This window comes from Arthrobacter sp. P1_B9, from assembly GCF_056406495.1.
Map to the genome: position 1 here is coordinate 344,470 of NZ_JBFUAA010000001.1, position 230,686 is coordinate 575,155.

At 65.7% G+C, this 230,686-nt stretch carries 191 protein-coding genes, 7 tRNA genes, 1 other RNA gene, 1 pseudogene and 2 riboswitches (1 of these 202 cut by a window edge); of the genes and pseudogenes, 130 read left to right on the top strand and 70 right to left on the bottom strand.

What is annotated here, in order from left to right:
* Positions 1-3,564: the 3' portion of a CDP-glycerol glycerophosphotransferase family protein gene (locus AC1D1A_RS01480; RefSeq protein ID WP_476946972.1), read on the top strand. The gene continues 297 nt to the left of window position 1, outside the view; only the last 3,564 of its 3,861 coding nucleotides appear in the window; its start codon lies off the left edge, out of view; it ends in the stop codon at positions 3,562-3,564.
* A 116-nt stretch (positions 3,565-3,680) separates the two neighbouring features.
* Here the strand turns inward: AC1D1A_RS01480 and AC1D1A_RS01485 are convergent, their stop codons facing one another.
* The 9 genes from AC1D1A_RS01485 to AC1D1A_RS01525 all read right to left on the bottom strand — a co-directional run bounded on the left by AC1D1A_RS01485 (position 3,681) and on the right by AC1D1A_RS01525 (position 19,021).
* On the bottom strand, positions 3,681-6,056 hold the full coding sequence (locus AC1D1A_RS01485) for a CDP-glycerol glycerophosphotransferase family protein (protein ID WP_476946973.1): 2,376 nt from the start codon (positions 6,054-6,056) through the stop codon (positions 3,681-3,683).
* Positions 6,057-6,651: 595 nt separating this feature from the next.
* On the bottom strand, positions 6,652-8,649 hold the full coding sequence (locus tag AC1D1A_RS01490) for a fibronectin type III domain-containing protein (protein ID WP_476946974.1): 1,998 nt from the start codon (positions 8,647-8,649) through the stop codon (positions 6,652-6,654).
* A 304-nt stretch (positions 8,650-8,953) separates the two neighbouring features.
* On the bottom strand, positions 8,954-10,003 hold the full coding sequence (locus AC1D1A_RS01495) for an XcbB/CpsF family capsular polysaccharide biosynthesis protein (protein ID WP_476946975.1): 1,050 nt from the start codon (positions 10,001-10,003) through the stop codon (positions 8,954-8,956).
* A gap of 30 nt (positions 10,004-10,033) precedes the next feature.
* Positions 10,034-13,873 carry a CDP-glycerol glycerophosphotransferase family protein gene (locus tag AC1D1A_RS01500; protein ID WP_476946976.1) on the bottom strand — a complete coding sequence of 1,280 codons (3,840 nt, stop codon included), beginning with the start codon at positions 13,871-13,873 and terminating at the stop codon, positions 10,034-10,036.
* 146 nt (positions 13,874-14,019) lie between these two features.
* Positions 14,020-14,718: a phosphocholine cytidylyltransferase family protein gene (locus tag AC1D1A_RS01505; protein WP_223916453.1), complete on the bottom strand. Its 699-nt coding sequence runs from the start codon at positions 14,716-14,718 to the stop codon at positions 14,020-14,022.
* A 259-nt stretch (positions 14,719-14,977) separates the two neighbouring features.
* Positions 14,978-16,762 carry a TIGR03767 family metallophosphoesterase gene (locus AC1D1A_RS01510; RefSeq protein WP_476946977.1) on the bottom strand — a complete coding sequence of 595 codons (1,785 nt, stop codon included), beginning with the start codon at positions 16,760-16,762 and terminating at the stop codon, positions 14,978-14,980.
* A 91-nt stretch (positions 16,763-16,853) separates the two neighbouring features.
* Positions 16,854-17,999: a non-hydrolyzing UDP-N-acetylglucosamine 2-epimerase gene (gene wecB, locus AC1D1A_RS01515; protein ID WP_476946978.1), complete on the bottom strand. Its 1,146-nt coding sequence runs from the start codon at positions 17,997-17,999 to the stop codon at positions 16,854-16,856.
* Between the two features lie 50 nt (positions 18,000-18,049).
* Positions 18,050-18,376, bottom strand: coding sequence for a hypothetical protein (locus AC1D1A_RS01520; RefSeq protein WP_476946979.1), 327 nt, complete (start codon positions 18,374-18,376; stop codon positions 18,050-18,052).
* Between the two features lie 69 nt (positions 18,377-18,445).
* Complete coding sequence (locus AC1D1A_RS01525) at positions 18,446-19,021, bottom strand: YdcF family protein (protein WP_476946980.1); 576 nt, start codon at positions 19,019-19,021, stop codon at positions 18,446-18,448.
* Positions 19,022-19,231: 210 nt separating this feature from the next.
* Between AC1D1A_RS01525 and AC1D1A_RS01530 the strand changes: the two genes are divergently transcribed.
* The 9 genes from AC1D1A_RS01530 to rsmD all read left to right on the top strand — a co-directional run bounded on the left by AC1D1A_RS01530 (position 19,232) and on the right by rsmD (position 33,530).
* Entirely contained in the window at positions 19,232-21,877 is a 2,646-nt protein-coding gene (locus tag AC1D1A_RS01530) for a hypothetical protein (RefSeq protein ID WP_476946981.1), read from the top strand.
* 481 nt (positions 21,878-22,358) lie between these two features.
* A complete protein-coding gene (locus tag AC1D1A_RS01535) occupies positions 22,359-24,041 on the top strand; it encodes a glycosyltransferase family protein (RefSeq protein ID WP_476946982.1) in 1,683 nt (560 codons plus the stop codon).
* 14 nt (positions 24,042-24,055) lie between these two features.
* Positions 24,056-25,309: a UDP-N-acetyl-D-mannosamine dehydrogenase gene (gene wecC / locus AC1D1A_RS01540; RefSeq protein WP_476946983.1), complete on the top strand. Its 1,254-nt coding sequence runs from the start codon at positions 24,056-24,058 to the stop codon at positions 25,307-25,309.
* On the top strand, positions 25,306-26,205 hold the full coding sequence (locus AC1D1A_RS01545; RefSeq protein ID WP_476946984.1) for a hypothetical protein: 900 nt from the start codon (positions 25,306-25,308) through the stop codon (positions 26,203-26,205). The genes wecC and AC1D1A_RS01545 overlap by 4 nt, the downstream gene beginning before the upstream one ends.
* Positions 26,192-28,366, top strand: a complete 2,175-nt coding sequence (locus AC1D1A_RS01550; RefSeq protein WP_476946985.1) for a glycosyltransferase family protein — start codon at positions 26,192-26,194, stop codon at positions 28,364-28,366. The genes AC1D1A_RS01545 and AC1D1A_RS01550 overlap by 14 nt, the downstream gene beginning before the upstream one ends.
* A gap of 143 nt (positions 28,367-28,509) precedes the next feature.
* On the top strand, positions 28,510-29,535 hold the full coding sequence (gene thiL / locus AC1D1A_RS01555; protein WP_476947066.1) for a thiamine-phosphate kinase: 1,026 nt from the start codon (positions 28,510-28,512) through the stop codon (positions 29,533-29,535).
* 22 nt (positions 29,536-29,557) lie between these two features.
* Positions 29,558-30,634 carry a DAK2 domain-containing protein gene (locus AC1D1A_RS01560; RefSeq protein ID WP_476947067.1) on the top strand — a complete coding sequence of 359 codons (1,077 nt, stop codon included), beginning with the start codon at positions 29,558-29,560 and terminating at the stop codon, positions 30,632-30,634.
* Positions 30,624-32,876 carry an ATP-dependent DNA helicase RecG gene (locus AC1D1A_RS01565; RefSeq protein ID WP_476946986.1) on the top strand — a complete coding sequence of 751 codons (2,253 nt, stop codon included), beginning with the start codon at positions 30,624-30,626 and terminating at the stop codon, positions 32,874-32,876. Before AC1D1A_RS01560 ends, AC1D1A_RS01565 begins: the two co-directional genes overlap by 11 nt.
* Positions 32,877-32,915: 39 nt before the next feature.
* A complete protein-coding gene (rsmD, locus tag AC1D1A_RS01570; protein ID WP_476857249.1) occupies positions 32,916-33,530 on the top strand; it encodes a 16S rRNA (guanine(966)-N(2))-methyltransferase RsmD in 615 nt (204 codons plus the stop codon).
* Here the strand turns inward: rsmD and AC1D1A_RS01575 are convergent.
* The 3 genes from AC1D1A_RS01575 to AC1D1A_RS01585 are packed head-to-tail and all read right to left on the bottom strand — an operon-like array spanning position 33,527 to position 36,380.
* Entirely contained in the window at positions 33,527-34,312 is a 786-nt protein-coding gene (locus AC1D1A_RS01575) for a spermidine synthase (protein WP_476946987.1), read from the bottom strand. The two genes, rsmD and AC1D1A_RS01575, sit on opposite strands and share 4 nt — an antisense overlap.
* 2 nt (positions 34,313-34,314) lie before the next feature.
* On the bottom strand, positions 34,315-35,523 hold the full coding sequence (locus tag AC1D1A_RS01580; RefSeq protein ID WP_476857250.1) for an aminotransferase class I/II-fold pyridoxal phosphate-dependent enzyme: 1,209 nt from the start codon (positions 35,521-35,523) through the stop codon (positions 34,315-34,317).
* Positions 35,520-36,380, bottom strand: a complete 861-nt coding sequence (locus AC1D1A_RS01585) for an SDR family NAD(P)-dependent oxidoreductase (RefSeq protein ID WP_476946988.1) — start codon at positions 36,378-36,380, stop codon at positions 35,520-35,522. Before AC1D1A_RS01585 ends, AC1D1A_RS01580 begins: the two co-directional genes overlap by 4 nt.
* Positions 36,381-36,482: 102 nt before the next feature.
* Between AC1D1A_RS01585 and coaD the strand changes: the two genes are divergently transcribed.
* The 5 genes from coaD (at position 36,483) to mutM (ending at position 39,647) form a co-directional block, all read left to right on the top strand.
* Complete coding sequence (coaD, locus tag AC1D1A_RS01590; RefSeq protein ID WP_223916485.1) at positions 36,483-36,983, top strand: pantetheine-phosphate adenylyltransferase; 501 nt, start codon at positions 36,483-36,485, stop codon at positions 36,981-36,983.
* A 174-nt stretch (positions 36,984-37,157) separates the two neighbouring features.
* Positions 37,158-37,682 carry a YceD family protein gene (locus AC1D1A_RS01595; RefSeq protein ID WP_079553424.1) on the top strand — a complete coding sequence of 175 codons (525 nt, stop codon included), beginning with the start codon at positions 37,158-37,160 and terminating at the stop codon, positions 37,680-37,682.
* Positions 37,683-37,718: 36 nt separating this feature from the next.
* On the top strand, positions 37,719-37,922 hold the full coding sequence (gene rpmF, locus AC1D1A_RS01600; RefSeq protein WP_009356569.1) for a 50S ribosomal protein L32: 204 nt from the start codon (positions 37,719-37,721) through the stop codon (positions 37,920-37,922).
* 21 nt (positions 37,923-37,943) lie between these two features.
* Positions 37,944-38,666 carry a ribonuclease III gene (gene rnc / locus AC1D1A_RS01605; RefSeq protein WP_079553422.1) on the top strand — a complete coding sequence of 241 codons (723 nt, stop codon included), beginning with the start codon at positions 37,944-37,946 and terminating at the stop codon, positions 38,664-38,666.
* Positions 38,667-38,675: 9 nt separating this feature from the next.
* A complete protein-coding gene (gene mutM / locus AC1D1A_RS01610) occupies positions 38,676-39,647 on the top strand; it encodes a bifunctional DNA-formamidopyrimidine glycosylase/DNA-(apurinic or apyrimidinic site) lyase (protein ID WP_476946989.1) in 972 nt (323 codons plus the stop codon).
* Here the strand turns inward: mutM and AC1D1A_RS01615 are convergent.
* From AC1D1A_RS01615 to AC1D1A_RS01625, 3 genes are read right to left on the bottom strand one after another with little or no spacing between them, the layout of a single operon-like run.
* A complete protein-coding gene (locus AC1D1A_RS01615) occupies positions 39,583-40,620 on the bottom strand; it encodes an NAD-dependent epimerase/dehydratase family protein (protein ID WP_476946990.1) in 1,038 nt (345 codons plus the stop codon). The two genes, mutM and AC1D1A_RS01615, sit on opposite strands and share 65 nt — an antisense overlap.
* Positions 40,617-43,316 (bottom strand): alpha/beta fold hydrolase, encoded by a 2,700-nt coding sequence (locus AC1D1A_RS01620; RefSeq protein ID WP_476946991.1) that lies wholly within the window; start codon positions 43,314-43,316, stop codon positions 40,617-40,619. The genes AC1D1A_RS01615 and AC1D1A_RS01620 overlap by 4 nt, the downstream gene beginning before the upstream one ends.
* Positions 43,310-44,332 (bottom strand): 3-oxoacyl-ACP synthase III, encoded by a 1,023-nt coding sequence (locus tag AC1D1A_RS01625; RefSeq protein WP_476848951.1) that lies wholly within the window; start codon positions 44,330-44,332, stop codon positions 43,310-43,312. The genes AC1D1A_RS01620 and AC1D1A_RS01625 overlap by 7 nt, the downstream gene beginning before the upstream one ends.
* A gap of 262 nt (positions 44,333-44,594) precedes the next feature.
* On the opposite strand from AC1D1A_RS01625, the gene smc reads away from it, so the two are divergent.
* Together smc and ftsY are read left to right on the top strand one after the other, a co-directional pair.
* A complete protein-coding gene (smc, locus tag AC1D1A_RS01630; RefSeq protein WP_476946992.1) occupies positions 44,595-48,239 on the top strand; it encodes a chromosome segregation protein SMC in 3,645 nt (1,214 codons plus the stop codon).
* An 88-nt stretch (positions 48,240-48,327) separates the two neighbouring features.
* Positions 48,328-49,539, top strand: coding sequence for a signal recognition particle-docking protein FtsY (gene ftsY / locus AC1D1A_RS01635; protein ID WP_028276845.1), 1,212 nt, complete (start codon positions 48,328-48,330; stop codon positions 49,537-49,539).
* Between the two features lie 78 nt (positions 49,540-49,617).
* Here the strand turns inward: ftsY and AC1D1A_RS01640 are convergent, their stop codons facing one another.
* Both AC1D1A_RS01640 and AC1D1A_RS01645 read right to left on the bottom strand, forming a co-directional pair.
* On the bottom strand, positions 49,618-51,324 hold the full coding sequence (locus AC1D1A_RS01640; RefSeq protein WP_476946993.1) for a hypothetical protein: 1,707 nt from the start codon (positions 51,322-51,324) through the stop codon (positions 49,618-49,620).
* 161 nt (positions 51,325-51,485) lie between these two features.
* On the bottom strand, positions 51,486-52,736 hold the full coding sequence (locus AC1D1A_RS01645) for an MFS transporter (RefSeq protein ID WP_476848955.1): 1,251 nt from the start codon (positions 52,734-52,736) through the stop codon (positions 51,486-51,488).
* A 251-nt stretch (positions 52,737-52,987) separates the two neighbouring features.
* On the opposite strand from AC1D1A_RS01645, the gene AC1D1A_RS01650 reads away from it, so the two are divergent.
* Positions 52,988-54,370 carry an ammonium transporter gene (locus AC1D1A_RS01650; RefSeq protein WP_476946994.1) on the top strand — a complete coding sequence of 461 codons (1,383 nt, stop codon included), beginning with the start codon at positions 52,988-52,990 and terminating at the stop codon, positions 54,368-54,370.
* Positions 54,367-54,705, top strand: coding sequence for a P-II family nitrogen regulator (locus AC1D1A_RS01655; RefSeq protein WP_028276847.1), 339 nt, complete (start codon positions 54,367-54,369; stop codon positions 54,703-54,705). The genes AC1D1A_RS01650 and AC1D1A_RS01655 overlap by 4 nt, the downstream gene beginning before the upstream one ends.
* A 175-nt stretch (positions 54,706-54,880) precedes the next feature.
* Here the strand turns inward: AC1D1A_RS01655 and AC1D1A_RS01660 are convergent, their stop codons facing one another.
* On the bottom strand, positions 54,881-56,269 hold the full coding sequence (locus AC1D1A_RS01660; RefSeq protein ID WP_476946995.1) for a glucose-6-phosphate dehydrogenase: 1,389 nt from the start codon (positions 56,267-56,269) through the stop codon (positions 54,881-54,883).
* Positions 56,270-56,421: 152 nt separating this feature from the next.
* Between AC1D1A_RS01660 and ffh the strand changes: the two genes are divergently transcribed.
* Both ffh and AC1D1A_RS01670 read left to right on the top strand, forming a co-directional pair.
* Positions 56,422-58,011, top strand: coding sequence for a signal recognition particle protein (ffh, locus tag AC1D1A_RS01665; protein WP_223916506.1), 1,590 nt, complete (start codon positions 56,422-56,424; stop codon positions 58,009-58,011).
* 71 nt (positions 58,012-58,082) lie between these two features.
* A complete protein-coding gene (locus AC1D1A_RS01670) occupies positions 58,083-58,817 on the top strand; it encodes an alpha/beta fold hydrolase (protein WP_230011099.1) in 735 nt (244 codons plus the stop codon).
* On the opposite strand, the gene thiC is transcribed toward AC1D1A_RS01670, so the two are convergent.
* Positions 58,814-60,619 (bottom strand): phosphomethylpyrimidine synthase ThiC, encoded by a 1,806-nt coding sequence (gene thiC / locus AC1D1A_RS01675; RefSeq protein ID WP_476946996.1) that lies wholly within the window; start codon positions 60,617-60,619, stop codon positions 58,814-58,816. The genes AC1D1A_RS01670 and thiC overlap by 4 nt on opposite strands.
* Positions 60,615-60,722, bottom strand: a riboswitch (TPP riboswitch). Its footprint overlaps the gene before it by 5 nt.
* Before the next feature lie 74 nt (positions 60,723-60,796).
* Here thiC and AC1D1A_RS01680 point away from each other — a divergent pair.
* The 13 genes from AC1D1A_RS01680 to AC1D1A_RS01740 all read left to right on the top strand — a co-directional run bounded on the left by AC1D1A_RS01680 (position 60,797) and on the right by AC1D1A_RS01740 (position 70,479).
* Positions 60,797-61,297 carry a GNAT family N-acetyltransferase gene (locus AC1D1A_RS01680; RefSeq protein ID WP_476946997.1) on the top strand — a complete coding sequence of 167 codons (501 nt, stop codon included), beginning with the start codon at positions 60,797-60,799 and terminating at the stop codon, positions 61,295-61,297.
* Between the two features lie 3 nt (positions 61,298-61,300).
* Positions 61,301-62,407, top strand: coding sequence for an amidohydrolase family protein (locus AC1D1A_RS01685; RefSeq protein ID WP_476946998.1), 1,107 nt, complete (start codon positions 61,301-61,303; stop codon positions 62,405-62,407).
* Between the two features lie 75 nt (positions 62,408-62,482).
* On the top strand, positions 62,483-63,358 hold the full coding sequence (locus AC1D1A_RS01690) for a VOC family protein (protein ID WP_476946999.1): 876 nt from the start codon (positions 62,483-62,485) through the stop codon (positions 63,356-63,358).
* Positions 63,359-64,038: 680 nt separating this feature from the next.
* Positions 64,039-64,476 carry a hypothetical protein gene (locus AC1D1A_RS01695; protein WP_476848964.1) on the top strand — a complete coding sequence of 146 codons (438 nt, stop codon included), beginning with the start codon at positions 64,039-64,041 and terminating at the stop codon, positions 64,474-64,476.
* A gap of 218 nt (positions 64,477-64,694) precedes the next feature.
* Positions 64,695-65,120, top strand: coding sequence for a 30S ribosomal protein S16 (gene rpsP, locus AC1D1A_RS01700; protein WP_026266438.1), 426 nt, complete (start codon positions 64,695-64,697; stop codon positions 65,118-65,120).
* 1 nt (position 65,121) lies between these two features.
* A complete protein-coding gene (locus AC1D1A_RS01705) occupies positions 65,122-65,364 on the top strand; it encodes an RNA-binding protein (protein ID WP_018773450.1) in 243 nt (80 codons plus the stop codon).
* Positions 65,365-65,487: 123 nt separating this feature from the next.
* Positions 65,488-66,120 (top strand): ribosome maturation factor RimM, encoded by a 633-nt coding sequence (gene rimM / locus AC1D1A_RS01710; RefSeq protein ID WP_476947000.1) that lies wholly within the window; start codon positions 65,488-65,490, stop codon positions 66,118-66,120.
* Positions 66,121-66,984 (top strand): tRNA (guanosine(37)-N1)-methyltransferase TrmD, encoded by an 864-nt coding sequence (gene trmD, locus AC1D1A_RS01715; protein ID WP_476857267.1) that lies wholly within the window; start codon positions 66,121-66,123, stop codon positions 66,982-66,984.
* A gap of 235 nt (positions 66,985-67,219) precedes the next feature.
* Positions 67,220-67,579: a 50S ribosomal protein L19 gene (rplS, locus tag AC1D1A_RS01720; RefSeq protein ID WP_018773447.1), complete on the top strand. Its 360-nt coding sequence runs from the start codon at positions 67,220-67,222 to the stop codon at positions 67,577-67,579.
* 131 nt (positions 67,580-67,710) lie between these two features.
* Positions 67,711-68,391 carry a signal peptidase I gene (gene lepB, locus AC1D1A_RS01725; RefSeq protein WP_028276855.1) on the top strand — a complete coding sequence of 227 codons (681 nt, stop codon included), beginning with the start codon at positions 67,711-67,713 and terminating at the stop codon, positions 68,389-68,391.
* On the top strand, positions 68,392-69,408 hold the full coding sequence (gene lepB, locus AC1D1A_RS01730; RefSeq protein ID WP_476947001.1) for a signal peptidase I: 1,017 nt from the start codon (positions 68,392-68,394) through the stop codon (positions 69,406-69,408).
* 10 nt (positions 69,409-69,418) lie between these two features.
* Positions 69,419-70,084 carry a ribonuclease HII gene (locus AC1D1A_RS01735; protein ID WP_476947002.1) on the top strand — a complete coding sequence of 222 codons (666 nt, stop codon included), beginning with the start codon at positions 69,419-69,421 and terminating at the stop codon, positions 70,082-70,084.
* 68 nt (positions 70,085-70,152) lie between these two features.
* A complete protein-coding gene (locus AC1D1A_RS01740; RefSeq protein WP_018773443.1) occupies positions 70,153-70,479 on the top strand; it encodes a DUF2469 domain-containing protein in 327 nt (108 codons plus the stop codon).
* A 10-nt stretch (positions 70,480-70,489) separates the two neighbouring features.
* Here the strand turns inward: AC1D1A_RS01740 and AC1D1A_RS01745 are convergent, their stop codons facing one another.
* Together AC1D1A_RS01745 and AC1D1A_RS01750 are read right to left on the bottom strand one after the other, a co-directional pair.
* The gene (locus AC1D1A_RS01745; RefSeq protein WP_476947003.1) at positions 70,490-71,419 is read right to left on the bottom strand and encodes a transglycosylase domain-containing protein; all 930 of its coding nucleotides are present in this window, start codon (positions 71,417-71,419) and stop codon (positions 70,490-70,492) included.
* A 428-nt stretch (positions 71,420-71,847) separates the two neighbouring features.
* Complete coding sequence (locus tag AC1D1A_RS01750) at positions 71,848-72,270, bottom strand: HAD domain-containing protein (RefSeq protein ID WP_476857271.1); 423 nt, start codon at positions 72,268-72,270, stop codon at positions 71,848-71,850.
* A gap of 211 nt (positions 72,271-72,481) precedes the next feature.
* Here AC1D1A_RS01750 and AC1D1A_RS01755 point away from each other — a divergent pair, with 211 nt between their 5' ends.
* The 8 genes from AC1D1A_RS01755 (at position 72,482) to AC1D1A_RS01790 (ending at position 80,927) form a co-directional block, all read left to right on the top strand.
* A complete protein-coding gene (locus tag AC1D1A_RS01755; RefSeq protein WP_476947004.1) occupies positions 72,482-72,607 on the top strand; it encodes a hypothetical protein in 126 nt (41 codons plus the stop codon).
* A 761-nt stretch (positions 72,608-73,368) separates the two neighbouring features.
* The gene (locus AC1D1A_RS01760) at positions 73,369-74,733 is read left to right on the top strand and encodes a hypothetical protein (RefSeq protein ID WP_476947005.1); all 1,365 of its coding nucleotides are present in this window, start codon (positions 73,369-73,371) and stop codon (positions 74,731-74,733) included.
* A gap of 396 nt (positions 74,734-75,129) precedes the next feature.
* Positions 75,130-75,486: a YraN family protein gene (locus AC1D1A_RS01765; RefSeq protein WP_476947006.1), complete on the top strand. Its 357-nt coding sequence runs from the start codon at positions 75,130-75,132 to the stop codon at positions 75,484-75,486.
* Positions 75,487-77,034 (top strand): YifB family Mg chelatase-like AAA ATPase, encoded by a 1,548-nt coding sequence (locus AC1D1A_RS01770; RefSeq protein WP_476947007.1) that lies wholly within the window; start codon positions 75,487-75,489, stop codon positions 77,032-77,034. It begins immediately after the preceding gene.
* A 57-nt stretch (positions 77,035-77,091) separates the two neighbouring features.
* Entirely contained in the window at positions 77,092-78,279 is a 1,188-nt protein-coding gene (gene dprA / locus AC1D1A_RS01775) for a DNA-processing protein DprA (RefSeq protein WP_476947008.1), read from the top strand.
* Positions 78,280-78,327: 48 nt separating this feature from the next.
* On the top strand, positions 78,328-79,308 hold the full coding sequence (locus tag AC1D1A_RS01780; protein WP_476947009.1) for a tyrosine recombinase XerC: 981 nt from the start codon (positions 78,328-78,330) through the stop codon (positions 79,306-79,308).
* Between the two features lie 381 nt (positions 79,309-79,689).
* Complete coding sequence (locus tag AC1D1A_RS01785) at positions 79,690-80,193, top strand: DUF3145 domain-containing protein (RefSeq protein WP_026266435.1); 504 nt, start codon at positions 79,690-79,692, stop codon at positions 80,191-80,193.
* A gap of 146 nt (positions 80,194-80,339) precedes the next feature.
* The gene (locus AC1D1A_RS01790; RefSeq protein WP_476947010.1) at positions 80,340-80,927 is read left to right on the top strand and encodes a dihydrofolate reductase family protein; all 588 of its coding nucleotides are present in this window, start codon (positions 80,340-80,342) and stop codon (positions 80,925-80,927) included.
* Between the two features lie 91 nt (positions 80,928-81,018).
* Here AC1D1A_RS01790 and fabF read toward each other — a convergent pair whose 3' ends face one another.
* The 6 genes from fabF to aceE form a co-directional block, all read right to left on the bottom strand.
* Positions 81,019-82,254 carry a beta-ketoacyl-ACP synthase II gene (gene fabF, locus AC1D1A_RS01795; protein WP_028275211.1) on the bottom strand — a complete coding sequence of 412 codons (1,236 nt, stop codon included), beginning with the start codon at positions 82,252-82,254 and terminating at the stop codon, positions 81,019-81,021.
* A gap of 177 nt (positions 82,255-82,431) precedes the next feature.
* Positions 82,432-82,677: an acyl carrier protein gene (locus AC1D1A_RS01800; RefSeq protein ID WP_018773434.1), complete on the bottom strand. Its 246-nt coding sequence runs from the start codon at positions 82,675-82,677 to the stop codon at positions 82,432-82,434.
* A gap of 202 nt (positions 82,678-82,879) precedes the next feature.
* Entirely contained in the window at positions 82,880-83,941 is a 1,062-nt protein-coding gene (locus tag AC1D1A_RS01805; RefSeq protein WP_026537071.1) for a beta-ketoacyl-ACP synthase III, read from the bottom strand.
* Positions 83,938-84,867, bottom strand: a complete 930-nt coding sequence (locus AC1D1A_RS01810) for an ACP S-malonyltransferase (protein ID WP_476947011.1) — start codon at positions 84,865-84,867, stop codon at positions 83,938-83,940. The genes AC1D1A_RS01805 and AC1D1A_RS01810 overlap by 4 nt, the downstream gene beginning before the upstream one ends.
* An 87-nt stretch (positions 84,868-84,954) precedes the next feature.
* Complete coding sequence (locus tag AC1D1A_RS01815; RefSeq protein ID WP_018773431.1) at positions 84,955-86,199, bottom strand: PucR family transcriptional regulator; 1,245 nt, start codon at positions 86,197-86,199, stop codon at positions 84,955-84,957.
* Between the two features lie 204 nt (positions 86,200-86,403).
* Positions 86,404-89,172 carry a pyruvate dehydrogenase (acetyl-transferring), homodimeric type gene (gene aceE, locus AC1D1A_RS01820; protein ID WP_476947012.1) on the bottom strand — a complete coding sequence of 923 codons (2,769 nt, stop codon included), beginning with the start codon at positions 89,170-89,172 and terminating at the stop codon, positions 86,404-86,406.
* A 436-nt stretch (positions 89,173-89,608) separates the two neighbouring features.
* Here aceE and AC1D1A_RS01825 point away from each other — a divergent pair, with 436 nt between their 5' ends.
* From AC1D1A_RS01825 to AC1D1A_RS01860, 8 genes are all read left to right on the top strand, one after another.
* Positions 89,609-90,028, top strand: a complete 420-nt coding sequence (locus AC1D1A_RS01825; protein WP_018773429.1) for a DUF3052 domain-containing protein — start codon at positions 89,609-89,611, stop codon at positions 90,026-90,028.
* The gene (locus AC1D1A_RS01830) at positions 90,025-90,540 is read left to right on the top strand and encodes a peroxiredoxin (RefSeq protein WP_476947013.1); all 516 of its coding nucleotides are present in this window, start codon (positions 90,025-90,027) and stop codon (positions 90,538-90,540) included. The genes AC1D1A_RS01825 and AC1D1A_RS01830 overlap by 4 nt, the downstream gene beginning before the upstream one ends.
* 4 nt (positions 90,541-90,544) lie before the next feature.
* Positions 90,545-91,477 (top strand): NAD-dependent protein deacetylase, encoded by a 933-nt coding sequence (locus AC1D1A_RS01835; protein WP_476947014.1) that lies wholly within the window; start codon positions 90,545-90,547, stop codon positions 91,475-91,477.
* A gap of 90 nt (positions 91,478-91,567) precedes the next feature.
* Positions 91,568-91,643: transfer RNA gene (locus AC1D1A_RS01840), tRNA-Val, on the top strand.
* A 126-nt stretch (positions 91,644-91,769) separates the two neighbouring features.
* A complete protein-coding gene (locus AC1D1A_RS01845; RefSeq protein WP_018773424.1) occupies positions 91,770-92,048 on the top strand; it encodes a hypothetical protein in 279 nt (92 codons plus the stop codon).
* Positions 92,049-92,295: 247 nt separating this feature from the next.
* Positions 92,296-93,126 (top strand): fumarylacetoacetate hydrolase family protein, encoded by an 831-nt coding sequence (locus tag AC1D1A_RS01850; protein ID WP_476947015.1) that lies wholly within the window; start codon positions 92,296-92,298, stop codon positions 93,124-93,126.
* Positions 93,127-93,292: 166 nt separating this feature from the next.
* Entirely contained in the window at positions 93,293-94,090 is a 798-nt protein-coding gene (locus AC1D1A_RS01855; protein ID WP_476856943.1) for an IclR family transcriptional regulator, read from the top strand.
* 164 nt (positions 94,091-94,254) lie between these two features.
* The gene (locus AC1D1A_RS01860) at positions 94,255-95,604 is read left to right on the top strand and encodes an MFS transporter (protein WP_476848979.1); all 1,350 of its coding nucleotides are present in this window, start codon (positions 94,255-94,257) and stop codon (positions 95,602-95,604) included.
* A 262-nt stretch (positions 95,605-95,866) separates the two neighbouring features.
* On the opposite strand, the gene AC1D1A_RS01865 is transcribed toward AC1D1A_RS01860, so the two are convergent.
* On the bottom strand, positions 95,867-96,931 hold the full coding sequence (locus tag AC1D1A_RS01865; RefSeq protein ID WP_476930778.1) for a D-2-hydroxyacid dehydrogenase: 1,065 nt from the start codon (positions 96,929-96,931) through the stop codon (positions 95,867-95,869).
* Between the two features lie 72 nt (positions 96,932-97,003).
* Here AC1D1A_RS01865 and AC1D1A_RS01870 point away from each other — a divergent pair, with 72 nt between their 5' ends.
* The 3 genes from AC1D1A_RS01870 to AC1D1A_RS01880 are packed head-to-tail and all read left to right on the top strand — an operon-like array spanning position 97,004 to position 99,799.
* Complete coding sequence (locus AC1D1A_RS01870) at positions 97,004-97,951, top strand: NAD(P)-dependent oxidoreductase (protein WP_476930779.1); 948 nt, start codon at positions 97,004-97,006, stop codon at positions 97,949-97,951.
* 13 nt (positions 97,952-97,964) lie between these two features.
* Positions 97,965-98,735 carry an SDR family oxidoreductase gene (locus tag AC1D1A_RS01875; RefSeq protein WP_079554757.1) on the top strand — a complete coding sequence of 257 codons (771 nt, stop codon included), beginning with the start codon at positions 97,965-97,967 and terminating at the stop codon, positions 98,733-98,735.
* Positions 98,735-99,799, top strand: a complete 1,065-nt coding sequence (locus AC1D1A_RS01880) for an L-idonate 5-dehydrogenase (RefSeq protein WP_476856939.1) — start codon at positions 98,735-98,737, stop codon at positions 99,797-99,799. The genes AC1D1A_RS01875 and AC1D1A_RS01880 overlap by 1 nt, the downstream gene beginning before the upstream one ends.
* 38 nt (positions 99,800-99,837) lie before the next feature.
* Here the strand turns inward: AC1D1A_RS01880 and AC1D1A_RS01885 are convergent, their stop codons facing one another.
* Positions 99,838-100,566: a FadR/GntR family transcriptional regulator gene (locus tag AC1D1A_RS01885; protein WP_028277812.1), complete on the bottom strand. Its 729-nt coding sequence runs from the start codon at positions 100,564-100,566 to the stop codon at positions 99,838-99,840.
* Positions 100,567-100,842: 276 nt separating this feature from the next.
* Between AC1D1A_RS01885 and gndA the strand changes: the two genes are divergently transcribed.
* Together gndA and AC1D1A_RS01895 are read left to right on the top strand one after the other, a co-directional pair.
* Positions 100,843-102,279, top strand: coding sequence for an NADP-dependent phosphogluconate dehydrogenase (gene gndA, locus AC1D1A_RS01890; protein ID WP_018773415.1), 1,437 nt, complete (start codon positions 100,843-100,845; stop codon positions 102,277-102,279).
* 115 nt (positions 102,280-102,394) lie between these two features.
* Positions 102,395-103,237: an oxidoreductase gene (locus AC1D1A_RS01895; protein WP_476947016.1), complete on the top strand. Its 843-nt coding sequence runs from the start codon at positions 102,395-102,397 to the stop codon at positions 103,235-103,237.
* Between the two features lie 47 nt (positions 103,238-103,284).
* Here the strand turns inward: AC1D1A_RS01895 and epsC are convergent, their stop codons facing one another.
* From epsC to msrA, 3 genes are all read right to left on the bottom strand, one after another.
* Positions 103,285-103,869, bottom strand: coding sequence for a serine O-acetyltransferase EpsC (gene epsC, locus AC1D1A_RS01900; protein ID WP_018773413.1), 585 nt, complete (start codon positions 103,867-103,869; stop codon positions 103,285-103,287).
* Between the two features lie 34 nt (positions 103,870-103,903).
* Positions 103,904-104,839, bottom strand: a complete 936-nt coding sequence (gene cysK / locus AC1D1A_RS01905; RefSeq protein WP_459385078.1) for a cysteine synthase A — start codon at positions 104,837-104,839, stop codon at positions 103,904-103,906.
* Positions 104,840-104,904: 65 nt separating this feature from the next.
* Positions 104,905-105,429, bottom strand: a complete 525-nt coding sequence (gene msrA, locus AC1D1A_RS01910) for a peptide-methionine (S)-S-oxide reductase MsrA (protein WP_476848984.1) — start codon at positions 105,427-105,429, stop codon at positions 104,905-104,907.
* Positions 105,430-105,528: 99 nt separating this feature from the next.
* Here msrA and AC1D1A_RS01915 point away from each other — a divergent pair, with 99 nt between their 5' ends.
* Positions 105,529-106,452 (top strand): Nif3-like dinuclear metal center hexameric protein, encoded by a 924-nt coding sequence (locus AC1D1A_RS01915; protein WP_476858298.1) that lies wholly within the window; start codon positions 105,529-105,531, stop codon positions 106,450-106,452.
* 123 nt (positions 106,453-106,575) lie between these two features.
* Entirely contained in the window at positions 106,576-107,313 is a 738-nt protein-coding gene (locus AC1D1A_RS01920) for a zinc ribbon domain-containing protein (protein ID WP_243177190.1), read from the top strand.
* A gap of 15 nt (positions 107,314-107,328) precedes the next feature.
* Here the strand turns inward: AC1D1A_RS01920 and AC1D1A_RS01925 are convergent, their stop codons facing one another.
* Together AC1D1A_RS01925 and AC1D1A_RS01930 are read right to left on the bottom strand one after the other, a co-directional pair.
* Positions 107,329-108,093, bottom strand: coding sequence for a YaaA family protein (locus AC1D1A_RS01925; protein WP_230008953.1), 765 nt, complete (start codon positions 108,091-108,093; stop codon positions 107,329-107,331).
* A gap of 61 nt (positions 108,094-108,154) precedes the next feature.
* A complete protein-coding gene (locus tag AC1D1A_RS01930; RefSeq protein ID WP_476947017.1) occupies positions 108,155-109,006 on the bottom strand; it encodes a slipin family protein in 852 nt (283 codons plus the stop codon).
* Between the two features lie 112 nt (positions 109,007-109,118).
* On the opposite strand from AC1D1A_RS01930, the gene rnpB reads away from it, so the two are divergent.
* The 4 genes from rnpB to AC1D1A_RS01950 all read left to right on the top strand — a co-directional run bounded on the left by rnpB (position 109,119) and on the right by AC1D1A_RS01950 (position 113,298).
* Positions 109,119-109,512: RNase P RNA component class A (gene rnpB, locus AC1D1A_RS01935), an RNA gene on the top strand.
* A gap of 877 nt (positions 109,513-110,389) precedes the next feature.
* Complete coding sequence (locus tag AC1D1A_RS01940; RefSeq protein ID WP_476947018.1) at positions 110,390-111,352, top strand: glycosyltransferase; 963 nt, start codon at positions 110,390-110,392, stop codon at positions 111,350-111,352.
* 532 nt (positions 111,353-111,884) lie between these two features.
* Entirely contained in the window at positions 111,885-112,028 is a 144-nt protein-coding gene (locus AC1D1A_RS01945) for a hypothetical protein (RefSeq protein ID WP_476947019.1), read from the top strand.
* 268 nt (positions 112,029-112,296) lie between these two features.
* Positions 112,297-113,298 (top strand): capsular polysaccharide synthesis protein, encoded by a 1,002-nt coding sequence (locus AC1D1A_RS01950; protein WP_476947020.1) that lies wholly within the window; start codon positions 112,297-112,299, stop codon positions 113,296-113,298.
* Between the two features lie 168 nt (positions 113,299-113,466).
* Here AC1D1A_RS01950 and AC1D1A_RS01955 read toward each other — a convergent pair whose 3' ends face one another.
* Positions 113,467-113,637 (bottom strand): hypothetical protein, encoded by a 171-nt coding sequence (locus tag AC1D1A_RS01955; protein WP_476947072.1) that lies wholly within the window; start codon positions 113,635-113,637, stop codon positions 113,467-113,469.
* Here AC1D1A_RS01955 and AC1D1A_RS01960 point away from each other — a divergent pair.
* From AC1D1A_RS01960 to AC1D1A_RS01990, 7 genes are all read left to right on the top strand, one after another.
* Positions 113,566-115,173, top strand: coding sequence for a GMC family oxidoreductase (locus tag AC1D1A_RS01960; RefSeq protein ID WP_476947068.1), 1,608 nt, complete (start codon positions 113,566-113,568; stop codon positions 115,171-115,173). The two genes, AC1D1A_RS01955 and AC1D1A_RS01960, sit on opposite strands and share 72 nt — an antisense overlap.
* Positions 115,174-115,402: 229 nt before the next feature.
* Entirely contained in the window at positions 115,403-116,893 is a 1,491-nt protein-coding gene (locus tag AC1D1A_RS01965; protein WP_476858301.1) for a glyceraldehyde-3-phosphate dehydrogenase, read from the top strand.
* 88 nt (positions 116,894-116,981) lie between these two features.
* Positions 116,982-117,191: a hypothetical protein gene (locus AC1D1A_RS01970; protein ID WP_018773403.1), complete on the top strand. Its 210-nt coding sequence runs from the start codon at positions 116,982-116,984 to the stop codon at positions 117,189-117,191.
* Between the two features lie 109 nt (positions 117,192-117,300).
* The gene (locus tag AC1D1A_RS01975; RefSeq protein ID WP_476947021.1) at positions 117,301-118,098 is read left to right on the top strand and encodes an HNH endonuclease family protein; all 798 of its coding nucleotides are present in this window, start codon (positions 117,301-117,303) and stop codon (positions 118,096-118,098) included.
* A 109-nt stretch (positions 118,099-118,207) separates the two neighbouring features.
* Entirely contained in the window at positions 118,208-119,080 is an 873-nt protein-coding gene (ppk2, locus tag AC1D1A_RS01980; protein ID WP_476947022.1) for a polyphosphate kinase 2, read from the top strand.
* Between the two features lie 30 nt (positions 119,081-119,110).
* Positions 119,111-119,569, top strand: a complete 459-nt coding sequence (locus AC1D1A_RS01985; protein WP_476947023.1) for a DUF1579 family protein — start codon at positions 119,111-119,113, stop codon at positions 119,567-119,569.
* Positions 119,570-119,578: 9 nt separating this feature from the next.
* Complete coding sequence (locus AC1D1A_RS01990) at positions 119,579-120,280, top strand: alpha/beta fold hydrolase (protein WP_476848994.1); 702 nt, start codon at positions 119,579-119,581, stop codon at positions 120,278-120,280.
* Positions 120,281-120,442: 162 nt separating this feature from the next.
* Here AC1D1A_RS01990 and def read toward each other — a convergent pair whose 3' ends face one another.
* From def to orn, 4 genes are all read right to left on the bottom strand, one after another.
* A complete protein-coding gene (gene def, locus AC1D1A_RS01995; RefSeq protein WP_476848995.1) occupies positions 120,443-121,015 on the bottom strand; it encodes a peptide deformylase in 573 nt (190 codons plus the stop codon).
* Between the two features lie 40 nt (positions 121,016-121,055).
* Positions 121,056-122,210, bottom strand: a complete 1,155-nt coding sequence (locus AC1D1A_RS02000) for an acyl-CoA dehydrogenase family protein (RefSeq protein ID WP_476848996.1) — start codon at positions 122,208-122,210, stop codon at positions 121,056-121,058.
* A gap of 93 nt (positions 122,211-122,303) precedes the next feature.
* Positions 122,304-122,376 (bottom strand) — tRNA-His (locus AC1D1A_RS02005).
* A gap of 201 nt (positions 122,377-122,577) precedes the next feature.
* Positions 122,578-123,210 (bottom strand): oligoribonuclease, encoded by a 633-nt coding sequence (gene orn / locus AC1D1A_RS02010; RefSeq protein ID WP_476947024.1) that lies wholly within the window; start codon positions 123,208-123,210, stop codon positions 122,578-122,580.
* A 168-nt stretch (positions 123,211-123,378) separates the two neighbouring features.
* Here orn and mptB point away from each other — a divergent pair, with 168 nt between their 5' ends.
* Complete coding sequence (mptB, locus tag AC1D1A_RS02015) at positions 123,379-125,004, top strand: polyprenol phosphomannose-dependent alpha 1,6 mannosyltransferase MptB (protein ID WP_476848998.1); 1,626 nt, start codon at positions 123,379-123,381, stop codon at positions 125,002-125,004.
* 12 nt (positions 125,005-125,016) lie between these two features.
* On the opposite strand, the pseudogene AC1D1A_RS02020 reads toward mptB, so the two are convergent.
* Positions 125,017-125,699: pseudogene (locus tag AC1D1A_RS02020) on the bottom strand (DNA alkylation repair protein).
* A 78-nt stretch (positions 125,700-125,777) separates the two neighbouring features.
* Between AC1D1A_RS02020 and map the strand changes: the two are divergent.
* Positions 125,778-126,545: a type I methionyl aminopeptidase gene (gene map, locus AC1D1A_RS02025; protein WP_476856927.1), complete on the top strand. Its 768-nt coding sequence runs from the start codon at positions 125,778-125,780 to the stop codon at positions 126,543-126,545.
* Here map and AC1D1A_RS02030 read toward each other — a convergent pair.
* Together AC1D1A_RS02030 and AC1D1A_RS02035 are read right to left on the bottom strand one after the other, a co-directional pair.
* Positions 126,508-126,792 (bottom strand): hypothetical protein, encoded by a 285-nt coding sequence (locus tag AC1D1A_RS02030; RefSeq protein WP_476947025.1) that lies wholly within the window; start codon positions 126,790-126,792, stop codon positions 126,508-126,510. The genes map and AC1D1A_RS02030 overlap by 38 nt on opposite strands.
* A gap of 426 nt (positions 126,793-127,218) precedes the next feature.
* Complete coding sequence (locus AC1D1A_RS02035; RefSeq protein WP_476849002.1) at positions 127,219-127,728, bottom strand: LapA family protein; 510 nt, start codon at positions 127,726-127,728, stop codon at positions 127,219-127,221.
* Positions 127,729-128,045: 317 nt separating this feature from the next.
* Between AC1D1A_RS02035 and AC1D1A_RS02040 the strand changes: the two genes are divergently transcribed.
* The gene (locus tag AC1D1A_RS02040; protein ID WP_079554707.1) at positions 128,046-129,062 is read left to right on the top strand and encodes a magnesium and cobalt transport protein CorA; all 1,017 of its coding nucleotides are present in this window, start codon (positions 128,046-128,048) and stop codon (positions 129,060-129,062) included.
* 76 nt (positions 129,063-129,138) lie between these two features.
* Here AC1D1A_RS02040 and AC1D1A_RS02045 read toward each other — a convergent pair.
* Positions 129,139-129,211: transfer RNA gene (locus AC1D1A_RS02045), tRNA-Arg, on the bottom strand.
* Between the two features lie 245 nt (positions 129,212-129,456).
* On the opposite strand from AC1D1A_RS02045, the gene AC1D1A_RS02050 reads away from it, so the two are divergent.
* The 3 genes from AC1D1A_RS02050 (at position 129,457) to ettA (ending at position 132,466) form a co-directional block, all read left to right on the top strand.
* A complete protein-coding gene (locus AC1D1A_RS02050) occupies positions 129,457-130,029 on the top strand; it encodes a single-stranded DNA-binding protein (protein ID WP_476947026.1) in 573 nt (190 codons plus the stop codon).
* An 89-nt stretch (positions 130,030-130,118) separates the two neighbouring features.
* A complete protein-coding gene (locus AC1D1A_RS02055; RefSeq protein WP_476947027.1) occupies positions 130,119-130,700 on the top strand; it encodes a DUF6993 domain-containing protein in 582 nt (193 codons plus the stop codon).
* Positions 130,701-130,783: 83 nt separating this feature from the next.
* Positions 130,784-132,466: an energy-dependent translational throttle protein EttA gene (gene ettA / locus AC1D1A_RS02060; RefSeq protein WP_026266424.1), complete on the top strand. Its 1,683-nt coding sequence runs from the start codon at positions 130,784-130,786 to the stop codon at positions 132,464-132,466.
* Between the two features lie 174 nt (positions 132,467-132,640).
* On the opposite strand, the gene AC1D1A_RS02065 is transcribed toward ettA, so the two are convergent.
* Positions 132,641-133,603, bottom strand: coding sequence for an acyl-CoA thioesterase (locus tag AC1D1A_RS02065; RefSeq protein WP_476850152.1), 963 nt, complete (start codon positions 133,601-133,603; stop codon positions 132,641-132,643).
* A gap of 62 nt (positions 133,604-133,665) precedes the next feature.
* Here AC1D1A_RS02065 and AC1D1A_RS02070 point away from each other — a divergent pair, with 62 nt between their 5' ends.
* Entirely contained in the window at positions 133,666-134,325 is a 660-nt protein-coding gene (locus AC1D1A_RS02070; protein WP_476856923.1) for a DUF8185 domain-containing protein, read from the top strand.
* A 22-nt stretch (positions 134,326-134,347) separates the two neighbouring features.
* Here the strand turns inward: AC1D1A_RS02070 and AC1D1A_RS02075 are convergent, their stop codons facing one another.
* Both AC1D1A_RS02075 and AC1D1A_RS02080 read right to left on the bottom strand, forming a co-directional pair.
* Entirely contained in the window at positions 134,348-134,806 is a 459-nt protein-coding gene (locus tag AC1D1A_RS02075; RefSeq protein ID WP_476873720.1) for a globin, read from the bottom strand.
* Positions 134,807-134,810: 4 nt separating this feature from the next.
* Complete coding sequence (locus tag AC1D1A_RS02080) at positions 134,811-135,470, bottom strand: mechanosensitive ion channel family protein (RefSeq protein ID WP_028277840.1); 660 nt, start codon at positions 135,468-135,470, stop codon at positions 134,811-134,813.
* Between the two features lie 137 nt (positions 135,471-135,607).
* On the opposite strand from AC1D1A_RS02080, the gene AC1D1A_RS02085 reads away from it, so the two are divergent.
* Entirely contained in the window at positions 135,608-136,633 is a 1,026-nt protein-coding gene (locus tag AC1D1A_RS02085) for an NAD-dependent epimerase/dehydratase family protein (RefSeq protein ID WP_476947028.1), read from the top strand.
* A 7-nt stretch (positions 136,634-136,640) separates the two neighbouring features.
* Here AC1D1A_RS02085 and AC1D1A_RS02090 read toward each other — a convergent pair whose 3' ends face one another.
* The gene (locus AC1D1A_RS02090; RefSeq protein WP_476947029.1) at positions 136,641-137,126 is read right to left on the bottom strand and encodes an OsmC family protein; all 486 of its coding nucleotides are present in this window, start codon (positions 137,124-137,126) and stop codon (positions 136,641-136,643) included.
* An 87-nt stretch (positions 137,127-137,213) separates the two neighbouring features.
* Positions 137,214-139,769 carry an aminopeptidase N gene (pepN, locus tag AC1D1A_RS02095; protein ID WP_476947069.1) on the bottom strand — a complete coding sequence of 852 codons (2,556 nt, stop codon included), beginning with the start codon at positions 139,767-139,769 and terminating at the stop codon, positions 137,214-137,216.
* A gap of 379 nt (positions 139,770-140,148) precedes the next feature.
* On the opposite strand from pepN, the gene AC1D1A_RS02100 reads away from it, so the two are divergent.
* The 3 genes from AC1D1A_RS02100 (at position 140,149) to AC1D1A_RS02110 (ending at position 142,774) form a co-directional block, all read left to right on the top strand.
* Complete coding sequence (locus tag AC1D1A_RS02100; RefSeq protein WP_230009138.1) at positions 140,149-141,150, top strand: hypothetical protein; 1,002 nt, start codon at positions 140,149-140,151, stop codon at positions 141,148-141,150.
* Positions 141,151-141,365: 215 nt separating this feature from the next.
* Positions 141,366-141,857: a ribose-5-phosphate isomerase gene (locus AC1D1A_RS02105; protein ID WP_290370304.1), complete on the top strand. Its 492-nt coding sequence runs from the start codon at positions 141,366-141,368 to the stop codon at positions 141,855-141,857.
* On the top strand, positions 141,857-142,774 hold the full coding sequence (locus AC1D1A_RS02110; RefSeq protein ID WP_476947030.1) for an Fpg/Nei family DNA glycosylase: 918 nt from the start codon (positions 141,857-141,859) through the stop codon (positions 142,772-142,774). The genes AC1D1A_RS02105 and AC1D1A_RS02110 overlap by 1 nt, the downstream gene beginning before the upstream one ends.
* Positions 142,775-142,896: 122 nt before the next feature.
* Here AC1D1A_RS02110 and AC1D1A_RS02115 read toward each other — a convergent pair.
* Positions 142,897-142,967 (bottom strand) — tRNA-Gly (locus AC1D1A_RS02115).
* Between the two features lie 132 nt (positions 142,968-143,099).
* On the opposite strand from AC1D1A_RS02115, the gene AC1D1A_RS02120 reads away from it, so the two are divergent.
* The 6 genes from AC1D1A_RS02120 to AC1D1A_RS02145 all read left to right on the top strand — a co-directional run bounded on the left by AC1D1A_RS02120 (position 143,100) and on the right by AC1D1A_RS02145 (position 148,416).
* A tRNA-Pro gene (locus AC1D1A_RS02120) sits at positions 143,100-143,174 on the top strand.
* A gap of 68 nt (positions 143,175-143,242) precedes the next feature.
* Positions 143,243-144,637: a trigger factor gene (gene tig, locus AC1D1A_RS02125; RefSeq protein ID WP_476850146.1), complete on the top strand. Its 1,395-nt coding sequence runs from the start codon at positions 143,243-143,245 to the stop codon at positions 144,635-144,637.
* A gap of 308 nt (positions 144,638-144,945) precedes the next feature.
* Positions 144,946-145,584: an ATP-dependent Clp protease proteolytic subunit gene (locus tag AC1D1A_RS02130; RefSeq protein WP_028277848.1), complete on the top strand. Its 639-nt coding sequence runs from the start codon at positions 144,946-144,948 to the stop codon at positions 145,582-145,584.
* A gap of 38 nt (positions 145,585-145,622) precedes the next feature.
* Positions 145,623-146,282, top strand: coding sequence for an ATP-dependent Clp protease proteolytic subunit (locus AC1D1A_RS02135; protein ID WP_026266422.1), 660 nt, complete (start codon positions 145,623-145,625; stop codon positions 146,280-146,282).
* Positions 146,283-146,413: 131 nt separating this feature from the next.
* The gene (clpX, locus tag AC1D1A_RS02140; RefSeq protein WP_476856918.1) at positions 146,414-147,697 is read left to right on the top strand and encodes an ATP-dependent Clp protease ATP-binding subunit ClpX; all 1,284 of its coding nucleotides are present in this window, start codon (positions 146,414-146,416) and stop codon (positions 147,695-147,697) included.
* 113 nt (positions 147,698-147,810) lie between these two features.
* Complete coding sequence (locus AC1D1A_RS02145) at positions 147,811-148,416, top strand: mycothiol-dependent nitroreductase Rv2466c family protein (protein ID WP_459386006.1); 606 nt, start codon at positions 147,811-147,813, stop codon at positions 148,414-148,416.
* A 541-nt stretch (positions 148,417-148,957) separates the two neighbouring features.
* Here AC1D1A_RS02145 and AC1D1A_RS02150 read toward each other — a convergent pair.
* Both AC1D1A_RS02150 and AC1D1A_RS02155 read right to left on the bottom strand, forming a co-directional pair.
* Positions 148,958-149,104 carry a hypothetical protein gene (locus AC1D1A_RS02150; protein ID WP_155855732.1) on the bottom strand — a complete coding sequence of 49 codons (147 nt, stop codon included), beginning with the start codon at positions 149,102-149,104 and terminating at the stop codon, positions 148,958-148,960.
* Position 149,105: 1 nt separating this feature from the next.
* Positions 149,106-149,579 carry a DUF6325 family protein gene (locus AC1D1A_RS02155; protein ID WP_243177222.1) on the bottom strand — a complete coding sequence of 158 codons (474 nt, stop codon included), beginning with the start codon at positions 149,577-149,579 and terminating at the stop codon, positions 149,106-149,108.
* A 285-nt stretch (positions 149,580-149,864) separates the two neighbouring features.
* Here AC1D1A_RS02155 and AC1D1A_RS02160 point away from each other — a divergent pair, with 285 nt between their 5' ends.
* Positions 149,865-150,158, top strand: coding sequence for a putative quinol monooxygenase (locus AC1D1A_RS02160; protein ID WP_290370347.1), 294 nt, complete (start codon positions 149,865-149,867; stop codon positions 150,156-150,158).
* Between the two features lie 90 nt (positions 150,159-150,248).
* On the opposite strand, the gene valS is transcribed toward AC1D1A_RS02160, so the two are convergent.
* Complete coding sequence (gene valS, locus AC1D1A_RS02165) at positions 150,249-152,867, bottom strand: valine--tRNA ligase (protein WP_476947031.1); 2,619 nt, start codon at positions 152,865-152,867, stop codon at positions 150,249-150,251.
* 106 nt (positions 152,868-152,973) lie between these two features.
* On the opposite strand from valS, the gene AC1D1A_RS02170 reads away from it, so the two are divergent.
* The 3 genes from AC1D1A_RS02170 (at position 152,974) to AC1D1A_RS02180 (ending at position 155,449) form a co-directional block, all read left to right on the top strand.
* Positions 152,974-153,363, top strand: a complete 390-nt coding sequence (locus AC1D1A_RS02170; RefSeq protein WP_476856916.1) for a DUF488 domain-containing protein — start codon at positions 152,974-152,976, stop codon at positions 153,361-153,363.
* Between the two features lie 27 nt (positions 153,364-153,390).
* A complete protein-coding gene (locus tag AC1D1A_RS02175) occupies positions 153,391-154,182 on the top strand; it encodes an SDR family oxidoreductase (RefSeq protein ID WP_223917446.1) in 792 nt (263 codons plus the stop codon).
* 172 nt (positions 154,183-154,354) lie between these two features.
* Positions 154,355-155,449 (top strand): glycerophosphodiester phosphodiesterase, encoded by a 1,095-nt coding sequence (locus AC1D1A_RS02180; RefSeq protein WP_476856915.1) that lies wholly within the window; start codon positions 154,355-154,357, stop codon positions 155,447-155,449.
* Here AC1D1A_RS02180 and AC1D1A_RS02185 read toward each other — a convergent pair.
* Positions 155,446-156,507, bottom strand: a complete 1,062-nt coding sequence (locus AC1D1A_RS02185; RefSeq protein ID WP_476858317.1) for an endonuclease/exonuclease/phosphatase family protein — start codon at positions 156,505-156,507, stop codon at positions 155,446-155,448. The genes AC1D1A_RS02180 and AC1D1A_RS02185 overlap by 4 nt on opposite strands.
* Before the next feature lie 444 nt (positions 156,508-156,951).
* On the opposite strand from AC1D1A_RS02185, the gene ileS reads away from it, so the two are divergent.
* The 4 genes from ileS (at position 156,952) to ndk (ending at position 162,622) form a co-directional block, all read left to right on the top strand.
* Positions 156,952-160,314 carry an isoleucine--tRNA ligase gene (ileS, locus tag AC1D1A_RS02190; protein ID WP_476856913.1) on the top strand — a complete coding sequence of 1,121 codons (3,363 nt, stop codon included), beginning with the start codon at positions 156,952-156,954 and terminating at the stop codon, positions 160,312-160,314.
* 3 nt (positions 160,315-160,317) lie between these two features.
* Positions 160,318-161,676: a bifunctional folylpolyglutamate synthase/dihydrofolate synthase gene (locus tag AC1D1A_RS02195; protein ID WP_476858318.1), complete on the top strand. Its 1,359-nt coding sequence runs from the start codon at positions 160,318-160,320 to the stop codon at positions 161,674-161,676.
* A gap of 3 nt (positions 161,677-161,679) precedes the next feature.
* Positions 161,680-162,135: a DUF4233 domain-containing protein gene (locus tag AC1D1A_RS02200; protein WP_476856911.1), complete on the top strand. Its 456-nt coding sequence runs from the start codon at positions 161,680-161,682 to the stop codon at positions 162,133-162,135.
* Between the two features lie 73 nt (positions 162,136-162,208).
* Positions 162,209-162,622: a nucleoside-diphosphate kinase gene (ndk, locus tag AC1D1A_RS02205; protein ID WP_018773361.1), complete on the top strand. Its 414-nt coding sequence runs from the start codon at positions 162,209-162,211 to the stop codon at positions 162,620-162,622.
* 142 nt (positions 162,623-162,764) lie between these two features.
* Here the strand turns inward: ndk and AC1D1A_RS02210 are convergent, their stop codons facing one another.
* From AC1D1A_RS02210 to AC1D1A_RS02225, 4 genes are all read right to left on the bottom strand, one after another.
* On the bottom strand, positions 162,765-163,385 hold the full coding sequence (locus AC1D1A_RS02210) for a hypothetical protein (RefSeq protein WP_476947032.1): 621 nt from the start codon (positions 163,383-163,385) through the stop codon (positions 162,765-162,767).
* A gap of 41 nt (positions 163,386-163,426) precedes the next feature.
* Positions 163,427-164,149 carry a dienelactone hydrolase family protein gene (locus AC1D1A_RS02215; protein WP_476947033.1) on the bottom strand — a complete coding sequence of 241 codons (723 nt, stop codon included), beginning with the start codon at positions 164,147-164,149 and terminating at the stop codon, positions 163,427-163,429.
* Positions 164,150-164,213: 64 nt separating this feature from the next.
* Complete coding sequence (locus AC1D1A_RS02220; protein WP_476856908.1) at positions 164,214-164,759, bottom strand: flavodoxin domain-containing protein; 546 nt, start codon at positions 164,757-164,759, stop codon at positions 164,214-164,216.
* A 165-nt stretch (positions 164,760-164,924) separates the two neighbouring features.
* A complete protein-coding gene (locus AC1D1A_RS02225) occupies positions 164,925-165,596 on the bottom strand; it encodes a vitamin K epoxide reductase family protein (RefSeq protein ID WP_476858321.1) in 672 nt (223 codons plus the stop codon).
* A gap of 481 nt (positions 165,597-166,077) precedes the next feature.
* Between AC1D1A_RS02225 and AC1D1A_RS02230 the strand changes: the two genes are divergently transcribed.
* The 20 genes from AC1D1A_RS02230 to AC1D1A_RS02325 all read left to right on the top strand — a co-directional run bounded on the left by AC1D1A_RS02230 (position 166,078) and on the right by AC1D1A_RS02325 (position 186,576).
* Positions 166,078-169,365, top strand: coding sequence for an Rne/Rng family ribonuclease (locus AC1D1A_RS02230; protein ID WP_476947034.1), 3,288 nt, complete (start codon positions 166,078-166,080; stop codon positions 169,363-169,365).
* A gap of 148 nt (positions 169,366-169,513) precedes the next feature.
* Positions 169,514-169,611: riboswitch (TPP riboswitch) on the top strand.
* 69 nt (positions 169,612-169,680) lie between these two features.
* A complete protein-coding gene (locus tag AC1D1A_RS02235; protein ID WP_476947070.1) occupies positions 169,681-171,228 on the top strand; it encodes a bifunctional hydroxymethylpyrimidine kinase/phosphomethylpyrimidine kinase in 1,548 nt (515 codons plus the stop codon).
* A 402-nt stretch (positions 171,229-171,630) separates the two neighbouring features.
* Positions 171,631-171,939, top strand: coding sequence for a 50S ribosomal protein L21 (gene rplU, locus AC1D1A_RS02240; RefSeq protein WP_018773353.1), 309 nt, complete (start codon positions 171,631-171,633; stop codon positions 171,937-171,939).
* A 61-nt stretch (positions 171,940-172,000) separates the two neighbouring features.
* Positions 172,001-172,264: a 50S ribosomal protein L27 gene (gene rpmA / locus AC1D1A_RS02245; protein ID WP_009372867.1), complete on the top strand. Its 264-nt coding sequence runs from the start codon at positions 172,001-172,003 to the stop codon at positions 172,262-172,264.
* Between the two features lie 117 nt (positions 172,265-172,381).
* A complete protein-coding gene (gene obgE / locus AC1D1A_RS02250; protein WP_079555434.1) occupies positions 172,382-173,971 on the top strand; it encodes a GTPase ObgE in 1,590 nt (529 codons plus the stop codon).
* Entirely contained in the window at positions 173,961-175,148 is a 1,188-nt protein-coding gene (proB, locus tag AC1D1A_RS02255; protein ID WP_476947035.1) for a glutamate 5-kinase, read from the top strand. The genes obgE and proB overlap by 11 nt, the downstream gene beginning before the upstream one ends.
* Positions 175,149-175,174: 26 nt before the next feature.
* Complete coding sequence (locus tag AC1D1A_RS02260; RefSeq protein ID WP_476947036.1) at positions 175,175-176,560, top strand: glutamate-5-semialdehyde dehydrogenase; 1,386 nt, start codon at positions 175,175-175,177, stop codon at positions 176,558-176,560.
* Between the two features lie 80 nt (positions 176,561-176,640).
* Positions 176,641-176,880 carry a hypothetical protein gene (locus AC1D1A_RS02265; protein ID WP_230011093.1) on the top strand — a complete coding sequence of 80 codons (240 nt, stop codon included), beginning with the start codon at positions 176,641-176,643 and terminating at the stop codon, positions 176,878-176,880.
* A 55-nt stretch (positions 176,881-176,935) separates the two neighbouring features.
* The gene (nadD, locus tag AC1D1A_RS02270) at positions 176,936-177,619 is read left to right on the top strand and encodes a nicotinate-nucleotide adenylyltransferase (RefSeq protein WP_476850133.1); all 684 of its coding nucleotides are present in this window, start codon (positions 176,936-176,938) and stop codon (positions 177,617-177,619) included.
* 7 nt (positions 177,620-177,626) lie between these two features.
* Complete coding sequence (locus tag AC1D1A_RS02275; RefSeq protein WP_476947037.1) at positions 177,627-178,886, top strand: hypothetical protein; 1,260 nt, start codon at positions 177,627-177,629, stop codon at positions 178,884-178,886.
* A 64-nt stretch (positions 178,887-178,950) separates the two neighbouring features.
* Positions 178,951-179,352: a ribosome silencing factor gene (rsfS, locus tag AC1D1A_RS02280; RefSeq protein ID WP_018773346.1), complete on the top strand. Its 402-nt coding sequence runs from the start codon at positions 178,951-178,953 to the stop codon at positions 179,350-179,352.
* Between the two features lie 162 nt (positions 179,353-179,514).
* Positions 179,515-179,587 (top strand) — tRNA-Ala (locus tag AC1D1A_RS02285).
* Positions 179,588-179,768: 181 nt separating this feature from the next.
* Positions 179,769-179,844, top strand: a tRNA-Ala gene (locus tag AC1D1A_RS02290).
* A gap of 219 nt (positions 179,845-180,063) precedes the next feature.
* The gene (locus tag AC1D1A_RS02295) at positions 180,064-180,885 is read left to right on the top strand and encodes an amino acid ABC transporter substrate-binding protein (protein ID WP_230008769.1); all 822 of its coding nucleotides are present in this window, start codon (positions 180,064-180,066) and stop codon (positions 180,883-180,885) included.
* Positions 180,886-180,921: 36 nt separating this feature from the next.
* Positions 180,922-181,587 (top strand): amino acid ABC transporter permease, encoded by a 666-nt coding sequence (locus AC1D1A_RS02300; RefSeq protein WP_476856903.1) that lies wholly within the window; start codon positions 180,922-180,924, stop codon positions 181,585-181,587.
* The gene (locus AC1D1A_RS02305; RefSeq protein WP_476947038.1) at positions 181,574-182,371 is read left to right on the top strand and encodes an amino acid ABC transporter ATP-binding protein; all 798 of its coding nucleotides are present in this window, start codon (positions 181,574-181,576) and stop codon (positions 182,369-182,371) included. The genes AC1D1A_RS02300 and AC1D1A_RS02305 overlap by 14 nt, the downstream gene beginning before the upstream one ends.
* Positions 182,372-182,467: 96 nt before the next feature.
* Entirely contained in the window at positions 182,468-182,827 is a 360-nt protein-coding gene (locus tag AC1D1A_RS02310) for a zinc ribbon domain-containing protein YjdM (protein ID WP_476947039.1), read from the top strand.
* 14 nt (positions 182,828-182,841) lie between these two features.
* Positions 182,842-183,972, top strand: a complete 1,131-nt coding sequence (locus AC1D1A_RS02315) for an NAD(P)-binding domain-containing protein (RefSeq protein ID WP_476947040.1) — start codon at positions 182,842-182,844, stop codon at positions 183,970-183,972.
* Between the two features lie 100 nt (positions 183,973-184,072).
* A complete protein-coding gene (locus AC1D1A_RS02320) occupies positions 184,073-185,218 on the top strand; it encodes a class I SAM-dependent methyltransferase (protein WP_476947041.1) in 1,146 nt (381 codons plus the stop codon).
* A 155-nt stretch (positions 185,219-185,373) separates the two neighbouring features.
* The gene (locus AC1D1A_RS02325) at positions 185,374-186,576 is read left to right on the top strand and encodes an ROK family transcriptional regulator (protein ID WP_476886356.1); all 1,203 of its coding nucleotides are present in this window, start codon (positions 185,374-185,376) and stop codon (positions 186,574-186,576) included.
* 18 nt (positions 186,577-186,594) lie between these two features.
* On the opposite strand, the gene AC1D1A_RS02330 is transcribed toward AC1D1A_RS02325, so the two are convergent.
* Positions 186,595-186,792, bottom strand: coding sequence for a hypothetical protein (locus tag AC1D1A_RS02330; protein WP_018773338.1), 198 nt, complete (start codon positions 186,790-186,792; stop codon positions 186,595-186,597).
* A gap of 430 nt (positions 186,793-187,222) precedes the next feature.
* On the opposite strand from AC1D1A_RS02330, the gene AC1D1A_RS02335 reads away from it, so the two are divergent.
* Together AC1D1A_RS02335 and metE are read left to right on the top strand one after the other, a co-directional pair.
* Positions 187,223-188,212, top strand: coding sequence for a methylenetetrahydrofolate reductase (locus AC1D1A_RS02335; RefSeq protein WP_476947042.1), 990 nt, complete (start codon positions 187,223-187,225; stop codon positions 188,210-188,212).
* 58 nt (positions 188,213-188,270) lie between these two features.
* Entirely contained in the window at positions 188,271-190,613 is a 2,343-nt protein-coding gene (gene metE / locus AC1D1A_RS02340) for a 5-methyltetrahydropteroyltriglutamate--homocysteine S-methyltransferase (protein ID WP_476947043.1), read from the top strand.
* Between the two features lie 193 nt (positions 190,614-190,806).
* On the opposite strand, the gene AC1D1A_RS02345 is transcribed toward metE, so the two are convergent.
* Positions 190,807-191,313, bottom strand: coding sequence for a DUF2004 domain-containing protein (locus AC1D1A_RS02345; RefSeq protein WP_026537142.1), 507 nt, complete (start codon positions 191,311-191,313; stop codon positions 190,807-190,809).
* Positions 191,314-191,423: 110 nt separating this feature from the next.
* Between AC1D1A_RS02345 and AC1D1A_RS02350 the strand changes: the two genes are divergently transcribed.
* On the top strand, positions 191,424-192,821 hold the full coding sequence (locus tag AC1D1A_RS02350) for an aldehyde dehydrogenase family protein (RefSeq protein ID WP_476947044.1): 1,398 nt from the start codon (positions 191,424-191,426) through the stop codon (positions 192,819-192,821).
* Between the two features lie 113 nt (positions 192,822-192,934).
* On the opposite strand, the gene AC1D1A_RS02355 is transcribed toward AC1D1A_RS02350, so the two are convergent.
* Positions 192,935-193,855, bottom strand: coding sequence for a LysR family transcriptional regulator (locus tag AC1D1A_RS02355; RefSeq protein WP_476856895.1), 921 nt, complete (start codon positions 193,853-193,855; stop codon positions 192,935-192,937).
* Between the two features lie 317 nt (positions 193,856-194,172).
* Here AC1D1A_RS02355 and AC1D1A_RS02360 point away from each other — a divergent pair, with 317 nt between their 5' ends.
* The 7 genes from AC1D1A_RS02360 (at position 194,173) to nrdF (ending at position 202,292) form a co-directional block, all read left to right on the top strand.
* On the top strand, positions 194,173-195,600 hold the full coding sequence (locus tag AC1D1A_RS02360; RefSeq protein ID WP_476947045.1) for an NAD(P)/FAD-dependent oxidoreductase: 1,428 nt from the start codon (positions 194,173-194,175) through the stop codon (positions 195,598-195,600).
* Positions 195,597-196,358, top strand: coding sequence for a DUF1365 domain-containing protein (locus AC1D1A_RS02365; protein WP_476856893.1), 762 nt, complete (start codon positions 195,597-195,599; stop codon positions 196,356-196,358). The genes AC1D1A_RS02360 and AC1D1A_RS02365 overlap by 4 nt, the downstream gene beginning before the upstream one ends.
* Positions 196,355-197,812: a class I SAM-dependent methyltransferase gene (locus AC1D1A_RS02370; protein ID WP_476947046.1), complete on the top strand. Its 1,458-nt coding sequence runs from the start codon at positions 196,355-196,357 to the stop codon at positions 197,810-197,812. Before AC1D1A_RS02365 ends, AC1D1A_RS02370 begins: the two co-directional genes overlap by 4 nt.
* 408 nt (positions 197,813-198,220) lie before the next feature.
* Positions 198,221-198,466 carry a glutaredoxin-like protein NrdH gene (gene nrdH, locus AC1D1A_RS02375; RefSeq protein ID WP_018773329.1) on the top strand — a complete coding sequence of 82 codons (246 nt, stop codon included), beginning with the start codon at positions 198,221-198,223 and terminating at the stop codon, positions 198,464-198,466.
* A gap of 167 nt (positions 198,467-198,633) precedes the next feature.
* A complete protein-coding gene (gene nrdI, locus AC1D1A_RS02380; RefSeq protein ID WP_223916943.1) occupies positions 198,634-199,038 on the top strand; it encodes a class Ib ribonucleoside-diphosphate reductase assembly flavoprotein NrdI in 405 nt (134 codons plus the stop codon).
* 68 nt (positions 199,039-199,106) lie between these two features.
* Positions 199,107-201,227 carry a class 1b ribonucleoside-diphosphate reductase subunit alpha gene (gene nrdE / locus AC1D1A_RS02385; protein WP_476947071.1) on the top strand — a complete coding sequence of 707 codons (2,121 nt, stop codon included), beginning with the start codon at positions 199,107-199,109 and terminating at the stop codon, positions 201,225-201,227.
* 90 nt (positions 201,228-201,317) lie between these two features.
* Positions 201,318-202,292, top strand: coding sequence for a class 1b ribonucleoside-diphosphate reductase subunit beta (gene nrdF, locus AC1D1A_RS02390; protein ID WP_223916933.1), 975 nt, complete (start codon positions 201,318-201,320; stop codon positions 202,290-202,292).
* Positions 202,293-203,147: 855 nt separating this feature from the next.
* On the opposite strand, the gene AC1D1A_RS02395 is transcribed toward nrdF, so the two are convergent.
* Positions 203,148-203,303 carry a hypothetical protein gene (locus tag AC1D1A_RS02395; RefSeq protein ID WP_476947047.1) on the bottom strand — a complete coding sequence of 52 codons (156 nt, stop codon included), beginning with the start codon at positions 203,301-203,303 and terminating at the stop codon, positions 203,148-203,150.
* A gap of 769 nt (positions 203,304-204,072) precedes the next feature.
* Between AC1D1A_RS02395 and AC1D1A_RS02400 the strand changes: the two genes are divergently transcribed.
* Positions 204,073-204,672 (top strand): HNH endonuclease, encoded by a 600-nt coding sequence (locus AC1D1A_RS02400; RefSeq protein ID WP_476947048.1) that lies wholly within the window; start codon positions 204,073-204,075, stop codon positions 204,670-204,672.
* Between the two features lie 153 nt (positions 204,673-204,825).
* Here AC1D1A_RS02400 and AC1D1A_RS02405 read toward each other — a convergent pair whose 3' ends face one another.
* Together AC1D1A_RS02405 and AC1D1A_RS02410 are read right to left on the bottom strand one after the other, a co-directional pair.
* Positions 204,826-206,079: an AAA family ATPase gene (locus AC1D1A_RS02405; RefSeq protein ID WP_476947049.1), complete on the bottom strand. Its 1,254-nt coding sequence runs from the start codon at positions 206,077-206,079 to the stop codon at positions 204,826-204,828.
* A gap of 698 nt (positions 206,080-206,777) precedes the next feature.
* The gene (locus AC1D1A_RS02410; RefSeq protein WP_476947050.1) at positions 206,778-207,536 is read right to left on the bottom strand and encodes a hypothetical protein; all 759 of its coding nucleotides are present in this window, start codon (positions 207,534-207,536) and stop codon (positions 206,778-206,780) included.
* A 951-nt stretch (positions 207,537-208,487) separates the two neighbouring features.
* Here AC1D1A_RS02410 and AC1D1A_RS02415 point away from each other — a divergent pair.
* From AC1D1A_RS02415 to AC1D1A_RS02425, 3 genes are all read left to right on the top strand, one after another.
* Entirely contained in the window at positions 208,488-212,690 is a 4,203-nt protein-coding gene (locus AC1D1A_RS02415; RefSeq protein ID WP_476947051.1) for an NACHT domain-containing protein, read from the top strand.
* A gap of 141 nt (positions 212,691-212,831) precedes the next feature.
* Complete coding sequence (locus AC1D1A_RS02420; RefSeq protein WP_476947052.1) at positions 212,832-213,566, top strand: hypothetical protein; 735 nt, start codon at positions 212,832-212,834, stop codon at positions 213,564-213,566.
* Between the two features lie 445 nt (positions 213,567-214,011).
* Positions 214,012-217,173 carry a hypothetical protein gene (locus AC1D1A_RS02425; RefSeq protein ID WP_476947053.1) on the top strand — a complete coding sequence of 1,054 codons (3,162 nt, stop codon included), beginning with the start codon at positions 214,012-214,014 and terminating at the stop codon, positions 217,171-217,173.
* 1,017 nt (positions 217,174-218,190) lie between these two features.
* Here the strand turns inward: AC1D1A_RS02425 and AC1D1A_RS02430 are convergent.
* From AC1D1A_RS02430 to AC1D1A_RS02440, 3 genes are all read right to left on the bottom strand, one after another.
* A complete protein-coding gene (locus AC1D1A_RS02430; RefSeq protein ID WP_476871711.1) occupies positions 218,191-219,402 on the bottom strand; it encodes a serine hydrolase domain-containing protein in 1,212 nt (403 codons plus the stop codon).
* 686 nt (positions 219,403-220,088) lie between these two features.
* Positions 220,089-220,862: a DUF6994 family protein gene (locus AC1D1A_RS02435; RefSeq protein ID WP_476947054.1), complete on the bottom strand. Its 774-nt coding sequence runs from the start codon at positions 220,860-220,862 to the stop codon at positions 220,089-220,091.
* Positions 220,863-221,374: 512 nt separating this feature from the next.
* Entirely contained in the window at positions 221,375-221,545 is a 171-nt protein-coding gene (locus AC1D1A_RS02440; protein ID WP_476947055.1) for a hypothetical protein, read from the bottom strand.
* 1,602 nt (positions 221,546-223,147) lie between these two features.
* Here AC1D1A_RS02440 and AC1D1A_RS02445 point away from each other — a divergent pair.
* Positions 223,148-223,573 (top strand): acyl-CoA thioesterase, encoded by a 426-nt coding sequence (locus tag AC1D1A_RS02445; protein ID WP_476858336.1) that lies wholly within the window; start codon positions 223,148-223,150, stop codon positions 223,571-223,573.
* Positions 223,574-224,126: 553 nt separating this feature from the next.
* Here the strand turns inward: AC1D1A_RS02445 and AC1D1A_RS02450 are convergent.
* Both AC1D1A_RS02450 and AC1D1A_RS02455 read right to left on the bottom strand, forming a co-directional pair.
* Entirely contained in the window at positions 224,127-224,762 is a 636-nt protein-coding gene (locus AC1D1A_RS02450) for a hypothetical protein (RefSeq protein ID WP_476930817.1), read from the bottom strand.
* Positions 224,763-225,004: 242 nt separating this feature from the next.
* Positions 225,005-227,413, bottom strand: a complete 2,409-nt coding sequence (locus tag AC1D1A_RS02455; protein WP_476947056.1) for an alpha/beta fold hydrolase — start codon at positions 227,411-227,413, stop codon at positions 225,005-225,007.
* Positions 227,414-227,482: 69 nt separating this feature from the next.
* On the opposite strand from AC1D1A_RS02455, the gene AC1D1A_RS02460 reads away from it, so the two are divergent.
* The gene (locus AC1D1A_RS02460) at positions 227,483-228,115 is read left to right on the top strand and encodes a TetR/AcrR family transcriptional regulator (RefSeq protein WP_476850100.1); all 633 of its coding nucleotides are present in this window, start codon (positions 227,483-227,485) and stop codon (positions 228,113-228,115) included.
* A 26-nt stretch (positions 228,116-228,141) separates the two neighbouring features.
* Positions 228,142-229,002, top strand: coding sequence for a 3-hydroxyacyl-CoA dehydrogenase (locus tag AC1D1A_RS02465; RefSeq protein WP_476947057.1), 861 nt, complete (start codon positions 228,142-228,144; stop codon positions 229,000-229,002).
* An 86-nt stretch (positions 229,003-229,088) separates the two neighbouring features.
* Here the strand turns inward: AC1D1A_RS02465 and AC1D1A_RS02470 are convergent, their stop codons facing one another.
* Together AC1D1A_RS02470 and AC1D1A_RS02475 are read right to left on the bottom strand one after the other, a co-directional pair.
* Complete coding sequence (locus tag AC1D1A_RS02470) at positions 229,089-229,895, bottom strand: SDR family oxidoreductase (RefSeq protein WP_476947058.1); 807 nt, start codon at positions 229,893-229,895, stop codon at positions 229,089-229,091.
* A gap of 246 nt (positions 229,896-230,141) precedes the next feature.
* Entirely contained in the window at positions 230,142-230,522 is a 381-nt protein-coding gene (locus tag AC1D1A_RS02475) for a nuclear transport factor 2 family protein (RefSeq protein ID WP_476858343.1), read from the bottom strand.
* Positions 230,523-230,686: the final 164 nt, after the last annotated feature.

The following is a 230,686-nucleotide window of genomic DNA, read 5'->3' on the forward strand; positions in this document are numbered from 1 at the left end:
ACAGATTTGGACCCCGAGCGAGCCGAATGGTTTTACCGGAAAGCCCAGTGCGAACAGTCCCTTGGCGAAAAGCTAGCGGCGCAGGCGTCGTTGCGCTCAGCTATTCATCTCGACCCGCGGAACGCCAAGTTCCATAAGGCGCTGGGAAAGCAACTGGGCGAGGGCGCTGCGCGGTGGCAGGAGATCGAAGCGCTTGAGGACGGACTGTCGCTCCACAATCAAGACGCGGATTGGCTGATCAAGCTAGCGCAGGCGTACTTCGAAATGGAACGCTTCCCAGAGGCCGCGAAACTCTATGAGCGCGCACTCGTACTACGACCGGATGATGCAGGGTTGCTGTTCGCTGCCGGCCGCGCTCACGCTGGCAAGGGCGATCATGGCGCTGCCCAACGATGGTTCGCCCGCGCAGTCGACGCTGACAGTGAGTTGGACGCAACCCGACTTGGACACGGCGTCTTCTTCGAGGCCCTGCAGGACTGGAACAGTGCGGCCAGCGCGTATCTGGACCAGCTCGAGCACCGACCCTTGGATTCTAAGCTGCATTACCGCCATGGATTTTCTAGCGACAGGGGCTACAGATGGGCCGACGCGGCCTCGTCGTATCAGGCAGCAGTCGCGCTGAAGCCGGATGAAGCGTATTGGCACTACCGGCTTGGCTTTGTGCAGGAGCGGTCGCATAACCTGCAGGAGGCCGCGGATTCGTATGAAGCAGCCATACGAGTAAGTGAAAACAAAAAGCCCTATTGGCTATTCCGGAGGGCTTATGTTCTCCACGAATTGGGTCTTTTTGAGGAAGCGATTGATTCGTATATTGCCGCTGCAAACCTGACGCCGCTGGATCAAATATTCGGTGATTCGGTCGAGTCGAATACCATAGCCGTGAGGGACAGGCTTCTGGGTCTCGTTAGGCAGCTTGCGAGTTCAATAAAGAGCATGCTCGACGCACAATCCTTTTTTGACGTCGGCATGGATGCCGAAAAACTGGGGGACTGGCAGGGTGCAGCAGAGCTTTATCACCAGGCTGTGCTTCGTAGCAATGATCACCGACCTGCTTGGTACAACCGACTTGGCCATGCGCTCGCGAAATCCGGTCAGGCCGAGAAAGCCTGCGACGCCTTCCGGGCGAGTCGGATATTCGCGCGACCGTATGGAGTGAGTGAACGAGGATACTCGAAGAACCCTGGCACAAAAACCGTTATTGAATACATTGAATATTACGAGACGCTGCCGATAGCCAACAAGACGGTTCTCTATGAGAGCAACCTGGGCGGTTCCATCGATTGCAACCCCTTGTCCATTTTTGAAAAGATCGTCGATGATCCGAAGTATTCGGAATACACGCACATCTGGACCGTTGCTGACGGAGGCGTCTCCTTGCCCGGCAGCCTCCTGGGACGCGCAAACGTTCTCATCGTGGTCAAACAATCCGATTTGTATCTGCGCTACCTGGCGACAGCCGAGTACCTCATCAACAATTCGACTTTCCCGTCGTACTTCATCCGAAGAGACGGCCAGTCATATTTGAACACCTGGCACGGCACGCCCTTGAAGAAGATGGGAACGGACGTGGAAGGGGCTGCCCTGGAGCACGCCAACGTTACCCGCAACTTGCTGCAGGCTACACACCTGCTCAGTTCGAACGATCACACGACAGATGTTCTCACACGGGCCTTTGGCGTAGATCAACTTTTCACCGGACGCATTGGGCTTACGGGCTACCCTCGTATCGACAAAACGGTAAATTCTTCAGCCGCGAGCCGTGACGCCGTCCTGAGCCTGCTGGGGCTGGATCCCGAGGATCACAAGCCTGTCGTGCTGTATGCACCCACGTGGCGAGGCAGCATGAACGCCAAGGTCCTCGACGCGGAGGCCATGGCCCGCGACATTGGAGCCCTCGCGTCGGCTTCCGACTTCCACCTTGTGGTGCGTGCCCACCACTACACCGAAGAGCTCCTGGTCAACGGAGAACAGTCAATCACCGTCGTCCCCCGGACGCTCACCACCAACGACCTGCTGTCCGTTGTCGACGTCCTCATCACGGACTACTCGAGCGTTGTCGTCGACTACATGGCTACCGGGAGACCGATCGTTTTCTACGTCCCGGACCTTGACGAGTACGCTCTGGAACGGGGGCTGTACTTCGACATGAACAGCCTCCCCGGTCCTGTTTGCCGAAACGTTGACGAGGCACTCGCCGGCATTCGAATCGGACTCGCGGCGGATCACGTACACCCAACGTATGCGGCAAACCAGAAACGGTTCACGCCGGTCGAGCACGGAAACGCTGCAGCGAGAGCGGTCGCCTTCTTCTTCGAGGGTGATTCCAGCCTCGAGGTATCGCTTCCGAAAAAGGAAAACTCGCTGCTGTTCAGGCACGGCATGAATCCCAATGGCATGACAGCCTCTCTGCTCAACTTGCTTCAGGCGCTGGACTCGGAACGCCACGCCATGACGCTGTTGATCGATGCGGCCAGCGTTTCAAATGATTCCCAACGGCTGGCCGCTTTCAAGTCTCTTCCAGAAAGCGTTCGAACTGTTGGACGGGTGGGCCGTCAAAGCGCCTCTGTTGAGGAACGATGGATAATTTCAACATTCAATAGATCGAATGCTTTTTCAGCGGATGAGAAGAAGAGAATATACTTCAATGCCTACCGCCGGGAATTCCGTCGACTGTTTGGCAACTCTGCTTTCGACGCTCTCGTGGAATTTGACGGTTACTCGCCGTTTATGGCATCGATACTGCTCGGTGGCCGCGACGGCGTGAACAAGAGTGAGATTTTCCTGCACAACGATATGCTGGCCGAGTCGAGCTCCAAGTACCCGTACTTGCGCGAAATGTTTGCCCTTTATCCGGAGTTTGATGGAGTGGTTTCCGTCTCGAAAGCTCTCAGCAAAGTCAACTCGGCAAAGTTGTCAGACACCTTCGGCATCCCGAGCGAAAAGTTTGGCTATACGCCCAATGTCGTGCTCCCTGAGCAAATCGTTGCGCGCGCCTCGGAGCCAGTTGACGCCACGTTGGCCAAGTGGATGTCCGGGCCGGGCAAGGTCTTCACGATGAGTGCCCGCCTCTCGCCGGAAAAGGACCACGCAAAACTACTGCGGGCGTTCAAGCAGATAGTTGACGAAGCCCCGGATACGCGACTGGTGCTGATCGGTGACGGGGTGCTGGCAGGAGACCTCCGGAGACTGTCCAGCGAGCTCCGCCTGGATGGGTGCGTCCTATTTGCAGGAATGCAGGACAACCCATTCGCGATCTTGCGCATGAGCGACTGTTTTATCCTCTCGTCCAACCATGAGGGCCAGCCAATGGTCCTGCTGGAAGCGATGGTTCTTGGCATGTCGATAATTGCGACCGACATAGACGGTTCCCGAGGTGTTCTCGCTGGTCCGGACGGCGAGCACGGGCTTCTCGTGCCGAACTCGGTGGACGGGCTTGTCAGCGGCATGCGCGCGTACCTGGCGGGGAATGTTCATCCGGCACAGTTCGACGCCGAGCAGTACGTCGCCGGGGCCTTAGCCAAGTTTGAAAGCATAGTTGGCGCTGATGTTGCGCTGACCAGATGACCCACTGACACGAAAGCGGCTAACGGAGGTTCTCTATCCGTTAGCCGCTTTCATTTGGTCACGTTCCGCCGGCGGCAGTCCAAGATCGTCAGGACCCCGCCGAGTGGGCAGCTGCCCTAGTCTTGCCGGGAGTTCTCCTTGCCGAGTTCGAGAATGCGGGAAACGACCATCTCGGACGACCGTGGGTTGTCCCACGGGTTGAACTCTTTGGTCCAGTCGGCATAAGCGCTATCGTGCTTCTGCCTGCTTTCCGGCAGTTCGCGGAGGGCATCAATAACCTCCTGCCGGGAATGGCACAGGGGACCTGGGGCCTTGTCTGCCAAATTGAAATATACTCCCCGGCCGGATCCCGTGTAGTCATCCCAGTCGGGAACGAAGAAGATCACTGGTTTTCGAGTCACGCTGAAGTCGAACATAATGGACGAATAATCAGTCACCAGCACGTCGGCGGCGGCCATAAGGTCCGTGGGATCGTTGAATGTAGTGACGTCAATGACTCCCGCGGCCCGCACATTCTCGCCACGTCGAAGGCTGACGGAGTGCCCGCGAACGAGGACAGTGAAGTTCGGCCCAAGCGTACTGGCCATGGCGCCGGCATCTAAGAGATCAGATGATCCCGCATTGCCTTCCCTCCATGTTGGCGCGTAAAGGATGACTGTATTGTCGTCTGGAATGTTCAGAGAGTTGCGAACATCCTTCCTGAGAATCTCACTGTCGAACAACGCGTCGTTGCGCGGATACCCGGACTCCATGATCTCCCCACGATAGGCGTATGCCTGTCGGAAGACCGCCGTGCTGTGTCGGTTCTGTGAAAGCAAAAGGCTCCATTGGTTCGCGTCCTTCTCCAGTTTCGCCACCCGACTTGCTTTTTCCTTCGACCCGGGGCGGTCCAACCCCAGAAGCTTCAGCGGAGTTCCGTGCCACGTCTGGACCAAGACTTGTTCCTTGTGCAGCTGAAACCGATCTGGCGCCCAGCAGTTGGTGACCACGTACTTGGAATCGGCCAAGACCCGCCACCACTGCGTGCTGTTACGGATCACGCGTATGGCCCCATCCGGCACTGAGACCGACAGGTCCGCGACGCCCACGTACAGTTTTGCATCGGGAAAGCGCCGTCTTACCTCTTTATAGAGGGCCAGGGGACTGTCTGAAAAGTTCTTACCGAACCAACTTTCAAAGTAGAAATCATCTTTCTGTATTTGCCTTCTGTTGCGGCTCGCGGTGCTGAGTTTGCGCTGATTAAATTCACCCAATTCATTTGCACCGAGTGGGGCAGCTACATTGACGTAAATTTCGTTTGCGGGCGAGCGCTCCAGCCGCACATTGACCTGGTCAGACGAATGTCTCCTGTACAGCCCCGCGATAAGGGGCCGGGTCGGGCGCAGATATTCGTGTGACCCGTCAGCGAACTCAACAGTCGCACGGTAGCCGCCTGATGGAACGGACAGCGGCCCGCTTTCTGAGGTCAGAACGAGCGGAACGGAAAAGACAAAGCGGCCCGCATTATTGGTAATAAGACTCGCCTCAACGCGGCTGCGTGGGCCCTCGAGAGAAAGAGCCAATGGTTTGGAAGTCACATCCGCATATGAACCCGAGATAACAATGTGCGGGGTGGGTCGCGGGTAAAAGTCGACAGTATCTGCTTCAATATGCTGTCGCACGCGATCCAAGCGTACGACACCGCTCGGACCGGCTGTCAGAATTACTCCAGCTGCAAGTTCAGTGACGGTCGCAGGCATCGTGGACCAATGGAGAAGCCGACGTTCTCCAGCCTCGCCCTGGAGATAGAAACGCCACGGCTCCTGTTTTTCTCCCGCATACTCCGGCAGGTCTGCTAAATCGAAGGCGACTTCAACCCAACTGCCCTCACGATTGAACGTTGAAGCCGGGACTTCGCGGTCCGCATCGTCCTTCAAGACCGCCAGCGTGGGGATGAAGGAGCCATTTGTCTTTACCCAGAAGCTAAGCTCACTTCCGACAAACGATTGTGCGTGTGCCACTGCGATGCGCTCGGCAACCTTGAATTGCAAGCCTTGGGCGCTCCACGAAGGCACGACGTGTATGCCGTTCGGAAACCCCGACGCATCGAGGGCGCCGGCGGACCCCCAACGGTATCTATTTGTCAATTTTGATTCGTATGAGTGCTGACCGTCAGAAATGGACAGATGAACCGTCAGTATTTTGCCCTGTGCGGTTGCGGCTGCCAGATGGCTATCAAAGTCAAAGACCACTTCCAGTGCGCTCTTGGAAACGTCAACTGAGGTATTGGCGCTTCCTTCGTTGGCGGCGGGGTCCTCACAGGGGCGAACCAGTGCATGGGTGCGATTCCCCTGTTCGTCCTGTAGCCAGACCTCCACCTTCGCCGGCGGCGATTTCGAGATTTGGGGGAGCAGATATGCCCAGAGTTTTATGGTGTAAGTCCGGGCGCCCGTCCAGGTGGCCGCGCGAAGCTCGGCCCTCGCGGGAAGAGCCGGTGTTTCTTCCTTATTCATCGTGAGAAATTCGCCTTTGGTAGGTTCATCGGTCGTCGGTCTAGATTCTATCGCGGATCGACCTTTTGCCTTGGTGGCTAGAGGCCACACAAGCGTGCCTGGCCACTACGGGTCGGCTGCTCCCCGCTCTGTCCACACAAGTCTGGGAGCCTTGGGACAGCCCGATGGGATGAGCACACCGTCAGCCCGGGTGGCGACAGCACGGAGGCGCGAGCACGGACGTTCATGGAATGGCTTTGTGACGGACCACCGAGGCCGTTCTGGCCGACGCGAGAAAAATAGTCCCGCGTTCCAATCTGCCAGACAGGTTCGGGTTCCAAGTACATCCGACGGTTCTTCCCCACGCGGGCGTTCTTCGGCTTGGTCTGCAGAACGGCCGACGGGGGTGGCTGGGAATATTCAAGGGCTGTAGTGGGATGATTCGCCACCGGGTTCTGGTTGGACTTGTAGCCTGACTGCTTTCGCGAAGGTGCTCCAGGAAGTACCCAGCCGCACCTCCATAGACTTCGTCGATTTCCTACAGAAACGCTCGGCCGGGATTTCTCCCAGCCGAGCGCCTGCACGAGCTACCCCATTTGACTTCAGCCGCCGAAGGCTAGGGCAGGCCGACCGTAGCAAACTGCATATTGTGGTCCGACGGAATCGTCCCGACATAGCTTCCGAGAGCGTCGATTTTGGCGACGTTCTCGTAGAGCGAGACTCTCATCTTCGATGTGAAAATGTAGTCAATGTATGCCCCACTGGTTCCGGGATCACCTTGGCGGACGACTCGCTCAAAGCCGTTCCAGCTGTTGACTCGTCGGTTCACCACCTTTTCAGCAGTGGCCGCACCACTCGGATACCAGCTCTTGTAAGTATTGCCTAGGGGATCCACGAGCCCCCGGCTTGTAATCACGTCGTAGGGGCCGTTGGAGGGCTCATTCCACTTGTTGGAATTCATATCGCTAACAAGGACGACCGGGAGAGCGCTTGTGTTCTTGCTCTTGATTGTGTCCATGACAGTTTGTGCCTGCAGCTTGCGGAGGTCGTTGGACGCGGCGTCCTTGCCGACCTCTAGGTGAGCATCCGCAAAAAACACATGCTTGCCAGTCGAGAGTTGCACTGCTTCGGCCCATGCAACGAAACGCGGGATGTCTGACGCTGCAGTCGCCGGAAGTTCCTTCGAACCGGACCTGATCAATTTAACAGTGTTGCCGTTGTAAAAGATCTTCGTCCCTGCCGAGGCGCCTTTATCGGCGTAAACACAGTTCGTGGGAAGCCTTGAGTCGACACAGTTGTTTCGGTCCGAATCGGAGAGCTTATACACACCGCCCGCTGCGTTCAGCCGGTCCCTAAGGTCTTCAAACTGTGTGTAGCCTCCCGGCCGATTGTCCATCCAAGTCTGAGAGGCCTCCTGAACGCCGATGATGTCCGGCATCTTGGAAATGATGGTCTGAACCACCGCGCCTCGACGGTTGGTCCACGGCGTTTCCTCGGGCATTCCATCGTTGCAGGTGAAGCAGTGCACGTTGAAGGACGCCACTGAGAGTGGTTTGGCAATTGCCGGCAACACGACAACGGCCGCGGTGGTTGCCTTCACAACGGCGGAGTAGGACGTGATACCGGTGCCGGTTGCCGAAATCACGCGGACCTGCGCATAGTAGGCCGTCGCCGGGGACAATCCCCGCATTTCGCCAGCCGCACTGGTAGAGGTCAGGTAGGACGCCGAAGTCATGTCAGCTTTGCTGCTCAGCGCGAGCCGATATTGCGGGGCGTTGGGAACCGCGCCCCAGGTGAAAGTCAACGTTGTAGTGCTTTGGGCTGTGGACTTCAGACCTGCCGGGGGAGCCGGAGGGGCAGCCAGTGTTCTCGCTATTACAGCGGAGGAATAGGCGGTGAGATCCCCGCCGGCCGAGTTCAAGGCTTTGACCTTGACGTAGTAGGCGGTTGACGGCGTCAATCCCCCGTACCCACCGGTCGTGCCGGAGGCGATGTTGCGGTAGAAAGGCGTACTCATGTCTGATTTCGTGGAGTACATGAGTCGATAGCCGACCGCTCCTGACACGGGGTTCCAAGCCATGGTCAGGTAGTTGGAAGTTTGCGATGTGGCCCTCAGTCCGGTGGGAGGAGCGGGCTGGGCAGGCAAGGTTTTGGCCACAACAGCAGCGGAGTAAGCGGTGAGGTCCGCACCCGTTGAGCTTAAGGCTTTGACCTTAACGTAGTAGGTGGTTGCCGGGGTCAATCCTCCGTAGCCGCCGGTCGTGCCGGAAGCGATGTTGCGGTAGAAAGGCGTACTCATGTCGGACTTATTTGAATACATAAGCCGGTACCCGACCGCTCCGGTAACTGGGCTCCAGGACATGCTCAGGTAAGTGGACGTGGTCAGGGACGTGGACTTCAGCCCCGTGGGAGGTGCCGTCGCGGCGACAGCCCCCTGCGTCCCTACACCCAAAATAAGCACTAATGTCATGAGGATAGCGGCCGCACCCGATCTCGGGCGCCGTCCTGTTCGCAAACGCTTCAACATCTCAAACCCTTCCGTTGTGCCTATTTGGAGTGCAAGACTTCTGCCGCCGTCGAATGCCGTGGTGTGGGCCATCGCGGACCTCACCATCTATAAGGAATCGAGGCAACGCTTACACAGGGTACTTTCGGCAGGATTCGAAGTTTCGTTAGTAACCGAGGCTGGAAAGACGGCTTGCGCCGCAAACCTGGCGGCTGGCCTGTTCCGACGATGACTTTGCCGCATACGGTGGTCAGCGGAGTGACGGAGCCGGCGCGCCGTAGTCGAGCAGCTTCAAGATGCTGGTGGCAGCGCAAGGCGATACCAGTTCCGCACCAGGTCGAATGGGTGTCGCCAGAGTGGTCCGAGAGGCGAGCCCGAGCGGGCGGCATGAATTACATTTGAATTAGTGTTGTTAGTCGATCTGGTTCATCCCTGATCGGATCGGGATTCCGTACAAGTGCATATTCATAAGCGTCGTAGCTGTGTTTACAGTCCGCGGCCCAACATCAGGATGATCTTTGATTTCAGGGTTTCGGGAATTGAAAAATGAAATATGGTCGAGGAGTGGACGCACCAGAATATCCGATATGTATACGAACTGCGGTGAGAAGTCTGAACATATAACAGACCAGCGACTGTAGGTGCCCGAAACTCTGGCGCCACCATCGACTACGGTATTGATCAGTTCTCGGAAAACACTTTGCTTTGAAGCAGGAAAAATGCCACCGGTTGTGAAATGCGAATCGCGGTGTTGCTCTTCGTAGTAAGCGTCGGACACGATCGGATCGACTGCAACGCAACGGTATCCGCCTTTGAGGGCGTGATAAAGGGCGCCGGTTCCGCCCTTGGATACGCCGTACAGAACGACTGAATCGTGGCCTATTTTGTGCTGATTGACCACGGAGGTCAAGAGTCGTTGGATTGCCGAAACATTGTCCCGCAGATATGACGTGTTCAAGTAAAAAGCGCCCGCAACCCCGCCGAGGTCTGCGATTCGAAGCACTGCGGTGTCGCTCGGCAGGTACTTCTGGACAGTCGGAAAATTCTGCATGAAGTGACGCATGAGACTGGTTGTATACATGTTCGAATGAATGGACGAAAAGACAACAAACAGGCGCTTTGGCGCTAGGCCGGAAGCGGGCGGTGTGTACGAGTAGACGACACCGTCCTCAGTGATGCTGTATTCGCCGTCCTTCACTTTTAGCCATAGGCCCGGCACGCGGTCATACCTTACGAGACGAGTGGCATTGTCCTTCGTGACGTACGAATGAAAACCATGTTTCGTAAGGCCCACCAGGGTGGACTTTGCCTCCGGGATCTTCCTCGCCAGACGGATGAGGTTCATGTCCTCTGGATGACCCTCCGCCAGCGCCACGTGGACAAACTTCGTATTATCGCCGATCTCGCGGGCGGTGGCTTCCCACGGGTTGTCGTAGGAAATTTTGATGACGGCGTCACTCATGATGCTTCCAGTCTGCTCGGTGTACCACCGTCACGCGGTAGTTGTCAGGGCCAGAGGAACGATAGCAGACGCGGATACGTCCAGGTCGTTTTCGCTGGGCAGTGCGGATGCCATGAACTGGGCGTGTGCCTCCTGCTGATACTTCGAAATATCAAAGACTCGTTGGGGGACGCCGCCGTCCGTGTACGTGGTCAGTCCCTTAGTCAAACCTTCCACCGAATTTTCGACTAGGAGGCCGTAACCGTCCTGAAGAACGTACTTTGCGCCGATGATGTCTGTAGAGATGATGGGCTTCTTCAGCGTCAAGGCTTCCAGGAGCACCATGGGCTGTCCCTCGTGGTTGGAGGACAGCACGAAGCAATCGGCACGCGCGAGAGCCGGGAAGGGATTGCTTCGTAGACCGGCGAGGAAGACGCTGTCTCTCATGTCGAGGTCCGCTATGAGTCGTTCGAGCGTTGGCCGGAGTGGTCCGTCCCCTAGAATCACCAGGCGACTGGTCGGGCTTACGTTATGGAACTGGTGGAAGGCGCGGATCAGCTTTTCATGATCCTTTTCCGGGGACATTCTGCCCATGGTAATAAAGGTTTCGAAGTGCGGGGAAAACCAGGCTAGAAGGTCTTCGTCTAAGTCTCCATCGGCTAATTCGAGTGTTTTCGACGGATTTATTTGGTTTACTGCATGCACGAACTTGTGGTCTTCTAGAGATAAAAGAGATCCGAGATGATCGCGGTTTTCCTCGCTGATAACTTCGGAAACTGAAGTGAGAGCATCATATGAAGGGTATATGCGGAAGATGGCTTCAAGGTGCGGAAATCTACCCAACCATTCACTACGCATATCGTTGTGCAAGAAAGCTACTCGACGAGAAGGTTCCGGAGCGGCCGCCATGACTGCAGTCCAGAATGTTGAATAGCCCTCAAATTCTATTACCGAGGTGAATTTATGGGATCCAAAGATCCTGGTAAATTCCCGTTCAAATGCTCGCCGATAAATTTTCATCTGCTCATCATTTGTAAAAATCCGGTGCTTGTTGAGGCGGTCGACGACCCATTTCTCCTCTGGCGTGAAGAGTTGCCGGCCGACCCTGCCGATGACGCGCACATTTGCGGGGATCTCCTCGAACTTCTCCACTCTTTCCGGATGGGCAGCGGTGTCGTCTGCTGGGACAACGACTGTGACGTCGTATTCGTCGGTGTCGATGTGGCTTAGTAGGTTTAGCAACGACGAGGTTATTCCGTTCGGAATGAAGCTGTGGTGGAACAGGATGGATTTCTTGGCCTGCGTCTGTCGTATCAGCTGATGCGAATCATCACCGAAGAAGAAGAAATCTACGGCTCGTTCGGACGCCCGGCCGTCTTCGCGCGGACAGTAGTTCTCGAGTAGATCGGAATGCGCACCCTCTCGTACGCCATTCGATATTTGCTGGGAGACAGTCTCAATAAGCTCGTCTATGTTGTTGGCGGTCGGGAGACCCAGCGTGCTGGGATCTATGTACAGACCGCGTTCCGTCTTGTACTCATCGAGGTCGTAGGTGTACATGGTTACGGGTTTGCCCGTAGGAAGGAAGTCAAAGACAATGCTTGAGTAATCAGTGATGAGGACGTCGACGACTGCCAGGAGTTCGTTAGTCTCGATAGAATCCGGCGCGATCGTTACGCTCAGATTTGCTCCGGACAGAAGCTCCTGCGTTCTGTGATGGGCGCGGAAGATTACGTTGCAGTCCAAGGCTGCAAGCTTTGACAGATCGGATGTGAGCCGCTCCAAATCGAAATGCGTACTGTCCAATCCCCCCCGCCAGGTGGGGGCGTACAGAACCACCGGTCGCCGATCTGCTGCACGGATTCCAAGCGTCTGCTTCAAATTGATGCGCGTTGCCTCCGATGCGTTGAGGGTTCTGTCGACCCGCGGGTAGCCGGTAACCGCAACGCTCCCGGACATCATGGTGTCCACATCGTAGCGACGCGTCAAGACGTCGGCCGTGAACTGATTTCCAGCCAGAATGTGAGTTGCGTGCAGGAAGTTCCTCGCCACGTTCTTGTGTTCAAGGAATCCTGTCCCGATGTCCTTGCCGAGGGTCTTTAGAGGCGTGCCGTGCCACGTGTTCAGATATTGCTGGCCGGGACGAGCTACAAAAAATGCGGGGAAGGTGACGTTGTTAATGAGATATTTTGCGGTCGCAAGGTGCCGTCTGTAGCCTGCACTGTTACGTCTGATGATTGCGACGTTGCGGTGTTTCCTGATGGCGTCCGGTACATGAGTTTTGTCATTGGCAACCCACACGTGGAGATAGCCATCAAATTCCGCACGTCGGGAAAGCTCCTCGAAAATCGCCAACGGATTGCAACTGACGGAATCCCCGTGGAAGCTTTCGTAGAGAATGACGTTTTCCCTAAGCGGCACACTTTCCCGCCATGAGGTGTAGTACATGACGTCTCGGAGCCCTCTATCTTTCCGGTACGCCGTCGTGTCGACCCCGTGGGCATCGTCGAATACTCTAGTCATGCGAAAACTTGCTGCCGCTGCCTTGAAGTCTTTGGCAAGTGTCAGAGCATAACCAAGCTTGTAGTACCAGTCCGCAAGCACTTCATTGCTGCGATCGATGGCTGCTTGGTATGCGGTTGCGGCTTGTCGGTGCAGGCCCAGGGACGCAGCTTTCTCTGCCACGCTGAAGCTGATCTGAGGAGATGGATTGCAAAGAGCCAGCGCTAGGGCCTCGGCGATGTACCTTTGCGCGTAACCTGAAGGTTTAGTTTCAGCAGTGCCGCGGGAGCCGGCGTCGATTAATTCAGGCTTTGCTTTTAGGTGGGCTTGGCAGGCCTCCTCATAGCGTTCCAGGCGCTCAAGCACGAATCCGAGACGGTAAGACCAATATGGTGAAGGTGCCGGGCCGGCGGTCAGGCCATATGCATATGCTTCGGCAGCTTTTGCCCACTGCCCCAAACGCTCATAAACGAAGCCGCGTCGATAGTGCCACGAGGTCTCAGTGATGTCCAGAGCCGTTGCCTGGCGGTACATCTCTGCCGAGGCTTCCCAGTCATAGCATTTTTCGAGCGCCAGCGCTGCACGATACGAAAGCGCCGCGTTCCGTGGCTGTCGGGCAAATTCTCGAGTGTACGCACCGGCCGCCCCCGCCCAGTCTCCACGCTGTTGGTAGAAGACTCCAACTCCGAAAGCGGCAGCACCGAGTTTCTTGTCGAGTGTGACAGACTTGGCGAAAAGCGCCTCCGCCGCCTCCAAATCGCCTATTCGCGACCTGCAGTAGCCCTCCCTGAAATGCACATCGGCGCTGCGAGGATCGAGACGGTTGGCTTCGCCATATGCTTCAGCGGCTTGCTCAAAACGGTTCATGGCCTGGCACGCCTCGCCAAGTCTAATTTGCCACAAGGCACTTCCACCATGGAGTTTGAGACCCGCTTCAAGCGCTTGGATTTCTTGCCAGCGCTGGCCGGAGCGTCTGTGTTCGTCTGCGAGAGCTGAGTGATCAACAGGAGCACAGTTAGATTCGGAGGCGGCAGGGTTGCCTGTCACTGCGTCGGCTCGCCCGCGTTGTACGGGTTCGGGCGCTGCTGTACTCGAATCTGCAGTTGGCTTCGCTGCGGCGGCAGTGAAGCCTGGTGCGCTACGCAGAAGCGCAAGTCGTTCCCGCCAGCGTTTGTTGTCCGGCTCCATGGCGAGGGCCTCTTCGAGAAGCGTTTCGGCCTCCTGCATCGCGCCGAGCTGAAGCATGGCTAGTCCGTAGTGGAAGACGACGGCACTGTCTCCGCCACACCCGTTGTGATAGAGATCTCGGTATCCTTCGAGGGCGGCCGGCCAATCTCCGGCTCTCTCAAAATGGCGCGCGGCAGCGAACGCGGCTTCCCAGGTACTCATTGAATCTCCGTAGCGGTTTCCAGCACTGACAGTCGGCTGTGTGGTTTCGGTCGTAATTAACCCACCGCGTGGCTGGAGAAACCAGCCACGCGGTTCGGATCAGTTTCGCGGCACCGTTGACGCGCAGGATAGTTGGGTTATCTGTCTCAGAGGCTGGCGTTGGCGCGGACCAGGTCGTCCGGGAAATCGACCTCCACGGCGTAGAACTCGCTGATGTCCACAGGGGTCCACTTGACGTCGTCCTGCTTGATGGTAAGTTCGATGGCTCCCTCGAAGTAATCCTGATCGTCGACTTCAATCAGTCGCTTGAGGAACTTCTTCTTATCCTTGGAGCTAACGTAGTTGATGCCGACAGCCTCGCCTTGGGCGACATCTGCCGGCACCCTCTTGGAGAGTTCGAGGATCTTGCCATCTGAGTCGGTGGTGTACTTCACTTCCTCGTCGGAAACCGAGGAGACATCAACTGTGATGAAAGATTCATCGCGCTTGATGTACGGGTCCAACATTTCCAGAATGTCCGGGTCGAATACGACGTCGCCGTTCATCCAGAGCACGCCGCCCTTGGCGGAGTTGCGGATCGCCTTCAAGAGGCTCTTCGAGGTATTGGTCTGGTCAAAGTTTTCGTTGTACACAAACGACGCATTGGGAACGTGCTCGAGGATCATCTCAAGCTTGAAGCCCACAGCCACGGTGAGTCGCAGCCTCTTGCCGAATTTATTCTGCAAGTTCTGGACCTGCTGGTGCATGATGGTCCGGCCATCACTGAGCTCGGTCATTGGCTTCGGATGAGGGCGCGCCAGCCGTGTTCCCATTCCGGCGGCAAGAATTACGGCCTGGACTTTCATATGTTTATTCCTCTTCTACGAGCGATCCTGGTGGCGGGAGCGGCGAGCCATTGCATCGCTAGAGTTCGCCCCAGGACCGTAAGGACGGGCCAGAGGGCGCTTCCCCCGCGTCCAAGCATAAGGGTTCAGCCACGGGACGCCCAATGATGCTGGTTACCGCACGTTAAGCGTGTGTTAACTCTCCCGTGGTGCCTCCGCCCGCCGGCTCTGTAACCCGGGTTTGCGGGCCCGGGCCGGGTCGGCCGACGGGGCAGGGGCGTTAGAAGGGTTTTCGCACTATCAAATCGACGTTCTGGTCGATGTCGCGTCCCAGCATTCTCTCCCGGTCAAGGCCGGGCCGATTGCCCGAAAGCTCGAGGCTCAGTGCCGCCAGGGACGGTGCAGACTGGGGTCCTTCATGGATGACGCTTTCCGGGGATGAATGATCCACCAAGGTGGCCGCAATAGAGAGAGTCCCGTCGCCGTTGTCCAGGAGTTCAATAATTCTTGACTGTTGTGGATAGTCAATGAGGGACGCCGTCGTGATTTCCCAAAATCCGCCGGTTTCGTATTTCGCCTTGTGAGGGGTGACCCTGTGCCTGTGTATGTGGCCGTTCATCCACGCGACCACATTGGGAAAACGGGAAATGAGCTCCAAGACAGCGGGCCGGTTCAACGGCTGTGGTCCGCTGGCGGACGAGGGCTCATCCTTCTCAAAGGAGGACAGCGGATGGTGGCTGAACAACATGACAAGACGATCTTTGGCATCCGACTTGGTGAGCTTGCCCTTTGCGCTGTAGTAGCTCTGGGATACGCGCCGAAGTTGGTCTTCCAGCCACTCCGCCTGGCTGGCGTCCAGCGCCGCTTTTATGGTCCCGTCTGGACTGGCGGTGTTTAGCATAATGCCCATGACATCTGGTGAAATGTCGAAGGTGTAGTACGGGGCGATGCTGGATCTGCCGCCGAGGTCGGACCATGAATGGGACTGGGCTGCATTCGCCGGTAAAGCATTGACAAATTCAGCCTTGCTGAACGGGCGGCGGAGCGTGGACGAGCGCACCGGGCGGGACGGCATCGACTCGATGAGAGACCTGCGTTCGCTGCCACTGGCACCGTCGACAATATTCCAAAATTCCGAGGTGTCCATGCCATGGGGCAGCCTGATCGGAAGACGGTTGCCGACTCTGAGAGCGTCGACGAATTCGTTCTTCGGCGAAACGAACGATCGTCCGGATTCATCGTGATTGCCGAAGCCGATATACCAGGGGAAGTTCGCCCCTTCCGCTGCTATCGGCTCGACTGCGGCCGCTAGGAGTCCGGGAACCGTGGGGTAGCCATGAAGCGTTTTCCAGTCGTCTGGGGGTAACAACGACGTTTCGGGTTCGGGATGCCAGATGCTCTTGGACAGATCGAGAGGGGCCGGTCCGTCATCCTGAACACCCTGGTAACCGCCACCCGGGTGAGAGGTCACCCGACGGCCTTCGAATACACCGATTGCTGCCGACAGTTCACTGACGGCATAAGCGTTCGTGAGGTCCCCCGTGGTCACGAGACAGTCCAAAGACCGTTTACAAATGGGGCCTCGCCGGACGGCGTTAAGTTTCCGAATTGTGGCGTCTAACACGTGGACGGTGAAAAGGTCTTGTGGTCGAAACCGCGTTGAGCTGGGAAATTCATCCGAGAAGTCGTAGTACTGCCAAAGAAACGTCAGCCGACCCGGGTTGGCTGCATCGAGCACATGCGTGTCGGTCAAGTGGCCGAAAGTGGCCAGCGCTGTGCGGTGGGTTTCCAGGGTGCTTTTCCGGGTCGACAATTCTTCCCGTAATACTGTCTGAGCGGCCGGCCCCCATGAGAGTCGGCGGTACGGCAGATTCTGCACACGCAGAGGCCCGAAAGTGACTGTGGCGTCCAAAGTTGTTAGCGGTACGGCAAGGTCCAGCTTCGCGGGAAGTGTCCCTGGCGCCTCCGGTGGCAACACGCCTGTCGACTCGGACAGTGCCAGAACGGTGGTCCCGATGGCGGCAGTGGCCGCCCAGCGAATTGCGTCACGTCGTGATGGTTGCATCCTGCCCCGCTATTGCACTTGTCAATATAGCCTTTACTCGCCCGAAGGCACACGTTGGACCGGACCAGTTCGTCCGGCAATACGGCACCGCCTAGGCGCCGTCGAATTCGCCAATCCGGGACCCCACGCCCACCAGTTCTTCGATGGCTGCGACGGTGCGCGCGGCGGCGTTGCCGTCCCCATACGGGTTCACGGCGTTGGCCATCGCGGCGAAGTGCCCCTGATCGTGGATCAGCCGGGACACTTCGGAAACTATCCGTTCCTCGTCGGTGCCGATCAGCAGCACCGTCCCCGCATCCACGGCCTCGGGCCGCTCGGTGTTTTCCCGCATCACCAGGACCGGTTTGCCCAGGCTTGGGGCTTCTTCCTGGACGCCGCCCGAATCCGTCAACACAACGTGGGCAACGGACAGCAGGCGGGTGAACTCGCCGTAGGCCAGCGGTTCGGTGACGAGCACGTTGGGTTTGCCGTCCAGCGCGGGCAGCACCGCCTCGCGCACCACCGGGTTCTTGTGCGCGGGAAGGACAATCGTCAGTTCCGGCTCGGCATCGGCGATCCGGGCCAGCGCGCGTCCCATATTGCGCATGGCATCGCCCTGGTTTTCGCGGCGGTGGGTGGTCACCAGCAGGATTCGGCGGCCGCTGGTGGCCAGCTCTTCCAGCCTGGGGTCCGTGAAGGGGAGTTGCTTGTCCACCGTGGCCAGAAGGGCATCAATCACCGTGTTGCCGGTCACGACGATGTCTTCCGGGCTGACGCCTTCCCGCAACAGGTTTTCCCTGCTGGTGGAGGTGGGGGCCAGATGCAGGCGGGCGATCTGGCTGGTGATCTTGCGGTTGGCTTCTTCGGGAAACGGCGAGAGCAGGTCTCCGCTGCGCAGCCCGGCTTCGACGTGCACCACGGGGATGCCGTGGTAGAAGGCCGCGATGGCGGCGGCCGTGGACGTGGTGGTATCGCCCTGGACCACGACGGCGTCCGGCCTCGACCCGGCAAAGAGTGTCTCCAGGCCGTCGATGGTGCGCGTCATGATGGCGGACAAGGTCTGGCCCTGCCGCAGGATATTGAGGTCGTGGTCCGGGACGATGCCGAACAGTTCGTTGACCTGGTCCAGCATCTCGCGGTGCTGGCCGGTGACCGTCACGATGCAGTCGAAGTGCGCGGACTCCTGCAGGGCGCTGACGATCGGGGCCATCTTGATGGCTTCCGGCCTGGTTCCAAAGATCGGCATGATGCTGTGCATGGACTATCCCCCAAAAGGTTGGTTGTGGTGTAACGGCTGGCCGGGCGGGTTCAGCCCAGCAGCAACAAGGCGATCACGAGGGCCGGGACGCTGACCACCACGACCAGAACGGCAATCAGTGCCGTAAGGCGCTTGCGGCGGTAGGCCATTTCTTCGTCGGTGGGGTCCAGTTCGGCGGCCCGCTTGGCCGAGGCTGGACGATCCCGGGGCGATGCTTCTTCGGCCGCCCGTTCACGCGCTGCGCGGCCTGCGGACAGCGGAAGCGGCTCGGCGTCCGGGACCAGGAGTGTATCTGGAATGTCCTCGTGCAGGCGGCGCCGGCGCAAGTGCCGCGGTGCTGCGGTCAGTGGGGGAGCGCCGTCGGCAGGGTTCTCCAACGTATCGTCCTCCTCAGTTCAATGAATCGTCCGGCTTCGACCTGACGGCTTCAATTCTTACATTTTCGCTCACTGATTGGCGCATTCCGGCCGCAAGGAAGCGTCGATCAGTCCTCCGGTTTCGATCACAAACCGCCGCAGCCATTGGGTCAAATCCAGGTCCGGATGTGAGGCAATCATCTGTACGTCCGCCGTCGTGCACTGGCCAATCAGGCGCCCCGCGCGGGTGAGGTGATAACTGGACGTCACTACGGTGACGGACTTCCAGCCGTTGGCCTTGACCAGGCCGGAGATTGCCAGTGCTTCGCCGCGGGTGTCCAGGTCCGGGGGGCGGAAGCAGATGACGGCCGCGTTGGGGAAGGCGGCCGAATTGCACGCCTCATCCGCCGCCCGGTTGCCGAACGTGTCCGTGTGCGAGATCACGAGGACCGGAACGTGGAAATCGGCCTGGAACTGGCGCGCCACCGGCAGGCGTTCGGACGCCGCGCCGCCCAGCATGATGACGGCGTCCGTCCGGTGCACGCTGAGCGGGTCCACGTTGACGAACAGTTGGAGGGCGATGATCAGCCACAGCAGGAGACCTCCGACGGCGACGGCGAGCACCCTGCGGGTGGCGGTATTCACCGCGGCAACGGAAGGAAGCACGGCTAAGAGTTTGGCACGCGGTATTCAGGTGGCGAAATGGTGCGCCGGTACTGCGCCAAAACTTGCACAAAAGAATGCGTGATGCAGTTGTGATTTTGGAGATCAAAGTTACTGGGGTGACAGATGTGGATTGCCGTTTATGCTGTAGGCAACTTACGTCGCTCCCACCAACAGGTCTCCACCTGCGGTCTCACCCCTAAGCGAGCAATCTTGCGAAAACTAAACATAACGGCAACCGTGATTGCCGCCGTGATGCTGGCAGCAACCTTGCCGCAGGCCGCCGTGGCCGCTGTCGAGGTGCCGGCCGCCGGACAGGTGTCCGCCGGAGCGCTGGCGCCGTCGGCTGTCATGCAGACTGGTGCCGTGCCGGCGGTGTCGGATCCAAGCCCGCAGGGGCAGGTGGATGACTTTGTGCGCCCGGAACCTCCCGCAGGCAGGGCAAAGTCCGAGTACACCTACGTCAGCGCGCCGCTGGCCGGCACGTTGAAAACCACATTGGTGACGGTGCAGCTGGCCGACAAGACTGCAGCCGAAACGGACGCGGCCGTCCCCATGGCCGCGGCGAAGGCCTCGCTCAGCGCCGCTAACCGCTACTGGGCCTACGCCACCGCGGGCCGGGTGGACATTGCGCTGGCCTCGTCGCGCCAGCTGCACAAGTCCGCCGCGACCTCCAAGCAGTCGCCGGCGCAGATTGTGGACATCGTCTCCCAGGAGCTGGGCTGGACGCAGAGTTCTTACACGGCACTGGTCATGTTCATCCCCGGCGCATACCTCACCAACGGCGCCGCGGGCATGACCTACAGCAACGGCAACATTGGCGGCCGCATCCTGATGCCGCAGAACAGCCGGCTCTCCACGCCGGTCCTGGCACATGAATTCGGGCACGCCCTCGGCATGGACCATGCCAACAGCCTGCTGTGCGGCAGCGGCGCCATGGACGTGGCCTCCGGGTCGTTCGCCGGGTTTGCGGATGCCACCTGCAGCATCAAGACCTACGGCGACAACCTGGACCTCATGGGTATCTCGCACTTCGACCTCATGCCGGAAATCAGCGCCAGCTTCTGGGAAATGGGCCGGTTCGGCAACGGTAACGAGATCGCCAACCTGGGCACGGTATCCGCCCCCCGTACGGTGAACCTCAAGCCTTGGGCCGGAGCAGGCGCCAGCCGCGCAGCGAAGTTCACGGACCCGAAATCCGGCGAGGTGTACTTCCTGGAACTCCGCACCCCGGTCGGTTACGACTCAGTCATTGCTCAAAACGGAAACCGCGGCGTGAAGATCACCCAGCAGGGCGGAGGCAACTCCTCGATCCTGCTTCCTCCCAATACCCGGGCAACCGCCTTCAACGGCTACTACAGCAACACCCAGGCCTGGCAGGCCGGCCAGACCTTCACAACGCACGCCGGCACCAAGGTCTCTATTGACGCTGTCAGCAACACCGCGGCCACCGTGACGATCCGTCCGCCGGGTGCGCCCGCGAAGGGCTACGTCGAGTCCATGGGCATCACCAGCTCCGGCACCACAGCCCGCCTGAACGTCGCCGGCTGGGCGTACGACTCGGCCAAGTCCTCCGAATCGTCCACGGTCCACATCTATGTGACGCCGCCCGGCGGTACTGCCACGGGCTACGCCGTGGCGGCCAATCAGGCCCGCCCGGATGTAAACAAAATCATGCAGGTGACCGGCAACCACGGGTTCACCCGCTCGTTCAACCTGACCGCCGCCGGGGTATACAAAGTCTGCGTGTACGCCCTGGGCAGTGTCGAAACCGTGGATCTGGGCTGCCGGTCCCTGAGCCTGGCCGGGTCGGCGCCCACAGCCGGGTATCTCGAGTCGCTGGGGCTCACCAGGGTCACCGGGGTGACAGTTCTGCGGGCGACGGGTTGGAGCTACGATCCCGGGACGCCCACCGCGTCCATCCCGGTCCGTCTTGAGGTGACGGATCCGGCCGGTAAGACGACGACGAAGGCCATCACGGCCAACAAGGCCCGAAGTGACGTGAACCTGGTGATGGCTGTGACCGGAAGCCACGGATTCGCCTCGGACATCCCCGTGACCATGAGCGGCAAGTACAAGGTGTGCGCCTACGGCGTGGCCGTCAGCCCGTTCAGCCAGGGCACAAGCCTCCTGGGCTGTAAATACGTGACGCCGCAGGCAACACCGGCGCCGATCGGATATCTGGACAGTACCGTAGTCAAGACGGACGCAGCGACGGCAACCGTCACGGTCGCCGGGTGGAGCCTGGATCCCGGAAGTCCGGCCGCATCCGTTCCGGTGCACCTCTACGTCACCGACCCCAAGGGGGTGACGACGAGCGCGGCCTATACCGCCAACAAGTCGCGCACGGACGTCAACCAGGTCATGGGGGTCACCGGGAACCACGGTTTCCGCGTGGCACTGCCGGTCGAGACACCGGGCAGCTACAAGGTCTGCGCCTACGGGATCGCCATCAGCGTCTTCCCGCTGGGCAACAGCCTGCTTGGCTGCTCGACGGTGCGTGTTGCAGCCACACCGGCGCCGATCGGATATCTGGAGTCCCTCAAGGTCCAACTCGGCGGTACGGGATCGGCCATTGTGGCCACCGGCTGGGGACTGGACCCGGGCATGACAGGGGCGAGCATTCCCGTACACCTCTACGTCACGTCTCCCGACGGCACCACGAAGGGGACGGCCTATGTGGCCAACGGGTCGAGGCCCGACGTCAACTCGGTCTTCGGAGTCTCCGGCAACCACGGATACCGGATTGTCTTTCCGGTGACGAAACGCGGTGTGTACACCGTGTGCGCTTGGGGGCTGGGCGTGGCCGGGATGTCGTCCGGCAACACCCAGTTTGGCTGCCTCAAGACCACGTTCTAGACGGCTCGCTGCAGCTGCCGGTCACCCTCACGACCCGCCATCAGTTTTACTGATGGCGGGTCGCCCTTTTTAAGGGCGGCCCTTCAGGTCTGCGAATGCCGGACCTGAGGGTCCGCCGGAATATGTAAGCCAGTCTCCGGGTGCCGTTAGCCGTCAGTTCACCTTGGACCCCAATTCTCTTTATCTGGGACACCTAGCTTCGATGAGGAAACAAAAGTATTCACCTTCTTTTGGCGGAGTGTAGCGAGAGGAACTGATGGGCATCGTCGGCGACATGCGAAATAGCCTGTGGCATTTGAGAACACGTTGCAAGGCCCACTTTCAAAGGCGGAGGCCACACCGGAGAACAGAACGGACCCACGCCGTTTCGCCCGGGACGAATGGTTCAGCGGGCCAGTGGGCGGGGCGGGGGCCAAACCGGCAGCTGCAGTTCACCCCATACGAAGCTTCCGGTCCGGGACCGCGGCGCCCGGACCTGAGCGTGGGCGTGATCCTGGACGATTTCACCCGCACGTCCTTTGCGTTCGAATGGAACCTGCTCGAACTGCGCAAGGAACTGTGGCGTGACCAACTGGGAGCGACCCGCATCGATTTCCTGTTCGTGGAATCTGCCTGGAACGGAAATTCCGGCTCCTGGCAATACCAGCTCACCGGCTCCAAGGGGCCGGGCGTCGAGCTGGTCCGGCTTGTGGAGTGGTGCCGTGCCCGCGGCATTCCGACCGTCTTCTGGAACAAGGAGGACCCACCGCATTACGACGACTTTCTTCCGGCAGCAAAGTTGTTTGACCACGTCTTCACCAGTGATTCGGACCGCATTCCTGATTACGTGAGGGACTTGGGCCACCACAGGGTGGGCACCCTTCCCTTTGCCGCGCAGCCCGCCCTCCACAACCCCGTCCGGCCAGGACACGGATGGCACTCGCGAGGCGTGGCTTTCGCCGGAATGTATTTCGCCCACAAGTATCCCCAACGCCGCGCCCAGATGGACATGCTCCTGGGCGCGGCCATGACCGAAGCCGGAACCGGCGGCGCCGAACTGGAAATATTCTCCCGCCAGCTGGGCGGGGACCAGAACTACCAGTTCCCGGAGCCGTTCGACCAGCACGTAGTCGGCTCATTGAATTACGCCCAGATGCTGACGGCATACCGGGCGTACAAGGCGTTCCTGAACGTCAACTCGGTGATCGAATCGCCCAGCATGTGCGCCCGCCGGATCTTCGAGATCTCCGCCTCGGGCACACCGGTCGTCTCCGCTCCCAGCGCGGCCATAGCGCAGTTCTTCGAGGACGATGAGGTTCTGGTCGCCGCAGCCCAGCCGGAGGCGGAAATCATGCTGCGCAAGCTGACGTCCAACCCGGAGTTCAACGAACGGGTGGTCCACAAGGCCCAGCGCCGGATCTGGGGAGCGCATACGTACGCGCACCGGGCAGAATCCATTGTCCGGGCGGTCGCGCCGGAGCGATGCCGGCCCGTGGCCCTTCCCTCCGTCAGTGCGCTGGTGAGCACAACTCGTCCGCAACAGCTGGACCAAATATTTCAGACCGCCGGCGGCCAGGCCGGCGTCGACCTGGAGCTCATCGTGCTGACCCACGGCTTTGCGGCCGCCGACGGTCTCTGCGCCGAGCTGGCGCACGCCCACGGCGTGGCGAAGTACCAGGTGCTCGCCGCCCCGGCCGCACTGAGCCTCGGCGAGTGCCTCAACCGGTGCGTTGAAGCATCCACGGGTGCGGTGCTCACCAGAATGGACGACGCCGACTATTACGCGCCAAACTACGTCGCCGATCTGCTGTACGCGCTCAGCTATTCCGGGGCGGCCGTGGTGGGGAAGCAGTCCCACTACACGCACCTGCGTTCCAGCCGGACCACCATGCTCCGCGCCGCACACCAGGAGCACCGGTTCGGCCGGCGGGTGATGGGACCAACCATCACTGCACACAGGGAGGTCTTCGAGGCGCACCCGTTTGAGGCGCTGGACCGGGGCGAGGACACCGCCTTCCTGGCGTCCGTCGCGGCTTCCCAGGGCTCCATCTACGCAGCCGACAGGTTCAACTACTGCCAGATCCGCCCCGGCACGGCGAACGGGCCGGGCGTACCGGCCGGGGAGCCCGCAACGGACGGCGAGATTCAAATTTTCGACAATCCACGTGAATTCATCACGCTTTGATAGGGGTTACCAGATTGACTGACTTTCGGACCATCGCCGTCATTGGACTGGGGTACATCGGGCTGCCCACAGCCGCGATACTGGCAACCAACGGCCTTGACGTCATCGGCGTTGACGTCAATCAGCGGACGGTGGACGCAGTCAACGAGGGGCGTGTGCCCTTCGTCGAGCCAGACCTGGGGATCCACGTCGCCGGTGCCGTCAGCCAGGGCCGGCTCAAGGCAACCACCGAAACGCCCGCCGCTGATGCGTTCATAGTCGCCGTTCCGACGCCGTTCACGGCGGACAAGAGGGCTGACCTGAGCTACATCGAGGCGGCCGCACGCGGGATCGCGCCGGTGTTGCAAGGTGGCGAACTGATCATCCTTGAGTCCACGTCGCCCCCGGGGGCAACCCGCCATCTGGGCGAGTACATCGTCTCGCTCCGGCCGGACCTATCGCTGGACGGCGCCGACGGCAGGCCCGCGATTCTCCTGGCCCATTGCCCCGAGCGCGTCTTGCCCGGCAAAGTCATGATCGAGCTTGTCACCAACGACAGGATTGTTGGCGGGATCACCCGGCGCGCCGCCGATCTCGCGAAAGACCTGTATGCGGTGTTTTGCCAGGGCGAGATCCTGATCACCGACGACGTGACGGCGGAAATGGCCAAGCTGGTGGAAAACTCCTACCGCGACGTCAACATAGCGTTTGCGAATGAGCTTTCGGTCATCAGCGAAAAGTTGGGCATCAACGTCTGGGAACTGATCCGGCTGGCAAACCACCACCCCCGCGTCGACATCCTGCAGCCGGGACCCGGCGTCGGGGGTCACTGCATCGCCGTCGATCCCTGGTTCATCGTCGCCGCAGCACCTGCCGAGTCGCGCTTGATCAGAGCGGCCCGGACCGTCAACGACGAGAAGCAGCGCTGGGTCCTGGACCAGGTGCGTGACGCGTTTGCCGGCCTGCCCAGGAACGCCGAGATTGCCGTCCTGGGGCTCGCGTTCAAGGCAAACATTGACGACCTGCGTGAGTCTCCCGCCATTGACATTGCCCAAGGCATCGCCGAATCGATGCCGGCCACCCGGATCAACGTCGCCGAGCCCCACATCGACAGCCTGCCCGGGCGCCTGCAGCACCGGGAGAACGTCCGGCTGGTGCCCTTGGAGGAAGCAGTGAACCGTTCCTCGCTCGTGGTGGTGCTTGTCGACCACGACGCCGTCCGGGCCCTGCCCGCCGAAGCCTTGGCCGGCAAGCTCCTCGTCGATACCCGGGGAGTCTTCAGCTCATGATCGATCGGCTCGTTCAGACACTGCGCACAGCCTTCAAAAGCCGGGTGGTCATGGCGATGGCCTTCTGCGGCGCGGCCGCAGTACTCAGTGGAATCCTCTGCCTCGTGCTCAGGCAGCCGGCGCTCGCGGTTCTGCCCCTGGCACTCTTCGCACTCATGGCGGTGATGGCCGTCTCGCAGCTGGTCAGTATGCGGTGGCTGCAGGAAACCGAAGCCCGGAAGGCCCACTCGCGCAACAGGGAACTGCACGAGCTGGTACGCGGGCTGTCCGCACCGGCGGCGAAGGCCAGTGCCCCCGCGGCGAAGGCCACGGCTCCCGCGGCGGAGCGCACAAAGTCCGTTCCCACCGCGGCTCCGACTGCCGGACGGGCAGTCGGCCGGCTCGCGGCCGCTGTGACAGATGACCGGGACCGCCAGGCCAAAATCCTCCGCTACCTCGGAGCGCCTGTAACGGCGCCGTGGGGCGGACGGGTTGTCTACTCGATCATGGGCCAGGAGCTTTACCGGTACTTGGGCGATGCCCACGCCCTGGAACCACTGCGGCCGAGCACCATCGCGGCCCAGATCGCGAACGGCCGGGGGTCCGCGCTGGTTATCGATGACAGCGCCTTCACGGCCGGAATCTGGTTCGGAGCCGATTCCGCTGCAGGGACGCTGCTTGCCAACGAAATACTCCGTGCCCTCGCTGAGTGCAGGTCCCAAGGGATGYCGGCCTATTTTGTGAGAACACGGTTGGAATCAGATATCTACACCACGGATTTCGAAGCAGCGTCGGATGTGGTGTTTTCGGAGCGTTCATCCCTGGCGGAGTGGACCGAAGACTACCGGTTCGGATTGCTCACTTCGCTGGAAACTTTTGCCAAAATGAACAGAGGAGCGCTCATTGGCTCGCCCTGATACCACCGGGTCCATGCGGAAGATCCTCCTCTACGGGGACGTCGACCTCAACATCATCGACGGGTCCGCGGTCTGGCTCGTCTCCATGGCCGAGGCGTTATCCCGAACGGGCTCCGAAGTCTGCGTACTTCTCAAGACCCAAGTGTCGAAGACGCGGCTGCTTGACCGGATAGCTGACATGCCCGGCGTGGAAATCGCCCAACCTGGCGAGAGCGCGGACATCGAGGCGCTGCAGCCCCGCACCGCAGCCCAGCGCATGGCCCAGCTTGACGCGCAGCGGCCGTTCGACGTCGTGATCGCCCGAGGCACCCAGGTCGCGGCGCACGTCGCAAACTCCAAAGTCCTGGGTCCCAAGTCGTGGCTCTACATCACGGACATCGCCCATCCCGGCTCCCGGCTTTCCGAAAAAGACCGCGCGGTGCTCAGAAGGACCGTCGGACAATGCCGGCGCTTCTTCGTGCAGACTGAGGCCGCACGCTCCTACGTTGAGGCGACGATTCCCGAGGCCGCGGGAAAGACCCTGGTCCTCACGCCCATGGTGCCCGATGAATACTTTGACCTGCGGGGAGGCTCATCCGGCACCGGCCGGAAACTGAGTGCGGTCTACTCCGGCAAGTTCGCCAGGAAATGGCGGACCCTGGAAATGTGCTCCCTCCCGGTGACGGCCGGGGAACACAACCTTCCCCTGGCGTTGACGATGATCGGTGACAAGTTCCAGCACGACCTCCAGGACCCGCAGTGGTCGGCCACGATGGAGGCGGCGGTGGGCTCGTCGGGGATCGACTGGCTGGGCGGGATGTCCCGTGATGAGGCCGCAAAGGAAGTCAGCCGGCACGACGTCGGGTTGAGCTGGCGGGATCGAAGCATGGACGCCAGCCTCGAAATTTCGACCAAGGTGCTCGAGTACGCGGCCCTTGGGGTGCCGCCGATGGTGAACCGCAATGCTCAGCACCTGGAGCTTTTCGGCGCGGACTATCCGCTGTATGTCGACGACGATTCGGCGGAGGGCGTTCTCAGCACGCTTCTGGCGGCGAGGGGATCCCTTGCCGAGCTGAAGGAGGAAGTGTCCAATCGTGTCCGGTACTACTCGATTTCAGCATCGGCGGCCCGGCTGAAGGCCTATTTCGAACGGTCCGAAGGCGACTACGCCCGCAGCCCGCGGTCCAGGCAAAAGACGCGGGTGCTGATTGCCGGTCACGACCTAAAGTTTGCGGGCGAGCTGGTGTCCGTCCTCGAGATGCGGGACGACATCGAACTCGCCTTCGACCACTGGACCTCACTTCATCAGCACGACGTCAAGGAGTCCGAGCGGCTCAGGGACTGGGCCGACGTGATCATCTGTGAATGGTGCGGGCCCAACGCCGTCTGGTACTCGAACAACAAACGGCGGAGGCAGAAGCTCATTGTGCGTCTTCACATGTTCGAGCTCAACGGCCCCTGGATGAGCGACGTGGCCGCCGAAAACATTGACTCCCTGATCTGCGTCTCGCAGCTCTACGTGGATCGCACCCGTGCAAGTACCGGCTGGACCGGCACCGCCATCCGGGTCATCCCGAACGCCGTGGACGTCATGGACCTCCGCAGATCCAAGGAACCGGATCATCGCTTCCGGCTGGGGCTGGTGGGCATCGTCCCCATGCGCAAGCGCCTGGACCGCGCCCTTGACCTGCTCGAGGAGCTGTTGGATGAGGACCCCAGGTACACCCTGCATGTCCGCGGACGAATGCCGTGGGAGTATCCGTACGAATGGAAGAAGCCGTTCCAACGCGAGGCGTACCTGGAGATCTTTGATCGTATCGGCAGGTCCCCGGCGCTGCGGGATGCCGTGGTCTTCGAACCGTTTGGCCCCGACATGGCCTCCTGGCTGCGCAAGATCGGATATGTCCTATCGCCCAGCTCGGACGAGAGCTTTCACCTCGCCCCCGCCGAGGGCATGGCATCAGGCGCCGTACCGCTGTTCTGGCAGAGGCCCGGAGCGGATGAAATATTCAGCAACCGCTGGACCCGGGGGACAACGTCCCAGATCCGGGCCCTGGTCTCGGCCCTCAACGGTTCGCCCCAAGCGTATGCAGAGGAGTCACGGGCCGCCGCCGAATACGTCGGGCGGTTCGATATGCGGTCCACAGGCGAGGCCTGGCTGGAGGAAATACTCAGCACGTGAAGCCACGGCCCGGCACGGTCAGTCCCTCGCGGTAGCGTAGGGCTGTGCCTGAAACTGTGCCCGAACCTGTGCCCGAAACCGCTGTCCCCGAAACCGCTGTCCCCGAAACCGCCGTGCCCCATGCCCTGCCCGCGGACGCCGCACTGACCGTTGCCGGCCTCTCGGAGTCCCAGCTGCTGGGACGCATCTTTCCGCGGCTGACGATCCCGCAGCCCAATGGCGGACCGGCGGCGGCGTCGTACTTGCTGCTGGGGCCGGGGGACGACGCCGCGATTGTCGCCGCGCCGGACGGGCGGACCGTGCTGAGCATCGACACCCAGGTGGCGGACCAGGATTTCCGGCTCGAATGGAACAACGGCTACCGGACCACCGGGTACGACGTCGGCTGGAAGGCCGCGGCGCAAAACCTCAGCGACATCAACGCCATGGGCGCCCGGGCCACGTCCGTTGTGGTCAGCCTGACCATGCCGCCGGAGACCCTCGTCTCTTGGGTGGAGGATTTCGCGGACGGCCTCGTGGCCGGCATCAGGGGCCTGGGGGCTCCGGCCTGCGCGGTGGCGGGCGGCGACCTCGGCCGCGGCCGCGAACTGGCGGTCAGCGTGGCGATCCTGGGGACCCTTGACGGCAAGGAGCCCGTCCTGCGCTCCGGGGCCCGGCCGGGGGACACCGTGGCCCTGGCGGGAACAGTGGGCCGGGCCGCCGCCGGGCTGGCGTTGCTGGAGTCGAGCGTCCCGGTGGGCGCCCTGACCGCCGGGCAGCGTTCCCTCCTGGACACCCAGTGCAGGCCGCAGCCGCCGCTCGCCGCCGGACCGCTGGCCCGTGAGGCGGGGGCGTCCGCCATGATGGACATCTCGGACGGCCTGGTCCGGGACGGAAACCGCATGGCGGCCGCCAGCCGCGCAATGCTGAACCTGGACGCCGCCGCCCTGAAGGAGCTGGCCGCCCCGCTGCTGCCGGCGTCGGAGCTGCTGGGGGCAGACCCGATGGCCTGGGTCCTCGGCGGCGGTGAAGACCATGGGCTGCTCGCCACTTTCCCGGCAGGGGTTCCGCTCCCTCCCGGGTTCACTGCGATAGGCTCGGTAGAGGCCCCTGCACCAACCGAAAGCACGGGAGTAACGATCGCGGGCAGGCCCGCTGACGCTGTGGGATGGGATCACTTTGCAGACTAAGATTGCCGCCAACGCGCAAGCGATGAAGCGGTGGTTGGGCAAGGCGGAAACCACGCTCGGCAACCACAGCGACCGCCTGAACGCCATCAATATCTTTCCGGTAGCCGACGGCGACACCGGCACCAACCTCTACCTGACTGTCCGCGCCGCGGCCCACGCCGCGGACGCCGCCGTGCCGGGACACCCGGACGGGGCGGCGCACGCGGCGCCGGACCCGACCCTGCATGACGTTGGCGCCGTCCTGGCGCAGGCCGGCCAGGTTGCCATGGAGCAGGCCCGCGGCAACTCGGGAACCCTGTTCGCCGTCTTCCTCTGCGCTGCCGCCGAACCCCTGGCCGGGCACACCCGGATCAGCTCACCCCTGCTGGCTGCGGCCCTGAACCGGGCCCAGATCCGGGCCTGGTCCGCGCTGAGTGATCCCGTGCCCGGCACCATGCTCTCCGTCATGGAGGCTGCCGCCCGGGCCGCGGCCGCCGTGGACTCCGCACACGACGGCGATGACAGCAACCAGACCCTGGGCCTGGCCCTGGACGCCGCCGTCGAGGCGGCCCTGGCCGCCGTGGTCCGCACGGAGGAGCAGCTCGCTGCCCTGCAGGCCGCCCACGTGGTGGACGCCGGCGGCGTGGGCATGCTGCTCATCCTGGACTGCCTCCGTTCGGCCGTGCTGGGCGAGGAGCTCCAGAGCGAACTGCTGGACGGACTGCACGGCTACGACGTCCAGGATCCGCATATCCACGTCGGCATGCCGCGCGACGAAGGTGTCGAAGTCATGTGCACCATTTCCCTGTCCCCGCTGGACGCCGCCATGATGCGCCAACGGCTCGACGAAATGGGCGACTCGGTGATCATGAGCCAGGTCGGCGGCGGCGCCGACGCCGCCGGGCTCTACCGCTGGCGCGTCCACGTCCACGTCCTGGATGCGGACCTCGCCGTCGCGCTGATCCGTTCCCTGGGCGAGCCCACGGACATTTCCGTGAGCGAGCTCGCAGTCCCGCGCGACCCGGAGGCACCGGCCGCCACAGTTGCCGCCACCGCAGCCCCTTCAGTTGCCACTGCGCGTGCCGCCGAAACCCGAAACCCCGACGGACATGCACGCTGAACTTGAACTGGGCCTGGAGCGCCGCATCGGCAAGCGCTCCGCGGCTGTCATCGAAAAACACCTTGGCATCACCACTGTCGGCGGGCTCCTGAACTATTTTCCCCGCCGCTACCTCAGCCGCGGCGAGCTCACACCCATCAGCGAGGTCCCGCTGGACGAGGAAGTGACCCTGATCGCCCGGGTGGTCTCCAACAGCACCCGGCCCATGCGCGCCCGGCGTGGTTCCCTCACCGACGTCGTGATCTCCGACGACGCCGGCGGTGCCGCTTCCACGCGGGCCGCCGGCGCGCTGCCGGGCACGCTCAAGGTCAGTTTCTTCAACGGGTTCCGGGCCAAGGCCGAGCTGCAGCCGGGCCGGCGCGCCATGTTTTCCGGCAAAGTCACGCGCTACGCCGGATCCCTCGGCCTGACCAACCCGGATTTCCTGCTGCTGGACGAGGACCCCGAAACGCCGGGCATTGACCCCGAGAAGCTCGCCGCCATGCCGATCCCGGTGTACCCGGCCACGGCGAAACTGACCAGCTGGTCCATCCAGAAGGTCATCTCGACGCTGCTGGACACCGTGGAACTGGAAACCCTCGGCGACCCGCTGCCCGCCGAGATCGCGGCGCGGGAGAAGTTCCTGCCGGTCGCGGACGCCTACCGGCTGATCCACGCCCCGCAAACCCCGGCGGACTACCAGCGGGCCCGCGACCGGTTCCGCTACCAGGAAGCCCTGGTGCTCCAGTCGGCCCTGGCCCGCCGCCGCGCCCAACTCGCCGCCGAGGAAGCGACCGCCCGCCGCCCGGCACCGGACGGGCTGCTGCCCGCCTTCGACCGCCAGCTCCCGTTTACGCTGACCGCCGGCCAGGCCGCCGTCGGTAAGACGCTCTCCGATGAGCTCGCCCAGGACTCGCCCATGAACCGGCTGCTGCAGGGCGAGGTGGGCTCCGGCAAGACGATCGTGGCACTGCGCGCCATGCTGCAGGTGGTGGACGCCGGGGGACAGGCTGCCCTGCTGGCGCCCACCGAAGTCCTCGCCGCCCAGCACTATGAATCCATCCGGCGCACGCTCGGACCGCTCTCCCGGGACGGGATGCTCGGCGGGTTCGGCCCGGACGCCGTCCAGGTCACCCTGCTCACCGGCTCCATGCCCACCGCGGCGCGGAAGCAGGCCATGCTCGACGCCGCCTCCGGAACGGCCGGAATCGTGATCGGCACCCACGCCCTGCTCAGCGACAACGTCTCCTTCTACGACCTTGGCCTGATCGTGGTGGACGAACAGCACCGCTTCGGCGTCGAACAGCGCGACGCCCTCCGGGCCAAGGCCAGCAAACCGCCGCACCTGCTGGTCATGACCGCCACCCCGATTCCCCGGACCGTGGCCATGACCGTGTTCGGCGACCTCGAAACCTCCGTGCTCGATGAGCTCCCCGCCGGCCGCGCCCCGATCTCCACCCACGTGGTGGGGCTCGCGGAACACCCGGGGTGGGCCACCCGGATCTGGTCCCGTTCGCGGGAGGAGATCGACGCCGGCAACCAGGTCTACGTCGTTTGCCCCAAGATCGGCACGGACGACGACGGCGACTTCACCCCGGGCGAGGCCGCACCGTCCGCCGCGGACCTCGAAGGCGAGAACGGTTCCCGGGAACTCGCCTCGGTCACCGGCGTCGTGGAACATCTCCAGGACGAACCGGCCTTGGCCGGGGTGGCTGTGGCGCCCCTGCACGGCCGGCAGGACCCCGTCCTGAAGTCCGAAACCATGGCCTCCTTCACGGCCAACCAGACCAAACTGCTGGTCTCCACCACCGTGATCGAAGTCGGCGTGGACGTCCACAACGCCACGCTCATGGTGATCCTGGACGCTGACCGTTTTGGCATCTCCCAGCTCCACCAGCTGCGCGGCAGGGTGGGCCGCGGCGGGCTGCCCGGAACCTGCCTGCTGGTCACCACCCTGGAGCCGGGCCATCCGAGCCGGCGCCGCCTGGATGCCGTAGCCGCCACCACCGACGGCTTCGAACTGTCCCAGGAGGACCTCAAGCTCCGCAGGGAAGGCGACATCCTGGGCGCCTCGCAGTCCGGCGGGCGCTCTACGCTGAAGCTGCTGCGCGTCCTCGAACACGAGGACGTGATCGCCCGGGCCCGGCAGGACGCCCAGCGGATCGTGGCCGCCGATCCGGCGCTGGCGGGCCAGCCCCGGCTTGCGGCCGCGATCGATGAATACCTGAACCCCGAGAAGGAGGCGTTCCTTGAACGCGGCTAGGACCACGAGCCAGGCAAACACGTCCGCGGGGGTCCGCGCATGAGCCGGATCATTGCCGGTGCGGCCGGCGGCAGCACGCTGAACAGCGTGCCCGGGAACCTGACACGGCCCACCACCGACCGTGTCAAGGAGGCCCTGTTCTCCAGGCTGGACGCCTTCAACGTCATTGCCGGCGCCCGCGTGCTCGATTTGTACGCGGGATCCGGCTCGCTGGGGGTGGAGAGCGGCAGCCGCGGCGCGGACTCCGTGGACCTGGTCGAATTCGACGCCAAGGCAAGCGCCGTCTGCCAGCGGAACGCCGATCTTGTCAACACCGTCACGGGCCGCAAGGTGGTCTCCGTGCACCGCTCTAAGGTCGAATCGTTCCTCGACCGGGCCGCCGGCTCCGCGATCTGGGACCTGGTGTTCCTGGACCCGCCCTACCCCCTGGACGAGCCGGCCCTCGCTGCCGTGCTGGCCAAGCTGGTGCCGCACCTGGGCGAGGGAGCGGTCGTGGTGGTGGAACGGTCGTCCCGGAGCCCCGAACCGGCATGGCCCCAGGGGATGGAACGGTTTGCCGAGAAGAAGTACGGCGAAACCCGGCTGTGGTTCACCGAGCCCGGCGTGGAAGCCGCGGACGCTGTGGAAGCCGTGGACCTGGAAGCAGGGGACTAGCCGGCCAGCGCGTCCAAATCGACGCCGGCGAGCAGCCGGGCCGGATGCGGACCGCGCGCCGTGAGCGCCGCCGTCCAGACCTCCGGCCACGGCCCCTGCGTCCCGGTCAGGATGATGTTCCCGGGGTACCGGCCAGTGAACATTCCGGCCTCCGCGAAGGCCGAGACGTCGGCCATGGCCCGGCGCATGGCCGCGATCTGGCTCCGGACCAGGGTCAGTCCGGGTTCGTCGCCCACGTTGACGATCAACACGCCGCGCAGCGTCAGCCGGGCCGCCGCCTCCTGGTAGAACCCGGTACACGCGATGTGTTCCGGCGCCTCCGGCCCGGAGAAGATGTCCAGGATCACGACGTCGAAGCGCAGGTCCGCCGGAAGCCCGGCGAGAGCGTCGCGGGCATCGCCGATCACCGTGTGCAGCTCGGTTCCCTCCGGCAGGGGCAGCTGCGCGAGCACGAAGTCCAGCAGTTCCCGCTCCAGCTCCACGGCGTACTGAACCGAGCCGGGCCGGGTGGCCTGGATGTAGCGGGCCAGCGTCAGGGCCCCGGCGCCCAGGTGCAGCGCCGTGATCGGCTCGCCCCACGGGGCGGCGAGGTCTACCACGTGCCCGATCCTGCGCAGGTATTCGTAGAAGATGTCCGCGGGGTCGGCCAGGTTGACGTGGGACTGCTCGGCGCCGCCGATGCTCAGCACGAAGCCGCCGTCGGTAAAGGGATCCGGTTCGATTACGGCGTGCTGCCCGGTGGTCCGCAGGAACCGCGAGGCCCCGGGTTGCTGCCCGGCCATGTTCACAGCCTGTCGCGCAAGGTCGCCAGCCGCTCGGCGGCCTCCTCCAGAACGTGCAGCTGCTTGCAGAACGCGAAGCGGAGCAGGCTGCGGGTGCGTTCGGCGCCGTCGGCGTGGCAGAAGACGGGCACCGGGATCGCGGCGACGCCCACGAGGGCCGGCAGCCTGCGGGCCAGCTCCACGGAATCGGTGATCCCCAGCGGTGAGGTGTCCACGTTGACGAAGTAGGTCCCCTGCGGGGTCAGCACGTCGAGGCCGGCCGCGCGCAGTCCCTCGCTGAGGATGTCGCGCTTGTACCGGAGGGTGTCGGCGATGCCGGCGTAAAACTCGTCCGGAAGCCCCAGGCCCACCGCGATCGCGGCCTGGAAGGGCGTGCCGGAACTGTAGCTCAGGAACTGCTTGACCGTCCGGGCGGCGGCCACGAGCTCCTCCGGCCCGGAGAGCCAGCCGATCTTCCAGCCGGTGAAGGAGAACGTCTTGCCGGCCGAGGAAATGGTCAGCGTGCGCTCCGCCGCCCCGGGCAGCGTCGCGATCGGGATGTGCCGCACACCGAACGTCAGGTGCTCGTACACTTCGTCTGTGACGATGACGGTGTCGTATTTCGCGGCCAGTTCGACGACGCGCTCGAGCACCTCGCGGGGGAACACCGCTCCGGTCGGGTTGTGCGGATTGTTGATCAGCACCACCTTGGTGCGGTTGCTGAACGCGGCCTCGAGTGCGGCCAGGTCCGGCATGAAATCCGGGGCCAGGAGCGGGGCGGTGACGTGCGTGGCGCCGGAGAGCCCGATGATGGCGCCGTAGGAGTCGTAGAACGGCTCGAAGGTGAGCACTTCATCTCCCGGACCTACCAGCGCGAGCAGGGCGGCGGCGATGGCCTCCGTGGCGCCGGTCGTGACGATGATTTCGGTCTGCGGATCCGGGTCCAGCCCGTAGAACCGCTGCTGGTGCACCGAGATCGCCTCCCGCAGCGGCAGGATGCCCTTGCCGGGCGCATACTGGTTGGCTCCGGCGGCGATCGCGGCCTGGGCGGCCTCCTTGATCTCCACGGGGCCGTCCTCGTCCGGGAAGCCCTGGCCAAGGTTGATGGCGCCCGTGCTCAGGGCCAGGGTGGTCATCTCCTCGAAGATCGTCACGCCCAGCGAGCCATCGGGGGAGAGCAGGTTGGCGCCGGTTGCGGCGCGCTGCCACGGCAACGGCATGAGGGGGCTCATCGGGTGCCCGCCTTCTCGTCCCGGCCGGTGAAGCTGTCCATGGTGGTGTAGATCCCAAAGACCTTTCCGCCCACGAAGTCCCACGCCCGCACCGGCAGTATGCCCTTGAGTACTTTCCCCAGCGTGGCCATGGCGGGGGCGATCAGCAGCGGCCGCCCGGCGGCCGTAGCGCGCCATGCCCTGTCCACGGCGTCCTCGGGCGTCATGAGCGGGGTCAGCAGGGGACCGCGGGCTCCCTCGAACATGCCGGTGGAAATGTAGCTGGGGCAGAAGGTGGTGACTTTCAGGTGGCCGTAGCCCTGCTGTTCAAGCTCGAGCCGGAGCGAGTCGCTCCAGCCGATGACGGCCCATTTCGAGGCCGCGTACACGCTCATCCGCGGATTCGAGACCGTGCCGGCGGCGGAGGCAACGTTGAGGATCCGGCGCGGGCGGCCGGCGGCGGCCATCATGTCCGGCAGGAACTCCAGGGTGACGTACATGGGGGCGAGGGCGTTGATGTCCATGGTCAGGGCGATGTCACGGTCCGGGGCGTGGTCCCAGAAGTACGCGCCGCGGACAATCCCGGCGTTGTTCACCAGCAGCGCCAGCGGCCCCTCGGCCCGGGCCTCCCGGGCGGCGCCGGCAATCGCGGCGCGATCCGCCAGGTCCACCGTGCGGGGGACGGCGCGGGCGCCCAGGGCGGCAACTTCAGCGGCGGTGCCGGCCAGGGCATCGGCGTCGACGTCCCAGAGGATCACCACACCGGCGCCTTCCCGGGCGGCGCGGAGGGCGTAGAGCCGGCCCATGCCGCTGGCGGCACCGGTGACCAGGACCACGCCGCCGTCCACGGTGAAAGGCGGCGCAGTGACAGGCTGCACAGTGACAGGCCGCACAGTGAAAGGAGAAGTCGCGCGATTGTTCGATGCTGACATTCAGCCATGTTATCCCGGGCTGCGGCGCGGATACGGTAGGTTCGGAGCATGAGACGCGCTGTTTGCCCTGGCTCTTTTGACCCCATCCACAATGGACACCTGGAAGTCATTGCGCGTGCCGCGGGCCTCTTCGACGAGGTGATCGTGGCCGTGTCCACGAACTATTCCAAGAAGTACCGCTTCAGCCTGGAGGAGCGGATCGACATGGCCAGGGAAACGTTCGCGTCCTTGCGCGGGATCGTGGTTGAACCCGTGGGGGAGGGTCTCCTGGCCGAGTACTGCCGGCAGCGCGGTGTGTCGGCGATCGTCAAGGGCCTGCGTTCGTCCTCGGACTTCGACTACGAACTGCCGATGGCCACGATGAACCGGCAGCTGACCGGTGTCGAGACGGTGTTCCTGCCGGCGGAAAGCCACTACCTGCACCTGTCCTCCACCCTCATCAAAGAGGTCTTCGCCCTCGGCGGGGACGTCTCGGACTTTGTTCCCCGCTCCGTGCTGAAACGGCTGGCCCCGGGCGAGCCGGTCCCGAACCGGGCGCGCAAAGTGTAAGCTTGACCGGTACTCGGCGGCCTGCTGCCGGTTGCGAGGCCCGAATCCGAGGCCGCTTGTGGTGTGAACCGCCGGCGTGCCCCCGGTTTGAGTCCGTCCGGAAGTTCAGGCTAAGATAGTACGTCGGTCATATGTTCAACAGGAGTTCTCATTAAACGAGATGCTAGTTCGCCCTTGGCGTTCGACGTCAAGGACCTCGGACGCAGTCCGGGAAGCATGCGGACGCTGACGGAACATGTACCCGCGCCAAGTGATCTTGGCGTGGCGCTCATTGGCGTGCAGGAAGGCTCGGATGTCGAGCTGGACCTGCGGCTTGAGGCCGTACACGAAGGAATTCTGGTATCAGGAACCGCGCACGTTGAAGTTACTGGCGAATGCGGCCGATGCCTGGATCCCCTTGCGTATGACCAAGAGGTTGATGTGCAAGAACTTTTCTTCTACGAGGATGCTGTGTTCTCCGACGAAGAAGACGAAGAAGAGCAACGTCGAGTCGAGCACGATCTGATCGATCTTGAGCCGGTGTTGCGGGACGCAGTTGTCACCATACTGCCGTTCCAGCCGGTGTGCCGGGAAGACTGCCAGGGCCTTTGCTCCGAATGTGGAGTGCGCCTGGAAGACGAGCCGGGGCATCACCACGAGGTCGTAGATCCTCGCTGGGCCGCCCTGGCTGACTTGGCTAAGCCTGACCGGCAAAACTGATTTGTAAGTGTTTTTCTAGAGAGAAATGAGTTAGCCGTGGCTGTCCCGAAGCGGAAAATGTCTCGCTCGAATACCCGCGCCCGCCGCTCCCAGTGGAAGGCAACTGCCCCCCACCTGGTGAAGACTGTCGAGAACGGCCAGGTCACGTACAGCCTGCCGCACCAGGCAAAGGTCGTTACCGACTCGGCTGGCACTGCGCTGTTCCTTGAGTACAAGGGCCGCAAGGTCGCAGACGTCTAATCCGCCAACAGGCTGAAAAAGATGTCTTCAACTGAAGAGCTTCTGAAGCGTCTCGGTGTCACTATTGACGCCGGGACGCTTCGTCTTGCGCTCACACACCGTTCCTACGCCTACGAAAACGGCGGCATCCCCACCAACGAACGGCTCGAGTTCCTGGGCGACTCCATCCTGGGGTTCTCCGTAACGGACGCGCTGTACCGTGACAACCCCACGCTGCCCGAAGGCGACCTGGCCAAGCGCCGCTCCGCCGTCGTCAGCACCCGGGCGCTGGCCGGCATCGGCCGCAGCATCGGGCTGGGGGAGTACATCTACCTTGGACAGGGCGAAAAGCTCACCGAAGGCAAGAACAAGGCCTCCATCCTGGCGGACACCATGGAGGCGCTGATCGGCGCCACCTACCTCTCCAACGACATCGAGACTGCCCGGCAGCTGGTCATGCGGCTGGTCGGCCCGCTGTTGAAGGACGCCGCCGCCCTCGGCGCGGGCACCGACTGGAAGACTTCCATCCAGGAGCTCGCCGCCAGCCGGCAGCTTGGGACCATCAACTACGCGGTCGACGGCTCCGGGCCGGACCACGCCCGGACGTTCGAGGCCGTGCTGCGGATCGGCGGCACGGACTACGGCACCGGCACCGGCAACTCCAAGAAAGAGGCCGAACAGGAAGCCGCCGCCGACGCCTGGCGCCGGCTGACCGCCCCGTCCGCGCCGGATCCGCAGCAGCTGCAGTCCCAGACCGGCAGCTAGGCAGCGGCGTTGCCTGAACTGCCCGAGGTCGAGGTGGTCCGGCGCGGCCTGGTGAGCTGGGTGCGCGGCCGGACCATCACCTCCGTCGAGGTGCTGGACCCGCGCTCCCTGCGCCGGCACGCCCTGGGACCGGACGACTTTGCCGGCAACCTTGAAGGCGCGCGGGTCCTGGACGTGGTCCGCCGCGGCAAATTCCTGTGGATGCCGCTGGCGGACACGCCCGCCCCGCCCGGAAACGGTACCCCGGCCGGCGGGCCCGCCCCCGCTGTCGCGCTTATGGCCCATCTGGGCATGTCCGGCCAGCTGCTTATGCAGGACCCCGGCGTTCCGGACGAAAAACACCTGAAGGTCAGGCTGAGGCTCAGCCCAGCCGACGGCATGCCCGAACAGCTCCGGTTCGTGGACCAGCGCATCTTCGGCGGCCTGTTCCTGACCTCGCTGATCCCCACCGACGACGGCGGCCCTGGCGGCCTCGCCGAAGTGCCGCTGCCGCTCATCGCCGAGGAAGCCGCGCACATTGCCCGTGACCCGCTGGATCCCTGGTTCTCCTTCGAGACCTTCTACCGGCGCCTGCGGGCCCGTAAAACCGGGCTCAAGCGGGCGCTGCTGGACCAGGGCCTGGTGTCGGGGATCGGCAACATCTACGCGGACGAGGCCCTCTGGACGGCGCGGCTGCATTACGCCCGGCCCACCGACACCCTGCGCCGACCCGATGCGCTGCGGGTCCTCGACGCTGCCCGTGCGGTCATGACGGATGCCCTGGCCGCCGGCGGCACGAGCTTCGATTCGCTCTACGTCAACGTCAACGGAGCCTCCGGGTACTTCGACCGTTCCCTGAACGCCTACGGCCGGGAGGGGCTCGAGTGCAAGCGCTGCGCCGCCGCCGGCCGGGTCAGCCGGCTCCTGCGGGAACAGTTCATGAACCGGTCCTCGTACACCTGCCCCGTCTGCCAGCCCCGGCCGCGGAACGGACGCTGGTAGGGGGCGTCCGGGCGTAGTGCCCGGCCAGCCTCGCCAGGCCCTCGTCAAGCGAAACGGCGGGGGCCCAGTTGAGGAGTTCACGGGTCTCGCGCTGGTCGAACCAGTGGGCCGTGGAGAGCTGCTCAGCGAGGAATCTGGTCATCGGCGGCTCCCCGGCCCGGCCGGACCTGGACCACACCTTCTCCACCACCGATCCCGCAGCCCGCGCGAGGCTGCCCGGCACCGTCCACGACGGCGCAGGGACGCCGCCCGCGGCGCAAATGCCCGCCAGCAGCTCACCGACCGGGCGGGGTTCGCCGTTGCTGACCACGAGCGCCCGGCCGTGGATGTGCTCCATCCGGTCAAGCGCGGCGACGATGGCCGAAGCGGCGTTGTCCACGTAGGTCGTGTCGATCAGGGCCGCACCGGCGTCGAGCAGCGGCAGGCGGCCGCGGCTGGCACGTTCCAGCACCCGTTCCACCAGCTGGGTGTCACCCGGGCCCCAGACGATGTGCGGGCGCACCGCCGTGACCCGGAAACCTGGCGAGTCCGCGGCCAGCGCCAGCAGTTCGGCCTCGGCCTTCGTGCGGGAGTAGTCACCGTGCGCGCGGGCCGGGTCCGCCGCCTCGGCGCCCAGCCCGGCGATGGCGGCCCCGGAATTGGCCACGGACGGGGAGGAGACAAACACCAGCTCCCGCACACCGGCCTCGCGGGCGGCCCGGAGCAGGCGGCGCGTGCCTTCGACATTGACCTCGTCGAACTCCGCGGCACGGCCCGTGAAGGACACCTTCGCGGCCAGGTGGATGACGCCCTCGGCGCCGGAGACGGCGCGGCGCACGGCGGCCTCGTCCGCAACGGACCCTTGGAGGTCCGTTACGCCGTCGACGCCGGAGGGGCGGCGCTGGAACGTGCTGACGGCATGGCCCTGCCGCACCAGCAGCCGTGCCACCTCCCGCCCGAGCAGCCCGCTCGCGCCGGTGACGAGGACCCTCATGGCGTGCCCGGACGGCCGCCGGCCAGCACCGCCGAAGCCCACCGGGCCAGGCGGCTCCGGTCGATCTTGGCGTTGTGGCGGATGTCGGTCGGCTGGGAGGGGACAGCGAGCACGGCGGAGACACTGACCCCTGCCGCGCGGGCGGCGTCCCGCACGCGGCCCGCCAGCTGCGGCGCGGCGGGACCGGCCCGGCGGACCGGCGGAACGGTTTCGACGACGGCGACGACAGCCTGCGTCCCGGACGGACCGACCCCGACGACGGCTGCCATCCCGACGTCGTCCAGGCGTTCGATGGCCTGCTCGGCGCCCACCGGCGTCACCACGGCGCCCGGGGCCGTCACGACGTGCACGAGGCGTCCTTCCACCCAGAGCCGGCCGGCGGCGTCGAGGTGCCCCACGTCGCCGGTGCGGTGCCATCCGGCCGTGCGGACGCTCTCGCGCTGGGTCAGCCAGAGCCGGTCGTAGGCTTCTTTCACGTGCGGGGCGCTGACGAGGATCTCCCCGCTCACTCCGGCCTCCCTGACGGGCTCGTTCCCGGGTGCGGTGCCGTCCGCGGCCAGCGGGATGATGGCCACGCGGGCGCCCTGCACCGGCCGGCCCACGCACACGCCGTTGCCGGCGCCTGCCATGGTTCCGGCGGCGGCGTCGGCCGCGGCGGCACGGATCTGTTCGAGGCTGATGTCCGTGACGGGCAGCGCCTCGGTCATCCCGTACGGGGTGTGCAGCGAGGCGCGCGGCAGCAGCCGCTGCACCTCTGCGAGGAGGGTTTCAGGGACCGGCGCGCCGGCGGAGAGCAGCAGCTCCACGCGCCCCAGCGCCTCGTGTCCGGCCCGGCTCAGGCCGGCCCGGGTGGCCAGGACGTTGCGCAGCGCCGCGGGCGAGGCGAAGACCACCGTGGCGTCGATGGCTGCTGCGGCGTGCGCCAGCGCGCTTGCCGTCAAGGTGCGGGGGGCGGTGACGTCCATGGCGGGCGTCACTGAAACGGCTCCGAGCGCCGGTCCCAGCAGGGCGAACGGCGCGAAGCCCGCCACCAGGCGTGCGCCCGGGCGGATCTCCAGCGTCGCGGCCACGGCATCGCGCATCGCTGCCAGCCGCCGGTGCGTGTAGACCACGCCCTTGGCGGGCCCGGTGGAACCGGAGGTGAACAGCACCGCGGCGGGGGCGCCCGGGTCCGGAACCGGGGCCGTGCCCGGGCGGGGGAGTCCGGGGCTGAGGCCGGCTCCGCGGCGGGCAAGGGCAGCGAGGGAGGTCTCGACGGCGAGGAGCCGGCGGCGGCGGGCCGGCAGGTCCCGCACACTGATGCGCCGCCCCGGCCAGCCAAGTACCGAGGCGGCCGCCAGGGCCTTGTCGATTCCAATGAGGAAGTCCGGGGTGGCGCCCTTCACCGCACGGCTCAGGCCGCGGGTGCCCAGGCCGGCGTCGGCCACGATGACCACCGCGCCGAGCCGCAGGCAGGCGTAGAGGACCACGGTCAGGTCCACGCCCGGGGGAACCATCAGGCTCACCCGGGTGCCGTTCCCTACACCGGCGTCCTGCAGGCCCGCCGCGAGGGCGGCGATGTTCTGTTCGAGCTCCTGCCAGCTGAGCGAACGGGCGACGCTGCCGTCCGTGACCATTTCCGCGACGGCGGTATCCCCGGCCGCCGGTCCCGCCGCCAGCTCGGCGAGGGGCGCCCAAAGGGGCGGGACCCCGGCGCCGGGCTCCAGGGGCCCGGCCCCGAATTCCAGCATCGAGTCGTCGGCCGGGCCGTCGGCCGGCCCGCTGTCCGGCCCGCACTCGGCCAGCCACTCGAAGACGGGCGCGGCGATGTCCCGGTCTTCCGCGACCAGGTGGCCGGCACCCTCGAAGCGGTGAACTTTCGCGTCCGGCAGCCGGCCGATGAGGTCCTTGAGGTACCGGTCGGAAAAGATCGGATCGCGCGGGCCCCAGAGCATCAGGGCCGGAACCCCCAGCCCGCGCACCCCTTCCGCGACGCGGCTGAGCGTCGGAAAGCTGGGATGGGACGCGTCGGCGGGAATGTCCGCGACAAAGTTCCCCACGCCGGCGCGTCGGCCGGCGCCGCGATAGGGGGCCATGAAGGCGCCACGGACATCCGCGGTGAGCGGCGGGCGGGCCAGGGCATGCGTCACGCGCAGGAAGCTGTCCGTCCCCGTCGTTCCCCAGCGGTGCACGGCAGGGTGCAAGGCAAACCGCAGCGCAGGCGGGATGCGGGCGCCGGAGGGCTGGTGCACGGCCGTGTTGGTCAGCACCACGCCGGCGAGCTGCTGCAGATGGGCCACGGCCCAGCCCAGGCTGATCACGCCGCCCCAGTCGTGGCCGACGGTGACGACCGGCCCGTCCAGGCCGAGCGCCGCGGTGAGGTCGCCCAGGTCGTTGATCCGGTCCTCCAGGCGCCGGAACGTGCCGGTGCGCTCGGAGAAGCCCATGTCCAGCTGGTCCACGGCCACCACGCGCCACGGATGTGCGGGGTCGGATCCGGCGGCCAACAGGGTCCGCCACAGGTAGGACCACGTCGGGTTGCCGTGCACGCACAGCAGGGTGCCGGCAGGAGTCAGGCCGCGGCGCGTGAGCTGGGCACCGTTGTCCAGCAGGTGCCAGCGGCGCACGGTGCCGGGCTCATCCGCGGCGGAGGTGGACGCCACATCGATCTCGCGCGACCATTCGGGGTCGACGCCGGGCCAGTCGGCGGCTACCAAACGATTTCCACCATGGCGGTGTTCAAGCCGGAACCGACGCCCATGCACAGCACGCGGTCCCCGGCGGCGAGAGTCTGCGCTTCGGCCGCGAGGGTCATGGGGAGGGAGGCCGGGCCCACATTGCCCCAATGCGGGAACGTGATCGGCACCTTGTCCGGGTCCAGGTCAATGGCGTTGATGATGGCCTGGGTATAGGCATTGCTCACCTGGTGCGTGACGTACCGGTCCATCGAGGCCCAGTCCCACTCCGGCTGGGCCTCGTGCCAGGCATCGACCACGAGCTGCAGGCCGCCGTCGAGCAGGCCTTTGGTGTCGGTGGCCATGCCGTCAATGCTGCCCACGCACAGTTCATGGTGCTCGGTTCCGGCACGCATCACGCCGCCGAGGACCCGGTGCGCCCCGGGGTGCTCGTCCGCCGGGCCCAGGACGGCCGCAGCGGCTCCGGAGCCGAGCGTCAGTGTGGCGAACTCGCGGTTGAAGTCCTCGCGGGTCGTCTCGGGCCGCTGCAGCCGGGCCAGGGTGGCCTCCTGCGTTGGCTGGGCGTCTTCACCGTTGACGATCATCGCGTACTTGATCTGGCCGGAGTCGATCATGTTGGCCGCCAGCGTCATGCCGTTGACGAATCCAAGGCAGGCGTTGGCCAGATCAAAGTTCATGGCCGACGAAGGCAGGCGCAGTCCGTGGTGGATCTTCACCGCGACGGACGGTTCGAGGTTGCGCCGCGTCACGGAGGTGTTGATCAGCAGGCCAATCTCGGACGCTTCGATGCCGGACTCGGCCAGGGCCTTTGCCCCCGCCTCGATGGCTGCGTCGTCGAACGATGTCCCGGGGGCCCACCAGCGCCGGTGCGTGATGCCCGCGACCCGTTCGAGCAGCTTCGGGGGGACCCTCAGCCGCCGCAGGGTCGAAGCCAGCCTGCGGTCGAAATCCATGGAACTGACGATCGTCGGAGCTTCGACGCTGCTTACCGAAAGTAGAGCGGTGTTGCTGTGCCGGAATGTTGCATTGCCTACCAATTCAAGCCCCTCTTCATGTCCGTCCTGCGCTCCGGCGGTGGCCGCTCACAAGCCCGAGAGCTTAACTATGCCCCGTGCAGGTCAATTCCCGCATATGCGGCCTCAGCCATCTGCGGCGGCTTCGCGCTGGTTCTGCGCGGAATGGCCGCAGATGCGCAGTAGATTGTAAGTATCCGGGGCCGCCCCGGAACCCCCGTGTCCGTCCGAATCATGCTTTCGCCGGACAGCGGACCAGTCCGCCGACCAGGAGAACCGAAGCGCCTTGCACCTGAAAAGTTTGACCGTCCGGGGATTCAAGTCGTTCGCCTCGGCGACGACCTTTGAATTCGAACCGGGCGTCACCGCCGTGGTGGGCCCCAACGGCTCGGGCAAATCCAACGTGGTGGACGCGCTGGCGTGGGTCATGGGCGAACAGGGAGCCAAGACCCTCCGCGGCGGCAAGATGGAAGACGTGATCTTCGCCGGCACCTCGGGCCGGCCGCCCCTGGGGAGGGCGCACGTCTCGCTGACCATCGACAACAGCGACGGCGCCCTCCCGATCGAATACAGCGAGGTCACGATCTCGCGCACGCTGTTCCGGACCGGCGGCTCGGAATACGCCATCAACGGCGCGGGATGCCGGCTGCTCGATATCCAGGAGCTGCTCTCTGACTCGGGCCTGGGCCGCGAGATGCACGTGATTGTCGGCCAGGGCCAGCTGGACAAGGTCCTGCACGCCACCCCCGAGGACCGGCGCGGCTTCATTGAGGAGGCCGCCGGCATCCTCAAACACCGCCGCCGCAAGGAAAAAACGGTCCGCAAACTCGAAGCCATGCAGGCCAACTTGTCCCGGCTCAGCGACCTCACCGGYGAAATCCGGCGGCAGCTGACCCCGCTGGGCAAACAGGCCGAGGTGGCCCGGCGCGCCCAGAGCGTCCAGTTCGAGGTCCGTGACGCCCGCTCACGGCTCCTGGCCGACGACCTCGTTGCGCTGCAGTCCGCGCTGGCGCAGGACGTGGCGGATGAATCCGCGCTCAAGGCACGCCGCGCCGTCGTCGAACACGACCTCGAGGCCGGGCGGCAGCGCCAGGCCGTCCTCGAAGGGCTCGCAGCCGAGGCCACGCCCGCGCTGAACGCCGCGCGGGAGAACTGGTATTCGCTCTCCACCGGGCGCGAACGGCTCCGTTCCCTCGGTTCGCTCGCCGAGGAACGCCGCCGCCTGCTCGGCGCCGCGGACGTGGTTCCGGACACCGGCCGGGACCCGGACCAGCTGGAGCAGCAGGCCGCCCGCGTCCGCGACGAGCAGGCCGGGCTGGAACGGCAGATCCTGGACCGCACCGAGGCCCTGGACGCCGCGACAGCCGCCAAACACGACGCCGAACAGGCCGCCGCCGCCGAGGACAAGCGGCTCGCGGCCCTGCTCCGCGCCGCCGCGGACCGGCGTGAAGGCCTGGCCAAGCTCGCCGGGCAGGTCGGCGCGGCACGGTCCCGCGTCGAGTCTGCCCAGTCCGAGCTCGGCCGCCTCCGCGAATCGCAAAAGGCCGGCGAGGAGCGCCGCCGGCAGGCGCACAGCGAGTTCACGGCCCTGGAAGCGCAGGTCGCAGGGGTCGAGGACGGCGAGGAATCGCTCGACGCCGATTACGAGGCCGCGAGCGAGGCCCTCGAAACCATCATCGCCGAAATTGACGCCCTGAAGGCGGCCGAGCGCGAAGGCGAGCGGGAACGCGGCGCCCTCATGGCCCGCCGCGATGCCCTCCAGCTGGGCCTGAACCGCAAAGACGGCTCCGGGCATGTGCTCGGTGCGGCGGCCGGGGACCTGGCCGACGGGGTCCTGGGATCGCTGGCATCCATGATCACCGTGGATCCAGGATTCGAGGCCGCCGTCGCCGCCGCACTCGGCAGCGCGTCCGACGCCGTGGTGGTCCGGGACCAGCAGACGGCCGCCGCTGCCGTGCGGCTGCTGCGCGCGGACGACGCCGGCCGTGCCGCGCTGCTGCTGGCCGGCCCCCCGGCCGGGTCCCCGCCGCCGGTGGCCGATGCGCTGACGGCCGATGCATTAACCAGCGGCAGCACGCTTCCCGCGGGCGCGCGCTGGGCTGTGGATCTGGTGGATCTTGTGTCGGCTGCGGCACCGGACGCCGCCGGCCTGCCGCTGGCCGCCCTGCTGGCCGGCGTCGCCGTCGTCGAGGACCTGGATGCCGCAGCCCAGCTGATCGCCGCGCGTCCCGAGCTGACCGCCGTGACCCGGACCGGGGACGTCTTCACGGCGCTGACCGTGACCGGCGGGTCCGCGTCGGCGCCGTCGCTGCTGGAAGTCCAGGCCGCCGTCGACGACGCCGCGTCGAAGCTGGCCGCCGTCACCGCCGCGCTCGAACGCAACCGCTTCGCACTCTCCACCGCCCGGACCCGGCGCGCCGAAGCCCAGGACCGTGCCGACGCGGCCCTCGCGAAACTCCACGATTCCGACGCGAAACTCGCGGCCGTCGCCGAACGCCTGGGCCACCTGAACGCGGTGCTGCGCAGCGCCGTCGCCGAAAGTGAGCGGCTGGCCGCGTCCCTGGCCAGGGCTGAGGCCCAGATTGTCAGCGAACAAGGTGCGCTGGAAGCGGTGGCGGCCCGGCTCGCCGCGGCCCAGGAAGCGCCCGCGGAGCAGGAACCCTCCTCGGAGCACCGGGATGCCTTGGCCCTGGCCGCCTCGCTGGCCCGCACGGCCGAAATGGAGGCCAGGCTCGCCCTGCGCAGCGCCGAGGAACAGCTCACCGCCACCCGCAACCGGGCGGCGTCGCTGGAACGGGCCGCCGCCACCGAACGCCGCGCCCGCGAGGAAGCCGCGGAACGGGCCCGCCGCCGCCGGCTCCAGGCCCGGCGCGCCGCCGCCGTCGCCGGCGCCGTGCAGCAGGTCATCGGATTCATCGACGTGTCCGTGGAACTGGCCCGCCGCGAGCGGGACAGCGCCGAGGAACGCAGGGACGCCATGGACCTTGAGCTGGCCGGGGTCCGCAGCGGCAACGACGCGCTGGCCCGCGAACTGGCCGAACTCACCGACTCCGTGCACCGCGACGAGCTCGCCCGCACGCAGCAGCGGCTGCGGATCGAGGCGCTGGAACTGAAGAGCGTGGAGGAGCTCGGGCTGACTGCCGGACAGCTCGTGGCCGACTACGGACCGGACCTGCCCGTCCCGGTCCCTGCCGGCGACTCGGCGGACAAATGGGCCGCACTGCGCGCCCCGGTGGACGAGGACGGACGCGAGATTTCCGACGGCAAGCCCTTCGTCCGTGCGGAACAGGAAAAGCGGCTCAAACGCGCCGAACGCGACCTCGCGGCCCTGGGGAAGGTCAACCCGCTGGCGCTCGAGGAGTTCGCCGCGCTTGAGGAGCGCCACCAGTTCCTCAGCACCCAGCTCGAAGACCTGAAGGCCAGCCGCAAAGACCTGTTGGACATCATCAAGGAAGTCGACGACCGCGTCCAGAAGGTCTTCGCCGAGGCCTTCGAGGACACCTCCCGGCAGTTCGTCCGCGTCTTCGCCCGGCTGTTCCCCGGCGGCGAGGGCCGGCTGGTCCTGACCGACCCCACCGACATGCTCACCACCGGCATCGAGGTCGAAGCCCGCCCGGCCGGCAAGAAAATCAAGCGGCTCTCGCTGCTTTCCGGCGGCGAACGCTCCCTGACGGCCGTGGCGCTGCTGGTGGCCATCTTCAAGGCACGGCCCTCGCCCTTCTACGTCATGGACGAGGTCGAGGCCGCGCTCGATGACACCAACCTGGGCCGGCTCATCACCATCTTCGAAGAACTCCGCGAATCCAGCCAGCTGATCGTCATCACGCACCAGAAACGCACCATGGAAGTCGCCGACGCCCTCTATGGCGTCACAATGCGCGGCGACGGCGTCTCCACGGTGATCAGCCAGCGGCTCAGTGCGGAGATCTAGGCAAACGTCCAGGTCCCGGCACGACGGCGTCCGCGCGCAACAAAAGCGCTGGCCACGGCCCATTTGGGGTTTGTGAGAAGCTAGGGGAGTGAACGATATCCTCCCCATCATTCTGCCCATTTTCGCTGTCCTGGTGGTCCTCGGTGTGCTGATCCCGGTGCTCATGAAGACCCGGAAGAGCGCCAAGACCTACACCGGCCCGCGTGACGCAAACGACCCCGTGCAGGCCCCGGGAGCCGGAACCCTTGTGGAGGACCGTCCCGCGCAGGCGCCGGCACCGGCACGGACCTCGCCGGACGGCGTCGAACTCGAAGAACCAACCCTCGAAGTTCCGGACGACGCAGCCGGGCTGGAAACCGTCCCGGTGGAAACCCCGCTGCCGGTGGCCGGGCGGCTGATGCGGCTGCGCGAGCGGCTGGTCAAGTCCAACAACATCCTCGGCAAGGGGCTCCTGGCCCTGCTCTCGGCAGACAAGATCGATGAAAACGTCTGGGATGAGGTCGAGGAAACCCTGCTGCTGGCCGATCTCGGCACCGAACCGACCATGCAGCTCGTGGACTCGCTCCGCGAACGCGTCAAGGTGATGGGCACGCGGGACCCTGAGCACGTCAAGGCCCTGCTCCGGGAGGAACTCATCAAGCTCGTGGATCCGACCATGGACCGGAGCCTGAACGTCGAGCGCCACGGCGACAAGCCCGCCGTCATGATGGTTGTCGGCGTCAACGGCGTTGGCAAGACCACCACCGTGGGCAAGCTGGCCCGCGTGCTCGTGGCCGAGGACAAGGACGTGCTGCTGGGCGCGGCGGACACCTTCCGCGCCGCCGCCGCCGAGCAGCTGGCCACGTGGGGCCAGCGCGTCGGCGTGCCCACCGTGAAGTCGGACATCGACGGCGCGGACCCGGCCTCGGTGGCCTACGAGGCCGTCAAGGCCGGCATCGACCAGGAAGTCGACGTCGTCATGATCGACACCGCGGGGCGCCTGCAGAACAAGGTGGGCCTCATGGACGAGCTCAGCAAGGTCAAGCGGGTCATCGAAAAGCTGGCCGAGGTGGACGAGGTGCTGCTGGTCCTGGACGCCACCACCGGCCAGAACGGACTCAACCAGGCCCGGGTGTTCTCCGAGGTCGTGAACATCACCGGGATCGTCCTGACCAAGCTGGACGGCACCGCCAAGGGCGGGATCGTCGTCGCCATCCAGAAATCCCTCGGAGTCCCGGTGAAGCTGATCGGCCTGGGCGAAGGCGCCGACGACCTCGCGCCGTTCGACGCCGAAGGCTTCGTGGATGCGCTGCTGAACTAGCCCGCACCGCAACAAAAAGAGTGCCCCGGTCCTGTCTGGCCAGTTCAGACGGGACCGGGGCACTCTTTGTTCAAGTGGCTAGTACTTGAAGTTCAGGACCGTCACTGTGCCGGCCGTCAGATTGAACTGCTGCGTCTGGGACTTGAACGCGAAGCCGGGCACCGTGGCGCGCTTGGCGAGGGGCGTGGGCTCGGTCTTGGCGCCATCGATGACGCTCTGGTCCTCGGCTGCGTAGCTGGGTCCGCTGAGCTGGGTCATGGTCCCGGTGACCGGTTTGCCCGGAAGGTTCAGGGTGACGGAAGTCTGCGCGGCCTTTTCGGGGTCGTTTTCGTTGATGATCACCACGCTGGTGCTGCCGTCGGCGTTCTGCAGCGCGTAGCTGAACGCCGGGCCGCCTCCGGCGCTGTTCACTTTCATGAACTTGCCGGCCTCCAGCTCGGCCACCATGGAGATGCCGAAGAAGTTGGCCCGGCCGGACATCTGGCCATTGCCGAACGGGTAGGCCCCGGCGCTGCAGATGGCGGATAGGGGCGGGCCGCCCTTGCAGGTCAGCAGCGAGCTGTGGAAGCCGATTCGGGTGATGCCCAGCTGGGCGGCGGTGAGGGCATAGTCTGCCGCCCAGAGCGCAGATGCGTGGGTGCGGGAGGTCTCATTGGAACCGGGGCACGCCGAGATCCCGGTTTCCGGAATCCAGGTTTCCAGGCCGGCGGCCTGACCCACCGCGAGGGCCGCCTTCTGGTAGTTGACGCCACGGTCGTGCATCGTTCGGCTCATCGCGTTTGCCAAGGTAGGCGAGTCCTGGGGCAAGCTGCCGTCACAGTTGGAGAGCGGGTAGTGGTGGAACGTCAGGATCTTCTTCTGCGGGAGGTCCGCATCGACGAACGGCTGCCACCACTTCTGGTCGTAGGCGCCCGGTCCGGAGATGGGCACATTCGGCGCCACTGCATAGATCGCGTTGGCGTAGTCCTTCAATTCCCGAATGTACTGATCCAGGCTGTAGCCACTGCCGGACTTCACATCGTTGAACACGAAGCCGTTGGGCTCATTGCCCACGGTGATGCTCAGCAGCCGGTCGCCAAGGATTGCCGAGGCGTTTTTGGCCATGTCCGCAGCCCGCGCCGGGTTGTAGTGGCCCAGGTCCACTGTGAGGCTCACCCTGGCGTCGCCGGCCTCCAGCAGGGTCTTGAGCCGGACCAGGTCTGCCGGGCCCACGGCCTTGACCGGGTGCGTCTTGTCACCCTTGTAGTCGGCGGGGACGGCCTCGCCGGTGGAGGTCCAGAAGAAACGCCGGTCCACGGCGTTGCCGCCGAAGCGCAGAACCGGCTGGTCGATCTCCTTGAGCAGCTTGACCATCGACGCGTTGTCGCTGCTGAGGTCGGGATCGGCCAGATCCGTGGCCTCCAGGGAAATTCCCGCCATGCCCTTGTTCAGGGAAGTGCCCACGAGGTCGCTGGAGACATCGACCTTGAGGGGCTCAACCTTTTCCAGCGGCGATCCGGCCGGCGGACCCGGCTGCGCGTAATAGGTGACGGTCGGGCCCACCTCGGCAGGGGCGAGCGCCGGTGCCGACTGGGCCGGGGAAGAAGCGGCCGGCGGGGCCGGCGTCGGGTTTCCGAGGGCGAGGGGAACCAGTACTGCTGCGGCGACGGCGACAATTCCGGCGCCGGCGATCAGCCCTGCGCGCTTCCTGTTTCCCGCGCTTGTGCCCGCACTCTTACCGGGGTTTGCGGGTTGGGCGGGGTCGGGGCTTTCGGCTTTCCCGGGGGAAGAGTCGAATTTGGCCATGGGGGATTACCTCCGGAAGTTTGTGGCACGTGCCCCCAGCTTAGCCAAGGGCGGAGGCCGCCGCTGACCGGAAGCCCCTGGACAACGTCCCGTGCACGGTCCCGGACAAGATCCCGGCGGAGGCGCCGCCCGGAGCGGAACAGCGGCGGCAACGCCGCAGGTCAGGCGCGGTCCGGGGCCGGCCGGCGGAACGTTTCGCGGGCCGGCAACCACACTGCGGCGGCGGCCAACAGGATGCCGCCAGTGACCCCAAAGGCCCAGCCGTAGCCCAGCCGGTCCGCCAGCAGCCCGGCCACCACCGGTCCGACAATTGCGCCGCTGTCGGAAGCCATCTGGAAGACGGCCAGGACGCGGCCGCCCGAGCGCTCGTTGCCGATCACGTCGGCGATGGCGGCCTGCTGGGCCGGTCCGAGCAGCCCGGAGCCGATCCCGGCGCAGGCGGAGGCGAGCAGGAACCAGGGCAGCTGGTGGGTGAAGCCGATGGCCGCCGTGGCGGTGCCGGTGACCAGCAGCCCGGCCAGCAGGAGCGGCTTGCGGCCGAGGCTGTCCGCGAGCCGGCCGGAAAACGTCAGCGCCACCGCGTTGCCGCCGGCAAACACCGCCAGCGCCCAGCCGGCCGATTCCGGACCGGCGCCGAGCGCAACGACGGCGAAGAGCGGCACTGTGGCCATCCGAACCCCGAAAGTGGCCCAGCCGTTGGCAAAGCTCGAAAACAGGCCGGCCCGGTAGGCGCTGTCCCGCAGCGCGTCCCGCAGTTCCATCGCAGGGGCCGTGGCGCCGGGCTGCCGCGAGGCGGCGGGGACATGGCTGAGCTGGGTCTGCACCACGACGGCGGCCAGCACCAGGGCCCCCGCGTAGGCCAGGAACGGCACCCGCAAGCCGAAGCTGGCGAGCATCCCGCCGACGATGGGGCCGCAGACGTTGCCGATCAGGAAGGCGGAGGCATAGGCCCCGGAGACCCGGCCGCGGCTTTCCGGCGGCGCGAGCCGGACCACGAGCGCCATGGACGCCACCGTGAACATCACCGAGCCAGCCCCGCCGAGGCCGCGGAAGACCAGCAGCTGCCAGTAATTCTGGGCGAAGGCGCAGGCGGCCGTGGACACCGCGACGATCAGCAGCCCGGCCACATAGACCGGCCGTTCGCCCAGCTTCACGATCAGGGTGCCCGCGGCCGGTGCGAAGACGAGCCGCATGAAAGCGAAGATGCTCACGATCACGGCCGCGGCGGTCGCCCCGACGTCGAACGTGGTGGCGAACTGGGGCAGAACCGGTGCCACGAGGCCGAAGCCGATCGCAATCAGGAAGGCCGCCACCAGCATCACCTTGATGTCCCGGGGCAGCCGGGAACGGCCCGGGGCCCGGGAGGGCACCTCGGCTGCGGCGTCGCCGGCGGGGCGGGAGGTCTTGCTCATAATGCGTTCGTCCTTGGGAAGATGCGGTGCCGGCTGGCGGCGGGTCCAACAAGTGCGGGAATAATCCGCTGAAACATAACCGTAACAAGTGTGAGATGCACCATTTACGTCCGGGAGGTTCTTGTAACAACCCGGCAATGTAAATCCTCCGCCAGCGAAACACGGCCCCGCGAAACTCTTTCTAGAACGCAAATAAATGCGTTGGGACCGGCGGACTACTCCGCACCTAATAGCAAGAGAGGACGTAGACCATGGAACTCACCGCAGGTCTCGTTTGGCTCCTGGTCGCCGCGGCACTCGTGCTGTTCATGACCCCGGGCCTGGCATTCTTCTACGGCGGCATGACCCGCGCCAAGTCGGCTTTGAACATGATGATGATGAGCTTCGTCGCCATTGGAACCGTCGGCATCATGTGGATCCTGTGGGGCGCTTCGATGGCTACGACCAACGAAGACAACTTCTACCAGATCTTCGCCAACCCGTTCAGCCACTTCGGCCTGCACAACTTCACCGAACCGGCCGACCTGCTCAAGGTCGGCTACGCGGCCACGTTCGCGATCATCACGGTGGCCCTGATCTCCGGTGCGGTCGCCGACCGCGCCAAGTTCTCCGCATGGGTGGTCTTCACCCCCATCTGGGCCACCCTGGTCTACGCGCCGATGGCCTTCATGGTCTGGGGCGGCGGACTCTTCTCCGCGAATGGCTGGTTCGGCCAGACGTTCGCGCCGGTCATCGACTTTGCCGGCGGCACCGTGGTCCACATCAACGCCGGCGTCGCGGGCCTGATCCTGGTCCTGATCATCGGTAACCGCAAGGGCTTCGGCAAGGACCCGAACCACCGCCCGCACAACATTCCGTTCGTCATGCTCGGTGCCGCAATCCTGTGGTTCGGCTGGTTCGGCTTCAACGCCGGTGCCGCTGCCACTGTGGAGCAGGCCGGCCTGATCTGGATCAACACCCTGGCCGCCCCGGCCGCAGCCATGCTCGGCTGGCTCGCCGTGGAGCGCTTCCGCGACGGTCACCCGACCTCTCTCGGTGCCGCGTCCGGCGTGGTCGCCGGCCTGGTCGCCATCACCCCGGCCTGCGCCAACGTCTCCCCGCTGGGTGCGATCGCCCTCGGCGTCGTTGCCGGTGTGGCTTCGGCGCTCGCCGTCGGCCTGAAGTTCAAGTTCGGCTACGACGACTCGCTCGACGTCGTCGGCGTCCACCTCGTCTCCGGTGTTGTCGGCACGGTCGCAATCGGCTTCCTGGCCACCCCGACCCAGGGCGCCGCGGGCCTGTTCTACGGCGGCGGCACCACGCAGCTGGTCGCCCAGACCCTCGCGGCAATGATGGCCATCGTCTTCACCGCCGTGATGACCTTCATCATTGCCTTCCCGATCCACAAGCTCATGGGCTTCCGGGTTTCCCAGGAACAGGAAGTTGTCGGTGTGGACCTGAGCCTGCACGCAGAGACCGCCTACGAGTTCGGCGTCGGCGGGCACGGCGGCAGCTTCCAGCCGCTGCACGAACTGATCACGGGCAAGCCGATGGGCGGCGAGCCGCAGGAGGAAGGCGCAGCCGCTGAAGTGCCGGTGGGCGCCGCGTCCAACGGCAAGCAGAACGCAACGGGCAAGGAAAGTGTGGGGGCATGAAACTGATCACGGCAATCGTCCGACCGGAAAAACTTGAGGCTATTCGCGAAGGCCTGGAGGCCTACGGTGTGCAGGGCCTCACCGTCAGCGCAGCCAGCGGCTACGGCCGGCAGCGCGGCTACACCGAGGTGTACCGCGGGGCCGAGTACAACGTGGACCTGCTGCCCAAGATCCGGGTGGAAGTCCTGGCCACCGACGAACAGGCGGACGACATCCTGGATGTCATCATCGCCAGTTCCAACACCGGCCGGGCCGGCGACGGCAAAGTCTGGACGATGGATGTGTTCGAGGCTGTCAGGGTCCGTACCGGAGAGCGTGGTTCGGCAGCGATCTAGCTGCCCCCGCTCCATGCCGCTAGGGCCAACAGACACAGCGGCGTTGACACGGCACTGACACAGCGGGCCGGATACCTGAGAAGGTATCCGGCCCGCTGTGTCGTTGCTGCTTGGTCGTTGCTGCTGTGTCGGCCCGGCGCGCCGCGGGATCCGCGCTGGCCCTGCCGCGACGAATCTAGGCCGGCCAGCCCTCCGGCCCCGGGGTCCCGGCCGGATATTCCTCCAGCGGGACATGTCCGGCGGTCCAGGATTTCAGCACCGGCGCCAGGATGCGCCAGCAGTCCTCGGCGGTATCGGCACGCACGGACAGCAGCGGATCCCCGGTCAGCACGCCCTCGAGCACTTCACCGTAGGGGAGGAGTTCGGAGGCGCTCAGTTCGGCCTGCAGCGTGGCCCGGTCCAGGCTCAGGACATTGCCCGGGCCGTTCACGTCGACGTCGAACTGCAGCGTGTCCGGGCCAAAGCCGATCCTCAGCTGGTTGGGGGCGTCCACACCGGTGAACCCCTTCGGAAGGTGCGGCACCGGCCGGAAGGTCACCACGGCCTCCTTGCGTTTCTGGCCCAGCGCCTTGCCTGAGCGCAGGATGAACGGCACGCCCTGCCAGCGCCAGTTGTCGATCTCCACCTGCACCTCGGCGAGGGTTTCAGTAGCCCTGGACGCGTCCACGCCCTCCTCCTCGGCGTAGTCCGGGATGTCCCGGCCGTTGATCGAACCCGCCGTGTACCGGGCCCGGCGGCTGCTTTGCCGGTAGGGGGCCTTGATGCTGCTGGCCCGCAGCACGGTGGCCACGGCATCGCGGAGATCGCGTTCGTCCACGGATGCCGGCGGCTCGATTGCCATGAGGGCCATGATCTGAAGCAGGTGGCTTTGGATCATGTCACGGAGCGCCCCGGCGCCGTCGTAGTAGCGGGCGCGGCCTTCGAGGGCGAGGTCCTCGTCGAAGATGATCTCGATTTTTTCGATGTTCTGCCGGTTCCACACCGGCTCCAGGAACGTGTTCGCGAAGCGCAGGCCAAGGATGTTCAGGACCGTTGCCTTGCCGAGGAAGTGGTCCACGCGGTGGATGTGGTCCTCCGGGACCAGCGCGGCCAGCGTCTTGTTCAGGTGGCGCGCCGACTGCTCGTCGGAGCCGAACGGCTTCTCCATGACCAGCCGGGTGCCGGCGGGCACGTCCTCCGGCGCCAGGGCCTCGCACGCGAGCTGGCTGACCCGCGGCGGCAGGGCGAAGTAGACCGCCACAGGTCCCTCCAGTTGCGCCAGGAGCCCGGCGAGCTGGCCCTCGGCCGTGACATCGAGCTGGTGGTAGGTGCTCTCCTTGCGGATACGCTTGAGCTCCCGCTTGCCGTGGGCGTCGGCTTTGGAGTCCTCGTCCGCGAACGACTCCTCGATCCGGCCAAGCCACTGCTCCGGCGTCCAGGGGTCCGATCCCGCTCCCGCCAGGGCGAGGCCGTCGGCGCGGCCCCGGGCCACCAGGCGGGCAAGCCCCGGTAACAGGAGCCTTCCGGTGAGATCGCCGGAAGCGCCCAGGATGAGCAGGGTTTTTACAGTTGTTTGGCTGGTCACCTACGCCAGCATGCCATCTTGAAGGCGCATCTTGGTACCCTAGATAGTCGAGTCCTGTTGTCGTGGCGGTTCGTCCAGGCGAATACCAGTCGCGACGCTGGCGTGCCGCACCGGCCGCCACCTGTAGATCCACTGAAAGAAGTGCACGGCGCGTGTTCAATTCACTCTCTGACCGGTTGACAGCAACCTTCAAGAATCTGCGTGGCAAGGGCCGCCTGACCGAGGCGGACGTTGACGCCACAGTCCGCGAGATCCGGCGTGCCCTCCTGGACGCCGATGTCGCTGTGCCCGTGGTCCGGGAATTCACCGGCCGCGTGCGCGAGCGGGCCCTCGGCGCCGAGGTCTCCGGGGCGCTGAACCCGAGCCAGCAGATCGTGAAGATCGTCAACGAGGAACTCGTCGAGATCCTCGGCGGCGAGACCCGCCGGATCCGCCTGGCCAAGACCGGACCCACCATCATCATGCTGGCGGGCCTCCAGGGCGCCGGCAAGACCACCCTGGCCGGCAAGCTCGCCAAGTGGCTCAAGTCCCAGGGCCACAGCCCCATGCTGGTGGCCTGCGACCTCCAGCGGCCCAACGCCGTCACTCAGCTGCAGGTGGTCGGCCAGCGCGCCGGCGTACCCGTGTTCGCCCCGCACCCGGGCGCCACGTCCACCGAACTGGACCACCCTGCCGGAGACCCCGTCGCCGTCGCCCGTGACGGCGTCGAGGAAGCCAAGCGCACCCTGCACGACGTCGTGATCGTGGACACCGCCGGCCGTCTCGGCGTCGACGCCGAGATGATGGAGCAGGCGCGCCAGATCCGCCGCGCGATCGTCCCGAACGAAGTCCTGTTCGTGATCGACTCCATGATCGGCCAGGACGCCGTCAACACTGCCCTGGCCTTTGACGAGGGCGTCAACTTCACCGGCATCGTGCTCTCCAAGCTCGACGGCGACGCCCGCGGCGGCGCCGCGCTCTCCGTCGCGTCGGTGACCGGCAAGCCGGTCATGTTCGCCTCCACCGGCGAAGGCGTGGACGACTTCGAGCTCTTCCACCCGGACCGCATGGCCTCGCGCATCCTCGACATGGGTGACGTCCTCACCCTGATCGAGCAGGCCGAGAAGTCCTGGGACAAGGATGAAGCCGCCCGGATGGCGAAGAAGTTCGCCGACCAGGAAGACTTCACCCTCGATGACTTCCTCGCCCAGATGCAGCAGATCCGCAACATGGGCTCCATGAAGAAGATGCTCATGATGATGCCGGGTGCGCAGAACATCCGCCAGCAGTTGGAGCAGTTCGACGAGCGCGAGATCGACCGCGTCGAGGCCATTGTCCGCTCGATGACCCCGCACGAGCGCGTGGCTCCGAAGATCATCAACGGCTCCCGCCGGGCCCGTATTGCCCGCGGTTCCGGCGTGCACGTCTCCGAGGTCAACGGACTGCTGGAACGGTTTGCCCAGGCCCAGAAGATGATGAAGAAGATGGCCGCCGGCGGCGGGATGCCCGGCATGCCGGGGATGCCCGGCATGGGCGGCGGGGGCGGAGCCCGCAAGGGAGCCAAGTCCGCGCCCAAGAAGAAGGCCCGCTCCGGCAACCCGGCCAAGGCGGCGCAGGAACTGCGCGACGCCGAGGCCCGGCGTGCCGCCGGCCCCAAGGCGCTGCCCACCGGCGCGTCGTTCGGCCAGCAGGGCGGCGACTTCGATCCGTCCCAGCTGAACCTGCCGAAGGGTTTCGACAAGTTCCTCGGCGGCAGCAAGTAGCCGCAAGTGCTGACGGCCGCCGGCACTGTGTCGCCGGCAGCATCAGCACTGAAGTGCCATAGGGTTAGACAATGTTCAAGCAGCGCGTAGTCTTCGTCCACGGGGACGGCAGCTTCGGCGCCGCCGCGTGGCCAAAACAGCACGGAATGGCGCTGGACTACGACGCCCTGTTCCTGCGGCGGCACGGGTTTGACGCCGTCGCGGAACCGCTCGAATCCAGCTTCGCCGCCGACGCCGCCATCGTGCTCGCCTCGCTGGCAGACGACGGCCGCGGCGAGGCCGGCGGCCATGTCGTGGCCCATTCGCAGGGCGCGATCGCTGCGATGATGGCCGCCGTCGAACGGCCCGACCTCGTCCAGTCGCTGACCCTGGTGGAACCGGCCTGCCTGTCCCTGACCGCGGAGCTCCCGGCCACCGCCGCGCACCGGGCCCTGATGCAGCCGCTCTTCGACGTCCGCCACAACCTCAGCGACGACGACTTCCAGCGAGAGTTCATCCGCCGCGCGTTCGCGGCGGACGCCCCCGGGGCCACGACGCCGGAGGCCCTCCGGGCTGCGCGCCGGCTCCGCCTGCAGGCGCCGCCGTGGGAAGCCCCGCTGCAGATCGTGCCGGGCGTGCCGACCCTGGTCCTGACCGGCGGCTGGGAACCGCTGTATGAGGAAATCGCCGGCTACCTGCGCGAGACCGGCGCCCTGCACCGCACGGCGCCGGGAGGGCACCGGCCCCAGGATTCAGCCGAAGGGGACCGGGCCATCCGCTCCTACATTGCCGAGGTCAGCCGGCACCAGCACGCCCGGGCGTCCTAAGAAGCTGCGGGTTCTCCCACCGAGGGCTGCGGCAGGTAGACCTTGCCGCCCGAGGCGAGGAACTCGTTGCTCTTCGCCCGCATTCCGGCCGCCATCTGCGCTAGGGCCGCCTGCGAATCTGCTGATCCGTATTCGTCCCGGATGTCCTGGCTGATCCGCATGGAGCAGAACTTCGGACCGCACATCGAGCAGAAGTGGGCTGTCTTGGCCGGCTCCGCGGGAAGCGTCTCATCATGGAAGGCCTCGGCCGTGACCGGGTCCAGGGACAGCGCGAACTGGTCCCGCCAGCGGAACTCGAACCTTGCCTTGGACAGGGCATCGTCGCGTTCGTGCGCGCCGGGGTGGCCCTTGGCGAGGTCCGCGGCATGGGCGGCGATCTTGTAAGTGATCACGCCCGTCTTCACATCGTCCTTGTTCGGCAGCCCGAGGTGTTCCTTGGGCGTGACGTAGCAGAGCATGGCAGTGCCGTAGCGGGCGATCTCGGTGGCGCCGATCGCCGAGGTGATGTGGTCATAGCCCGGTGCGATGTCCGTGACGAGCGGCCCGAGTGTGTAAAACGGGGCGCCCTTGCAGAGTTCCTGCTGGCGCTCCACGTTTTCCCGGACGAGGTGGAAGGGCACATGCCCGGGGCCCTCCACCATGACTTGCACGTCGAAGTCCCAGGCCCGCTGCGTGAGCTCGGCCAGGGTGTCCAGTTCGGCGAACTGTGCCGCGTCGTTGGCATCCGCCGTCGCGCCCGGCCGCAGCCCGTCGCCCAGCGAGAACGCGACGTCGTAGCGGGCGAAGATCTCGCACAGCTCATCGAAGTGGGTGTACAGAAAGTTCTCCCGGTGGTGCGCCAGGCACCAGCCGGCCATGATGGAACCGCCGCGGGACACGATGCCGGTGACCCGGTTGGCCGTCAGGGGCACATACCGCAGCAGCACGCCCGCGTGGATGGTCATGTAGTCCACGCCCTGCTCGCACTGTTCGATCACGGTGTCCCGGAAGATCTCCCAGGTCAGGGCGTTCGCCTCACCGTTGACCTTCTCCAGCGCCTGGTAGATCGGGACCGTTCCGATGGGGACGGGGGAATTACGGATGATCCACTCGCGCGTGGTGTGGATGTCGTCCCCGGTGGAGAGGTCCATGACGGTGTCCGCGCCCCACTGCGTGGCCCACTGAAGTTTGTCGACCTCCTCGGCGATGGAGCTGGTCACGGCGGAGTTGCCGATATTGGCGTTGATTTTCACCAGGAACGCCTTGCCGATGATCATCGGCTCGGATTCGGGATGGTTGACGTTGTTGGGAATGATCGCGCGGCCCGCGGCCACCTCGCTGCGCACCAGCTCCACATCGCAGTTCTCGCGCAGCGCGACGAACCGCATTTCCTGGGTGATGACACCGTCCCGGGCGTAGCGCATCTGCGTGACGGTCCTGCCCTCAGCGGCCCGGCGCGGCACCGGCCGGCCGCCCCGCCACTCGGCCGACGCCGCACCGCGGCGCACCGCCGATTTGCCGTCGTCGAGCAGCTCCCGTTCACGGCCGGCGTAGGGTTCGGTGTCCGCCCTGGCCTCAATCCAGGGGGTGCGGAACGGCTCCAGCCCGCGGACCGGATCGCTGCCCGGGCCGGCAGTGCGGTACACCCGGAACGGCGGGTTCCGGATGCCGCCCGGGGAGGGTTCCAGGGCGATCTCGGTCACCGGCACGCGGATGCCATGCTCCGGATCCGTGCTGAAGGCCAGCGAGTGGGACTTCAGCGACTGCGTGGTGGCTGCGGACTGAATTTGGACAGGGCTGTGCTGTGTCACTTGGGTGTTCACGGAAAAGCTCACTTCCTTCGCCGGCATTACCCGGACAGGTTCAACGGTCGCAGGCTGCGTCAGCCCGATCTCAGCCCCTGCAGGGGCACCCGTGTGGTCGTAGACGAAACTACCACGCACCTCCGGCCGGCCCTCGAGTGTGACGCGGACGGCGGACCGCGGTGTTAGCGTGGCACGGTGACTCTGCCCAAGGCGCTGCCCCGCATCCGGACGGCGACGCCGGAAGATATCCCGGCGCTGCCGGTTCTCGAGGCCTCAGCAGACCGCATCCTCGAAGCGGAGCTGGGGAACCAGACGCTCCCGGCTCCGGAGTTGACGACGCCGGTTGAGCCGCTCTTCATACTTGTCGCCGGAAACCCGCCCGTAGGGTTTGCCCGCATTGACGAGGTCGGCGGCCAGGCCCATCTGGAACAACTCTCCGTGCAGCCGGACTCCGCCGGGCGGGGGATAGGACGGTCCCTGGTGGAGGCGGCCCTTGATGCGGCCCGGAGCCGTGGCTATTTATCGATGACGCTTTGCACCTTCGCAGGCGTCCCGTTCAATGCGCCGTTTTATGCGAGCTGCGGTTTCGAGGAACTCGCCCAGCCAGGACAGGCGTTGGGCGCCCTGCGGATCCACGAAGCGCAGCTGGGGCTGGACGGTCTTGGCCGGCGGATCGTCATGCGGATTAGGCTTTAGGTCATGACCGGCATCATCGAGTTCAGCGGCCCCATCCTCACCGCGGCGGACCAGGAACGCCGCGGGCTCTGGTCGGTGGGCGGCCTGCTAACCTTCCGCCGTCCGGCCGCCGCGCCTGACCTCGTGCTGGACGGCTGGGTCATGCCCGGCCTCGTGGACGCACACTGCCACATCGGCCTCGGCCCGGGCGGGGACGTTACCGAGGACACCGCGGAATCCCAGGCCCTGGCGGACCGCAACGCCGGGACGCTCCTGGTCCGCGACGCCGGCGCCGTCCACAACACACGCTGGCTCCAGCAACGCGCGGACCTGCCCCGGATCATCCGCTCCGGCAGGCACCTCGCCAGGACCCGGCGGTACCTGCCTGGCCTGGCCGTCGAGGTCGAACCGGAGGATCTCGTCGAGGCCGTGCGCAAGCAGGCCCGCGCGGGCGACGGCTGGGTCAAGCTCGTGGGGGACTGGATCGACCGCGACGCCGGCGATCTCGCCGCCAGTTTTCCCGCCCGGACGGTCAAGGACGCCGTCCGGGCCGCCCACGATGAGGGGGCCCGCGTCACCGCACACTGCTTCGCCGAAGACACCCTCGATGACATGCTCGACGCCGGGATCGACTGCATCGAGCACGCCACCGGGCTGCTGCCGCGGCACCTGCCGCGCTTCCTCGAACAGGGTGTTCCGATCGTGCCCACCCTGATCAACATCGCCACGTTCCCGGACATCGCCGCCCGGGCGGCGGCCAAGTTCCCCCGCTACGCAGCCCACATGCGCTCGCTGTGGGAGCGCCGGGCGGAGCGGATCCTCGAAGCCCACGAGACCGGGCTGGCGATCTATGCCGGTACCGACGCCGGCAGCGTGATCAGCCATGGCAGGATCGTGGACGAGATCCAGGCCCTGCACGCCGCCGGCCTTTCCGCCGCTGCCGCCCTCAACGCCGCGAGCTGGTCTGCGCGGACCTGGCTCGGCGCGGAGTCCATCGGTGAAGGGGCAAGCGCTGACGTCCTCGTCACCGCCGAGGATCCGCGGAGCAATCCGGCCACGCTCCGCCAGATCCGGCATATCGTGCTGCGGGGGCAGCCGGTAGACCGGGCGCCAGTCCATGTTTTGGAATAAATTGAAGCTTCAAGTAATTTATCTTTATGTAGAGTCGCCGAAGGCCGGTGGCTACAGAATCCACGGAGCATTGCCATGACCGCAGAAGCCAGCACCCAGGACCTCCTTCCTGCCGAACTCACCATGGGCACCGTGATGCTCAAGGTCGGCGACATGAAGCTCATGACCGACTACTACCAGCGCGCCCTCGGCCTGGAGACTGTGGCCGAACAGGACGGCGGGCTCTACCTTGGGCGCCAGCAGAAGCCGCTGGTGCATCTGGCGCCTGCCCCGGGCCTGAATCTACCTTCCCGCGGCGAGGCCGGGCTCTTCCACACCGCCCTCCTCTTCGAGGACCAGCACTCCCTGGCGGCCACCATCGCCACCGCGGCCCAGTACCAGCCCCAGTCCTTCACCGGCAGCGCGGACCACCTCGTCAGCGAGGCGTTCTACTTCAACGACCCCGAAGGCAACGGCATCGAGCTGTACTGGGACCGGCCGCGGGCGGCGTGGTCCTGGGAGGGCAGGAACGTCGTCATGGACAGTCTCGCCCTGCCGCCGCAGCGCTACCTGCAGCAATACCTGACCGAGGAGTCCGTGGCCGGCCAGCGCCAGGCCGCCGCCGGCGTCGGGCATGTCCACCTGCAGGTCGGCGACGTCCAGTCGGCGCATGATTTCTATGTCGGCACGCTCGGCTTCGAAAAGACCGCGGGCTGGCACGGCCAGGCGCTGTTCGTCTCGGCCGGCGGCTACCACCACCACATGGCCATGAACGTATGGAACAGCCGCGGCGCGGGCCCGCGGCGCGACACGCTGGGCCTGGGCGAGGTCCTCATCGAGGTGCCCTCCGGCGACGACGTCGCGGCCCTGGCCGACCGGCTCAAGGTTGCCGGCGTCGAATCGCACCACACCGGCGCCGAACTGCGCTTCGAGGACCCGTGGCGCAACCGGATCCGCGTCGCCGTGCGCTAGAAGTTCTCCCCAGGCAAGCTGGTCGCTGGACATGTCCAGCGCGCACAGCTTCCCCCGGACATGTCCACTCTTCGCCGGCGGGAACGCTGGGCATGTCCACTGCGCGGAGCCGGGACTCCGGAACATGTCCATTGCTCGCAGCCGGGAATGGACATAGTTGCCATATGTCCAGTGCTCAGGGCCAGGGGAGGGCATGCCCATCGGGCCTTGGTCGGGTTCCCGGGCCAGCGAGGGACATGTCCACTCTTCGCCAGCAGGAGACTGGAACATGTCCATTGCTCGCAGCCGGGAATGGACATAGTTGCCATATGTCCAGTGCTCAGGGCCAGGGGAGGGCATGCTCATCGGGCCTTGGTCGGGTTCCCGGGCCAGCGAGGGACATGTCCACTCTTCGCCAGCAGGACACTGGAACATGTCCATTGCTCGCAGCCGGAAATGGACATAGTTGCCACATGTCCAGTGCTCACGGCCAGCGAGGGACATGTCCACTGTTTCCAGGCAGGACGTCGGAGCATGTCCATTGCTCGCAGCCGGGAATGGACATAGTGGCCATATGTCCAGTGCTCAGGGTCAGGGGAGGGCATGCCCATCGGGCGGGGCGGGGCCGTGCTGAAGCGGCTAGGCTGAAGCGACGCCGAAAACAGCGGTCTGCGGACCGCCGAACCCTAAGGACCAGCTGCATGGGATTCACCGAACTCTTTGTGTCCACCCACGAAGAAGCCCTCAAGCGCGCCGGCGCACTGGAAGGTGGCGGCCCGGCCGCCCCGGGCGCCGTCCGCATCCCGGAGATCAGCGATTTCGAGGTGGAGCGGCTGGGAGACCTCGCCGGCGTCGCCGTGCACGCCCCGGGCGCGGACTATGAACTGGCCATGGTCGACGTGGCCAGCGACTCGCTGCTCGGCGTCCCGGCGGCAATGGTCCGCACGCTGGCGGAACTGCTCAGCTATGAAACCGAAGGGGAGGGCGAGGTCCTGGAGGATGTCGCCGCCAACTGGGCCGCCGAGGAGGACATGCCCTTCGGCCCCGACGAGGCCCGGGACTATGTCCGCCGGATCGCCGAGCTCGCCGCCGGCGTCGACCCCGCCACCAGGTCCGGCCTCTACGTCTGGACGTCCTGACCGGCCCTCGAGGCCGCTTCCAGGCCGCGCGCTGGTGCGCCGGGCACGTGTCAAGTCGAAATCCTGCCGGTGATCTGGCACAATGAACAGGTACTCGATCTGCGTGGCCCCTCTCTCCGCGTCTGGATCTTGTCCTTTAGAACCCCCAAGTACGGCCCGCCCCACGGGTGCAGAACGCCGGGCTCGACCCCGTTTCAGAAACAGGAGTGACCACAAAAGTGGCCGTAAAGATTCGCCTTAAGCGCTTCGGTAAGATGCGCGCACCGTACTACCGCATCGTCGTCATGGACTCACGCTCCAAGCGTGATGGCCGTGCTATCGAAGAGATCGGCAAGTACCACCCGACCGAAGAGCCCTCGTACATCGAGGTCGACACGGACCGTGCCCAGTACTGGCTCGGCGTCGGCGCACAGCCGTCCGAGCAGGTCGCCGCGATCCTGAAGATCACCGGTGACTGGCAGAAGTTCAAGGGTCTCCCGGGCCAGGAGGGAACCTTGAAGACCAAGGCTCCCAAGGCTGCCTTCGTTACCCCGGAAAAGGGTTCCGTGATCATCCCGGAAGCCATCACCAAGAAGGCCAAGAAGGACGAAGCTGCCGAGGCTCCCGCCGACGCCGCCGAAGCAGAGACCACCGAGGCTGAGTAAATTGCTGGCAGAAGCGCTCGAACACCTGGTCCGCGGGATTGTTGACAGCCCCGAGGACGTCAAGGTCAGTGCGAAGAACAACCGCCGCGGGGAAACCCTCGAGGTGCGCGTTCATCAGGACGACCTCGGACGGGTGATCGGCCGGCAGGGCCGGACCGCACGCGCATTGCGCACTGTGGTTGCGGCGCTGGCGGACGGCGAGCCGGTCAGGGTCGACGTCGTCGACACCGACCGCCGCCGGTAACGCTTTCAGCACTACTTGTCTTGAGTCCGGCCCCTTCACCAGATAATGGTGGAGGGGCCGGACTGTTTTCCCGTAATTCCGCACCAGAGAATACAGAATCACCAACCCCGAACAGAGGAACAGATGCAGCTCCAGGTGGCACGAATCGGCAAGCCCCACGGCATCCGCGGCGAAGTGACCGTCCAGGTGCTCACCGACGCGCCCGGCGACCGTTTTGTCCCCGGCACCCAGTTCATCGTTGAACCCGCCTCGGCCGGGCCGCTGACGGTGTTCAGCGCCCGCTGGAACAAGGACATCCTGTTGCTGGCCTTTGACGAGATCGAGACCCGCAACGAGGCCGAGGGCCTGCGCGGCGCCAAGCTGTTCATCGAAACCGAAGACATCGGCGCCGAGGACGACGACGAGGGCTGGTACGAGCACGAGCTCGTGGGCCTGGAGGTCCGCGTAGGCGGCAATGTGGTCGGCAAGGTCTCGGCGCTGCACACGCTGCCCGTCCAGGACCTGCTGGTGGTCGCCACGGATGAGGGCAAGGAAGTCCTGATCCCCTTCGTCGAGCAGATTGTGCCCGAGGTCAACGTGGCTGAAAAATACGTCCTCGTCACCCCGCCGCCCGGACTGTTCGAAGTCAACACGGACGAGGCGCCCGAGGCCCAAAACCCCGAGGCCCAAGACCTCGAGGCCCAAAACCCCGCAGCCCAGGCTCCGAAAGCCGAGGGCGCCGCGGCCCGGAACTCCGAAGAGCAGGGCATCGCCTAGATGAGAATCGACGTCGTCAGCATCTTTCCGGAGTACCTGGCCCCGCTGGAGCTGTCGCTGATCGGCAAGGCCCGCCAGGACGGCCTGCTGGACCTCAAGGTCCATGACCTGCGGGACTTCACCACCGACCGGCACCGCACGGTCGATGACACCCCCTACGGCGGCGGCGCCGGCATGGTCATGAAGCCCGAACCCTGGGCTCAGGCCCTCACCGCCGTGGCCGCCGGGCGGTCCGGGGACGCAAGGGACGCCGGCGCACCTGACGACGCCGGCACCCCCGGCACTCCAGAGCCTGCCGGCCCGGAAGATGCCGCCAAGCCTGTCCTGATCGTCCCGTCGCCGGCGGGGGAGCGCTTCACCCAGGCCACCGCCCACGAACTGGCCGAGGAGGACCAGCTGGTCTTCGCCTGCGGGCGCTATGAGGGCATCGATGAACGGGTCCTGGAATGGGCCGCGGAGCACTTCACGGTGCGCCCGATGAGCCTGGGGGACTACGTCCTCAACGGCGGCGAAGTCGCCGTGCTGGCCATGGTTGAGGCCATCGGCCGGCTGCTGCCCGGCGTCGTCGGCAACCCCGAGTCCCTCGTGGAGGAATCCCACTCCGACGGGCTGCTCGAGTACCCCGTCTATACCAAGCCCTCCAGCTGGCGGGACCGCGACGTCCCGGCCGTGCTGCTGAGCGGCAACCACGGAAAGATCGCCCAGTGGCGCCGGCACGAGCAGTACCGGCGTACCGCCGAACGCCGCCCCGACCTCCTCGCGGAGTTCGACGCCGGCAAGCTGCCGCGCGCGGACCGTACGGCCTTCTCCGACCTGGGGTACGACGTCGTCGACGGCCGCCTGCTGCGCCGTCCCGACGCCTAACCGCCGGGATTGGGCTAACCCGCACAAAATGTGGCAAAATTAGTCCTTGTGCCTGCTGGGTTGCGAACCTGCCACAGGGGGAGCGCTACCAACAGCCCGGCACCCCGGCCCCGTCTACTCCTGACAGGGCCGGATTGACAAACTTTCGGCGGAAATTTCCGGGCGGCGCATGCCACCGGCCCTGACCGCCGTAACCCAACGTGAGTGACCTGTGGCGTTCACCAGGAGTGGATCAATGCATATCCTCGATTCCGTAGATGCAGCCTCGCTGCGCACCGATGTTCCCGAGTTCCGCGCGGGTGACACCATCAAGGTTCACGTGAACATCATCGAAGGCAAGAACTCCCGCGTCCAGGTCTTCCAGGGCTTCGTCCTTGGCCGCCAGGGCGATGGCGTCCGCGAAACCTTCACCGTCCGCAAGGTCTCCTTCGGGGTCGGCGTAGAGCGTACCTTCCCGGTGCACTCCCCGATCATCGACAAGGTCGAGCTCGTCTCCAAGGGTGACGTGCGCCGCGCCAAGCTTTACTACATGCGCAACCTGCGTGGTAAGGCCGCGAAGATCAAGGAAAAGCGCGACTTCCAGACCGCCAAGTAAGCCTTTTTCGTCTTCCACGACAGGCTTCCACCGCGGATCCACGGACCGTATCCGGTGCGTCAGCTAGTGCGGCGCCGGAGCTATCCGCAACAGCGCACATTAGTTCACGACAGCGCCAGGGGATACGGAACATGGAACAGCCAAAACGCCAGCCCAGGAAACCGGGCTGGCGTTTTGCGTTGCTGGCCCTGGTGCTCGCCGTGGCCATCAGCGCCGTGGTCCGCTCCCTGTGGGTGGACATCTTCTTTATCCCGTCCGCCTCCATGGAGCCGCTCCTGCACACGGGGGACCGGATCGTCGTGGCGCGGACCGGCTTCCAAGCTAAGCCCTTGGGCCGGGGCGACGTCGTCGTCTTTGACGGCCGCGGTTCCTTTGCCCCGCTCAACAGTGGCAACGGCCCCGTGGTGGATGCCCTCGCCGAAGCCGGACGCTGGCTTGGCCTTGCGGGCAGCGACACAACGTATGTCAAGCGCGTCATCGGACTGCCCGGCGACCGTGTGGTCTGCTGCGACGCCGGCGGCCGGCTCACAGTCAACGGCCAGCAAGTTGCGGAACCGTATGTGTATCCGGGGGACACCCCGAGCGATGTGAAGTTCGCCGTCCAGGTGCCTGCCGGGCGGCTCTGGCTCATGGGGGACCACCGCTCGATGTCCGCCGACTCCCGGAGCCTCCTGGGCGCCCCTGGCGGGGGCATGGTGCCGCTGGAACGCGTCATTGGCAGGCCGGTACAGATCATCTGGCCGCTTGATAGATTTGCAGCAGTAGCGCGGCCCGAACCGGCTGCGACAACGACGACGACGAACGGACAGTAGATGCCCGAGACCGAACCGCGCACTCCTGATCCGCAGGGCCAGGACCGACCCCGGGTTACCGCCTCGGCGATTCCCGCGGATGAGCCGGCGGATCCACCGGCTGGTGCGCCGGCTCCTGCTCCGGCTCCTGCGTCGCAGGACGACAGCGCCGGTGCGCAGCGCGCTGGTCGTATCCAGGCTGCCCGTATCGAGACTGCCCCTACCGCGGCTGGGCCTACCGCGGCTGGGCCTACCGCGGCTGGGCCGACCACGCCTGGGCCGACCGGGAGGGAGCGGGCCGACGGCCCCGCCCACGCCGATCCGACCTCCCGCCGGGCCAGGAAGGCCAAGGCCCGTGAAGGGCACAGCCCGCTCTTCCTGTGGCTCAAGGAGGTTGCCACGGTGGTCGTCGTGGCGATCGTGCTGTCCTTCCTGATCAAGACCTTCCTGTTCCGGGCCTTTTACATCCCGTCCGAATCCATGGTCAACACCCTCGATGTGAACGACCGCATCTTCGTGAACCTGCTCGTGCCCGAGCCCATGGTGCTCCAGCGCGGGGACGTGGTGGTGTTCCGGGACAGCCAGGGCTGGCTCGCCCCCGCGGCCCCGAAGGCCAAGGGCCCCTTCACCTGGGTGCAGGACGGGCTGACGTTCGTCGGTTTGCTGCCGGACAACTCGGAACAGCACCTGGTCAAGCGCGTCATCGGGCTCCCGGGTGACCACGTGGTCTGCTGCGACGCCGGCGGACAGCTCACCGTCAATGGCGCGCCGCTGGACGAGAAATACATCAATGCCGCAGAGATTCCCCAGGTCCGCGACTTTGACGTCGTCGTGCCCGCGGGCAAGGTCTGGGTCATGGGCGACAACCGAAACCACTCCGCGGATTCCCGCGCCCATATGGACACCAACGGCGGCTTCGTCAACGAATCCGACATTGAAGGCAAGGCCGCCGTCATCGCTTGGCCGCTGAACAGGATGTCGGCCCTGGACAACTACCCGGACGTCTTCCGCAGCGTCCCCGCCCCGTCCGGAAAGTAAGCCGCCCGTCATGTCAGCAGCCCCCACCCTCGACTACGAACGCCGCTTCCGCAGCTCCGGCGCACGGCTCCTCGCGGGCATCGACGAGGTCGGCCGCGGCGCCCTGGCCGGTCCCGTCAGCGTGGGGATCGCCGTCGTCGACCTGCAGCAACAGAAGCTCCTGGCCGATGTCCGGGACAGCAAGCTGCTCAAGGTCGCGGACCGGGAGCGGCTGGTGCCGCTGGTCCGGGACTGGAGTGTCGCCTCCGCCGTGGGGCATGCGTCCGCGAACGAGATCGACGAACTCGGGATCATCGCGGCGCTCCGTCTTGCCGGGAACCGGGCCTGGTTTGCCGTGCTCGCCGCCGGCGTCAGGCCCGAGGTTGTCCTGCTGGACGGCAGCCACAACTGGCTCTCGCCGGATCTGCAGCCGTCCTTGTTTGACGATGCCCCCGCCGAACCCGGTTGCGATGCCCCGGTGCACACACTGGTCAAAGCCGACATGCAGTGCCTCAGCGTCGCCGCGGCCAGCATCATCGCCAAGGTCGAGCGCGATGCGATGATGTGCGAGCTGCACACCCAGTACCCGGCCTACGGCTGGGACGTGAACAAGGGCTACGGCACCGCAGCGCACAAGGAGGCGCTGCGGACCTCCGGTCCCACGCCGTACCACCGGGTCAGCTGGCAGCTGCTCTAGCTGTTCTGGCCGCTCGGGCGCGACGGCCGGTGGCGCGCGGCCGGCGCCGGATGGTGCAAGATGGAACCATGAGTGCCGAGGACCTTGAAAACTATGAGACCGACATGGAGCTACAGCTCTACCGCGAATACCGCGACGTCGTCGGGTTGTTCAGCTATGTGGTCGAGACCGAGCGGCGTTTCTATCTTGCCAACCATGTTGACCTGCAGGCCCGCAGCGCCGACGGCGAGGTCTACTTCGATCTGACCCTGCAGGACGCCTGGGTGTGGGATGTCTACCGCTCCGCCCGGTTCGTCAAGAGCGTCCGCGTCATCACGTTCAAGGACGTCAACGTCGAGGAACTGCCCCGCAGCGAGGAACTCGCCCTGCCCAAGGTCGAGGACCTGGGCAACTGACCTTCGTTTCCTAGCCCCTGAGTGGCGCAGGGTTTCCGTTGCGGTCCAGGGCAATGCCCTGCTGCCGCAGCAGGTCCAGCACACTCTCCGGATACGAACCGCAGCCATCCGTGTTCGCGGATCCCCGCTCGGCCGCGTGGTCGGACGCCGTGTCGCCGATGCCAATGGTTGCGACGGCCGCCTTCCATCCGCCGAGCCCCTCGATCTGCTTGGGGACCCACACGTTGGCCGCACCGTTGACGTAGTCCCACACTTTGGGGTGGACCCACGGGCCCAGATAGATGCCGCCTCCCGCCGCCCGGGTGACGAGTGTGGGCAGTGGCAGGACCCCCATCAATTGCGCGGCCTGATACTCGGACATGTTCCACGGGGGTTCGTCGAAGTAGTACCAGCTCGCCGCGCAGATGCCGTACAGCTTCGGGCCGAACTGCGCATAGTTCAGATACAGCTCCATGATCCGTTGCGGGGTCAGGGTGAGGCTGAACTCGGTCGCAAGCCCGGCCTCCAGCCCCTTCCTCAGGGCATTCGCATCAGGCCACAGGAAGATGTTCTTGACCAGCTGCTGCGGGACCGTGGAACCGCTTGGGTCATCCTTGCCCTGCAGGTAGGCGACGGCCCTGTCCCGGAACTCATCGACGGAGAACGCGCCAACACGCGTTCCCAGCTGTTGGTCCTCGTGGGCGACGGCCGCGGCGATGACATAGCGGCTGATGTGGTTCAGGGACACGTACTGGTAGGCGATCGGGCCGCCGGTCTGCAGCATGTAGGCAGTGCGCGGGGGAGCGAACCAGATGAAGGAGACGGCGGCCAGCTCCGTGATGACCACCATGGCGAGGGCGAACTTGAAGATCCTGGCGAGCAGCCGCCGGATCCGGTGCGTACGTCTTCCCGCCGGAGCCGCCGGCTCAGGCTCCGGGGCGGGGCCGGGCTCTGACCGCACTGGCGCGGGCCCGGATCCTGGCGCAAGCCGCGCTGGTGCGGGCCCGGATCCTGGCTCGGGCCGCGGTGCGGTCTCGGTCTCAGGACGCGCTGGTGGGGGCCAGCTGGGGCCCGCCTGCCCGCCGGGCGGACCTGGTTCCGTAAGCTGCTGCGTTCCCAGCGGCTGGGCCGCTCGATATTCCATACGCCGATCCTTCGGCCGATCCTCAGGAGAGACTACGGACGCCCCGCGGAATTCGAGGGGGTTGGGAAAAGCCTAGGTGGGCCGTGCGGGCATTGGCTACGTTTCGTTGCCTGACAATCGCATCAACACGTCCTGTCAATGCCGCCACGGATTTGATCGCCGGAAGTGGCCGCCCGGGATCCGCCCAGATCCGGGGCCGTCGGCAGGCGTCGCGGCGAAGTGTCCCAACGTTGGTAGATGTGCACTCATGGGTTATCTCCACTGTTGAGAAATTCGGTTACCTGCTGCGCGATCTCGTCGGTGATTCCCGTCTGCCAGGCGGTCTTGAACAGGGGCTGATCGGCATAGAAGTCTGAGTCATCGTCGACGATTGCATACCGCGCAACTTCCGGATGCCGGTCCAGCCACATCTTCACTTCCTCGCCACGAAAACCTGTGTCCGCTGTCGGAGTAACGTCAAAGGTCTTGCAAACGTGTCTGTCGACTTCTTCACGGCCGCCGGGGATATGCCGCCATGTGGACGTTAGAACAACGGCTGCGTCCGTGTCGAAGATGATCTTGCAGACCTTGGACGCCAGGAAAGGATCGATGCCCATGAAGCCGCGAAAGCTCTGTCTCGTACCAACGCGGTTGACGACACCGTCAATGTCGAGGAAAAGTACCTTCATTCCTTGTTCCTCCTGCAGTTCTTTCGTTCTGCCTTGATTATGCGATCAGCAGTGCTGAGCGGGCTGCGGATACTATTCTCATCTGGCTTGTGACCCCTTTAGCCACTGCTGGATGTGGTGCAGGCTCTCGTCGGCGTCGAACTGATCGGCCGGCTAGCTCGTTCATGATGAGATAGGCCGATCCCTTGGCTTTTAACTCGAAGATCCCGCGGTGGTTGCAGTACTCTGCCAACTTCTCGTCAGTGGTGTGACCGTGGACGATATGGCTCAGCTCGCGCTGCATCGTCTTGAACAGATAGGCCGCGACGGGATTGATGGCGAACTCTTTGTTCCGTGAGTATCCCCGGTTGTTGCCGCATATCTGTTAATGGTGCGGCCGGAATCCGGTTTGGAGATCTTAGATGCGTTGAGGCGTGTAGGGTCTAGTCATCATCATCTGGGGGATAAATGAAAAGGTCTATTAAGCGCTGTCGTTCCACTGTATTTGTCCTAGCGGCCGCAATGACATTGATTGTTGGTTCAGTGGCACCGTCTGTAGCCGTAGGTACTAGCGAGTCACCATCACTAACGGATATCAGAATGCTTTCGCCTGCGGTGATGTACCCGGACCAAGACATAAACCAAGACCAAGTCGTGGTCAGGGTCGGGGCAATCGGTTACGGCAACCTCTTCTACGGAGACAGCCTCGGCGCCACACATGACGTCTGCTTTGATGAGTGCGGGGCGGGGTATGCAAACACAGCAGTTGGCGATCTGAATGGATGGCCGCTGGGTCCTGTCTCGCTCTCTCATATCGAGGTGAGGTCATGGCCCGATGACAAACGTGTCGTGTACTGGCGTGACGGGAGAGTCGAGAAATTCCCGTCGGACATGAAGGATCCCGCCCCAGTCGCGATTGACTGGGCAAGCCTAGATTTCAGGTTGGATCCTCTCCGCGAGTATTCCAATTCACCGAAGCTCCAGGTAGAAGGTCCGCCTTCCGTGGGGTTTACGTTGAAGATGGAACTCGCAGCACTAGACCCTAAGCCAACCAGAGTCGAGTACGGGTGGATGCATCTGGACTCCCTGCAACAGCTAATCGGCAGTAGTCCTACCTACATGACTAGGGCCGCCGACATCGGGCACAGCATCGTGGCACGGGTGCGGGCGTACAACCGAGGCTACGTCACCTACGAAAGTTTCAGCACGCCCACAACGCCCGTCGCCACCCCGGTCCAAGTGACTCCTGCCCCTATCGTGATGACGGACAGGGACGGCACGGCTAACGATACGTACACCATCCCCGAGACGGTCGGCATTGACTACCTCGTCGGTGGCGCCGGTCTTCAAAAGGTTGTATCTGCGGGCACGTATTCGTATTCGTATTCGACCGACGGGATTTTCTTCGCAGGCGCGCGGGCGAAGCCCGATTACATCCTGGCTCCTGGTGCCGTAGCAACCTGGTGGATGAGGTTCAAGAACACCCCATTTCTGGTCGCTCCCGCGGCCGTCACTTTCACGGACAAGGACGGGACGAACGAGGATACCTACAGCGTTCCAGCCACGACCGGCATCGACTACCTCGTCGGCGGCAAGGTCGTGGCTGCGGGTAAGTATCCGGCCATAGGCAAGGTCACGGCAACAGCGCGGCCGAAAACCGATTACGCCCTGGCTCCTGGTGCCTTGGCATCATGGTCGACGACGTTTAAGGCGACCCCGTTCCTGGTCTCTCCCGCGGCAGTGACTTTCACTGACAAGGCCGGGACAAAGGACGACACCTACACGGTTCCCGCCACGACCGGTGTCGAGTACCTTGTGGACGGGCAAGTCGTGGCTGCGGGTACGTATCCCGGGAGCTGGGTCGTCATCGTGAGCGCGCGGGCGAAGAAAGACTATGCCTTGGCCCCAGGCGCGCCGGCCCTGTGGGTGGCAGCGTTCAAGGGTTCCCTTTCGGGGGCGGTCCCTACCATCACTGGTGCCGCGAAGGTCGGTTCGACGCTTACCGCCGTCCCCGGAACCTGGGGTCCGGCACCGGTGAGCCTGGCCTACCAGTGGAAGGCCGGCGGCGTCGTCATTCTCGGAGCGACAAGCAGTACCTATAAGCCGACCAGCGCCTACGTTGGCAAGGCCCTGACAGTGACCGTGACCGGGTCTGAGGCCGGTTTCGCCAACTTGGCCAAGACCTCCACAGCTACCACTGCGGTGGTTAAGGGYTCGTTGGTCGGGCCGGCGCCGAAGATCACGGGTRCCGCCAAGGTCGGGTCGACCCTCACCGCCAACCTTGGCACCTGGTCRCCGTCCACGATCAGTCCCCGCTAYCAGTGGTACCGCTCCGGCGTGGCGATCACCGGCGCGACCGCCGTAGCTTACAAACCCACCAGCGCCGACGTCGGCAAGGCCATGACGGTCARGGTCACAGCGTACAAAACCGGCTACATCACCGCGGTGAAGACCTCMGCCGCGACAGCGGTGGTGGTCAAATAAGAACCAAATGGCCCGAAAAGAGCCCGCGGCCATCAGCGTTTGGCAAATGAACCCCGCCAGCATGGATGAGCTGCTCCCCGGAAGTTGAACTGAGAAATCAGTTCTGACTTTGGGCGAGCAGTTCAGGATAGCTGGCGGGGTTTCATGCCCAGTCATCTGGGTAGGAATAGTCATTTAGGTAGGGATAATGGCAACAGGCCGACCCCAGCGTGCGGAACCAGTTGCGCCGGGCACGGCCGGTACTCCTCATCCCGCCGGGCAGCCGGCTGGGGGGCCTGTCACTCAGCCGACGCGTATCTCCTTTGCCAGAGACCACCCGAAAGTTTCCCATTCAGGTTTCCCACATAGCCAAAGTGTGCCCTGTGCCCGTCCCCGGCGCCCCTTCACGCTGGTGTCATGAGAGCCAAGGATGTGCTGGGACGGCGCGGGGAGGAACTCGCCGCCGGGTATCTTGAATCGCTCGGTATGCGGGTTGTGGACCGGAACTGGCGCTGCCCCGAGGGCGAGATCGACATTGTCGCGCTCGACGGCGACGCTCTGGTCATCGCCGAGGTGAAAACCCGGAGATCCCTTGCGTACGGGCATCCCTTCGAGGCGGTCGGCGCAGACAAGCTGGCCCGCCTCCACCGCCTCGGGTCGGCGTGGTGCCGGGACCATGAGCTGCGGATGCCTCTCCGCCGCGTGGACGTGATCGCGGTGTTGGACGACGGCGTCGGGGAACCCGCCGTCGAACACCTCAAGGGGGTGGGGTAGATGGCCCTGGGCCGGACCTATTCCGTCGCGCTCGTGGGCCTCAACGGCTATATCGTCGAGGTCGAGGCCGACATCGGCCAGACCCTCCCGGCTTTCGTGATCCTTGGCCTGCCGGACGCCTCCCTGAACGAGGCCAAGGAACGGATCCGCTCCGCGGCCCAGAACTCGGGGATCCCGCTGAGCCGCCGGAAGATCACGGCCAACCTCATCCCGGCGTCCCTGCCCAAACGTGGCTCGGGCTTCGACCTCGCCATCGCCATGGCCGTGCTGCTGGCGGCGGACGACATTCGGCCCACGGGCCGCACCGTCTTTATCGCCGAGCTCGGCCTGGACGGCCGGTTGCGGCCTGTGCGGGGCATCCTTCCGGCCGTGATGGCCGCGGTCCGGGCCGGCTATCCCGAGATCGTGGTGGCCCGGGCAAACGTGGCGGAAGCCGAGCTCGTCCCCGGCGCACAGGTCCGGGGCTACGGCACACTGGCCCGGCTCGCGTTCGATTGCGGCGCGGACCCGCAGGACCTGGCGCTCGACTTCGAACCCGAACCGGACGACGCGGACGGCCCCGGTAGAGACACCGGTCCCGCACTGGCGCCGGACATGTGCGATGTCTCCGGCCAGGCAGCGGCGCGGCACGCCCTGGAAGTGGCCGCTGCCGGCGCCCACCACCTCCTGCTGACGGGACCGCCCGGCGCCGGGAAGACCATGCTCGCCGAGCGGCTGCCGGGCCTGCTGCCGGACCTCGGCGACACCGAAGCCATGGAAGTCACCGCCATCCACTCCCTGTGTTCGCTGCCTTCGGGCTCCGTGCAGCTCTTGCGCCGGCCACCCTACGAGAACCCGCATCACACCGCGACAGCAGTGGCCATCATTGGTGGCGGGTCCGGGCTGCCGCGGCCCGGGGCGGCGTCCCGGGCCCACCGCGGGGTGCTCTTCCTGGACGAAGCCCCGGAGTACGACCGCGGCGTCCTGGACGCCCTGCGGCAGCCGCTGGAAAGCGGCGAGCTGGTCATCCACCGCTCAGCCGGATCGGCAGCCTATCCCGCCCGGTTTCAGCTGGTCCTCGCGGCCAACCCGTGTCCCTGCGGCAAGGCTACGGGCAAGGGGGTGGACTGCATCTGCACCCCCACCATGCGCCGCCGATACCAGGCCCGGATGTCGGGGCCGCTGCTGGACCGGGTCGACATCCAGCTGGAAGTCGAGCGGGTGTCGCTCGCCGGCTTCGGCCAGCCTGCACCCGAGGAGGGCACCGCCAGCATCGCAGAACGGGTCCGGGCGGCCAGGGGCCGACAGCTCGAGCGGCTGCTGCCATTCGGGATGGAGACCAACGCGCAGGTGCCGGGGCGGCTGCTGCGCGGGGCTCTCCGGCTCGATGCCCCCACCACCCGCATTTTGGACTACGCGCTGGAGCGCGGTGTGCTGACCGCCCGCGGCTACGACCGCGTGCTGCGCCTCGCCTGGACACTTGCGGATCTCTCCCGGCGCGACGTGCCGGACGGGGATGACGTCGGGCAAGCGCTGGGCCTCCGCCAGGCCGCCGCGGCTTCACCGTGAGCCTGCCCGCACAACATGCGCCGCACGTGCCCCCCCCCCCCCGCGAAAGGAACCACCATGATTGATGACGAACGAACAGCCCGCGCCGCCCTGGCCCGCCTGTTCGAGCCGCAGGACGCCGCGGCCCTGGCACTGGTCCAGGCAGTGGGGGCGCAGGACGCCCTGCGGATTGCCAGCGGCGCGCTGGCCGCCGGTCCCGGGCTCGAACAGGAGATCACTGGAATCCTGGCGGACAGCGGGTGCGGCAGCGGCTGGTCCGGGCTCAGCGAGGCGCTGAAGCGTTGGGCCCCGCGCGTGCCCGACCTCGCGCCGAAGCGGGACCTGGCCACCATGCACCGGCTCGGCGGACGCCTCATCATTCCCACGGATGGCTTGTGGCCGCGGCAGCTGGCGGACCTCGGACTGCAGGAGCCCCTGTGCCTGTGGTGGCGCGGCGTGGAACAGGAGCTGCCACCGGCGGCCCGGTCCGTAGCCCTCGTGGGCTCCCGGGACAGCACCAGCTACGGGGCATCGGTAACGGGCGACCTCGCCTATTCCCTGGCCCAGCGCGGCTTCACGATCGTCTCCGGCGGGGCCTACGGGATTGATGCCCACGCCCACAGGGCGGCCCTGGCCGGAAGCGCGGGCGGCGTGCCCACCATTGCCGTCATGGCCGGGGGAGTGGACCGCTTCTACCCCGCCGGCAATGAGGACCTTCTGCGGACCGTGGCGAACCGCGGCGCGGTCCTGGCCGAGGTTCCGCCCGGGTCCGCTCCCACCCGCTACCGGTTCCTGCAGCGGAACCGGCTCATTGCGGCGTTGGCCTCCGTCACGGTCGTGGTCGAGGCCCGGTGGCGCTCCGGCGCCCTCAACACGGCCCACCATGCCGAAAGCCTGGGCAGGGCCGTAGGCGCCGTGCCCGGATCCATCCACAGCGCCAACTCCGCCGGCTGCCACCGGCTTCTCCGTGAGGGCGGCGCGGTATGCGTCACGGATGCAGGGGAGATCGCCGAGCTCGCCTCCCCAAGCGGCGAGGCGATGCCCCCGGACAAGGCAGGCCGGTCCGAGGCCCACGATGGCCTGACCCTGGAGGACCTGATCCTGCTCGATGCCCTGCCGCTGCGGACCACCACCACGGTCGAGAAGCTTGCCGCGGTGGCCGGGCTGAGCCCGGATTCGGTCCGCGCAGGTCTTGGCCGGCTCGGGCTACTGGGGCTGGCCGAATCCCGGCATGGCGGCTGGAAACGCTCCGGGAAGGCGGACTGAGATGGCTTGCTTCACCGGGAAGAAACGGCTCGCCGACCGGCTCCTTGAATGCGGGGGGAATACTGCCAGAGTAAGAGGGTGTCTACACAGGATCCCCCCGCTGCCCCGCCCGCCGCGCTCGACGGCGGTATCCAGCTCGCCGCCGCACGCTTCGGCCGCTACCTGGCAGCGGAGCGGGGCAGGTCCGCCCATACCGTGCGGGCCTATCTCTCCGATGTCGAAAGCCTGCTGGCGCACGCCGCAACCGAGGGCGTCCACGACCTTGCCGGGCTGGAGCTCGGGACTCTGCGGCGCTGGCTTGGTGCCCAGAGCGAGTCCGGGAAGTCCCGCGCCACCCTGGCCCGCCGCGCCGCCACCGCCAGAGCCTTCACCGCCTGGGCTGTCCGTGAGGAGCTGATCGAAGCCGACCCCGCCCTGCGGCTCAAGGCGCCAAAGCGGGAGAAGTCCCTGCCCGGCGTCTTGCACCAGCAACAGGTCCGGCGGCTCGTGGACGACGCCGAATCCGCCTCGGCCGAGGGGGAACCGCTGGCCTTGCGCAACCGTGCCATGGTGGAGCTGCTCTACGCCACCGGTGTCCGGGTTGGCGAGCTGGCCGGCATGGACGTCGACGACCTCGACCCGGACCGCAGGACCCTCCGGGTGCTTGGCAAGGGCAACAAGGAACGCACGGTGCCCTACGGGCTGCCGGCGGCGCTCGCCGTCGACGACTGGCTCCGCCGCGGCCGGCCGGCCCTCGCCACCGGGACCAGCGGCCCGGCGCTCTTCCTGGGCGCGCGCGGCGGAAGAGTGGACCAGCGCCAGATCCGCAGCGTGGTCAAGGAGATGCTGGAACGGCTGGGAGACACCGCCGCCACCGGGCCGCATGCCCTGCGGCACTCCGCAGCGACCCACCTGCTCGACGGCGGGGCGGATCTGCGCGCCGTGCAGGAAATCCTGGGGCACAGCAGCCTTGCCACCACGCAGATCTACACCCACGTGTCCGTTGAGAGGCTCCGGCAGAGCTACCAGCAGGCACACCCCCGGGCCTGAGGATTACCGGTCCGGCGCGTCCGGCCGGCCGGAAAAGGCACACAATTCGGCCCGGATTCCTGCCCCGGATTCGGCCCTCGGACCTGCCCGGCGCCAAGCGGACCAGGGTCCATCTGCAGGACTGCCGAACCATGCACGGCGCGTCGGAAAAGACGCGCCGAATCGCACTGGCGTAATTAGGAGGGGTAGGGCAGAATAAAACTCACGCCCGGGAAGTTTCAAGTTGAACTTGAAGCTGGAATGCATCACGTCCCAGCTTTGAACCCGGCTGTATATTAGTAGTCTGGCAGGGACCGCCGGCATAAATTCGGATCCGCGCAACAGACAGACATCCAGGCACAGGTCGTTGGGGAAGACGTACCTACAGCTATGGAGGATGGAATGTCTGTTGCACTGACCCGAGGTGTGTTGTTCGTTCACTCGGCCCCGACTGCCTTGTGCCCCCACGTCGAGTGGGCCATAGGGTCTGTCGTGGACAAGCGGACGGACCTGGAGTGGACCGCTCAGCCTGCCGCGCCCGGAATGTTCCGGGCCGAGCTGTCGTGGACCGGAACGCCGGGCACGGGGGCTCAATTGGCGTCGGCTCTGCGCGGCTGGGCGCATCTGCGCTACGAAGTCACCGAGGAACCGAGCCAGGGAGTCGACGGCGGCCGCTGGTCGCACACCCCGGAGCTGGGGATCTTCCACGCCACCACCGATGTCCACGGCAACATCATGGTCTCCGAGGACCGCATCCGCTACGCCTACGAATCCGGCGCCGGCGACCCCTCGGCCGTCTACCACGAACTCTCGCTCGCCCTCGGTGAGGCCTGGGACGAGGAACTCGAACCCTTCCGGCACGCCGCCGAAGGCGCCCCCGTGCGCTGGCTCCACCAGGTCGGCTAAAGCCTCACAAGGCGCAACACCGCACATCCATAGCTAGGCGCCACATGAAGGATGGCGGCAGTGTTCATTACGAACACTGCCGCCATCGCTCGTTCCGGCAGGTGGCAGGACGTCTGTCGTAGGATCTTCACACCGCTTCAGCAACCATGATCGGAGAGAAGATGCGCGAACTCGTTTACTACGTCGCAGTGAGCCTGGACGGCTACATCGCGGCACCAGACCATAGCTTTGATGCGTTTCCTGTCGAGGGCGACCACATGGAGACAATTCTGCGGGACTACACCGACGCCCTTCCGGCGCCTGCCCTGGCCGCGCTGGGACTGACACCCACACTTTCCCGATTCGACACCGTCCTGATGGGCTGGAACACGTACGCCGTGGGACTGCCGCTCGGCCTCGACAACCCCTATCCGCACCTGCGGCAATATGTGTTCACTCGGACGCAGACCGCCGCCCCTGAGGAGATCACCAGCACCGCGGAGGAGCCGGCCGGCGTCGTCACGGCGCTCAAGGCCGAGCCTGGTGGTGCGGACATCTGGTTGTGCGGGGGCGGGCAATTGGCCTCGGCACTGGCAGGAGAGATCGACCGGCTGGTCCTGAAGGTCAACCCAGTGATGTTCGGTGCGGGTATCCCGCTCTTCGCTGACCGGGGCTACTCACCCTGGAATGCGGAACTGACGGCGAGCCAGCGCTTCCAATCCGGCGTCGTGATTAACGATTACCGACTCAACTAGGCGCCAAAAGGCAGATGGCGGCAATGTTCATGAAGAACATTGCCGCCATCTGCCGTCCCGGCGTGCTGCGGGCGTGCTGCTGGTCGTGCAGCTAGACGCTGCGTACCGCGATCACGGCGTTGTGGCCGCCGAAGCCGAACGAGTTGCTCAGCGCGGCGATGCTGCCGGCCGGCAGGTCGCGGGCGGTCGTGACGACGTCGAGCGGGATTTCCGGATCCTGGTTCTCGAGGTTGATGGTCACCGGCGCCTTGCGGTCGTAGATGGCCATGACGGTCAGCACGGCCTCCACGGCACCGGAGGCGCCGAGCAGGTGCCCCATCTGGGACTTGGTGGCCGAGACCGCGACGGAGTCCACGTGCTTGCCCAGGGCGGCCTTGAGGGCCGCGTACTCGGGCTTGTCGCCGACCGGGGTGGAGGTGGCGTGCGCGTTGACGTGCACGATGTCTTCGGGCTGGATGCGGCCATCGAACATCGCAGCCTTCAGCGCGCGGGTAGCGCCCAGGCCCTGGGGGTCCGGGGCGGTGATGTGGTAAGCGTCGGCGGTGACCGAGGTGCCCGCCAGTTCGGCGTAGATCCGGGCGCCGCGGGCCAGGGCGTGTTCCTCGGCCTCGAGCACCAGGGCGCCGGCGCCCTCGCCCATGACGAAGCCGTCGCGGTCACGGTCGTAGGGGCGTGAGGCGTGCTCGGGATCGTCGTTGCGGCGTGAGAGGGCCTGCATGGAGGCAAAGGCGGCGATCGGCATCGGGTGAATGGCGGCTTCGGCGCCGCCGCACACGACGACGTCGGCCTTGCCGGCGCGGATGAGGTCCAGGCCCACGTGGACGGCCTCGGTGCCGGACGCGCAGGCGGAAACGGGGGTGTGGGCGCCGGCGCGGGCACCCAGGTCCAGGCTTACCGCGGCGGCCGGGCCGTTGGGCATCAGCATGGGCACGGTCATGGGCAGGACGCGGCGGGGACCCTTTTCGCGCAGGGTGTCCCAGGCATCCAGGAGGGTCCAGACGCCGCCGATGCCGGTCGCGAACGCCACCGCCAGACGGTCGTGGTCGATTTCAGTGATGCCGGAGTCGGCCCACGCCTCACGGGATGCGACCACGGCGAACTGGGTGGACGGGTCCATGCGCTTGGCCTCGACCCGGGTTAGGACGTCCAGGGCAGGGGTGGAGGCGCGTGCAGCGAAGTGGACGGGCAGCTCGTACTTGGCCACCCAGTCGTCCTCAAGCGTGTGCGCGCCGGAGACGCCCTTGAGCGCGTTCTTCCACATCGTGGGGACATCGCCGCCGATGGGTGTGGTGGCACCCAGACCGGTAATGACTACTTTGCGTGCCATGGGATCACTCTCTGTCGGTGCGCCTGCCGTATCCGGAACCGCGAACGGGATGGCCGGGGCCTGCGAGGGGAAAACTTTCGGGTGGTGCATTTCGTGGTGGTGCTGGTGGTCCGGTCCGGGCGCTGCTGCAGCGCCCGGACCGGACACCGGGGTCCGCCGATACTGGCGGAAGCCAGACTAGGCCTGGGCGTTGGCGATGAAGCTGACGGCGTCGCCGACGGTCTTGAGGTTCTTGACCTCTTCGTCCGGGATGCGGACGCCGAACTTCTCTTCGGCGTTGACCACGATCGTCATCATCGAGATGGAGTCGATGTCCAGATCCTCGGTGAAGGACTTGTCCATTTCGACAGCCTCCGTGGCCAGGCCGGTCTCTTCGTTGACGATTTCAGCCAGGCCGGCCAGGATTTCTTCGTTGCTAGCCATTGATGGCTCCTTTTCTGGTTGTTGCCCTCGGCTGCCGGTGGAATGCCGGCAGCCTAAGGGCGGAAATGATTCAAACCGAGGGTTCGGCTTGGTGCGGGAATGCTTGCGAGCACAGCATGCGGGGCGGGCCCTGAAATTGAAGGACATGCGGTGCAAGGGTGAAACGGGTGGAACGTATTTAGTTCGGAAAAGCGGTGGCTGCCTAAGGAAGCACGACCACCTGGGCGCCGAAGACCAGACCGGCTCCGAAGCCGATCTGCAGCGCCAGCCCGCCGCTGAGCTCGGGGTTTTCCTCAAGCAGGCGGTGGGTGGCGAGGGGGATGGACGCCGCCGACGTATTTCCGGCGTCGGCGATGTCGCGGGCGATCTTGACGGTCTCGGGCAGCTGCAGCTTCTTGGCCATCTCGTCGATGATGCGCATGTTGGCCTGGTGCGGGATGAACGCTGCGAGGTCCTCGGACCGGATGCCGGCTGCGTCCAGGGCCTGCTGGGCCACCTTGGCCATCTCCCACACGGCCCAGCGGAAGACAGTCTGGCCGTCCTGGCGCAGGGTCGGCCACAGGGAAGCGTCGGTCACGGCCGCTTCCTCATCGCTGACGGCGGCGCCGTGCTTGCCGGTCAGGGCGAGCTCGCGGATGTCCAGCATGGAGTGGGTCATGCCGATGGCATCCCACTTGCTGCCGTCCGAACCCCACACCGAGGGGCCGATGCCGGGCGTGTCAGAGGGGCCGATCACGACTGCGCCCGCGCCGTCGCCAAGCAGGAAGGAGATGGTCCGTTCCGTGTTGTCGATGACGTCGGAGAGCTTCTCGGCACCGACCACCAGGACGTAGGAGGCCGCGCCGGAACGCACCAGGGCGTCGCCCTGGGCGATGCCATAGCAGTAGCCGGCGCATGCCGCGGAGATGTCGAAGGCCGGGGCCGGCGTCGCGCCGAGGCGGTCGGCGAGGCTCGCTGCGGCGGACGGGGTCGCATACGGGTGGGTGACCGTGGAAACGATCACGGCGCCGAGCTGGGAGGCCTCGATGCCGGCCTTCTGCAGTGCTTCACGTGCGGCGCCCTCGGCCATGTCAATCACGCTGACATCGGCGGGCGCGCGGTGCCGGGTGATGATGCCCGTGCGCTGGCGGATCCACTCATCCGAGGAGTCGATCCACTGGCACACGTCCTCGTTGGTCACGATCACGCTGGGCCGGTAAGCCCCGATACCCATGATGCGGGTGTTGGCCTGCACCGGTGCCTGCTTCAGAGTGGGAACGCTCATGCCCCTCCCTCCAGTTCTGCAAATAGGGCCAGGGCCGCGGAAAGATCGTCCGGGGTCTTGACGGTGACTGTCTTGACGCCGGGCATGCCGCGCTTGGCCAGGCCCGCCAGTGTTCCGGCGGGAGCCAGCTCGATCACGCCGGTCACCCCGCGCTGCACCATCGTCTCCATGCACTGGTCCCAGCGGACCGGCCGGGAGACCTGGGCGATCAGGCTGTCGACGGCGGCGGCGCCGTCGGTGACTTCCGCGCCGTCGAAGTTGGACAGCAACGGCACCTGCGGGTCCTTCGGGTGCAGCGACGGACGCAGGGCCTGCAGGGCCGCGCCCGCGGGGGCCATGTGCGAGGTGTGGAACGCGCCCGCGACCTTCAGCGGAATAACCCGGGCCTTGGCCGGCGGGTTCTCCGCCAGGGCCTTCAGCTGCTCCAGGGTGCCTGCGGCGACGGTCTGGCCGGCCCCGTTGACGTTGGCGGCCGTGGCCCCGGCGGCAGCAATGGCTGCCAGGACCTCCGCGGGGTCGCCGCCCACGACGGCACTCATGCCGGTCGGGGTGGCGGCGGCAGCGGCTGCCATGCTGTTGGCGCGTTCGCGGACAAATGTCATGGCTTCGGATTCCGACAGGACACCGGCGAGGGAAGCCGCGGTGATTTCGCCGACGGAGTGGCCGGCAAGGATGACGGGAAGCGTGCCGAGTTCGACGTCGAACAGCGACTTCGCCGTCACCAGGCCCGCAGCAACGATCAGGGGCTGCGCGACTGCGGTGTCCTTGATGGTCTCCTCATCGGAGGTGGTGCCGTGGGCGGTGAGGTCGATGCCTGCTATTTCGCTGAGGGAGGCCAGGAGGCCTGCGACGGGTGGCAGTTCCAGCCAAGGGGCCAGAAAACCAGGGGTCTGGGAGCCCTGTCCAGGGCAAACGATTRCAAGCACGTAACCAGCTTTCCAAATTACCGCGTGAACATTCGTGTTTTCATGCACCAAGCTCACTGGGTCAGTTTGTAGGAAGTCTACAACGGTTCAGGAGCCGTTGCGGGGAGGTTGCCGCTCCGTGGGGGCCTTCGGCGGGGCAGAAAGCCGGCCCACGACGAGGGCGGTCTGGAGCACGAACGCCTCCCGCGGCAGCAGCGGATCCCAGCCGGTGACGTCGCAGACGCGCTTGAGCCGGTAGCGCACTGTGTTGGCATGGACGAAGAGTTCCCGGGCCGTGGCCTCGAGTGAATGGCCCAGTTCGAGGTACGTGCCGAGGGTCTCCACCAGCCCGTTGGAGGCGGCCAGAAGCGGGCGGTAGATGTTTTTGACCAGCGAGCGGCGGGCGGCGTCGTCGCCGGAGATCACCCGCTCCGGGAGCAGGTCATCGGCCGCCACCGGGCGCGGCGCGGAAGGCCACGCGCGGGCCGCGGTGAGGCCGGCAAAGGCGGACTGGGCGGAGCCGCTGGCCTCGAGGAGGGACCCGGCCTCCGGGCCGTAGACCACCGGGCCGGGGGCAAAGAGTTCGCTGAGTTTCAGGTATGCGGTCTCCCGGTCGTGGACCCCGCCCAGGATCAGGATGAGGCGGTCGCCCTGGATCCCCACAAGGGCGTCCTCGGCGAAGCGCCCCGCCGTGCGCCGCAGTTCGCTGACGTAGCTGGCGCTTGGTTCGGACGGGGAATTCCCGACCATGACCGTGAAGCGCTCCTGTGCTTTCCAGCCCAGGGCCGCGATCCTGGACCGCAGCGCGTCGGTGTTTTCGCCACGGAGGATGGCATCGACAATCAGGGCTTCCAGCCGGGTATCCCAGGAGCCGCGGGATTCCGCGGCGCGGGCATAGACGTCGGCGGCCGCGAACGCGACCTCCCGCGAGTAGCGCAGCACGGCCTCCCGGAGGGCCCCCTGGTCCGCTTCCGGGGCGATCACCGGGACCTGGTCCTCGACGACTTCCACCACGATCCGGATCAGCTGGAGCGCCTTCTGCAGGCTGATGGAGCGGGTCAGTTCGGTGGGTGCGGTGCCGAAGACGTCGGAGAGGATCCACGACGGCGAACTTGGCCGTTCGTACCAGGTGACGAAAGCCGCGATGCCGTTCTGGGCCACCATGCCCAGGGCGGAACGTTCATCCGAGTTCAGCCGGCCGTACCACGGCAGGGACTTCTCCAACTGGCGCAGCGTCGTCGTCGACAGCTGGCCCACGCTGGCCCGGAGCTTCTTGAGGGTTTCGGCTTTCTCCGGAGTCATCGCCCTCGAGCTCGGCTTGCGTTTTTCGGGAGTGGTGATCGGCTCTGCCATGCATTGAGCATACGGGGCGGGCCGCCCAAGCTCCATTTGTGCGAAGGCTACAACTGTCCTTGTCCTGCATCACAGCGGCCCGCGGGAGTCCAGAGCGTCCCCGGAGGGAGGCCGGAGGGAGGCGGGGCGGTTAAACGCCCGACGGCGGCCCCCACCTTTCGGTGGGAGCCGCCGTCGAACGTTCGCTCTTGCGCTGAGGCGCGGTTAGGAGTCGCCGCCTGCGTTGCCGGTGGTGCCGGCGTTCACGTTGTGCAGGCGGTACTTCTCGATGGCCTGGGCAGGTGCCTGGGCATCCACTTCGCCCCGGCGGGCCAGCATCTGAAGGGAACGGACCACAACCGAGTGGATGTCGTTCTTGAAGAAGCGGCGTGCCGCGGCGCGGGTGTCCGAGAAGCCGAAGCCGTCCGCGCCGAGCGAGRCAAACTCGTTCGGCAGGAACTGGCGGATCTGGTCCGGCACGGCCTTCATGTAGTCAGTGACCGCGACGATGGGGCCGGTGGCGCCGGCGAGCTGCTGGGTCACGAACGGGACGCGGGCGGGCTGGTCGGGGTTGAGGAAGGAGTCTTCCTCGGCGGCCATGGCGTCGCGGCGCAGTTCGGTCCAGGAGGTCACGGACCAGACATCCGCCGAGACGCCCCAGTCCTCGGCGAGGACCCGCTGGGCTTCGAGGGCCCAGGGAACCGACACACCCGAGGCAAGGATCTGCGTGCGCGGGCCGTCAATCTTGGCCGGCGCCAGCAGGTAGATGCCCTTGATGATGCCCTCGACATCGAGTTCCGCCGGTGCGGGCGGCTGCACGATCGGCTCGTTGTAGACAGTGATGTAGTACATCACGTTCCGCGACGGATCGTTGTCGGCAATTTCTTTCCCGGCTTCGCCGGGCCCATACATCCGGTTGAGGCCGTCACGCATGATGACGCCCATCTCGTAGCCGTATGCCGGGTCGTAGGTGATGACGGCCGGGTTGGTTGCCGCCAGTATCGGGGAGTGGCCGTCGGCGTGCTGCAGGCCTTCGCCGGTCAGCGTGGTGCGTCCGGCGGTGGCGCCGATGATGAACCCGCGGGTCATCTGGTCGGCGGCGGCCCAGAAGGAATCGCCGGTGCGCTGGAAGCCGAACATCGAGTAGAAGACGTAGACCGGGATGAGCGGTTCGCCGTGGGTGGCGTAGGACGTGCCGGCGGCGGTGAAGGCTGCCACGGATCCGGCCTCGTTGATGCCGGCGTGTACGATCTGGCCGGAGATGGACTCCTTGTACGCCAGGACGAGCTCGCGGTCCACGGAGAGGTAGTTCTGGCCGTTCGGGTTGTAGATCTTCGCCGTCGGGAAGAACGCGTCCATGCCGAAGGTGCGTGCCTCATCGGGGATGATCGGCACAATCCGCTTGCCGAACTCCTTGTCCCGCATGAGGTCCTTGAGCAGGCGTACAAAGGCCATGGTGGTGGCGGCGTGCTGCTTGCCGGAGCCGCGGTTGGCGACTTCGTAGACCTTCTCGTCCGGGAGGGTGACGTCGGCGTGCTTGGAGCGCCGCTCGGGGACGAAGCCGCCGAGTTGCTTGCGGCGGTCCATCAGGTACTGGATCTCCGGGGAGTCCATGCCGGGGTGGTAGTACGGCGGCCGGTAGAGGTCCGCTTCGAGCTGGTCGTCCGTGATCGGGATGCGCAGGTGGTCGCGGAAGGCCTTGAGGTCCGCGAGGGTGAGCTTCTTCATCTGGTGGGTCGCGTTGCGGCCCTCGAAGTGGGTGCCCAGGCCGTAGCCCTTGACCGTGTGCGCCAGGATGACCGTGGGCTTGCCCTTGAACTCGGTGGCGGCCTTGTAGGCGGCGTAGACCTTGTTGTAGTCGTGGCCGCCGCGCTTGAGGTTCCAGATCTGGTCGTCGGTCAGGTCCTGGACCATTTCCTTGGTCTGCGGGGTCTTGCCGAAGAAGTGCTCGCGGACGAACGCGCCGGATTCGGCCTTGTACGTCTGGTAGTCGCCGTCGACGGTCTCGTTCATGATCTTCACGAGCGAGCCGTCCTCGTCCTTGGCCAGCAGGTCATCCCACTCCCGGCCCCAGACGACCTTGATGACGTTCCAGCCGGCACCGCGGAAGAACGCTTCGAGTTCCTGCATGATCTTGCCGTTGCCGCGGACGGGACCGTCGAGGCGCTGGAGGTTGCAGTTGATGACGAAGTTGAGGTTGTCGAGCTTGTCGTTGGCCGCCAGCTGCAGCAGGCCGCGGGACTCGGGCTCGTCCATTTCGCCGTCGCCCAGGAACGCCCAGACCTGCTGGTCCGAGGTGTCCTTGATGCCGCGGTTGTGCAGGTACCGGTTGGACTGGGCCTGGTAGATGGCGTTCATCGGGCCGATGCCCATCGAGACGGTGGGGAATTCCCAGAACTCCGGCATCAGGCGCGGGTGCGGATAGGAGGACAGGGCGTGCCCTTCCTTGGACTTCTCCTGGCGGAACCCGTCCAGGTCCTCCTCGGAGAGCCGGCCTTCCATGAAGGCGCGGGCGTACATGCCGGGGGAGGCRTGGCCCTGGAAGAAGACCTGGTCGCCGCCGCCGGGGTGRTCCTTGCCGCGGAAGAAGTGGTTGAAGCCGACCTCGTACAGGGTCGCGGCGCCGGCGTARGTGGAGATRTGGCCTCCGACGCCGATGTCYGCCCGCTGCGCCCGGTGCACCATCACGGCGGCATTCCAGCGCAGCCAGGCRCGGTATTTGCGTTCGATCTCTTCRTCGCCAGGGAATGCCGCTTCCTGGTCGACMGGGATGGTGTTGACGTAGTCCGTGGTGGTGACCATCGGAACACCCACGCTCTGCGCGCCGGCCCGCTGGAGCAGGCTTCGCATAATGTACTGGGCACGTTCGGTGCCTTGTTCCTGAATCAGGGTATCCAGGGACTCCAGCCATTCGGCGGTCTCTTCCGGATCACGATCAGGCAGCTGGTTTGTCAACCCGCTGAGGATATGGGAGGTATCTTCTCCTGCAGCCACGTCCAACCTCTCTTTGAGCGCATCTATCGGCACCCTCAGCTCCGGGCAGGGTGACTGCCTGGCGTGAACGCGACGTGTGCGACATATCGGTTACATCAGCCCGGTCGTATGCGCCGGGCAAGGTCCAATCACGGTACGCCTGCCTGTATTAGCCGGGCGGTTGCCCGCGCAGGCGTAGTCGTCATCAGCCACTCTAGCCGTGCGGGCTGATGGATGCGTAGCCGCCCTATGGACCCGTCCCCGTATTTCACGGGCATACTGGTTGTGTGACGAAGCGCTGCCCCGCAGCCTCCGGATCGGCCTGTGTGACGCAGAATATGGCGGATCGCGGTACCAACAGCTTGAAGCGAGAGCCCAAAGGGTGTTGGCTTGGAGTAATGGAAATCACTAGTGCCATTGAAAACATGAAGCAATTCAAAAAGCATAGGAGCAACACGTGAGCGAGGCCGACGCCGCCACTTCGGTAAATGTGGCGGAGAAACTGGGTTTCAAAGACGGGGACCTGATTCAGGAATTCGGTTATGACGACGATGTCGACTTCGACTTGCGGGACGATATCGAAGATCTCACGGGCTCTGAGCTTCTCGACGAGGACGATCACGAGGTGGTCGATGCCGCCATTCTCTGGTGGCGGGCAGGTGACGGAGACCTTGTGGACACGCTGGTCGATTCGCTGACCACTCTCACCGAGGGCGGCGTTGTCTGGGTCCTGACTCCCAAGTCCGGCCGGGACGGCTACGTCTCGCCCGCGGACATCCAGGACGCCGCGCCCACCGCAGGGCTCCACTACACCACCTCCGCCGGCGTCTCGAAGGACTGGAGCGCCACCCGGTTGGTCACGCGGAAGAACAAGTGACCCAAGCGGTCCAGCACGAGGCCTCCGGGCCGGGCTCCGCCGTGAGCCCCGTTCCCGGCGTCGGCGATGCCGCGCCGGATTTCGAGCTAGCCAATCAATTCGGCGAACCGGTGCGCCTCTCAGACTTCCGCGGCCGCAACGTCGCCATAGTCTTCTACCCGTTTGCCTTCTCCGGGATCTGCACCGGGGAACTGTGCGAAATCCGGGACAACCTGGCACTGTTCGAGGATGCCGACGCCGCCGTGCTGGCAGTCTCGGTGGACAGCAAATTCGCCCAGCGTGCCTATGCCGAAAAGGAAGGCTACGGCTTCGATCTGCTGGCAGACTTCTGGCCGCACGGGGCCGTGGCCTCGGCTTACGGCGTGTTCGACCCTGACAGCGGCATGGCGCTGCGCGGCACCTTCATCATCGACGCGGCGGGAATCGTCCGCTACGTCGTGGTGAATCCGCGCGGCCAGGCCCGGGACTTCGCCGAATACCGGGCGGCCCTCGCGGGACTCGGCGGGAGCTGATCCGGTGAGGCAGCGGCGGCCAGGAATCGGCATGACCGGGTTTGCCAGCCTCCCGCCGGTCACGGCCGCCGGGAGCGCCGCGGAACTCCAGCGCACCGAGCTGGAGGCCCTGCAGGACATCCACGGCCTCCTGTCCGGGGAGCAGTTCGCCGTGCTGACGGGTGCCGGCCTGAGTACGGATTCAGGCATCCCGGACTACCGCGGGCCCGGCGCCGCACCGCGGACCCCCATGACCTACCAGGAATTCATCGGCGAGCCGGGAAACCGGCAGCGCTACTGGGCACGCAACCACATCGGCTGGTCACATCTGCGCAGGGCGGATCCGAACGATGGCCATGCCGCTGTAGCCCGGCTGGAGCAGCGGGGGCTTCTCACCGGCCTCATCACCCAAAACGTGGACCGGCTCCACGAGGACGCCGGCAGCGTCAACGTCGTGGACCTGCACGGCCGGTTCGACCAGGTGGTGTGCCTGGACTGCCACCGGCGGTTCAGCCGCCGGATGCTGGCCGGTGTCCTGGAAGAACTCAACCCAGGGTTCCTGGAACGGGCGCAGGCGGCCGGGGTGGTTGAAATGGCACCGGACGCCGATGCCGCCGTCGAGGACGGCGAACTGATTGGATCGTTCATCGTCGCCCGCTGTCCGGCCTGCGGCGGCACCCTGAAACCGGACTTCGTGTACTTCGGGGAAAACGTGCCCAAGGACCGCGTGGAGCGCTCCTACGCCATGGTCGACGCCGCCCGGGCGCTCCTGGTGGCCGGCTCGTCGCTGACCGTGATGAGCGGCCTGCGTTTTGTCCGCCACGCGGCGAAGCAGGGCAAAGCCGTGGTCATCGTCAACAGGGGACCGACCCGCGGGGACGGCCTCGCCACCATCAAGCTGGAGGCAGGCGTCAGCGGGGCCTTGACCTGGCTCGCCGCAGAGCTGCCGCCCCTGTAGCGACGGCCGGGCCGATTGGCGCTTGGCCGGTGACATCCGGTACAGTAGCTGTTCGTTGGTTGAAGCGCTGAGGCGCGGAAACCGCGGTTTGGGTCTTTAGCTCAGCTGGTAGAGCGCCACGTTTACACCGTGGATGTCATCGGTTCGATCCCGGTAGGACCCACCACAGAAAACCCCGTCTTTCCGGACCACACGGTCCGGAAGGGCGGGGTTTTGTGCGTCCCGGCGGGGGATGCTGCGCGCCCCGAAAATGTCAGGGCTCCGCCCTACTGTGGCGGGCATGGAACACGTGATGGTGAAAACAGGCCCGGACGGGCGGCCCCTGGCGGTAGTGCGCGGGGGCAGGGAATGGTTGATCGGCGCCGAGCCCGTGCGTTGGTTCGAGCGGGTCAGCTGGTGGGAGGCCGAGCGCCGGATGCCCAAGGGCCTGAGCCGCGTGGATGTCGAGGTCTGGCAGGTCCAGGCGAGGCTCGGCCGCAACCGCGGATCTGCCCTGACCACCATGGAACTGATCCGGGACGGCCTGGGTGGGGGCTGGCGGCTGCGGGGGGCCGTTGCGGACGCCGCGTAGGCTGCCTGCGCGGGCAACAATCGCCCGGCCCGGCCCGCTCAAAAGGGGACCCCGGACCCTGGTATCACCCGGGCATTGGAAAAGCCTTCCACCGCGACTATTGGGGGATGCCGCGGTGGAAGGCTTGTAATGAATATACCGTGAACACTTGGAAATGTGAAACACCGGCGGCGTTTCTGCGCGCCAGAATTACGCCAGTCGATGGCCTAATCGCGGGCCCCGGGAGTCCGCCGCCTAGGATGTTTTCATGACCGCCACGAGTGCCCGCCGAATCGCCAGAGTCCGCCCGCTTTCCCCGGCTGCCGGGGGCGAATACTTCTTCGTCGCCAACGACGCAGCGGACTTTGGCAGTGCGGCGGGCAGGGTGTGGACGGTGACACCCTCTCCGTTCCCGGGTTCTGCCGCCAATGCCGGCAGCCTGCCCCGCAGCGGTTGGGAGGTCGGCGCGACAGTGGAGGAAGCGTCGTTTACGTTCCTCGCGCCCAGTGTCCCGGCCAACGTCCTGGGCATGGCGCACAATACCGGTGCCGCCGGTCGCGGGCTTCCGCCGCAGGCCTTCCACAAGGCGTCCACCAGCGTGGTCGGCCCAGGGGACGCGGTTGAACTCCGGCTGGGCGTGGGACGCGTCGAGCCGGAGGCCGAACTGACCCTCGTGATCGGGAGCAGCGCCCGCGGACTGACGCCCGGCAACGCCATGGGCGCGGTCCTGGGCTACACCATAGGAAATGACGTCTCCGCCAGGAACCTGCAGGAATCCGATCAGCTGTGGATCAGCGCCAAGAGCCAGGACACCTTCACGCCCGTGGGGCCCTGGATCGTCACGGACCTGAACGGCGACGACCTGGCGATCGGCATCAAACACAACGGTCAGGAACTCAAGGCAGCCAGCTCCGCCGACCTTGGCTGGAAGGTCGAGGAAATCCTCGCCTATCTCACATCCTTCATGACCCTTCACCCGGGTGACCTGGTGCTGACGGGATTCCCCGCCGAGTGTGCGCCGATCGTCCCCGGCGACACCGTCACGTGCCACATTGCCGGCATCGGCGAGCTGACGAACCCCGTGGTGTCTGCCGCCTAAGGGGCCGGCGGTCCCCGACGAGGCCCGCCGACGGGAAGCAATGGATGCGCGGGCCCTGCCGGTCCCGGTTCAGGGCGCCAGACATTATGATGGTTAGTGTTCAGCTGACTGGACGGCATTCGAACGAGTGGCGCGGCGACTTGCGCGCGATACCTGAAGGAGAATCATGGCCGATTCCCGAGTTTCCCGACCCTCCGACGGATTGGGGAGCGCGTCACCCGCGCCGGCTGTTACCCGTGCCGCCGCCGTGCTGGAAGCCCTGGCGGCATCCGCGACCGGACGCCTCACGCTCAGTGATCTGTCCCGGGAACTGGGAATCCCGAAGTCCTCCACCTCCAACCTCCTGCTCGCGCTCGAGGAGGCGAGGCTGATCAGCCGCCAGGGCGCGGAGTTCACCCTCGGCCGGAAGTTGGTTGAGCTCGGCGCTGCCTACCTCAGCCGCCTCGACGAGGTCCAGGAGTTCTACCGCTTCTGTGAACAGGCCCCGACGCTCTCGGGAGAGACGGTCCGGATCGCCATGCTGGACGGAACAAATGTCATCTACCTGGCCCGCTACGAAGGGCACCCGGCGGTGCGCCTGACGTCCAATATCGGCGACAAGATGCCCGTGTCCCTCTGTGCCGTGGGCAAGGCCCTGATCGCGCGGCTGCATGACCATGACGTCGACGAGATGTTTCCCGACGACGCGACTCTTCCGGTCCTGACGCCGAAGTCGCTGCGCACGGGTGCCGAGCTCAAGGCGCAGCTCACGCTCATCCGGGAGCAGGGGTATGCGTTCGAGGACGAGGAATCCACCACCGGCGTCGTGTGCCTGGCCGTCGCCGTCCCGACCCGGGGCGCACACGGGCCCAGCCTAGGCCTGTCGGTCACCGCGCTGAAGGCCACTTACTCGCAGGAGCAGGGCGCCCTGATGGTGAAGGAACTCCAGGACCTCGCCCGGTCCCTCGGCAATCCCATGGGCTAGGGGCCCGCGCCGCTGGGCGTTTCGGGACGCCCCGGAATAAAACTGATTATTCATTGGCTAGCCGATCACTATGCTGTACTCTGTTCAGCATAGTGATCGACTCATTGGGGTTGCTCACACCCACCAGACCAACGGGGGTCTGGAGTGTTCTTGAGGGAGTGCTTGTGACAACTAGTACTAATACACCGCTCGCTGAAGCGGACGGCGCCGTCGTCGATCCGGAACAGCTGCGACGGGCAACGCTTGCCAGCTCTGTGGGCTCCGCGCTGGAGTACTACGACTTCTACATCTACGGGCTGGCCTCCGCCCTGATCTTCGGCCCGCTGTTTTTCAAGCCGCTCGGCGAGGACGGGGCCCTGATTGCATCCTTCGCCACGTACGGTGTGGGCTTCGCGGCCCGGCCCTTCGGCGGGATGGTCTTCGGCTACATCGGCGACCGGTTCGGCCGCAAGATGGTCCTGATCCTCACCATCGGCCTGATGGGGACCGCCAGCTTCGCCATCGGCCTGCTGCCGACGTACGAACAGGCCGGCATGCTCGGCGCCGTTCTTCTGGTGACGCTGCGCATCCTGCAGGGACTGGGTGCCGGCGCTGAACAGGCGGGCGCCACCACGCTCATTTCCGAAGTCGCGCCGCGCCGCCGTCGTGGCTTCTTCGCGTCGCTCCCGTTCGTCGGCATCCAGCTGGGGACCCTGCTCGGCGCCGGAACGTTTGCGCTCATTGCCATGGCAGACAAGGCCGTCCTGGAGGGCTGGCTGTGGCGGGTGCCCTTCCTGGCCAGCGTGCTCCTGGTTGTGGTGGCCATCTTCATTCGGCTCCGTCTGAAGGAAACGCCCGTCTTCCAGGAACTGGAAAAGCACAAGAGCGTGGTCAAGAACCCCATCGGCCAGCTGTGGAAGCACTCGAAGAAGAACGTGCTGATCGGCATCGGCCTGCGGATGGGCGAAAACGGCAATTCCTCGATCTACTCCGCGCTGCTCATCGCGTTCCTGGCGGCCAAGGACGGCGTTTTTCCCGGCGACAAGTTCATCGGTCCGGTCGGCCTGCTCATCGCCGCGGGCTTCGCGGCCGTCATGGTGATCACCTTCGGTGCGCTGTCCGACAGGTTCGGCCGGGTGCCCGTCTACCGCTACGGCGCGCTGTTTCAGGCGCTCATCGCGCTGCCGGCGTTCTACCTGGTGACGCTGGGCAATGTCACGCTGGTCTGGATTGTCATGGTGGTCGGCATCGCCCTCGGCGTTCAGTCCATGCTCGGCCCGCAGTGCCCGCTGCTGCCTGAACTCTTCGGCTCGCAGTACCGTTTCACCGGCGTGGCCATGAGCCGGGAGCTCTCCGCCGTCCTGGCCGGCGGCCTGGTCCCGCTGGTCGGCGCCGCGCTGCTGGCCGCCACGGACCATTCCTGGCTGGTGCTCGCCATCTACTCGCTGGTCCTGGCGCTGATCTCGTTCGTCACCACCTTCTTCACGCCCGAGACGGTGGGACGCGACCTTCTCCTGACGGAGGATGCGCGCTAGGCGGAATCCGGGCTCCAGACCCTCCGTCCGCGCCGCACAGGCCGTGGCCCCTTCCACCCAGGAAGGGGCCACGGCCGTTTCTGCGCCACGGAAAGCGCCCGGCGACGCGCACTATGCGCGTCGCCGGGCGGATCCCGCGGCGCAGGCACGGTCCGGCGTCGCTGGGCAGAACCTTCCTCGCCCAACGCAAAGGGCGGCCCAACCGTTTCCGGTGGGCCGCCCTGTGTGCGCTGCGGCGCTGGTGCAGTGCGGAAGAGTGGACTCAGTAGAAGTGCACCGTGTCCACCAGGTGGGGGAGTTCGCCGCCGTCGAGGTAGGTCCGCAGGTTGCTGCAGAAGCGTTCGGTGATCAGCCGGTTTTCGGCGGCGCTGAGCGCCGAGGTGTGCGGGGACACCATCACCCTGGGGTGGTTCCACAGCGGGCTGTCCTGCGGCAGTGGCTCCACGGCGAAGACATCGAGGCAGGCATAGGAGACCTGGCCGTTGCCCAGGGCCTCCAGAAGCGCCTCTTCATCGACCACGGTGCCGCGGCCCACGTTGACGAAGACTGTTCCGGGCTTCATGGCGGCGAAGACGTCGCGGCTGAAGAGCTTCTCGGTGTACGGCGTGCCGGGCAGGGTATTGACGACGGCGTCTGCGGTGCCCAGCAGGCCGGCGAGGCCGTCGTTGTCCGTGACCGTCTCGATCCCGTCGATGGCCTCCACGGTCCGCTTGGTCCCGCTGACGCTCATGCCCAGGGCGCGGGCGATCCGTGCGGTCTCGAGCCCGATCTCGCCGAGCCCGGTGACCACCAGGCGGGAGCCGTTGACCAGGCGGGTGGGGGTGCGGAGCTCGGGCCAGAGCTTGGCCGCCTGGTCCTGGGCCAGCTCGGCGCTGCGCTTGAAGCCGTTGAGGATGCCCAGGGCGGCGAACTCGGCGAGCGGCAGGGCGTGCACCCCGGCCGAGGTGGTGACCCTGAACTTCTGCAGCGTCGCGGCGTCCAGCCCCGATGCCTTTACGGCACCGCCGGCGCCGGCCGCCATGGCATGGATCCACTCAAGCCGGGGATTGCTGCCGGCGATCCGGGCGAGGCCTGCCGGGCTTTCGTTGGGGAGCCCGTACAGGACCTGGGCCTTGTTGAGCATGTCCCAGTAGCGCTCTTCCTGCTCCGGCGTCCGGCGGAAGTCCGGGTCACCCGCATGGTCGGCGGGAAAACGTTCCGGCGGCAAGAGCTCGGGGTCGTAGAGGACGGTCACGGACGGATCTGCGGCGCGGATGCGGTCCACCAGCTCTGCTTCGAGCGGGACGGCGATCGCGACGGTGGTTTTGGTCGTCATAGTGTTCATCATACTGAATGGAGGCTAGGATGCTGAACAGAATTCCAAGATTAACCACGACGAAGTGAGGGCAACGCTATGGAGATGGACCGCAGGGAGGCCGGGTTCGTCGGCCTCGGCCTGATGGGCGCGCCGATGGCCGCCAACCTCCTCGCGGCAGGATGGACCGTCACGGCCTGGAACCGTTCGCCGGCGGCGCTGGACGCCTTCGAGACCCTGGGCGGCTCGCGTGTGGCCAGGGTCGAGGCGCTTCGAGACCAGCCAGTCATTGTCTTCATGCTGCCGGATCTGTCCGACATTGAGGAGGCGAGTGCCGCGCTCCTGGCCGGCTGGACCGCCAGCCCGCCCGCGCCCGGAACCGCCGTCGTGGTGATGAGCAGCGTGTCGCCGTCCGGCGTGCGGGACTTCGGGGCACGGGTCGCGGAGGCGAGCGGGGGCAACGCCGTCGTCGTCGATGCGCCGGTCAGCGGCGGCACCAAGGGCGCGGCGGACGGCACCCTTGCCATCATGGCGGGCGCCAGCGACAGCGACTTCCGCCGGCTCCTGCCGCTCTTTGGCGCGATGGGCAGCACCGTGCGGCGGCTGGGACCGCTGGGATCGGGGTCGCTCGCCAAGGCGTGCAACCAGCTGATCGTGGGAACCACGACGGCGGCGCTCGCCGAGGCCGCGGAGCTCGCCGAACGCTCCGGCATGGAGGTGCCCGCCCTTTACGAGGTGCTCGCGGGCGGACTGGCGGGCAGCCGGGTCCTGGACATCGTGGGGCCACGGCTCGCCGCCAGGGACTACGAGCCCACCGGGCCCGCCAAGTTCATGCACAAGGACCTCTCCTTCGTGCTCGAGAGCGCCGCGGCCGCGGGTGCCGCAGTGCCGATGGCGGCCGCCGGCGCCGAGCTCTACGCTGCCCTGCTGCGCCAGGGGCTGGGGGACCGGGACCTCGCCGTCGTGCGGCAAACCATCGCCAATCTCAGCGACAATGCACGTGACAACCCCAGCGATAAGCCAACAGCCAACACAGCAGCAAAGACCAAATGAGGATCAGTGAACCATGAGTGGACTTTTTGACCTGACCGGGCGTGTGGCCCTCGTGACCGGTTCGAGCCGGGGGATCGGCAACGCCCTGGCCCGGGCCCTGGCCGACGCCGGCGCCACCGTGGTGCTCAACGGCATCAACCCCGAGCGGCTCAAGGCCGCCGAGGCCGCGATGGCCGCGGACTACGCGCCGGGCCGGGTGCACAGCTGCGCCTTCGACGTCACCAGCGACACCGGGGCCGCCCGGGGCATCGCCTGGGTGGAGGAGAACGTCGGCCCGCTGGACATCCTGGTCAACAACGCCGGCATCCAGCACCGGGTGCCGATGCTCGAGCTCGACGTGGCCGACTGGGAACGGGTGATCTCCACGGACCTGACCAGCGCGTTCCTGGTGGGGCGGGAAGCGGCCCGGCACATGATCCCTCGGGGCCGGGGCAAGATCATCAACATCTGCTCGGTCCAGACCGACCTCGCCCGGCCCACCATCGCGCCCTACATCGCGGCGAAGGGCGGCCTGCGGAACCTGACCCGGGCCATGACCGCGGAATGGGCCGCCTCGGGCCTGCAGATCAACGGGATCGCGCCGGGCTACATCCACACCGAGATGACCCAAAACCTCGTCGACGATGAGCAGTTCAACGCCTGGATCCTGGGCCGGACCCCCGCGCACCGCTGGGGGACCGTGCAGGACCTGGCCGGACCCGCAGTGTGGCTGGCCTCCGACGGGTCCGACTTCGTCAACGGCCAGACCATCTTCATCGACGGCGGAATGACGGTGGTGGTCTGATGGGCGGCGTGGCAGCACTTCCGGCCACGGCCGCGGCGGTGGTGGCCCACGCCGCGGGCGACCTGCGGATCGAGGACATCCCCGTGCCCGCGCCGGCCCCCGGTGAAGCCGTCATCGACGTGGCCTTCGGCGGCATCTGCGGCTCCGACCTGCACTACTGGCTGCACGGCGCCGCGGGCGAATCCGTCCTCAAGGCTCCCATGGTCCTGGGCCACGAGATTGTAGGGACCGTGATCCGCGCCGCCGCTGACGGCTCCGGGCCGGGGCCCGGCACGGCCGTCGCGGTGCATCCCGCAACGCCGGGCCCGGGCGGCGCCCGGTACCCGGCGGAGCGTCCGAATCTGTCGCCGGGCTGCACGTATCTGGGCAGCGCCGCACGGTTTCCGCACGCGGACGGAGCGTTCAGCCGGTATGTGAACCTGCCGGCCCGGATGCTCCGGCCGCTGCCGGCGGGGCTGGACCTGCGGACCGCGGCACTGGCGGAACCGGCCAGCGTCGCCTGGCACGCCGTGTCGCGCGCCGGCGACGTGGCGGGAAAGACGGCGCTGGTGATCGGCAGCGGTCCCATCGGTGCCCTGGCCGTGGCCGTGCTCAAACGTGCCGGCGCCGGCCGGATCGTGGCCGTGGACATGCACAAGCTGCCGCTGGAGATAGCCCGTGCCGTGGGGGCCGACGCGGTCCTCAAGGGGGACGACGCCGGGGCGATCGCCGCGGTTGAGGCGGACGTCGTCATCGAGTCCTCGGGCAGCCACCAGGGCCTGGCCTCGGCGATCACCGGCGCGGTCCGTGGCGGCAGGGTGGTGATGGTGGGGCTGCTGCCATCCGGCCCGCAGCCGGTCCTGATCTCCCTGGCCATTACGCGCGAGTTGGAGCTGGTGGGCTCCTTCCGCTTCAATGACGAAATCGATGAGGTCATAGCGGCGCTCGCCGACGGCTCTCTGCGGGTGGACCCCGTGGTGACCCACACCTTTGGCCTGGACCGCGGACTGGAAGCGTTCGAGGTCGCCAGGAACGCGGCTGTTTCGGGGAAGGTGCTGCTGGACTTCAGGCGGGCCCCTGCGTGAGGAGCTCCGCCGTCGGGCCCGGGACGGCCAGTGGCGGGTTAGTGGCGCTCGACCGGGACAAACACCCGCGGCTGGTTCTTCCAGCTCGGCTCCATCTCCGAGATGGTCTCGCGCATGATCCGGTTCGAGGCCTCGCGGGCGGCGGCGGCATCCCCGGCGGCGATGGCCTCGGCGACCTCCACGTGCCAGCGCAGCGCCGTCTCGCGCGGGTGGTCCGGCATCAGGCCGTGGATGGTGCGGCCGGTCAGCGTCTCGGTCACCTGGCCCACCATGTTGGCGAACATCTCGTTTCCCGAGCCGGTCAGCAGCAGGGAATGAAACAGGATGTCCAGCTCGAGGAACCGGGGCACGTCCCCGGCCTGCCCGGCGTCGCGCATGGCGTGCGAGATCTCCACGAGTTCGCGGCGGAGCTCCTCGGGGGCGTTGGCCGCGGCCAGCTCGGCGGCCACCGGCTCGACGGCGGTGCGGAGTTCGGCCAGGGAGCGCAGCTGGGCGCCGCGGCCTTCGCCGGCCAGCCGCCAGCGGATCACGAGCGGGTCGAAGGGGTTCCACCGGTTCGAGGGCAGCACCCGGATGCCGACGCGTTTGATGGTCTCCACCAGGCCCAGGGACTGGAGGACCCGGACCGCCTCCCGGACCACCGAGCGGGAGACCTTGAGTTCGTCCTCAAGGTGCTCGGCAAGCATGACGTGCCCGGCCGGAAGCTCGCCGGCCACGATCCGGGTCCCGAGGTGCTCAATGGCACGGTGGTGGAGGCTGGTTGACATAGTCGTAAGCATAATGCGGTGGGCCCGGTCCGGGCCGACCGGAGGGGCGGACGCCGGTGATCATAGACTGTTTATGACGCGCAGCATTCCGCTCCGTGGGCGCGGCTTTCCCGCGGCCCGCGGAAATACATATGGTTTAAGGACAGCCACAATCCTCAAGAGTGGGTTCCGCCCTCCGCGGCGCAACCTGCCGAGTCCTAGATGAACGTCTGAGACGAATCGCCGTACACGTGGTCTACAGAAATCATCGTGTACAAAAATGAATTGGAGTTTTTGATGTCAGCACACATCGGTGTTACCGGCCTCGCGGTGATGGGGGCCAACCTCGCACGCAACCTGGCCCGGAACGGCTTCACCGTTGCCCTGCACAACCGGTCCGTGGAAAAGACAGACACCCTGCTAGCCAAGTATGGCGATGAGGGCGACTTCGTCCGCACCGAGACCCTCCAGGAACTCGTTGATTCGCTGGAGAAGCCGCGCCGTGTGCTGATCATGGTCAAGGCCGGCAAGCCGGTCGACTCCGTGATCGAGCAGCTCGAGCCGCTGCTGGAAGCGGGCGACATCATCATCGACGCCGGCAACTCGCACTACGAGGACACCCGCCGCCGCGAGGCTGCGCTGGCCAAGAAGGACCTGCACTTCGTCGGCATCGGTGTCTCCGGTGGCGAGGAGGGTGCCCTCAACGGCCCCTCAATCATGCCGGGCGGTTCCAAGGAGTCCTACGACGCCTTGGGCCCGCTGCTGGAAAAGATCGCCGCGCACGTCGACGGCCAGCCCTGCTGCGCCTGGATCGGCACCGACGGCGCCGGCCACTTCGTCAAGATGGTCCACAACGGCATCGAATACGCCGACATGCAGGTCATCGGCGAGGCCTTCGACCTCCTGCGCTCCGGCGCCGGGATCGAACCGGCCGAGCAGGCCAAGATCTTCGAAGAGTGGAACAAGGGCGACCTCGCCTCCTTCCTGATCGAAATCTCCGCCGAGGTCCTCGGCCACGTCGATGCGAAGACCGGCAAGCCGTTCGTCGACGTCGTGGTGGATGCCGCCGGCCAGAAGGGCACCGGCCGCTGGACGGTCATCTCCGCCCTTGAGCTCGGCTCCCCGACTTCGGGCATCGCCGAGTCCGTCTTCGCCCGGGCACTGTCCTCCCAGGCCGAGCAGCGCGTGCTGGCACAGGAGCTGCTGGCCGGCGGCGAGGCCGCCGTCGAGGTCCCCGAGAGCTTCGTCGAGGACGTCCGCCAGGCGCTCTACGCCTCCAAGCTGGTCTCCTACGCCCAGGGACTGGACATGCTCACCTCCGCGGCCAAGGAATACGGCTGGGACCTGAAGCTGGATGAAATCGCCTCGCTGTGGCGCGGCGGCTGCATCATCCGTGCGGAACTGCTCAAGGAGATCACCAAGGCCTACGCCGCCGCGGAGAAGCCGGCCAACCTGCTCTTCGCCCCGGCGTTCACCAAGGCGATCGCCGAAGTCCTCCCGGCCTGGCGCCGGGTGGTGTCCACCGCGGTGCAGCTCGGCATCCCGGTGCCGGTGTTCTCCTCCTCGCTGGCCTACTACGACGGCCTGCGCCGCAAGCGCCTGCCGGCCGCCGTCATCCAGGGCCAGCGTGACCTCTTCGGGGCGCACACCTACGGCCGCGTCGATGCCGAGGGCACGTTCCACACCCTCTGGGGCGAGGACAAGTCCGAGATCGAGGCAGTCGACACCCACTGACCCACCCCGTTCCGACGCGACGGCCGGTACTTTCCAGATACGCTGGGAGGCGCCGGCCGTCCGTGATTCCGCACCGCTCCGACCCCAGGAGTTCAGCGCCCAAGGAGTTCAACTCATGCCCCAGCCCGTAGCGTTTGTCACCGGAGCCTCCACCGGCATCGGCTTCGAAACCGCGAAAAAGCTTGCCTCGGCCGGCTTCACCGTCTATGCCGGGGCCCGCCGGGTGGAGCTGATGGAGCCGCTGAAGGCATCCGGGGTCAAGGTGGTGGCACTGGACGTGACCGATGAGGCCTCGATGAGCGCCGCCGTCGGGGACGTGCTGGCCGCGCACGGCCGGATCGACGTCCTGGTCAACAACGCCGGCTACGGGACGTACGGTTCGCTCGAGGAGGTCGAGCTGGCTGAGGGCCGGCGGCAGTTCGACGTGAACGTCTTCGGTCTGGCGCGCATGACGCAGCTCGTGATCCCCGCCATGCGGGCCGCCGGTGCGGGCAGGATTATCAACATCTCATCGATCGGCGGCAAGATGTACGAGCCGTTGGGCGCCTGGTACCACGCGACCAAGTTCGCCGTGGAGGGCCTGAGCGATTCGCTGCGGCTCGAGCTCAAGCCGCACGGTATTGATGTGGCCGTCATCGAGCCGGCCGGGACGCAGTCCGAGTGGGGCGCCATTGCGGCGCAGGGGCTGCTGGCCAGCTCCGGAAACGGTCCATATGCGGCCCAGGCCAAGGTGGTGGCGGCGGCGCTGGGCACCACGGACAACCCCGCAACGTCGTCGCGGCCCGAGCTCGCGGCCGAGGCGATCCTGCACGCAGCGACCGCCCGGCGGCCCAGGACCCGCTACCCGGTGGGTGCCAGCGCCCGCGGGATCCTGCTGCTGCGCCACCTGCTGCCGGACCGGGCGTTCGACGCCGTCCTGTGGAACATCTACAAGCGGTTCCCGGGTAGGGCTGCCTAGATACCGGTTCAGCCGGGAGCCGGTCGGGAGCTGGTCCAGAGCCCGGTCTAGATCCGGTATTCGATCAGGTACTCGGCCGGGTCGACGGCGGGCTTGGTCTCCCGCTGCGCGTCGCGGTGCCGCCAGGTGGCCGGCACGCCGGTGACGATTGATTCGGCCGGAGCGTCCTTGACCACCACGGCGTTGGCGCCGACGGCGCTGTCCCGGCCGATGGTGATGGGGCCCAGGATCTTGGCGCCCGCGCCGATCACCACACGGTCCTCGATGGTGGGGTGGCGTTTGATCTTGGCGAGCGAGCGGCCGCCGAGGGTCACGCCGTGGTAGATCATGACGTCCTCGCCGATCTCGGCCGTCTCGCCGATGACCACCCCCATGCCGTGGTCGATGAAGAAGCGCCGGCCGATGGTCGCGCCGGGGTGGATCTCGATGCCGGTCAGGAACCGGGCGAGCTGGGAGATCAGCCGCGCCGGGAACCGCAGCGCCGGGTTTTGCCACAGCCGGTGCGTCAGGCGGTGGAACCAGATCGCGTGCAGGCCGGAATAGGCGAAGAAGTTCTCAAAAGAACCTCGAGCCGCCGGGTCGTGGGACCGGGCGGCGTCGAGGTCTTCCTTCAGTCTTGCGAAGAAGCTCACAAAGACCTTTCTGGGCAATCGTGGGTCAGCGGACTTAGCCGCGGATGTCGTCGTACAGCACGGTGGAGATGTAGCGCTCACCAAAGTCGCAAACCACAGCAACAATGAGTTTACCGGCGTTCTCCGGGCGCTTGGCGAGCTCCAGGGCCGCCCAGACGATGGCGCCGGAGGAGATGCCGCCCAGGATGCCTTCCTTGATGCCGAGTTCGCGCGCCACCCGGACGGAATCTTCCAGCGTGGCGTCGATGACCTCGTCATAGACGTTGGTGTCCAGGATGTCGGGGACGAAGTTCGCGCCGAGGCCCTGGATCTTGTGCGGGCCCGGGGCGCCGCCGTTGAGGATGGCGGAGTCCTTCGGCTCGACGGCCACGATCTGGACCTCCGGCTTGCGTTCCTTCAGGACCTGTCCGACGCCGGTGACGGTGCCGCCGGTGCCGACGCCGGCGACGAAGATGTCCACCTTGCCGTTGGTGTCGGCCCAGACTTCCTCGGCCGTCGTGCGGCGGTGGATCTCCGGGTTGGCCTCATTGGCGAACTGCTGGGCCCAGATGGAGTTCTCCGTGTTGGCCACGATCTCCTGGGCTTTCTCCACGGCGCCGCGCATCCCCTCGGAACCGGGGGTCAGGACAATCTCGGCGCCGTACGCGCGCAGCATGACCCGGCGCTCGGTGGACATGGTTTCCGGCATGGTCAGGATGACCTTGTAACCGCGGGCCGCGCCCACCATGGCCAGCGCGATTCCGGTGTTGCCGGACGTGCCTTCGACGATGGTGCCGCCGGGCTTGAGTGCACCGGACTTCTCGGCGGCGTCAACAATCGCGACGCCGATCCGGTCCTTGACGCTGTTGGCCGGGTTGTAGAACTCCAGCTTGACGGCCACGGTGGCGTCAAGGCCTTCGGTCAGCCGGTTCAGACGGACCAGCGGAGTTCCGCCTACCAGCTGGGTTACATCGTCATAGATCGGTGCCATGTATGTATGCCTGTCTTTGAAGAGGGTTGACTGAGGTCAGCCTAACGAGCGCCTACAGGCCCTAGCTAAGCATTAAGCCATGCAGAGTAATATTTCCTCGCCTTGGCCAGCTTGGGGTTAATGATGACCTGGCAGTAGCCCTGCTCCGGGTATTTGGCGAAGTAGTCCTGGTGGATTTCCTCGGCCACATGGAACTGGGGCAGCCGGCTGACCTCGGTGACGATCGGGTGCCGCCACAGGGCCTGGTTCCGCTCGATCGCCTCCTCGAACAGGATCTTTTCCTCGGTGGTCTCGTAGAACATCGAGGAACGGTACTGGGTTCCGACGTCGTAGCCCTGCCGGTTCAGCGTCGTGGGGTCGTGGAGGGCGAAGAACATGTCCAGGATGACCTCGGCGGGAATGACGTCCTCGTCGAACGTCACTGCCACCACCTCGGCGTGGCCTGTGGTCCCGGAACACACAGAGTAGTAGTCGGGGCTGCGGTCATGGCCTCCGGTGTAGCCCGACACGACCGAGCTGACGCCCTTGGTTTTCTGGTAGACGGCGTCGAGGCACCAGAAGCAGCCTCCGCCGAGGACAAAAGTTCTCATGATCTCTTCAATGGTTCGAGGGCCTCGATGATTCCCCACCCACCTTACGAGAGTGTTACGAGTGACCGGGCCGCCCGCGGATAGGGTAAAAATGGGGGTATGGAACCTGTGAACACCGATGTTTCAGCGGAATCCGACCGCCCTGCTGCCGCCGTCGACGCCGGTACCGGCACCGGGGAGGACACCGGCGCCGCGACGCTGGGCCTGATCCAGCTGGCGGTGGAGGAGCTCTGGCCCGAATCCCTGGCCGAGGACTGGGACGAGGTGGGTCTGGTGGCCGGCCACCCGAACGCCGAGGTGCACCGGGTCATGTTCGCGGTCGATCCGACAATTGACGTGATCGAGGAAGCGATCGACTTCGGTGCCGAGCTGCTCATCACGCACCATCCGCTGCTGCTCAAGGGCGTGACGTCCGTGGCCGCGAATACGGCCAAGGGCAAGGCCGTGCACCGCCTCATCGAGTCCGGGACCGCGCTGCTGACCGTGCACACCAACGGTGACTCCGCCGTCGGGGGCGTTTCCGACGTCCTGGCCGACGCGCTGGGCCTGCAGAACGTGGCCCCGCTGACGCCGGCCGCGAACGGGCTCCCCGAGGAAGGCATCGGCCGCGTCGGTGACCTCGACGAGGTCCTGACGCTGGGTGATTTCGCGGCCCGCGTGTACGGCATCCTGCCCTCGGTGGCCGGCGGCGTGCGTGTCTCGGGGGACCGGGACGGGCTGATCCGGCGGGTGGCTGTCTGCGGCGGCGCCGGCGATTCCCTCTTCGGTGAGGTGCGGGCGAGCAACGCGGACGTCTACGTCACGGCGGACCTGCGGCACCACCCGGCATCGGAAGCCCGGGAGGCGGCGGTCAATGACCGGCCGTACCTGATCGACGTTTCCCACTTCGCCAGCGAATGGCTGTGGCTGCCTGCGGCCGCCGAAGCGCTGGGCAATGTGCTCACCGACCAGGGCCACGATGTCGAGATCCGGGTCAGCACCACCAACAGCGACCCGTGGGACTTCATTCTGACTCCGGGCTAAGCCTGGCGTGCGAGGGGCCCCGGGTGAGCGTAGCGAGGCCGGGGGGTACGCTAGGCGCTAGAGTCTAAGGAGCGCCGAGACGGTGCCCGGCTTCGGCCGGATTGGATTTAGCGGAGGTAAATAGTGGCCAAGGCAGCACCGGCGGAACAGTTGAAGTTGCTCGAATTGCAGGGACTCGATGCCAAGCTCAAGTCCTTGTCCAACCGCCGGCGAAGCCTTGAAAGCGATTCCCGCATCACGGACCTGGAAGCCGCCCTCAGCGTGGCCAACGGTGAGCTCGGTGCCGCCAAGGTGGCCGTCCACGATGCTGAACTGGAGCTCAAACGCTCAGAGGCCGACGTCGAGCAGGTCGCCTCCCGGATCGAACGCGACGAGGCCAGGCTCAACAGCGGCACGGGGCTGTCCAAGGACCTCGTCGCCCTGCAGCGGGACCTCGTCTCCCTGAACAAGCGCCGCTCGGACCTCGAGGACGTGGAGCTCGAAGTCCTCGAACGGCTCGACTCGCTCCGCGCCCGCCAGGCGGCCCAGCAGCAGATTGTCGACGACATCCAGGGCTCCTTCGGCTCCATCCGTGCCGAGCTGGACGAGCAGCTGGCCGAGATCGCCGCCGAAGCCACGGTGGTGCGCGGGCAGCGTGCCGAGTTCGCCGCCGGACTCGACGCCGGAATGCTCGCCGTCTACGAGAAGACCCTGGCCAAGCGTGGCGTCGGCGCTGCCCGGCTCTTCCACGGCACCTCGGAAGGCTCCGGCATGCACCTGAGCCCGGGCGACCTGGCCGAGATCAAGGCCGCAGCCGAGGACGACATCGTGTTCTGCCCGGACTCCGGCTGCATCCTGGTGCGCTCGTCCGAGTGGGCCTAAGCACCCGCCTGCGCGTCAGTTCGGCAGGATGATGTTCAGGGTGTGCGGCTTCCGGGCCGTGCCCTCAACGAGTTCGGCAACCCACTTCTCCGCCGCCGCCTTCTGCAGCTGTGCGGGGGTTTGGGGCGCCTTGCCCCGGCGGCTGAGCAAATGCCGTGCCAGTTCGCCCCGGGTGTGCTTGGCAAAGTGGCTGACCACCTTGCGCACGCCGGCGGTCTCGGTGAAGACGTTCACGGCCACCGTCTGTTCCGGCGGGGGAGTCCAGGCCGCGGCGTAGGTGCTGGACCGGCAATCCACTAACAGCTCACCCGTAGTGGCCGCCGCCAGGGCGTCGTTCAGTTGCGGCTTCCAGAATGAGGCGAGCCGTCCGACGTCGGGCAGCGAAGTCCCCATCGACAGCCGGTAGGCGGGCACGCGGTCGGCGAAGCGGATGGCGCCCCACAGTGCGGAGACCACCAGCACCGATTCGTCGGCCTTCCTCCGCTGCGCCGGGGTCAGCGTGTTGTAGCCGAGGGCGTCAAAGAGCACCCCGGAATACACCTGGTGGGCCGGGGCGGCAGGTTCCGCGTGCAGCCGTGTATTGCGTTCGACGTCGGCGCTCAGTGAAGCGCCGACGCCCAGCAGCGCCAGCGCGTCCTCGTGGGCGCTGACGGTGCCGAGCGCCTCCAGGACCTTGGCGCGGGAGCTGTTGAGGGCGGGAAAGCTCAAGGCGCCCCAGTCGGCGGCGTCCCCGCGCACAGCGGGAGTCTTGCCCTCGGAGGGCGGCAACAGAATTAGCACCGTACGATCCTACCGGCGGCGCGTGCCGTGGGTTCCGCGATAATAGGTCTGGCGGGCGGGGCTACGCGGCCTTGATCGGTGGTGCCGGCGTCGTTGTCGGTGCCTCTGGCGCCGCCGTCGGCGTCATCGCCGTCTTGGCCACATGGTCCTCGCGTGCCAGGAAAGCGGCCAGTTCGGCGATGGTGCTCATCAGGGGCGCCGGGAAGACGACGGTTGAGTTCTTGTCCACCCCGATCTCCACAAGGGACTGAAGATTCCGTAACTGCAGGGCGACCGGGTGGGCCATCATCGTGTCAGATGCCGCGCCGAGCGCCACGGCGGCGATCGCCTCTCCTTCGGCCGAAATGATCTTGGCCCGCTTCTCCCGCTCGGCCTCCGCCTGCCGGGCCATCGCCCGCTTCATGCTCTCCGGGAGCTGGATGTCCTTGAGTTCGACGAGCGTCACTTCGACACCCCATTCCAGGGTCATCGCGTCCAGGATTATCCGAATGTCGCTGTTGATGCGCTCAGTCTCCGACAGCGTCTGGTCCAGGCTGTGGCGGCCGACCACTTTCCGCAGGGTGGTCTGGGCGATCTGGTTGATGGCCGCGGCCACGTCTTCGATCGCCACGACGGACTTCACGGAGTCGATCACCCGGTAGTACGCCACTGCCGAGATATCGACGCTGACGTTGTCCTGGGTGATGATGCCCTGTGACTGGATCGGCATTGTCACGATCCGCAGGCTCACCAGCTGAAGCCGGTCCACCACCGGGATGATGAACCGCAGGCCGGGCATCCGCACCGCGACCACCCGGCCCAGGCGGAACAGGACGCCCTGTTCGTACTGGCGCACAATCTTGATCGACATCTTGGCGAGAATAGCCACCAGGACGATGGCCAACAGCCAGATGATGATGGCGGTCCAGTTCATCGGGATCACTCTTTCTTGACTAGCAGGAACCCTGCTTAAATTCTCCCACCGGCAGCCCCGAAAGGCTGTGGTGCGGCTGCGCCGGCCGGGAGAACGTAGAATGAACAGCGGATGGGTTGACCAGGCGGCCGCGCGTCACGCAAGTGGCTCGAGGAACGTCCGGGCTCCGCAGAGCAGGGTGGTGGGTAACGCCCACTCGGGGTAACCCGCAGGCCAGTGCCACAGAGAACAGACCGCCTGCCTGCGGCGTGTGCTTGCACACGCCGCAGGGCAGGTAAGGGTGAAACGGTGGTGTAAGAGACCACCAGCTTCCCGGGTGACCGGGAAGGCTAGGTAAACCCCACCCGGAGCAAGGCCAGACAGGACACGTTTGAGGGCTGCTCGCCCGAGTGTTCGGGTAGGCCGCTGGAGGGCGTCGGCAACGGCGTCCGTAGATGGATGGCCGCTACTCCCGCGCCGGTAACAGCGCGGGAACACAGAACCCGGCGTATCGGTCAACCCATCCACCCAACAGGCTTTCCCCCGCGTGATTTCAGGGATTTTCGCCTGTTTTCCGTGACTCCAAGAGCCTCGGGATTAGCCCTGTTTCGCCATTTAAACCGCATTGTGGTGAGGTGTTTTGCCCATCGTGCTGCCGCCGGCGAGGCGGACACTGGCCGTGGCCTTCGGTCAGTTCCCGTATTCCCACGAGCGCATTTTCTCCGCAGAGTGCCTTCAGGGTCTGGTCGGAGGACTCAATGTTTTCACCATCGAGGGTGAACGATGCTGTGAGGCCCGCGTAGTCAGGCGATGACAGACCTTAGGGTCGCGTGCGGACCTTGCTCATCTGAAGATCAGCTGGCCCCTGCTGACGCGCCTACTCCACCGGTTCAAGAATGATTACTCCCTCTTCGACAGTCAGGTTCCTGTACCGGGCACCTGCAGCGACGCACTGTGCTCGTTGTTGGACCCCTTGAACTCGACACATACTTCGTCTGACTTCCTGGCGGCCGGCATCGCCGAAACTACTTCGACAACGGTGAAATCGTGACGTCCGAATCTTTCCGGGTCCATGCGGAAACCCCCACGCCCCGCGCCCGTTGAGCCTTCTTGGCGGCCAACGCACGCTTCATGACTCCCGTAGTTCCCGGAGCCCCAAACTGATCCCGCCCAGCCATGTGCCCTGCGTCGGGTTTCAGGTGCCCGTAAAACTGGCGGGCGTCTCGTGGTCCGCGGGCTAGAGTTTGCTCATGGCATTTTCAGTGTTCAATGAACAACACCAGACTTATAGGGCTGTGTGTCCGCTGTACGATTGGCGCGGCCGCGGCGAGGTGGAGGCGGGGCTCGCTGCCGGGGCGGTCTCCCCTGATGCCCAGTTCCACCCACGGGACGGGCTGACGATCAATGATTGATCCTCGCAGGATCGCCATCTATATCGCCGGTGACAGCAAGATCTTCTTCCCGGCGCTAGTCGCGTTCGACAGCATCCAAAAGCACAACCGGCATCTTCCATTCGACTACTACATGGTCTTCGAAGGTGAAGGGCTGACGCCGCAAATGAAGAGGAGCCTGCTCCAACGCGACATCAAGTTTATCGACACCGCCGAACTTGAAGAACACGGAACCGTCGACGACCTGCCCGTGATGGGGGAGAACCGCTGGCCAAAGCACGTCTTCTATAACTGGCTCGTGCCCCTCAAGCTCCACGCCGCCGACTACAAGTACGCGATTAAAGCCGATTATGACCTGCTTTGCGTCGGACCGTACGACCTCGACGACGTGCAGAACCCCGGCAACACCATCGCCGCACTCGAGTTTGAAGTCGATCTCCCCGCGGAAGGCGTCAAGGCAGAGCACCTACAAGACCTCGTCAATCCGAAGCGGGCCTCCTACTACAATGCAGGATTCGTGGCGATCAACCTTGACCGGTACATGGCGGCCGATACGTTCGGACAGTTCAAAACCGTATACGGGCAGATCCACACTGACGGGAATAAAGTCATTAACGCCGAGCAGGCCGCCCTCTCAATCGTCGCCGCCAGGGACTCGACACCGATAAAGCGACTCGACGCGTCGTACAATCAGCGCATCGTCTTCCCGCCCCGCATAGACGATGAGGGGCACCCGATAATTCGAAATATCCACTACCTGACGCGAAATAAGCCGTGGTTGCCACCGAACTTCAGCTACTTGGACCAGTATGTGAAGATCGGCCGCACCTCGGTCTACATGTACCGGAGTATCTGGCAGCGATACGCTGCCAGCGTCGAGGGCTTCAGTGACTTCGTCGATATCAAGCCAGATTCTGATCTCGACGCCATTGCGATCATGACGAAAGTTATCCAAGCGCACCTTAAGTCGCCATAGTAAAAGTTTGCATCCGCCTAATGAACTGCTCCCGAAAGTTGGCCTGAGACATCAGTCCTGATTCTCGGGAGCAGTTTTATGCATGAAAATTCGTTATCGGAGGAGCAACGCAACGCCGTAGCGTTATTTGATACCAACTGGGCGTTAAGGCCGTAGCGACAAGGCTGGGCGTGTGCACGAAAGCGATACGCCCCAGATCCGCCCTCATACGAGGCCAATGATGAGTTCGCGGAGTTAAAACGCTACTGACCAAGCCAACCAAGCGGCTGTTTTCGTTTGAGTTCAAGCTCACTTTTGTGCAGCGGTATCTAGCCGGAGGGGCCAAGGTTTCTCTGGCACAAGAGTTCGGGCTGTCCTTTCCGGATCTGATCAAGAAGTAGACGCGCTATTACCCAAAGGCCGACCTAAGACACTTCCCGAGGCGCCGGCGCAGCCGGAGTCGGAACTGCAGCAGTTGCGCCGCGAGGACGAGTGCCTGCGGGCAGAAGTCGCTTTCCTGGGAAACAGCGCAGGCCTTGAGGGGCGAGGAACGGTGGTAAGGGTCCACGCCGTCATCGCTCTCAAGGCCGAACACCGGCAGGTCATCTCCTACTCGGTTGGAATTGACCAGTGCCTCCCTGCGAGGGCCCTGACAACGCTCGAGGACGGGCAGAAACCGCTGGTGCACTCGGACTAATGCTGGGCCGATTCAGCTAGAGCCCAACGCATCGGACCCCGTCCACTCACTTAACCGGTTGTCCGCATGGCGGCGAAAGTGGCCCGCCGGGGTTCCGGTCCCTAATATTGCAGTAACGACACTCGTGCTTCGGCCTTGACAGGGTTCCAGGCGCTTGGCTGGCGCAAGCCCCGCCACCCACGCGCGGTGGGACGACCGGGTTAGGCCCGCATCAGGCGGGCTGCCCGCCGGCAGGACCGTTGGACACATCGAACAAATGGGGGAAACCGTGAAAGAGGGCCTTGAATTGCGCCGCGAAATTAACCGACTTAACCGTGAAGGCACCCTCGCCGCGCGACAAAAAGACACCAAAGAACAGGCGCGTAAACTTTTTGCCGAAGCATTGGAGAAGGACGTCTATGCATGCCAGGACGATTGGGACCTCCTTGCAGAATCGACCCGGGCCTTCCGGGCACGCGTGCAACTAAGGAACCTACTTCGCCTCCGCATCGCTCCCATGGCCCGTGACGCGAAAATTTTCAATGCCGAGTATGTGGTGCCTGAAGATTGGACGCCAAAGATCTTTGTCTATTGGGGGCAGGGCTTCGAGGACGCCCCGGAGATCGTGAGGTTCTGCCATGCTGAGCTCCATCGCCTGCATAACGCCGATGACATCGTGGTCCTCACAGACGAGAATCTGTTGGACTGGGTTGAGTTGCCGACCGGCCTGCGGGAAATGTTGGGAGAAAACCGCACCGCGTTCTCGGACGTTCTGAGGTTTGAGCTTCTCGCCAAGCACGGCGGTATCTGGATTGATGCCACATGCCTACCTACAGTGCGCCTTCAGGATCACTTCGACGAACTGGTCGGCGAGGCAGGGTTTTTCGCCTTCGAAACCAAGGAAAAAACCATTTCCAGCTGGTTCCTGGCCAGCCGTCCCGGACACTATCTGACTCATCTGGTCAGGGATTCCCTGCGTCTGTACTGGCGTGTCTTCGACCGGCCCGTGACGTACTTCTATCTCCATTTCATCTTCCAACTGGTGCATATGCTGGATAGGCCTTCGGACCGGATCTGGTCAAAGGTACCTAGACCGGACTACGATCCGCGGACCTTTGGCCGGGTGCTCAAGCGCCGCGCAGAAGACGTCGACGCCGAGAAGATCGTTAGTGCCAGCATTGTGCACAAGCTCTCGTACAAGAAGGACCCTGCAGACGTAGGCCCGGGCACCGTATTTCACGAGCTGGTCCATGGATCATTCCTAAACGTGAGTCGAAGCACGCGCTCGTAGCCTAAGCGCACATTTGGCCCCTCAAAAGCAGCTGTGAAAGTGAGGATGGGGGCCATCCTGTCCGTCGGGTGAGGGTCTTGGCGGTCGGACGGTGCACTCCTGGGCCGCTGGAGGCTGTGTGGATGCTTGACATCATGGCCGCGTAACTAACACACTTCAATCAACGCTTCAAGGAGCGGTAGCTTCGGCGATGGTTGAGGAGTCATAGTGCCGGACGATGCTGAGTACGACTATGTGATCGCCGGGGGTGGTACCGGCGGCAGCGTTCTGGCTGGCAGATTGAGTGAAGACCCCTCTGTCCGTGTGCTTCTGCTCGAGGCGGGCAGGTCCGACCGCCATCCCTTCATCCATATGCCCGCTGGCTTCCCGAGATTGAAGGGAGGACCGTACCAGTGGGCGTATAGCAGTGTTCCGCAAAAGCACAGCAACGGCCGGAGCATCCCGCTCCCTCAAGGCCGCGGGCTTGGCGGCGGCGGGTCTATCAACTCCCAGGTCTTCACCCGGGGCGTGGCTGGGGACTACGACGGGTGGGCCGGGGACTATGGATGTGAGGGCTGGTCCGCCGCCGAGGTGTCCAAGTATTTCATTCGCTCGGAGTCAAACACCAGGCTCTCAGGACCCCACCATGGAACCACAGGGCCGCTCGGCGTCTCTGACCTCCGGCGTCCGCACACGCTCTCGGCGGCATTCGTGCAGGCGGGCCAGGAGTTCGGGCTGCCCTACAACAGCGATTTTAATGGGGCGAAGCAGCTCGGCGTTGGCTTCTACCAGACCACCACCAGGAATGGGCGCCGGTGCAGCGCAGCCGTCGCCTATCTGAAACCCGCGCGCAGGCGGCCCAATCTCACTGTCCGCGTCAACGTGACCGTCTCCAAGGTGGTCATCAGGAATGGCCGCGCCGTCGGCATCCAGGCGATTGAAGGCGGAGTCGCGCGAACCTACGGTGCCCGGCGCGAGGTGCTGATCGCCAGCGGCGCGTTTGGCTCGCCCAAGTTGCTGCAGCTTTCAGGCATCGGCGACCCGGCAGACCTTGCTGCCGCCGGCATCGACGTGATCCACGCCCTGCCCGGGGTCGGGAAGAACCTGCAGGACCACCTTGACCTGGACATCATCTACGAACTCACCGATGACCACAGCCTGGACCGATTCAATCGGGTGCGCCCGGCGACAGTACTGGCGGGCCTCGAGTATCTGGCTTTCCACTCGGGACCGTTCGCGTCCAACCTCGTCGAGGCCGGTGGCTTCAGCTACGCCAACACAGATGAGAAGACCCCGGACCTGCAGTTCCACTTCCTGCCCGCGGCGAGGTCGGAGCCGGGCATTGCGTCGCTAAGGCCCGGATTCGGGGCGACGCTCAACTCGTACTTCCTGCGCCCCCGCAGCCGGGGGACAGTTCGCGTCGCGTCCTCAGATCCCACAATGACACCGCTCATCGATCCGAATTTCCTGGCGGATGACTACGATCTGGAGATGACGATCGCCGGCGTGCAGCAGAGCCGGCAGATCATGGAGCAGTCATCGATCGCGGCGTTCATCCAGAAGGAGCACATTGGCGACGGCTCCCGGGTGGCAACCCGCGACCAGTACGTGAATTTCGTGCGCTCCTACGGGCGGACCTCGTACCACCCTGTCGGCACTTGCGCCATGGGTACCACCGACGATTCCGTTGTCTCCCCGCGGCTGAAGGTCCACGGGCTGGAGGGATTGCGGGTCGTTGACTCCTCGATCATGCCCCGGCTGGTCAGTGCCAACACCCAGGCACCCACCATCATGATCGCGGAAAAGGCCGTCGACATGATCCTTGAGGACGCGGCGGGGCTGACGCCCGGCGCGGATGGTTTTGCCGACTTCGACGTGGCCCCGGACAGTGTGTGAGTCAATTCACGCGCAACAGGCACCCCACCCTGGCTGGCCGCCCGTAGAATTGATGGTGAACGTAGAAGTTCTGCCGCCGGGTCTGCGTTCGCAGCCGGCGGTTTTTCTTTGCGCTCGATGAGGCGCCCGGGGTGGACCGAATCCCCGCCGGTGCCCGGTACCGGACACCCTCCGGCGGCCGACTTCCCCCTACGAGGACGTAGGGGGTGGATTCTAGGAAGGTAGTTCTGTGAGCCAGACGTCAGATTCTTGTCTTGATACGTGGATGGGCCGTGAGGCACTCGCCGAGGCGATGATCCCCGTGATCGGCCGGCTGTACCGCGAGAACAACGTGGTGACCTCCATCCACGGACGCAGCCTGATCAACAAGTCCACCATGAATATCCTCAAGGCCCACCGCTTCGCCCGCCGGATGAGCAAGGAAGAACTGCGCCTTGAGGAGACGGCCCCGCTGCTGGAGGCCCTGACCAAGCTGGACCTCGGCGCCGCGGCGATCGACATTGCCCGCCTCACCGAGAAATACCGCGCCGAGGGCGACGGCGCCAGCCTGGATGAGTTCCTCCGCGCCGAACTCGCCGAGGTTGTCGGCAAGCGCGGCGGCGACGACCGCACCAGCACCGATGTCGTCCTCTATGGCTTCGGCCGCATCGGCCGGCTCCTGGCCCGGCTCCTGATCGAAAAGGCAGGCGGCGGCCACGGCCTGCGCCTGCGTGCCATCGTGGTCCGCCGCGGTTCAGACAACGACCTCAGCAAGCGCGCGAGCCTGCTGCGCCGCGACTCCGTCCACGGCTCCTTCGAAGGCACCATCAAGGTTGACCTCGAAAACGACACCATCACGGCCAACGGGGTCCAGATCCAGGTCATCTACTCGGACAACCCCTCCACCGTGGACTACACCGCCTACGGCATCCACGATGCGCTCGTCGTGGACAACACGGGCCGCTGGCGCGACGCCGAGGGCCTGTCCCAGCACCTGTTGAGCAAGGGTGTTGCCCGCGTTCTCCTCACCGCACCGGGCAAGGGCGAGTTGAAGAACATCGTGCACGGCATCAACCACGGCACCATCGACGACTCGGACACGATCGTCTCGGCGGCGTCCTGCACCACGAACGCCATCACCCCTGTGCTTAAGGCGATCAACGACCGCTACGGCGTGGTGCACGGCCACGTGGAGACGGTCCACTCCTTCACGAACGACCAGAACCTGATCGACAACTTCCACAAGGGCGACCGCCGTGGACGCTCTGCCGCGCTGAACATGGTGATCACCGAGACCGGTGCCGCCAAGGCCGTGGCCAAGGCCCTGCCGGAACTGCTCGGCAAGCTCACGGGCAGCTCCATCCGCGTCCCCACCCCGGACGTCTCGCTGGCCATCCTGAACCTGAACCTGGAGAACGGCACCACCAAGGACGAGGTCAACGACTACCTGCGGGAAATGTCGCTGCACTCCGAGCTGCGCAAGCAGATCGATTACATCGATTCGCCCGAGGTTGTCTCCACGGACTTCGTCGGCTCACGCCGGGCAGGCATCGTCGACGGCCTGGCCACCATCTCCAACGAGAAGAACCTCGTCCTGTATGTCTGGTACGACAACGAGTTCGGCTACAGCTGCCAGGTGGTCCGCGTCATGGAGGAAATGGCCGGGGTCAACCCGCCGTCCTTCCCCGCCAAGGACGCTGCGTCCATCCTCGAGGCCGCAGGGCTGCCCGTCGAGGTCTAGTCAGGGCGAATGTCCCTGACCGGGACATGTTCCTCCTTTCCCGGCCGATGCACTGGAATCGGCCGGGAAAGGGAACCACAATGGAGCCATGGAACCGAACCCGGCTGTTGAACACGAGACCACCCTGGAACACGCGCTGGACGTCGCGCGGAGCAACGCGAAAGAAGCGAAGCGGCTGCTGGACGACGCCCTCGTCAAACGCCAGTCCGGTGAAGTCAACGACGACCGGGTGACCCAGCTCCAGGGCCTGCTGGATCTTGCCAACGAAGACCTGAAACGGGTCACACGGGAGCAATAGGCCCCCGCGTTCCGCCACCGGTCCCCAACACTGTGGACAACCGCCCGAGTGGCATGGCGTCCGCATAGGCTCAGGGCGTGCAGCCAGAACGCCGCGAGCGGCCGCCCACATGACCGTCACCTGGATGGATTTCCGCCGCGCCCGCCGCCACTCCCGCCAGGCCTGGATTCTCCTGGCCGCGGCCGGCCTGGCCGTCCTGGGCGGTCTGGTCTGGTTCTTCACGGCTGGCCAGTTTGCCGCCGCGGAGCCGCAAATCGCCGGCCCCCGCGAGGCCCCCGTCATTGCCCGAGGGTGGATGAACGCGGTGGACGCCGTCCGGGCCGTGCCGCAGGGAAGCGCTGCCGGCGTGCTCGACACCCTCGCGGTCAAGGGACGGTCGGCGAAGAACAACTATGACCGGGGCGCCTTCGGCCAGGCGTGGCTCGACGTCGACCGCAACGGCTGCGATACGCGCAACGACATCCTCCGCCGCGACCTGGCGGCCGCCGAATTCGTCAGTGGCTCCCGCTGCCAGGTGGCCGGCGGCACGTTCCAGGAACCGTACACCGGCCGCATGATCGTGTTCCGGCGCGGCGCCGAAACCAGTGCTGCGGTGCAGATCGACCACGTCGTGGCGCTGGGGGACGCGTGGCAAAAGGGCGCCCAGCAGCTCACCTCGGAGCAGCGTGAACACCTGGCCAACGATCCGCTCAACCTGATCGCCGTCGACGGTCCCGCCAACCAGGACAAGAGTGCCTCCGACGCCGCCACCTGGCTGCCGCCAAACAAGGCTTTCCGCTGCCACTACGTCGCCCGCCAAATTTCGGTTAAGGCGGCCTACCGGCTGTGGGTTACTGCGGCAGAGAAGGAGGCGATGAAACGGATCCTGGCCTCTTGCCCAGGGCAACAGACGATCGTGCCGCGCTGACGCGCCCGTCCCGGCTTCCGGGCTGGAGGACCCTTGCAGCCGTTCTGATGCACGGCGAGAATGGGCGCGGCGGGACAAACCGCGCGCCCCAAATGCTGGAACGGAAACCATGGCACATCGCACGGACAAATCAGGCAAGGGGCACGCCGGCCGCAAGAAGGGCTCCGCACGGCGGCCGGCCCGGCTCGATGCCGGAATCTACGAGGCCGAACTTTTGCGGCTCCAGGCGGAACTGGTTGCCCTCCAGGAGTGGGTCCGGAGCACCGGGGCGCGGGTCCTCATCATCTTCGAGGGGCGGGATGCAGCCGGCAAGGGGAGTGCGATCAAGCGGGTCACCGAGTACCTGAATCCGCGGTTTGCCCGGATAGTCGCATTGCCGGCGCCGACTGAGCGCGAACGCGGTGAATGGTACTTCCAGCGCTATGTGGCGCATCTGCCGGCCGCCGGGGAAATCGTCCTGATGGACCGCTCCTGGTACAACCGCGCCGGCGTCGAACACGTGATGGGCTTTTGCACCCCGGCGGAGCACAAACGCTTCATGGCCCAGTGCCCGGTTTTTGAACGGCTCCTCATCCAGGACGGCATCCTCTTCTTCAAGTACTGGTTCTCGATCAGCCATGGGGAACAGGAGCGGCGGTTCAAATCCCGGATGGATGATCCCATGCGGCAATGGAAGCTCTCGCCGATGGACCGGGAGGCAATCCTGCGCTGGGAAGACTACTCAAGGGCCAAAGACGACATGTTCGTGCAGACAGACACCGCGGAATCTCCCTGGTACGTGGTGGAAGCCGAAGACAAACGCCGGGCAAGGATCAACCTCATCGCCCACCTGCTCTCCAGCATCGACTACACCGAAGTACGGACAGAACAGGTGACCTTGCCGGAGCGGCCGAAGGCCGTCAACTACACGCGCCCGCCGCGGGAACTGTTCCGCTACGTCCCGGACTTCGCGGCGAGCCTCGAAAAGCCGGCCAAGGACTGAGCAGGATCTATTGGCTCAGTAGACTGCAGCATGGACATTGTGAAATACGTGACACCGTTCCTTGGCGCCTGGCAGGGACAAAACCGCTTGCGGCTCATGCCCACGGACGACTTCAAGGCTTCGGCGGCCACCGCCACGGTGACGGTGACCGCCGCACACTTCGCGAGTGTCGCCTACACCTGGTCAGACGGTGAGAGCCCGCAGGAAGGCCTCCTGATCCTGGCCGGCGGCGCGTCCGGCGCGGATCCCGCCACCGCTGTGTGGCTGGACTCCTGGCACACGGGCAAGGCGCTGATGCAGTTCTCCGGCACTGTGGGCGGCGACGGTGTCCTCCGGCTCAACGGCTCCTATGCGGCGCCGACCGGCCCGGACTGGGGCTGGCAGATCCACCTGCACCCGGCGGACGGCTCGGGCGGACGCATCACCATGCACAACCTGGTCCCGGGCGAGGACCCCTACCAGGTGGTGGAGCTGGTACTCGACCGGTAGGGTACCGGCATGGACATCATCCTCGTACCCGGATTCTGGTTGGACGCCTCGTCGTGGGCGGACGTCACCCCGCCGCTGACCGCGGCCGGGCACAAGGTCCATCCGTTGACCCTGCCGGGCCTGGAGTCGGCGGATGCGCCGCGCGCCGGGATCGGCCTGCGCACCCACATCGACGCCGTCGTGGCGAAGATCGATTCCTTCGACGCGCCGGTGGTCCTGGTGGGCCACTCCGGCGGCGGGGCCATCATCCACGGCGCCGTTGACGCCCGCCCGGACCGGGTGGCCCGGGCTGTCTACGTGGACAGCGGTCCGCTGGGGGAGGGCGGGGTCATCAATGACGAACTCCCGGCCGACGGCGACGAGGTGCCGCTGCCGCCGTGGGAGCTCTTCGAGGACCAGGACCTCACCGACCTGACCGACGAGCTGCGCGCCATGTTCCGTGCCCGTGCCATCCCGCAGCCCCGCGGCGTGGCCCAGGACCGGCAGCAGCTCTCGGATGAACGCCGCTTCGAGGTTCCGGTCACCATCATCGCCTGCGAATTCCCGTCCTCGATGCTGACGGAAATGGTTGCCGGCGGCCACCCGTTCGTGGCGGAGCTCGGACGGATCCGCCAGGTCGACTATGTGGACCTGCCTACCGGACACTGGCCGCAGTTCACCAGGCCGGCCGAGCTCGGCGCCGCCATTCTGGCCGCCGTCGACCGCACCTAAAGGAACCGGCTGGCCGGGTCACTGCTGAACTGGGGAAATCCCGCCGAAATTCCCCACCTTTGGGACCCGCCGCCGGCGCGTGCCCCCAAACCGCCGGCGATTTCCTGCGCATCGGCGTCAAACGTGGGGAAATCCGCGTGCAGCAGCGCCCAGCCGCGGCCGTCAGTGGCCGAACGGGTCCGGGTCCACTCCCGGCATCCAGGTCAGGCCGGGAACGCCCCAGCCGCTGCGCTTGGCCTGCTTCATGGCCCGGCGGGCATAGCGGTCAATGAGCCGGTTGACGTAGAGCTTGCCATCGAGGTGGTCGTACTCGTGCTGGATGACCCGGGCGAACCAGCCGGTCGCCTCGAATTCCACCGGCTTCCCGTCACCGTCGAAGCCCTGGACCCTCGCCCATTCGGCCCGCTTGAGCGGATACTGGCCGCCCGGGAAGGACAGGCAGCCTTCCTCTTCCTCGTCGGGGTCCGGCAGGGCGCCGGAGATCTTGGAAAGTGTCAGGACAGGGTTGACCACGACGCCGGTGGGCGCGGCGCCGTCGTCGTTGTCGTACTTGTACACGAAGAGCCGCTTGCCGACCCCCACCTGGGGGGCCGCCAGCCCGACGCCGTTGGCGGCGTCGTTGGTCTCGAACATGTCGGCGATCAGGCTGCGGAGCTCGTCGTCGAAGACTTCGACTTCCGCGGCCCGGCGGTGCAGCACGGGCTCGCCCCAGATCGTGATGGGCAGGACGGTCATATCAGGAAAGTTCCTCGGGTGCAGGTGGAGTCGCGGCGTCTCAGCCGGCGATGGTGCGGCCGACGACGTCGCGCATGATTTCGTTGGTGCCGCCGAAAATCGTCAGCAGCCGGGCGGCGAGATAGGCCTGGGCCACCGGGTATTCCATGATGTAGCCGTACCCGCCGTGCAGCTGCAGGCAGCGGTCCGTGACGGACTTGGCGCGCTCGGACGCCCACAGTTTGGCACGGGCGGCACCTGCGGCGTCGAGCTCTCCGGCGTTGAACGCCAGGATGGCCTGGTCCACATACGCTTCGGTGACCTCGACCTCCGTGAGGATGTCGGCGAGTTCGAAGCGGCTGTTCTGGAAGTCGATGATCCGCTCGCCGAACGCGTTGCGGTCCTTCGTGTAGCGGACAGTCGCCTCATAGGTGGCGCGCACGACGGCGGAGCTGGCCACGGCGATCGCCAGCCGGCCCTGGGGGAGCTGTTCGGCCGCGTACTGCAGGCCCTTGCCTTCCTCGCCGACGAGGTCCGCGTGCGGGACGCGGACGTTGTCGAAGAACAGCTCGGCCGTGTCGGAAGCCTTGAGGCCCATCTTGTCCAGCTGCTTGCCGGTGTTGTAGCCCTCGCCCTTCTGGACCATGAAAAGCGAGAACGAGTCGCGGTTTCCGCGTCCGGTGCCGCCGTCGGTGCGGGCCAGAACCAGGGAGGCGTCGCCGGAGATGCCGTTGCCAATAAACGTTTTCTGGCCAGTGATCAGCCAGTCGTCGCCGTCGCGGACCGCCTTGGTGCGGATGCCGCGCAGGTCGGAGCCGGCCCCCGGTTCGGTCCAGGCGACCGAGGTGACCTTTTCGCCCGAGACCATGCCCGGGAGCCAGCGGGCCTTGAGGTCATCGGAGCCGTAGGCCAGCAGGTGGGGGAGGACCATGTCATCGTGCAGGTGGAAGGCCAGGCCGACCGCGAGGTGGTTGCTCTTGGCGAATTCTTCGTCCAGCACTGTCCGGAAGCGGTAGTCGGACATCCCCATGCCGCCGAACTCTTCCGGCACGGCCAGGCCCAGCAGGCCCTGCTCGCCGGCAGCGGACCACAGTTCCCGGGGCATCATGTGGTCCTCGTCCCACTGGGTGTAGTGGGGAGCGACCGCGCGTGCGTTGAACTCGGCGGCCATCTCACGGAACATCTCGTGGTCTTCTTCAAACAGCTTGCGCTTCACTGCGATTCCTTCCCATACAGACAACAAAGGCCGCACCGGATAACCGGTGCGGCCTTTGGAAAAGGTCGGACAATCACTGCCGTCCTTCATGAGGGTGAGCGACGGGGGTTGAACCCGCGACCTCCTGGACCACAACCAGGCGCTCTGCCAACTGAGCTACGCCCACCATGTGCCATATCAGGCCCTCCGGCGAACCGGCTGGCTGGAAAGGCAACGACAAATAGCTTACCTGCTGTTTGGGGGTGGTTTTGCCACTTTTGCGATTTTCGCCGAAATTTCCGCGAAACGTGGCGCAGATTACTTTTCCGTGCCACGTCCCCGGCGACGTTTCACCGGCTCGGCTGCGCGGAGGGGAGGCGTGCGGCCGCTACTCCGCCGGGGTGGGCTCGGCTGCTTCGCCGCCCATGACGCGCTTGGCGATCCGCTGCGCCGTGGCACTGTCCGGGCCCGGCGCGGGGACAAACACGGCCTCGCGGTAATACCGGAGTTCGTCGATGGAGTCCTTGATGTCGCCGAGCGCCCGGTGGCCGCCCAGCTTGGCCGGGGACTGGAAGTAGGCCCGGGCAAACCAGCGGCGGGAGAGTTCCTTGATGGTGCTCACATCGATGACCCGGTAGTGCAGGTGCTCCACCACGTCGGGCATATCGCGGACAAGGAACACGCGGTCGGTGCCCACCGAGTTGCCGCCGAGCGGGGCCTTCCGGGGATCCGGCACCCATTTCTTGATGTAGGCGAGCACCGCTGCTTGCGCTTCGACCATCGTCTTGCCGTGCGGAAGCTCCGCCAGCAGGCCGGAGCGTGTGTGCATGTCCCGGACAAAGTCGTTCATCTGGGCCAGCGCGGCGTCGTCGGGCTTGATCACGACGTCGACGCCGTCCCCCAGGATGTTGAGCTCCGAATCGGTCACCAGCGCGGCCACCTCGATAAGGGCGTCATTCTTGGTGTCCAGGCCGGTCATTTCGCAGTCGATCCAGACGATGCGTTCGTTAGTAATAGGCACCCGCCCAGCCTACCGTTCCGACGCCACAGAGCCGTCCGGTGCTAGGATTTCGAATACGCGGCCGCCGAATTATTTCGGCACTGATTTCTTCGACGCGGCGCCCCGGGCCGGACACTGCGGCCGGCTGTGGGCGGAATTGTGGCCCACAACAGATTGGACGATCCTGACATGACGGCGCCTGTGCCTGCGGCGGGGGAAACGGCTGCCGGTACGTCCCGCCCGTCCACGTCCCGCCCCTCCGCGTCCGGCCGGACCGCGCTCACCCCGGCTGCGGCCTCCACTGAGGGGGAAGGGGCCGTCGGTGACGTCGACAACCCGCGGTCCCCGATCCTTGCCGGGTTCCTGGGCTCGCTGTTCATGACGATCGGTTCGATCGGCGTCGGCTGGCTTGCCCCCGCGTCCGAACTCCGCCGCGTCCCGCTGTTCATCTTTATGCGCACCGAGGCCCTGGGCGTCGCCCTCTGCATTGTCCTGCTGGCCTTCGGCGGCATGCTGCTGGTCCGCGCCTGGCTCCGGCTCGGCCAGCGCGTCCGGGTCTGGGGGGCCGGCGCCCGCAAGGCCACGCTCCAGGCGACGGCGGCGTGGGGGCTGCCGCTGATGTTCTCTGTGCCGCTGTTCAGCCGCGACGTCTACGCGTACATCGGCCAGGGCCGGCTCATGGTGGAGGGCTTCAACCCCTACGAAAACGGCATTTCGGCGCTGTCCAACTACTTCCAGCTGGGCGCCGACAGAATGTGGACCGAAGCCCCCGTCCCCTACGGGCAACTGTTCCTGTGGATCGAACAGTTCGTGGTCTGGGCCACCAACGTGCACCCTGAAGGCAGCATCATGCTGTTCCGGATCGCGGCCCTGGTGGGCGTGGTCCTCTGCGTGATCTACGTGCCCAAACTGGCCGAACTGCACGGAGTGAACCCGAACCGGGCCCTGTGGCTGACGGCGGCCAACCCGCTGTTCCTCACCAACTTCATCGCCAGCGTCCACAACGATGCCCTCATGATAGGCCTGGCCCTGGCCGGCCTTTATTACTGCGCCACGCGCCGGGTCATCCTCGGCATCGTGCTGGTCACGCTCTCCATCTCGGTCAAGCCCATCACGGTGGTCTTCCTGCCGTTCATCGGCCTGCTCTGGGCGGGCAAGGGCGCCAGCTGGCCGCGCAAGTTCGTCTTCTGGGCCCTCACGGCCGGCATCAGCCTGGCCTTGCTTTATCTCATGAGCCGGGTCAATGGCTTCGGCTTCGGCTGGATCAACGGGCTGTCCGCCCCGGGCAGCATCTGGATCTGGTACGCGCCTGTTGGCCTGGTGGGCCTGATCGTGGCCTCCATCTCCAACGCCTTCGGGCTCGACGGCTGGGGACTGGCCAAGTGGGCGTTCGACGCCGGCAAGCTGCTCGCCGTCGGCATCGTCGCCTGGCAGATCTTCCGCGGCGACTACGACCGCCTGATGCGCCGGCTCACCCTGGCATTCGCCGCCGTCGTGCTGCTGTCCCCGATGATCCAGTCCTGGTACATCGTCTGGCTCATCCCGCTCTTCGCCGTCACGGGCATCCGCGACGACTGGCAGGTCAAGGCGCTCTACTTCATCGTGTCCTTCTTCATGGTGTACGCGATCTCGGACCAGCTCGACGTCTTCCCGTACCTGCAGACCGCGGATCTGGGCCTGGCCCTGGCGCTGGCCCGCAACGCCGCGGCGATCATTGCGTTGCTGTTTGCGCTGTACCTGATCTTCCTTGACCCGAAGACCAAGCTGCTGTTCACCAAGTCGGACGAGCCGGTCACCACTCGGCCGATCATCTAGGGCTGGTTCTGGCTAGGCCGCCAAGTTCCTGAGCGCTTCCTTGCGCGAGAGCGGACTGAGCTGGTCCGCATGCCGCCGCACGAATGCTTTCACCCAGGCCGGATCCGTCCTGGCGTACTGGCGCAGCGCCCACCCGATCGCCTTGCGGATGAAGAACTCCCGGTCCTCGAGATTGGCCTCGATCACAGCGGCCAGGAGCTCCGTGTCCGTGGCGCCCTTCGCCCCCAGCTGTGCGGTGATCGCGGCCCGCCGGACCCAGAAGTCCTCGTCCCGGCTCCAGCGTTCGAGCACCGGCGTCAGTTCTGCCCGGTGGGCCTGCAACAGGGCGCCCAGCCGGTGGGCCACCCCGTCCACAGGTCCCACCAGGCTCCGGTGCGGATGATTTCCTCATAGAGGGCCAGCATGCTCAGTTCCCCGGCTGCGGGCTTGAGCCCCGTGAGCTCGATCGCCGCGTAGCGTTCCTCACGATGGCCGGCGTTGCGCCACAGCACAAGCACCGCGGACTGCAGTTCCGCCAGGCTGCCCAGCGGGTGGTCCGCGGCCGCGGCCCTGACAATGCTGCGAACCTCGGGAACCCGCACGCCCAGGGATGGCATCTGCGATTTCATGTAGGCCTGTGCCCCCGCGGCGCGGCCAGGATCGGCAGCAGCCTGGAGGCTGCCGCGGATCGCGTCAATGAGTTCCGCGGTGGTCATGAGGCCACTGTAGACACGCCGCGGCGGGCTTTAGAGTTGAAGCCAGCAAGCCGCGGCTCCGCGTCGGAAGGGAAAGCCATGTCCATGATCAAGAGTCCCGAAGAGATCGCACTGATGCGCGAGGCCGGCCGGGTGGTCGCCACCACCCTCGCCCGGGTCCGCGACGCGGCCGCCGTCGGCGTTTCGCTCAAGGAACTGGACGATGTCGCCGCAGCGTCAATCGCCGATGCGGGAGCCACGCCGGCGTTCCTGAACTACCGGCCGCGGTGGGCGTCAGTGCCGTTCCCGGGGGTCATCTGCACGTCCGTCAACGACGCCGTCGTGCATGGCATCCCCAACGAGTACCGGCTCCAGGACGGGGACCTCCTGAGCGTGGATTGCGGCGCGTTCCTGGCCGGGTGGTGCGGCGATGCGGCCGTCAGCTTCATCGTGGGGACCGTGGACCCGGTGGACCAGGCCCTCATCGACGCCACGGACGCCGCCCTGGCCAGGGGGATCGAAGCGGCAAGGATCGGGAACAAGATGGGGGATCTCGCCTACGCGATCGGCGGGGCAGCGCGCCGGGCAGGCTACGGGCTGCTCGCCGACCACGGCGGCCACGGGATCGGCCGGACCATGCACGCCGAGCCGCACGTGCCCAACGACGGGCGTCCCGGTCGCGGCATCAAATTGACCGAGGGCCTGGTCATCGCCATCGAGCCAATGCTGATTCTCGGCCGCAAGGACGACTACTACCATGACGACGACGAATGGACCCTCCGCTCAGCGAACGGCCGCCGCGCCGCGCACAGCGAACACACCGTGGCCATCACCGCCGACGGGCCGGTGATCCTGACCCTGCCCTAGCGCCCGCGGTCCCTGCCGGGCCGGGCACCATCAGGCGGACGACGGCGCGTCCCGGCACCGCGCCGCTGACCACTTCGCCGCTGACTACTGTGAAGCCAGCCGCCAAAAAGAGTCCCAGCGTGCCGTGGTAGAGGTCTGCCGGGCCGGCCTTGGGCCGTTGCGCGGGGTCGACCGGATAACCCTCCACCACCGTGGCGCCGTGCGCGGCGGCGTGTTCGACGGCGGCGGCAAGCAACGCCCCCGCCACGCCGGTCCGTCGGTGGCCGGGGGAGACGACAAAGCAACTGACGGACCATCATGGTCCACGCCGGGATCCCGGGCGGCGTCAGGGGCCGACGCCAGCACCTTCGAGCGCAGGATCCTTGGGTAGCACCCGCGGGGCTCGACGGCGCACCAGCCCACCGGATTCCCGTCGCGGAAGGCCAGGACCCCGGGCGCCGGCTGGCCGCCGTCGAACTTGTCCCGCAACTGGTTCTTCCGCTCCTCCGGGGTGGACGCGGACCACTGCGGGCCGGTCAAGGCAAAGAACCGGCACCAGCATCGTGAGGGCTCGCCGCGGACGCCAAAGAGACGCTCGACGTCGGGCCAGTCTGCCGCGGCGGTGGTGATGGCTGCCTGGGCCCGGGGTTCTGCGTCGCGCATGGAAAGAGGGTAGCGCCTGGCGGTTTCCGCGTCAGCGCGTGCGCGTGCCCGGGCTGGCCTGGCGGCGGACGCGGTGCGCGGCGAGCCGGAGCTGGATGATGCGGGCGGCTCCGGCGATGGCGACCAGAACGCCGCCGCCGACGGCCGCGATGAACAAGGCGATGCCCAGCGGGACCGAGCCTTCGAGGCCAAAGAACTTCACCTGCACGTACTCCTGATTCTGCAGGATGAAAGCGATCAGCAGGATCAGCACCACCAGCGCGCAGGCAACCGCGGCCCAAACCATTCCTGCACGGGTGACCTGGCGCGTGTCCGGAGCGGGCGCCGGCGCGGGAGCCTGAGCCGTGGGTTCCTCGGGGCGGGAGGTTTCGGCGCGCCCCGCCGTCGTGGCGGCCACATCGGTGCCGGTCGCGGCCACGTCCGTGCTGAGGCCTTGCTCGGCGGACGAGGGCCCGGGCGTGGCGTCAGCGGACCCCGCGTACTGGGAGGTGGAGGCGTCGTCTGGATTGGTGGGGTCGAATCTGCGGGGTGTCTCGGTCATGGCGGCCGTACCTTTCGATTGCGGGCAGGGCGAACAGGCTATCCCTGCCGGCCTGCCAGTCCACTCAATACTAAGCGTGCTGAGGGCTGGCGGGGCTCAGGGCAGACGGTGTGCACGGTTCGGGCGATCTGCCCCAAGCCAGCATCTGTGCGTTGGAGCCCTGGCGGCGGCCGTCGGCGTCGTTCTTCCCGGCAGTCTTTCCGGGGAATGTTCCCGGAAAACCAGCGGCGCTCACGGGGCAGTGCGGGCTGTTGGCACCGGCCCGGGGACGGTATAACGTCACAGCAAAGCGAATGCCTTGAAGAGGAGGCGCGGCCGTGACGATTATTGACAACGCCGTCTATGTGGACGGTCACCGGACCGCCGACCCGGAAGGGCTCGAGGAGACGTACTTTCTGCTGCGGCAGCGCCAGGGCATGGCCTGGATCGGGCTCTACCGGCCCGAAGCCGAGGAGCTGCGCTCCGTGGCCGAGGAATTTGACCTGAGCCACCTGGCCGTGGAGGACGCGCTCGCCGGCCACCAGCGGGCCAAGCTGGAGCACTATGGCGAGACGTTGTTCCTGGTGCTGCGGCCCGCGCGGTACCTGGACGACGTGGAGAAGGTCGAGTTCGGCGAGATCCATGTGTTTTCCGGCCCGGACTTTGTGGTGACTGTCCGCCGGGCGGAGTCTCCAGACTTGGCCCGGGTGCGCCGGCGGATGGAGTCCGAGCCGGAGTTCCTGGCGCTCGGACCGGATGCAGTGTTGTACGCGATCCTGGACCAGGTGGTGGACGAGTATGAGCCGGTGGCGGCAGGGCTGGAAAACGATATCGATGAAATCGAAGACGACCTGTTCGCTGCCGACCCCGGCGTATCGCGCAGGATCTATGAACTCTCCCGCCAGGTCATCACGTTCCAGCGTGCCACGGCCCCGCTGGCCGGAATCCTGCAGAGCCTCATGGGCGGCGGACCGGACGGCGTGCCGGACCCCGAACTGCAGGATCATTTCCGCGACGTCCTGGACCACGCCATCAGGCTGGGGGAGCGGGTGTCTGCCTTCAGGGCGTTGCTGCAGAACGCCCTGGCCGTCAACGCGGCCCTGGTTGCCCAGCGGCAGAACGACGAAATGCGGCTCCTGACGGAGTCGAGCTTCGCCCAGAACGAGCAGGTCAAGCGGATCTCGTCGTGGGCTGCCATCCTGTTTGCGCCGACGTTGATCGCGTCGATTTACGGCATGAACTTCCGCGACATGCCCGAGCTCGACTGGATCTTCGGCTATCCGATGGCACTCGCGCTCATGCTCGGCATGGGCGGGATACTGTTCCTGACGTTCAAACACAACAAGTGGATCTGATGTTCTGGTTGAAATCGGAGTTGGCGTAGGAAGCGGCCCTGACCTTGCGTTGTCGCAGGTCAGAGCCGCTCTCTTGTGCCCCAGGAGGGAATCGAACCCCCGACCGGCGGATTAGAAGGCCGCTGCTCTATCCCCTGAGCTACTGGGGCGCGCTGGCGCCCACCGGCTGCTGCCGGTGACGCCTCAAAAAGTTTACAGTGCCGGACGGCCGTTGGAGGTCAACGCCGTCCGGTTGGCTGGCCCTGCCGGCCCTGACTTCTCCCCAACACGGTCCCCACACTGTTGCCGGCAGCCGGTTATCCACATGGCACAGCCGGGTCCTCCCCGGCCACGGTCCACGGCGGGATGCTGGAACTGCCCGGCAGGGCACGACAATTCGAGACAGGACATGAGAATGAGCGACAACATTACGGTCCGTGGCTTCGTCGCCTCGGAGATCAGAAGCTCGACCACACCCGGTGGCGTGGCCACGGCGTCCTTCCGGTTCGGCGCCACCGAGCGCCGGTACGACCGCGGCTCCAGCACCTGGGTGGATGGCAACACCAACTGGTTCACCGTCCAGGGTTACCGGCAGCTGGCCGGCAACATTGGCTGCAGCATCAAGAAGGGCCAGCGGGTCATCGTGGTTGGCAGGCTGAAGATGCGGAGCTGGGAGAAGGACGGCAGGGTCTACCACGTCGCCGAAATTGACGCGGAGTCAGTTGGCCACGACCTCATGTGGGGCTCTGCCAACTTCACCCGCTCAGCCGCAGCCGGAAGCCAGGCGGCCGCCGGGGCCGGTTCCCCAGACGCGCCCGGTAGCGGTGACGGCGACGGCGGCGGACCGCAGAGCCAGCCAGGGGACGACGACGGGGACGGCGACAACGGTGCCGACCACCACGACCACGGGACCTTCATCCATGACGAGAGCGGTGAGGAGGAGGAGGTGGACCAGGAAACCGGAGAACTGAAAGGGACCGCAGCCTGAATCCGCCAGACCGGCGGGCAGCGCCGTGGGCGCCGGGACTGGACACCGGAACGCCGGAACGCGGCACTGCCGCGTGGCAGAATTGCCCGATGCAACACGCCAGGATCGCTGCCGGACGGGCGGGCCCCACCCGCACCGCGGAAGGGGACGCCCGTCGCGGCGGCTGGGCCGTTCCGGCCGCCGCAACCTTGGTGCTCCTGCTTTCGGCCTCCGCCTGTGCGACGCCGGCCGGCAGCAGCGGAGCCATGGCCTCTGAAGCCGCGGATTCTCAGGGGACACCTTCCGCAACGTCGCCGGCCCCGGCACCGACAGCCACTGCGTCGCCGGCACCGGCAGCCACGACGTCGCCGGTGGCGAAACCCGGCCTGAAACCCGACAGGGAATCCGCCATGAAGTCCACGGTCGAGGCGGTCCTGAACGCCGCCATCCGCGCCGGCGGTCAGCCCGAAACGGCGGGCATCCGCGCGTCGTTGGTTAAGGCAGGGATTCCGGCCGGCGCTGTGGAAGTCACAGCCGGGCGGACGCCCACCGGCCTGGCTGTCGACGCCGTCGAGGCCGGAGTGCGCGACGGCAGCGACTGCATCGTGGCCCAGATCCGCACCGGCACCGTCACCGTCACTGTGCTGCCGGGTCTGGCCTCCGGCGGCTGCCTCGTGGGCGTCCGGGACTGAGCCGAACCCTCGGACGCCGTTAAGTGGCCGATCCGGGCTCACGGAATGTGAGTTATCCCGCCCGAACCACTAGATTTGTAGGCATGGCGGAATTTATCTACACAATGACCAAGGCCCGTAAGGCTGTCGGCGAAAAACTCATCCTCGATGACGTAAGCATGTCCTTCTTCCCGGGGGCCAAGATTGGCGTTGTCGGCCCGAATGGTGCCGGTAAGTCCACCATTCTCAAGATCATGGCCGGCCTGGACACTCCCTCCAACGGTGAGGCCCGGCTCAGCCCCGGCTACACGGTAGGCATCCTGCTGCAGGAGCCGCCGCTGAACGAAGACAAGACCGTCCTGGGCAACGTCCAGGAAGGCGTCGGCGAAATCTACGGCAAGATCCAGCGCTTCAACGCGATCTCCGAGGAAATGGCCAGCCCGGACGCTGACTACGATGCCCTCCTCGAGGAAATGGGACAGCTGCAGGAAGCGATCGACGCGGCCGACGCCTGGGACATCGATTCCCAGCTGGAACAGGCTATGGACGCACTGCGCTGCCCGCCCGCCGACGCCGACGTCACCCTGCTCTCCGGTGGTGAGCGCCGCCGCGTCGCGCTGTGCAAGCTCCTGCTGCAGAAGCCGGACCTGTTGCTCCTCGACGAGCCCACCAACCACCTTGACGCCGAGAGCGTGCTGTGGCTGGAACAGCACCTCTCCAGCTACTCCGGTGCCGTCCTTGCCGTCACCCACGACCGGTACTTCCTCGACCACGTGGCCGAGTGGATCGCCGAAGTCGACCGCGGCCACCTGTACCCGTACGAGGGCAACTACTCCACGTACCTGGAGAAGAAGCGCGCCCGCCTGGAGGTCCAGGGCAAGAAGGACGCCAAGCAGGCCAAGCGCCTGACCGAGGAACTCGAATGGGTCCGGTCCAACGCCAAGGGACGCCAGACCAAGTCCAAGGCCCGTCTGGCCCGCTACGAGGAAATGGCTGCCGAGGCAGACCGTACCCGCAAGCTCGACTTCGAAGAGATCCAGATCCCGCCGGGCCCGCGCCTGGGCGGACTCGTGCTGGAGGCCAAGGGGCTCCAGAAGGGCTTCGATGACCGCACCCTGATCGACGGACTGTCCTTCAGCCTGCCCCGCAACGGCATCGTCGGCGTCATCGGCCCCAACGGCGTCGGCAAATCGACCCTCTTCAAGACCATCGTGGGCCTGGAACCGCTCGACGGCGGCGAACTGAAGATCGGCGATTCCGTCAAGATCTCCTACGCCGACCAGAGCCGCGGCGGCATTGACCCGAACAAGACCCTGTGGGAGGTCGTCTCCGACGGCCTCGACTACATCCAGGTCGGCCACGTCGAAATGCCGTCCCGCGCCTACGTGGCCGCTTTCGGTTTCAAGGGCCCGGACCAGCAGAAGAAGGCCGGGGTGCTCTCCGGTGGTGAGCGCAACCGCCTCAACCTGGCGCTGACCCTCAAGCAGGGTGGCAACCTGCTGCTCCTCGACGAACCGACCAACGACCTCGACGTCGAAACCCTCAGCAGCCTCGAAAACGCCCTGCTCGAATTCCCGGGCTGCGCCGTCGTCGTCTCGCACGACCGCTGGTTCCTGGACCGGGTGGCCACCCACATCCTCGCCTACGAAGGCGACGAGGAGAACCCGTCCAAGTGGTACTGGTTCGAGGGCAACTTCGAGTCCTACGAGGAGAACAAGGTCGAGCGCCTGGGCCCGGATGCGGCCAAGCCGCACCGCGTAACCCACCGCCGCCTCACCCGCGACTAGGCCCGCAAGGCTTACAGCGCCACGAAAAAGCCGGCTCCCGCCTGAACTGTTTCAGGGGAGCCGGCTTTTTTTGTGTGCCGTTGACGCTGTGTGCCGAGGACACCGTGTCCCAGCCGCTGCTGGGGAGTACTGGCAGCCCTCGGCCTTGCGGATCTGGTGCTGCAGCGCCCTCGATCAGACGGCGGCCTGCACGGCGCCCTTCTCGGTGTTCTTCAGGTCGGTGTTCTTGAAGTCGTTCGGGACGCGGATCATGCCCTCCTGGGCCACCGTCGCCACGTGCCGGCCGTCCCGGCTGAAGATTTTGCCCGTCGCGAGGCCCCGTGCGCCTTGGGCGCTGGGCGATTCCTGGACGTACAGGAGCCACTCGTCGACCCTGACCGGCCGGTGCCACCACATGGCGTGGTCCAGGCTTGCCACGGACATCCCCGGCGTAATCCAGCTCATGCCGTGCTTGCGGAGGATGGATTCGAGCAAGGTGTAGTCGCTCGCGTAGGCCAGGGCCGCCCGGTGCAGGCCGGCGTCGTCGGGCATCGGACCGAAAGTCTTCATCCACACGGCGTTGCGGGCTTCCCGGGGTCCCTTGGCCGAGACATACAGTGCCGGATCGACGTGGCGGATGTCGAACGGCCGCTCGTAGGCCCAGTGCCGGGCCACGGGGTGATCGAACTTGCCCAGCAGGTCGGCCGTGCTCGGCAGCGATTCGGGGTCCGGGATCCCGGCGGGCATCTCGGACTGGTGCTCGATCCCCTCGTCCTCGGCCTGGAAGGACGCGATCATCGACAGGATGGGCATGCCCTCCTGATAGGCGTGGACCCGGCGGGCCGAGAAGGACCGCCCGTCGCGCAGTCGCTGCACACCGAAGGTGATCGGCTTGTTGGCGTCGCCGGGCCGGAGGAAGTAACCGTGCATGGAGTGCACGCTGCGGTCCGGATCGACGGTGCGGCTGCCGGCTATCAGGGACTGCGCCAGCACCTGGCCGCCAAAGACGCGCTGCTTGGGCTGTTGCTGGGACGGACCCATGAAGATGTCCTCGTCCGTCCGGGCGCCCTCGAGCTCGCCGAGGTTGAGAAGTTGGATGAGCGAGGAGGTGGGGTCCTGGGTCGGGAGCCCCAGCAGTCCGGCTTCGGCTTCAGTCATGGTCTGACTCTAGACGGCGTCCAGCGCCGCTCCAAAGAAGCGCAGCCGGTAGAGTCAGTAGTGTGTCTGATGTCCTAACCCAGCCCCTGCAGTTCACCGATCCCCGCGACCTCGACGACCTGCGCACCTTCGCGACGCGCGCCAGGTCCATTGACGACGGCGCCATCCGGCTCCAGGCCGCGGGCCCCGTCCTGGCCGCCTACGTCTGCGTCCTGCGGCCCCGGCTCCTGGGCGAATCCACCCCCACCATCCTGGGCCTGCGGACCATGGCGCTGGCACAGCCGGCGGACACTGACGTGACAGTGCCGCTGTCCGCCGTGCTGGACCGCCTGGCACGGGCGGGGGAGCACGACGTCGAACTGCCCGTCCCGCCGGTGACCGTCAGCGAGTCGTGGGCCGGGATCGGCGCGCCGCGCGCCGGCTGGGAACTGCTCGGCACCGTCCAGGACACTGCCCTGCGGACCGCAGCGGAGGCCGGGATCAGGGAGATCGCCGCGATCATTCCGGACAAGCCCGGTGCGTTGATCGTCAACAACGCCAGGGCAACGGTCTGGGGCCGGGAACTGCCCGACGCCGGCGGCCTGCCGGCCGGGGCCGCGTTCGCCGCGCTCACCCTGGGCTTCCTGGCAGAGAGCGAACAACGGCTCTACCGCGCCGGGCGCTGGTTCCGGCTCAGCGGCACCCGCGGCCACGTGCTGGTCCGGACCGGCACCGGGCTCTAGGAAGCTCCGGCGCCCTCCGCGCTCAGGCCTCCGACGGGCTGTTCACCATGGACAGGGCTGCCCGCTCCATGTAGTCCCAGAGCGTTCCCTCATACAGCGGCGGCAGTTCCAGGGCATCCACCGCGGCACGCATGTGGAACAGCCAGCGCTCCTTGGCCTCCGGCGTCACCCGGAACGGCATGTGGCGCATCCGCAGCCGCGGATGCCCGCGCTCCTCGCCGTACGTCGTCGGCCCGCCCCAGTACTGTTCCAGGAACATCAGGAAGCGCCGCTTGGCCGGGCCAAGGTCCTCTTCCGGGTACATGGCGCGCAACAGCGGATCTGTTGCGACGCCGTCGTAGAAGACGTCGATGAGCTTCACAAAGGTCTCGTGGCCGCCCACGGCGTCATAGAAGTTGTCCGTGTAGCCGGGCTGGCTGAACGGATCGTTCTGCAGCAGTTGCCTGGGCTGGCTGGGGTCGCTGGCGCTGGGAATCGTCATTTCACTATTCTCCGGCCTTCTGCTGGGGTGCGCTGTCGGCCTCGTCCGCCGGGGACGTCTCGGGCGGAATGTATGTGCCCTGGGAGCGGTTGCCCACGCGCAGGATTTCGCCGTTGCGCAGGTACCAGATGGTGCCGTCGTCGGCCCGGACCCGGGTGATCCGCAGGTTCATGGCCTCGACCGTGCCCACCACCTCGGAAGTCTCGATAATGTCGCCAATGCCGTACTGGTCCTCGAAGGTAATGAAGATGCCGGCGAGGAAGTCGCGGATCAACTGCTGGGCCCCGAAGCCGATCGCCACACCGAGGATCCCGACGCTCGTCAGGATGGGAGCCACGTCCACGTTCAGGTACTTGAGCACGTACACGATGGTGAGGACGGCGATCAGGACGCCGACCACGCTGCGGAGCAGTGCGCCGATTGTCTCTGCCCGCTGGACGCGGCGTTCGTGGTCCAGGGCGCGGAACGCCGGAGCCACCCAGCGGAAGTGCGACTTCTTGAAAAGTGTGCTGCCCGCCGCGACCCGTTTGGTGATTCCGGTGATCACGAAGGATGCCACCAGCCACACGGCGACGCCGATGCCCAGGCTGATGAGGCCACCTGGCAGGTTGACAGCCGAGATGTCCGGTGCGGTGATGGGTTCGATGGTGGTCAGGCTGATCATCGGTGAGGGAAAACTCCTTGTTTACTGCAGCCCTGCTGCCGGCCGGCAGCAGGGCTGGGCGTCCGGAAAGACGGCTGGCGTTCGCCGGGCGCATAACGCTCTGGTCTACTTCAACATTAGCGCCGTAGCGTGGCCCCATGCGCATCCTGGTCCTTGGCGGCACCGTCTTCCTGTCAGCTGAAATAGCCCGGCAGGCCCTCGCCGCCGGTCACGACGTCACATGCCTGGCCCGCGGTACCGCCGCCGCGCCGCCCGACGGCGCCACCTGGCTGCGCGCGGACCGCGCGCAGGGGAAGGCCGCGTACCAAGGGGCCGCCGGCAGCGGCGGGTGGGACGCCGTCGTCGACGTCTCGCGGGACCCCGCCCAGGCGCGGGAGGCCCTCGAGACGCTGGCCGGCTCGGCCCGGCACTGGACCTTCATCTCCAGTTGCTCGGTCTACGCTGACCACTCAGTGGCCGGCGAGGCCGAAGACGCCCAGATGCTCCCGCCGCTGGCTCCGGGCACGAAGCTGACCGTGGATAACTACGGCGAGGCCAAGTCCGCGATCGAGCACCTGACCCGGGAACTGGCAGGGGACAAGGCGCACCTGTGCCGCGCCGGCCTGATCGGCGGACCCGGGGACGGCTCCGACCGCTACGGGTACTGGCCGGCCCGATTCGCCCGGGACAACGATCCCGTCCTCGTCCCGGACATCCCCGCCGACGCCACCCAGATCATCGACGTCCGCGACCTCGCGGCCTGGATCCTCACCGCCGCCGAAAACGGAACCACAGGGGCGCTGAACGCCGTCGGTGAGCCGGTGCCCTTTGCCGCCTACCTGGAGGAAGCCCGCCAGCTGGCCGACGCCGACTCCGAGGTGGTTGTCGCCCCCGAGGACTGGCTGGCGTCGCACGGTGCGAACTACTGGGCCGGCCCGGACTCGCTGCCGCTGTGGCTGCCGCCAGGCCACGAGGGCTTCGCGACCCGCAGCAACGACGCTGCCCGGACAGCAGGGCTGCGGCTCCGGCCCTGGATGGACACGCTGCGGGACACCCTGGCGGATGAACGCCGCCGCGGACTCGGCCGTGAACGCAAGGCCGGAATGAGCCCGGAGACGGAGCGCCGGCTGGTGTCCGAGTACCGGGCAGAGGCCTCGGCCGTCCCGGCTGACGGCGCCGCCTGAAAACTATTCAGTCAGCCTGGCCCTCCACTACAGCCGTCGGCTCGTGCAACACCGGGAAGTTCACGCTGCGGGCGATGAAACAGACCTTGTTGGCCTCCACGTGGAGTTCCTCGAGGACATCCGCTGCCGCCGCTTCCGCCACCGTCACCCGGGGCTTCAGCGTGACGGATTCGAACTGCCCGCTGCCGTCCCTGTTGGTCCGCATCAGGCCCTCGGCCCGGTCCTCGTAGGCCGTCACCACAACGCCGTGCTTCACGGCCACGTGCAGGAAGGAGAGCATGTGGCACTGCGAGAGCGCGGCCAGCAGCAGCTGTTCGGGGTTGTAGCGCTCCCGGTCCCCGTGGAAGGTCGGATCGGCCGAGCCGCGCAGCACCGGCAGCCCGGGGATCTCGACGTCGTGGTCCCGTGAGTAACCGCGGTACGAGGACGTCCCGGCCCCGCGGTTCCCGGTCCAGCGGACGGTCAGCGCATAGTGATGTTCGTCAAGGCTCATGACTCCAGCCTAGAACGACAGAACCCCGGCGCCGCACAGGGGCGGCACCGGGGTTCCAGGCTTGCCGGGGGTCCGGTGCCTTGGTCGTTAGCCGACGTCGGCCTGGCGGGCGCGCAGGGCGCGGGCAACGCCGTCGCGGTTCTCCAGCATCATCCGGCGCAGCGCCGAACTGTCCTCCGGCAGCGAGGCCAGGAACTCATCCGTGCGGTCCACCGTGGCCTGCGTGGTCAGCTGGGCCGGGTAGAGCCCGACGACGATCTGCGAGGCCAGCGCGTGGGTGCGGCTTGCCATGATGCCGGGGACGGCCTCGAAGTACTTCTCGGCGTACGGCTCGAGCAGGGACGTGTCCAGGACCCGGGTAAAGCCGGTCACCGCGGAGCCCTGCAGGGCGTTGGACAGATCGCCCTTGACCACAATCGATTCCCAGGCCGCGGCCTTGGCCTCCGGGGTGGGGATGGCGGCCGTGGCCAGGGCCGCCGCGTTCTGGCCGTTGGAGGTGTTGTCGTGCTCCAGTTCCTCGTCGATCCGCTCCTGCCCGGCGCGGCCGCCGGCCACGAGGGAGGCCAGCAGCTCCCACCGCAGGTCCTGGTCCACGCTCAGCCCATCGAGGGAAAGTGAGCCGTCCAGCAGCCCGGAGACCGTGTCCAGCTGCCCGGCGCTGCGGGCCAGCAGGGCGTAGGACTTCACGAACTGGAGCTGGGCGTCCGAGCCGGCCGGCACCGCCGAGGCGAGCTCCCAGAGCTTGTCGGCCGCGGCGACGGCGGTCGCCTCCTGGTGCTCCCCGGCCACGTAGAAGGTCAGCGTGGTGGCCAGCTGCCGGAGCTGGACCAGGATCACGGAGGAATCGGATTCCTCGGCAATGTTGGCGAGGATCAGCTCCACGTACCCGCGGGCCGGGGACTCGCCGTCGCGCGCCGCATCCCAGGCCGAGCCCCACACGAGCGTGCGGGGGAGGCTCTGGCTGAAGTCCTTCAGGTGCGCCGTTGCGGTGGCGAGGGACTTCGGATCCAGGCGCACCTTGGCATAGGCGAGGTCGTCGTCATTGAGCAGGATCAGGTCCGGCTGGGCCAGGCCGGCCAGGGCCGGAACTTCGGTGCGCTCGCCGTCGACGTCGAGCTCCTCGCGGTGCACCCGCTCCAGCTTGCCGGCCCCGTTGAGGTTGTAGAAGCCGACCGCGAGGCGGTGCGGGCGCAGGGTCGGTTCGCTCTCGATCGCCGACTGCACGATGGCGAAGGACTCGATGGTGCCGTCCGCGGCCGCCGAGATTTCCGGTGTCAGGGTGTTCACGCCGGCGGTCTCCAGCCAGAGCTGCCCCCACCGTTCCAGGTCGCGGCCGCTGGCCTTCTCGAGTTCGGCCATGAGGTCGCTGAGCTCGGTGTTCTGCCAGGCGTGCTTGCTGAAGTACTCCCGCACCCCGGACATGAATTGCTCCGGGCCCACCCAGGCGACGAGCTGGCGCAGCACCGACGCGCCCTTGGCGTAGGTGATCCCGTCGAAGTTCACCTCGACGTCCTGGAGGTCGTTGATCTCGGCGAAGATCGGGTGCGTGGTGGGCAGCTGATCCTGCCGGTAGGCCCAGGACTTCTCCACGGAGGCGAACGTGGTCCAGGCGTGGCCGAACTCGGTGTTCTCGACGGCGGCCAGGTGGGACATGTATTCGGCGAAGGACTCGTTGAGCCAGAGGTCGTTCCACCAGCGCATGGTGACGAGGTCGCCGAACCACATGTGCGCGAGCTCGTGCAGCACGGTGATGGCGCGGCGTTCCACCTGGGCGTCGGTGACCTTGCCGCGGAAGACGTAGCCTTCCAGGATGGTGACGGCCCCGGCGTTCTCCATGGCGCCGGCGTTGAACTCCGGCACGAAGAGCTGGTCGTACTTCTCGAACGGGTACGGGCAGCCGAACTGGGCCTCGAAGAACTCGAAGCCCTGCCGGGTGAGCTCGAAGATGTTGTCCGCATCGAGGTACTGCATGAGCGACTTGCGGGCGAAGATGCCCAGCGGGGTGACCTTGCCCGCCGCCGACGTGACCTCGCTGCGCACCGACTGGTACGGCCCGGCGATCAGCGCGGTGACATAGGAGGACAGCCGCGGTGTCGGCGTGAACTCCCAGACAGAGCGGGCGCCCCCATCCGCGCCGGGGATGGTCTCCACCGGCACCGGGGTGGGGGAGTTGGACACGACATCCCAGTGCGAGGGGGCGGTGACGGTGAACGTGAAGCTGGCCTTCAGGTCGGGCTGTTCGAAGACGGCGAACATGCGCCGCGAATCCGGGACCTCGAACTGGGTGTACAGGTAGACCTCGTTGTCCACCGGATCCACGAAGCGGTGCAGGCCTTCACCGGTGTTCATGTACGGGGCGTCGGCGACCACCAGCAGGTGGTTCTCGGCCGCGAGGTCCGGGAGCTGGATCCGGACGCCGTCGGAGACCTCGGCCGGATCCAGTTCACGGCCGTTGAGGCTCACGCTGTGCACGGCGTGGGTGACGGCGTCGATGAAGGTCGACGAGCCCGGCTTGGCCCGGAACTTCACGGCCGTGGTGGAGCCGAAGACCTTCTCGCCGCGGGTCAGGTCCAGGCTGACCTCGTAGGAGTCGACGTCGATCAGGGCGGCGCGCTCGCGGGCTTCGGCGCGGGTCAGGTTCATACCGGGCAAAGGGGCCTCCAGAAGAAGATGGATACTGCCGGCCGGCCGCGGCCGCGGTCGCCGGCGATACTGTGAAATTATTCTTTCACGTTAGCGGCCCTTGGCAAGTTAGCCCGGTCACAACCGGCCCCAAGGCCTCTGCATCCAGCCCCACGATTTGCCACGAATGGCCGCTTAGCCGATGCCCTTGGCGGCCATTCGTGTCAGATGGGTGCGGTTGGGGCGGCCACGTTGACGTTGCCCCGGCGGTCTCTTCTTGCTCGTGGCGAGGTCCGGGCGCCGGACTACGTGCCTGATCCCACATTTGCTTCCCGTCCACCTCCTGACCTGCGCGCACGTCCCCAGATCCATCAAGGGGCGTCCGCGGTAGCGTTGGAGCATGGGAAAGATCCGTGACTCCGTCGATGCCAGGGCGCTGCGCTTTGCCATCGGTTTCCCCCTGATGCTGGCGGCAGGATTCGTGGTGTGTGCGCTTCTGGTACGCCCGGATCTGCCCGAGCCGCTGGCCGTCCGCTGGACCGCCGCCGGTGCCGCCGACTTCGCGCCGTTCGTGACGGTCGCGGGAGCCGGAGCCTCGCTGATCGTGGTGATTGGCTGGGCCGTGCTGCTGCAGGCCGTGCCGCTGTCGCGCCCCGCGATGATGCGCCGCATCATGATGGGCGCCGGCCTGTCCATGAGCCTGTTCGTCACCACAGTCCTTGCCGCCGTGCTTGTGGGCCAGCTGGGCCTGCCCGATGCGCGGGGATCCCATGTGGACGCCTCGGTCCTGGCTCTCGGCAGCGGCGCGGCCCTCGGCCTGGGCGTTGTGATGGGTTTTGTCTTCAAGGCCGACGAGCGCTGGTCCGTTGATGACGACGTCGCCGTCCGGCAGGCGCTCGAGCGTGAACAGGATCCGGATTTGGCCAGGGACCGGGTCAGCCTCTGGGTCCACGCCCGCAGCTCCATCTTCGTCATGCTCGGCATCGCAACGCTTCTGCCGGCCGCCCTCCTGACCGTCGCCGTGCCGTGGCTATCTGTCCTCCTGGTGGCGGCGGCCCTGGTGGCCGCGGCGTTCCTGGTGGCCCGGATCCGGGTCGACCGCGGCGGCCTGCACGTCTTCGCGGCAGGCTTCGTCCGGGTCATGGAAGTTCCGGCCGCGGCCATCGACGCCGCGACGCCCAGGGACGTCACGGCGGCGGACTATGGCGGGTGGGGCTACCGGACCCATGGCAACACCACCGCGATGCTGGTCAGCAGCGGCCCCGCGGTGGTCATCGACCGCTCGGACGGGCGCCGGCTGGCGGTGAGCGGCGGCAGTGCCACCGCGGCGGACAATATCGCCCAAACGCTGTCCCGGGTGGCGGACAGGGCCCGGCGGAACGGCGGGACCACCGCCGTGTAGCACGGCCGTGTAGCACGGCGGTGTCGGTCCCCGGTGGAGTAGGACGGTGGAGCAGGACGGCGGAGTACGACGGCGTGCCGGGCCTGTGTAACACGACCGTCCAGTGAGGGGTTCGGCGGGCTGCAGCAAGGTCCCGGGAGGCCCGGCCTAGTAGGCTTGGACCAGACCCCAACCGCCCCGGCCGCCGCCCGGCGCCGCAACCGAACGGAACAGCCGTGACCATTTCTGACCTGCCCCGCGTGCACATTGCCACCGACCACGCCGGAATGGAGCTCAGCGCCCACCTGGTCAGCCACCTCGGCGCCAAGGGCTATGAGGTGGTGGACCACGGACCGAAGGTCTACGACGCCCTGGATGACTACCCGTCGTTCTGCATCAACGCCGCCCTCGCCGTCGTCGCGGACCAGGAGGCCGGAACCCACGCCCTCGGCATAGTCCTCGGCGGCTCTGGCAATGGCGAGCAGATCGCCGCCAACAAGGTCAAGGGCGTCCGCGCCGCGCTGGCCTGGAACCTGTCCACCGCCCAGCTGGCACGTGAGCACAACGACGCCAACGTCGTCGCCGTCGGCGGCCGCCAGCACAGCGTCGACGAGGCCACGGAAATCATCGAGGCGTTCCTGGCCGAACCCTTCAGCAACGATGAGCGCCACGTCCGCCGGATCGGCAAGATCGCCACGTACGAGCGCACCGGCGAGGTCATCGACTAGTGCCGGAGGGGCATTCCGTCCACCGGCTGGCCCGCCAGTTCGGGGACGTCTTCGCGGGGGAGCGGCTCGCGGTCTCCAGTCCGCAGGGCCGGTTTGCCCAGGGCGCGGCGCTGCTGGACGGCCACACCCTCGTCAGTTCCGTGGCGCACGGGAAGCACCTCTTCCTGGAGTTCGGGCACGGGCTTCTCCTGCATGTCCACCTGGGCCTCTATGGCGCCTGGGATTTCGGCGGTGACGCCACCTTCCGCGGCGCCTCCAGCATTGGCGCGCCCCGGAAGGTGGGGGAGCGGGAAGTCTACGACGACGCTGAGGCGGCCGGGCTGGCCGCATATGAGGGCCCGCCCGCGCCGGTCGGTGCCGTCCGCGTCCGGCTCGCCGGCGCGCACGGCTGGGCCGATCTCCGCGGCGCGACCACGTGCGAGGCGATCACGGACGCGGAAGCGGCGGCCGTACTGGCGCGGCTCGGCCCGGACCCGCTGCGGAACCTTCCGGGAGACCGGGACACCTTCAGCGCCAGCGTGGCGGCCAAACGCACACCGCTGGCGGCCCTGCTGATGGACCAAAAGGTGATTGCCGGCGTCGGGAACGTCTACCGGGCCGAACTCCTGTTCCGGCAGCGGCTCAACCCCTGGCTGCCCGGCGCCGAACTGTCACCGGACGCGGCCCGCCGGCTCTGGGACGACACCGCGGCCATGATGACCGACGGCGTCCGGGACGGCCGGATCATCACGACGCCGCCGCAGTACTGGAACGGGGCCGGAGCCGGCATATCCCGCGGCGTCCTGCCGGCCCCGGACGAGGCCCACTTCGTCTACCGGCGGCACGGACTCGGCTGCAGGGACTGCGGAACGCCGGTGGCGCTGACCCAGCTCGGCGCCAGGAAGCTTTACTGGTGCCCGGCCTGCCAGCAGGCCTGAGCCGGTACGCCTGCCGTTCCACGCCTGCCCTTGCACGCCTGCCCTTCCAAGCTCCGTCCGCCGGGGCCCGGAGGGGAACGAAAAAAGCCCCTCCGGAGAGGGGCTTTTTCGTCATATTTCTGAGGGGACGACGGGAATCGAACCCGCGTAATCAGTTTGGAAGACTGAGGCTTTACCATTAAGCTACGTCCCCGGGGATCTCACTGGAACTCCAGCAAAACTTCCGGGCGGCTGTTCAAGCCGGATACAACTAAACCCAATTCAAGGCCCCGGTGTCAAATGTGCAAATCGGCACAGTATGACCGTAGACTGTTCTGTGCACTTACGGGGTGTAGCTCAGCTTGGCTAGAGCGCCTGCTTTGGGAGCAGGAAGTCGCAGGTTCAAATCCTGTCACCCCGACTCTGCAAGCACTGCCAGCACGTGGCAATGCAGAACCCCATACCCCCCACACCAGGAGTACTTAGACTGTGAAGAGCGCTGTCGAGAACCTCACCCCCACGCGGGTCAAGCTCAATGTTGAGGTCCCCTTTGAGGAATTGAAGCCCAGCATCGCAGAGGCATACAAGACTGTTGCTTCGCAGATCCAGGTCCCCGGTTTCCGCAAGGGCAAGGTCCCCTCCAAGCTCATTGACCAGCGCGTTGGCCGCGGCTACGTCCTGGAGACGGCCATCAACGAAGGCCTCAACGGCTGGTACCAGGCCGCCGTGCAGGAAACCGGCATCCGCCCGCTGAGCCGTCCCGAGGTCGAGATCACCGAGGTTCCGGACCCGTCCGCCACCGACGGCGAGCTCAAGTTCCACGCCGAGGTTGACATCCGCCCCGAAATCGAACTGCCCGACTACGCCGGCATCAAGGTTGAGGTCGCCGCCGCCGAGTCCTCCGACGCCGACGTCGACAAGGCCCTGGACGAGCTCCGCGGCCGCTTCGGCACGCTGAAGTCCGTGGACCGCCCGGCCGCCGATGGCGACTTCCTGACGATCGACATCGCAGCCTCGATCGACGGCGCCGATGTTGACTCCGCTTCCGGCCTGTCCTACCAGGTTGGCGCCGGCACCATGCTCGAAGGCCTCGACGAGGCCGTCACCGGCCTCAGCGCCGACGAGGACGCCATCTTTGACACCACGCTGGTCGGCGGCGAGCACGCCGGCGAGTCCGCTCAGGTCAAGGTCACCGTCAAGGCCGTCAAGGAGCGCGAGCTCCCCGTCGCCGACGACGACTTCGCCCAGCTCGCCAGCGAATTCGACACCCTCGCCGAACTCCGTGAGGACCTCGCCAAGCAGGCCGCCGAGTCCAAGATTGTTGACCAGGGCGTCGAGGCCCGCGACAAGGTCCTGGACAAGCTCGTTGAGCTCGTCGAGGTTCCCGTCCCGGCGTCGATCGTCGAAGAGCAGCTCGAGCAGCACTTCAACGCCGAAAACGCCCACGGTGAAGGCGAGCACGACACCGAGGAGCACCGCGCCGAGGTCAAGGCCAACACCGAGCGCGCCTTCCAGAACGAGATCATCCTCGACGCCATCGCGGAGAAGGAAGAAGTCAACGTCAGCCAGAACGAGCTGATCGACTACATCGTCACCACCGCCAGCCAGTACGGCATGGATCCGAACCAGTTCGCCCAGATCATCGATCAGAGCGGCCAGGTGCCCATGATGGTTTCCGAGGTCCGCCGCCGCAAGGCACTGGCCGTCGTGCTGGGCCAGGCCGAGGTCACCGACTCCGAGGGCAACAAGGTTGACCTGAGCGACTTCGTCCGCCCCGGCGACGAAGCCGCCCCGGCCGCCGAGACCGTTGAGGACGAAGCGGCTTCGGCAGAAGCCAGCACCGAGGCCACGCCGAGCGATGACCCCGCAGCAGTGAAGTTCTAGCAGTCACTGAGACTTAGAACAGTCGGCCCCCGGATCACCGATCCGGGGGCCGTCTGTTTTAAGCCCCCGCCTGCGGCCATGCCCGGCCGGCACGGTCTGTTCGGGAGCCGGGAAGGGCCCGCATCCAGGACCCGGCGCGCGGGGTCCCGGCAATCGTGCGCCGTCAGCGAACAGCCCGGCGCCAGCGAACAAAGCGGGCGTGAAAACGGTTAGTGTCGCTGTAGGAAAGTTCAGTGATGTCGTCCAGTGGCGTCACCGTCGCCAGCGAGAGGTAAGTACATATGTCACAGCAAGCAGGGACACCCCGGATGGCCACGGTCGATCCGGCAGCCCAGGATAACTACATTTACAACCGCCTGCTGAAAGAGCGCATCATCTGGCTCGGCTCCGAGGTCCGCGACGATAACGCCAACGCGATCTGCTCCCAGCTGCTGCTGCTCTCGGCGGAGAATCCTGAAAGGGACATCTACCTTTACATCAACTCACCCGGCGGCTCCGTCACCGCCGGCATGGCCATCTACGACACCATGCAGTTCATCCCGAACGATGTTGTCACGGTCGCCACCGGCCTCGCCGCGTCCATGGGCCAGTTCCTGCTCTCCTCCGGCACCAAGGGCAAGCGCTACGCCACCCCCAACGCCCGCATCCTCATGCACCAGCCCTCCGGCGGCATCGGCGGCACGGCGTCGGACATCAAGATCCAGGCCGAGCTGATCCTGCACATGAAGAAAGTCATGGCCGAGCTGACCGCGGACCAGACCGGCCAGAGTGTGGACACCATCCTCAAGGACAACGACCGCGACAAGTGGTTCACGGCCCCGGAAGCCCTCGAATACGGCTTCTTCGACAAGATCGCCGCACACGCCGGATCCGTGGCAGGCGGCGGCGGAACCAACGCCAACGGCTCCGGGAACAGCGGCGGCGCTGCGACAGCCACCGAGAACTGACCGGCAGGTAGACAGCAATGAATTCAGGAGCAATGAACATGAACTACAACTTCGGTTCGACTGCCGGCAACCTGCCGAGCAGCCGCTACGTGCTGCCCCAGTTCGAAGAGCGCACCCCCTACGGCTTCAAGCGCCAGGACCCGTACACCAAGCTGTTCGAGGACCGCATCATCTTCCTCGGCGTCCAGGTTGACGACGCCTCGGCCGACGACGTCATGGCCCAGCTGCTGGTGCTCGAGTCCACCGACCCGGACCGCGACATCACGCTCTACATCAACTCGCCTGGCGGTTCCTTCACCGCCATGACCGCGATCTACGACACCATGACGTACATCCGGCCCGAGATCCAGACCGTCTGCCTCGGCCAGGCGGCCAGCGCCGCCGCCGTGCTGCTCGCGGCCGGCACGCCGGGCAAGCGCCTCGCACTGCCGAACGCCCGCGTACTGATCCACCAGCCTTCGCTGTCCGGCGGACAGGGCGGGCAGGCCTCGGACCTGGAGATCCAGGCCGCCGAGGTCATGCGCATGCGCTCCTGGCTCGAGGACACGCTGGCCAAGCACTCCGGCCGGACGCCGGAACAGGTCAACAACGACATCGAGCGGGACAAGATCCTCACGGCCGCCGAGGCCATGCAGTACGGCCTCATTGACCAGGTCCTCGATTCCCGCAAGATCAAGCCCCAGGCAATCGCGCGCTAATCAGCAATCCGCGGCGCCGGTGCGGCATTTTTACTTGGCCGCACCGGTGTCCGCTTTCCACCCAACGGGCCCAAAGTGACCTAGAGTGGAACATGTCACAGCCAGCAGCAAGCTACTAAAGGGGTTCACACATGGCTCGGATTGGCGAGAGCACAGATCTGCTGAAGTGTTCTTTCTGCGGAAAGAGCCAGAAGCAGGTCCGCAAGCTCATTGCCGGGCCCGGCGTCTACATCTGCGACGAGTGCATCGAACTCTGCAACGAGATCATCGAAGAGGAACTCGCGGAAGTAGCTGACCTGGGCAGTTTCGAGTTGCCCAAGCCCCGCGAAATCTTTGATTTCCTGCAGGAATACGTGATTGGCCAGGAACCCGCCAAGCGTTCGCTCGCCGTCGCGGTGTACAACCACTACAAGCGGATCCAGGCCGGCCACGCGCCGAAGAGCGGCAGCCTCGCCGACGGCGTGCACCACGACGACGTCGAGATCGCCAAGTCCAACATCCTGCTGATCGGACCCACCGGCTGCGGCAAGACCTATCTGGCCCAAACCCTCGCCCGCCGCCTCAACGTCCCGTTCGCCGTCGCCGACGCCACGGCCCTGACCGAAGCCGGCTACGTCGGTGAGGACGTTGAAAACATCCTCCTCAAACTCATCCAGGCCGCCGACTACGACGTCAAAAAGGCCGAGCAGGGCATCATCTACATCGATGAGATCGACAAGATCTCACGCAAGAGCGAGAATCCGTCCATTACCCGGGACGTCTCGGGGGAGGGCGTGCAGCAGGCGCTCCTGAAAATCCTCGAGGGCACGGTGGCCTCGGTCCCGCCGCAGGGCGGACGCAAGCACCCGCACCAGGAATTCATCCAGATCGACACCACCAACGTGCTCTTCATCGTGGCCGGCGCCTTCGCGGGGCTCGAGGACATCATCGGTTCGCGGTCCGGGCGCAAGGGCATCGGATTCGGCGCCCCGCTCAACGAGGTCAAGAACACCACGGATTCCTACGGCGAGGTCATGCCGGAAGACCTGCTCAAGTTCGGGCTGATCCCGGAGTTCATCGGCCGGTTGCCCGTCATCACCACCGTCTCCAACCTGGACCGCGCCGCGCTCATCCAGATCCTCTCGACGCCGAAGAATGCCCTCGTCAAGCAGTACCAGAAGATGTTCCAGCTCGACGGCGTCGAGCTCATCTTCGAGGACGAGGCCCTCAACACCATTGCCGACCAGGCGCTGGAGCGCGGCACCGGGGCCCGGGGGCTGCGCGCCATCATGGAGGAAGTCCTGCTCCCGGTCATGTTCGACCTCCCCAGCCGCGACGACGTCGCCAGCGTCGTGATCACCGAAGAGGTCGTGACCAAGAAGGCGACGCCCACGATGATCGCCCACGACGAGGTCAAACGGCGCAAATCCGCCTGATCCGGAATATTAACGCGGCCAAGGTCGCTGTAATTTTTAGCGCGCCGTGTGCGTGATCCGCGCCGGCGCTTTCCCCGCAGACTTCCCTAAGGAGAACACCTGTGTCTGAAACCATGACCAACAAAGCCGACTTCTGGTTCGACCCGATGTGCCCCTTCGCCTGGGTCACCTCCCGCTGGATCGGTGAAGTCGAAGAAGTCCGCGACATCAAGACCGAGTGGCATGTCATGAGCCTCGCCGTGCTCAATGAGGGCCGCGAGGAACTGCCCGAGCAGTACCGCGAGTTCATGAAGAAGGCGTGGGCTCCGGTCCGCGTCATCACCGCCGCCGCTGAACAGCACGGTGCCGAATTCATCAAGGCGCTCTATGACTCCATGGGCACCAAGATCCACAACGAAGGCATCAAGGACATTGACGAGGTCATCGCCAAGTCGCTGGCCGAGGCCGGACTGCCGGCCGAGCTTGCCGCCGCGGGCCAGAGCGACGAATTCGATGCAAAGCTGCGCGCCAGCCACGAGGCAGGCATCTCGCTGGTCGGACAGGACGTGGGCACACCCGTCGTCGCCTTCAACGGCACGGCCTTCTTCGGCCCGGTCCTGACGCGCATCCCGCGCGGCGAGGAAGCAGGACAGATCTGGGACGCCACGGTGACCCTGGCATCCTTCCCGTACTTCTTCGAAATCAAGCGCAGCCGTACCGAAAGCCCGGTCTTTAACTAGGCCTGAACACGCCGGGCCGGGCCGCTGCCCGGCCTCCCGGGAGCCCCGGCAGAACTACTCCGATGTAGTTCTGCCGGGGCTCTTGTGCACAGCAGGCCGGAGGACAACAATGGAACTTACCCACTTCGAAAGAAGAGGGACGCAGGAACCAAAGATTCAGTGACACTCATCCGACGCAGCCTTCGGCAAAGTCAGATGATGGCTACCAGTGACGAGGTAGGAAGACCTGAAAGTCTAAGGATCCCGCCAGATTGTCTATGACGTCACGTGACAATCGAAAAGTCGAAGCCCCACCAACGGCTAACGCTGATGGGGCTTCCCCTTTGCCCAAAAACACTTTGCTTTGCCCAAAAACACCTTGCCCAAAAACAGTGCGGCCCAAAGCAGTGTGACCAAATTCGTCAGATCGCCGTCCAGGGGCGCTTCCCCGGTTGGGGGAGCGGGCATTGTTCAGGTGCGCACGACCCGGGAGGAGTCATGCGCACCTGCGGGTGCCCGGGGCCGGCTCCGCGTTGTCAGTCGCGGGGGTCAGCCGCGGGTGTTAGTCGCGGCGGTCTTCCCGGCGGTCGCCGCGGTCGTCACGGCGGTCTTCCCGCCGGTCGCCGCGACGGTTGATCCCGTGGGCGACGACAACGGCCCCGCCGACGGCGGCTGCGGTCCTGCGTCTGCGTCGTGCTGCCAGTGGCATGTCAGGCTCCTTCTATCGCTTCTTCAGGGGACTGGTCTTCGGCGTCGGCCTGGAAGGCGGCGATGACGGCCTGGGTCGGGATCCGGCCGCTGGCCACGAGTTGGCCGCCGGCCTTACGGACTGCCGTGCCGAACGGGGCCGCCCACAGGTTCTCCCAGACGAGCACCGCGGCGGAGTGGCCGGGCGCGATCGTCTCGGCCAGGTCCATGACATCCTGCTCAGAGAGCACCATGGCCAGGTCGGCCTCGGCCGTGCGCACCTCGCCGAGCTCGCTCGGGTCCAGATCGGAGATCTCCGCCGTCTCGAGAGTGCCGTCCTCCATCTTCCTCAGGAACACCATGTCGAGCACCCTGACGAGGTCACGCTGGACCAGGTCCTCCAGGAATGGGGCGATCTGGCCCTTGCCGAAATCGGGTCCGGGGAATTCAACGACGATCCAGTCGACCGGCCCCAGTTCATCGAGTGTCTCAGTCATGCGTATGACCTCCGCTTCTTCTTGGGGTTCGAGGCGATCCGACGGACCGCTGCACCTTCATTCTGTGCCCCCGGTGAGGTGCGGCGCCTCACCCGTGCCGGGTGACCTCACGCCTCAGCGGTAGATCTGCTTGAGCTGCCCCGGGTTCCGGGCCGAAGGAACAAGCCCGGCGGCCCGGCTGTTGCTTCCAATGACGGGGCAGCGGTCCCCGTGCCGTGATCTCCGGGCAACCCGCCCGGTTGTACCCGGTTTTGTCCTGTCCCCACCTGCGAACATTGGAGCGCCATGCCCGTTACAGCCCATCTCGACTTGAACGTCAAAGCCGAAGCCCTGCCCACGGCGCCCGCGGTGCTCCGCGATATTCTCTCCGATACGCGCGCCTTTGACGGCTGCCTCGGGGTCGACGTGCTGGTCGACAGCGCGGATCCGGCGCATTTTCTCGTGGTCGAACAGTGGGTATCGATGGAACACGACGCCGCCTATCGCGCCTGGCGCGCAGGCGACGGCGCTAGCGGGCTGGCAGAACTCCTGGCCGCCCCGCCGGTGCTGACGCACTTCGAGACGTCCTTCGCGGTCTGAGCCTCCCCGCGACGCCGAAGGGGCCCCGCCGGATCAGAATTGCTTCTCTGAACCGGGCCGAGGGCCCCTTCGTGTTGTTTCCGCCGGAGACTACGCCTGGACGGGCGGCTCGGCAGGTGCCAGCACGACGTCGCTGACGGCCAGTTCACCCTCGCCGGCGACAAGCGCCAGTTCACGGGCGTTGGCCGCGGCCTTGAGGTCGGCGAGGCCGGCCTTGAGCTGGGTCGTGAGGGATTCCGAGGCCGTGATCGTCGCGGACAGCACCTCGGTGCGCTGCTTGACCTTGGCCTCGGACTTGGCCTTGCGAATGCCGCTGAGCGCGGTGCCGACCGTGGCCAGGAGGGTAGTGTCGCCGTCGACCGCGATGGCGGAGGGCCACTGGGCGCGGTGCACGGAACCGGTGCGCCACCAGCTCCAGACTTCCTCCGTGGCGAACGGCAGGAACGGCGCGAAGAGCCGCAGGAGGGTGTCCATGCTCGTCGCGAGGGCGGCCAGCACGGATGCCTGCTGCTCCTCGCCTGCCGCACCGTAGGCACGGTCCTTGATGAGTTCCACATAGTCGTCGGTGAAGTTCCAGAAGAAGCTCTCGGTGATCTGCAGCGCCCGGGCGTAGTCGTAGCCCTCGAATGCCTTGGTCGCCTGCTCGACGACGTCGGCGAGCTGGGCCAGGACGGCCCGGTCTAAGGGGTTGCTCAGCACGGACAGGTCGCCGGAGACGACCGAGTCCTCGGTGGCGCCCAGGTTCAGGACGAACTTGGAGGCGTTGAGCAGCTTGATGGCCAGGCGGCGGCCGATCTTCATCTGCGCGATCTCGTAGGCGGTGTCAGCGCCGAGCTTGGCCGAGGCAGCCCAGTAGCGCACGGCGTCGGAGCCGTACTCCTCCAGCACATCCGTGGGCACAATGACGTTGCCCTTGGACTTGGACATCTTCTTCCGGTCCGGGTCCAGGATCCAGCCGGAGATGGCCGCGTGCTTCCACGGTGCGGTCTTCTGCAGCGCGTCGGCGCGGACGGCGGAGGAGAACAGCCAGGTCCGGATGATGTCATGGCCCTGCGGGCGCACGTCGAAGGGGTAGACCTTGGCGAAGAGCGCCTCGTCGGTGCTCCAGCCGCCCACAATCTGGGGGGTCAGGGAGGACGTGGCCCAGGTGTCGAGGACGTCCGCGTCGCCGGTGAAGCCGCCGGGCACGTCGCGCTGGGCTTCCTCGTAGCCGGGGGCCGCATCTGCCGCGGGGTCCACGGGCAGCTGCGCGTCCGACGGGACGATCGGTGCGTCGTATTCGGGGTTGCCGTCGGCATCCAGGGGGTACCAGACCGGTACCGGCACGCCGAAGAAGCGCTGGCGGGACACGAGCCAGTCGCCGTTGAGCCCCGAGATCCAGTTCTCGTAGCGGGAGCGCATGAAGGCGGGGTGGAACTCGATCTCGTTGCCGCGGCCGATCAGCCGTTCGCGCCGGTCCTCGTCGCGTCCGCCGTTGCGGATGTACCACTGGCGTGAGGTGACGACCTCGAGGGGCTTGTCGCCCTTCTCGAAGAAGTTCACCGGGTGCATGATCTTCTTGGGCTCGCCGTCAAGCAGTTCCGCGGCGGCCAGGAGCTCCACCACGGACTCCTTGGCACTGAACACCGTCTTGCCGGCGATGGCCGCGAAGTTGGCGCGGCCTTCTTCGGTGGTGATCCACTCCGGGGTCTCGCCGATGATGCGGCCGTCGCGGCCCACGATCGCGCGGGTGGGCAGCTGCAGTTCGCGCCACCAGGTGACGTCGGTGAGGTCGCCGAAGGTGCAGACCATGGCGACGCCGGAGCCCTTGTCTGCCTTGGCCAGCGGGTGGGCCTTGACCTCTACCTCGACACCGAACAGGGGAGAGGTGACCTTCTTGCCGAACAGCGGCTTGTAGCGCTCGTCGTCGGGGTTGGCCACGAGCGCGGCGCAGGCGGCCAGCAGCTCGGGGCGGGTGGTTTCGATGAAGATCTTTTCGCCGTCTTCGGTGAAGAAGGGGTAGCGGTAGTAGGCGCCAGCGACTTCGCGGTCTTCGAGCTCGGCCTGGGCCACGGCGGTGCGGAACGTGACATCCCACAGGGTGGGGGCCTCGGCCATGTACGCGTCGCCTGCGGCCAGGTTGGCCAGGAAAGCGCGCTGCGAGATGGCGCGGGACTTGTCATCGATCGTCCGGTAGGTCAGATCCCAGTCCACGGACAGGCCCAGGGTCTGGAACAGGTGCTCGAAGACCTTCTCGTCCTCGACCGCGAGCTCCTCGCACAGCTCGATGAAGTTCTTGCGGGAGATGACGTCGAAGTCGCGCTGGTTCTTGGCGGGCTCGGCCGGGGGGCGGTAGCCGGCGTCGTAGGCGATCGCGGGATCGCAGCGCACCCCGTAGTAGTTCTGCACGCGGCGCTCGGTGGGCAGGCCGTTGTCGTCCCAGCCCATGGGGTAGAAGACGTTCTTGCCGGTCATGCGCTGATAGCGCGCCAGGACGTCGGTCTGGGTGTAGGAGAACATGTGTCCCACGTGGAGGGATCCCGATGCCGTGGGCGGGGGAGTGTCGATCGAGTAGACCTGCTCCCGGGTGGTGTCCGGGTTGAACTTGTAGGTCCCTTCGCCAAGCCAGCGCTGCGTAAGCGCCTCTTCCAGCCCCTCCAGGGCGGGCTTGTCCGGAACGTTGATGGGGGCGGTGGTGGGCGTGTCTGTACCCTGATTGTCTTCAGCCATGGGCCAATTCTTCCACTAACTCCCATCCCCTGATGTACGGGATGCGGCCGGCGGCGGGATCTCCGGGTGTGGGCGCCGCCCAAGTAACGTGAAGTAGCATGCGCAGATGGGCAATTCTCAGGGTAATTCTGCCGGAACCTTCGTGATCAAGCGCATCTACGACGACCCTTCCGACGACGACGGCTGCCGGGTCCTGGTGGACCGGCTCTGGCCCCGCGGAGTCAGCAAGGAACGGGCCCACCTGGAGCTCTGGCTCAAGGACGTGGCACCGTCTGCACCGCTGCGCAAGGAATTCGGGCACATGCAGGAACGGTTCGCGGACTTCCGGGCGGCCTACGAAGCCGAGCTCGAGGGCAACCCGGCCGTGCAGACGCTGTACGGACTCGCGGCGGAGCACGGGAAAGTGACGCTGCTGTTCGGTGCACGGGACCCGGAGACCAACCATGCCCGGGTGCTGCAGGAGTTCCTGGAGCACGGCAGCAGCAGCAGGAAATGAGCCCGGCATTGCCGTTACTGTGGTGCCATGACTGAGGGAATCGACAACAACACACAAGAATTCACTGCAGCAGGAGCCAAAGCAGCAGTAGTCACCGGCGCCAGCACCGGAATCGGCGAGGCCACGGTGCGTGCGCTCCGCAAGGAAGGCTGGACCGTGTTCGCCGTCGCCCGCCGTGCCGACCGGCTCGAAGCGCTCGCCGCCGAAACCGGCGCCGTCGCCCTTCCCGCCGATGTGACCGACGACGCCGATGTGGCCCGGCTGCTCGATGAGGTGACCCGCGCCGGCGGCATCGACACGCTGATCAACATCGCCGGTGGTGCCCGCGGCGCCGACAAGGTCGCCGGGGCCAAAACCGAGGACTGGGAATGGATGTTCCAGGTCAACGTGCTGGGCAGCATGAAGCTGATCCGCGCGTTCCTGCCCATGCTGCGTGCCTGCGGCGAGGGAACCGTGCTGAACCTGACCTCCACGGCCGGGCTCGCGGCCTATGAGGGCGGCGGCGGCTACAACGCGGCCAAGTTCGCCCAGCACGCCCTGACCGGCGCCCTGCGGCTCGAAGAGGCCGAGCACAACCTCCGCGTGATCGAGGTGGCCCCCGGGCTGGTGCAGACCGAGGAATTCGCCCTGAACCGCCTCGGCGACCAGGACGCGGCGGCCAAGGTGTACCAGGGAGTCGAGAAGCCACTGACCGCCGAGGACGTGGCCGATGTGGTCCGCTACGCCGTCGTCGCGCCGCACCACATCAACCTGGACCAGATCGTGATCCGCCCGGTGGCGCAGGCGGCCAACTACAAGCTGATCCGCAAGAACCAGTAGGGCGGGGCCAGGAGCGGGGCCAAGGGCGGGGCAAGGGGCCGGGACATCCGGCTGCGACACCTGACGTTCACCGAGGCGTGGGGCGCAGGTCAGGCTGCGCTGGTCCGGAGTTGGCCGGGGTTGGGCAAGGTGGCGCATGCAACTGCACACCACCAGAGTGGAGAACTTTCCCATGCGAACCCCGACGAAGCTCGGCGCTGCCGTACTCAGCGCAGCCCTGCTCCTCGCCGCCGCTGCCCAGGCAAACGCTGCCCAGGCAAACGCCGCCCAGGCAAACGCCGCCGAGGCCCACGCGGCCGACACGAACCCCAACAGCCAGGGCAACCACTTTGACCTCGAGGCCCATCGAGGCGGCATCGGCTTGACTGTCGAGTCAACCCTGGCGTCCTTCGCCAAGGGGATCGAGACCGGCGTTTCCACCCTCGAACTGGACCTCCAGATCACCAAGGACGGCCACGAGGTCATCACCCACGACCGCAAGATCAGCGGCCAGAAGTGCCTGGATACGGCTCCTGTCACGCCGAACGACCCACAGTTCCCCTACGTGGGCAAATACATCAAGGACCTGACGTTCGCGCAGGTCCGCAGCCTGGACTGCGGCACCCTCACGCTGCCCCAGTTCCCGGGCCAGGTGGCCTCGCCGGGCGCCAAGATGCCCACGCTGGCCGAGGTCTTCGCCCTGGCGGACTCGCACCGCGCCAGCCAGGTGAAGTTCAACATCGAAACCAAGGTCGAGGCAGGGGCGCCGCAGGAAACGGCCCCGCGGGAGCAGTTCGTCGACGTCGCGCTCCGCGAAATCAAGGCCGCCCACATGCAGAGCCGCGTCTCAATCGAGAGTTTCGACTGGGGCTCACTGCGCCTGGTCCAGCAGCGCGATCCCCAGATCCGCACCGTGGCCCTGACCAACAAGGACTTCCTCCAGGCAGGCCAGCCCGGCAAGTCGCCGTGGCTGGGCGGCATCGACGCCGATGACTTCGGCGGTGACCTCGTCGCCGCAGCCTCGTCCCTGGGCTTCGACGCCATCTCTCCCGTGCACGGCACGCCGCAGGACGGCGCCGTGACGGATCCGGGCTATGTTCCCTACGTCACCGCCGACATGGTCCGCCGTGCCCATGCGGCAGGCATGCAGGTCATTCCGTGGACCGTTGATGACAAGCCCACCATGCGGGCGCTCATCGGTGCCGGCGTGGACGGGCTGATCACGGATTACCCGGACCGGCTCCGGGACGTGATGGCCGAGTCCGGCATGAAACTGCCGCGCAGCTAGTCCGCCGCGGGGACGGACAACGTGGCCAGGACCGCCGCGTGGTCCGTCCCGGCCACCGGCAGCACGGCATAGCCGCTGCTGCCCACCTGCGGGCTGGTCACGATGTGGTCGATCACCACGCCCGGCAGCGGGGGCCCGGCCATCGGCCAGGTCGGAACCAGCCGTGCCAGGGCGGCGGCGCCCGCGTCGACGCGGGGGCCGCCGGGCCCGGTGCCGTCAGGGCCCTGAAGGATCTGGCGGAACTCGGCGTGGTCGAGGGTGGCGTTGAAGTCGCCCAGCAGCAGCATGCTGCCGGGACGGGCGGCAAGGCGGCCCAGGGCAGCCAATTCACTCCGCCACTGCCCGGCCCGGCCCCACACCGGAGCCTTGGTGTGCACGTTGGTCACGGTGAGGGGGGCCGGCCGGCCGCCGGCGTCGAGCTCCAGCTGCACCGTTGGCATGTGGAAGGCGGAACCGTCCACGGAGTCCACCGGAATGATCGGGCGTGAGGAGTACACGGCGCCGCCGCCCGCGCCGTCCCTCGAGCGGCTGATCCGGTGCGGAAGCAGCGCGTCCAGCCCCTCCGCGTCCAGCCGTTTTTCCAGGTCCGGGGAGAGTTCCTGGACGGCGAGCAGCCCGACACCGTTTTCACGCACCAGCCGGACAACTTCCGCGGCGTCCGCCTGGCCTTTCCAGGCGTTGAGGCTCATGACCGTAAGTTCCGCCGTCGCCGCCGGGGCTGTGGACTGTGCCTGCCCCGTGCTCCGTTGCTCGCCAGGCAGCGAATCCGCCTGCCGGGGCAGAAGCCTGTCCGCCACCCGGTCCGGCGGGAACAGCCACAGCAGCTGGAGGGCCAGGAGGGCGCCGGCCGGGAGGGCCGCCCAGGGACGCCGCCCCGGCAGCGCGAGCAGGAGGGCCGCGCCCGCAGGGAGCGCGAACCAGGGCGTGAAGGCCACGAGCTGGACCACCGGGGCCGGCCAGGGCCCCGGGACCGCCCGGAAGATGGATACCACCGCAACGGGCGCGGCGCAGAGGACAGAGGACACCTGCCACCGGCGGCTGGCGCTGCGGCGCTTCACGGGTAGGCCCGGGGCGGCCGGGGGACGGTCATGGCATGAGTCTATGCAGTCGGACCGCCGGCGTCGCCCCTCACAGCGGAGTTAGTAGCTGTGAAATGCAGTCGCACTGCCCGTCACTGCAGCGGGGCAGTGAAACGCACTATTTTCTCCGGTACCATCGACGTAGCAGCTTTGACCCGGCCATCACCGGTGAGCTTCCGGAAGAACACCCTCGCGTGAGGTGGAGATTTAGTCGCCACGGTGCGTGCACGGGCCAGTAGAACCGGACGGGTAAGCCCGTCACAGCAGTAATGAGCGGCCGACGCCGGTGCAGAACCTTTCGCGAAGGGGAGCGGACCGGTGGCGGTAAGTGAGGTGGTACCGCGGTCCGTGGTGTCGGAAGACAACAGGGCCGTCCTCGCATCCTGAATGCATGTGTTCACCAGCTCAACCCAGGATGTCGAGATGACTTATTACCCCAAGGCCTCCGCCACAGGCGCCGGCTCCACCACCTCTGCGTCAAACGCGGCTTCCAACGCAGTTTCCAACACCTCCGGTGTGTCTGCCTCCGTGAAGTTCCCGGAGATCGAAGAGCGCATCCTCAAATACTGGGACCAGGACGGCACCTTCCAGGCGAGCATCGACCAGCGGGATGCTGGTCAGGACGGGTCCAACGAGTTCGTCTTCTACGACGGCCCGCCCTTCGCCAACGGCCTGCCGCACTACGGCCACCTCCTGACCGGCTACGCCAAAGACCTCGTGGGCCGCTACCAGACCCAGCGCGGCCGCCGCGTGGAGCGCCGCTTCGGCTGGGACACCCACGGCCTGCCCGCCGAGCTGGAAGCCATGAAGCAGTTGGGCATGACGGACAAGACCCAGATCGAGGCCATGGGCATCGACAAGTTCAACGACGCCTGCCGCGCCTCCGTCATGAAGTACGCCGACGAATGGAAGAGCTACGTCACCCGCCAGGCGCGCTGGGTGGACTTCGAAAACGACTATAAGACGCTCAACGTCGAGTACATGGAGTCCGTGCTCTGGGCCTTCAAGCAGCTGCACGAAAAAGGCCTGACCTACAACGGCTACCGCGTCCTGCCGTACTGCTGGAAGGACGAGACGCCGCTGTCCAACCATGAGCTGCGCATGGACGACGACGTCTACAAGAACCGCCAGGACCAGACCGTCACGGTCACGTTCCCCATCACGGCAGGGGACTCGGAGCTGTCCAGGCAGCTCGCCGGGGTACAGGCACTTGCCTGGACCACCACGCCCTGGACGCTGCCCACCAACCTGGCGCTCGCCGTCGGGCCCGACATCAGCTACGTGGTCCTGCCTGCCGGCCCGCACGGGATCAAGGCCGCGGCGGCCGACGCCCCCGTCACGGGCAGCTTCCTGCTGGCCGCGGACCTCCTGGCCGCCTACGCCAAGGACCTCGGCTACGGCGACGGGGCCGAGGGTGCCGCCGCCGCGGAAGCCGCGATCACCTCCCGCCACACCGGCGCCGAGCTCAACGGCTTGAGCTATGAGCCGCTCTGGGACTACTTCCACGACGCCGAAAAGTACGGCACCGAGAACGCCTGGCGCTTCCTCGTGGCCGACTATGTCACCACCACCGACGGCACCGGCATCGTCCACCAGGCCCCCGCTTACGGCGAAGACGACCAGAAGATCTGTGAAGAGGCCGGCATCCCCGTTGTCCTCTCGGTCGACGAAGGCGCAAAGTTCCTGCCGCTCTTCGGCCACGGCGACCTCGCCGAAATCGCCGGGCTGCAGGTATTCGAGGCCAACAAGCCCATCACCCAGGTGCTCCGCGCCCAGGGCCGCCTGGTCCGCCAGGCCAGCTACGAGCACAGCTACCCGCACTGCTGGCGCTGCCGCAACCCGCTGATCTACCGCGCCGTGTCCTCCTGGTACGTCGAGGTCACCAAGTTCAAGGACCGCATGTCCGAGCTCAACCAGGACATCAACTGGATCCCGGGCAACGTCAAGGACGGCCAGTTCGGCAAGTGGCTCGCCAACGCCCGCGACTGGTCCATCAGCCGCAACCGCTACTGGGGCAGCCCCATCCCCGTCTGGCAGTCCACCGACCCGGACTACCCGCGCACCGACGTCTACGGCTCCCTGGCCGAGATCGAGGCCGACTTCGGCCGCCTGCCGCTGAACAAGGCCGGCCAGGTGGACCTGCACCGGCCGTTCATCGACGAGCTCACCCGCCCGAACCCGGATGACCCCCGCACTCCGGAAGAAGGCCAGTCCGTGATGCGCCGCGTCGAGGACGTCCTGGACGTCTGGTTCGACTCCGGTTCCATGCCCTACGGCCAGGTCCACTACCCGTTCCAGAACGAGGAATGGTTCGACACGCACAACCCGGCGGACTTCATCGTCGAGTACATCGGCCAGACCCGCGGCTGGTTCTACATGCTGCACATCCTTTCCACCGCGCTGTTCGACCGTCCGGCCTTCCGCAACGTCATCAGCCACGGCATCGTGCTGGGTTCGGACGGGCAGAAGATGTCCAAGAGCCTGCGCAACTACCCGGACGTCTCCGAGGTCCTGGACCGCGACGGCTCCGACGCCATGCGCTGGTTCCTGATGTCCAGCCCGATCCTGCGCGGCGGCAACCTCGTGGTCACCGAGCAGGGCATCCGCGACGGCGTCCGCCAGGTCATCCTGCCGCTGTGGAACGTTTACAGTTTCTTCACGCTGTACACGAACGCGGCAGATGGCGGGCGCGGGTACGACGCGAAGCTCCGCTACGACGGCTACGCCGACACCCTGGACCAGTACCTCATGGCCAACACCGGGGACCTGGTCCGGAACATGACCGCCCAGCTGGACAGCTACGACATCTCCGGCGCCTGCGACGAGCTGCGCAGCTACCTGGACATGCTCACCAACTGGTACGTCCGCCGCAGCCGCCAGCGCTTCTTCGACGAGAGTGTGGACGCCTTCGACGCGCTCTACACCGCGCTGGAGACCGTCACCCGCGTGGCCGCCTCTCTGCTGCCGCTGATCTCCGAGGAGATCTGGCGCGGCCTCACCGGCGGGCGTTCCGTGCACCTGGCCGACTGGCCGGATGCCGGACTGTTCCCGGCCAACCCGGGCCTGGTCGAGGCGATGGACCGGGTGCAGCAGATCTGCTCCACCGGCTCCTCGCTGCGCAAGGCCGCGAACCTGCGCGTGCGCCTGCCGCTGCAGGAACTCACGGTCGTGGCACCGGGCGCGGACGCGCTGGGCGGCTTCGCCGCCGTCGTCGCCGATGAACTGAACCTGCGCTCGGTCCGCCTGCTGGACGCCGAGAGCGCCTCCCCGGAGGAGTTCGGCATCGAGCAGAAGCTCGTGGTCAATGCCCGGGCCGCCGGCCCGCGCCTGGGCAAGAACGTCCAGCAGGCCATCAAGGGCTCCAAGTCCGGCGACTGGTCGGTCAGCGACGCCGGGGTGGTCACCGCCGGCGGCCTCGACCTCGAACCGCAGGAGTACACCCTGGAAACCGTCGTGGCCGAGGCCGCGGAAGGCGAAGGCTCACGCGCGGCCGCCGTGCTTCCCGGCGGCGGCTTCGTGGTCCTCAACACCGAGGTCACCCCGGAGCTGGAGGCCGAGGGCCTGGCCCGTGACATGGTCCGCGCCATCCAGCAGGCCCGCAAGGACGCCGGACTCAATGTCAGCGACCGGATCAGCACGTCCGTCACGGCGAAGCAGGACGTCGTCGAGGCGCTGCTGGCCAACGCGGAGCTGGTCAAGACCGAAACCCTGACCGTCGAGCTGGAAACCCTGGCGGCCGACATCAAGGACCCGCAGGTCAGCGTTGCCAAGAAAGTTGGAGCCTAAACCATGACCGATGAATTCTCCGTTGAAAGCGTCTACGCCGAGCTCCTGGGCCGGGCGCCGGAAAACAAAATGGAGCCGCGGCTCGCCCCGCTGCACCGGGCCATGGAAATCCTGGGGGAGCCGAACAAGGCGTTCCCGATCATCCACGTCACCGGCACCAACGGCAAGACCTCCACGGCCCGGATGATCGAGGCCGGGCTGCGCGCCCACGGCCTGAGCACCGGCCGCTACACGAGCCCGCACCTGTCCAAGGTCACCGAGCGGATCAGCATCGACGGCGCCCCGGTGCCGGATGAGACGTTCGTCCGGATCTGGGACGAGATCCGTCCCTACCTGCAGATCGTGGACGGCGAACTCGAGGCGGCGGGCCAGCCCCGGCTGACCTACTTCGAGTGCCTGACCATCCTGGGCTTCGCGGTCTTCGCTGACCAGCCGGTCAACGTCGCCGTGATCGAAGTGGGCCTGGGCGGCATCACCGACGCCACGAACGTCGGCGATGGCCAGGTGGCCGTCATCACCCCGATCTCGCTGGACCACACCGATCTGCTGGGCGACACCACCGGGGACATCGCCTACGAGAAGGCCGGCATCATCAAGCCCGGCAGCTTCCTCATCAGCGCGGCGCAGCCGGTCGACGCGGCCCAGGTCCTGCTGGAAAAGGCCAAAGAGGTCAACGTGCCGTTCCGCTTCGAGGGCGTGGAGTTCGGCGTCGAATCCCGCACCGTCGCGGTCGGCGGCCAGATGGTCACCATCCAGGGCATCGCCGGACGCTACGAGGACCTGCTGGTGCCGCTGCACGGCGCGCACCAGGCCGAGAACGCCGCCGTCGCCATTGCCGCGCTGGAAGCGTTCTTTGGCGGGGAAAAGGCGATCGACGCCGAGATCCTGCAGGAGGCCTTCGCCTCCGTCACCTCCCCGGGTCGGCTTGAGGTGGTCCGCACCGCGCCGACCATCATCGTGGACGCGGCCCACAACCCGGAGGGCATCCGGGTCTCCGCCGAGGCCATCCACGAGGCCTTCAACTTCACCAAGCTGGTGGTGGTGGTCGGCGTGCTGCGGGAGAAGGATGCCGAGGAGATCCTGCGCCAGCTCAAGGAATCCCTGGGCGGCCTCGCCACCGAATACTGCTTCACCCAGTCCAACTCGCCCCGGGCCGTCCCGGCCGAGGACCTGGCCGAAATCGCGGTTGACCTGGGCTTCGGCGAGGAGAACATCCACGTCGCCGGGAAGCTCGATGATGCCCTCGAATGGGCCGTGGAACGGGCCGAAGCCGATGACGAGCCCGCCGGCGGGGTCCTCGTGACCGGTTCCATCACGCTCGTCGCGGACGCCCGGATCCTGCTCGGAAAGGCGGACGCTTAAGCGATGGCGAAGCTCACCAAAGCCCAACGCGAATGGCGCCCGGGCATGCCCAAAAAACGACGGTCGACGAAGGTCATGTTCGCCTCCACGGTCCTGCTGCTGGAAGCGTTCGTGGTGCTCTTCGGCACACTGGCCGTCTTTGGACTGCACCGGAACGAATACCCTGCGGCCCTGGTCTTCTCGGTCGGGATCGGCCTGTGCCTGGTCTTCGTCTTCACGTGCGCTGTCCTCTCGAAGCCGTGGGGAGTGGCCCTGGGCTGGGTCCTGCAGCTCGTGCTGATCCTGGGCGGCATCGTGGAACCGGCGATGTACCTCGTCGGCGCGCTCTTCGCCGTGGCGTGGTGGTACGGGATCCGGACCGGCATCCGGATTGACCGGGAAGCTGCCCAGCGGGAGCGCGAGCAAGCTGACTGGGATGCGGCCCACCCCCAGGGCCCCGCGCCGGGAAAGAGCGCCTGAACCTCCATCCCGGGCACCTGGCCCGAACCCCGTAGACTTGACCCAAATCCCACCCCAACACATTGGAGCAGCTGTGAGCATTGAGCGCACCCTCGTCCTGATCAAGCCCGACGGCGTCGCCCGCAACCTGTCCGGCGCCATCCTGAGCCGGATCGAAGCCAAGGGCTACACCCTGGCCGAGCTCAAGAAAGTCGACGCAAGCCGCGAACTGCTGGAGCAGCACTACGAGGAGCACGTCGGCAAGCCGTTCTACGAGCCGCTGGTTGAGTTCATGCTCAGCGGCCCCGTGGTCGCCGCGATCTTCGAGGGCCACCGCGTGATCGAGGGCTTCCGCACCCTCGCCGGCACCACGGACCCGACGACGGCGGCGCCCGGTACCATCCGCGGCGACTTCGGCCGCGACTGGGGCCTGAAGGTCCAGCAGAACCTGGTCCACGGCTCGGATTCGGCGGAATCCGCCGAGCGCGAGATCAAGATCTGGTTCTAGCCCGAATTTCGGGACGCCCTCCGCCAGCGAGGGGACGGTTAAGGCCAATGTTCGTACCGGACATTGGCCTTAACCGTCCCCTCGCCGTTTGGGACCTCGCGGCGGGTGGGGCTTCGCTGCGTGCTCCGGGTCCGGAGACCTCTCATCGGCTGGCGAGGCGCACTAGATTCGAGAACTGACGGGTCTGCATGACCCAGTGCGCGGGCTCCAGCATGGTGATGCTCAGGATGGGTTGCAGCCATTGTGGCTGTAGCGACCAGTAGCCGCTGACTACCAGCCGGGTGCGCTCACCCGCGGCCTCCCGCAGGTGGAATCCCCAGAGCGAGTCGGTGCAATAGCGCGGCCGGGTTCGTGCCGGGTCGAAGGGACGCCCGCGGAGATCGACCGACATACGCAGGCCCAGGAACCTCTCGGGTTCAAGCGCCGCGACCGCCCACCACTCGCTGCCGTCGGGCTTCGCCGCCAGACGGTCACCGATGGCGATGTCCTGCCACTCCGGATGGATGCGCCCTGCGCTGCGGCGCCCGAAGTTGTCGAGACGGTCCCAGCTGTACCAGCCGGCGCGATCCGTTCCCATCTGCACCAGCCAGGGCCACACGCGGGAAGGGGGCGCATCGATGGTCACCGCCATGGTCGCGCTTCGGGTGCTGCCCGGAATCAACCCGGCGCCCGGGTAAGGTCCCCGCGCTTCGTCAACGGTCGCACCCCAGCGAAGCAGGCGTGGCCGCGCAACGGCCAGGTAGCCGGTGGTGAAAACGGCCACGGCACCCGCTGCCAGCAGGGATCCCCTCGGTGCAGGGTGCATCATCGCGCTTCCCCCTCAGTGATCAGGTGTTCCCGGAAGAACCCGAGGATGCGCAGGCGCGCGTCCTCGGCGGAGGGCTCGTGGTAACCGGCAGCGACCAGCTTCGCGAGCAACTTGTCCCCGAACGTGAGGTCCGACGGGCCATGCCTGTTGAGGAAGCCGTGACCGGCGTCTGGATAGACCTTGATGTCATGCTCTATTCCGGCCTCGGCGAGCAGCGGCTCCAGACGCGCCGGCACCTTGCGCACTCCGGGCCAGCGGTCCCTGGCGCCGTAGCTGCCAACGATGGGGCAGGCCCGGGGCATTGCGCGGGCAGTCCCGTCATCGAGTCCACCGTAGTTGACGCTTGCCGCGGCGAAGTCATGGTCCGGGGCCAGCATGAGGGCGAACCCGCCGCCCATACAGAAGCCGATCACGCCGATCCGGCCGGTGCAGCCGTCCTGTCCGGCCAGCCACGCGCGGGTGAGGTCCAGGTCGCCGAGGGGCCGCCAGCCGCGGATGAGGGACCACAAGCAGGCTCTCCTGCTGCCCCAGTAAAACAGGTCAGGCGCCACGGCGAGGAACCCCTCGCCGGCCAGCCAGTCGGCCTGGTCTCTGGTGTCACGGCTCAGGCCGAGTGCGTCATGGATGACGACGACGCCGGGCCACGGACCGGTACCGGCCGGCGTCGCCGCGTAGGCAGGCATGTCCCCTCGTTCGGCGTGAATGTTCACAACGGTCATGGGTCCTCCCGTGCACGCCCCACCGCGCCGGGCGCCGCGGCCGGGATGTGCAGTCCCGACGGCATTAGCCTGTGATGCTGCCTGAAGACGTGGACGAAGCAGGTTTAGCGAGTTGGGCCGTAATCTGATCCGTCCATTCGTCGACTGCCGCCCAGTCCCGCAAATCCCCAAATCGGCCGCCGGTGAGCCGGAACAACACCCGGAGCGGTGCCGGCATCTGGCCTGCCTGGTAGACGCCGGAGAAGAGTTTGTGGCCTCGAAGTGGAACTTCTTTGATCAGGACTTCTGCCAGACGTTCCTGTTGCAGTGCCGCGCCGCGCCGGCGTATGGGCTTGGGCAGCGCATCCGCCATCCCTACACTGAAGGCCCAGACCGGCCGACTGGCCAGCTCGCGGGCGTGGTGTTTGAAGAACAGCAAAGCCGGGGGCAGCCAGGCCTGGTTGTGGACGGCGCTGCCGACGACGACAGCCTCATAGCGGGAGAGGGCCCCGACGTCCTCCACGGACCGGCACTCTACCTCGCCCAGTGCACCCGCCATGCGGGATGCCATATGTTGTGCCATCTCCCGGGTGGAGCCCAGGGCGCTTGCGTAGGCAATTAGAACAGTCATCAAGAGGCCTCCGGTCTTCCTTCCTCCAGCCTTATGTAACCTGCGCGCGCGGGGTCGTGCCATAAGTCCCGACATGGGCCCGGACCCTCTCACCGAAGAGACGGCTAAGGCCAATGCCCGGCGCGAGCATTGGCCTTAACTGTCTCTTCGATGCGGTTGGGGCGTTTAGTAGCCGGAGGTTCCGATGAAAACCTGGATGAAGGCGAAGAAGATCGTCGCGACGACGGCGACGTACAGCAGCGCCGTCATGATCCAGCCGGAGTCGCCGATCACCTTGGTGGGACCGGCGGGCAGGGCAATCACGCCGTGGGAGATGTTCCGGACGCTCACCCAGACGAACAGCGGGATCATCACGGCCCAGACGATCATGCAGAACGGGCAGAGGATGTGGATGGCGTACAGGGCCTGGGACCAGAGCCAGACCACGAACGCGAAGCCCAGCGTCACGCCCGCCTGGAGCCCCAGCCAATACCACCGGGAAAACCGGGCGCCGGCGAGGATACCCATGGCCGTGGTGATGATCACGGCGAAGGCGACGATTCCGATGAACATATTGGGGAAGCCGAACACGGAACTCTGCGGTGTCTGCATGACCTGGCCGCAGGAGATCCACGGGTTCACGTCGCAGACCGTGACGTGGTTCGGGTCCTTCAGGACCTCCAGCTTCTCCAGCACCAGGGCCCCGGATGCGAGCCAGCCGATGACGCCGGTGATCAGCAGGAGCCAGGCGAACGGGCGGTCGCGGGTCATCGTGGGAAGGGGCCGCGCCGCGGGGGCCGGGCCGGAACCCGGTTGGTGCACGGTCGCGTCGCCGGCGGTGCTGGAGATGCTGGGCATGGAAATTGAGTCCTTTTTAGTCGTCTTGACCGGGTGCTTCTTGCCCCGATTGTAACGCCGGAGGCTGAGCAGCGCCGGAGAACGGCCCCGGCCGCCGCGCCCGGCCGCACCTGTTGCACTTCCGGCCCCGCCTGCCCCTGCTTTCACGGCTCCTGTGAGACAATGATCGTGGCTGGAACCCGATCCACATCCGGATTCCGGTCCGGCGATTTTGTTTCAAGACCGCCAATGATGAGCAGGGAGCTGCGGATCCTCTGATTCCAGCTGTCCCGCAATGCCATTGGACGGCACCTGGTTGTGGCGTGTAGGTCAACGGGTTCCAAAACAATCTCGCCGGCCCTCCAGGGCTGCCGCACCCCACTGCCGGTGCGAACCTGAGGGTATCCAATTGACTTCTGTCAATGCCTGCGGGTGTTGACGCATATTTGCCCCAAGGGGCGCCGAATGTGGCGGCGCATCAGGGGCAGGAGTGTCGCCACATATGGATAATGACCAGGTAGTAGCCGGAAACGAAGAACTAGTAGTCACCGGGGAAGCGCAGGGAACTGCTGAAGCAGAGGCTCCGGTAGCGCCGAAGAGGGCCGTACGGACCCGCCGGAAGGCGCCCGTCGCCAAGGTCAACGCCGCGGAGGCGGCCGAGGCTGTCGCCGAAGCCGCGGCCCTGGCCGACGCGGCCGGTTCAGATGAGCCCGTCCGGGGCCGCCGTAAGCCGGCCAACGTCGAAGCAGCCGGATCTGAAACTGTTGAACCCGAAGCTGCTGTATCTGAAACTGCTGTATCTGAAACTGCTGCCGCCGGGACTCCGGCCAAGGCGCCCGCGCGGCGCACCCGGACCCGGAAAGCTGTAGCAGCCCCGGAACCGTTGCCTGCCTTCGCCGGCGACGCCGAAGCCGGCGCACCTGCCGCGGCTGAGGCCCCCGCAGCAGCTGGCACTGACGCAGCTGCCGCCGCAGAAGCCCCCGCACAAACGGCCGCAGAGACGGTTGCAGAGAAGCCGGTCCGCCGCCGTGCCAGCCGTGCCAAGGCCGCCCCGAAGGCCGAAGAAGCGCCCGCGGCAGTACTCCCGGCCGAAGAAGCCGCCGCGGCGGAAGCACCCACCGCGGAAACCGCCGCAGCCCAGCCCGAAGAGCCGGAAGCCCGCCCCGAGGAAAGCCCGGCCGCGTCGCTGTTCATGGAACCGGGTGCCCTCACTTCCGTCATCTTCCAGGCCCCGGACCTGAGCACTGTGGTGCGTCCGGCCCCCGTTGCCGCCGCAGCAGCTGAGCCCGAGGACGAGGAAGGCGACGAGGACGAGGACGCCGGCAACCGCCGTCGGCGCCGCAGCCGCGGCCGGCGCGGCCGCACCCGCACCTCTGCCGAGTCCGACACCGAGTCGGAAGGCACCGAAGAAGAGGGCGACGAAGGCTCCGAGTTGATCCTTGAAGACGGTGTGACCTCCCGCCGCCGCCGCCGCCGTCGCCGTGGAGACCAGGACCTCGAGCTGACCGGCGGGGAAGGCGACGATCCGCCCAACACGGTGACCCGCGTCCGTGCGCCGCGTGCCATGGCCGAGGCGCCGGTGAACAACCGCGTCACATCCGTCAAGGGCTCCACCCGCCTGGAAGCCAAGAAGCAGCGCCGCCGCGAATCCCGCGACACCGGCCGCCGCCGTACCGTCATCACCGAGGCCGAGTTCCTGGCCCGCCGCGAGTCCGTGGACCGCCAGATGATCGTCCGCCAGCGCGACGACAGAATCCAGATCGGTGTCCTTGAAGACGGCGTCCTGGCCGAGCACTTCGTGTCCAAGACCCAGCAGGACTCCCTGATCGGCAACGTCTACCTGGGCAAGGTCCAGAACGTGCTGCCCTCTATGGAGGCCGCTTTCGTGGACATCGGCCGCGGCCGCAACGCCGTGCTCTACGCCGGTGAAGTGAACTGGGAGTCCGTCAACCTCGAGGGCAAGCAGCGCCGCATCGAGAACGCGCTGAAGTCCGGCGACTCCGTGCTGGTCCAGGTCACCAAGGACCCGGTCGGCCACAAGGGCGCCCGTCTCACCAGCCAGATCTCGCTGCCCGGCCGGTACCTCGTGTACGTGCCCGGCGGTTCCATGACCGGCATCTCCCGCAAGCTGCCCGACGTCGAACGCAACCGCCTCAAGCGGATCCTCAAGGACCGCCTGCCCGAGGACGCGGGCGTCATTGTCCGCACCGCGGCCGAGGGAGCTTCCGAGGAAGAGCTGACGCACGACATCAACCGCCTCCGCGCGCAGTGGGAAGGCATCGAGAGCCAGTCGACGTCCACCAGGATCCTCGCCCCCGAGCTGCTCTACGGCGAACCTGACCTGACCATCAAGGTGGTCCGGGACGTCTTCAACGAGGACTTCTCCAAGCTGATCGTCTCCGGCGAGGAAGCCTGGGACACCATCGAGGCCTACGTCACCTACGTCGCGCCGGACCTCGTGGGCCGGCTCGAGAAGTGGACCAAGGACACGGACATCTTCGCGGCCTGGCGCATCGACGAGCAGATCCACAAGGCCCTGGACCGGAAGGTCTTCCTGCCCTCGGGCGGTTCGCTCGTGATCGACCGCACCGAAGCCATGACCGTGGTGGACGTCAACACCGGCAAATTCACCGGCTCCGGCGGCAACCTCGAGGAAACCGTCACCAAGAACAACCTGGAAGCGGCCGAGGAAGTCGTCAGGCAGCTGCGCCTGCGCGACATTGGCGGCATCATCGTGATCGACTTCATCGACATGGTGCTCGAATCCAACCGCGACCTCGTGCTGCGCCGCATGGTGGAGTGCCTGGGCCGGGACCGGACTAAACACCAGGTGGCCGAGGTGACCTCGCTGGGCCTCGTGCAGATGACCCGCAAGCGGATGGGCACCGGGCTGCTGGAAGTCTTCGGCGAACAGTGCGAAACATGTGCGGGCCGCGGCATCGTCACCCACGACGAGCCGGTGGAGCACCGCCGCGCCAACACGGTCGCCGCGGAGCACTATGTGCCGCGCACCGAGGCGCAGCCTGCTGCCCGCCCGGAACGCAAGAGCCGTCGCCGCGGCCGGGGAGGCCAGGGCGGAGAGACCGCGCCGGCCGCACCCGCGCCCGTCCACGCCGAACCCACCGAGGCCGAACGCCACGCCAAGGCCGAGGCCACCCGTGCCGCGCTGGCCAACATCGCTGCCGCCGCGCACGCCGCGCACCTGCACGACGGGGAGGCAGCCGCAGCCAGCGACGCCGGGGCCCGCCAGGCCGCCGTCGACGCCGTCACGCAGCTCGCAGCCGCCGACGAGGCAGCCGGCCGCCCCGCAACGGTGCTGACGTTTGGCGGCGAGCAGGTGGCCCTGCCCTTCGTCGAGCACGCGGAGGACGCGCCGTCACCGGCCCTGACCCTGGACCTGCTGACCGAGGCCTTCGCAAACCTGGGCGAAGCCGAGGCCGGCAAGCCGGACCAGGCCGCCGGCCTGGCGGCCGGTCAGGCAGCAGCTGTTGCCGCACCGGAAGCCACGGCGCCCGAGGCGCCGTCGGCCGTCCGCGCTGCGGAGGCGCCGGCGTCACGCACAGCTGACACCACGACGCTGCGCGGCCGCCGCGGGCGCCGCAACCGGAGTGCCAGCCGCGCCCAGGGCGCAGCCAACGAAACCTCCGTGGAGCACCGCGAGGCAACCCGGCCGGCCGCGGCCGGATCGGTCCACGAGGCCAAGGCTCCCGCTGCGGCCGGGCCTGCGTCCATCCCGGCCGGCAACGAGCCGATCATCCTCGGCGTCGGCGTGCCGGCGTCGGAGCTGTAGTCCTCCGCGACTGACCACGTCCCCGTCCGGTCATTATTTCGACTGGTCGGGCCGCGGGTCCGGGTCAGGGCAGACGTAACATACGTCCGCCCGGGCCCGGGCCCGCTCGTGCGTTAACGGGTCCTCCGGGTGGCAAGGGCTAGGCTGGAACACTGACACGGGGTGCCGGGCATCGGGCCGGCTGAGATCCAGACCCGTTGAACCTGTCCGGTTAGCACCGGCGAAGGGATGTCTTCCTTGTCCGCGAAATCGAATCCGTCCGAGTTCCTCCCGCCCAATTTTCTGCACAACGAGTCTCTGCCGGCCCCGCCGCGCATTCCCCGCGTGCTGGCCATCGCCGGCTCCGATCCCTCCGGCGGGGCCGGAATCCAGGCCGACCTGAAGAGCATCGCGGCGAACGGCGGCTACGGCATGGCCGCCATCACCGCCCTGACAGCGCAGAACACGCAGGGCGTGCGCGCCGTCCACGTCCCCCCGGCGGCGTTCCTCACGGCGCAGCTGGACGCCATCAGCGACGACATCGGCATCGACGCCGTCAAGATCGGCATGCTCGGTGACGCCGCCGTGATCGACGCCGTCCGCGGCTGGCTGGAAAAGGTGCGCCCCGCCGTCGTGGTCCTGGACCCGGTGATGGTCGCCACCAGCGGTGACCGGCTCCTGCAGGAATCGGCCGAGGCCGCCCTGCAGGCCCTCCTGCCGCTGGCGGACCTCATCACGCCCAACCTCGCCGAACTCGCCATCCTGCTCAAGGAACCCGTCGCTGCCGAGTGGTCCGAGGCCCTGGCGCAGGGCAAGCGGCTGGCCGCCCTGACCGGCACCACCGTCCTGGTTAAGGGCGGACACCTCCAGGGCGCCGGGCCGGGGGACGGGCATGCCCACGACGCCGATGCCCACGACGTCGACGGCCACGGCGCCGGCACCGGCTGCCCGGATGCGCTGGTCAACACCGGCGGCCTGCTCGGCCAGGAAACGGTGGTGGTGCCGGGGGAGCGGATCGCGACGCGCAACAGCCACGGCACCGGCTGCTCCCTGTCCTCGGCCATGGCCACCGTGCAGGCCAGGGTGGGGGACTGGGAAGCGGCGCTGCGCGAAGTCAAGCCGTGGCTGCTGGGCGCGCTCCGCGGAGCCTCGGCCCTGGACGTCGGCTCGGGCACCGGCCCGGTCCACCACTTCCACCACCTGCAGCACCTCCAGGCCGGGCAGGGTCCGGCGGCGGGGGAGTTCGCCGCAGCCCTGCGCGCAGGAGCCGCGGGCGATCTTGAGGCGATCTACGCCCTCGACTTCGTCCGCGGACTGGCCGACGGCACCTTGCCCGAGCACGAGTTCGCGTACTACCTCGCCCAGGACGCCATCTACCTCAACGGATACTCGCGGGTCCTGGCCCGGGCCGCGGCGATTGCCCCCACCGAGGCCGAGCAGCTGTTCTGGGCCCGTTCGGCGCAGACCTGCCTGGAGGTCGAATCCGAGCTGCACCGTTCCTGGCTCAGCACGCGCCCCACGGCCTCCACCCTGGGCCCGGTCACGAAAGCGTATGTGGACCACCTGCTGGCCGCCTCGGTCTCCGGCAGCTATGGCGTCCTCGTGGCGGCGGCGCTGCCCTGCTTCTGGCTCTACGCCGAGGTCGGTTCCACGCTGCACCGGGAGTTCCTGGCCGGCGGCGCCCCCGGGGAGCACCCCTACGCCGGCTGGCTGCGGACCTACGCCGACGAGGACTTCGCCGCCGCGACCCGGCAGGCCATCGCGTACACGGACACGGCGGCCGGGCGGGCATCGGAGAGCGAGCGGCAGGCCATGGCCCTGGCTTTCCGGCAGTCTTCGCGCTACGAAGTGGACTTCTTCGACGCGCCGCGGCTGTACGCCTGACGCGAGCTGGTCCGGACTACCGGTACGATGGTGGGGCACGGTTCCGGAAGTCGTTGCGGCAACACAGCTCAAGATGGTCAAGATCCCGGCCAAGAACATTGGCAGGGACTTTGCATCAAGATGTTGTGGCGCCTATCACGGACTACCCGCCGGAACCAGCCTCATTTGCGGCCGAAGGCAAAATTAGCGTATTCTAGATCTTCGGTGCTTACGCCAACACTTGGGTTATGACCCTGAGAACGGTCCGCTTGGAATTCCAAATGGATTTGTTCCGGGGATAGCTCATGGGTTCCCCCGGGGAATCCACCGGCGTTGAGGCACAGCGTGAGCCGGTCCAAACAATTTGGCCCCTGGTTCCGCACGCAAATCTAGTAATAAACGTCGAGAGAAGTGAGTTCCCCAGTGGTGTACGCGATTGTCCGCGCAGGCGGCCGCCAAGAGAAGGTTTCCGTTGGAGACTTCGTTACCCTGAACCGCGTCCCCGGTGGAGCCGGCAGCACCTTTGAGTTGCCCGCACTGCTCCTGGTGGACGGTGACAAAGTCACGTCTGCTGCTGCGGACCTGGCCAAGGTAACGGTTACGGCTGAGATCCTCGAAGACCTCCGTGGTCCGAAGATCGTCATCCAGAAGTTCAAGAACAAGACCGGTTACAAGAAGCGTCAGGGCCACCGTCAGGAACTGACCAAGGTCAAGATCACCGGTATCAAGTAACTCTTCGTTACTGTTCAGGTTCCAGCAGATTCCCCAGAATTTTTGAAGGCAGGCATTTCAAATGGCACATAAAAAAGGCGCGAGTTCCACTCGCAACGGTCGTGACTCCAACGCCCAGTACCTCGGCGTCAAGCGCTTCGGTGGCCAGGTAGTTTCCGCAGGCGAGATCATTGTCCGCCAGCGCGGCACCCACTTCCACCCGGGCGCCGGCGTAGGCCGCGGCGGGGACGACACCCTGTTCGCCCTGACCCCCGGTGCTGTCGAGTTCGGCACCCGCCGTGGTCGCCGCGTTGTGAACATCGTGGCTGCTGCAGCTGCAGAGTAACAATAAGTTCTAAATCGGTGGGGCGGGCCATTAGGTCCGCTCCACCGGTGTTTTAACCGCATTACAATCATCTTGGGCCTCTTTGGGGGTCCGGGGAACAGCACTGAGGAGATCCACGTGGCGAGCTTTGTAGACCGGGTAGTACTGCACGTATCCGGCGGTACCGGCGGCCACGGCTGTGTCTCCGTCCACCGCGAGAAGTTCAAGCCCCTCGGCGGTCCCGACGGCGGCAACGGCGGCAACGGCGGCGACGTCATCCTGCGCGTTGACCCCCAGACCACCACCCTGCTCGACTACCACCACGCGCCCCACCGGCACGCCACCAACGGCGGCCCTGGCATGGGCGACTGGCGCGGCGGCAAAAACGGCGAAACCCTGATCCTTCCGGTGCCGGTGGGCACCGTGGTGAAGTCCAAGTCCGGCGAAGTCATCGCCGACCTCGTGGCCGAAGGCGACGAATACATCGCCGCCGCCGGCGGGATTGGCGGCCTCGGCAACGCCTCGCTGTCCTCCCAGAAGCGCCGCGCGCCCGGCTTCGCGCTGCTCGGCATCGAAGGCGAATCCAGCGACGTCGTCCTGGAACTGAAGTCCATCGCCGACATCGCCCTCGTCGGCTTCCCCTCCGCCGGCAAGTCCAGCTTGATCGCCGCAATGTCCGCCGCCCGGCCCAAGATCGCGGACTATCCCTTCACCACCCTCATCCCCAACCTGGGTGTCGTCCAGGCCGGTGAAGTCCGCTTCACCATTGCCGACGTCCCCGGCCTGATCGAGGGTGCCAGCGAGGGGAAGGGCCTGGGCCACCACTTCCTACGCCACGTCGAGCGGTGCGCCGCCCTGGTGCACGTGCTGGACTGCGGCACGCTCGAATCGGACCGCGATCCGCTCTCCGATCTCGCCATCATCGAGGCCGAGCTGGAGAAGTACGCCGTCGACATGAGCTACAGCGGGTCCGACGGCGAAGTCGTTCCGCTGAACCACCGCCCCCGCCTCGTGGCCCTGAACAAGGTTGACCTGCCGGATGGCAAGGATATGGCCGAGTTCGTCCGCCCGGAGCTCGAATCCCGGGGCTACAAGGTCTTCGAAATCTCGGCGACGAGCCACGAAGGCCTCCGCCAGCTTGGCTTCGCCATGGCTGAAATCGTCAAGGCCGCCCGCGACGCCGTCGCCGCGACCCCGCCGAAGGTACACGCCCCCGTGCTGCGCCCCCGCGCCGTCAACGAGACCGGCTTCACGATCCGCCGCGAGGAAAAGAACCTTGAGCCGCTCTTCCGCGTCCTCGGCGACAAGCCCGTGCGCTGGGTCAAGCAGACAGACTTCACCAACGAGGAAGCGATCGGCTATCTCGCCGACCGCCTGGCCAAGCTCGGCGTCGAAAATGAACTGTTCAAGCAGGGCGCCAAGCCGGGCGACATGGTGGTCATCGGCGAGGACGACGGCGTCGTCTTCGACTGGGAGCCGACCATGATGGCCGGTGCTGAGCTGCTCGCCTCGCCCCGCGGCACCGACGTGCGCTTCGCCGACATCGGCGACCGCCCGACGCGTGGCCAGAAGCGCGACGAACAGCAGGAACGCCGCGACGCCAAGGCCGCCGCCCGCGCCGAGCTCGAAGCCGAACGCAAGGCCGGCATCTGGACCGAATCCGTCAGCAGCCGCCGCGCGCGGCAGCCGCTCAAGGAGAGTGGACTGGGCGAAGCCGATGACGAGTAAGGCCGTCGTCGAGCACCGGTCCCAGCCGCTCAGCGCTCAAAACCTCAAGGCCCAGGCCATCAACGCCCCGGACCGCACCGCGCTGTCCGGGGCGCGCCGGATCGTCGTCAAGGTCGGCTCGTCCTCGCTGACGTCCATCAAGGGCGGGATCTCCGAAGAGGCCCTGACCGGGCTCGCCGACGCTCTGGCGCACAAGCGCAACGCGGGCGCGGAGATCATCCTGGTGTCCTCCGGTGCGATCGCCGCCGGCCTCGCCCCGCTCGGCCTCGAGAAGCGCCCCCGCGACCTCGCCACCCAGCAGGCCGCCGCCAGTGTGGGCCAGGGCCTGCTGATGGCCCGCTACACCCACGCCTTCGGCGCGCACGGTGTCACCGTCAGCCAGGTGCTGCTGACCGCCGATGACTTCATGCGCCGCAGCCAGCACACCAACGCGTTCCGCGCGCTGGACCGGTTGCTGAACCTCGGCGTTGTCCCGGTGGTCAACGAAAATGACACCGTAGCCACCCACGAGATCCGCTTTGGCGACAACGACCGCCTCGCTGCCCTGGTGGCTCACCTGGTCCGCGCCGACGCGCTCGTGCTGCTCTCCGACGTCGACTCCCTGTACGACGGTCCGCCGTCGCACGGCGCGAAGCGGATTCCGCACGTCTCCGGCCCCCACGACCTCGACGGCGTCTCGATCGGCAGCACCGGCAAGGCCGGTGTGGGCACGGGCGGCATGGTCACCAAGGTCGAAGCCGCCAGCATCGCCGCGGGGTCGGGTATCCACGCCCTCGTAACATCCACGGCCAATGCGGCCGCCGCGCTGGCCGGCGAGGACGTGGGCACATGGTTCTCCGTCAACGGCGCGCGCAAGCCGATCCGGCTCCTGTGGCTGGCCCACCTGGCATCCGTGCGCGGCACCCTGGTGCTCGACGACGGCGCGGTCAAGGCCGTCCGCGACCGCCGCACCTCGCTTCTGCCGGCCGGAATCGCCGCGGTGAAGGGCGACTTCGAGGCCGGCGACGCCGTGGAGATGGTGTCCCTGGACAACACCGTGATTGCCCGCGGGCTGGTCAACTATTCGGCCGACGAGCTGCCCCAAATGCTGGGCCGCTCCACCCATGAGCTCGGCAAGGCACTGGGCCGCGGATATGACCGCGAAGTTGTTCATGTTGACGACCTGGTGCTGGTCTAGGTTCCCCCGACGCCTAAACTGGAAGCATGACTGAGGCCCTGACTTCCGCTGCCGTGACTGATGTGCCTGCCGGCACCGTTCCCGCCGGTAACGCCGCGCCCGCCCAAGGATTCGCCGCGGCGCCGGATCCGGCAGCGGCCCCTGGCACGGCAACGGAGACCGAAGCAGCCGTCCACGCGATCGCAGACCGCTCGCGCCACGCTGCCCACAGGATGGCACGCGCCAACCGGGCCTGGAAGGACCGGGGCCTGCGCGCCATCGGCAAGGCGCTTGTGGATCACAAGCACCAGATCCTGGCCGCCAACGCCAAGGACGTCGCGGCCGGCCGGGCCGCCGGCACCAGCGCCGCCCTGCTGGACCGCCTGACGCTGACCGAGTCACGCATCACCGCCCTCGCCGCGGCACTGGAAAACCTCGCTACCCTGCCCGACCCCGTCGGAAACGTCGTGCGGGGCCAGACCCTCCCCAATGGGCTGCGCCTGCGCCAGATCAACGTACCCATGGGCGTGGTGGCCGCGATCTATGAGGCCCGCCCGAACGTCACCGTCGACATCGCCGGACTGGCCCTCAAGAGCGGCAACGCCGTCATCCTGCGCGGCGGATCCGCCGCCGCTGCCACCAACGCCGCCCTGATCACCATCCTCCGGGATGCGCTGGAATCAGTGGGCCTGCCCGCCGACGCCGTCCAATCCGTGGACCAATACGGCCGCGACGGCGCCAACGCGCTCATGCGGGCGCGCGGCCGGGTGGACGTGCTCATTCCCCGCGGCGGGCGCGAGCTGATCCAGGCCGTCGTGACGAACTCCTCCGTGCCGGTCATCGAGACCGGTGAAGGCAACGTCCATATCTTCCTGGACGCTTCCGCCAGCGAGGAAATGGCCGTGGACATCCTCCTCAACGCCAAGACCCAGCGGCCCAGCGTCTGCAACACCGTCGAAACGCTCCTGGTGCACTCCAAGTCCACTGTCCTTCCCGCGGTAGCCGCCGCATTGCGGGCTGCCGGGGTCACCCTGCACGTGGACCAGCGCATCCGCGCCGCCCTGCCGGCCTCGGTCCAGTCCGTGCCGGCCACGGAAGACGACTGGGCCACCGAATACATGAACCTGGACTTGGCCGTGGCCATGGTGGACAGCCTGGACGAGGCCGTCAGGCACATCCGCAAGTGGTCTACCGGCCACACCGAAGCGATCCTGACCAACGACCTCGCCAACGCCGAGCGCTTCATCGCCGAGGTCGATTCGGCGGCCGTGATCGTGAACGCCTCCACCCGCTTCACCGACGGCGGCGAGCTCGGCCTCGGCGCCGAAGTGGGCATTTCCACCCAAAAACTCCATGCCCGCGGCCCCATGGGACTGACCGAGCTGACCACGACCAAGTGGATCGTGCAGGGCGAGGGCCAGATCCGGGGCTAGTAACGCTGTAACATGGAACGGAAGACCGGAACGGCGGACACCTCCGCCGTCGTCAAATTTTGAACTCACTAGGGGAGAACATGCTGTCGCAGCAGATCGCCACTTTCGTCGCCGCCGCCGGCGAATCGGGCCACGAGGAACTCGCACCGCTCATTGCACCGCCGTTTGTCATTGGCGGCACCATGTTCGCGATCCTGGTGGTCCTGCTGCTGATCACCCTGTCCTACTCCAACCTGGGACGGCGCCACGTGGCTGTCGAGGAGCACTCGGACCCGCACCGCCAGCACCCGAACAAGCACGATCACGGCCAAGGTCACTAATATTTCCGCCCCCACGAAGCAGCGCGGCGCCCTGCGCCGCCTGCGTCTGGGTGTGATGGGCGGCACGTTCGACCCCATCCACCACGGACACCTTGTCGCGGCCAGTGAGGTCGCGGCCAAGTTCGACCTCGACGAAGTCGTTTTTGTGCCCACCGGCCAGCCCTGGCAGAAGATGGCCAAGAAGGTCAGCGAAGCCGAGCACCGGTATCTCATGACAGTCATCGCCACGGCCTCGAACCCGCGCTTCACCGTGAGCCGGGTGGACGTGGACCGTCCGGGACCGACCTACACGATCGACACCCTGCGTGACCTGCGGACCCTGCGTCCGGACGCCGATCTGTTCTTCATCACCGGCGCGGACGCCCTGGCCCAGATTTTGTCCTGGAAAGACATCGACGAACTCTGGTCCCTCGCGCACTTCGTGGGTGTAACCCGGCCGGGCCACGTCCTGGACGGCATGGGCCGCAAAGACGTCAGCCTCCTGGAGGTCCCGGCCATGGCCATTTCCTCCACGGATTGCCGCACGAGGGTGGCCGAAGGCAACCCGGTCTGGTACCTCGTGCCGGACGGGGTGGTCCAGTACATCGCCAAGTATGGCCTGTACCACGCCAGCCCCGACGCCGATCGCCTCGAAGCCGGACACGCCGGGACCGCCAACGCCGGAAACGGCGCGGCAGGGACTGCCCCAGCACAGCACGATCCAGCCTTTGAGATAACCCAACCAGCCAGCACTGAATGAGTTTGCCATGAGTCAGGAACAGCCTCCCATCCGCAGCCGCCGCGAATTGCGGCAGGCCAGAGATGAACGTCTGGACACTCCGGGCCCGGGCGAGCCGACGGAGGCCGAAATCACCGGCCGGAGCCGTCGCGTTGCCGACGCCCCGGTGGACTCTGTGCGTGCTGATTCTGTGCCCGCTGGCACTGAGCGGTCTTCCCAGGTCCGGGCACGGGACCGCGCCGCGCTGCGCACCATCAAGGAACTCGCAGAGAAGGAAGGCCAGCTGGCCGGCGGAGGGCCGCCCACGCGACGCCAGTTGAGGCTTTTGGAGCTGGCGACCGAAACGGCCCCGGCCACCCAGGCCAACACCATTGTCCCGGTGTCGCCGCGGACCCGGGCCACCCCGGTGGTTCCCCCGGCCCCGAAGGATGCCGCCTCCAAGGACGCCGCCCCGAAGGGCGCCGCCGCGAAGGACGCTGCTCCGGCTGGGGCGGCCGCCCCGGCGCCCAAGGCTCCCGCGGCCGACGGCGCCGGACCGGGCGGGGCGACGCCCGAGGGCATGACCGTGGAGCAGGCGCTGGCCGCCCGCGAACTCCTCGCGGAGCAGGCCAAGAACCAAGTGGCCAAGATGGAACACATTGCGGCCACGGATCCGGATGCCGTTGATCCGGCCGTCCTGGCCGAGCAGATCGCCCTCGCCGAGCGTGCCGCGATCCTGAACCGCCGCGCCGCCGCCAAGCAGAAGCTTGCCGAACAAAACAGTCAGCCGGCGGCGCCCCGCAACGATCCGACCACGGCCAACAACCTGGCCATGGTCACACCCTTGGAATTCGAGAAGGTTCCCGGCGTGGAGCGGCCCGTCATGAAGCGCCCTGCCACGTCGTACGTTCCGGTTGTCACCAACCCGGGTCCGCGCGTGGACGCGCCACGGAAACCCGGCCTGCGGCGGCCGGGCATCTCCCGCCAGAAGGCCGCAGGTCCCGCGACGGGTTCTGCCGCTGGCAGGGCCGGCGTCCTGGCCCGCGCGGAGGCAGCCGCAAAAGCCGGAAGGGCTAGGCCTGCAAACGCGGCAAACGCTGCAAACGCGGCGGGGGAGGCCGAGGAAAGACTCGTGGGCGGGGAACCCGTGGCCGCGAATGCCGCCTACGGGCTCGAACCCCTGGATGCCGCTACCGCCGGACTCGGCCGGGCGCGCCGCCTGCGCATGCTCCAGCTCGGCGTCCTGGCGGTGGGGATCGTTGCCCTCATCGCCGGCATCACGCTGATCGTCACCGGGCTGGCCCACTAGGTCTCAGGCCGCCACTGGCGCCACATTTTCATCACCATAATTTTTCATCACTACAAGGAGTCCCGTGACTGCAACCGATTCATCCATCACTACCGCCCGCCACGCAGCCCGCGCTGCCTCGGAGAAGCTTGCCGAGGACATCGTGGCCCTGGACGTCAGCGAACGGCTGGCCCTGGCCGACGTCTTCCTGATTGCCTCGGCCCCGAGCGAACGCCAGGTCAACGCGATCGTGGACGGCATCGAGGACGAGCTCTCCAAGTTTGACCAGAAGCCCGTCCGCCGCGAGGGCCGCTCCGGCGGCCGCTGGGTGCTGCTGGACTACTCCAACGTCGTCATCCACGTCCAGCACGAGGAAGACCGCGTGTTCTACGCCCTCGAGCGCCTGTGGAAGGACTGCCCCGTCGTCGATCTGCAGCTCGGCGACGACGCCTCCGCCAAGGCCACCGCCGGCACCGACACGGAGTAGCGCCCGCGTTCAGGCCACCTCCGGACGCCAAACCGGGCCGAATATGCCCGATTTGGAATTTTCCGGAGGGCTGGTCTAAGATATTTGAGTTGCTTCGGAGAAATCCGGACAAAAAACCGGAACATCGCACGTCGGCAGACATGCTCGGAGCAGCGAAAATTCGGGGCTGTGGCGCAGCTGGTAGCGCACCTGCATGGCATGCAGGGGGTCAGGGGTTCGAGTCCCCTCAGCTCCACCGGACAATCCGCCGGAATCGAAAGATTCCGGCGGATTTTTTTGTGCCCGGTTCCATGTTGGATTTTGTGCCCCGTTCCGCACCCCTGTTCCATGAGTCAGCGCGCCGATTAGCGCGAACGCGATTTGTGGTTTAGGCTATTCAGGTTGCTTCAGGGAGGATGAAACTTCCAGGCAAATGAGGGGCTGTGGCGCAGCTGGTAGCGCACCTGCATGGCATGCAGGGGGTCAGGGGTTCGAGTCCCCTCAGCTCCACCAGAAAGGGAATCACCGCCAGGCGGTGGTTCCCTTTTTCGTACCCTCCGCAGCTGTGCAGGACTTCGAAAGTCGCATCCGTCAAGACCGTCTCATGACCGGACGTCATAAACTGTCATTTAGGCTCTCCACCCTGAGCTGGACCTTGCTATCGTCGCTAGGAGACAGCCGCCCTGCGGCTTAGCTGGAAGGCCATTTCCGGCTCCACGACTAAGGAACATCATGAAGCGCACACGACTTTCCGTTATTGGCCTCATCGCCGCTGCAGGACTCGCCCTGGCAGGCTGCGGGTCGGCGTCCACCACCCCGGCCAGCTCAGCGCCGGCAGCCGGTGCGGACACCTCCCTCAGCGACGTCAAGAGCGCAGGCGTGCTCAAGGTCGGCACGGAAGGCACTTACAAGCCGTTCACGTTCCACGCCAACGGCAGCGGTGAGCTGACGGGCTACGACGTGGAGATCATGAACGCCGTCGCCGCGAAGCTGGGCGTCAAGCCCTCCTACCAGGAGACGCAGTTCGACGCCATCTTCGCCGGCCTCGATGCCAAACGGTTCGACGTCGTCGCCAACCAGGTTTCCATCACCGACGAGCGCAAGGCGAAGTACGACTTCTCTACCCCGTACACGGTGAGCACCGGCGTGATCGTCACGAAGTCGGACAACGACAGCATCCACTCCTTTGACGACCTCAAGGGCAAGACCACGGCGCAGTCCCTGACGAGCAACTGGTACAAGCTGGCGCAGCAGAGCGGCGCGAACGTCGAGGCCGTCGAGGGCTGGGCGCAGGCAATCACGCTGCTCAAGCAGGGCCGCGTCGATGCCACCATCAACGACAAGCTGACCTACCTGGACTCCCAGAAGACCGACCACGACGCCGACATCAAGATTGCCGCCGAGACCACCGACAAATCGCTGAGCGCGTTCACCCTGCGCAAGGGATCCACCAGCCTGACCGATGCCATCAACAAGGCCCTCGGCGAGCTGGCGGCCGACGGCACCCTGACGAAGATCTCCCAGAAGTACTTCGACGCCGACGTCTCGAAGTAGCCCTGTGCAAGCCGCAGAGAAACGCCGCGTCCGGGCATGAGCATCAACTGGGAACTCGTGTGGTCATCGCTGGGCCCGCTCCTGACGGGTGCGATCTTCGGCACCATTCCCTTGGCACTGGCCTCGTTCAGCCTGGGCCTGCTGCTGGCTCTGGTGGTGGCCCTCATGCGGCTGAGCCGCAACCGCCTGGTTTCGGCGGTGGCGCGGACCTACATCTCCGTCATCCGCGGAACCCCGCTTTTGGTCCAGCTGTTCGTCATTTTCTACGGGCTCCCTTCCGTCGGAATCACCATCAGCCCCTGGCCCAGCGCCATCATTGCGTTCTCCCTGAACGTCGGCGGCTATGCCGCGGAGGTCATCCGGGCGGCCATCCTGTCGGTTCCGAAGGGCCAGTGGGAGGCCGGCCACACCATCGGAATGTCGCGCCGGCAGACGCTCGTGCGGATCATCCTGCCGCAGGCCGCCCGGGTCTCGGTTCCGCCGCTGTCGAACACCTTCATCAGCCTGGTCAAGGACACGTCGCTGGCGTCGCTGATCCTCGTCACCGAACTGTTCCGCGTGGCGCAGCAGGTGGCGGCCTTCAGCCAGGAGTTCATGCTGCTGTATCTGGAGGCGGCCGTGATCTACTGGGTCATCTGCCTCGTTCTCGCCAGCGGACAGTCCGTCCTGGAGAAGAGATTGGACCGCTATGTCGCCCACTGAACCGCAACCCTCTGGCGTTCCTGTCCCGGACGAGCCGCTCCTGACCGTCACGGGCCTGCGCAAGTCGTTCGGCCACCATGTTGTGCTCAAATCCATCGACCTTGAAGTCCGCCGCGGCGAAGTGGTCACGTTGATCGGGCCGTCCGGATCAGGAAAAACGACAGTCCTGCGCTGCCTGAACGGCCTCGAAGTGCCCGACGCCGGCGTCGCCGAATTCGCGGGGCAACTGACCGTGGACTTCGCCACACCGGTGGCGAAGAAGCAGGTGCTGGCCTTGCGGGACCGCAGCGCCATGGTGTTCCAGCACTACAACCTCTTCCCGCACAAGACCGTCCTGGAGAACGTGATCGAGGGCCCGGTCCAGGTGCAGAAGCGGCCCAAGGCGGACGCGATCCAGGAGGCCCGGGACCTGTTGGCCCGCGTCGGCCTGACCGGCAAGGAGAACAGCTACCCGTTCGAGCTCTCCGGCGGCCAGCAGCAGCGCGTCGGCATTGTGYGTGCCCTCGCCCTGCGCCCGCAACTGCTGCTCTTCGACGAGCCCACCTCTGCGCTGGACCCCGAGCTCGTGGGCGAGGTCCTGACCGTCATCAAGGAACTCGCTGACGAAGGCTGGACCATGGTGGTGGTCACCCACGAGCTCGCGTTCGCCCGTCAGGTGGCCGACGAGGTCATCTTCATGGACGGCGGCGTGGTGGTCGAACGCGGCCACCCCGACACCGTTCTGCGGGACCCGCGGGAGGAACGCACTCGGCAGTTCGTGGACCGCCTGCTGAACCCGTTCTAGGGCGCCCCGCCCACGGCGCGAAGAAGCGGCGAGAAAAAGAGGCGAGAATTCGGGCGGGCACAGGGATGGGCACAGGCGGCGACTAAACTTGGTCGGGTGAACGACTCCCTGCCCCCGTGCCCCGAATGCTCCAGCGAATACACCTACGAAATGGGGGCGCTCCTGGTCTGCCCGGAGTGCGCGCACGAATGGTCCGCATCCGCGGAGACTGACACAAAGGCCGACACCCCCCCGGCCGCGGTCATCAAGGACGCGGTGGGCAACGTCCTCGCCGACGGCGACACCGTCACCGTGGTCAAGGACCTGAAAATCAAGGGCAGCTCCACGGTCATCAAGGTCGGTACGAAAGTCCGCGGCATCCGCCTGGTGAACGGTGTTGGCGACCACGACATCGACTGCAAGGTGGACGGCGTGGGCCCCATGCAGCTCAAGTCCAGCGTCGTCAAGAAGATCTGACCGGGGACACGACCGTGACCGCAGAGACGGTGCGGGCGGCCGACGTCGTCGTGGTCGGCGCCGGCCAGGCGGGCCTGTCGGCGGCCTACCACCTTCAGCGCCGCGGCTTCGTCCCGGCCGGCGCTGACCCGGCCGGCCCTGACATGGCCGGCCCGGCCCCGGCCGGGACGTACATCGTTCTCGACGCCGAGGACGGCCCCGGCGGAGCCTGGCGGCACCGCTGGAAGAGCCTGCTCATGGCCACGGTGAACGGCATCAGCGACCTCCCGGGAATCCCGCAGCCCGATGTGGACCCCGCCGAGGCCAGCTCCAGTTTCCTCACCCGCTATTTTGGCGGGTACGAGCACGACCTCGGCCTCGCGATTGAGCGGCCGGTCAAAGTGCAGTCGGTGAGCCGCGAGGACGATGACCCCGCCGGGCGGCTGAGCATCGCAACCTCCCGCGGCCGGTTCTCTGCCCGCGCCCTCATCAACGCAACCGGCACCTGGACCCGGCCGTTCTGGCCCATCTATCCGGGCAAGGCCAGCTTCCGCGGCCGGCAGCTGCACGTCGCCGACTACGTATCCGCCGACGAATTCCGCGGGCAGCACGTCATCGTGGTCGGCGGCGGGATCTCGGCCGTCGGGCTGCTCGATGAGATCTCCAAGGTCACCACCACCACATGGTTCACGCGCCGGGTACCGGTTTGGCGCGAGGCCGCGTTCGACCGGCAGGCCGGCCGCGACGCCGTCGCCCTGGTCGAGGAGCGGGTGCGCCAGGGCCTGCCGCCGCAGAGCGTCGTCTCGGTGACGGGCCTGATCTGGACCCCGGCCCTGCGCGCCGCCGCCGCGCGCGGCGCCCTGGACCGGCACCCCATGTTCACCGCGATCGAACCCGACGGGGTCCGGATGGCTGACGGCAGCTTCCTGGCCGCCGGGGTCATCCTGTGGGCCACGGGATTCCGTGCCGAACTCGAACACCTCGCCCCGCTGCACCTGCGCGGACCCGGCGGCGGCATCGCGATGAACGGCACCCAGGTCGCGGGCGAGCCGCGGGTGCACCTCGTCGGCTACGGGCCTTCCTCGTCCACCATCGGCGCCAACCGGGCCGGCCGGGCCGCCGTCGCCGGAATCGTCCCCCTGCTGGCCCGGTCCGGTATAACGTAAAACGTAAGACCTGCAGAGCAGCGCCGGGGGAGGCCTCACACCCGGCTCCCACTGCCAGCACCCATACCCAAGCCCGAGAAGAAACGGCGGCACAACGCGCGTGGCGGACAACAGCTTCGAATCCCTCTTTGCCCGGCTGAGAAGATTCCCCGACGTCGAGGCCGACAACCTGCAGGCCTGGGACGCCACGGACAGGCTCCTGCTGGACTCTGCCCTTGAGATGCCCGCGGCCGGCCTGCTGCAGCCCGGCGGCCGGCTCGCCGTGGTGGGGGACCGGTACGGTGCCCTGACCCTCGGCGCACTGACCCTCGGGGCGGACGCTGTGCGCGTCCAGCAGGACCTCATCACCGGTGAACGGGCACTGCGGGCGAACGCCGGGGCCCTGGGCATCGACGGCGGCTTCGAGCACCTCCCGCTGGGCGCCGAACTGCTGGAGGGAGCCTCCCTGGTCTTGCTGCAGTTGCCGCGGTCCCTGGCGGAACTTGAGGAAATCGCCGACGCCGTGGCCCGCTACGCGGCGCCCGAGGTGGTGCTGGTCGCGGGCGGACGCGTCAAACACATGAGCCTGGGCATGAACGCCGTCCTGGCGCGCTACTTTGAGGATGTCCAGCCCCAGCTGGCGCGGCAGAAATCACGGCTCCTGCTGGCCCGGAGCCCCAGGCCGGTCCCGGCCGCGCTGCCCTTCCCGGTCACTGAGGTCAACGACGAACTGGGCCTCACGGTCTGCGCCCGGGGCGCCGTCTTTGCCGGCACCGGGCTGGATATCGGGACCAGGTTCCTGCTGGACTTCCTGTCCCGGATGCCGCACGCCACCCATGCCGTCGACCTTGGCTGCGGCACCGGAATCCTCGCCGCGATGTACGCCCGCGCCAACCCCGGCGCCCGCGTCACCGCGACCGACCGGTCCGCCGCAGCTGTCGACTCAGCCCTGGCCACCTCCCGGGCAAACGGCCTGGACGGTCGGATCGACGTGCTTCAGGACGACGCCATGAGCTCCCTCCCGGACGCCAGCGCGGACCTGGTGCTGCTCAACCCGCCCTTCCACCTGGAAGCGGCGGTCCACTCCGGCGCGGGGATCAAGCTGATCGAAGCGGCCGGCAGGGTGCTTGCCCCGGGCGGGGAGCTCTGGACCGTGTTCAACAGCCACCTGCACTACCGGCCGGCCCTGGAACGGCTGATCGGTCCCACCCGCGAGGCCGGCAGGAATCCAAAATTCACGGTCACGGCCAGCACCCGGCGGCCTTGACGCAAGAAACTTTGTGTCGGTAAAGCGCAAGTGTGGGCGCACGCCTGCACGTAACGTACGATTCTGACAACTGCTGTGCGTGGCCAAAACGTTTAGAGGTATCAGTGACCGAGTTCCGGCAACCCTCGCCGAGGCGAGGGACCAACCTACCGAAGATGGGCGACTTCAACCTCACAGTCATCCTCGACGCCATCCGCCGCACGCCCGGCGGGCTGAGCCGGGTGGAACTGGCCCAGATTGTCGGACTCTCGCCGCAGACCATCTCCAACATTTCCCGGCGGCTGCTCGACCAGCACCTGATCGTCGAAGCGGGCAAGGAAGGCACCGGACCGGGCAAGCCCAGGACCATGCTCCGGCTGAATCCCGCCGGGATGTACGCCGTGGGCGTGCACCTGGACCCGGCCGTCCTCACGTTCGTCGTGCTGGACCTGCTCGGCGCCGTCGTCCGGCACTCACGGATCACCACCCCGCCCGGCACCGACCCCAGGGCTGTCATTGACACCATCGCGGGCGAAATCAAGAGGCTCATCCTGGACTCCGGGGTGGACCCGGACCGGATCGCCGGGCTCGGGGTTGCGTCGCCGGGGCCCATCGACCTCAACGAGGGCGCCGTCGTGGACCCGCCGCTGCTGCCGGGCTGGGACCACGTGGGGCTGCGGGATGGCCTCGCGGAAGCCACGGGCCTGTCGACACTCATGGACAAGGACGTCACCAGCGCAGCCGTGGCCGAAACCTGGGCCGGGGGCCCCAGCGGCGAGGGCAGCTTCGTCTTCATGTACATGGGGACCGGGATCGGCTGCGGGATCGTGCTCAACGACGAAGTCGTCCGCGGGACCTCGGGCAACGCCGGAGAAATCGGGCACATCATCGTCGACCCGGGCGGTGCCCTCTGCGACTGCGGGCAACACGGCTGCGTGAAGTCCTCCGCCATTCCGCAGGTCCTCGTGGCGCAGGCTGAGGCGGCCGGGATATTGAATGGTTCACTCCAGGACAGGAGTGCGCCGGCAGTTCAGGAACGTTTCGCCGAGTTGTGCGCGATCGCCGAAGCCGGCAACGACGCAGCCAAGGAAATCATTCGTGGGTCCGCAGTGCTCGTGGCCCGTGCGGTGTCGGTCGTCACCAACGCCCTGGACGTGGACCGGGTAGTGTTCGGCGGCCCGTTCTGGACCTGCCTCTCAGCGGCTTACCTCGAGCTGGTCCCCGGACTGGTTGAGGCGAACAGTGCCACCCGGAGGATCCATGGGATCGAAGTCGTGGGCACGGGGGTAGGCGAGGACGTCGGCGCCGTCGGTGCGGCCTGCCTGGTGCTCGAACACACGCTGGCTCCGCGTTCCCAGCGCCTGCTCCTGGGCGACTAGACAGGGGCTAACCGGGCGTCAGTCGATGTCCTCAACCACCGTCCCATACGGGATGGTGTCATCCAGATGCGCCTGGTGGCCATGCGGAAGCACGAGAATCCGGACCCCGTGCAACCTCTCTGCGGCCGACTGCATGAGCACGGGCCGGACGGTGTTGATGAAGCTCTCGCTCTTGCCGGCGAGGTACTGCTGGTAGCTGGCTGGAAGCTGGATCATGGCAACAGGATAGTCCTGCCGGGGTGCGTTGGGGAGAGCAGCCGCGCGGGGCGAAAATGCCGTCTTGGGCGAACATTGTTCTGCCCGGCGCCGCAAACGGCCGTAAAGGTGCGTCTTAATTCGGGGACCGACTTGAAGGGCCCCACGGCCCGGCCTTAGAGTTCTATACAAGTTACCTCAGTAACGTGTCAGCGATCCTCCGCTGAAAGCTGCCCCCGGGCGGCCCAGGAGGGTGTGGGTGCCCCCATGTGGGCCTGACATTTGCTCACGGACAACTTCGTATCAGGCGTAACAGTCGCGGCTGCGCCCTGCTGAAGTTCCCTCCGTGTTCCCCAAACTCAATTCACTGACGACGGAGTTTCCGTTTCTGGTTCCGGTCCTTCGGGGCTTCCGGATCTCCCGGCGGCAGTGTTCAAAGCCAAGGACGCAAATGTCACCACCAAGCCTTATCGATACCTATCCCAATCTTGCCGGCGCGGCCCCTGTTGCGCTGTCCTACGAGCTGTTCCCGCCGCGGTCGCCCGCAGCCGCGGAATCCCTTTGGACCACCATCGGCGAACTGGAAGCCACGGACCCGGACTACGTGTCCGTGACCTACGGCTCCAACGGCTCCAACCGCAGCACCGCCGTCGATCTCGTCAACCGGCTCGTGCAGGAAACGACGCTCCGGCCCCTGGCCCACCTGACCTGTGTGGGGAATTCACCGCAGGAACTGGCGGAGATTATCGGCGAACTGCTCGACGTCGGCGTCCGGGGCATCCTCGCCCTCCGCGGCGACCGGCCCAAGGATGGAGAAACCCCGCCGCCGGGATCGCTCCGGTACGCCCAGGACCTGATCGAACTCATCCGCCGCGTGGAGCAGCGCCGTTCGGCGCTGTTGTGCGCCGGCAGGGTCGCGGTCGGCGTCGCCGCCTACCCGACCCGGCACCCGGAATCCCCGAGCGAGGCGCACGACGTCGAGGTCCTGCTGGCCAAGCAGCGCTCCGGCGCCGACTTCGCCATCACCCAGGTCTTCTTCCACACCGAGCAGTACGCCGACCTCCTGGCCCGGGCACGCCGGGCCGGGGTGACCATCCCGATCATTCCCGGGGTCATGCCGCTCACCAGCCTCCGGCGGCTCGCCCGGCTCGGGGAACTGACCGGCGTCGAACCGGCCCCGGAACTCATCGAACGCCTCGCGGCTGCCGACACCGACGCCGAACGGACCCGGATCGGGGTCAGCGCCACCGTTGATCTCGCCAACGCAGCCCTGGACGCCGGAGCCCCCGGCATCCACCTCTACACGTTCAATGAGCACGCCGCGGCCCTGGACGTGCTGGACAAACTCGCGCTGCCCCGCCCGCACCGCGGAAACCGGCACAGCGGCAACAAGAACAGCGGCAACCGGCACACGGCCAGCCGCCGCCAGCTCGCCAGCTGACCGCGCCAAGACAACACAACTTCCCTCCGCACCACACCACCAACACTTAGGACTTCCCATGACTGCACTGAACACCCCCAACCCCACTCCGTTCCCGGCTGCCTCGATCCTGGGCTACCCGCGCATCGGCCGCCGCCGCGAACTCAAGAAGGCCGTCGAGGCCTACTGGGCCGGCAAGATCGACGCCGCAGCCCTGGACGCCGCCGCCAAGGAAATCCAGCTCGGCACAGCCAAGCGGCTCCAGGGCCTGGGCCTGACCGAAGCCGCCGCGGTGCCCGGCACCTTCTCCTACTACGACCAGGTGCTCGACGCCGCCGCCCACCTCGGCGCTGTGCCGGCCCGCTTCGGGAACCTCCTCAACGCGCAGGGCCAGCTCGACATCGACGGTTACTTCACCCTGGCCCGCGGCAACAAGGACCAGCAGCCACTGGAAATGACCAAGTGGTTCGACACCAACTACCACTACCTCGTGCCGGAAATCGGGCCGGAAGCCAACTTCGCGCTGACCTCGAACCGGATCGTCGAGGAATTCGAATACGCTCTCGCCAACGGCGTCGAGACCCGCCCGTACATCGTCGGCCCGGTCACGTTCCTGCTGCTGAGCAAGGCCTCCGACGACGCCCCGGCCGGCTTCAGCCCGCTGTCCCGCCTGGAGGACGTCCTCCCGGTCTACACGGCGCTGCTTCAGAAGCTCGCCGCCGCCGGCGCCAGCTGGGTCCAGCTCGACGAGCCCGCCCTCGTGGTGGACCAGGACACCCCGGCCGTGGAAATCCAGGCCGCCGTCGCCCGCTCCTACGAGGCCCTGGCCGCCGCGGCCCAGCGCCCGCAGCTTTTCGTCTCCACCCCGTACGGCGCGCTCAACGGCCAGCTCGGCACCCTCGCCGCCACCGGCATCGACGCCCTGCACCTGGACGTCTTCAAGGGCGAGGTCCCGTCCGCCGCTGCCCTGGCCGCGCTGGGCAACAAGACCCTCGTTGCCGGCGTCGTGGACGGCCACAACATCTGGCGCAACGACCTCGCCGCCTCCGCGAAGAAGATCGCCGAACTGAAGAACTCGGTGGCCAAGCTGGCCATCAGCACCTCCACCTCCACGCAGCACGTCCCGCACGACGTCGACGAGGAAGTCCAGCTCTCCGAGCAGCTGCGAAGCTGGCTGGCTTTTGCCGACCAGAAGGCCGTTGAAGTCGTCACCCTCGCCGGTCTGCTGACCGACGCGGCAGCCGTCCAGCCCGCCATCGACGAGGCCACCCGCGTCATCGCCTCCCGCGCCGAGGCCGAAGGCGTCCGCCGCGGCGACGTCCGGGCCCGCACCGCCGCCCTGACCGGCGCCGACTTCAACCGCTCCGCCTACTCTGTCCGCGAGGCAGCCCAGGACAAGGCGCTGCACCTGCCGCCGCTGCCCACCACCACCATCGGCTCCTTCCCGCAGACCGGCGAAATCCGCACCGCCCGGGCCCGCGCCAACCGCGGCGACCTCACCACGGAGCAGTACGAGCAGCTCATGAAGGACGAGATCAAGCGCGTCGTTCAGCTGCAGGAAGAGCTCGGCTTCGACGTCCTGGTCCACGGCGAGCCCGAACGCAACGACATGGTCCAGTACTTCGCCGAGAACCTCGAAGGCTTCGACGTCACCGTCCACGGCTGGGTCCAGTCCTACGGCTCGCGCTGCACCCGACCGTCCATCCTGTGGGGCGACGTCACCCGCAGCGCCCCGATCACGGTGAAGTGGGCCGAGTACGCGCAGTCCCTGACCAGCAAGCCGATGAAGGGCATGCTCACCGGCCCGGTCACCATCCTGGCCTGGTCCTTCGTCCGCGATGACCAGCCGCTCGGCGAGACCGCCAACCAGGTGGCGCTGGCCCTCCGCGACGAGATCGCCGACCTCGAAGCGGCCGGCATCAAGGTCATCCAGGTGGACGAGCCCGCCCTGCGCGAGCTCCTGCCGCTGCGCAAGGCCGACCAGGCCGCGTACCTGGACTGGTCCGTGAAGTCCTTCCGGCTCTCCACCGCAGGTGCCGCGGACGCCACCCAGGTCCACACGCACCTGTGCTACTCCGAGTTCGGCGCCATCATCGACGCGATCGACGGCCTCGACGCCGACGTCACCTCGATCGAGGCCGCCCGCTCCCGCATGGAGGTCGTCCACGACCTCGAGTCCCACGGCTTCGGCCGCGGCGTTGGCCCGGGCGTCTACGACATCCACTCGCCCCGGGTCCCGGGCGAACAGGAAGTCACCGAACTGCTCAGCACCGCCGTCAAGCACGTCCCTTCCCGCCAGCTCTGGGTCAACCCGGACTGCGGCCTGAAGACCCGCGGCTACGCCGAGACTGAAGAGTCGCTGCGCAACCTCGTCACGGCCACCAGGACCGTCCGCGCCGAACTGCTCTCAGCCGCCAAGTAACAGGCCACCAGGCAAGCAGCCGTCAAGGAGCCCGCTCCACGCACAAACGACGCCGGCCGGTCACCCTCCAAGGTGACCGGCCGGCGTCGTACGTACTTGATCATCGATTGCTGGGCAGCCGCCGTTTTGAGCGCCCGGAAGGGCATCTACGGAGCAGTCGATGCAGGACTGCCAGCGACTCAGGATGCCCGGGTCAGGACTCCCAGAGGATTTCGTCGTCGACGACGCCGTCCTCATCCGCGGAAGCGACGAGGACCTCGTCGGTGAAGTGCTGGCCCAGCGTGAAATCGAGGACGAAGTAGCGTTCCGGCTGGCCGGGGTAGATGCCCACGTGGCCGAGCTTGAGCGCCTTGAGGAAGACCTCGTCGGTCAGCTGGCTCTTGTCCTCGACGCCGAAGACCTTCTTTAGGTGTTCGTCCTTGATCGCGTTGCAATGGAAGTGGCGGTACTCCTGCGGACTGGTGCCTTCCTGGTCCAGTTCCTCGGCGATCATTTCGCGGACCTGGTCCACGAGTTCGGGCAGGAAGCGCAGGCGGTAGTCAACTTTATGCATGGCCGCTTCATCGAAATGGTCATGCGCGTTGACATTCAGGTCAAGCTCCACGGTCTGGCCCGCCAGCTCATGCGTGGCGGTGAGATTATGCTCCCGTCCGTGGTTGAGCTCGACCTCGCCGAAGTGCTTGCTCGCTACCTTGTTCATATCTTCAACATAGTCCTGAAAACCGGACCATTCCAGCGTTGGCAGGGTTTTCCGTACCGGAGTCACCGGTACCGGACCGGCGGACGGCCGCATGACTGTACATTGATCGGATGCAGCATGTAATCTCACCCGTCGGCCGTGCCCGGGCCGCGTTCGACGCCGGGACCACCCGCCCGCTCACCTGGCGGCTGGATCAGCTGCGCCGGCTGCGGCGCATGCTCGCGGAGCGGCACGCGGACTTCGCCGAAGCCCTCTCCCGCGACCTGGGCAAGCACCACACCGAGGCGCAGCTCGCGGAGATCGGGTTCGTGGACGCCGAGGCGGCGCACCTGGAGCGGCACCTCGAAGGCTGGCTCCGGCCCCGCCGCGTGCCGGTGCCGCTGGCAGTGCGGCCGGCCCGCGCCTGGACCGAACTCACCCCGCTGGGCGTGGTGCTGGTGATCGGGCCGTGGAACTACCCGCTGCAACTGCTGCTCGCCCCGCTCGCCGGCGCCCTGGCCGCGGGAAACACCGTGGTCCTCAAGCCGAGCGAACATGCCCCGGCCACCTCGGCCGTACTGGCCCGCTGGATTCCCGAATACCTGGCCGGCGCCGCCGAAGTGGTTGAGGGCGGCATCCCGGAGACCACCGCCCTCCTGTCCGAACGCTTCGACCACATCTTCTTCACCGGGGGAGAAGCCGCGGCCAAGGTGGTCATGCGCGCGGCGGCCGAGCACCTGACCCCGGTGACGCTGGAGCTCGGCGGCAAGTCCCCGGCCTACGTCGATGCATCCACGGACCTGGCCACGGCGGCCAAACGCATCGCCTGGGGCCGGTTCATGAACGCCGGGCAGACGTGCGTCGCACCCGACTACGTCCTGGCCCGGGAGGAGGTCCTGGAGCCGCTGCAGGCCGAGCTGATCAAGGCCGTTACGGCGCTCTTCGGACCTGACCCGGCGGCGAGCCCGTCGTACGGCCGGATCGTCGATGACCGCCACTTCGCACGGCTCGCGGCCCTCGCCGACGCCAGCACGGTGGTGCACGGCGGACAGCGCGACGCCGCCAGCCGCTACTTTGCGCCGACCCTGCTGCGCCCGGCGCCCGGCGACGCCGTCATGGCGGAAGAAATCTTCGGACCCCTGCTGCCACTGGTGCCCGTGGACGGGCTCTACGCGGCCATCGAGGAGGTCAACGGGCGCGCCAAGCCGCTGGCACTCTACGTCTTCAGCAACGATCCGCAGACGCGCCGCGCCTTCGCCGGGCGGACCTCGTCGGGGGCCCTGTGCTTCGATGTACCGGCGGCCCACCTGTCAGTCCCCGGGCTTCCCTTCGGAGGGGTCGGCGGCAGCGGCATGGGGGCCTATCACGGGGAACATTCGGTGCGGACGTTCTCGCATGAGCGCCCCACCCTGGACAAGCCGCTGTGGCCGGACACGCTGGAACTGATCTACCCGCCGTACACCCGGACCAAGCACCGGATCATCGACGCACTCGTGGCGCCGGTCGGGAAGCGGGCCAGGAAGCGCTGAACGGCGCCGGCCTAACCGGGCCTCCACGCCGGCCCATTCGACCTCGACCCACCGCTGCCCGGTCCGTTCCGCCTGGTCCTTTCCGTCCGGTTTTTCAGCCCGGTCCCTTCGGCTCAGTCCCTTCCCGTGGTCCCGGGCCGGTGCATCGTCTCGGCCAGCAGCTCCACGAACAGCTGGACCTGGGCCGTCCGCTTCTCGTTGATCAGCAGGGCGAAAACATTCCGTGCCAGCCGGATCTCCGGCACATCGAGGACCACCACGCCGGCAGGCCGGTGCCGCAGGGCGAGGTCGGGGACCAGGGCGGCGCCGAGCCCGGCGGCCGCCATCTCAAGGCTCGCGTGGAAGTCATCGCTGTAGGCCACCACGCGGGGGTGCAGGTTGCAGCTCGCGAAGAGCCGTTCAATCACCGTGGCGTCGGACGTGCCGGGGTGGTGCATGATCCAGGGCATGTCCGATAGGTGCGGCGCGGCGACCTTGGAATCCGTGCCGATGCCCCAGGCCGCCGGCAGCACCACGCGGAAGTCGTCGTCGCCGATCCACTGCCGGTCCACGGTGTGCGGCCAGGCGAGGCCGGATTGACCCACCTGGTACACCAGGGCGACGTCGAGTTCGCCGCCGGTCCGCAGCCCCTGGATGGTCTGGGCCGGTTCCGCGACCGAGACCCGCAGGTCGATGCCGAGCTTCTTCCAGGCCGGGTTCCGCAGGATCGGCGGCAGCACATAGGTGGCGAGGCTCGGGAAGATGCCCAGCCGCAGCTCCTGGCTGGGACTTTCCTGCGCCCGGGAGGCGGCGGCCATCAGCGTCTCGATGTCCGTCAGGACCTTGGCGGCGTGCCGGGTCATGACGATGGCGGCTTCGGTCGGCTGGATGCTGCGGGCCGCGCGCTGGAACAAGGTGACGCCGGTGTCGCGTTCCAGTGCCGACATTTGCTGGGAGACGGCCGAAGCCGTGTAGCCCAACCGGGTGGCGGCGGCCGCAAACGATCCAAGCCGGATCACTTCCACAAGGGTCCGGAGATGGACGGGGTTGATCAAGGGTTGCCCTTCGCCTGGTTGCGGGTCCACGGAGACGGGACCGGAATTCCCGCTTCATTGTGGCATATCCGGCCCTCCGGCGGCCGTGCCGGGCTGCGTGCTGATGTGTCTGCCGGAAGGTCCGCACGGAAAGTCTGCGCTGCGCGGCCGGGCCCATGCAGGAGAATCCGAGGAACCCAACTCGAGTGGCAGCTGACGGCGTCACTGGCGAGGGTCTGACAGCAGAACTGAAAAATCCCACATTCATACTCATCCGGCCGCCCGACGGCACCGAATTGCCCATAAGAGACTTCGGGCCAGACAACAGGAGCAGATCAGTGTCGCAAGCAGCAGGGATTCCGGCAGGCCGGCGCGTCGCCGTCATCGGCAGCGGAGTGGCGGGGCTGACCGCCGCGTACGTGCTGAACGGGCAGGACCGGGTAACGCTCTTCGAGGCCGACTCCCGGCTCGGCGGCCACGCCCACACCCACGATGTGCCGCAGCAGAACGGACCCACGCTGGGCGTGGACACCGGCTTCATCGTCCACAACGAACGGACGTATCCCACGCTCCTGCGCCTGTTCGCCGAGCTCGGCGTCGAAACCCAGGACTCCGAAATGAGCATGTCCGTCCGCTGCGACGGCTGCGGGCTGGAATACGCCGGCGCACGGGCCAAGGGGCGCGGGATCATTCCCCGGCCGTCCACCCTGCTGCGTGGCCGCTACCTGCGGATGCTGCTGGAAATCACCCGGTTCCACCGCCGGGCCCGCGCCCTGCTGGCCGAACCCGCCGCAGGCACAGGCACGGCATTCGCCGGACACGAGCTCACCCTGGGGGAGTTCCTGGCCCAGGAGAAGTTCAGCGGCTATTTCATCTCGCACTTTATGACCCCCGTGGTCAGCGCCGTTTGGTCCTGCGACCCCACCACCGCGCTTGCCTACCCGGCCCGCTACCTGTTCACCTTCCTGGGCCACCATGGCCTGCTCGGCGTCAAGGGCTCCCCGCAATGGCGGACCGTCACCGGCGGCTCGCGCAGCTACGTCGACAAGGTCGCCGCGACGCTGCCGGACATCCGGCTCGCCAGTCCGGTCACCGCGGTGCACCGGCACGCCGACGGCGTTGACGTCACGTCCGCTCTCGGCGCCGGGACCGTGCGCGAGACCTTTGACGCCGTCGTCATCGCCACCCACCCGGCGCAGGCCCTGCGCATGCTCACCGACGCCTCGGCCGCCGAGAGGGCCGCCCTTGGCGGCATGCCGTATTCGGTGAACCAGACGCTCTTCCACCGTGACGAGGCCGTGCTGCCGGCCAGCCCCAACGCCCAGGCCTCCTGGAACTACCGGCTGCCGTCCTGCGACGCGCGGCCGGACAAGGTCCTGGTCAGCTACGACATGACCCGGCTGCAGCGGCTGGAACCCGTCGACGGCGGCCGGTACATCGTCAGCCTCGGCGAATCCGAACTGATCGACGACGCCACGGTCCAGGACCGGATGGTCTACGAGCACCCGCAGTACACCCCGGAGTCGCTGGCGGCGCAGCAGCGGATCCTCGGACTCGGCGACGGGCGGCTGGCCTTCGCCGGCGCGTACCACGGCTGGGGATTCCACGAGGACGGCGCCCTGTCCGGCCTCAAAGCGGCCGCCCGGCTCGGCCGCGACTGGGACCAGCTCCCCGTTAATATCGGCACGGTGGCCGTGGACCCGGACTTTCAACCGGCCACAGTTCAGTCGGCCGCAGTTCCGCCGACTGCGGTGGAGGTGCCATGAGCGCGCCGGCCACCATCCATCCGGCCGGCCTCCACGGCGCGGCCATCTACCGCACTGCCATCGCCCATGTGCGGCGGACTCCGCTGCGCAACGCGTTTACCTACCGCAGCTACAGCTGGTATGTCGACGTCGACCATCTCCCGCAGCTGCCGCGCCTGCTGCGGCCGCTGGCGGGATTCCGGGTGGAGGACCACCTCGGTGATCCGGACGGCACCCTGCGCGGCAACGTGGAAAACTACCTTGCCACCCAGGGGATAAAGCCCGACGGCGGGCGCATCACCATGCTTGCCAGCGCCCGGGTGTTCGGGCACGTGTTCAACCCGCTGAGCGTGTTCTGGTGCCATAGTGCCTCCGGTGAGTTGCGCTGCGTCGTCGCCGAGGTCCACAACACGTACGGGGAGCGGCACTGCTACCTCCTCGAAACCGACGCCACGGGCAGGGCGAGCGTCCCGAAGGCGTTCTACGTCTCGCCGTTCAACGACGTCGACGGCGAGTACCGCATGAAGCTCCCCGAACCCGGCGAACGGCTCGCCGTATCGATCGTCCTGGAACGGGAGGGACAGCAGCCCTTCATCGCCACCATGGACGGCGTCCGGCACCAAGCAAGCGTGCGGAACATCGTGTCCGCGGCGCTCGCCGTACCCGCGGCCCCGCTGCGTGTCGCGGCGCAGATCCGCTGGCAGGGCATCAAACTGTGGGCGCGCCGCCTGCCCATCATCAAAAAACCACACCACCCTTCACAGGAGGCAGTTCAGTGACAATGACCGAAGCGACCGGATCCGGTACGGGACGGGCACAGGGCACCACTCACAGCAGCGCAGTAAACGGCAGCGCAGTTGCCCGCAGCGCCGTCGACAGCGGGCTCGTCACCAGCAGGGTGCCGTACACCGTTCCCCAGCCTCCCGCCACCATCGATGCCGCCATCTGGCCCAGCATCGCCACGGTGCCCTCGAGCCTCAAGGCCCGTGTGGCCGGACGCGCTGCGGACGCCATCTTCAAGGCGGCCGTGCGCAGGCTGCCGCTGGAAGTCCGGTACCCGGACGGCACAGTATTGGGCAAAGCAGCACTGGGCACGGCTCCCTCCGACCAGGTACCCGCCGGCACCGACTCTGACCAGGCTGCCGCCGGCTATCCCGTCATGACCATCAACCGACCCGTTGCCTTCGCCACCCGCCTCGGCGACGGCGGCCTGATCGGCCTGGGCGAGTCCTTCATGGCCGGAGACTGGGACGCCGATGACCTCACCGCCGTCATGGAGGTGTTTGCCTCCCGCGTCGGCACGCTCGTTCCCGAGCCGCTGCAGAAGCTGCGCGGCCTGTACCTGCCGCGCCAGCCGCGCAGGGAACGGAACACGGAGAAGAACACCCGCTCCAACATCTCCCGGCACTACGACCTCTCCAACGAGCTCTTCGCCTCGTTCCTGGACAGCACCATGACGTACTCCAGCGCCCTCTTCCCGGAAAGCGGCGACGCCCTGCGGAACGTGGCCTGGGACGGGCTGGCCGCAGCGCAGCGGGCCAAGATTGACCGGCTGCTGGACAAGGCCGGCGTGAAGGAAGGCACCCGGGTCCTGGAAATCGGCACCGGCTGGGGAGAGCTTGCCCTGCGCGCCGCCGCCCGCGGCGCCACCGTCTACTCCGTGACGCTCTCCAGCGAGCAGCAGGAACTGGCCCGCCAGCGCGTGGCCGAGGCCGGCTACGCCGACGCCGTCACGATCGAGCTCAAGGACTACCGCGCCGTGGAGGGCGAGTACGACGCCGTCGTCTCGGTCGAAATGATCGAGGCCGTCGGCTTCGAATACTGGGCCACCTACTTCCAGACCATCGAGCGGGTCCTGGCCCCGGGCGGCAAGGTGGCCATCCAGGCCATCACGATCGCCCACGACCGGCTCATGGCCACCCGCACCAGCTACACCTGGGTGCACAAGTACATCTTCCCGGGCGGGGTCATTCCGTCCGTCCGCGCCATCGAGGACATCACGGCGAAGCAGACCGGACTGCGCGTCCGCGAACGCCTCGCCATGGGTGAGCATTACGCCCAGACGCTGCGGCTCTGGGAAGAGCGGTTCATGGCCCGCGAGGACGAGGTGGGGGCCATGGGCTTCGACGCGGTCTTCCAGCGGATGTGGCTGTTCTACCTCTGCTACTCCCGGGCCGGGTTTGAAACGGGCTACCTCGACGTGCAGCAGATCGTGCTCGACTCCGCCTCCTAGCCCCGGTGTTAGAACAATCACGAATCGCTTGAGGCGGGCACCACGGTGCCCGCCTCTTTCGTGTGCCCGGACACCAGATGTAGTGGCCGGCGCCACCAATCCGGGTCCCCGCGGCGGCGCGCGACACGCCGTCTGCGGTGCGACACGCGGGCGTGATTAATGTGGCTAACTACTCCACAGGGTGTGGATTTCGTCCGCCAAAATGGCGGAAATCCGGACATTTGGAGGGCCCCCTCCTGTGGATTAAAGGTGGGTTAAATGACATACTTGTAATACATCATCTTGGGGTCCACATGAGGCTCTTGCACTACATGTAGTATCGACATACAGTTCCAGCAGAGCATCAGCGCGGGACATCCGGAGCCGGGATTGCGCTCCACAGAAGACTTCAACAAAGGGGACAGGACCATGACCGTTACGGTTTACACGAAGCCGGCCTGCGTTCAGTGCAACGCGACCTACCGCGCGCTGGACAAGAAGGGCATCGCCTACCAGAGCGTCGACATTTCCCAGGACGCGGAAGCCCTTGAGCGCCTGAAGTCCCTGGGCTACATGCAGGCCCCCGTTGTCGTCACCGACCAGGACCACTGGTCAGGTTTCCGCCCGGACAAGATCGAAGAACTGGCGCAGGCTGCCGCCGTCGCTGTAGCCTGAAACGCCCTGTCGCCTGAAAAGCCCAGGACGCCGCTACCAGGGAAGAATTCACGGTAGATGAGGTGACCACCGTGGCTGTAACAACTGAAGATCGGGTGGCTGCCACGGCTGACGGCGGGGAAGCGGTCAGCACAGCAGCACCGGCCACCACCACGCACTGCCGGCTCATCTACTTTTCCTCCACCTCCGAAAACACCGCACGCTTCGTTGCGAAGCTGGGCGTCGACGCCGCCAGGATCCCCCTTTACCCGAGGGACGCTCCGCTGGTGGCCCGGGAGCCCTACGTTTTGTTGCTCCCGACCTATGGAGGCACCGGGGGAGAGGGATCTGTTCCAAAGCAGGTCATCAGGTTTTTGAACGATCCGGGCAACCGGAAGCTGATCCGCGGAGTGATCGGCGCAGGAAACACCAATTTCGGGGACAACTACTGCATGGCAGGGGACATCATCGCCGCCAAGTGCAAGGTCCCGCACCTATATCGCTTCGAACTCATGGGGACGCCGGAAGACGTCAACCGCGTACAACAAGGATTGGAAGAGTTTTGGACACGACTGTCGCAGACAAAGCAGTAACTGAAGGCGCAGGCCTGCACACGGGCACCGGCACAGCCGCCGCCGCCGCTGTTGAGAAGAAGCACGAGATGCCGGCCGCCTACAAGGGCCTGGGCTACCACGAGCTGAACGCCATGCTAAACCTCTACGGCCCCAACGGGGAAATCCAGTTCGAGGCCGACCGCGAGGCCGCGCACCAGTACTTCCTGCAGCACGTGAACAACAACACCGTGTTCTTCCACGACCTCGAGGAAAAGCTCGACTACCTCGTCAAGAACGAGTACTACGAGCGCGAAACCCTCGACCAGTACACGATGAATTTCATCCGCGAGCTCTACAACCGCGCGTACAAGAAGAAGTTCCGCTTCGAGACCTTCCTCGGCGCGTTCAAGTTCTACACCTCCTACACGCTGAAGACGTTCGACGGAAAGCGCTTCCTGGAGCGCTACGAGGACCGCGTCTGCATGGTGGCCCTGCACCTGGCCCGCGGCGACGAGAAGCTCGCCACCCAGATGGTGGACGAGATCATCGAAGGCCGCTTCCAGCCGGCCACCCCGACGTTCCTGAACGCCGGCAAGCGCCAGCGCGGCGAGCTGGTCTCCTGCTTCCTGCTCCGCATCGAAGACAACATGGAGTCGATCGGCCGGTCCATCAACTCCGCCCTGCAGCTCTCCAAGCGCGGCGGCGGCGTCGCCTTCGCGCTGACCAACATCCGCGAGGTCGGCGCGCCGATCAAGCAGATCGAGAACCAGTCCTCCGGTGTCATCCCCGTGATGAAGCTCCTCGAGGACAGCTTCTCCTACGCCAACCAGCTCGGTGCCCGTCAGGGTGCCGGTGCGGTGTACCTGCACGCGCACCACCCGGACATCTACCGCTTCCTGGACACCAAGCGCGAGAACGCGGACGAGAAGATCCGCATCAAGACCCTCTCGCTCGGCGTCGTCATCCCGGACATCACCTTCGAGCTCGCCAAGCGGGACGAGGACATGTACCTGTTCTCCCCGTACGACGTCGAAAAGGTCTACGGCATGCCGTTCTCCGACGTCTCGGTCACCGAGAAGTACTACGAGATGGTGGACGATTCCCGGATCAAGAAGACCAAGATCAAGGCGCGCGAGTTCTTCCAGACCCTCGCCGAGATCCAGTTCGAATCCGGCTACCCGTACATCATGTTCGAGGACACCGTGAACCGGGAAAACCCGATCGACGGAAAGATCATCATGTCCAACCTGTGCTCGGAGATCCTCCAGGTCTCCCAGCCCACCACGTACCACGATGACCTGTCCTACGACCAGACCGGCAAGGACATCTCCTGCAACCTGGGTTCGCTGAACATCGCCAAGACCATGGACTCGCCGGACTTCGGCCTGACCATCGAGACGGCCATCCGGTCCCTCTCGGCCGTCTCGGACATGTCCAACATCACCTCGGTGCCCTCGATTGCCCGCGGCAACGACCAGAGCCACGCGATCGGCCTCGGCCAGATGAACCTGCACGGCTACCTGGCCCGCGAGCGGGTCCACTACGGCTCCGAAGAGGGCCTGGACTTCACCAACATCTACTTCTACTCGGTGGTGTTCCACGCGGTCCGCGCCTCCAACCTGCTGGCCATCCAGACCGGCCAGACCTTCGGCGGCTTCGAGAAGTCCAAGTACGCCTCCGGCGAGTTCTTCGACAAATACACCGAGCAGGACTGGGTCCCGCAGACCGAGAAGGTCGCCGAGCTGTTCAAGAACATCCACATCCCCACCCAGGATGACTGGCGCGAGCTGAAGGCCTCCGTCATGGAGCACGGCATCTACAACCAGAACCTGCAGGCTGTGCCGCCCACCGGTTCGATCTCCTACATCAACAACTCCACCTCCTCGATCCACCCGGTGGCGTCCAAGATCGAGATCCGCAAGGAAGGCAAGCTGGGCCGCGTGTACTACCCGGCGCCGTACCTGACGAACGACAACCTGGAGTACTACCAGGACGCGTACGAGATCGGCTACGAGAAGGTCATCGACACCTACGCCGCAGCCACGCAGCACGTGGACCAGGGCCTGTCCCTGACGCTGTTCTTCAAGGACACCGCCACCACGCGCGATATCAACAAGGCCCAGATCTACGCCTGGAAGAAGGGCATCAAGACCATCTACTACATCCGTCTCCGCCAGCTCGCGCTGGAAGGGACCGAGGTAGAGGGCTGCGTCAGCTGCATGCTGTAGCTTCAACTAAATCGTGACAGTACGACGGCGGGCGCCCGCCCGCCGTCGTACGCTTTAACTAAGAACTAAACCCAACATTTAGGGGATGACATGACCGAAAAGGTCAAGCTGCTTAGCCACGTCGAGGCGATCAACTGGAACCGCATCCAGGACGACAAGGACGTGGATGTCTGGAACCGCCTGGTCAACAACTTCTGGCTGCCGGAGAAGGTGCCGCTGTCCAACGACGTGCAGTCGTGGGCGACGCTGACCCCGGACGAGCAGCAGCTCACCATGCGCGTGTTCACGGGCCTGACCCTGCTGGACACCATCCAGGGCACCGTCGGCGCCGTCTCGCTGATTCCGGACGCCCTCACCCCGCATGAAGAGGCTGTATACACGAACATCGCGTTCATGGAGTCCGTGCACGCCAAGAGCTACTCCTCCATCTTCTCCACGCTGGCCTCCACCAAGGAGATCGACGAGGCGTTCCGCTGGTCCACCGAGAACGAGAACCTTCAGAAGAAGGCCCAGATCGTCATGGACTACTACCAGGGCGACGATCCCCTCAAGCGCAAGGTGGCCTCCACGCTGCTGGAGAGCTTCCTGTTCTACTCGGGCTTCTACCTGCCGATGTACTGGTCCTCGCGGGCCAAGCTGACGAACACGGCCGACCTGATCCGCCTGATCATCCGCGACGAGGCCGTGCACGGCTACTACATCGGCTACAAGTTCCAGAAGGGCCTGGAGAAGGTCTCCGAGGAGCGCCGGCAGGAAATCAAGGACTACACCTTCGAGCTGCTCTTCGAGCTGTACGAGAACGAGGTCCAGTACACGCACGACCTCTACGACTCCGTCGGCCTGGCCGAGGACGTCAAGAAGTTCCTGCACTACAACGCCAACAAGGCCCTGATGAACCTGGGCTACGAGGCCATGTTCCCGGCCTCGGTCACCGACGTGAACCCGGCGATCCTCTCGGCCCTGTCGCCCAACGCGGACGAGAACCACGACTTCTTCTCGGGTTCGGGTTCGTCTTATGTGATTGGCAAGGCTGTCAACACTGAGGATGACGACTGGGACTTCTAGTCTTCTCTTCTTCTCCTCCTGTCGTCGTCCTCCTTGTGAGGTTCCACGGCACTTGGCCATTTTCCAATTTAGCTGGCCACGTTTCACGGTACTTGGCCAGCTTGTGAGGTGTAGACCTAGTTGGAAGAATCGCATCCTGTTTGGAAGAAACGGGCGGTCTAGTTGGAAGTCTTCCAAATAGCTGCCACTAGAGCGGGCCCTGCACGGTGAATCGTGCAGGGCCCACTTTGTGAGCATCCCGGGATGCAACCGCCTCTGGGGCTCGATGTGGCACGTTGGCGTTCCGAGTGCCGGGGACGCCCCTGACCGGACGGCAGAGTTGAACGCTCGGTGGTCAGTCCCGACTTCGCCAGTGATCTGAGCCCCACCGAGACCATTTACCAGGGCGTGGCTACACGAGAGGTGACCGTCCGCAGCCCCCTTGCCGGTGCGCGGCCTGATCCGGCGGCGCAAAAGTCTAAAGTGAAGGGCCATCCCGCCATCCGACCGTGACAACGGCTACGGCGAGGGGAGTGCGGTAGTCGCATTCACTTTTCCGTCGTTGCTGCTGACGGTGCCGCTCGTCTCCCTCGTTATTACGGCGCCGGTGTCCAGAACAGCTGAAAATTAACAATTCTCCGTATAGATTTTCCACAAATTAACAATTGATAAAGTAAGACAGATGCGGCGGACTTTTTTGATGAGTCATGGCGGTCACGGAAGCCCGATGCCACGCAGGATGACTGGGTTGCCGCAGGAGCAACTGATGGACGTCCATCAGTGCTAGCCGCCGAGTCGTGGGGGCAGAAGTCTTTGGCCACCTCACACCGGGTAGCAAAGTCCTCGTTCACTGCGCCCAGTTCGGTTCTGAAGCGGTTACCACTCGACCGCCATCTTCTCCTTGAAAACCATGAACAGGGCTTCCGGGTCATAGCCCTCGACCAGGTGCACGGCGAAGGAACGTTCATCGCCGAGATAGGTATTTGGACTGACGAGGGAGAAAACTACGTCTCCGGGCCCAGCCTGGGTCACCTGGTTGCGGTTTTCTAAATCCTGGAGGCCCGCATACTTCTGGGGTCGTAGGCTGGAACGGGTAACAGGCCTGCCTACGCGAACTTTGATGCCAACTTCTACGACATCGACAACGGAGAGGAGTTCTGGATCTCAGGGCCGAAACGCGACCGCACCATGCTCGGTACGGCCAAGCGAGGTCGACGAAGGGGTGCGGGCCGAGTATGAGGCATTCTTCAAGGGCGGCCCGCTGCCGGGCCGGGAGAACGGCTGACCTGGTCTGAGCCCTTCAGGGGGGGGCCGACTCAGGTGGCGTCGGCCACAACGGAACGGAGCGTCCTGCGCTGGCCCAAGGCACATCCATTCCCTGAGTGCTGCCGCTGACGCCCGGCACCGGCAGCACTTCCATTTGAGCATGAACCTGAGCTAACAGGACGTTCTCCCGGCGGAAGATCGATCGTTTCGCCGCAGGCTTCCTCGCCTACATGGCCCTGGTCGCCTGCGCCGAGTCCGGAAAGAATCCGGCCAAGGAATACGCACGAAAGCTGTATACCTTTGGTGGATGACTGGTTCGAGTCCGAACGGGCTGTGCCTCGGATGTTCCGCGCCACTGCCCCCCCCCAGACACTCCAAGTACTGCTCCAGGGAGTGCCAAAGAAGAAACAATAAGCGGCTCCGCCGCCAGGCGGTACGCGCCGAGCTTGCGCCCGCCTGCCTGAACTGCGGCGACCCGCTCCCCAAGGGGAGGTCAAAGTACTGCTCCCGAAAGTGCTGGGACGACCACTACAGGGTGCTGAATAAGGAGCACCTGGGGGAGCGCAGGCGCGCCAATTACTCCGTCACCGAGAAGGTGGAACGTGAAGCCCGGCGGGAAGATGTCCGCCGCGAGTTTCCGAAGTGCCTGTACTGCGGAGCCTCCATGGAAGGCCGGGCCCCGCACGCCCGCTGCTGCAGCAAGGACTGCACGACCATGCTGTGGTATGTGGACAACCGGGAGGCCGAGCTTGCCCGGATGGCCGAGTACCGGCTGGACCACCTCGAATACGTTCGCAACGCATCGGCGGAGACACAACACCGCCGCCGTGCCGCGAGGTCGTTTGTCTTCACGTTCCGGGACTGGCTTCGGGTCCTCAGACGGTATGGCTTCCGCTGCGCCTTCTGTGGCGAACGCGCGGGCAACCTGACCCGCGAGCATGTGATTCCACTGTCCCGCGGAGGCGATCACTCGATCGGCAACATCGTTCCGGCCTGCTGGCCATGCAACTCATCGAAGCGCGCAAGCACTCTCACCGAATGGAAGAGGCGCTTGCTGCGCCAGGGACTCCCCGTCCCGCGGAACCTATCCCGCGAAACCTATAAGGAAGAGAGTGGCCCCATGCCCAACCTTTGACGAGTTCGCCAGAGGGCAGGGGGACCAGGTTGGTCGCCCCCAGTGGCTTCTGGCCTGCCCGGTGACCCTTCGATCCGGTCGGCGTGCGGACCTTGTAGCCGACCCCGTGGGCCCAGAGATCGGGATACCTGTCAACCATGCGCCGCTGACCGTTTATGCCCAGGAAATCTCCAAGGCTTCAAAGAGTTTCTCTAGGTCATGGTCGATCTGAACCTCGCCGTGAAAGCGGAACTGAGCATAAGAGCGGTACAGCGGCTCCGTAAAGCGGTAGTGGTTGTTACCGATCTTCCGAAGAATGGGCTCATCGCCTTGGGTCAACCGGCCGAGGTAGACGGTGAGGTTACTCTGAACATAATCCCGTTCAGTTTTGCGTATCTCCGCGAGCAACTCCGAGTGTGTCATTCCTACCTTGGGGCCAGCAGCCAAGGCTCGGATAATCAGTCCCCCGTTGTCGTATTTTCTGACCCGTTTGCGGCTCACTGCGTTGTCAAAAATTTCCCTCAGCGAATCCGATGAGGAAGAGATGTACGAGTTGATTGCCTGCCGAAGGTGTTCGGCGGTAACAACTTCTGTATGCTCTCCGGTATCGTATATGCCGGCATTTCTGCATGCTTCAAGCGAAAGCCTGTGGCACACCTTCGCCAACCCACTAGACAAGTCAACGATTTCGTCAGCGACTTTTGACATGTCTGCGTTGAGAAGGTGCGACCCTTGTTCGATCAGTGCGTGCAGCTCGTCGTCCCCAAGGACTGGGACTTCGACTTCGGTAATCCGGTGTCGCATCTCCTTGTCAGCCTTCACAACCTGATAGGCGGATTCCACGGCACCAACCAGAACCATCCGCACATCGCCGGAGTCCTCCGAGGCGTCGCAGAAAAGTTTGAGAACTTGAGCGATGGACTCCTTGACATCTTCCGAGACTTTATGAAAGTCCTCCACTACCCAGTGCATATGCAGCGCGCCCAACATTTTTGCCAACCTTTGGGGGGTCAGTTGCGGCGGCAAGATTCTTTCTTCTTTGGTTGTGGAAGTTGAGTGAATGGTGCCTTCGAGCAGGCCCCGTATAACCTTCAGATCAGCAGTCAATGAGGCTTTAGCTTTTTGGCCGTCCTCTGAGATGACCTCTTGTGCCTCGGTGGCCCCTAACTGATCGAAGGCATCCAACAAGAGAGTCTCGTAGGTCGAGTTCTTGGTGCATCGCGTGGTGATCGCTTCCTTGCCAAAGTCCTCCAGTTTGCGGCGCAACAGCGTCGTCTTGCCGGCACCGGACTCACCGTAGATCACGACCTGCATGCCAGGCGTTGTCAGCGCGTCATACATCCTGTTGTGGAGATCCGCCCGATCGAGATAGTTAGCACGTGCTCTGCTCGTCGGCGTGAAGATCTGCTCAACCCGGTATTTCTCCATTGCGCGAACTTATCACGTTTGGCTATCCCCTCCGGGGGCCGGGGGCGTTGGCCCGCTGCGTTGGAGCGGTCTTCGTTGATGAAGAGTTCATCGTCATCGACGGCGGTCGTCCTGTTGCGTAACGAGGCGACAGGCGTTTCCCGAGTGTTTTAACGCGGGCCAAGGCGTACGTGGGCATTGCCGGTGCACATGTCGAGAGTCGATGAACTGGTATCGAGGCGCTTCGGGGCCTAAGCCAGTTACCGCGATCGTCTTTTCGGAGTAGCGAGGGCATTCTTCGTAGCGGCTTTCGAGATACCCGCAGCTTGTCTGCTCACTGGGAAATTCGGGATGAAGACATGGTCCGGGAAACCCGGTTGCCACAGTTTGAAGGGGTCAAATAAACACGGCCCACTACACCGAGGCACTGGCAATCTTCCATGAGACGTTCGGGCCGGAGCACTCGAGCTCAAGAACCTGTGCGGCCAGCCTGGACCGCCTGGAACGGGCCGCCGACGTCCGCCGATAGAGGCCCGTTTCAATCTCCGTCCGTCTCTTCGATGTCAGGCCTCCAGTTTGGCGAGGCGTTGCGTTTTCCGGCTCCCGTCACGCAACGCCTTCGGGTATGGGAGACATCCAGCCGCCCGTCTGCTTGCATGGTGGCATGACTGAGCAGCCACCGTGGCCGCGTCGCGGGCAATGGCCAAAGGTTGCGGAGGCTAGAGCGACATAGTAGGCGGGTAGTCCGTGCCGCTATCCCATAGGCGATCGATCTGCTCCTTAAAGTGCTTGAACCACTCCTTGTCATCTCTGTCCAGAAGGAAGATCGGCGCACGTTCGGATTTCCCTTTAAACTCGTACATCTGGACCATGATCAACGCGTCCGGCAAGTCGACGTCCATGGCATTGATTCCGATATGTGGCACGAAGTCAATAGTGCGGATTTTGACGTCGCCTTTGCCTGGTTCCAACTCTTGGGCGAGCCGCAGCGCATTCTCGATGTCGGCCTTGATGCCTTGGGCATCCTTGGTGGGATGAGTCTCGGCAATTATCTCTAACAGGCGCTCATTACTGGGGTTTGGTAAGAGTATGTGAACTGAACCGCGGTGTTCCAGGATGCGCATGAGGTGTTCGTGCATGTTCGTTATCGTGCGTCGCATCGTTGCACCCGTGTAGAAGTAGCTGTGTGAGACGTTGGATTGAGCATCCAAATATCTTTGCGGGAACTTGGACGAAAAGAGGTCAGTCCTTTCCCGTTTCCACATTTTGACCTCGTCCACGACATCTGCACGATTTCTGAATTGGGATACCGCGAGCAAGCCAAGCAGTGCAACGATGATGGGGATTAGTTCCTCGTATCGCTTGCCCGTCAAGCCTGCGAACGTGAAATAGGCAGCAGCCACGATCAGGGCCCAGAAATCGATGCGCTTGAGGAATTTTTTAAGGCCATGTAGTGCCCAGATGCGAACTGCCCTCAACGCGATACCCTCATCCTGAGTTCCTGCTCCAAACGACGAAGGAGCCCCTTCTTCTGCTCATAGCTGAGTGCGGGACGCTCGTATGTACTCGGCCGGATTTCATCCGATGCGTACATTGTGGCCCGTGCCGACACTGGGGGAGATGTGAGCAATAGAGTCGCAACGAATGACCTTTCCCCTATGTGCGTTTCGTGGGGGACATCTGCGGGAACCTCGTGGAACCCACTCCCGGAAACATTGGTCGTCAGAACCGGCCGAAGAAACGCTTTGCCGTGCGCGGTGAAAGTATCTTTGTCGACTAGGTAGTCGATGTCAGCGCTGTGGTATTCCGTGGTTCCGCTCACCCCGGGACCTGACGTCTCATAGAGAGTCTCGGAATAGGTCCCAACCAAGATGCGGCTGCAGAGGTGCCAAACATGAGTATGAATCGGGGCGTCGTCGAGCCGCCTAACCCTCTCAGTGTCCGGCCAAACATGGAGGCGCAGTTGTCCAAGGTCGTGATGATCGTCCACATGAAACACCGCAAAGCCGTTGGGGTGCCACCTGCTGTCCAACGGAAGCAGGTCCGTAAACGAATTGGCGAGTAGGCGATCCGCCGTGCGTTCCAGAGCCAAGCGCGCCAATGCGCAGAATGCCTCGTAGTCCGCATGTTCACGTATTTGTTGCATCTGCGCCCCTATTCGCTCTACTTTGAAAAGCCCTACGAATAATAGCGCCCCGGGTTGAGTTGCCGGAGTCCGGCTCGGCAGGTCGTCAGCGAAACACCGATTAGTCATGGAACAGGAGCCCTCGTGTAGAGCTGTTGGGTGCAGCCCTTGATCGCGTCCGCGTTGCGGAGACAATCCTTCGACACGGTACCGACGCAAAACGGCCGGCCCGGTGTTCGGAGTCCGTCGCCACTTATCCTTGGGAGGCACCTGGAAACACTGGGTACAGAGAGGATCCTGGGGGATGGCGCTCCTACCCAACATCAACTTCCGCGAAATCCGGTCCTGGGGCACCCCGCCATCTCAAACGGGAGGCTTTGAGGAAATCGTCTCGCAGCTAATGCGTGAGGGGCTGATCGGCTTTCCGCCGGGGACGCGGTTCGAGCGCTTCGGTAACCCGGATGGCGGTCGGGAAGGACGGGGCATCCTGCCCAACGGCGAGGTCTGGGCCTGGCAGACCAAGTTCTTCTTCCAACTCGATTCCGCGGAGTTCGCGGCCATTGGGGAATCCATCAAGCGCGCGCTCGATCGGGAGCCGAACCTCACGAAGTATCTGGTCCTCCTGCCATACGATCGGCCGTCAGGTGACACCGCCCGGTCGAAGAGCGCGCACACTAAGTGGAACGAACACGTGCAGAAGTGGACGGCTGAGGCGGCCGCCCTCGATCGCAAAGTCTTGTTTGAATATTTCGGAGAGTCGGAACTCCATCACTTCTTGAGCCGGCCCGACCAGGTCGGACGCCTGCGATACTGGTTTGACCTTGATGGCTTCTCTCTGAACGATTTTGAACGAATTGCAGCCGAATGCCTGGCAGCTGCTGGCCCGCGTTACACACCCGAACTCAACGTTGTGCTGCCGATGTCTGAAGCGTTCGAAGGCCTGGGCCGCACGGCAGGCCTTCAGTCCCTGATCCGCGACCAGCTCGCCGCCCTCCGCAAGTCCCGCCGCTACGGTTTTGCGATTCCTGACGAGCGCCGGGACGATTTCAGGGACGCCACCACAGCGGCGGACGCCGCATTGGACCACACGGATCAACTGCTGGAGACCGCTCGAGATGTTGCGCTCAACCCTCAAATCAACCTGCCCGATGTCAGCGCCGCTCTTCAAACCGCAAAGTCGCATCTGCGCACGGTGGCCCGGCTGCTGTCAGAGCATTCCGAACGCGACGGCTTCTACTATGACAAGGCCGCGAGTCTTCACTCGCGAGTCAGGGAAGTAGGGTCAACGCTGCATGGGATAGAACGGTTCAGCCGGAGTCGCGGGTGGCAGCATTCCTCGAACTCTGCTCTGCTGACCGAGGGTACAGGGGGTTCGGGCAAGACCCATCTCTTGTGCGACTTGGCGAGCCAGAGAACGCGGCAGGGCCTACCCACGCTGATTGCTTTAGGGGAGCACTTTCAGTCGGGGTCCATCGAAGCCGAGCTTGGACGCATAGTTGGGTTCAACGGGCCTGCGAGTCAGCTCCTCGCCACATTCAGCGTCGCATGTGAAGCCCTTGGGGAAGTCGGGTTCATAGTTATCGACGCGCTCAATGAGGCAGAAGACCGCCGTATCTGGACGCATCACCTGGCCAGCTTCCTTGACCAGGCCAAGCGCTTCCCCAACCTTAGAATCGTACTTTCTTGCCGCACCGAGTTCCTGAGTGACAGTATCCCCGAGCATGTGCTCGAGGAATTGGAAAGAGAGGTGCATCAGGGATTCGCTGAAGTCGCTGACGCCGCCATCATAGAGTTCCTTAGCTGGTACGACATTGAAGTGCCGTCGTTCCCGCTGTTGGATCTCGAGTTCACCAACCCCCTTTTTCTCAAGTTGCTTTGTAGGGCACTGCAAAGGAGCGGTGCCAGGAGATTTCCGCGAACGGGTCTAGGCCTGAGCTGGACTTACGACATCCTCCTGGACTCGGTCAATCGGACGCTGAGTAGCCCTGACCGCTGCGACTACGATGCCGAGGACGCTCTCGTCCAGGCGGCCGTGAAGGGTATTTCCCTCGCAATGCGAGAGCAGGGACGGTTCCTGCCGAGGGCAACCGCCAGCAAAATCATTCAGTCCTTCCTGCCAGGCCGTAGTTGGAGCAGCAGCTTGCTTCGTGGCCTGCTGCACGAGGGAATCTTCACTGAGTCGCAATCGAGTGATGGGGCATCGATCAGGTTTGCCTACGAACGACTGGGCGACGCTGCGATAGCGCGCCTGATTTGCAGTTCCGAGTCGGAGGAGTCCATTGAACGGTGCAGAGAAATGGCATCACGGTGGTACTCGCACGCTGGGGTGTTGGATGCGCTGGCGACAATCCTTCCCGAGGTGCACGGTGTTGAGCTGCTGGACGCCGTGGAGGATGGTTCAAACCGCTTTCAATACGAGCTGAACATAGGGTTCCTGCAGAGCCTCGCGTGGAGGTCGCGGTCGGCCCTTAACGAGCGCACCCGGGAAATCGTTCTGTCACTGTGGAACAGTGATGACTACTCGCACGAAACCATGACTGCGCTGCTGCAAGTGGCGACGATTCCGGACCATGCCACCAATGCCCTATGGCTCCATGACGTGCTGTTCGAGTACAGCCTGCCGGATCGCGATGCGACGTGGACTCAGTACTGCAACGCGGAGCCGGGGGAGCGTGCGCCCCTGCAGAAACTGATCTCGTGGGCATGGTCGTCGGCTGCCAGATCAGCCGACGACGACTCGAGGCTCCTCACGGCCCACGTTCTGGCATGGGCATTCGCTTCCAGCCATCGCCCGACCCGCGACAACGCCACGAAAGCGCTTATTTCGGTGTTGGAGGGGGCTCCAGCTCTTTTCGGTACCGTTCTCAACGACTTCCGCGACGTCAATGACCCGTACGTTGAGGAAAGACTGTTGGCCGTGGCCTGTGGTCTAAGCCTGAGGACCCGGGATACAGCGGCTGTCTTCCTGGTCGCTGAGGCAGTGTTCGACTACACCGTCGGACGGGGCTATTGGCCTGTGCATATATTCTCGCGGGACTATGCCCGGCGTGTCTTGGACAGGGCTCTGGACTTGGGTTGGGAGTGTCCGGACGGTGCCCTCAGCGACGTGGTTTCGCCGCCTTACGAGTCCATGTGGCCAGCATCCGTGCGGTCGGCGGAAGAAACCGGAGCAATGACGGGCCCCCCGGATTACCCGTACTCCAGCATCGGTGTGATGTCCAACTTCGACGATTTCCGTAAGTACGTCATCGACACGTCTCTGAGCGACGTTGATCTTCCCGCGGGGGTGGATAACGACCTTATTTCTCGGATTATTTTTGACCGGGTGCTTGACCTTGGTTGGACCCCGGAACGATTCGGACGAGCCGACAAGGCCATCTCGTGGCAGCCTTCGTCTGACAAAAAGACCGAAAGGATCGGAAAAAAGTACCAGTGGATCGCGTACTTCGAAACGCTGGGACGGATTCTCGACCGTTATCCGCTGGATGCCGGATCGAACGATGACAAACGGACGGAGTATCAGCGTCCGCTCGATGTCCGGGCGCCCGACATCGACCCGAGCGCTCTTCTCAAAGCCCCAGAGAGCAGATCATTCAGGGATAGCGCGACGTCCTGGTTCGCGCCTGTTTCGCCTGAGTTCCCGTCATCCCTCGACCCGGACTGGCCAGTCGGCGACGCGTCCATGCCAAAGGTCGAGACCCTAATGATGGTGACAAATCCCAAGGACGGCGCCAAATGGATGCTGTTGGAGGGAAACTTTGGGTGGACCCAGCCACTGCTGCCGGAGGAGGCCGCGCTCGAACCACCCCAGCATCAAGTTTGGATTCAGGTGGATTCGTACCTGGTCGACGCCGAGAAGCTGCCCGAGCTGTTGGACTGGGCCGCCGACCTCGATTCCCAAGCGGATGTGCCGAAGAGCAGTGATCCATACGGCCTTTTCTTGGCGGATCATCCTTACGCATCGGCCTGGCCTGAAGCATCCACTCTCGATGAATGGGGCCGTCGGCGGATTCCGGTCCCAATCGAGATCACCACCACTACTTACAATGGCACCAGCGGGGACCGGGACCAGTCAGAGAGTCGCCATCTTTCTGGAATAATTCCCTCGACGGCCATGTGCCGGCTGCTTGACGTCGAGCAGCTAGAGGAGTTCCGGTGGGGGACTGAGGCGGAGGGCGTCAGTATTGAAAATTTCTCCGTCCGCAACGACGGCCCAAACACTGCGCACATAGAGCTCTCCAGCGTGGTTCCGGTCCTTCAGCAACACGGCAAAGCGCTATTCTGGATTGTCAGAGCGGCCAAGGAGACGATGGAACGCGACTACAGGATGGCCCGCGACGGAAGGCCAGTTCGGCGCACCTATCTTGGATTCTACTCATTGGACGGATCCACCCTCATGTCCCACGCGGGACGCGCCGAAACACAACACAGTGGGGGCGGCAGCGTCTCGTTCGAGTGTGCCTGGCCCGAGAAGAGCGTCGTTATCGACGCCCGTCCGAACGGCTAACCATGTGCTGCCAACACGGACCGCAGAAAGTCAGGTGCGACTCAGCAGTCCACAGTGGACTCCCGGTCCGGCGGTGCTGGCCCAGTCCGCCCACGATTTGCGCATAGAATCGGCAAACTGCCATCTCGAAAGGTCTAATAAATGCCACTGAGCGAGACGCGTACTAATACTAGCGACGCAATTACTGTGGCCGACTCGGCAAGGGCTCTGGAGTTGGTTCCTCGCATCGCACGTTGGGGCCACCTTTCCCTCTGTGTAATTGATTCGACGTTTTCCATTAATGCGGGCTACACAGGCACCACAAACGCGGTCCGCAGTTATGCCGGCTTTGCGGGGCTGTCTTCCGTGCTCTTGGAGGGGGAGGCTCTCAACGGGTTGGTTAGCCCGCGCGAGGACGAGCAGGCGTTGTCTGGGTTTCTCGAGTCGATCTCTGATCTGCCGGAGGACGACACTACAGCGCGCAAGGTGTATAACAATCTTCAAATGACATCACCTAGAGGCGGCATTCGTAAGGCGTCCGCGGTGCACAAGATCGCCAAAATACTCGTTGCTCACGGAATCGAGACCCTCGCTGACGTCAGCGCACTGATGAAAGACTCGCGGCGTTTGAGCATAGTCGAAACTGCCCTGCGCGAAGTGGAGGGCCACGGAAAGGGGCTACGGGTTAGCTACATCTGGATGACCGCCGGCGACGACGACCACGTCAAGCCGGATCGGCACGTTCTCGGTTGGCTGCAGGAGGCAATTGGACGCCCTGTGCTAGTTCCGGAAGCCCGGGAGTTGCTGGTCGAAGCTGCCGGAATCGTCGGCATATCTCCCTGGGTGCTGGACCACGCGATCTGGACCCGGATGGCAAAGACAAGGCTGCGGCGGTAGCCGTATGCCGCGCTGACTCAGGAAAACACGGGCTCGAAGCCTGGGTCCGCTCCGGGGAGATTTCCGCGCACGAAGACGACATCCTTGTGAATGGCCGGAGCTGATAGGCCTCGGCAGGCGCGATCAATACGCAGGTACACCAGACAAGGGCGAGGTGGCGCAGCAGCCCTTACGCCCGCACCGCACCTCTGGGGCGGAACCCTCGGCAGGCGTCGGTTGCCGGCCACAGATCGCCTCGGTGGGGCCATCGTGAGCGACAGCCATGGTGAGCCAGCCATCCTCACCAGCCCTGCCGTTCGCGCGATCGAAGCCTCCGCAGTCGTGCATCAACTCGGTACGTCACTTATTCGGAAGCACATTGCTATGTTTCCTGGCGCCAAGGTCTGAGCGGGGCCGGTTCCGTGCGTTAGTCTGGGGCGATTCAAGCAGAACCAGCAGGAGGTGAATGATGGCGTTCGGGGAAGCCGCTGCCCGTGATCCGCAGACACGGCCGGAAAAGCTTGCTCGGCTGGCTCGTCGTGGAAACCCGACCATCCGAAGACTCGTCGCTCTGAACCCCTCGACGCCGATCACAGCGCTTAGCGAGCTTGCGACAGACCGCGATGCCGCGGTCGTGCACGCAGTGGCTGGCAATCGACTTTCTCCTACTGTTGTACTTGAGGAACTGTCGCGCAGTAGCGACAGCGCTGTCAGGGAGACCATAGCAGCGAATCCTGCCACGCCGGCATCGGTCCTTGCGGAGATCGTCAAGGCTCAATCGGCCTCTGACCAGGAGAAGCTTGCAGTAGCAGCGAATCCATCGGCGTCGTCGGCTACCCTCTCCAAGTTGAGAATGATGCGCTACTTCAAGTCCAGCGAGATAGAGCACCGGATGCTCGTCACCGTCGCATCCAATCCGAGCGCATCAGAGGACACTCTTCGGTACCTGTTCGAGCGAGATGAGAAGTCGCCAACGCAGCGGGAAGTCAACAGGGCCATCGCGGGAAACCCTGCCGCGCCCCTCGACACACGCGTGGAGTTGTTCGGGATGGATGCCTATCGTGACGTCGTGCTCGCGAGTGAGCCACGCCAGGCATCGAAGTCGCGGATTGCGAGCGCTCGTGCGGCCTCTAATCGTGCAGCCGAGATGTTGGCCCAAAGTCCGGACCCGGAGGTCCGCCGGGCGGTGTCCTTGGCTCCAGGTGTCACGGACACGATCCTTGCTGGCCTATCGGATGACGCGATTCCGGCGGTTGCGCGGGTTGCGCGAGCGCGTAGGGCAAGGAATCAGGGCGAACTTGAAGAGTTCACGGCGAGTACCGACGTCTTAGTGCTCGAAGCGCTGATCAGGAATGCGAACACGCCTGCGGAGCTCATGGCAGCGGTGGCAGAGGCGGGGCTATCGTCGGTCGGTGAGGACACTCTAGAGATCCTCGCAAAGGACCCTGCCACGCCCAGTCACATCCTGCAAAAACTGCTCGACAGAACACCGGGCCTCTCTCAATGGACGGCTGGGCGGCTAAAGCAAGCGGTTGCATCGAACCCGCGGATTTCGGCCGAGACGTTGCAAACTCTTGCGATGGACGAGGACGCTGGCGTACGGGCACTGGTAGCCAAGTCATCCGCGATTCCGCTGGAAGGTCTTGTCAAGCTCGCGGCCGATGCCGATCCCAAGGTCCGAGAAGTGGTCGCCAACAACTCAGCAACACCAGTCGAGCTGTTGCTCAGGTTTGCGACCGATGAGGCACCAACAGTCGTCAAAGCGGTTGTCTCACACCCGAGCGCCACGGCCGATGTTCTCGACAGGGTGGTGAGTGATCAGCTCGAACGGCGTAAGGGTCTTCGCCCCAAGTCTCAGTTCAGCCGTGATCTGCCTGATTTCCCACTTGGGCCGCTTACAGCGGTCGCTGCGAATCCACGGACCGGCCAAGACACCCTGCGCACCCTCGTCGACTCGGTTGATCGGGCGCTGAAGAGCATTCCCGACTATTCCCGCAATGAAACCGTCATTGGCCGAGAGGCGCGTGTTTGGGAAGGCGTTGGCGGCAACCCGTCTGCACCAGCTGATCTACTCGACCGGGTTGCCCACGAAGTCCACAAGGTGGTGTGGACCAAGACTGATCCAGATCGCGGGAGCATTGATCTGGAGAGCCTCCGCGAGTCGACGCTGAGTAACATCGTCAGGAACCCCTCAGCTTCGGTCGAGACTCTGCAGTTCCTGAGTTCCGGCGACTGGGTTGCTCGCCTGACCACGAAGCGCAGCGAACGTGACGGCAATCATACAACGAGGTGGACGGTTTGGGATGACTTTGCGACTGCTGCCGCTCAACAGGACATGGCCAGCTCGGTAAGGGAGGAGATTTCGTGGCGGCAATGGAGCGATACTTCGAACAGCAAGAACCGGATCGAGTTCGCCTCCAATCCAGATGCGTCCCGAGAGATCTTGGAGGATCTGAGCACTGATTCGGACCTGGCTGTCCGCTGTGCGGTCGCCTCCAATCCATCGACCGACCCGGAGGCCTTCCAGCGGCTTGCTGCCGACCCGGCCGTCGAGGTTCGGCTGGCCGCGGCCGCTGCGACACACCCGGACTTGGCGATCTCGAAGCACAGGCCTTATGGGTCTTATGGGTATTCGCGGGACTCGCGCGAGTCGCTTTACCGCCCCGCCTTCGATCAGCTGGCTGGAGATCGGGACGCGACTGTGCGCTCCGCGGTTGCGGAAAACCACGGCGTATTCTGGAGCGCGCTTTCAAAGGAAGCCCGTGATCGCTATGCCTTTGATGATGACCGCGGCGTTCGGGCATCGCTTCTAGGAGCAATCGCAGGTAAGGAACGCGGCATTATGAGTCGTGACTTCGGCCTGTCGGTGGATGCTCTCATTCACCTGATCGATACCGGCGGACCTGACGTGTGGAGAAGTATCGCTGAGAAGGGCCACTCGGATCTTCCCGTCACCGTCCTGAATCGGCTTGCCGACACCGGGGACACCGATACCGTCGTGCGCGTCGTCAATGCGTACCATACGGACCTTCCCCTGTTGACTCGGCTAGCAGCGTCGGAGGATGCTGCGGTAGTCGCGGCGGTAGTCGCGGCGGTTGAGCCCAAGCGCTTCTTCAGAGATAACGATTGGTTAATGGACGAAGAACTGGAAGGGACTCTCCTGAGTAATCCCCTGACGCCGGGGGATTACCTGTTGCGGTTCGCGTGGGAGCACCATCTCGAGCGTCGAGCCGAGAAGGCCATTAGTGCGTATCGTCAGTCGAAGAGTCCAGCGGCCTCGTGGACGCCAGAATCTTTCCGTGGACGACTCGACGAGGAGGCAGCGATTCGGAAGCGGGTGGAGCAGGAAGAGTGGCAATTCCTGCGGATCGCTATCGCTCATCCCAATTTCCCTGAAGCGGTGCTCATTGCGTATGCGTCGGGTGCGAGTAAACGTCTTATCCGCGCTGCGGTGCGTAGTGGCAACGTGCGAGTCCTTATCGCTGCGGCATCGAACTCTGAATCACCGACCGAGATTCTCACCGAGCTTGCAGAGCAGGCTGAGCCAGAGGTGCGTCAAGCGCTACTTGACAACAAGAGCACCCCGCCGGAAGCCTTGGTTCTTCTGATCCAGTCTGGAAGGGAATGATCAGTAGAGAAGGTCATGAACGGGGGACGTCACCCTCGCGGTGGCCCCGCTGAACGCGCTTCTTTGGCTGGTCAATCGGGCTCTTGGAACATTCGGCGGACTCGCCCCGTGATCCCCACCGGATCGGCGAAGAGCCCTTAAAGTAATTGGCCTGATACCAGGCTCCGGAAAAGTTGCCAACTAGTTTGGAAATTCCGTCGGAGGCTGTCGCTCCAGATCTGCAAGAACCCAGGGGACAACTACGTTGAAAAGTGCCAAGTCGACTGGAATCTCACACTCCTTTCCTTCGTAACCCGAAACGACCCCGCACGGAGACGCGTGCGGGGTCGTTTCATTCAAAGGTCATTTATTGTGTGCTCATGTTCCGACACGAAGACTGGCCTAGTTGGCGGTGTGTGTGAAATTCGGAGCTAGTTGATTTCTTTCGGACCAAGTTGGACCAATTCTGGTCAACCTGACCTCGGTGCAACTTGGTCCGAATCTGGCGCCTCAGGTGAGATGGCGCGTAAGTGGAAGAACCCGTCCCGACCTATGTGGGTGCACTCTTCCTCGTCCAGTCAGAAGTCTTCCACTGAGGGCAAACAGCCATCCGGCCCTGACGATGCCATCGGGGACAACGGCTCTGAGCGGGGGAGCGCGGTGGTGGAATTCACTTTTCTGTCTTTGCTGCTGATGGTCCCGCTGGCCTAGTTCGGACCAATGGTCTGGTTGTCCAGTATGTCCGTAGATTAACAATTCCTTTTCGAGATATTCAGTAACGTAGCAATTGCTAATTTCGAACCGGCGGAGCATTCCACTGGCTACTCGGCGGCGCTTCCGCGGGAGCAGAACTGGCGGATCGCCGCGCTGCAGGCGTTGCGGTAAGGACGATGACCGTGGCGGTGGCGGAACCGGCGCGAGTGGCGCCTGGGCTGGGATTGTTGGGACGGGATAGGCCCGCGTGCCGAGCGGCCTCTGGCTGAGGTTGCCGCGTTCACGGTGGGAAGACCTCCCTCAACTCCCGGCTGTGCAATCAGCTCAGTGGCAGAGGTTGTCGAGGGTTTCCTGGGCAGCCTGTTCCATCTGCGTACCGAGCAGGTCGATGCGGCTTGCGGTTGCCGGGTCCTGCCAAGGCATCGGCCGAACTGCCATGGCCATCGTGACCTGGCTGCCGCCGTCGGCGCTCGTGACGGAATTACTCATGTAACCGAATATCGCCCCGTGATGGCCGTAGCGGAATTCGCCGGAACATGCGTCAGGAAACCGGCTTAGACCGAGCCCGTATTCCGCGAAGCCGGCCTTCTTCTTCATTTCCTCCAGCATGGCGGGGGAAAGCAGCTGGCCCTGGAGGAGGGCCCGGTAGAAGGTGTTGATGTCCTGCGTGGTGGAGATGACGCCGCCTGCGGGGGAGCCGACCCAAACCTCGGCCTGGGTGACATCGACCCGTTCGCTGCCATCCATGATGTAGGCGTGGATGTTGTCCGGAGCCCCGCGGTCTGGTTCGGCCAGCGACGTGTGCTGAAGTCCCAGAGGGGCAAAGATGTCTTGATTGAGCACGTCGGCGACGGGACGTCCGCGGAGCTTTTCGATCAGCTGGCCAAGAGCCAGGTAATTGGAGTTCGAGTATGAAAAGCGGTCCACATTCTTGGACTCCCACGGGAGCGTGGCGGCCAGCTCGAGTCCCCGCTGCAGGCTGAGCCGCGTGTTCATAACCTGCTGCAGTGGTTCCGCCTCGTGTTCTGCGTCTCCGTAGTCGGGCATGCCGGAGTTGTGGTCCAGCAACTGGCGGACGGTGATCGGTCCGGGCGGCCGCAGCGTGGTCCGGAAACTCTCCAGGACGCCGTTCACCGGGTCATCGAGCCCAATGAGTCCCTGGTCGACGAGTTTCAGGACGGAGACGGCGACCATCGACTTCGTAATGCTGGCCACCGATACCCGGTCCTGCGGCTGGGCCGGGTCATTGGTATCTAGGCTTCGCACCCCGTAGGCCTTGGACCATTCCCCGCCAGGCCATCGCAGGTGCACAACAAAGGCCGTCGCACCACCGTCCATGAAGTGCTGGACCCTGCGTTCCAGAGAATCAGTCGCTGCCTGGATCGCGGCGGCGCTCGGCGGAGTCGGCCCGGAAGGGGCCGGGCCGGGAGGGGCTCCCACGCAACCGCTCACAGCGACAAGCAAAACCGCGGAAAACGCGGCACCGATCAGACGAAGACGCGTCCGCCACCAAGCAGGCAAGGCACCCATGAACATCCTATTACGCTCAAATGTGTCTTCTGGATAGGCATGGCTCTCAAAGTCCCTCCGCAGGCAGCCTGCTGAGTCGGCCAAGCCCGGTCTGAGACCGCCTCCTGGTCAGGGCGTTGCTGAGTACCATGGCGATCAAAGTTCTTCGCTTTGGCATCGATGCAGATCAGCGCGCAATGGTCGCCGGTTTCGTCAGGAATCTGGACGGGCATCTCAACAGTTTGAAAGGAAATGCTGCGCCTCCTAGTCGTAGAGTCGAGCCTTCCGCCGCCCAGGTCCGATTTGCTAACTTACAGGCGGAAAGCCGGTCTGACAGGTTGTTAATGTCCGCGTGAAAAGGCCGTAACCACAAGGACCGATTGTTAATCTTTGGCCGTATTGGACACTGGTTGTCCAGTACGCTCGAAGATTAACAGGTCCGCGTGTAGATTTTCCGCACTTTAACAATTGTTAATTTCGGACCGCCTGGAAGCGGCAGCAGGCTAGTTTTCCGCCTGCTCGGTTCCTGGAATAGGGGAGACAACCACCACGCTTCGAGGCTTCTCCTGCAACCGAATTGCAGCACTTGCTCAAACGAGAGGCCAGCAAGGCGAACTGGCCGATCTCCTGGGGAGATTCCTAGATGCTGTGACAGGCGGAGCGCCGTGATTCGTCGCCTGTTCTCGCATTCTCGGGTAGGGACAGGCCGGTGTTTATTGCCGTCGGACCTCAATGTCGCGGTGGTTCTTCTCGACCCAGTCGGCCATCCGGTTGCCCCGCAGCGCTATGAACTTCAGCGAGGCTTCCTGAACCCTGACGTACTCGTCCTTCGTGACCGGGACGCCGAGGCGCGTGAAGACCTTGTCCTCATCCTCCTCGAGGAAGAAGTCGATCTTCCCCTCCGGCGTCACGAGATCCTGGAAGTGGAAGAACTCCACGAACTTCTCGAACGTACGGAAGAGTTCGAAGAAGTCCCCATAGTTAGTGGTGACGTCGGCGAGGGGGCTGCCTGGCTCCTTGGCGTAGTGGCGCCGAATGCATTCCAGAGTCAAGTCCATCCGGTCCGCAATCCGTATCCGCATTCCCCTGGCGGTGTTGAGGGTGGGCAGGTGTATTGTCCTGACGGGCCAGATCATGGCGCTGCCGATCGTGTACGGCGGGTCGAAATAGCGGCGCTTCTGCTCCTCACTCAACTCGGCCTTAGCCTCGACCAAGGCCTTGGGCTTCCCCCACCTGGTGTAGGAGTTCGTGATGGCGTCACTGCCGACCGTGAACCACTTGTCGGGCGTCTGCTCGAACATCAGGTAGTTTTTCCGACGCACCTTGGGAACTTCCGAGACCGCCAGTTCGAACAGCTGCCCCTCGCATAGCTGCTTCTTCCAGAGCAGCTGATGGTCAGCCTTGAGCCGCGGACTATGGGAGTCCGGGTCCCTTCCCGGAGGCGTGGTGTCGAGCAGGTAGTTGAAGGCAATGTCGAAGACGCGCATGGAAGGAAGTCTATGTGCCCGCCTTTTGCGAACCGCGGAACCTGCAGCTGAAACAACTGCACGGTCGCGCAAGCACTTGGATGATAATCTTCGGCGGCATTGGGCTCCTCCAAGGACCCGCGGCCACCCCTTTAGCCAATCCCTTGGTGAGAACCTGGCGCCGGGCTCGCAGAGCATCGGGCCGCCTACGACAAGCTTCGCCCTGATTTGCTCTGGTTGATGAGTTCCCCTATATCCACGCCTTCCCACACGGGCTAGCCTGGCTCCGCTTCAGTGTGCTGCGTGCTGATCGAACGCGAACTAATCAAGCTGCTGACCATACTTGGCCTGATCAACCGCGCTCTCCCTGTATGGCCGTCCGTCCTACCGCGTCCCGCTGGCGGGCATCTGCTGGTGCGCACAACACTTGCGCCGCTTCCCGGGCAGTGAGGCCACCCTGCCCAGCGCCGTGACTCTGACGTTCGAGGCAGTACGTCAGCTTGCCCTCCATAAGGTCAAACGCCGCCGACCCCCTACGCGGACCGGCAGTCCTGGTATTTATCTATCTGGATGACGTCAGCGACGGCCGTGTCTTCAACGGCCTCTTTTTCGGCCGACATCTCGACTGTGTGGTTGGTACTGTGCCGGAAGGCCGCGGGCGGGTTGGCGGTCTCGGCTGCGAACTCAGGAGCATCTCCGTTCACGGTTGGGACCTCTGGCTCGCTCAGCTTCGGGCGGAACAATCGCTGCGCAAGCCGTTTCCCCCCGGGCACGACTTTGGTGTCCCACAATGGTCTGCCCTTGGTGTCCCACAACTTAGTCGCACCCGGAATGAGGTAATTTTTCGCCAACGGAATCACGTACTTGTCAATGAGAAGCAGAGTGCGGTCGAAGTTTTGCTGGCGACGACGCTCTTCGGCCTCTTCTTCGCGCCTGCGGCGCGCGTCGTTCTCGCGGCTCGACCGCTCGTCGGCTCTAGGCTGGTTGGCCGGCTTCGGACGCCTCGGGTTCCGGTATTGGCTGCGTGGTCCTCAGTCCCAATTCTGACTACGGCAGTTTGATTCAGGACCGGTGTGACGGCTTGAACCAGGACCACCCACGACTCGCCGGTTGCTTGTGACGGTTTGAGTCAGGACCACCCCCATTTCCGCCCTGCACCTTCATTCCGTTCTGGCCGGAATTGGAGCACGGCCCAGCCTGTGTCAGGTCATCGGCGGCTCGCTACCGACGTGGGACATAAACCCTCGGCATCGCGAGAGGTTCCGGCCGTACAGTGCGGGGCAGTTGGAGAATCGAGTCCCTGGTGTCACGACTGGGCCGCCTCTAAATCTCAGGACGAGCAAAAGGAGGCGGATCCGGAACCACGACAGGAGCATAAAGGACCATCTGGTTTGTCCATGTCATGGCGCGCACGGGCTCCTGCGATCGCGGAAATACGCGGTAGCGAAAGTGGTCCTCGGTACCAAGTAGCCTGTCCATCTACATCAGTTCATTGTGAGATGTCGACCTAGTAGTTGGAAGAATGGCACCCTATTTGGAAGAAACGCATCGTCTAGTTGGAAGTCTTCCAAATAGCTACCACTAAAGCGGGCCTTGCACGGCAAATCGTGCAGGGCCCGCTTTGTGCGCTCTCAGCGGCTCTTGGCTTGTTGACGACTGCGCAGGGAGTCGGTTCCAGCGGACTTTTTGGAGTGCAGGCAGCGCATCGCTCGCTCCTGTTGTGCTCATTGAAACCTGGACGGCCCCGCACGCCATACGCGTGCGGGGCCATTTTTGCGGGACGCGGCCCCAACATTTCCGCTTCATGGGCAAAGCTCACCCTTCAGGCGCTCACCGCTCAGGCCAGTGGCGCGCCGGTCCTACTCCGCCGTCCGTTACGGGCGGTCATTCCCGTCCGGTTCGAGGAGGGCCTAATTGGCGGCGTCGCAAAGCCTCCATAGCCGGCCGGCGCTGGTGGAGTGTGACGGGTTTACCCTAGTTGCATGGAGAACCAGAGGGGCTCATTGTATCTGGACGTCGCGGCGAAGGGCCTGTCCCTGGTGGGCGTTGTGATGATGGCTTTTGGGCATGGCGGTTGGTTCACCGTCGGTCTTTCCCTCATGTTCATCGGCGTGCTGATTGGGGCATGTGCCGTGGTAGCCGTCCGTCGGGTGCGGTCGCCTGCCGGTCCCGCCCGCCCCACACTTTTCGGCTCGTGGGGCCGAGGGGGCGGCTCCTCAGACGAGGATACGGGCTCCTGAACCGCGGGGCGGATCGGCTGCTTGCGGCTTCGCCGAGCAGTATTGTGGCAAGCTAAGGGGCACTGAATGGCGAAGGTACCGATTGTTTACAAGAGCACGCACCGGGTCAAGTTCTCCGAGCTCGACCCCTACAACCACGTGAGCACGGGGGAATACGCGACCTATTACGCAGATCACCGGATGGAGGGCCTGCGGGACTATGTCGGTTGGGATCTGGAAACGCTGGGCACATTGCCGTTCATGGTCTTGGTCCGGAGAATGGAGATCGACTTTCTGCGGCCTGCTCGGGGCGATCAGGAGATCACCATCACGTCGTTCGTGCGCGAGTTCCGCGGGCCCGATGCGCTTATCGAGTGCGCCATGGTCGATTCCGGCGGAACGAACGTGTCGCGCTGCGTCATGACCGTTGCCCACGTCGACAAGGAAACGAGTCGCGCGACGGACTGGCCGGCCGACGTCATGGCGCTGTTCTTCGAAAAAGAAGCCCCATGAGCGCTTCGGGTCGGTCTATGAACCGTTTATCGGTGACGAATGGTGACCACTCTCGGAACCAGGGACGAACAGGACTTTCGGTGACTACCTAGAGGCCGGAGTCGCGGGTCGCAGTTTTAACCGCTGGCGGAGATGTCGTTGTCTTGCAGTTCGGCCCCAACCTCAAGGCGTGATCTGGGCGCCGGTCCACGGATTCGTGGGAGAGCTTGATGGGTTGATCGAACTCCACCCGCACTCGCACGAGGATTTCTCGGTCCCTGGCTTTGAGCGGCATCGGAGGCTCCGAGTTTGGTGGGCTGGTGGAGGAACGCTACCTGTGTCCGGCTCAGTGGGATAGGGCCGCGCCGTGCCCTTATTTGGCCAGCGAGAACTTCAACGATGCCATCCGGGCCTTGGGCTCCGGTCGATCTGGCGCGACTGGAATGGATTGAGCCCAAACCCTGCGGCGCCCATCTGCCCGTGGGTTCTGGTTCGGACTGTCAAAGCGTTCGTGGACCCTTACCTAAAGGTCCGGCCCGGCCGCCAGTGAGGCGGCCGGGCCGGATCCGAAGGCTCAGGTGTAGCTCAGGCTGAGCAGCAGTGCTTTGAGTTGGGTGTATTGGTCTGTCGCCATCCAGGCTTTCGCGGCCTCCCTGTTCGGGAACCCCGGGTCGCCGAAAAGGACCCGGGTGAACAGTCCGCCGTTGGCGGTGGAGACGAGATTGCACCATGATGCGACGCCCTCGCCCTCCTTCAGCGACCGGGGATCAGTTAGCCCCATGAAGTAGGCATCGCCATCACCAAAGGATTCCACAGCGAATCCGAAGACGGGCTTCTTGCCGTCCGGCGCCGTCATACCGGAAACTGCCTTGTGATCGAACACGTGACGCGTCACGGGACCGCCAGTGCACCCTGCAGTGACGCCGTTGGCCAGGAAGAGCAGATCGTTTCCCGCACCGTCAGCAACGGTGACCTCAACGCCGGGGAGGCCGGCGGGCGGGTGCACGGTTCGCACGGTCCAGGTCTCCGGATAGGCGAAGGAGATGTGTCCGTCCGGGAACGTGAAGGTCTTCAGCGCGGGAGACCCGTGCTTAGCCGCTGAGGCGGGAACCTCCGACGCCGGTACCGCCCTGGCGGCAGGCGCCGTCGGTCCTGCAGTGGAAGCAGGTGGGAAAGTTAAAGTCGCCGTGCGGTCTGCCATGGTACTCACGACAAGGCTCGAAGCGGCGGCGGGAGCCCCTGGCTGTGGCCCACAGCCGGCAAGGGCGAGGCCGATGGAAGAACCTGCGATGGTGACGGCAGTGAAGAGTCTGGCGCGATGTGAATGCATTGTGTAGCCCCCAATTCTTATGACGGCGGGCCGAACGTCCCGCTTGAAAGCAAAGTTTCCGGGACGCTGCCAGTAATTACAGCCAGGGCAAGTTATTTATGCCTTCCGATCGCCCACACGCCTCAGATGGCCGCCGCCTGCCTCCCCGCCGGCACCCGTGACAGGAAGTCCTCCACCACCGCGGCGAACTCGTCGGGCCGTTCGATCTGCGGCATGTGCCCCGTCTTCAAGAATGTGTACGACTCGGCGTGTGGCAACGCTGCCACTGCCGCCTCGAGGTGGCTGAACGGGAGGATGTGGTCGTGGTCGCCCCAGACCACGAGCGTGGGAGTCTCCGACTGCGCCAAGGCCCCGAGGAGGGCTCTCCGCCACCCGGCCCTGACGCCAAAGATGGTTCCGAGGTCGCGAGCGACGTCGAGGAGAGTTTGGCGGTGGGACGCCCGCTGCGACAAAGCGAACGCGTGGTCAACGCGGGCGTCGGTCACCAGTGCTTGGTCGTAGAAGATCGACTGGACGGTGCGGCGCGAAGCCACTGGATCCGGACGCAGCAGCAACGCCGCGAGCGGCCCGACCGCGAGCAGGCGCAATACCAGTGCAACCTCCTTGCCAAACCCGGCACTGTTCGCAAGAACCAGCGCCGAAACACGGTCCGGGTGTTCGGCAGCCAGTTTCATGGCGACGGCCCCGCCCAGCGAGTTTCCCATCACGGGGAGCGGCTCGTGCACCCCGACCGYGTCGAGGAAAGCCGGCAAGACGTCGGACAGCTTCGCCAACGTCGCCGGCCCGGAAAGCCGTTCCGAGTAAGCAAATCCGGGCAGGTCCACGCTGTAAACGGCGTGGCGTGCCGAGAGCCGCTCGTGCTGCCCGTTCCAGTCCTCCAGGCTCTGGCCGATCCCGTGCAGGACCAGCACCGGGTCGCCGCTGCCGGTCTTCCGGTAGCGCAACCGCGTGCCTGCGACGTCGACGTATCCCGTCCCCGGGAGCGCCAGGGGATCCCGGCGCACACATGGCGCCCCACCGGACGCCCGCACCCGTTGTCCGCGCCGACCGAAACGGACCCGGTCGGTCAACCTGCCGGCCCTCAGGAGGGCAAAGTCTCGGAAGTAATTCTGGTGCAGCCGCCACGGTGAACCGGCACCCTGCCGGGGCAGCTGATCGGCCCCGCGGAAAATGTAGCCGGCCTTCAGGTCAATCAGGGAGGACAGCTCACCGTTGGCGACATCGGCAGGCGCCGCGGGCACCACCCAATGCAGTCCCCGCCGGTCAAGATGCTTCAGCAGCCGGCAGACGTAGCCGGCGACCAGATCCGCCTTCAGGGTCCACGAGGCATTGGTGTACCCGATGGTGAGCGCAAAGTTGGGCACGCCGTCGAGCATCATGCCCTTGTAGGTCAGGGTCTTGCCCACATCCACGGGCTCGCCGTCGACGGTGAGCGTCATCCCGCCAATCACCAGCAGATTCAATCCCGTCGCCGTGACGATGACGTCGGCCGGGATCGACCCGCCCGAGACCAGGTCAATCCCGTCCGGCGTGATCCGGGAGATCCTGTCGGTCACGATGTCGGCAGTGCCTGCGCTGATCGCGCGGTAGAGGTCCCCGTTGGGGATCGCGCAGACCCGCTGGTCCCACGGCTGATACGACGGCGCCAGGTGCGTGTCCACCGCAAAGCCCTGCGGCAGCTTGGCGACCGCCGATTTGCGCAGGATCGCTTTCATGGTCTCCGGCCGCCGTCGGCTGAGCTGGTACGTGAACATCGAAAAGAGAATGTTCTTGACCCGAACGACGTCGTACGCCAGTTGCGCGGGCAGCTTGCCCCGGAGGCGGTCGGCCAGGTGGTCGCGGGACGGCACGGGGGCGATGTACGTGGGGGAGCGCTGCAGCATCGTCACCTTCGCGGCTGACTTCGCCATGGACGGCACAAGTGTCACCGCGGTGGCCCCGCTGCCGATGATCACCACCTGCTTGCCCTCGTAATCGAGGTCGGCCGGCCAGTGCTGCGGGTGGACGATCGATCCGGCGAAGGTGTCGGCGCCCTCAATGGCAGGGGTAAACCCCTCGTCATAGCGGTAATAGCCCGAGCACACAGACAGGAAAGAGCATGTGAACGTGACCGCCTCGGCGGTGCCGGGTCCCGGGTCGCCGTGCCGGAATTCGCCCTCGGATGTGCGGACGGCCGTCACCGTCCACAGCGCGGTGTCGCTGGACCAGCCGGCAGAGACCACCCGGGTGTTCAGCCGGATCTGCGGAGACAGGCCCTCGTCCGCAATGGTCGCCTCGATGTAGTCGCGGATCGAATCGCCGTCGGCGATCGCCTTGGCACCGGCCCAGGGCCGGAAGGAATAGCCGAGCGTGTACATGTCGCTGTCGGAGCGGACGCCCGGGTATCGGAAGAGATCCCAGGTGCCGCCCACCGTGCCCCGGGACTCCAAGATCGTGAACGTCTTCCCTGGTGTTTCGCGTTTCAGCCGGCTCGCGAAACCTATGCCGCTCAGCCCGGCTCCGACAATCAACACATCCACGTGCGCGCTCATCACGCCAAGCTATCGACTTAAAGTCGAGAGAGTCAACACCGTGTTGATACCTCGCGTTAGGATGGGCGCATGGCTCCACGTGGAAGACGTACAGCACGGGTCTCGGGGGATGAACGCCAGGACGCGATCCTCACCACCGCCGAGGCGCTCCTTGGCGAGCGGTCCTTCGACGACGTTTCGATCGAGGAGCTGGCCCGCGGCGCCGGCATCTCGCGCCCCACCTTCTACTTCTACTTCTCGTCCAAGGATGAGATGCTGCTGGCCCTTCTGGACCGGGTGATCTCCGAGGTAGAGCACCGTGTCAGTGAGTTGCCGCGAAATTTCGAAAGTGACCCCGCGGGAGCCTGGACGCGCTCCATTGGCATGTTCGTTGAGGTGTTCGTGGCGCATCGCGGCGTCGCCACCGCGGCGATTGCAGCGCGGGCCCGCAACGACGAGGTGCGCGCCCTATGGTCCAAATCGATGCAGTCCTGGGTCGATTTCTCGAGCGATGTCATCTCGTCGGAGCAAGCCCGAGGGGCTGCGCCGGACGGCATCGACGCCCATGACCTGGCCGTAAGCCTCAATCTCATGAACGAGCGGGTGATCACCGCCGTCCTCAACCGGGAGATTCCCGCGATCGCGGAGTCCCATGCCCTGGACGTGTTATCCACCATCTGGATCCGCAGTATCTACGGGTCCGTCAATCCCGGCCGTTCCTAGCGTCCGGGTGGAAAGGAAGAACCCGCATGCCCCACCAGATCAAGACCCTGACCGTGCTCGGCACCGGAGTGCTCGGTTCCCAGATCGCCTATCAGGCCGCCTTCCACGGATTCGCTGTCACCGCCTACGACGTCGACGGCGACGCCCTGGAGAAGGCCCGGGCGCGCTTCGCCCGGCTTGTCGGCATCTACCGGGCGGCCAACGTCGGCGGTGCCGGAGAGAGCAAAGCCGAGGCAGCTCTTGAAGGCCTCCGCCTCACCGCCAACCTCGGGGACGCCGTCGCCGATGCAGACCTTGTGATCGAGGCCGTTCCTGAGCTGCTCGAGGTGAAGCGGGACGTCTACCGCACGCTCGCAGATCTGGCCCCCGCCAAGACCATCTTCGCCACGAACTCATCAACTTTGCTGCCCAGTGATCTCAAAGATTCCACCGGCCGCCCCGACCGCTTCCTCGCCATCCATTACGCCAACAACATCTGGGCGCAGAACATCGCCGAGGTGATGGGCACCGCCGAAACCGATCCCGCAGTCTTCGACGCCGTCGTCGACTTCGCGCGAAACAGCGGGCTGGAGCCAATCGAGATCAGGAAGGAGAAGGCCGGCTACGTGCTGAACTCCCTGCTGGTCCCGCTCCTGAACGCGGCCGCCGGCCTGCTGCTGCAAGGCGTCGCCAGCCCGGAGACGATCGACAAGACGTGGCGCATTGCCACCGGAGCGCCGAGCGGTCCGTTCCAGATCTACGACGTCGTCGGGCTGGGAACCGCCTACAACATTGCCGCCTCATCGCCAGACCCCGGATCGCAGGCCTTCGCTCGGTACCTCAAGGACAACTACATCGACCAGGGCAAGCTCGGCGTCGAGACGGGCGAGGGTTTCTATACCTACTAAGTCTTCGCGTGGGCTGACGGACGGTGCTGACGGACGGTCTAGCGGAGGGGGGAGTGGCTGCGGAAGCGCTTTTTACACGGACCCGGTCAGCCCTGGCGGTCCGTGTCCAGGACGGTGACGTCCAGGGGCATGCGCTTGGCGCGACGGAGGCGTCCGGCCAGCACGTTGCGCACGCCGCGGGTCACCATGGTCGTCTTGGTCAGATACCGGAACTCGGCGGCGTCCGACGTTACCAGGTCCAGCAGCGGCCGCGCGGCGTCGTCAGGGGTCTGCCCCCACAGCCCGACGACGACCTGCAGCCCGCCCAGCCGATGCTCGTACCCGGGCTGGGACGTGACGTGCCCCAGCATGTCCGTGATCACCAGGCCCGGATTCATGCCATGCACCCGGACGCCGGTGCCCTTGGTCTCCACCCGCAACGTCTCGGTGAACTGGCGGACCCAACGCTTGCTTGACGCATACGCGTTCTGCAGCGCCACCGGCCCCTGGTCGCCGTGGCCGTACACGTTGACGAGGTCGCCGCGACCTTGGCCGATGAACACCGGCAACGCCACCCTCGACCCGTGGAACGTGCCGAGGATGTTCGTGCGCACCACCTGCGTGAAGTCCTCGACCGGCGTGGAGGCCGTCGGCCCGAAGACACCGGAAGCTCCGGCGTTGTTGACCCAGATGTCGAGCGTCCCGCGGCTAAGGGCCTCGTCGCGCAGGGCCTCGACGTCGGCCAGTTCACCGGTGTCGCAGTGACGCCCGGATGCCACGATCCCTTCCGCGTGCAGCCGCTCGACGGCGGCCGCGACGTCGGCGTCCGACCTGGACGCCAGCACCACCGTCGCCCCCTGATGCCCCAGCAACCGGGCCATGGCCAACCCCAGGCCGCGCGTCGAGCCAGTCACGACTGCCACGCGACCGCGGAGGACATCTCGTTGCGAACCCATGCTTCTCTCATACGCGTAGTGGCCGGGGAGAGCAAGGGCGCAGGAGTGGTGACAGTTCCGAGGTGGTTGTCCGCCGGGTGCTTCCCCGGCGGCGCCGTTCCATCGCAACGGGGCAATTGCCGGGGTCTGTCGGGACGCCGCGGACGGATTTAGACTGAATCATTCCGCGACGCTGGCGGCGTCTGCCTCGGGCGGGGAGGAAGATCAGCGGCCGCCTTGTCGTACGTAGTCGGCGGGATCGTAGTGGATCCGGAGTGTCGAGATCTTGCCGTTGTCGAAGCGGAAGAACTCTGCGAGCCGGACAATCCCGGCCGGCATGCGGGCGTCGTAGAGTATCGCGGAGCCATCTGCGCCGTGGACCTCTTGGATGATCTCGAGGTCCGACACCGTGGCGATGAAGCCTTTTACGCCTTGGCAGAATCCGGCGGCCCCTGTGCGCTTCCCTGCGATCGGACCTTCAAATTCGAGGTCGTCGACGAGCAAAGTGCGCAGCTCGCCGTCGGGGTCGAACGCATCTATGCCGGCGGCCAGGATCCGGTAGTAGCGCTGGAGTACGTCTGGCGCAGCCTTGCTCAGCGTGGACATCGGCAGCTCCTCCTTAAGATTGAAATCTTCAAGCTCTGCACATCGATCAGGCGGAGAACGCGGTTCAATTTGGACCGGATCGTCGCCGGTCAGGTTATATCCGTTGAGTACAGAAGTCACGACGTCGAGGAGGGCTGCCGCTGCGGCGTGGTGCTCGCCGTCGT

Coding starts and splice junctions, on each gene's coding strand:
- AC1D1A_RS01485 (WP_476946973.1), bottom strand. CDS start 6,056: ATGAATAAGGAAGAAACACCGGCTCTTCCCGCGAGGGCCGAGCTTCGC.
- AC1D1A_RS01490 (WP_476946974.1), bottom strand. CDS start 8,649: ATGGTGAGGTCCGCGATGGCCCACACCACGGCATTCGACGGCGGCAGA.
- AC1D1A_RS01495 (WP_476946975.1), bottom strand. CDS start 10,003: ATGAGTGACGCCGTCATCAAAATTTCCTACGACAACCCGTGGGAAGCC.
- AC1D1A_RS01500 (WP_476946976.1), bottom strand. CDS start 13,873: ATGAGTACCTGGGAAGCCGCGTTCGCTGCCGCGCGCCATTTTGAGAGA.
- AC1D1A_RS01505 (WP_223916453.1), bottom strand. CDS start 14,718: ATGAAAGTCCAGGCCGTAATTCTTGCCGCCGGAATGGGAACACGGCTG.
- AC1D1A_RS01510 (WP_476946977.1), bottom strand. CDS start 16,762: ATGCAACCATCACGACGTGACGCAATTCGCTGGGCGGCCACTGCCGCC.
- wecB (WP_476946978.1), bottom strand. CDS start 17,999: ATGCACAGCATCATGCCGATCTTTGGAACCAGGCCGGAAGCCATCAAG.
- AC1D1A_RS01560 (WP_476947067.1), top strand. CDS start 29,558: ATGAAGCGGTGGTTGGGCAAGGCGGAAACCACGCTCGGCAACCACAGC.
- AC1D1A_RS01565 (WP_476946986.1), top strand. CDS start 30,624: ATGCACGCTGAACTTGAACTGGGCCTGGAGCGCCGCATCGGCAAGCGC.
- rsmD (WP_476857249.1), top strand. CDS start 32,916: ATGAGCCGGATCATTGCCGGTGCGGCCGGCGGCAGCACGCTGAACAGC.
- AC1D1A_RS01575 (WP_476946987.1), bottom strand. CDS start 34,312: ATGGCCGGGCAGCAACCCGGGGCCTCGCGGTTCCTGCGGACCACCGGG.
- AC1D1A_RS01580 (WP_476857250.1), bottom strand. CDS start 35,523: ATGAGCCCCCTCATGCCGTTGCCGTGGCAGCGCGCCGCAACCGGCGCC.
- coaD (WP_223916485.1), top strand. CDS start 36,483: ATGAGACGCGCTGTTTGCCCTGGCTCTTTTGACCCCATCCACAATGGA.
- rnc (WP_079553422.1), top strand. CDS start 37,944: ATGTCTTCAACTGAAGAGCTTCTGAAGCGTCTCGGTGTCACTATTGAC.
- AC1D1A_RS01615 (WP_476946990.1), bottom strand. CDS start 40,620: ATGAGGGTCCTCGTCACCGGCGCGAGCGGGCTGCTCGGGCGGGAGGTG.
- AC1D1A_RS01640 (WP_476946993.1), bottom strand. CDS start 51,324: ATGGCCAAATTCGACTCTTCCCCCGGGAAAGCCGAAAGCCCCGACCCC.
- AC1D1A_RS01645 (WP_476848955.1), bottom strand. CDS start 52,736: ATGAGCAAGACCTCCCGCCCCGCCGGCGACGCCGCAGCCGAGGTGCCC.
- AC1D1A_RS01650 (WP_476946994.1), top strand. CDS start 52,988: ATGGAACTCACCGCAGGTCTCGTTTGGCTCCTGGTCGCCGCGGCACTC.
- AC1D1A_RS01655 (WP_028276847.1), top strand. CDS start 54,367: ATGAAACTGATCACGGCAATCGTCCGACCGGAAAAACTTGAGGCTATT.
- AC1D1A_RS01670 (WP_230011099.1), top strand. CDS start 58,083: ATGTTCAAGCAGCGCGTAGTCTTCGTCCACGGGGACGGCAGCTTCGGC.
- AC1D1A_RS01685 (WP_476946998.1), top strand. CDS start 61,301: ATGACCGGCATCATCGAGTTCAGCGGCCCCATCCTCACCGCGGCGGAC.
- AC1D1A_RS01690 (WP_476946999.1), top strand. CDS start 62,483: ATGACCGCAGAAGCCAGCACCCAGGACCTCCTTCCTGCCGAACTCACC.
- AC1D1A_RS01695 (WP_476848964.1), top strand. CDS start 64,039: ATGGGATTCACCGAACTCTTTGTGTCCACCCACGAAGAAGCCCTCAAG.
- rimM (WP_476947000.1), top strand. CDS start 65,488: ATGCAGCTCCAGGTGGCACGAATCGGCAAGCCCCACGGCATCCGCGGC.
- trmD (WP_476857267.1), top strand. CDS start 66,121: ATGAGAATCGACGTCGTCAGCATCTTTCCGGAGTACCTGGCCCCGCTG.
- rplS (WP_018773447.1), top strand. CDS start 67,220: ATGCATATCCTCGATTCCGTAGATGCAGCCTCGCTGCGCACCGATGTT.
- lepB (WP_028276855.1), top strand. CDS start 67,711: ATGGAACAGCCAAAACGCCAGCCCAGGAAACCGGGCTGGCGTTTTGCG.
- lepB (WP_476947001.1), top strand. CDS start 68,392: ATGCCCGAGACCGAACCGCGCACTCCTGATCCGCAGGGCCAGGACCGA.
- AC1D1A_RS01735 (WP_476947002.1), top strand. CDS start 69,419: ATGTCAGCAGCCCCCACCCTCGACTACGAACGCCGCTTCCGCAGCTCC.
- AC1D1A_RS01740 (WP_018773443.1), top strand. CDS start 70,153: ATGAGTGCCGAGGACCTTGAAAACTATGAGACCGACATGGAGCTACAG.
- AC1D1A_RS01750 (WP_476857271.1), bottom strand. CDS start 72,270: ATGAAGGTACTTTTCCTCGACATTGACGGTGTCGTCAACCGCGTTGGT.
- AC1D1A_RS01765 (WP_476947006.1), top strand. CDS start 75,130: ATGAGAGCCAAGGATGTGCTGGGACGGCGCGGGGAGGAACTCGCCGCC.
- AC1D1A_RS01770 (WP_476947007.1), top strand. CDS start 75,487: ATGGCCCTGGGCCGGACCTATTCCGTCGCGCTCGTGGGCCTCAACGGC.
- dprA (WP_476947008.1), top strand. CDS start 77,092: ATGATTGATGACGAACGAACAGCCCGCGCCGCCCTGGCCCGCCTGTTC.
- AC1D1A_RS01780 (WP_476947009.1), top strand. CDS start 78,328: ATGCGGGGGGAATACTGCCAGAGTAAGAGGGTGTCTACACAGGATCCC.
- AC1D1A_RS01785 (WP_026266435.1), top strand. CDS start 79,690: ATGTCTGTTGCACTGACCCGAGGTGTGTTGTTCGTTCACTCGGCCCCG.
- AC1D1A_RS01790 (WP_476947010.1), top strand. CDS start 80,340: ATGATCGGAGAGAAGATGCGCGAACTCGTTTACTACGTCGCAGTGAGC.
- fabF (WP_028275211.1), bottom strand. CDS start 82,254: ATGGCACGCAAAGTAGTCATTACCGGTCTGGGTGCCACCACACCCATC.
- AC1D1A_RS01800 (WP_018773434.1), bottom strand. CDS start 82,677: ATGGCTAGCAACGAAGAAATCCTGGCCGGCCTGGCTGAAATCGTCAAC.
- AC1D1A_RS01805 (WP_026537071.1), bottom strand. CDS start 83,941: ATGAGCGTTCCCACTCTGAAGCAGGCACCGGTGCAGGCCAACACCCGC.
- AC1D1A_RS01815 (WP_018773431.1), bottom strand. CDS start 86,199: ATGGCAGAGCCGATCACCACTCCCGAAAAACGCAAGCCGAGCTCGAGG.
- AC1D1A_RS01845 (WP_018773424.1), top strand. CDS start 91,770: ATGGTGAAAACAGGCCCGGACGGGCGGCCCCTGGCGGTAGTGCGCGGG.
- AC1D1A_RS01850 (WP_476947015.1), top strand. CDS start 92,296: ATGACCGCCACGAGTGCCCGCCGAATCGCCAGAGTCCGCCCGCTTTCC.
- AC1D1A_RS01855 (WP_476856943.1), top strand. CDS start 93,293: ATGGCCGATTCCCGAGTTTCCCGACCCTCCGACGGATTGGGGAGCGCG.
- AC1D1A_RS01865 (WP_476930778.1), bottom strand. CDS start 96,931: ATGATGAACACTATGACGACCAAAACCACCGTCGCGATCGCCGTCCCG.
- AC1D1A_RS01870 (WP_476930779.1), top strand. CDS start 97,004: ATGGACCGCAGGGAGGCCGGGTTCGTCGGCCTCGGCCTGATGGGCGCG.
- AC1D1A_RS01875 (WP_079554757.1), top strand. CDS start 97,965: ATGAGTGGACTTTTTGACCTGACCGGGCGTGTGGCCCTCGTGACCGGT.
- AC1D1A_RS01880 (WP_476856939.1), top strand. CDS start 98,735: ATGGGCGGCGTGGCAGCACTTCCGGCCACGGCCGCGGCGGTGGTGGCC.
- AC1D1A_RS01885 (WP_028277812.1), bottom strand. CDS start 100,566: ATGTCAACCAGCCTCCACCACCGTGCCATTGAGCACCTCGGGACCCGG.
- gndA (WP_018773415.1), top strand. CDS start 100,843: ATGTCAGCACACATCGGTGTTACCGGCCTCGCGGTGATGGGGGCCAAC.
- AC1D1A_RS01895 (WP_476947016.1), top strand. CDS start 102,395: ATGCCCCAGCCCGTAGCGTTTGTCACCGGAGCCTCCACCGGCATCGGC.
- cysK (WP_459385078.1), bottom strand. CDS start 104,839: ATGGCACCGATCTATGACGATGTAACCCAGCTGGTAGGCGGAACTCCG.
- msrA (WP_476848984.1), bottom strand. CDS start 105,429: ATGAGAACTTTTGTCCTCGGCGGAGGCTGCTTCTGGTGCCTCGACGCC.
- AC1D1A_RS01915 (WP_476858298.1), top strand. CDS start 105,529: ATGGAACCTGTGAACACCGATGTTTCAGCGGAATCCGACCGCCCTGCT.
- AC1D1A_RS01930 (WP_476947017.1), bottom strand. CDS start 109,006: ATGAACTGGACCGCCATCATCATCTGGCTGTTGGCCATCGTCCTGGTG.
- AC1D1A_RS01940 (WP_476947018.1), top strand. CDS start 110,390: ATGATTGATCCTCGCAGGATCGCCATCTATATCGCCGGTGACAGCAAG.
- AC1D1A_RS01955 (WP_476947072.1), bottom strand. CDS start 113,637: ATGGCGGTCGGACCTGCCCGCCTCGAGCAGAAGCACACGGACAGAGGG.
- AC1D1A_RS01970 (WP_018773403.1), top strand. CDS start 116,982: ATGGAACCGAACCCGGCTGTTGAACACGAGACCACCCTGGAACACGCG.
- AC1D1A_RS01975 (WP_476947021.1), top strand. CDS start 117,301: ATGACCGTCACCTGGATGGATTTCCGCCGCGCCCGCCGCCACTCCCGC.
- ppk2 (WP_476947022.1), top strand. CDS start 118,208: ATGGCACATCGCACGGACAAATCAGGCAAGGGGCACGCCGGCCGCAAG.
- AC1D1A_RS01985 (WP_476947023.1), top strand. CDS start 119,111: ATGGACATTGTGAAATACGTGACACCGTTCCTTGGCGCCTGGCAGGGA.
- AC1D1A_RS01990 (WP_476848994.1), top strand. CDS start 119,579: ATGGACATCATCCTCGTACCCGGATTCTGGTTGGACGCCTCGTCGTGG.
- def (WP_476848995.1), bottom strand. CDS start 121,015: ATGACCGTCCTGCCCATCACGATCTGGGGCGAGCCCGTGCTGCACCGC.
- mptB (WP_476848998.1), top strand. CDS start 123,379: ATGACGGCGCCTGTGCCTGCGGCGGGGGAAACGGCTGCCGGTACGTCC.
- map (WP_476856927.1), top strand. CDS start 125,778: ATGTCCATGATCAAGAGTCCCGAAGAGATCGCACTGATGCGCGAGGCC.
- AC1D1A_RS02035 (WP_476849002.1), bottom strand. CDS start 127,728: ATGACCGAGACACCCCGCAGATTCGACCCCACCAATCCAGACGACGCC.
- AC1D1A_RS02050 (WP_476947026.1), top strand. CDS start 129,457: ATGAGCGACAACATTACGGTCCGTGGCTTCGTCGCCTCGGAGATCAGA.
- AC1D1A_RS02055 (WP_476947027.1), top strand. CDS start 130,119: ATGCAACACGCCAGGATCGCTGCCGGACGGGCGGGCCCCACCCGCACC.
- ettA (WP_026266424.1), top strand. CDS start 130,784: ATGGCGGAATTTATCTACACAATGACCAAGGCCCGTAAGGCTGTCGGC.
- AC1D1A_RS02065 (WP_476850152.1), bottom strand. CDS start 133,603: ATGACTGAAGCCGAAGCCGGACTGCTGGGGCTCCCGACCCAGGACCCC.
- AC1D1A_RS02075 (WP_476873720.1), bottom strand. CDS start 134,806: ATGACGATTCCCAGCGCCAGCGACCCCAGCCAGCCCAGGCAACTGCTG.
- AC1D1A_RS02080 (WP_028277840.1), bottom strand. CDS start 135,470: ATGATCAGCCTGACCACCATCGAACCCATCACCGCACCGGACATCTCG.
- AC1D1A_RS02085 (WP_476947028.1), top strand. CDS start 135,608: ATGCGCATCCTGGTCCTTGGCGGCACCGTCTTCCTGTCAGCTGAAATA.
- AC1D1A_RS02090 (WP_476947029.1), bottom strand. CDS start 137,126: ATGAGCCTTGACGAACATCACTATGCGCTGACCGTCCGCTGGACCGGG.
- pepN (WP_476947069.1), bottom strand. CDS start 139,769: ATGAACCTGACCCGCGCCGAAGCCCGCGAGCGCGCCGCCCTGATCGAC.
- AC1D1A_RS02100 (WP_230009138.1), top strand. CDS start 140,149: ATGGGAAAGATCCGTGACTCCGTCGATGCCAGGGCGCTGCGCTTTGCC.
- AC1D1A_RS02130 (WP_028277848.1), top strand. CDS start 144,946: ATGGCCACGGTCGATCCGGCAGCCCAGGATAACTACATTTACAACCGC.
- AC1D1A_RS02135 (WP_026266422.1), top strand. CDS start 145,623: ATGAACTACAACTTCGGTTCGACTGCCGGCAACCTGCCGAGCAGCCGC.
- clpX (WP_476856918.1), top strand. CDS start 146,414: ATGGCTCGGATTGGCGAGAGCACAGATCTGCTGAAGTGTTCTTTCTGC.
- AC1D1A_RS02145 (WP_459386006.1), top strand. CDS start 147,811: ATGACCAACAAAGCCGACTTCTGGTTCGACCCGATGTGCCCCTTCGCC.
- AC1D1A_RS02150 (WP_155855732.1), bottom strand. CDS start 149,104: ATGCCACTGGCAGCACGACGCAGACGCAGGACCGCAGCCGCCGTCGGC.
- AC1D1A_RS02155 (WP_243177222.1), bottom strand. CDS start 149,579: ATGACTGAGACACTCGATGAACTGGGGCCGGTCGACTGGATCGTCGTT.
- AC1D1A_RS02160 (WP_290370347.1), top strand. CDS start 149,865: ATGCCCGTTACAGCCCATCTCGACTTGAACGTCAAAGCCGAAGCCCTG.
- valS (WP_476947031.1), bottom strand. CDS start 152,867: ATGGCTGAAGACAATCAGGGTACAGACACGCCCACCACCGCCCCCATC.
- AC1D1A_RS02170 (WP_476856916.1), top strand. CDS start 152,974: ATGGGCAATTCTCAGGGTAATTCTGCCGGAACCTTCGTGATCAAGCGC.
- AC1D1A_RS02175 (WP_223917446.1), top strand. CDS start 153,391: ATGACTGAGGGAATCGACAACAACACACAAGAATTCACTGCAGCAGGA.
- AC1D1A_RS02180 (WP_476856915.1), top strand. CDS start 154,355: ATGCGAACCCCGACGAAGCTCGGCGCTGCCGTACTCAGCGCAGCCCTG.
- ileS (WP_476856913.1), top strand. CDS start 156,952: ATGACTTATTACCCCAAGGCCTCCGCCACAGGCGCCGGCTCCACCACC.
- AC1D1A_RS02195 (WP_476858318.1), top strand. CDS start 160,318: ATGACCGATGAATTCTCCGTTGAAAGCGTCTACGCCGAGCTCCTGGGC.
- AC1D1A_RS02200 (WP_476856911.1), top strand. CDS start 161,680: ATGGCGAAGCTCACCAAAGCCCAACGCGAATGGCGCCCGGGCATGCCC.
- AC1D1A_RS02215 (WP_476947033.1), bottom strand. CDS start 164,149: ATGACCGTTGTGAACATTCACGCCGAACGAGGGGACATGCCTGCCTAC.
- AC1D1A_RS02220 (WP_476856908.1), bottom strand. CDS start 164,759: ATGACTGTTCTAATTGCCTACGCAAGCGCCCTGGGCTCCACCCGGGAG.
- AC1D1A_RS02225 (WP_476858321.1), bottom strand. CDS start 165,596: ATGCCCAGCATCTCCAGCACCGCCGGCGACGCGACCGTGCACCAACCG.
- AC1D1A_RS02230 (WP_476947034.1), top strand. CDS start 166,078: ATGGATAATGACCAGGTAGTAGCCGGAAACGAAGAACTAGTAGTCACC.
- rpmA (WP_009372867.1), top strand. CDS start 172,001: ATGGCACATAAAAAAGGCGCGAGTTCCACTCGCAACGGTCGTGACTCC.
- proB (WP_476947035.1), top strand. CDS start 173,961: ATGACGAGTAAGGCCGTCGTCGAGCACCGGTCCCAGCCGCTCAGCGCT.
- AC1D1A_RS02260 (WP_476947036.1), top strand. CDS start 175,175: ATGACTGAGGCCCTGACTTCCGCTGCCGTGACTGATGTGCCTGCCGGC.
- AC1D1A_RS02265 (WP_230011093.1), top strand. CDS start 176,641: ATGCTGTCGCAGCAGATCGCCACTTTCGTCGCCGCCGCCGGCGAATCG.
- nadD (WP_476850133.1), top strand. CDS start 176,936: ATGGGCGGCACGTTCGACCCCATCCACCACGGACACCTTGTCGCGGCC.
- AC1D1A_RS02275 (WP_476947037.1), top strand. CDS start 177,627: ATGAGTCAGGAACAGCCTCCCATCCGCAGCCGCCGCGAATTGCGGCAG.
- AC1D1A_RS02295 (WP_230008769.1), top strand. CDS start 180,064: ATGAAGCGCACACGACTTTCCGTTATTGGCCTCATCGCCGCTGCAGGA.
- AC1D1A_RS02300 (WP_476856903.1), top strand. CDS start 180,922: ATGAGCATCAACTGGGAACTCGTGTGGTCATCGCTGGGCCCGCTCCTG.
- AC1D1A_RS02325 (WP_476886356.1), top strand. CDS start 185,374: ATGGGCGACTTCAACCTCACAGTCATCCTCGACGCCATCCGCCGCACG.
- AC1D1A_RS02330 (WP_018773338.1), bottom strand. CDS start 186,792: ATGATCCAGCTTCCAGCCAGCTACCAGCAGTACCTCGCCGGCAAGAGC.
- AC1D1A_RS02335 (WP_476947042.1), top strand. CDS start 187,223: ATGTCACCACCAAGCCTTATCGATACCTATCCCAATCTTGCCGGCGCG.
- metE (WP_476947043.1), top strand. CDS start 188,271: ATGACTGCACTGAACACCCCCAACCCCACTCCGTTCCCGGCTGCCTCG.
- AC1D1A_RS02345 (WP_026537142.1), bottom strand. CDS start 191,313: ATGAACAAGGTAGCGAGCAAGCACTTCGGCGAGGTCGAGCTCAACCAC.
- AC1D1A_RS02350 (WP_476947044.1), top strand. CDS start 191,424: ATGCAGCATGTAATCTCACCCGTCGGCCGTGCCCGGGCCGCGTTCGAC.
- AC1D1A_RS02365 (WP_476856893.1), top strand. CDS start 195,597: ATGAGCGCGCCGGCCACCATCCATCCGGCCGGCCTCCACGGCGCGGCC.
- nrdH (WP_018773329.1), top strand. CDS start 198,221: ATGACCGTTACGGTTTACACGAAGCCGGCCTGCGTTCAGTGCAACGCG.
- nrdE (WP_476947071.1), top strand. CDS start 199,107: ATGCCGGCCGCCTACAAGGGCCTGGGCTACCACGAGCTGAACGCCATG.
- nrdF (WP_223916933.1), top strand. CDS start 201,318: ATGACCGAAAAGGTCAAGCTGCTTAGCCACGTCGAGGCGATCAACTGG.
- AC1D1A_RS02405 (WP_476947049.1), bottom strand. CDS start 206,079: ATGGAGAAATACCGGGTTGAGCAGATCTTCACGCCGACGAGCAGAGCA.
- AC1D1A_RS02415 (WP_476947051.1), top strand. CDS start 208,488: ATGGCGCTCCTACCCAACATCAACTTCCGCGAAATCCGGTCCTGGGGC.
- AC1D1A_RS02420 (WP_476947052.1), top strand. CDS start 212,832: ATGCCACTGAGCGAGACGCGTACTAATACTAGCGACGCAATTACTGTG.
- AC1D1A_RS02425 (WP_476947053.1), top strand. CDS start 214,012: ATGATGGCGTTCGGGGAAGCCGCTGCCCGTGATCCGCAGACACGGCCG.
- AC1D1A_RS02430 (WP_476871711.1), bottom strand. CDS start 219,402: ATGTTCATGGGTGCCTTGCCTGCTTGGTGGCGGACGCGTCTTCGTCTG.
- AC1D1A_RS02435 (WP_476947054.1), bottom strand. CDS start 220,862: ATGCGCGTCTTCGACATTGCCTTCAACTACCTGCTCGACACCACGCCT.
- AC1D1A_RS02445 (WP_476858336.1), top strand. CDS start 223,148: ATGGCGAAGGTACCGATTGTTTACAAGAGCACGCACCGGGTCAAGTTC.
- AC1D1A_RS02460 (WP_476850100.1), top strand. CDS start 227,483: ATGGCTCCACGTGGAAGACGTACAGCACGGGTCTCGGGGGATGAACGC.
- AC1D1A_RS02465 (WP_476947057.1), top strand. CDS start 228,142: ATGCCCCACCAGATCAAGACCCTGACCGTGCTCGGCACCGGAGTGCTC.
- AC1D1A_RS02475 (WP_476858343.1), bottom strand. CDS start 230,522: ATGTCCACGCTGAGCAAGGCTGCGCCAGACGTACTCCAGCGCTACTAC.